The sequence below is a fragment of the Acinetobacter sp. BD54 genome (assembly GCF_044778325.1).
GTDB lineage: Bacteria > Pseudomonadota > Gammaproteobacteria > Pseudomonadales > Moraxellaceae > Acinetobacter > Acinetobacter baumannii.
In genome coordinates this window covers 1-230,686 of sequence record NZ_JANJEP010000007.1, presented here as the reverse complement: position 1 = coordinate 230,686, position 230,686 = coordinate 1, and the positions used below count along the sequence as shown (strand labels likewise).

209 protein-coding genes, 2 tRNA genes, 1 other RNA gene and 1 pseudogene (1 of these 213 cut by a window edge) are annotated in these 230,686 nt (G+C 39.4%); 114 read left to right on the top strand and 99 right to left on the bottom strand.

What is annotated here, in order from left to right; all coding sequences use genetic code 11:
* A protein-coding gene (gene dctA, locus NQ782_RS13435) for a C4-dicarboxylate transporter DctA (RefSeq protein WP_000267735.1) crosses the window boundary here: on the bottom strand, positions 1–77 show its 5' portion. 1,186 nt of this gene lie to the left of the window's left edge; 77 of the gene's 1,263 nt are visible here — the first part of the coding sequence; it begins with the start codon at positions 75–77; its stop codon lies beyond the left edge, outside the window.
* 188 nt (positions 78–265) lie between these two features.
* Here dctA and NQ782_RS13430 point away from each other — a divergent pair, with 188 nt between their 5' ends.
* The 5 genes from NQ782_RS13430 to pgaD all read left to right on the top strand — a co-directional run bounded on the left by NQ782_RS13430 (position 266) and on the right by pgaD (position 5,230).
* Positions 266–796, top strand: coding sequence for a YaeQ family protein (locus NQ782_RS13430; protein WP_001185269.1), 531 nt, complete (start codon positions 266–268; stop codon positions 794–796).
* 86 nt (positions 797–882) lie between these two features.
* Positions 883–1,224 (top strand): FKBP-type peptidyl-prolyl cis-trans isomerase, encoded by a 342-nt coding sequence (locus NQ782_RS13425; protein ID WP_000627259.1) that lies wholly within the window; start codon positions 883–885, stop codon positions 1,222–1,224.
* Between the two features lie 236 nt (positions 1,225–1,460).
* Complete coding sequence (pgaB, locus tag NQ782_RS13420) at positions 1,461–3,455, top strand: poly-beta-1,6-N-acetyl-D-glucosamine N-deacetylase PgaB (RefSeq protein ID WP_000632825.1); 1,995 nt, start codon at positions 1,461–1,463, stop codon at positions 3,453–3,455.
* 13 nt (positions 3,456–3,468) lie between these two features.
* Positions 3,469–4,728 carry a poly-beta-1,6-N-acetyl-D-glucosamine synthase gene (pgaC, locus tag NQ782_RS13415; protein WP_000151613.1) on the top strand — a complete coding sequence of 420 codons (1,260 nt, stop codon included), beginning with the start codon at positions 3,469–3,471 and terminating at the stop codon, positions 4,726–4,728.
* Between the two features lie 82 nt (positions 4,729–4,810).
* Positions 4,811–5,230 carry a poly-beta-1,6-N-acetyl-D-glucosamine biosynthesis protein PgaD gene (gene pgaD, locus NQ782_RS13410; RefSeq protein WP_000856365.1) on the top strand — a complete coding sequence of 140 codons (420 nt, stop codon included), beginning with the start codon at positions 4,811–4,813 and terminating at the stop codon, positions 5,228–5,230.
* A 102-nt stretch (positions 5,231–5,332) separates the two neighbouring features.
* Here pgaD and NQ782_RS13405 read toward each other — a convergent pair whose 3' ends face one another.
* Entirely contained in the window at positions 5,333–6,121 is a 789-nt protein-coding gene (locus NQ782_RS13405; protein ID WP_267581221.1) for a crotonase/enoyl-CoA hydratase family protein, read from the bottom strand.
* Positions 6,122–6,367: 246 nt separating this feature from the next.
* Between NQ782_RS13405 and pnuC the strand changes: the two genes are divergently transcribed.
* Both pnuC and NQ782_RS13395 read left to right on the top strand, forming a co-directional pair.
* Positions 6,368–6,949 carry a nicotinamide riboside transporter PnuC gene (gene pnuC / locus NQ782_RS13400; RefSeq protein WP_000074697.1) on the top strand — a complete coding sequence of 194 codons (582 nt, stop codon included), beginning with the start codon at positions 6,368–6,370 and terminating at the stop codon, positions 6,947–6,949.
* 14 nt (positions 6,950–6,963) lie between these two features.
* Positions 6,964–7,263 (top strand): hypothetical protein, encoded by a 300-nt coding sequence (locus NQ782_RS13395; RefSeq protein ID WP_057092977.1) that lies wholly within the window; start codon positions 6,964–6,966, stop codon positions 7,261–7,263.
* 46 nt (positions 7,264–7,309) lie between these two features.
* Here NQ782_RS13395 and NQ782_RS13390 read toward each other — a convergent pair whose 3' ends face one another.
* Positions 7,310–8,122 (bottom strand): IclR family transcriptional regulator, encoded by an 813-nt coding sequence (locus NQ782_RS13390; protein WP_000051057.1) that lies wholly within the window; start codon positions 8,120–8,122, stop codon positions 7,310–7,312.
* Between the two features lie 273 nt (positions 8,123–8,395).
* Between NQ782_RS13390 and NQ782_RS13385 the strand changes: the two genes are divergently transcribed.
* The 14 genes from NQ782_RS13385 (at position 8,396) to NQ782_RS13320 (ending at position 21,851) form a co-directional block, all read left to right on the top strand.
* Entirely contained in the window at positions 8,396–8,701 is a 306-nt protein-coding gene (locus NQ782_RS13385; RefSeq protein WP_000118514.1) for a non-heme iron oxygenase ferredoxin subunit, read from the top strand.
* Between the two features lie 27 nt (positions 8,702–8,728).
* On the top strand, positions 8,729–9,028 hold the full coding sequence (locus NQ782_RS13380) for a recombinase-like helix-turn-helix domain-containing protein (RefSeq protein ID WP_000847096.1): 300 nt from the start codon (positions 8,729–8,731) through the stop codon (positions 9,026–9,028).
* Positions 9,029–9,044: 16 nt separating this feature from the next.
* Positions 9,045–10,112 carry an aromatic ring-hydroxylating dioxygenase subunit alpha gene (locus NQ782_RS13375; RefSeq protein ID WP_000991783.1) on the top strand — a complete coding sequence of 356 codons (1,068 nt, stop codon included), beginning with the start codon at positions 9,045–9,047 and terminating at the stop codon, positions 10,110–10,112.
* Positions 10,105–10,869 (top strand): SDR family oxidoreductase, encoded by a 765-nt coding sequence (locus NQ782_RS13370; RefSeq protein WP_000024372.1) that lies wholly within the window; start codon positions 10,105–10,107, stop codon positions 10,867–10,869. Before NQ782_RS13375 ends, NQ782_RS13370 begins: the two co-directional genes overlap by 8 nt.
* 11 nt (positions 10,870–10,880) lie before the next feature.
* On the top strand, positions 10,881–11,810 hold the full coding sequence (locus NQ782_RS13365) for a VOC family protein (protein WP_057094646.1): 930 nt from the start codon (positions 10,881–10,883) through the stop codon (positions 11,808–11,810).
* Positions 11,811–11,839: 29 nt separating this feature from the next.
* A complete protein-coding gene (locus NQ782_RS13360; protein WP_057094644.1) occupies positions 11,840–13,051 on the top strand; it encodes an NAD(P)/FAD-dependent oxidoreductase in 1,212 nt (403 codons plus the stop codon).
* A gap of 42 nt (positions 13,052–13,093) precedes the next feature.
* A complete protein-coding gene (locus NQ782_RS13355) occupies positions 13,094–14,317 on the top strand; it encodes an MFS transporter (protein WP_000064049.1) in 1,224 nt (407 codons plus the stop codon).
* Positions 14,318–14,340: 23 nt separating this feature from the next.
* A complete protein-coding gene (locus NQ782_RS13350; protein WP_000211626.1) occupies positions 14,341–14,862 on the top strand; it encodes a cupin domain-containing protein in 522 nt (173 codons plus the stop codon).
* Between the two features lie 36 nt (positions 14,863–14,898).
* On the top strand, positions 14,899–15,723 hold the full coding sequence (locus tag NQ782_RS13345; RefSeq protein WP_000988612.1) for an alpha/beta fold hydrolase: 825 nt from the start codon (positions 14,899–14,901) through the stop codon (positions 15,721–15,723).
* A gap of 15 nt (positions 15,724–15,738) precedes the next feature.
* On the top strand, positions 15,739–16,533 hold the full coding sequence (locus NQ782_RS13340) for an SDR family oxidoreductase (protein ID WP_000009973.1): 795 nt from the start codon (positions 15,739–15,741) through the stop codon (positions 16,531–16,533).
* A gap of 15 nt (positions 16,534–16,548) precedes the next feature.
* Positions 16,549–17,340 (top strand): aspartate dehydrogenase, encoded by a 792-nt coding sequence (locus tag NQ782_RS13335; RefSeq protein ID WP_000735778.1) that lies wholly within the window; start codon positions 16,549–16,551, stop codon positions 17,338–17,340.
* Positions 17,341–17,353: 13 nt separating this feature from the next.
* On the top strand, positions 17,354–18,820 hold the full coding sequence (locus NQ782_RS13330) for an aldehyde dehydrogenase (RefSeq protein WP_016144598.1): 1,467 nt from the start codon (positions 17,354–17,356) through the stop codon (positions 18,818–18,820).
* 38 nt (positions 18,821–18,858) lie between these two features.
* Complete coding sequence (locus NQ782_RS13325; RefSeq protein WP_057094643.1) at positions 18,859–20,499, top strand: thiamine pyrophosphate-binding protein; 1,641 nt, start codon at positions 18,859–18,861, stop codon at positions 20,497–20,499.
* 155 nt (positions 20,500–20,654) lie between these two features.
* On the top strand, positions 20,655–21,851 hold the full coding sequence (locus tag NQ782_RS13320; protein ID WP_000753776.1) for a hypothetical protein: 1,197 nt from the start codon (positions 20,655–20,657) through the stop codon (positions 21,849–21,851).
* Between the two features lie 62 nt (positions 21,852–21,913).
* Here NQ782_RS13320 and NQ782_RS13315 read toward each other — a convergent pair whose 3' ends face one another.
* Positions 21,914–23,212 carry an MFS transporter gene (locus NQ782_RS13315; protein ID WP_057094640.1) on the bottom strand — a complete coding sequence of 433 codons (1,299 nt, stop codon included), beginning with the start codon at positions 23,210–23,212 and terminating at the stop codon, positions 21,914–21,916.
* 234 nt (positions 23,213–23,446) lie between these two features.
* Between NQ782_RS13315 and def the strand changes: the two genes are divergently transcribed.
* Both def and NQ782_RS13305 read left to right on the top strand, forming a co-directional pair.
* On the top strand, positions 23,447–23,929 hold the full coding sequence (gene def / locus NQ782_RS13310; protein WP_057094638.1) for a peptide deformylase: 483 nt from the start codon (positions 23,447–23,449) through the stop codon (positions 23,927–23,929).
* A gap of 178 nt (positions 23,930–24,107) precedes the next feature.
* Positions 24,108–25,430 carry a glutaminase gene (locus NQ782_RS13305; RefSeq protein WP_000856715.1) on the top strand — a complete coding sequence of 441 codons (1,323 nt, stop codon included), beginning with the start codon at positions 24,108–24,110 and terminating at the stop codon, positions 25,428–25,430.
* On the opposite strand, the gene NQ782_RS13300 is transcribed toward NQ782_RS13305, so the two are convergent.
* Positions 25,397–26,185: a helix-turn-helix transcriptional regulator gene (locus NQ782_RS13300; RefSeq protein ID WP_057094636.1), complete on the bottom strand. Its 789-nt coding sequence runs from the start codon at positions 26,183–26,185 to the stop codon at positions 25,397–25,399. The genes NQ782_RS13305 and NQ782_RS13300 overlap by 34 nt on opposite strands.
* Before the next feature lie 106 nt (positions 26,186–26,291).
* On the opposite strand from NQ782_RS13300, the gene NQ782_RS13295 reads away from it, so the two are divergent.
* Entirely contained in the window at positions 26,292–27,512 is a 1,221-nt protein-coding gene (locus tag NQ782_RS13295) for an MFS transporter (RefSeq protein WP_057094634.1), read from the top strand.
* A gap of 67 nt (positions 27,513–27,579) precedes the next feature.
* Here the strand turns inward: NQ782_RS13295 and NQ782_RS13290 are convergent, their stop codons facing one another.
* Positions 27,580–28,725: an aldose epimerase family protein gene (locus NQ782_RS13290; RefSeq protein WP_000731762.1), complete on the bottom strand. Its 1,146-nt coding sequence runs from the start codon at positions 28,723–28,725 to the stop codon at positions 27,580–27,582.
* A gap of 191 nt (positions 28,726–28,916) precedes the next feature.
* Between NQ782_RS13290 and NQ782_RS13285 the strand changes: the two are divergent.
* A pseudogene (locus NQ782_RS13285) lies at positions 28,917–29,240 on the top strand (hypothetical protein); the annotation flags it as partial.
* Here NQ782_RS13285 and NQ782_RS13280 read toward each other — a convergent pair.
* Positions 29,241–30,116 carry a LysR substrate-binding domain-containing protein gene (locus NQ782_RS13280; RefSeq protein ID WP_002000873.1) on the bottom strand — a complete coding sequence of 292 codons (876 nt, stop codon included), beginning with the start codon at positions 30,114–30,116 and terminating at the stop codon, positions 29,241–29,243.
* Positions 30,117–30,300: 184 nt separating this feature from the next.
* Between NQ782_RS13280 and NQ782_RS13275 the strand changes: the two genes are divergently transcribed.
* The 4 genes from NQ782_RS13275 to NQ782_RS13260 all read left to right on the top strand — a co-directional run bounded on the left by NQ782_RS13275 (position 30,301) and on the right by NQ782_RS13260 (position 34,307).
* The gene (locus NQ782_RS13275; RefSeq protein WP_000926503.1) at positions 30,301–31,050 is read left to right on the top strand and encodes an SDR family NAD(P)-dependent oxidoreductase; all 750 of its coding nucleotides are present in this window, start codon (positions 30,301–30,303) and stop codon (positions 31,048–31,050) included.
* Between the two features lie 75 nt (positions 31,051–31,125).
* Positions 31,126–32,427 (top strand): MFS transporter, encoded by a 1,302-nt coding sequence (locus NQ782_RS13270; protein WP_057093944.1) that lies wholly within the window; start codon positions 31,126–31,128, stop codon positions 32,425–32,427.
* A gap of 19 nt (positions 32,428–32,446) precedes the next feature.
* Complete coding sequence (locus NQ782_RS13265) at positions 32,447–33,292, top strand: transketolase (RefSeq protein WP_057093946.1); 846 nt, start codon at positions 32,447–32,449, stop codon at positions 33,290–33,292.
* Positions 33,293–33,302: 10 nt separating this feature from the next.
* Positions 33,303–34,307, top strand: coding sequence for a transketolase family protein (locus NQ782_RS13260; RefSeq protein WP_000080242.1), 1,005 nt, complete (start codon positions 33,303–33,305; stop codon positions 34,305–34,307).
* Positions 34,308–34,387: 80 nt separating this feature from the next.
* Here NQ782_RS13260 and metH read toward each other — a convergent pair whose 3' ends face one another.
* On the bottom strand, positions 34,388–38,074 hold the full coding sequence (gene metH / locus NQ782_RS13255; RefSeq protein ID WP_057093948.1) for a methionine synthase: 3,687 nt from the start codon (positions 38,072–38,074) through the stop codon (positions 34,388–34,390).
* A gap of 462 nt (positions 38,075–38,536) precedes the next feature.
* On the opposite strand from metH, the gene NQ782_RS13250 reads away from it, so the two are divergent.
* Together NQ782_RS13250 and NQ782_RS13245 are read left to right on the top strand one after the other, a co-directional pair.
* The gene (locus NQ782_RS13250; RefSeq protein ID WP_057093950.1) at positions 38,537–40,168 is read left to right on the top strand and encodes an inorganic phosphate transporter; all 1,632 of its coding nucleotides are present in this window, start codon (positions 38,537–38,539) and stop codon (positions 40,166–40,168) included.
* A gap of 165 nt (positions 40,169–40,333) precedes the next feature.
* A complete protein-coding gene (locus NQ782_RS13245) occupies positions 40,334–41,668 on the top strand; it encodes a D-serine ammonia-lyase (RefSeq protein WP_057093952.1) in 1,335 nt (444 codons plus the stop codon).
* Positions 41,669–41,711: 43 nt separating this feature from the next.
* Here the strand turns inward: NQ782_RS13245 and NQ782_RS13240 are convergent, their stop codons facing one another.
* The 5 genes from NQ782_RS13240 to NQ782_RS13220 all read right to left on the bottom strand — a co-directional run bounded on the left by NQ782_RS13240 (position 41,712) and on the right by NQ782_RS13220 (position 47,538).
* A complete protein-coding gene (locus tag NQ782_RS13240; protein WP_000098361.1) occupies positions 41,712–43,259 on the bottom strand; it encodes a hypothetical protein in 1,548 nt (515 codons plus the stop codon).
* A gap of 536 nt (positions 43,260–43,795) precedes the next feature.
* On the bottom strand, positions 43,796–43,960 hold the full coding sequence (locus NQ782_RS13235; RefSeq protein WP_000854552.1) for a hypothetical protein: 165 nt from the start codon (positions 43,958–43,960) through the stop codon (positions 43,796–43,798).
* Between the two features lie 109 nt (positions 43,961–44,069).
* Complete coding sequence (locus tag NQ782_RS13230) at positions 44,070–45,077, bottom strand: formylglycine-generating enzyme family protein (protein WP_057093954.1); 1,008 nt, start codon at positions 45,075–45,077, stop codon at positions 44,070–44,072.
* Positions 45,074–46,750 carry an arylsulfatase gene (locus tag NQ782_RS13225; protein ID WP_057093956.1) on the bottom strand — a complete coding sequence of 559 codons (1,677 nt, stop codon included), beginning with the start codon at positions 46,748–46,750 and terminating at the stop codon, positions 45,074–45,076. Before NQ782_RS13225 ends, NQ782_RS13230 begins: the two co-directional genes overlap by 4 nt.
* Before the next feature lie 170 nt (positions 46,751–46,920).
* Complete coding sequence (locus NQ782_RS13220) at positions 46,921–47,538, bottom strand: rhomboid family intramembrane serine protease (protein WP_000902942.1); 618 nt, start codon at positions 47,536–47,538, stop codon at positions 46,921–46,923.
* Between the two features lie 157 nt (positions 47,539–47,695).
* Between NQ782_RS13220 and nfuA the strand changes: the two genes are divergently transcribed.
* Together nfuA and NQ782_RS13210 are read left to right on the top strand one after the other, a co-directional pair.
* Positions 47,696–48,334 (top strand): Fe-S biogenesis protein NfuA, encoded by a 639-nt coding sequence (nfuA, locus tag NQ782_RS13215; protein WP_000102721.1) that lies wholly within the window; start codon positions 47,696–47,698, stop codon positions 48,332–48,334.
* 169 nt (positions 48,335–48,503) lie between these two features.
* Complete coding sequence (locus tag NQ782_RS13210) at positions 48,504–50,768, top strand: TonB-dependent siderophore receptor (RefSeq protein WP_086231089.1); 2,265 nt, start codon at positions 48,504–48,506, stop codon at positions 50,766–50,768.
* 22 nt (positions 50,769–50,790) lie between these two features.
* On the opposite strand, the gene NQ782_RS13205 is transcribed toward NQ782_RS13210, so the two are convergent.
* Both NQ782_RS13205 and NQ782_RS13200 read right to left on the bottom strand, forming a co-directional pair.
* The gene (locus NQ782_RS13205) at positions 50,791–51,798 is read right to left on the bottom strand and encodes a hypothetical protein (protein ID WP_057093556.1); all 1,008 of its coding nucleotides are present in this window, start codon (positions 51,796–51,798) and stop codon (positions 50,791–50,793) included.
* A gap of 26 nt (positions 51,799–51,824) precedes the next feature.
* Positions 51,825–52,850 carry an alpha/beta fold hydrolase gene (locus tag NQ782_RS13200; protein WP_000197540.1) on the bottom strand — a complete coding sequence of 342 codons (1,026 nt, stop codon included), beginning with the start codon at positions 52,848–52,850 and terminating at the stop codon, positions 51,825–51,827.
* A gap of 284 nt (positions 52,851–53,134) precedes the next feature.
* Between NQ782_RS13200 and NQ782_RS13195 the strand changes: the two genes are divergently transcribed.
* Positions 53,135–53,749 carry a carbonic anhydrase gene (locus tag NQ782_RS13195; protein WP_001141695.1) on the top strand — a complete coding sequence of 205 codons (615 nt, stop codon included), beginning with the start codon at positions 53,135–53,137 and terminating at the stop codon, positions 53,747–53,749.
* Positions 53,750–53,781: 32 nt separating this feature from the next.
* On the opposite strand, the gene NQ782_RS13190 is transcribed toward NQ782_RS13195, so the two are convergent.
* Positions 53,782–54,405, bottom strand: a complete 624-nt coding sequence (locus NQ782_RS13190; RefSeq protein ID WP_031949745.1) for an arylesterase — start codon at positions 54,403–54,405, stop codon at positions 53,782–53,784.
* Positions 54,406–54,449: 44 nt separating this feature from the next.
* Here NQ782_RS13190 and NQ782_RS13185 point away from each other — a divergent pair, with 44 nt between their 5' ends.
* Positions 54,450–55,142 (top strand): ABC transporter ATP-binding protein, encoded by a 693-nt coding sequence (locus NQ782_RS13185; RefSeq protein WP_001136098.1) that lies wholly within the window; start codon positions 54,450–54,452, stop codon positions 55,140–55,142.
* 3 nt (positions 55,143–55,145) lie between these two features.
* Positions 55,146–57,605 carry an ABC transporter permease gene (locus NQ782_RS13180; RefSeq protein WP_057093259.1) on the top strand — a complete coding sequence of 820 codons (2,460 nt, stop codon included), beginning with the start codon at positions 55,146–55,148 and terminating at the stop codon, positions 57,603–57,605.
* 1 nt (position 57,606) lies between these two features.
* On the opposite strand, the gene NQ782_RS13175 is transcribed toward NQ782_RS13180, so the two are convergent.
* Positions 57,607–58,416, bottom strand: coding sequence for a rhomboid family intramembrane serine protease (locus NQ782_RS13175; RefSeq protein WP_043041337.1), 810 nt, complete (start codon positions 58,414–58,416; stop codon positions 57,607–57,609).
* Positions 58,417–58,492: 76 nt separating this feature from the next.
* On the opposite strand from NQ782_RS13175, the gene mtgA reads away from it, so the two are divergent.
* Positions 58,493–59,170 carry a monofunctional biosynthetic peptidoglycan transglycosylase gene (mtgA, locus tag NQ782_RS13170; protein WP_000642933.1) on the top strand — a complete coding sequence of 226 codons (678 nt, stop codon included), beginning with the start codon at positions 58,493–58,495 and terminating at the stop codon, positions 59,168–59,170.
* Positions 59,171–59,274: 104 nt separating this feature from the next.
* On the top strand, positions 59,275–61,353 hold the full coding sequence (ppk1, locus tag NQ782_RS13165; protein ID WP_001090302.1) for a polyphosphate kinase 1: 2,079 nt from the start codon (positions 59,275–59,277) through the stop codon (positions 61,351–61,353).
* Positions 61,354–61,405: 52 nt separating this feature from the next.
* Here the strand turns inward: ppk1 and NQ782_RS13160 are convergent, their stop codons facing one another.
* Positions 61,406–61,534 carry a hypothetical protein gene (locus NQ782_RS13160; RefSeq protein WP_085920711.1) on the bottom strand — a complete coding sequence of 43 codons (129 nt, stop codon included), beginning with the start codon at positions 61,532–61,534 and terminating at the stop codon, positions 61,406–61,408.
* Positions 61,535–61,591: 57 nt separating this feature from the next.
* Here NQ782_RS13160 and NQ782_RS13155 point away from each other — a divergent pair, with 57 nt between their 5' ends.
* A complete protein-coding gene (locus tag NQ782_RS13155; protein WP_057092929.1) occupies positions 61,592–62,182 on the top strand; it encodes an SPOR domain-containing protein in 591 nt (196 codons plus the stop codon).
* 29 nt (positions 62,183–62,211) lie between these two features.
* On the opposite strand, the gene oxyR is transcribed toward NQ782_RS13155, so the two are convergent.
* The 4 genes from oxyR to rubA all read right to left on the bottom strand — a co-directional run bounded on the left by oxyR (position 62,212) and on the right by rubA (position 65,564).
* Positions 62,212–63,120, bottom strand: a complete 909-nt coding sequence (gene oxyR / locus NQ782_RS13150) for a LysR family transcriptional regulator OxyR (RefSeq protein WP_000729506.1) — start codon at positions 63,118–63,120, stop codon at positions 62,212–62,214.
* Between the two features lie 6 nt (positions 63,121–63,126).
* The gene (estB, locus tag NQ782_RS13145; RefSeq protein ID WP_001083352.1) at positions 63,127–64,071 is read right to left on the bottom strand and encodes an esterase EstB; all 945 of its coding nucleotides are present in this window, start codon (positions 64,069–64,071) and stop codon (positions 63,127–63,129) included.
* Between the two features lie 54 nt (positions 64,072–64,125).
* The gene (rubB, locus tag NQ782_RS13140) at positions 64,126–65,307 is read right to left on the bottom strand and encodes a rubredoxin reductase RubB (protein ID WP_000553407.1); all 1,182 of its coding nucleotides are present in this window, start codon (positions 65,305–65,307) and stop codon (positions 64,126–64,128) included.
* A 92-nt stretch (positions 65,308–65,399) separates the two neighbouring features.
* On the bottom strand, positions 65,400–65,564 hold the full coding sequence (gene rubA / locus NQ782_RS13135) for a rubredoxin RubA (RefSeq protein WP_000760495.1): 165 nt from the start codon (positions 65,562–65,564) through the stop codon (positions 65,400–65,402).
* Between the two features lie 443 nt (positions 65,565–66,007).
* Between rubA and NQ782_RS13130 the strand changes: the two genes are divergently transcribed.
* Positions 66,008–66,445 (top strand): SRPBCC domain-containing protein, encoded by a 438-nt coding sequence (locus tag NQ782_RS13130; protein ID WP_000449051.1) that lies wholly within the window; start codon positions 66,008–66,010, stop codon positions 66,443–66,445.
* Between the two features lie 69 nt (positions 66,446–66,514).
* On the opposite strand, the gene NQ782_RS13125 is transcribed toward NQ782_RS13130, so the two are convergent.
* Positions 66,515–67,003, bottom strand: coding sequence for a YqiA/YcfP family alpha/beta fold hydrolase (locus NQ782_RS13125; RefSeq protein WP_000697203.1), 489 nt, complete (start codon positions 67,001–67,003; stop codon positions 66,515–66,517).
* A gap of 256 nt (positions 67,004–67,259) precedes the next feature.
* Between NQ782_RS13125 and lysS the strand changes: the two genes are divergently transcribed.
* From lysS to cysN, 5 genes are all read left to right on the top strand, one after another.
* A complete protein-coding gene (gene lysS, locus NQ782_RS13120; RefSeq protein WP_002017216.1) occupies positions 67,260–68,789 on the top strand; it encodes a lysine--tRNA ligase in 1,530 nt (509 codons plus the stop codon).
* A gap of 189 nt (positions 68,790–68,978) precedes the next feature.
* Positions 68,979–70,421, top strand: coding sequence for a capsule assembly Wzi family protein (locus NQ782_RS13115; RefSeq protein ID WP_057094087.1), 1,443 nt, complete (start codon positions 68,979–68,981; stop codon positions 70,419–70,421).
* A 258-nt stretch (positions 70,422–70,679) separates the two neighbouring features.
* The gene (locus NQ782_RS13110; RefSeq protein WP_002011285.1) at positions 70,680–70,811 is read left to right on the top strand and encodes a hypothetical protein; all 132 of its coding nucleotides are present in this window, start codon (positions 70,680–70,682) and stop codon (positions 70,809–70,811) included.
* The gene (gene cysD, locus NQ782_RS13105; protein ID WP_000140408.1) at positions 70,804–71,712 is read left to right on the top strand and encodes a sulfate adenylyltransferase subunit CysD; all 909 of its coding nucleotides are present in this window, start codon (positions 70,804–70,806) and stop codon (positions 71,710–71,712) included. The genes NQ782_RS13110 and cysD overlap by 8 nt, the downstream gene beginning before the upstream one ends.
* A 30-nt stretch (positions 71,713–71,742) precedes the next feature.
* Positions 71,743–73,356 (top strand): sulfate adenylyltransferase subunit CysN, encoded by a 1,614-nt coding sequence (gene cysN / locus NQ782_RS13100; RefSeq protein ID WP_032019051.1) that lies wholly within the window; start codon positions 71,743–71,745, stop codon positions 73,354–73,356.
* A gap of 51 nt (positions 73,357–73,407) precedes the next feature.
* On the opposite strand, the gene NQ782_RS13095 is transcribed toward cysN, so the two are convergent.
* Entirely contained in the window at positions 73,408–73,956 is a 549-nt protein-coding gene (locus tag NQ782_RS13095) for a DUF2239 family protein (RefSeq protein ID WP_001092994.1), read from the bottom strand.
* 222 nt (positions 73,957–74,178) lie between these two features.
* On the opposite strand from NQ782_RS13095, the gene NQ782_RS13090 reads away from it, so the two are divergent.
* Positions 74,179–74,691 (top strand): hypothetical protein, encoded by a 513-nt coding sequence (locus NQ782_RS13090; RefSeq protein WP_057094089.1) that lies wholly within the window; start codon positions 74,179–74,181, stop codon positions 74,689–74,691.
* A gap of 47 nt (positions 74,692–74,738) precedes the next feature.
* Here the strand turns inward: NQ782_RS13090 and NQ782_RS13085 are convergent, their stop codons facing one another.
* The 3 genes from NQ782_RS13085 to NQ782_RS13075 all read right to left on the bottom strand — a co-directional run bounded on the left by NQ782_RS13085 (position 74,739) and on the right by NQ782_RS13075 (position 79,067).
* Positions 74,739–76,076 (bottom strand): CitMHS family transporter, encoded by a 1,338-nt coding sequence (locus tag NQ782_RS13085; RefSeq protein ID WP_000956796.1) that lies wholly within the window; start codon positions 76,074–76,076, stop codon positions 74,739–74,741.
* Positions 76,077–76,628: 552 nt separating this feature from the next.
* Positions 76,629–77,954: a hemolysin family protein gene (locus tag NQ782_RS13080; protein ID WP_000051871.1), complete on the bottom strand. Its 1,326-nt coding sequence runs from the start codon at positions 77,952–77,954 to the stop codon at positions 76,629–76,631.
* 123 nt (positions 77,955–78,077) lie between these two features.
* The gene (locus tag NQ782_RS13075; protein WP_001047619.1) at positions 78,078–79,067 is read right to left on the bottom strand and encodes a LysR family transcriptional regulator; all 990 of its coding nucleotides are present in this window, start codon (positions 79,065–79,067) and stop codon (positions 78,078–78,080) included.
* A 588-nt stretch (positions 79,068–79,655) separates the two neighbouring features.
* Between NQ782_RS13075 and NQ782_RS13070 the strand changes: the two genes are divergently transcribed.
* Positions 79,656–81,260 (top strand): isocitrate lyase, encoded by a 1,605-nt coding sequence (locus tag NQ782_RS13070; RefSeq protein WP_000214787.1) that lies wholly within the window; start codon positions 79,656–79,658, stop codon positions 81,258–81,260.
* 63 nt (positions 81,261–81,323) lie between these two features.
* Here the strand turns inward: NQ782_RS13070 and NQ782_RS13065 are convergent, their stop codons facing one another.
* Both NQ782_RS13065 and NQ782_RS13060 read right to left on the bottom strand, forming a co-directional pair.
* Complete coding sequence (locus NQ782_RS13065; protein ID WP_000749180.1) at positions 81,324–81,803, bottom strand: copper resistance protein NlpE; 480 nt, start codon at positions 81,801–81,803, stop codon at positions 81,324–81,326.
* A gap of 202 nt (positions 81,804–82,005) precedes the next feature.
* Positions 82,006–82,329: a hypothetical protein gene (locus tag NQ782_RS13060; RefSeq protein WP_000688341.1), complete on the bottom strand. Its 324-nt coding sequence runs from the start codon at positions 82,327–82,329 to the stop codon at positions 82,006–82,008.
* A 194-nt stretch (positions 82,330–82,523) separates the two neighbouring features.
* Between NQ782_RS13060 and NQ782_RS13055 the strand changes: the two genes are divergently transcribed.
* From NQ782_RS13055 to NQ782_RS13020, 8 genes are all read left to right on the top strand, one after another.
* Positions 82,524–83,399: an urease accessory protein UreD gene (locus NQ782_RS13055; RefSeq protein ID WP_079745734.1), complete on the top strand. Its 876-nt coding sequence runs from the start codon at positions 82,524–82,526 to the stop codon at positions 83,397–83,399.
* Between the two features lie 101 nt (positions 83,400–83,500).
* Entirely contained in the window at positions 83,501–83,803 is a 303-nt protein-coding gene (gene ureA / locus NQ782_RS13050) for an urease subunit gamma (RefSeq protein WP_000422460.1), read from the top strand.
* Positions 83,804–83,814: 11 nt separating this feature from the next.
* The gene (locus tag NQ782_RS13045) at positions 83,815–84,123 is read left to right on the top strand and encodes an urease subunit beta (protein ID WP_000612142.1); all 309 of its coding nucleotides are present in this window, start codon (positions 83,815–83,817) and stop codon (positions 84,121–84,123) included.
* A gap of 36 nt (positions 84,124–84,159) precedes the next feature.
* Positions 84,160–85,860: an urease subunit alpha gene (gene ureC, locus NQ782_RS13040; RefSeq protein WP_057093080.1), complete on the top strand. Its 1,701-nt coding sequence runs from the start codon at positions 84,160–84,162 to the stop codon at positions 85,858–85,860.
* Between the two features lie 69 nt (positions 85,861–85,929).
* Positions 85,930–86,412: an urease accessory protein UreE gene (ureE, locus tag NQ782_RS13035; protein ID WP_000708728.1), complete on the top strand. Its 483-nt coding sequence runs from the start codon at positions 85,930–85,932 to the stop codon at positions 86,410–86,412.
* Positions 86,399–87,064: an urease accessory protein UreF gene (locus NQ782_RS13030; RefSeq protein WP_000103635.1), complete on the top strand. Its 666-nt coding sequence runs from the start codon at positions 86,399–86,401 to the stop codon at positions 87,062–87,064. The genes ureE and NQ782_RS13030 overlap by 14 nt, the downstream gene beginning before the upstream one ends.
* Positions 87,065–87,087: 23 nt before the next feature.
* Positions 87,088–87,702: an urease accessory protein UreG gene (gene ureG, locus NQ782_RS13025; RefSeq protein ID WP_000140200.1), complete on the top strand. Its 615-nt coding sequence runs from the start codon at positions 87,088–87,090 to the stop codon at positions 87,700–87,702.
* A gap of 9 nt (positions 87,703–87,711) precedes the next feature.
* A complete protein-coding gene (locus tag NQ782_RS13020; protein WP_057093078.1) occupies positions 87,712–88,281 on the top strand; it encodes a HupE/UreJ family protein in 570 nt (189 codons plus the stop codon).
* 41 nt (positions 88,282–88,322) lie between these two features.
* On the opposite strand, the gene rsmD is transcribed toward NQ782_RS13020, so the two are convergent.
* Positions 88,323–88,874 (bottom strand): 16S rRNA (guanine(966)-N(2))-methyltransferase RsmD, encoded by a 552-nt coding sequence (gene rsmD / locus NQ782_RS13015; RefSeq protein WP_031962908.1) that lies wholly within the window; start codon positions 88,872–88,874, stop codon positions 88,323–88,325.
* A complete protein-coding gene (mrdA, locus tag NQ782_RS13010) occupies positions 88,874–90,892 on the bottom strand; it encodes a penicillin-binding protein 2 (RefSeq protein ID WP_057093076.1) in 2,019 nt (672 codons plus the stop codon). Before mrdA ends, rsmD begins: the two co-directional genes overlap by 1 nt.
* A 236-nt stretch (positions 90,893–91,128) precedes the next feature.
* Between mrdA and NQ782_RS13005 the strand changes: the two genes are divergently transcribed.
* The 4 genes from NQ782_RS13005 to NQ782_RS12990 all read left to right on the top strand — a co-directional run bounded on the left by NQ782_RS13005 (position 91,129) and on the right by NQ782_RS12990 (position 93,971).
* Positions 91,129–91,647: a hypothetical protein gene (locus NQ782_RS13005; RefSeq protein WP_001227325.1), complete on the top strand. Its 519-nt coding sequence runs from the start codon at positions 91,129–91,131 to the stop codon at positions 91,645–91,647.
* A gap of 61 nt (positions 91,648–91,708) precedes the next feature.
* The gene (locus NQ782_RS13000) at positions 91,709–93,022 is read left to right on the top strand and encodes a membrane protein (RefSeq protein ID WP_000895449.1); all 1,314 of its coding nucleotides are present in this window, start codon (positions 91,709–91,711) and stop codon (positions 93,020–93,022) included.
* A gap of 86 nt (positions 93,023–93,108) precedes the next feature.
* On the top strand, positions 93,109–93,762 hold the full coding sequence (gene adk / locus NQ782_RS12995) for an adenylate kinase (RefSeq protein WP_001220244.1): 654 nt from the start codon (positions 93,109–93,111) through the stop codon (positions 93,760–93,762).
* 71 nt (positions 93,763–93,833) lie between these two features.
* Positions 93,834–93,971 (top strand): hypothetical protein, encoded by a 138-nt coding sequence (locus tag NQ782_RS12990; protein ID WP_000691574.1) that lies wholly within the window; start codon positions 93,834–93,836, stop codon positions 93,969–93,971.
* Positions 93,972–94,000: 29 nt separating this feature from the next.
* On the opposite strand, the gene nth is transcribed toward NQ782_RS12990, so the two are convergent.
* Both nth and NQ782_RS12980 read right to left on the bottom strand, forming a co-directional pair.
* Entirely contained in the window at positions 94,001–94,693 is a 693-nt protein-coding gene (gene nth / locus NQ782_RS12985) for an endonuclease III (RefSeq protein WP_000279329.1), read from the bottom strand.
* A complete protein-coding gene (locus NQ782_RS12980) occupies positions 94,694–95,485 on the bottom strand; it encodes an RnfABCDGE type electron transport complex subunit B (RefSeq protein ID WP_001069883.1) in 792 nt (263 codons plus the stop codon).
* 271 nt (positions 95,486–95,756) lie between these two features.
* Between NQ782_RS12980 and gdhA the strand changes: the two genes are divergently transcribed.
* On the top strand, positions 95,757–97,160 hold the full coding sequence (gdhA, locus tag NQ782_RS12975; RefSeq protein WP_086231091.1) for an NADP-specific glutamate dehydrogenase: 1,404 nt from the start codon (positions 95,757–95,759) through the stop codon (positions 97,158–97,160).
* A 55-nt stretch (positions 97,161–97,215) separates the two neighbouring features.
* On the opposite strand, the gene NQ782_RS12970 is transcribed toward gdhA, so the two are convergent.
* From NQ782_RS12970 to lon, 4 genes are all read right to left on the bottom strand, one after another.
* Positions 97,216–98,325 carry an META and DUF4377 domain-containing protein gene (locus NQ782_RS12970; RefSeq protein ID WP_057094558.1) on the bottom strand — a complete coding sequence of 370 codons (1,110 nt, stop codon included), beginning with the start codon at positions 98,323–98,325 and terminating at the stop codon, positions 97,216–97,218.
* A gap of 170 nt (positions 98,326–98,495) precedes the next feature.
* On the bottom strand, positions 98,496–99,272 hold the full coding sequence (locus NQ782_RS12965) for a dioxygenase (RefSeq protein ID WP_031379498.1): 777 nt from the start codon (positions 99,270–99,272) through the stop codon (positions 98,496–98,498).
* Positions 99,273–99,384: 112 nt separating this feature from the next.
* Positions 99,385–99,864: a 23S rRNA (pseudouridine(1915)-N(3))-methyltransferase RlmH gene (rlmH, locus tag NQ782_RS12960; protein ID WP_000702193.1), complete on the bottom strand. Its 480-nt coding sequence runs from the start codon at positions 99,862–99,864 to the stop codon at positions 99,385–99,387.
* Positions 99,865–100,165: 301 nt separating this feature from the next.
* A complete protein-coding gene (lon, locus tag NQ782_RS12955) occupies positions 100,166–102,595 on the bottom strand; it encodes an endopeptidase La (RefSeq protein WP_001292274.1) in 2,430 nt (809 codons plus the stop codon).
* A gap of 777 nt (positions 102,596–103,372) precedes the next feature.
* On the opposite strand from lon, the gene ata reads away from it, so the two are divergent.
* The gene (gene ata / locus NQ782_RS12950; protein ID WP_057094160.1) at positions 103,373–109,027 is read left to right on the top strand and encodes a trimeric autotransporter adhesin Ata; all 5,655 of its coding nucleotides are present in this window, start codon (positions 103,373–103,375) and stop codon (positions 109,025–109,027) included.
* A 57-nt stretch (positions 109,028–109,084) separates the two neighbouring features.
* Positions 109,085–109,864 carry a trimeric autotransporter adhesin/peptidogylcan-associated protein TpgA gene (locus tag NQ782_RS12945; RefSeq protein ID WP_001044109.1) on the top strand — a complete coding sequence of 260 codons (780 nt, stop codon included), beginning with the start codon at positions 109,085–109,087 and terminating at the stop codon, positions 109,862–109,864.
* 110 nt (positions 109,865–109,974) lie between these two features.
* Here the strand turns inward: NQ782_RS12945 and NQ782_RS12940 are convergent, their stop codons facing one another.
* Positions 109,975–110,559 carry a 5-formyltetrahydrofolate cyclo-ligase gene (locus NQ782_RS12940; RefSeq protein WP_057094159.1) on the bottom strand — a complete coding sequence of 195 codons (585 nt, stop codon included), beginning with the start codon at positions 110,557–110,559 and terminating at the stop codon, positions 109,975–109,977.
* 241 nt (positions 110,560–110,800) lie between these two features.
* On the opposite strand from NQ782_RS12940, the gene NQ782_RS12935 reads away from it, so the two are divergent.
* From NQ782_RS12935 to NQ782_RS12925, 3 genes are all read left to right on the top strand, one after another.
* Positions 110,801–111,142 carry a hypothetical protein gene (locus NQ782_RS12935; protein ID WP_057094438.1) on the top strand — a complete coding sequence of 114 codons (342 nt, stop codon included), beginning with the start codon at positions 110,801–110,803 and terminating at the stop codon, positions 111,140–111,142.
* A gap of 107 nt (positions 111,143–111,249) precedes the next feature.
* Positions 111,250–111,363 (top strand): hypothetical protein, encoded by a 114-nt coding sequence (locus tag NQ782_RS12930; protein ID WP_001166305.1) that lies wholly within the window; start codon positions 111,250–111,252, stop codon positions 111,361–111,363.
* A gap of 72 nt (positions 111,364–111,435) precedes the next feature.
* Positions 111,436–111,753 (top strand): hypothetical protein, encoded by a 318-nt coding sequence (locus tag NQ782_RS12925; protein ID WP_000669359.1) that lies wholly within the window; start codon positions 111,436–111,438, stop codon positions 111,751–111,753.
* Positions 111,754–111,888: 135 nt separating this feature from the next.
* On the opposite strand, the gene ssrS is transcribed toward NQ782_RS12925, so the two are convergent.
* The 3 genes from ssrS to NQ782_RS12910 all read right to left on the bottom strand — a co-directional run bounded on the left by ssrS (position 111,889) and on the right by NQ782_RS12910 (position 113,008).
* Positions 111,889–112,073, bottom strand: a non-coding RNA gene (gene ssrS, locus NQ782_RS12920) — 6S RNA.
* Between the two features lie 93 nt (positions 112,074–112,166).
* Positions 112,167–112,451: a cell division protein ZapA gene (locus NQ782_RS12915; RefSeq protein WP_000003719.1), complete on the bottom strand. Its 285-nt coding sequence runs from the start codon at positions 112,449–112,451 to the stop codon at positions 112,167–112,169.
* Positions 112,448–113,008 (bottom strand): hypothetical protein, encoded by a 561-nt coding sequence (locus NQ782_RS12910; RefSeq protein ID WP_000893185.1) that lies wholly within the window; start codon positions 113,006–113,008, stop codon positions 112,448–112,450. The genes NQ782_RS12915 and NQ782_RS12910 overlap by 4 nt, the downstream gene beginning before the upstream one ends.
* Before the next feature lie 64 nt (positions 113,009–113,072).
* On the opposite strand from NQ782_RS12910, the gene NQ782_RS12905 reads away from it, so the two are divergent.
* From NQ782_RS12905 to NQ782_RS12885, 5 genes are all read left to right on the top strand, one after another.
* A complete protein-coding gene (locus NQ782_RS12905; RefSeq protein ID WP_057094463.1) occupies positions 113,073–113,705 on the top strand; it encodes a UPF0149 family protein in 633 nt (210 codons plus the stop codon).
* A 67-nt stretch (positions 113,706–113,772) separates the two neighbouring features.
* Positions 113,773–115,095, top strand: coding sequence for a Xaa-Pro aminopeptidase (gene pepP, locus NQ782_RS12900; RefSeq protein WP_057094461.1), 1,323 nt, complete (start codon positions 113,773–113,775; stop codon positions 115,093–115,095).
* 31 nt (positions 115,096–115,126) lie between these two features.
* On the top strand, positions 115,127–116,335 hold the full coding sequence (locus NQ782_RS12895) for an FAD-dependent monooxygenase (RefSeq protein WP_001187366.1): 1,209 nt from the start codon (positions 115,127–115,129) through the stop codon (positions 116,333–116,335).
* Entirely contained in the window at positions 116,332–117,564 is a 1,233-nt protein-coding gene (locus tag NQ782_RS12890; RefSeq protein ID WP_057094459.1) for an FAD-dependent monooxygenase, read from the top strand. Before NQ782_RS12895 ends, NQ782_RS12890 begins: the two co-directional genes overlap by 4 nt.
* 209 nt (positions 117,565–117,773) lie before the next feature.
* A complete protein-coding gene (locus NQ782_RS12885; RefSeq protein WP_000129799.1) occupies positions 117,774–118,025 on the top strand; it encodes a hypothetical protein in 252 nt (83 codons plus the stop codon).
* A gap of 54 nt (positions 118,026–118,079) precedes the next feature.
* On the opposite strand, the gene NQ782_RS12880 is transcribed toward NQ782_RS12885, so the two are convergent.
* On the bottom strand, positions 118,080–118,481 hold the full coding sequence (locus NQ782_RS12880; RefSeq protein WP_057094457.1) for a MerR family transcriptional regulator: 402 nt from the start codon (positions 118,479–118,481) through the stop codon (positions 118,080–118,082).
* A gap of 65 nt (positions 118,482–118,546) precedes the next feature.
* Here NQ782_RS12880 and NQ782_RS12875 point away from each other — a divergent pair, with 65 nt between their 5' ends.
* Positions 118,547–119,188, top strand: coding sequence for a cation transporter (locus NQ782_RS12875; protein ID WP_000896580.1), 642 nt, complete (start codon positions 118,547–118,549; stop codon positions 119,186–119,188).
* 57 nt (positions 119,189–119,245) lie between these two features.
* Here NQ782_RS12875 and NQ782_RS12870 read toward each other — a convergent pair whose 3' ends face one another.
* The gene (locus NQ782_RS12870) at positions 119,246–119,848 is read right to left on the bottom strand and encodes a LysE/ArgO family amino acid transporter (protein WP_057094467.1); all 603 of its coding nucleotides are present in this window, start codon (positions 119,846–119,848) and stop codon (positions 119,246–119,248) included.
* Positions 119,849–119,955: 107 nt separating this feature from the next.
* Here NQ782_RS12870 and NQ782_RS12865 point away from each other — a divergent pair, with 107 nt between their 5' ends.
* Positions 119,956–120,846: a LysR family transcriptional regulator ArgP gene (locus NQ782_RS12865; RefSeq protein WP_031962848.1), complete on the top strand. Its 891-nt coding sequence runs from the start codon at positions 119,956–119,958 to the stop codon at positions 120,844–120,846.
* A gap of 2 nt (positions 120,847–120,848) precedes the next feature.
* Here NQ782_RS12865 and NQ782_RS12860 read toward each other — a convergent pair whose 3' ends face one another.
* Positions 120,849–121,238 (bottom strand): hypothetical protein, encoded by a 390-nt coding sequence (locus NQ782_RS12860; RefSeq protein WP_057094455.1) that lies wholly within the window; start codon positions 121,236–121,238, stop codon positions 120,849–120,851.
* A gap of 94 nt (positions 121,239–121,332) precedes the next feature.
* Positions 121,333–122,169: a 16S rRNA (cytidine(1402)-2'-O)-methyltransferase gene (rsmI, locus tag NQ782_RS12855; protein WP_057094453.1), complete on the bottom strand. Its 837-nt coding sequence runs from the start codon at positions 122,167–122,169 to the stop codon at positions 121,333–121,335.
* Between the two features lie 193 nt (positions 122,170–122,362).
* Between rsmI and NQ782_RS12850 the strand changes: the two genes are divergently transcribed.
* From NQ782_RS12850 to NQ782_RS12840, 3 genes are all read left to right on the top strand, one after another.
* On the top strand, positions 122,363–122,764 hold the full coding sequence (locus NQ782_RS12850) for a YraN family protein (RefSeq protein ID WP_057094465.1): 402 nt from the start codon (positions 122,363–122,365) through the stop codon (positions 122,762–122,764).
* 80 nt (positions 122,765–122,844) lie between these two features.
* On the top strand, positions 122,845–123,552 hold the full coding sequence (locus NQ782_RS12845; protein WP_000919363.1) for a BON domain-containing protein: 708 nt from the start codon (positions 122,845–122,847) through the stop codon (positions 123,550–123,552).
* Positions 123,553–123,555: 3 nt separating this feature from the next.
* On the top strand, positions 123,556–124,419 hold the full coding sequence (locus NQ782_RS12840; RefSeq protein ID WP_001048903.1) for an alpha/beta hydrolase: 864 nt from the start codon (positions 123,556–123,558) through the stop codon (positions 124,417–124,419).
* A gap of 22 nt (positions 124,420–124,441) precedes the next feature.
* Here NQ782_RS12840 and nudC read toward each other — a convergent pair whose 3' ends face one another.
* The 3 genes from nudC to dnaQ all read right to left on the bottom strand — a co-directional run bounded on the left by nudC (position 124,442) and on the right by dnaQ (position 128,340).
* Entirely contained in the window at positions 124,442–125,185 is a 744-nt protein-coding gene (gene nudC / locus NQ782_RS12835; RefSeq protein ID WP_001292948.1) for an NAD(+) diphosphatase, read from the bottom strand.
* On the bottom strand, positions 125,185–126,828 hold the full coding sequence (locus NQ782_RS12830) for a hypothetical protein (RefSeq protein ID WP_001289243.1): 1,644 nt from the start codon (positions 126,826–126,828) through the stop codon (positions 125,185–125,187). Before NQ782_RS12830 ends, nudC begins: the two co-directional genes overlap by 1 nt.
* Before the next feature lie 132 nt (positions 126,829–126,960).
* Positions 126,961–128,340, bottom strand: coding sequence for a DNA polymerase III subunit epsilon (dnaQ, locus tag NQ782_RS12825; protein WP_000084042.1), 1,380 nt, complete (start codon positions 128,338–128,340; stop codon positions 126,961–126,963).
* A 232-nt stretch (positions 128,341–128,572) separates the two neighbouring features.
* On the opposite strand from dnaQ, the gene NQ782_RS12820 reads away from it, so the two are divergent.
* The 6 genes from NQ782_RS12820 to NQ782_RS12795 all read left to right on the top strand — a co-directional run bounded on the left by NQ782_RS12820 (position 128,573) and on the right by NQ782_RS12795 (position 138,728).
* Entirely contained in the window at positions 128,573–131,788 is a 3,216-nt protein-coding gene (locus NQ782_RS12820) for a LysM peptidoglycan-binding domain-containing protein (RefSeq protein WP_057094450.1), read from the top strand.
* 15 nt (positions 131,789–131,803) lie between these two features.
* Complete coding sequence (locus tag NQ782_RS12815) at positions 131,804–133,639, top strand: extracellular solute-binding protein (protein WP_057094448.1); 1,836 nt, start codon at positions 131,804–131,806, stop codon at positions 133,637–133,639.
* 29 nt (positions 133,640–133,668) lie between these two features.
* The gene (gene yejB, locus NQ782_RS12810) at positions 133,669–134,721 is read left to right on the top strand and encodes a microcin C ABC transporter permease YejB (protein ID WP_032034254.1); all 1,053 of its coding nucleotides are present in this window, start codon (positions 133,669–133,671) and stop codon (positions 134,719–134,721) included.
* Complete coding sequence (locus NQ782_RS12805) at positions 134,721–135,731, top strand: ABC transporter permease (protein ID WP_016686195.1); 1,011 nt, start codon at positions 134,721–134,723, stop codon at positions 135,729–135,731. Before yejB ends, NQ782_RS12805 begins: the two co-directional genes overlap by 1 nt.
* Positions 135,709–137,298, top strand: a complete 1,590-nt coding sequence (locus NQ782_RS12800; protein ID WP_057094446.1) for an ABC transporter ATP-binding protein — start codon at positions 135,709–135,711, stop codon at positions 137,296–137,298. Before NQ782_RS12805 ends, NQ782_RS12800 begins: the two co-directional genes overlap by 23 nt.
* A gap of 185 nt (positions 137,299–137,483) precedes the next feature.
* Positions 137,484–138,728 carry an NADH:flavin oxidoreductase/NADH oxidase family protein gene (locus NQ782_RS12795; protein WP_005129274.1) on the top strand — a complete coding sequence of 415 codons (1,245 nt, stop codon included), beginning with the start codon at positions 137,484–137,486 and terminating at the stop codon, positions 138,726–138,728.
* 58 nt (positions 138,729–138,786) lie between these two features.
* On the opposite strand, the gene NQ782_RS12790 is transcribed toward NQ782_RS12795, so the two are convergent.
* The 4 genes from NQ782_RS12790 to pyrC form a co-directional block, all read right to left on the bottom strand.
* Entirely contained in the window at positions 138,787–140,901 is a 2,115-nt protein-coding gene (locus tag NQ782_RS12790; RefSeq protein WP_057094727.1) for a TonB-dependent siderophore receptor, read from the bottom strand.
* 183 nt (positions 140,902–141,084) lie between these two features.
* Positions 141,085–141,160: transfer RNA gene (locus NQ782_RS12785), tRNA-Glu, on the bottom strand.
* An 18-nt stretch (positions 141,161–141,178) separates the two neighbouring features.
* Positions 141,179–141,841: a ribonuclease T gene (gene rnt / locus NQ782_RS12780; RefSeq protein WP_001982681.1), complete on the bottom strand. Its 663-nt coding sequence runs from the start codon at positions 141,839–141,841 to the stop codon at positions 141,179–141,181.
* Positions 141,826–142,860 carry a dihydroorotase gene (pyrC, locus tag NQ782_RS12775; RefSeq protein WP_001084867.1) on the bottom strand — a complete coding sequence of 345 codons (1,035 nt, stop codon included), beginning with the start codon at positions 142,858–142,860 and terminating at the stop codon, positions 141,826–141,828. The genes rnt and pyrC overlap by 16 nt, the downstream gene beginning before the upstream one ends.
* Positions 142,861–143,009: 149 nt before the next feature.
* On the opposite strand from pyrC, the gene NQ782_RS12770 reads away from it, so the two are divergent.
* A complete protein-coding gene (locus tag NQ782_RS12770) occupies positions 143,010–144,272 on the top strand; it encodes a diguanylate cyclase (RefSeq protein WP_000013375.1) in 1,263 nt (420 codons plus the stop codon).
* A gap of 59 nt (positions 144,273–144,331) precedes the next feature.
* On the opposite strand, the gene argG is transcribed toward NQ782_RS12770, so the two are convergent.
* Complete coding sequence (argG, locus tag NQ782_RS12765) at positions 144,332–145,690, bottom strand: argininosuccinate synthase (protein ID WP_001986427.1); 1,359 nt, start codon at positions 145,688–145,690, stop codon at positions 144,332–144,334.
* 265 nt (positions 145,691–145,955) lie between these two features.
* Between argG and NQ782_RS12760 the strand changes: the two genes are divergently transcribed.
* Together NQ782_RS12760 and NQ782_RS12755 are read left to right on the top strand one after the other, a co-directional pair.
* Positions 145,956–147,986: an NADPH-dependent 2,4-dienoyl-CoA reductase gene (locus NQ782_RS12760; RefSeq protein ID WP_032014027.1), complete on the top strand. Its 2,031-nt coding sequence runs from the start codon at positions 145,956–145,958 to the stop codon at positions 147,984–147,986.
* 85 nt (positions 147,987–148,071) lie between these two features.
* Positions 148,072–148,161, top strand: a tRNA-Ser gene (locus tag NQ782_RS12755).
* A 163-nt stretch (positions 148,162–148,324) separates the two neighbouring features.
* On the opposite strand, the gene NQ782_RS12750 is transcribed toward NQ782_RS12755, so the two are convergent.
* Positions 148,325–149,416 carry a M48 family metallopeptidase gene (locus NQ782_RS12750; RefSeq protein ID WP_057094729.1) on the bottom strand — a complete coding sequence of 364 codons (1,092 nt, stop codon included), beginning with the start codon at positions 149,414–149,416 and terminating at the stop codon, positions 148,325–148,327.
* A 20-nt stretch (positions 149,417–149,436) separates the two neighbouring features.
* Complete coding sequence (locus NQ782_RS12745; protein WP_001153946.1) at positions 149,437–150,525, bottom strand: YjgN family protein; 1,089 nt, start codon at positions 150,523–150,525, stop codon at positions 149,437–149,439.
* 842 nt (positions 150,526–151,367) lie between these two features.
* On the opposite strand from NQ782_RS12745, the gene NQ782_RS12740 reads away from it, so the two are divergent.
* Both NQ782_RS12740 and NQ782_RS12735 read left to right on the top strand, forming a co-directional pair.
* A complete protein-coding gene (locus NQ782_RS12740; protein ID WP_000732871.1) occupies positions 151,368–152,246 on the top strand; it encodes a MetQ/NlpA family ABC transporter substrate-binding protein in 879 nt (292 codons plus the stop codon).
* A 790-nt stretch (positions 152,247–153,036) separates the two neighbouring features.
* The gene (locus NQ782_RS12735; protein ID WP_057094615.1) at positions 153,037–153,588 is read left to right on the top strand and encodes a TetR/AcrR family transcriptional regulator; all 552 of its coding nucleotides are present in this window, start codon (positions 153,037–153,039) and stop codon (positions 153,586–153,588) included.
* 131 nt (positions 153,589–153,719) lie between these two features.
* Here the strand turns inward: NQ782_RS12735 and NQ782_RS12730 are convergent, their stop codons facing one another.
* Positions 153,720–154,190 carry a hypothetical protein gene (locus NQ782_RS12730; protein ID WP_000735014.1) on the bottom strand — a complete coding sequence of 157 codons (471 nt, stop codon included), beginning with the start codon at positions 154,188–154,190 and terminating at the stop codon, positions 153,720–153,722.
* A 299-nt stretch (positions 154,191–154,489) separates the two neighbouring features.
* Here NQ782_RS12730 and NQ782_RS12725 point away from each other — a divergent pair, with 299 nt between their 5' ends.
* Genes NQ782_RS12725 through NQ782_RS12715 form a run of 3 tightly spaced genes read left to right on the top strand, consistent with a single transcriptional unit; the run spans position 154,490 to position 156,221 of the window.
* Positions 154,490–155,161 (top strand): CsgG/HfaB family protein, encoded by a 672-nt coding sequence (locus NQ782_RS12725; RefSeq protein WP_000721906.1) that lies wholly within the window; start codon positions 154,490–154,492, stop codon positions 155,159–155,161.
* Positions 155,162–155,178: 17 nt separating this feature from the next.
* Positions 155,179–155,547 carry a DUF4810 domain-containing protein gene (locus NQ782_RS12720; protein ID WP_000721818.1) on the top strand — a complete coding sequence of 123 codons (369 nt, stop codon included), beginning with the start codon at positions 155,179–155,181 and terminating at the stop codon, positions 155,545–155,547.
* On the top strand, positions 155,544–156,221 hold the full coding sequence (locus NQ782_RS12715; RefSeq protein WP_000592254.1) for a GNA1162 family protein: 678 nt from the start codon (positions 155,544–155,546) through the stop codon (positions 156,219–156,221). The genes NQ782_RS12720 and NQ782_RS12715 overlap by 4 nt, the downstream gene beginning before the upstream one ends.
* A 143-nt stretch (positions 156,222–156,364) precedes the next feature.
* Here the strand turns inward: NQ782_RS12715 and NQ782_RS12710 are convergent, their stop codons facing one another.
* The 9 genes from NQ782_RS12710 to NQ782_RS12670 all read right to left on the bottom strand — a co-directional run bounded on the left by NQ782_RS12710 (position 156,365) and on the right by NQ782_RS12670 (position 166,122).
* The gene (locus NQ782_RS12710) at positions 156,365–156,724 is read right to left on the bottom strand and encodes a hypothetical protein (protein ID WP_000416092.1); all 360 of its coding nucleotides are present in this window, start codon (positions 156,722–156,724) and stop codon (positions 156,365–156,367) included.
* A 381-nt stretch (positions 156,725–157,105) separates the two neighbouring features.
* Positions 157,106–158,464: an amino acid permease gene (locus tag NQ782_RS12705; RefSeq protein ID WP_077670407.1), complete on the bottom strand. Its 1,359-nt coding sequence runs from the start codon at positions 158,462–158,464 to the stop codon at positions 157,106–157,108.
* A gap of 144 nt (positions 158,465–158,608) precedes the next feature.
* On the bottom strand, positions 158,609–160,054 hold the full coding sequence (locus tag NQ782_RS12700) for an FAD-binding oxidoreductase (protein WP_086230992.1): 1,446 nt from the start codon (positions 160,052–160,054) through the stop codon (positions 158,609–158,611).
* Between the two features lie 19 nt (positions 160,055–160,073).
* Positions 160,074–161,405, bottom strand: coding sequence for an APC family permease (locus tag NQ782_RS12695; protein WP_057094070.1), 1,332 nt, complete (start codon positions 161,403–161,405; stop codon positions 160,074–160,076).
* A 194-nt stretch (positions 161,406–161,599) separates the two neighbouring features.
* The gene (locus NQ782_RS12690) at positions 161,600–162,307 is read right to left on the bottom strand and encodes a cache domain-containing protein (protein ID WP_000191917.1); all 708 of its coding nucleotides are present in this window, start codon (positions 162,305–162,307) and stop codon (positions 161,600–161,602) included.
* A gap of 65 nt (positions 162,308–162,372) precedes the next feature.
* Positions 162,373–163,092: a FadR/GntR family transcriptional regulator gene (locus tag NQ782_RS12685; RefSeq protein WP_001277431.1), complete on the bottom strand. Its 720-nt coding sequence runs from the start codon at positions 163,090–163,092 to the stop codon at positions 162,373–162,375.
* A 59-nt stretch (positions 163,093–163,151) separates the two neighbouring features.
* Entirely contained in the window at positions 163,152–163,922 is a 771-nt protein-coding gene (locus tag NQ782_RS12680) for a nuclear transport factor 2 family protein (protein ID WP_001041177.1), read from the bottom strand.
* A gap of 28 nt (positions 163,923–163,950) precedes the next feature.
* A complete protein-coding gene (locus NQ782_RS12675) occupies positions 163,951–165,381 on the bottom strand; it encodes a gamma-aminobutyraldehyde dehydrogenase (RefSeq protein WP_001140777.1) in 1,431 nt (476 codons plus the stop codon).
* Between the two features lie 318 nt (positions 165,382–165,699).
* Entirely contained in the window at positions 165,700–166,122 is a 423-nt protein-coding gene (locus NQ782_RS12670; RefSeq protein WP_002001056.1) for an Lrp/AsnC family transcriptional regulator, read from the bottom strand.
* Between the two features lie 135 nt (positions 166,123–166,257).
* Here NQ782_RS12670 and NQ782_RS12665 point away from each other — a divergent pair, with 135 nt between their 5' ends.
* The 5 genes from NQ782_RS12665 to NQ782_RS12645 all read left to right on the top strand — a co-directional run bounded on the left by NQ782_RS12665 (position 166,258) and on the right by NQ782_RS12645 (position 171,597).
* Positions 166,258–167,493, top strand: a complete 1,236-nt coding sequence (locus NQ782_RS12665; protein ID WP_086267444.1) for an aspartate aminotransferase family protein — start codon at positions 166,258–166,260, stop codon at positions 167,491–167,493.
* Positions 167,490–168,584 carry an arginine N-succinyltransferase gene (gene astA, locus NQ782_RS12660; protein WP_057093181.1) on the top strand — a complete coding sequence of 365 codons (1,095 nt, stop codon included), beginning with the start codon at positions 167,490–167,492 and terminating at the stop codon, positions 168,582–168,584. The genes NQ782_RS12665 and astA overlap by 4 nt, the downstream gene beginning before the upstream one ends.
* Before the next feature lie 401 nt (positions 168,585–168,985).
* Positions 168,986–170,449 carry an amino acid permease gene (locus NQ782_RS12655; RefSeq protein WP_000042090.1) on the top strand — a complete coding sequence of 488 codons (1,464 nt, stop codon included), beginning with the start codon at positions 168,986–168,988 and terminating at the stop codon, positions 170,447–170,449.
* 303 nt (positions 170,450–170,752) lie between these two features.
* Positions 170,753–171,079 carry a hypothetical protein gene (locus NQ782_RS12650; protein WP_086231128.1) on the top strand — a complete coding sequence of 109 codons (327 nt, stop codon included), beginning with the start codon at positions 170,753–170,755 and terminating at the stop codon, positions 171,077–171,079.
* 179 nt (positions 171,080–171,258) lie between these two features.
* On the top strand, positions 171,259–171,597 hold the full coding sequence (locus NQ782_RS12645) for a hypothetical protein (RefSeq protein WP_086231122.1): 339 nt from the start codon (positions 171,259–171,261) through the stop codon (positions 171,595–171,597).
* Positions 171,598–171,771: 174 nt separating this feature from the next.
* Here the strand turns inward: NQ782_RS12645 and NQ782_RS12640 are convergent, their stop codons facing one another.
* The gene (locus NQ782_RS12640) at positions 171,772–173,232 is read right to left on the bottom strand and encodes a coniferyl aldehyde dehydrogenase (protein WP_000446081.1); all 1,461 of its coding nucleotides are present in this window, start codon (positions 173,230–173,232) and stop codon (positions 171,772–171,774) included.
* 129 nt (positions 173,233–173,361) lie between these two features.
* On the opposite strand from NQ782_RS12640, the gene NQ782_RS12635 reads away from it, so the two are divergent.
* On the top strand, positions 173,362–174,432 hold the full coding sequence (locus tag NQ782_RS12635) for an AraC family transcriptional regulator (RefSeq protein ID WP_057094648.1): 1,071 nt from the start codon (positions 173,362–173,364) through the stop codon (positions 174,430–174,432).
* 15 nt (positions 174,433–174,447) lie between these two features.
* On the opposite strand, the gene NQ782_RS12630 is transcribed toward NQ782_RS12635, so the two are convergent.
* The 3 genes from NQ782_RS12630 to NQ782_RS12620 all read right to left on the bottom strand — a co-directional run bounded on the left by NQ782_RS12630 (position 174,448) and on the right by NQ782_RS12620 (position 178,446).
* Positions 174,448–175,344, bottom strand: coding sequence for a DMT family transporter (locus NQ782_RS12630; RefSeq protein ID WP_057094650.1), 897 nt, complete (start codon positions 175,342–175,344; stop codon positions 174,448–174,450).
* Positions 175,345–175,469: 125 nt separating this feature from the next.
* Positions 175,470–177,017: a galactarate dehydratase gene (garD, locus tag NQ782_RS12625; RefSeq protein WP_057094652.1), complete on the bottom strand. Its 1,548-nt coding sequence runs from the start codon at positions 177,015–177,017 to the stop codon at positions 175,470–175,472.
* 70 nt (positions 177,018–177,087) lie between these two features.
* A complete protein-coding gene (locus NQ782_RS12620; RefSeq protein WP_000369459.1) occupies positions 177,088–178,446 on the bottom strand; it encodes an MFS transporter in 1,359 nt (452 codons plus the stop codon).
* Positions 178,447–178,731: 285 nt separating this feature from the next.
* On the opposite strand from NQ782_RS12620, the gene gudD reads away from it, so the two are divergent.
* The 4 genes from gudD (at position 178,732) to NQ782_RS12600 (ending at position 183,710) form a co-directional block, all read left to right on the top strand.
* Entirely contained in the window at positions 178,732–180,063 is a 1,332-nt protein-coding gene (gene gudD, locus NQ782_RS12615; RefSeq protein WP_057094654.1) for a glucarate dehydratase, read from the top strand.
* 162 nt (positions 180,064–180,225) lie between these two features.
* Positions 180,226–181,137 carry a 5-dehydro-4-deoxyglucarate dehydratase gene (gene kdgD / locus NQ782_RS12610; RefSeq protein WP_000339250.1) on the top strand — a complete coding sequence of 304 codons (912 nt, stop codon included), beginning with the start codon at positions 180,226–180,228 and terminating at the stop codon, positions 181,135–181,137.
* A 30-nt stretch (positions 181,138–181,167) separates the two neighbouring features.
* On the top strand, positions 181,168–182,754 hold the full coding sequence (locus NQ782_RS12605) for an aldehyde dehydrogenase (NADP(+)) (RefSeq protein WP_057094656.1): 1,587 nt from the start codon (positions 181,168–181,170) through the stop codon (positions 182,752–182,754).
* Between the two features lie 242 nt (positions 182,755–182,996).
* The gene (locus tag NQ782_RS12600) at positions 182,997–183,710 is read left to right on the top strand and encodes a FadR/GntR family transcriptional regulator (protein ID WP_000092890.1); all 714 of its coding nucleotides are present in this window, start codon (positions 182,997–182,999) and stop codon (positions 183,708–183,710) included.
* A 64-nt stretch (positions 183,711–183,774) separates the two neighbouring features.
* On the opposite strand, the gene NQ782_RS12595 is transcribed toward NQ782_RS12600, so the two are convergent.
* From NQ782_RS12595 to NQ782_RS12560, 8 genes are all read right to left on the bottom strand, one after another.
* Positions 183,775–185,526 (bottom strand): tannase/feruloyl esterase family alpha/beta hydrolase, encoded by a 1,752-nt coding sequence (locus NQ782_RS12595; RefSeq protein ID WP_057093005.1) that lies wholly within the window; start codon positions 185,524–185,526, stop codon positions 183,775–183,777.
* Positions 185,527–185,559: 33 nt separating this feature from the next.
* Entirely contained in the window at positions 185,560–185,949 is a 390-nt protein-coding gene (locus NQ782_RS12590) for a PaaI family thioesterase (protein WP_031966569.1), read from the bottom strand.
* A gap of 40 nt (positions 185,950–185,989) precedes the next feature.
* Complete coding sequence (locus NQ782_RS12585; RefSeq protein ID WP_000758290.1) at positions 185,990–186,526, bottom strand: DUF3237 domain-containing protein; 537 nt, start codon at positions 186,524–186,526, stop codon at positions 185,990–185,992.
* A 57-nt stretch (positions 186,527–186,583) separates the two neighbouring features.
* On the bottom strand, positions 186,584–187,834 hold the full coding sequence (locus NQ782_RS12580; RefSeq protein ID WP_057093003.1) for an OprD family porin: 1,251 nt from the start codon (positions 187,832–187,834) through the stop codon (positions 186,584–186,586).
* Positions 187,835–187,915: 81 nt separating this feature from the next.
* Positions 187,916–189,055, bottom strand: coding sequence for an acyl-CoA dehydrogenase family protein (locus tag NQ782_RS12575; protein ID WP_057093002.1), 1,140 nt, complete (start codon positions 189,053–189,055; stop codon positions 187,916–187,918).
* 73 nt (positions 189,056–189,128) lie between these two features.
* Positions 189,129–191,015, bottom strand: coding sequence for a feruloyl-CoA synthase (locus NQ782_RS12570; RefSeq protein ID WP_171251900.1), 1,887 nt, complete (start codon positions 191,013–191,015; stop codon positions 189,129–189,131).
* 84 nt (positions 191,016–191,099) lie between these two features.
* Positions 191,100–192,551, bottom strand: coding sequence for an aldehyde dehydrogenase (locus NQ782_RS12565; protein WP_057092998.1), 1,452 nt, complete (start codon positions 192,549–192,551; stop codon positions 191,100–191,102).
* Between the two features lie 37 nt (positions 192,552–192,588).
* A complete protein-coding gene (locus tag NQ782_RS12560) occupies positions 192,589–193,428 on the bottom strand; it encodes a p-hydroxycinnamoyl CoA hydratase/lyase (protein ID WP_002040868.1) in 840 nt (279 codons plus the stop codon).
* Between the two features lie 247 nt (positions 193,429–193,675).
* On the opposite strand from NQ782_RS12560, the gene mhpT reads away from it, so the two are divergent.
* From mhpT to NQ782_RS12545, 3 genes are all read left to right on the top strand, one after another.
* Positions 193,676–194,908 carry a 3-(3-hydroxy-phenyl)propionate transporter MhpT gene (gene mhpT / locus NQ782_RS12555; RefSeq protein WP_000411715.1) on the top strand — a complete coding sequence of 411 codons (1,233 nt, stop codon included), beginning with the start codon at positions 193,676–193,678 and terminating at the stop codon, positions 194,906–194,908.
* Between the two features lie 70 nt (positions 194,909–194,978).
* Positions 194,979–195,437 carry a MarR family winged helix-turn-helix transcriptional regulator gene (locus tag NQ782_RS12550; protein ID WP_000252463.1) on the top strand — a complete coding sequence of 153 codons (459 nt, stop codon included), beginning with the start codon at positions 194,979–194,981 and terminating at the stop codon, positions 195,435–195,437.
* Between the two features lie 106 nt (positions 195,438–195,543).
* Positions 195,544–196,236 carry a GntR family transcriptional regulator gene (locus NQ782_RS12545; RefSeq protein ID WP_081405555.1) on the top strand — a complete coding sequence of 231 codons (693 nt, stop codon included), beginning with the start codon at positions 195,544–195,546 and terminating at the stop codon, positions 196,234–196,236.
* 43 nt (positions 196,237–196,279) lie between these two features.
* Here the strand turns inward: NQ782_RS12545 and NQ782_RS12540 are convergent, their stop codons facing one another.
* The 5 genes from NQ782_RS12540 to NQ782_RS12520 form a co-directional block, all read right to left on the bottom strand.
* Positions 196,280–197,224: a PDR/VanB family oxidoreductase gene (locus tag NQ782_RS12540; protein ID WP_057093769.1), complete on the bottom strand. Its 945-nt coding sequence runs from the start codon at positions 197,222–197,224 to the stop codon at positions 196,280–196,282.
* A gap of 12 nt (positions 197,225–197,236) precedes the next feature.
* A complete protein-coding gene (locus NQ782_RS12535) occupies positions 197,237–198,313 on the bottom strand; it encodes an aromatic ring-hydroxylating dioxygenase subunit alpha (protein ID WP_000470071.1) in 1,077 nt (358 codons plus the stop codon).
* Positions 198,314–198,546: 233 nt separating this feature from the next.
* A complete protein-coding gene (locus NQ782_RS12530) occupies positions 198,547–199,734 on the bottom strand; it encodes an OprD family outer membrane porin (RefSeq protein WP_057093767.1) in 1,188 nt (395 codons plus the stop codon).
* Positions 199,735–199,746: 12 nt separating this feature from the next.
* Positions 199,747–200,700 (bottom strand): formylglycine-generating enzyme family protein, encoded by a 954-nt coding sequence (locus NQ782_RS12525; RefSeq protein ID WP_086267446.1) that lies wholly within the window; start codon positions 200,698–200,700, stop codon positions 199,747–199,749.
* Positions 200,701–200,725: 25 nt separating this feature from the next.
* Positions 200,726–202,411, bottom strand: coding sequence for an arylsulfatase (locus NQ782_RS12520; protein WP_057093765.1), 1,686 nt, complete (start codon positions 202,409–202,411; stop codon positions 200,726–200,728).
* Between the two features lie 372 nt (positions 202,412–202,783).
* Here NQ782_RS12520 and NQ782_RS12515 point away from each other — a divergent pair, with 372 nt between their 5' ends.
* Together NQ782_RS12515 and NQ782_RS12510 are read left to right on the top strand one after the other, a co-directional pair.
* Positions 202,784–204,130, top strand: a complete 1,347-nt coding sequence (locus NQ782_RS12515) for an MFS transporter (RefSeq protein ID WP_057094302.1) — start codon at positions 202,784–202,786, stop codon at positions 204,128–204,130.
* Between the two features lie 31 nt (positions 204,131–204,161).
* Positions 204,162–205,442 carry an OprD family outer membrane porin gene (locus tag NQ782_RS12510; RefSeq protein ID WP_057094305.1) on the top strand — a complete coding sequence of 427 codons (1,281 nt, stop codon included), beginning with the start codon at positions 204,162–204,164 and terminating at the stop codon, positions 205,440–205,442.
* A gap of 59 nt (positions 205,443–205,501) precedes the next feature.
* Here NQ782_RS12510 and NQ782_RS12505 read toward each other — a convergent pair whose 3' ends face one another.
* The 4 genes from NQ782_RS12505 to NQ782_RS12490 form a co-directional block, all read right to left on the bottom strand.
* A complete protein-coding gene (locus NQ782_RS12505) occupies positions 205,502–207,172 on the bottom strand; it encodes a GMC family oxidoreductase (protein ID WP_057094307.1) in 1,671 nt (556 codons plus the stop codon).
* Positions 207,173–207,200: 28 nt separating this feature from the next.
* Positions 207,201–208,094 (bottom strand): alpha/beta hydrolase, encoded by an 894-nt coding sequence (locus NQ782_RS12500; RefSeq protein WP_057094309.1) that lies wholly within the window; start codon positions 208,092–208,094, stop codon positions 207,201–207,203.
* 72 nt (positions 208,095–208,166) lie between these two features.
* Complete coding sequence (locus tag NQ782_RS12495; RefSeq protein ID WP_057094311.1) at positions 208,167–209,021, bottom strand: SDR family oxidoreductase; 855 nt, start codon at positions 209,019–209,021, stop codon at positions 208,167–208,169.
* A 44-nt stretch (positions 209,022–209,065) separates the two neighbouring features.
* Entirely contained in the window at positions 209,066–210,553 is a 1,488-nt protein-coding gene (locus NQ782_RS12490; RefSeq protein WP_057094312.1) for an NAD(P)/FAD-dependent oxidoreductase, read from the bottom strand.
* Positions 210,554–210,689: 136 nt separating this feature from the next.
* Between NQ782_RS12490 and NQ782_RS12485 the strand changes: the two genes are divergently transcribed.
* Positions 210,690–211,703, top strand: a complete 1,014-nt coding sequence (locus tag NQ782_RS12485; RefSeq protein WP_000872537.1) for an AraC family transcriptional regulator — start codon at positions 210,690–210,692, stop codon at positions 211,701–211,703.
* Between the two features lie 11 nt (positions 211,704–211,714).
* Here the strand turns inward: NQ782_RS12485 and NQ782_RS12480 are convergent, their stop codons facing one another.
* The 4 genes from NQ782_RS12480 to NQ782_RS12465 form a co-directional block, all read right to left on the bottom strand.
* Positions 211,715–212,590 carry a class I SAM-dependent methyltransferase gene (locus tag NQ782_RS12480; RefSeq protein ID WP_057094314.1) on the bottom strand — a complete coding sequence of 292 codons (876 nt, stop codon included), beginning with the start codon at positions 212,588–212,590 and terminating at the stop codon, positions 211,715–211,717.
* A gap of 111 nt (positions 212,591–212,701) precedes the next feature.
* Positions 212,702–214,225 carry an NAD(P)/FAD-dependent oxidoreductase gene (locus NQ782_RS12475; RefSeq protein WP_000126740.1) on the bottom strand — a complete coding sequence of 508 codons (1,524 nt, stop codon included), beginning with the start codon at positions 214,223–214,225 and terminating at the stop codon, positions 212,702–212,704.
* 23 nt (positions 214,226–214,248) lie between these two features.
* Positions 214,249–215,082 (bottom strand): SDR family NAD(P)-dependent oxidoreductase, encoded by an 834-nt coding sequence (locus NQ782_RS12470; RefSeq protein WP_000600022.1) that lies wholly within the window; start codon positions 215,080–215,082, stop codon positions 214,249–214,251.
* A 62-nt stretch (positions 215,083–215,144) separates the two neighbouring features.
* The gene (locus NQ782_RS12465; RefSeq protein ID WP_000626177.1) at positions 215,145–216,104 is read right to left on the bottom strand and encodes a metal-dependent hydrolase; all 960 of its coding nucleotides are present in this window, start codon (positions 216,102–216,104) and stop codon (positions 215,145–215,147) included.
* A 526-nt stretch (positions 216,105–216,630) separates the two neighbouring features.
* Here NQ782_RS12465 and NQ782_RS12460 point away from each other — a divergent pair.
* Positions 216,631–217,254, top strand: a complete 624-nt coding sequence (locus NQ782_RS12460; RefSeq protein ID WP_002156858.1) for a TetR/AcrR family transcriptional regulator — start codon at positions 216,631–216,633, stop codon at positions 217,252–217,254.
* A gap of 61 nt (positions 217,255–217,315) precedes the next feature.
* Here NQ782_RS12460 and NQ782_RS12455 read toward each other — a convergent pair whose 3' ends face one another.
* A complete protein-coding gene (locus NQ782_RS12455; RefSeq protein ID WP_000459994.1) occupies positions 217,316–218,038 on the bottom strand; it encodes a pirin family protein in 723 nt (240 codons plus the stop codon).
* 511 nt (positions 218,039–218,549) lie between these two features.
* Here NQ782_RS12455 and NQ782_RS12450 point away from each other — a divergent pair.
* The 6 genes from NQ782_RS12450 (at position 218,550) to NQ782_RS12425 (ending at position 225,332) form a co-directional block, all read left to right on the top strand.
* Positions 218,550–219,512: a metal-dependent hydrolase gene (locus tag NQ782_RS12450; RefSeq protein WP_004709868.1), complete on the top strand. Its 963-nt coding sequence runs from the start codon at positions 218,550–218,552 to the stop codon at positions 219,510–219,512.
* Positions 219,513–219,577: 65 nt separating this feature from the next.
* The gene (locus NQ782_RS12445) at positions 219,578–220,408 is read left to right on the top strand and encodes an SDR family oxidoreductase (protein ID WP_057094107.1); all 831 of its coding nucleotides are present in this window, start codon (positions 219,578–219,580) and stop codon (positions 220,406–220,408) included.
* Between the two features lie 23 nt (positions 220,409–220,431).
* Complete coding sequence (locus NQ782_RS12440; protein ID WP_057094105.1) at positions 220,432–221,982, top strand: NAD(P)/FAD-dependent oxidoreductase; 1,551 nt, start codon at positions 220,432–220,434, stop codon at positions 221,980–221,982.
* 370 nt (positions 221,983–222,352) lie between these two features.
* Complete coding sequence (locus NQ782_RS12435; protein ID WP_000608974.1) at positions 222,353–222,580, top strand: hypothetical protein; 228 nt, start codon at positions 222,353–222,355, stop codon at positions 222,578–222,580.
* 322 nt (positions 222,581–222,902) lie between these two features.
* Positions 222,903–224,222 (top strand): NCS2 family permease, encoded by a 1,320-nt coding sequence (locus tag NQ782_RS12430; protein WP_000729980.1) that lies wholly within the window; start codon positions 222,903–222,905, stop codon positions 224,220–224,222.
* 111 nt (positions 224,223–224,333) lie between these two features.
* Positions 224,334–225,332 carry an adenosine deaminase gene (locus NQ782_RS12425; RefSeq protein ID WP_001077401.1) on the top strand — a complete coding sequence of 333 codons (999 nt, stop codon included), beginning with the start codon at positions 224,334–224,336 and terminating at the stop codon, positions 225,330–225,332.
* 44 nt (positions 225,333–225,376) lie between these two features.
* Here NQ782_RS12425 and NQ782_RS12420 read toward each other — a convergent pair whose 3' ends face one another.
* Entirely contained in the window at positions 225,377–225,934 is a 558-nt protein-coding gene (locus tag NQ782_RS12420) for a cytochrome b (protein ID WP_001111768.1), read from the bottom strand.
* Between the two features lie 241 nt (positions 225,935–226,175).
* Between NQ782_RS12420 and NQ782_RS12415 the strand changes: the two genes are divergently transcribed.
* Together NQ782_RS12415 and rnhB are read left to right on the top strand one after the other, a co-directional pair.
* Positions 226,176–226,565 (top strand): hypothetical protein, encoded by a 390-nt coding sequence (locus NQ782_RS12415; RefSeq protein ID WP_031978292.1) that lies wholly within the window; start codon positions 226,176–226,178, stop codon positions 226,563–226,565.
* A gap of 65 nt (positions 226,566–226,630) precedes the next feature.
* Positions 226,631–227,197, top strand: a complete 567-nt coding sequence (rnhB, locus tag NQ782_RS12410) for a ribonuclease HII (RefSeq protein WP_057093180.1) — start codon at positions 226,631–226,633, stop codon at positions 227,195–227,197.
* Between the two features lie 69 nt (positions 227,198–227,266).
* Here rnhB and csrA read toward each other — a convergent pair whose 3' ends face one another.
* The 7 genes from csrA to NQ782_RS12375 all read right to left on the bottom strand — a co-directional run bounded on the left by csrA (position 227,267) and on the right by NQ782_RS12375 (position 230,633).
* Positions 227,267–227,521: a carbon storage regulator CsrA gene (gene csrA, locus NQ782_RS12405; protein WP_000906487.1), complete on the bottom strand. Its 255-nt coding sequence runs from the start codon at positions 227,519–227,521 to the stop codon at positions 227,267–227,269.
* Positions 227,522–227,767: 246 nt separating this feature from the next.
* Positions 227,768–229,048: an aspartate kinase gene (locus NQ782_RS12400; RefSeq protein ID WP_031993552.1), complete on the bottom strand. Its 1,281-nt coding sequence runs from the start codon at positions 229,046–229,048 to the stop codon at positions 227,768–227,770.
* 209 nt (positions 229,049–229,257) lie between these two features.
* Positions 229,258–229,473, bottom strand: a complete 216-nt coding sequence (locus NQ782_RS12395) for a hypothetical protein (protein WP_000362184.1) — start codon at positions 229,471–229,473, stop codon at positions 229,258–229,260.
* A 1-nt stretch (position 229,474) separates the two neighbouring features.
* Entirely contained in the window at positions 229,475–229,732 is a 258-nt protein-coding gene (locus NQ782_RS12390) for a hypothetical protein (RefSeq protein ID WP_000017241.1), read from the bottom strand.
* A complete protein-coding gene (locus tag NQ782_RS12385; protein WP_001027866.1) occupies positions 229,729–229,938 on the bottom strand; it encodes a hypothetical protein in 210 nt (69 codons plus the stop codon). Before NQ782_RS12385 ends, NQ782_RS12390 begins: the two co-directional genes overlap by 4 nt.
* Complete coding sequence (locus NQ782_RS12380; protein WP_249476912.1) at positions 229,935–230,384, bottom strand: DUF551 domain-containing protein; 450 nt, start codon at positions 230,382–230,384, stop codon at positions 229,935–229,937. The genes NQ782_RS12385 and NQ782_RS12380 overlap by 4 nt, the downstream gene beginning before the upstream one ends.
* 3 nt (positions 230,385–230,387) lie before the next feature.
* Positions 230,388–230,633, bottom strand: a complete 246-nt coding sequence (locus tag NQ782_RS12375; protein ID WP_000654849.1) for a hypothetical protein — start codon at positions 230,631–230,633, stop codon at positions 230,388–230,390.
* Positions 230,634–230,686 lie beyond the last annotated feature (53 nt).

The following is a 230,686-nucleotide window of genomic DNA, read 5'->3' as shown; positions in this document are numbered from 1 at the left end:
GCAAGACCTACTGCAATACCGAGGAAGAGAGCGCAGAGGACTTGTAGAAATAAACTACGTTTAAGTTTTTGCCACATAAGTCATCAAATCAAGAGAGGAATACAACCCCTTTCAAGCAAAAAGCCCGCCAACTTTGAAAGTGGTTAGATGTTTTGAAATAAGATGCAAATGGAGAGGATAAGAAGTTTTACATTACTGAGTTTTTTCTATAATTTTTTAATTAAAATCGAGTATTCTTAGCGCCAAATTTTTGGACATATTAACTATGGCGCTTAAAGCAACAATTTATAAAGCAGATCTGAATATTGCCAATATGGATGACCATATTTATGGCGATTATCAACTGACGCTTGCCTTACATCCTTCTGAAACTTTAGAACGATTAATGGTTCGTGTCATGGCTTTTGCACGTTTCGCAAGTGATAGCCTTGAGTTTACCAAAGACCTTTTTGAAACCGATGAGCCTGCACTTTGGCAAAAAGACTTAACAGGACAGTTAGAAACCTGGATTGAAGTTGGTTTACCGTCTGAAGATAAAGTGAAAAAAGCCAGTGCCCGTTGTAAAACTGTGGCAATTGTCGCTTATGGTTCACAAGTTGAAGATTGGTGGAAGAGAAACAGTAAAATTAAAACATTGAGTAATGTTCAAGTTTGGCAGCTAGCACCTGAAAGTACAGCAGAGTTAGAGCAGCTTTGTGAGCGTACCATGCAGCTTCAGTTAAATGTTATGGACAACGAATGGACTTTGTTAAGTGACAAGGGCCAAGCGAATGTCGTGTGGACCCAATTACAGTAAAACTGAAAAGCGCAACAAATTTTACAAATTCACTTGCTAGACTAAAGATCAAGTCTGAGCTGTGAAATTAAACGAATGGGAAGATTATGATCACTGAATTAGAAATTATCGATTTAAAAGTAGGCGAAGGTAAAGAAGCGGTTAAAGGTGCCTTAATTACGACTCACTATACAGGTTGGTTAGAAGACGGCACTAAATTCGACTCTTCCCTTGACCGCGGAAATTATTTCGAGTGTGTTATTGGTACAGGCCGTGTGATTAAAGGTTGGGACCAAGGCATTATGGGAATGAAAGTTGGCGGAAAACGTAAACTTATGGTTCCTGCTCATTTGGCTTATGGCGAACGCAAAATGGGTAAAATTATTCCGGCAAACTCAAATTTGATTTTTGAAATTGAATTATTTGATGTAAAAACTCGCGATGATTGAAATCAAACCGTTTAGAGCTCGACTTTATCTATAAGCTTTAAATATAAATATATTCGATATTTATATTTTAGCTTTTTAAATATTTAAGATTATTTTCAGTTTATTTAATTATAAAGGTGAACTGAAAAACTGTTCTGTTAGGACAGTTTGAACTTAAGAACTAAATAAATGTGAATTTTAGTTCTTAAGTTTAAATTTCACATAAATAATCTATATTGCTATTGAGACGCTATTTCATGATTACCCGCTTTGCATCTCCTTTGTTGAACCTCACGCTTGGCTTGGCTCTAGCAGGCTTGTCAGGTATGGCATTAGCTAACCCTCCTAAAATAGATGCTTCAACACTTACGGTCATTGGGTATCATGAAATTACCGATACTAAAAATGCCTTAATTCCTCAGTATGCGGTCACCACTCAACAATTTACTGAGCATGTCGATTGGTTGCAAAAAAATGGCTTCCATTTTATTACCGTAGACCAGTTAATCCGTGCTCATCAGGGCAAGGCAGCACTTCCAACCAAGCCAGTTTTATTAACTGTAGATGATGGTTATCAGTCTTTCTACCAAAATGCATATCCTGTTATTAAGGCTAAAAAAATCCCAGTGGTACTTGCGGTAGTGGGTTCATGGTTAGAGCCAAAAGCAGGGCAGAAAGTCGATTTTTCGGGTGAAGAAATTCCACGTGATAAAATCTTAAGCTGGGGTGAGCTCAAAGAAATGCAAGATAGCGGGTTTGTTGAAATTGCAAGCCATAGCTATCATTTACACCGCGGTATTACAGGCAACCCGCAAGGGAACTCTGAACCGGCGGCAACGACACGTTTTTATGATGTAAAAACTAAAACTTATGAAAATGACAGCCAATATCAGGCTCGTATTTATAATGATTTAAAAAAGAATAATCAGCTACTTAAAGAGCATGGTATACGTTCACCACGTATTATGGTGTGGCCATATGGTCGCTATAATATGCAAACGGTCCAAATTGCTAAAAAGCTTGGTATGCCAATTACCATCACGCTTGATGATGGCGCAGACCATGCGAAACAATCTCTACAAAATATGAGCCGTATTTTGGTAGAGGGCGGAATGAGTACTAATGATTTGGCTCAAGAGATTAAGAACCGTGAATTAAACTTAACGGATAACAACCGTCCGCAAAAAATCATGCATATTGATCTCGACTATATTTATGATCCGGATCCGCAACAACAAGAACGAAATTTAGGTCACTTGTTAGACCGAATTAATGCGATGGGTGTAAATACAGTTTATTTGCAGGCATTTTCAGATCCGGATGCTAATGGTTCTGCCGATATGGTATATTTCCCGAACCGTCATATCCCAATGCGTGCGGACTTGTTTAACCGTGTAGCATGGCAAATTCAAACCCGTACGCCTGTAAGCCGTATTTATGCTTGGATGCCTTTATTGGCTTGGGAATTACCAAAAACTGATCCGGTATCAAAAGATTTAGTCGTGACAGAGCAGGCAAAAGCTGGTGAACACCTAAATATGGGTTATATCCGTTTAAGTCCGTTCTCACCTCAGGCTCGCCAAACTATTCGTGAGATTTATCAAGATTTGGCCAAGTCAGCGTCTTTCAATGGAATTTTATTCCATGACGATGTCACATTATCGGATTATGAAGATGCAAGCCCAGATGCATTAAAAGCTTATGCGAAACAAGGCTTACCAACAGATTTGGCAAAAATTCGTGAAAACGATCAAGATTTGCAAAAATGGACTGCATATAAGACAAAATATCTAGATGATTTTGCAATGCAACTTGTTGAAGACGTGCGACAATATGAACCGTTCTTGCTTACAGCTCGTAACTTATACGCGCAAGTTGCCTTAAAACCATATGCGGAAAACTGGTATTCACAATCGCTTGAAGAGTCATTAAGACGCTATGATTTTACGGCTATTATGGCAATGCCTTATATGGAACAGGTCGATAACGCCGATCAATTTTATAAAGACATGATTGATCGCGTGAAAAAATATCCAAATGGCATTAAGAAAACAGTTTTTGAGCTACAAGCAACAAACTGGCGCAACAACGAAAAGGTACCGTCAACAGAAATGGCAGCAACAATTCACTCACTTTATCAGCAAGGTGCAATGCACGTTGCATACTATCCAGATGACCCAATCAAAGATCATCCGGACGTGAACGTGATGCATAAAGCATTTGCTGAAAAATCATCTCGTCTTGTGCCATAGGCGAGGCTGAAACATGACAATCTTTGCTGCTATATGGTCGCATGCCTTAAAATTCGTTTTCTATTATCCATTATTTATGTCGTATTTATGGATGATTGGCGCGATCATTTTCTATTGGAAGGAACGTAAAGCTCCGCCTTATGATCAGCCAGCTCCATTAGAAAGCTATCCTAAAGTTGCTGTGCTTATTCCTTGTTTTAATGAAGGGGATAATGCAGAGGAAACGATTACTCATGCTTTAAAACTGGATTATCCTCATTTTGAAGTGATTGCGATTAATGATGGCAGTTCGGATAACACAGGTGAAGTGCTGGATCGGTTAGCTGAACAACATGAAAAACTCCGTGTTGTTCATCTTGCACAAAACCAAGGTAAAGCCATGGGGTTGCAAGCTGGAAGCTTAATGACCGATGCCGAGTTTTTAATTGGTATTGATGGTGATGCTTTACTTGATCCTCATGCAGCAAAGTGGATGGTTCGTCATTTTCTTCAAAATCCGACTGTTGCAGCCGTGACGGGTAACCCGCGTATCCGTACCCGTTCAACTTTATTAGGTCGTATTCAGGTTGGTGAGTTTTCTTCGATTGTCGGCATGATTAAACGTGCTCAGCGTACCTTTGGCCGTTTATTTACCGTATCTGGTGTTATTACCGCTTTTCGTAAGAGCGCTGTTCACCAAGTGGACTATTGGTCACCTAATATGTTGACTGAAGACATCGATATTACTTGGAAATTGCAACGTGCCGGCTGGGACATTCGTTTTGAACCGAATGCCTTGGTTTGGATTTTAATGCCTGAAACTTTAAACGGATTGTGGAAACAACGTTTACGTTGGGCAATGGGTGGAGCACAGGTATTAATTAAAAATATTGATGTGTTCACCAAACCAAAATTGAATTTTTTATGGCCTTTAATGTTTGAGCTTTGCTTAACTTTAGTCTGGTCATATTTAATGCTGGCAATGGCTTTGTTGTGGTTGGTACATTTTATTTTACCGGTCCCTGCATTAGCCGTTGTGAGCTCTCCATTTTTACCGTATGGTAGCGGTATTTTATTAGGGGCAACCTGTCTCATTCAGTTTGCTTTAAGCAAATGGATGGATAGTCGTTATGAACCGCATCTAGGAAAAAACTATTTCTGGATGATCTGGTATCCATTGGTCTTTTGGCTAATCACCATCTCGGCAACTATTGTGGCATTTCCAAAAGTCTTACGACGTGGAGATGAGAAACGTGCGCGTTGGGTGAGCCCGGATCGGGGCATTCGTGGATGAAATGCAAGAGTCATGAGATTTTAAAGATCGTGCTGTATTGATGTCTGGGGAAAAACCACAGCACTTCGTTAGGTAAAGAGAAATGAAGACAAATTCGTTGATTATTGATTTACGCCGTCAATTGCCATGGCATAAACGCTATGCTTCTACAACAAGCACAGCCATGATGTGGGCGGCTTGGTTGTTGTTGTGGCGTCCATTCGTGTTTATCTGGGTATTGGCTGAGCTGCAAAAAACTCATTTAGTACATCGTTTGTTCAGTGCATTCGGTGTAGGAATTGAACATGGTATTACAGCGCTGATTGCGTGTGCAGTCGGGTTGCTACTCTGGAGTCATGTATTGCCTGAACGCCGTGTAGAAGGTAGTGAACTGAACATGAAACAGACAGATGACTATGCGCGCTATTTTGATTTGCCTGTGCAAGAAATTGAGCAGGGCCGTAGCCAAAAAATTACGGTCGTTCACCATAATGAATTTGGTAAAATCATTAGAGTTGAATAAAGTACATTTATAAAAGAAAGCCCACATCATGTGGGCTTTTTTTTCGCTAATTTCGGTATATCCATAAGTTTTAAACTGTAGAGCGCAGTGCTTGAGTAGGACTTATTTACCTTTAAAAACAGGAGGTCTTTTTTGGAGCATGGCGAAAACACCTTCTTGAACATCTTCTGTTGTGAGTAAAGGTTGAAGATGCTTTTGCAGTTGGTTAAAAGCCACTTCGTAACCTTCATTGACTGCCTCACGAGCAGAGGCGAGAGTCGCTTTTACAGCAAGTGGTGCAGCTTGCGCGATATGTTCAGCAAGTTCTATGGCACGTTTAAGCTCTGTACCTTCTGGACATATTTCTGTAATGAGGTTCATGTCAAAAGCAGCTTTGGCATCGAAAGAGTCACCAGTGAGTAAATAGCGCATGGCTTTGGCCCAACCTGCGGCTTGAGTAAAACGCGCAGTTGCTCCGCCAAAAGGTAAGATGCCACGTTGAACTTCCATTTGAGCAAATTGGGTATTTTCACTCGCAATCGCAATATCTGCATTGAGAAATAATTCTATACCAGCGGTATAGCAATAACCCTGCACTGCCACTATCAAAGGTTTACACAGTTTTCGGCCTATTGTGCCCCAAGGGTTAATTTCGTTTTCACTAAAATCAAATACACCCGTAGCAAGCTTAGGTTGTAACTCAACCAAATCTAAGCCAGCTGTAAAATGGTCACCGTGAGCAAAAACAATCGCGCAGCGCATGGCATCATTATTTTCATATTCAGTGAGCGCTAGTGATAAGTCTTTGATCATGTGACTATCAAAAGCATTACGTTTTGCTGCCCGATCTAGACCAATTAAAAAAATATGTCCGCGAGTTTCACGGCTGACTTTTCCTTCTTTATTTGACATATTGTCACGCTCTTTATTTGTATTTAATCATGTTTTAAACAATCATTTAAAAACTAGCAAATAGAAATTGTTAGCGACTCGATCAGTATTTCTTTTGTTTATCTATTGAAATAAATCAATTTCATGCGAAAAGGATAAATCCTTAGACATGTTATTTTCCATGATTTATTTAAATTAGCAGTTTGCTTCGCTTTATATTTTTCTCATAATACGCTGTCAAATTGATCTCAATAAGCAGCTTCTCTTATGTCACCTCTAGAAATTTTCGCGGTCTTAATTAGCCTCATTGGAGTTGGATTAACGGTAATCCGTAATATGTGGTGCTGGCTGTTTAATTTCTTTGCTTTTGTCCTATATGCCTATTTGTTTTACGAATTTAAGCTTTATGGCGAAACGATTTTGCAATTCTTTTTTATGGTCGTAAATTTTTATGGCTTTTACTATTGGCTCAAAGGAAAACAGCAAGATCATGACATTCGAATCGAGCCTATTGCAGTTCAAACAGTTATCATTCAAATGATTATTGCCGCGGTAGGTGGCTTAGTCTTTGGTTTGGTTCTTAAAAACTTTACCGATGCAGCGGTGCCGATGCTCGACTCACAGCTTGCAGCATTTAGTTTGCTTGCAACTTACTGGACCAGCCGAAAGCATATTGCGACATGGATCCTTTGGGTATTTGTCGATATTGTTTATGTCGGCATGTTTATCTATAAAGATCTGTTTTTAACTTCAGCCTTATACGCAGCCTTTGTATTAATGGCAGCTTATGGTTGGTATCAATGGGAAAAGGTTAAAAGAAAGCAGAACTTAGGTGCTGGGCAGCTTTAATTGGGAGAATAAGCATGTTGTTGAGTTTAGATGCTTATAAACAACAACAGTTTGATCAAATTGCTGCAAAAATTATAGCTGAGCCTGCAAAATATATAGATTTTAATTCAGTAGCGGATTTTTATAACGCTGCTTGGCTCAAGGACTTTCCACAAGGCACTCAGGCCTCTGCGACAGGTTTAGATGATGGGGCAGAAGAGTTTTATGCAGTAGTACAGTTTAAACAGCAGTACTTAAAGTTTGATATTAAAGAAAATCATTCAACACTGAGTTTTCAGAATATGAATGGTGAAACTTTTAAGTGTAATTTTTAATTGAAGAAATAAGAGTATTAAAAAAAGCGACTTAACGTCGCTTTTTTTAATAGATAAATTTTGAAATTTTATCTGCCGTTGCGATGACTAGAGCAGCGATATCTTCTTTAAAGGTCTTCTCATCATAGGTGGTAATTGGACAACTGACTGAAAGGACAGCCACCATTTTTCCATTTGATTGTTTGAAAATAGGTGCAGCACAAGCAGCCATGTCATGGTTGTAATGCCCCCAGCTCACCATCGACTTTTGAGTTTTTACATAATTCAATTTTTGCAATAACGCTTTTAAACTGGTTGGGGTAAGTTCTGAGTAACTATCCCAGTCATTAAAATTGCGATAGCGTTGTCGTACTTCTGCCTCTGGTAAATCTGATAATAACATTTGACCAATAACTGTAGCATGGGCAGGCCAGCGAGTACCTAAACTAATATTGCTGGTAAACGTACCCATAGATTGAACGTTATTTACAAAAACAATGTGTGTACCTTCTAAAACGGTCAGATGTACTGCAAGTTTGGTCTGGTCACGTAGTTCTTTCATTAAAGGCGTTGATAAATCAAGTAATGAAAGCTTTGATAAACTGTTAAAACCAAGCTCCATAACTTTTGAATCAAGCGCATATGTTTTTTGTGAAGCCTTTCTTAAGTAACCGCAAGCTTCAAGTGTATAGATAAGCCGAAATGCACTAGAACGGTTCACTTCCAAAATTTCGGCAATTTCTGTAATCGTCATTTCTTGTGCTTGTTGATTAAATGCTTGCAAGATGGCTAAACCACGCACAAGCCCTGGTACTAAATACCGATCATCATTTTTTGTTGTTTCTGATTCTTGCGAATCTTCTTCAATCTCTAGGCTCATTCGTGTCGTTTTCCTATAAATAAAACAGGGTTCGAATTGGGGCATTATGCTTTATTTTAGAACTATTGTAATTATAAAGATTACATAAAACATTTTTTATATTTAAAACATTGTTTCCAACTTGAAACGTAACAAATTATTTAAAATTTATTAATCAATTGATTTTAATGTTTATTTTTACTTTGACAAAAATTAATCAAGAGGATTATGCTTAGCTTGTGTTTTGAAAATCAAATTATGTTTTGTATATAAAACAAAATGAGGACGCAAGGTATGAGTTGGATCTCAGTTTGTCAGCAGGGTGACGTTAGCGAAGATGAGCCGAAAGCCGTCGAAGTTGAAGGGAAAAAAATTGGTGTTTTTTTTGTCGATGAAAATTACTTCGCTATCGAAAATGTTTGCCCTCATGCGTATGCCTTATTAACGGAAGGATTTATCGAAGATCAGACTGTTGAATGTCCATTGCACGAAGCAATTTTTGACATTCAGACAGGTGAGCTAAAAAGTGGACCCGGGTGTAGAAACCTATGTACGTACCCAGTTCGTGTTGAAGGACAGGATATTCAAATTCAACTCTAGTCCTCACATGTACAAGGAAGCAGAACAATGAAGACATTTAATGAAAAGTTGGCAAGCTGGATTCATGCAACGCCGGCAACCGAAGCAGGTATCAACAATATTCAAGTTCCAGGTCAATCTGAATTGTTGGTTTGGCAAACACGTTATAAAGAACCGACTCTCTACGAACAAGACTTTGTAAAGAACTTGATTCAGGCATTTTCTGCGGGCGCAACAGAATTAGATGAGGTTGTTTCTGCACTTAATCAACAGGGTTTCCGCTGTGAATCTGGTGATGAATGGACTTCTGAGAGCTTTACAGAAGAAATGCAACGTTTAGGTTATTGATTCAGGGAAGAATAAAATGAACGCAATCGTATCAACTTCACAAAGCGCTGAAGAATATTTAGAACTTGGTTTACGTGACCAATGGCATCCGGTTTTAGCAAGTTGGGAAGTCGCTGCTAATCCGGTTGGGATTACCCGTTTAGGTGAAAACATTGTGGTTTGGCGTGATGCCGAAGGTCAGGTACATGCGCTTGAAGATCGCTGTCCACACCGCGGTGCTCGTCTTTCACTCGGCTGGAACTTGGGTGATCGAGTTGCTTGCTGGTATCACGGTGTTGAAGTTCGTGCTGATGGTGTGGTTGCTGATGTGCCAGCCGTTCATGAATGCCCAATGACTGGAACCAAGTGTTTAAAGAGCTATCCGGTCATTGAACAGCATGGTGCAATCTTCATCTGGTTTGGTATCGATGCAAATGAACAACCTGCACCGCTTGAGTTCCCAGAACAACTGGCAAGCGAAGAGTGGAGTTCATTCCTTTGCCAAGCAGACTGGAAAGTAAACCATCAATATGCCATTGATAACGTCATGGACCCAATGCACGGTACATATTTGCACTGTACTTCACATTCAATGGCAGAAGGTGAACGTACCGCAGAGATGAAACACCGTACAACTGAAAATGGTTTTGTTTTTGAAAAAGAAGGCCAAACAGGTGTGAACTTTGACTGGGTTGAATATGGTTCGACTGGTGCAAGTTGGTTACGTCTTTCAATTCCTTACCGTAAACAGTTTGGTCCGGGTGGTGAATTCTGGATTGTGGGTTACGCAACGCCAATTGATGCCAACAATACCCGTGTATTTTTCTGGCGCTGCCGTAAGGTGAGTGGTTGGCAACGTAATGTATGGCGCTTCTTATATCGCAATCATTTAGAACAATTGCATTGGGATGTATTGGAACAAGACCGCATTATTTTAGAAAACCTTGCGCCAAATGCACGTGCACGAGAATTCTTATATCAACACGATGTTGGACTTGCACGTTTACGCCGTTTAATGAAGAAAGAAGCTGAGAAGCAATTAAAGAAAATTGCTGCACTAAATGCATCAAACCGTATCGAGATGCAGGAAGAAGCTCATGGCTAATGTAGCGTTGTTGCAAGGCAAAAAAGTTTTAGTGACTGGTGCTGCACGTGGTTTAGGGCGGGATTTCGCTCAAGCCATTGCTGAGGCAGGCGCTGAAGTTGTAATGGCAGATATTTTATCTGACCTCGTGCAACAAGAAGCGCAAGCGTTACAGCAACAAGGGCTAAACGTTCATGCAGTAACAGTTGACCTTGCCAATGCAGACTCTATTGAAAATGCGGTTGCAAAAAGCGTGGAAGTATTACAAGGACTAGATGGCCTTGTGAACTGTGCAGCGCTTGCAACCAATGTCGGTGGAAAAAATATGATTGATTACGATCCTGAACTTTGGGATCGAGTCATGAATATTAATGTGAAAGGCACATGGTTAATTACAAAAGCGTGTATTCCACATTTAAAACAATCGGCTGCCGGCAAGATTATTAATGTTGCGTCAGATACAGCACTTTGGGGCGCACCGAACCTGATGGCTTATGTGGCAAGTAAAGGTGCAATTCTTGCCATGACACGTTCAATGGCAAGAGAGTTGGGACAGTTCAATATCTGTGTCAACACCTTGTCTCCGGGACTGACTCTGGTTGAAGCAACCGAGTATGTGCCACAGGAACGTCACGATTTATATGTCAACGGAAGAGCGATTCAACGTCAGCAACTTCCACAAGATTTAAATGGAACAGCATTGTATCTACTGTCGGATTTGTCCTCTTTTGTGACAGGTCAAAATATTCCGGTCAATGGCGGTTTTGTCTTTAACTAAGGAGTAGTCAAATGATTACAGGGATTGAGATTTTAAAGTTTGGAGTTGAAGATAGAGCCGCTTCAAACAAGTTTTTGGCAGATTTTGGTTTAAGCAAAAGTACTTCGGATATTGAAGGTGCAGATTTATACCAGACTCAAAACGGCAGCAAGATTTATCTATTTAATTGTGATGATAACCGTTTACCGCCTGCTATTGAGCAAGGTTCAACTTTACGTGAAGTTACGTGGGGTGTTGAAAATGCTCAAGACCTTGAAGACTTGGCAGCTCGTTTGGCCGATGTAGAGGGTTTTAAACGTACTGAAAATACAGTTCAGTGTCTTGACCCAAATGGCATGACCATTCGTTTTGAACAAAGTTTTGTAAAAGAAGTACCAGAACTTAAAACGGAAGGCATTAACCAATACGGCAACATTCAACGTGTGAATGCAGCAAGTCCTGTTTATGAAAAAGGTCAACCTGTTGCGATTGGACATGTGGTGTTCTTCACACCAGATTTAGCAACTACTGAAAACTTCTATATTGAAAAAGTAGGCTTCCATTTATCTGATGCCTATAAAAATCGCGGTGCATTCTTACGTTGCCGCGGTGAAGGTTATCACCACGATTTATTCTTACTTAGCGTTCCAAATAAACCTGCGGGCCTAAATCACGTTGCATTTGTTGTTCGTGATATTCATGAGGTGATTGGAGGCGGTTTACATATGAACCGTTCAGAGTGGTCAACCTTTATTGGACCGGGACGTCATCCAATTTCTTCTGCTTATTTCTGGTACGTCAACTCACCATTGGGTGGTGCATTTGAATATTACACCAACGATGATTATTTGACCGAAGAATGGCAGCCACGTGTAGAAGAACATCGTCTAGAGCTTTTCACCGAGTGGGCGATTGAAGGTGGTCTTGATGACAAAACCCGCCGTCAGGTAAAGCCTGTGTAACAGGCATTGCTTTACAAGGAAGAAAGGCTATGGAAAAGATTGTAATTGTAGGGGCGGGGCAAGCTGCAGGTTGGGCAGTTAGTACCTTACGTCAAAATGGATATGTGGGTGAAATTCATGTGGTCTCAAATGAAGATCAGGTGTTTTATGAGCGTCCGCCACTGTCTAAGCAAGTACTTTCAAAAGAAGCAACTTATGAAAGTTTGAATCTGTTCTCCGCAGAACAGGTTCAAGAGTTCAACATTCAATGGCACAAACCGGAAATTGCAACAAAAGTCGATCGCGAGCAAAAGCAGGTTCATTTAGAAAGTGGACAGATTTTACCCTATGACAAATTGTTGATTGCAACAGGAAGTCGTGCCCGTGTACCCGTCAATACATGGCAGTTCATTCCAAATGTTGTGACTTTGCGAAATGTACGTGACTGTGAACGTCTGGCTGAAATTTTAAAGAATGCAAAAAATGTGGCTGTGATTGGCGGTGGCTGGATTGGTTTAGAAATTGCTGCAACTGCACGTAAGCAAGGTAAAGATGTTCATATTTTTGAATATGGCGACCGCTTATGTGCAAGAAGTGTGAGTCCGGAAGTTTCTGCATTTTTAAAAAATATGCATGAGGCTCAAGGCACAAAAATTCATTTAGACAGCAAGAACCTTCACTTAGTAGAAGCATCAGATCAAAAAGTTGAAGTGGTGAACCATCCTCAACATAGCCAGTTATTTGATTGTGTTGTAGTGGGTGCAGGTGCCGAAATTGCGAAAGAGTTAGGCGTGCATGCTGGGCTCGATGTGAAAGATGGCATTGTAGTGAATTGTTTTGGACAAACCTCAGATCAAGACATTTATGCCGCAGGTGATGTCGCGATTCATCCGGGTTTGGGCTATTGCATTCAGTCTTGGGCAAATGCACAAAATCAGGCGATTGCAGCTGCGAAATCAATGCTCGGAATTGAAACTGAATATACCGATATTCCTTGGCTTTGGTCTGATCAATATCACTTTAATATCCAGATTTTAGGCACGTATCAACCTGAAAAGACCAAAGAAGTGGTGATTCGCCAAGGTGGTGAAGATCAGGTGAGCTATTTATATCTAGACCATGAAAATCGCTTGCTGAATATGATTGCCATTAATGACTCGAAGTTAATCAAGCTGGCAAAGCGTTGGATGCAAGCCAATACCGTTTTAGATCCAAAATTATTAGCAGATGCTGAATTTAATGTCATGAAGTTAAAACCGTAAACATTAAATCTGGTTCTCATTACCAAATCGAAGGAATGACACATGAGTAATGAAGAAAAAAGTGGATTAAAGCATTGGGTACCTGCTTTTGTCCTTATGGTGTGTGTAGTACTGGCATTTTTCGACAAGATCAGTATTGCGGTTTTATTTTCAGACCCACATTTTCAAAGCTCGATGGGAATTGCTGAAGATAAAGCCAAGCTCGGATGGCTTATGACAAGTTTTTTACTTGCTTATGGTTTTTCATCAGTCTTTCTAAGCTTTTTAGGCGACATTTTTAACCCAAAGAAAATGTTGTTCTGGAGTGTGACTTCTTGGGGTTTACTCATGCTTTGCATGGGCTTTACCACCAGCTACTCAGGAATGTTGATTTTACGGGTTCTACTCGGTTTGGCAGAAGGTCCGCTATTTGCTTTGGCGTACACCATTGTTAAGCAGACTTATACAGACCGTCAGCAGGCACGTGCCTCAACCATGTTCTTACTGGGTACACCGATTGGTGCATTCCTTGGGTTCCCAATTACGGCAGCCGTTCTGGCACATCACGACTGGCACACCACTTTTTTTGTGATGGCTGCACTAACACTCATTGCAATTTTAAGCATTGTTTTTGGTCTGCGTAACTTACAGCTCAAGAAAACTGTTGAGCTTGAAGGTGAAAGTAAACGTACTAACTTCAAAGGCCATATCGCCAACACCAAAGTACTTGTGAGCAATAGCGCGTTCTGGTTGGTGTGCTTATTCAATATTGCCTTAATGACTTATTTATGGGGCCTAAACAGTTGGGTTCCTTCTTATCTCATGCAAGACAAAGGATTCAACCTCAAAGAGTTTGGGGTGTATTCAAGCTTTCCATTCATTGCCATGTTAATTGGCGAAGTGGTTGGTGCGTTTTTATCTGACAAATTAGGCCGCCGTGCAATTCAAGTATTCAGCGGTTTATTACTCGCGGGCATCTTCATGTATGTGATGGTCATTATGACTGAGCCATTATTGATTATTGCTGCCATGTCTTTAAGTGCTATGGCGTGGGGCTTTGGAGTAGCTGCGGTATTTGCTCTGCTTGCCCGAGTAACCACCTCAAATGTAGGTGCGACAGCGGGTGGAATATTTAACGGTTTAGGCAATTTTGCAAGTGCAATTGCACCTGTACTAATCGGTTACATCGTGATGCAAACACATAGTTTTAATTTGGGAATTACCTTCTTGGCTGCAGTCGCTGTCATTGGGTCGTTGTTCTTGGTTCCTCTTTTAAAACGTTATTAATTCACTGTATAGGAGTTTAAAAAATGACTACACAACAATTCGAATCGTGGAAACAGCCGGAAGGCGCTTCTTTAGAAGATTGGTTAAACACACGTATTGCTCGCTTTGAGACTCGTAAATATGACTTTGAGGCTTTGAAGTTCCAAGCCGATTACGACCCGAAATATCGTCGTGCTCAAATGCGCTATATGGGTACGGGTGCAACTGGTGTTGCAAATGACAGCAATACTGTACCTGCAGAGAACTTTACGTTTTCGACTATGGTGCTACCACCACAGTGTGAAGGTCCTTTGCATATTCACCACGACGTTGAAGAAGTTTTCTTTATGCTCCGCGGCGAAATTGATTTGTTTATTGAGCACAACGGCGAGAAATTCCAGACCCGTTTAAAAGAGCGTGACCTGATTTCAATTCCACCGGGGATTTACCGTGGTTTATTTAACCCAGGTCAAGAAGACGCCTTGATGTGCGTGATGTTGGGAACAGGTAAACCAACAATTCCTAACTATCCACCAGAGCATCCATTGTCTCAAATCAAACGTTAATTGTTTGATGAAGTGAATAAAAGGAAAGAATTAAAAATGATGACACTCATTGAAAAGTTAGCAGAATTTCCGGTGAAAACGGTCAATGTTCAAGGCCAGCAACAAGCCTATCGGGAAGCTGGTCAGGGCGAATACCTTGTGCTGTTGCATGGCATTAGTTCCGGTTCTGCTTCATGGGTAAACCAACTTGAAGTGCTGTCTCATCATTTTCATGTCATTGCCTGGGACGCACCGGGCTATGGCAAATCAGATGAACTTTTAACGGATCAACCGAATGCGACCGACTACGCAAAGCGTTTAGCAGCTTTGTTTGATGCTTTAAAAATTGAAAAAGCAATAGTGGTGGGACACTCCTTAGGTGCCTTACAGGGCAGTGCATTTGCTGCACTTTATCCAGAGCGAGTGAAACATTTGGTGGTCGCTAACTTGGCGCAAGGCTACCAACGCCACGATGAACAGACACAAATTCAGGTTTTTGAAAAAAGACCAAAAATGTTGAAAGAGCTCGGCGCTAAAGGAATGGCCCAAAGTCGTGGACCTCATTTGATTTATAAACAAGAGCCACAAGCCTTAGCTTTAGTTTCAGAGGTGATGCAGCAGTTGACCCTACAAGGTTTCACACATGCATCGTACTTACTGGCATATGACGAAATACGTAATTATTTAACCGATTTAAAAGTCCCATGCACAGTGATTGCAGGGCAGCAAGATCAAATCACTCCTGCGTTAGGTATACAAGAGCTTGCTCAGGAGTTGCAGTTGGAACAGCGCTTCGTCATAGAAGATGCAGGACATTTAAGTTATGTCGACCAACCGCAAGCATTTAACCAAATTATGTTGACGATTCAGGAACAATCGTAAGAGAGATTAAGGATTATGAGCTTCCAAGTTGAAGGAAAAGTTGCAGTTGTTACCGGTGGCTCATCTGGGATTGGGCTGGCTGCTGTTGAAATACTGGTTGCAGAGGGCGCAAAAGTTGCTTGGTGTGGTCGCGATGAAGAACGTTTAAATGCTTCTAAGCACTATATTTTAGAAAAATTTCCACATGCCAATATTTTTACCAAAGCATGTAATGTTTTGAAAAAAGAAGAAGTTCAGCAATTTGCCAAAGAGGTCAAACTCAATTTGGGCAATGTGGACATGCTTATTAACAATGCTGGACAAGGCCGTGTTTCAAATTTTGAAAATACACAAGATGAAGACTGGATGAAAGAGATTGAGCTGAAATATTTCAGTGTTTTACATCCGGTACGGGCTTTTCTTGACGACTTAAAACAGTCGGCAAATGCCTCAATTACCAATGTGAATTCGTTACTGGCATTGCAACCGGAACCACACATGATTGCGACTTCATCTGCACGTGCTGCACTGTTGAATTTAACCCATTCGTTGGCACATGAATTTACTCAATATGGCGTTCGTGTGAACTCGATTTTACTCGGAATGGTCGAATCTGCGCAGTGGAAACGCCGTTATGAAACCCGTTCAGATTTAAATCTGTCATGGGAAGAGTGGACCGGCAATATTGCAAAAAATCGTGGCATTCCTATGCAGCGTTTAGGCCGTCCAGAAGAGCCTGCACGTGCTTTAGTTTTCTTGGCATCACCATTGGCATCTTACACCACAGGTTCGGCAATAGATGTCTCAGGTGGTTTTAACAAACATTTATAAATATCAGGTGCTGTCATGAAAAAGTTGATGATGATTGGTTTTGGCGCAATGGCAGCAGAAGTGTATGCCCACTTGCCCCAAGATCTGCAACTCAAGTGGATTGTAGTGCCATCTCGCAGCATTGAAAAAGTGCAGTCACAAGTCTCTTCTGACATTCAAGTGATTTCAGATATTGAGCAATGTGATGGTACGCCAGACTATGTCATTGAGGTGGCAGGTCAAGCAGCAGTAAAAGAGCATGCTCAAAAAGTTTTAGCGAAAGGCTGGACCATTGGTCTGATTTCGGTGGGTACTTTGGCTGATAGTGAATTTTTGGTTCAACTTAAGCAAACTGCCGAAAAAAATGATGCCCATCTGCATTTACTGGCAGGGGCTATCGCAGGTATTGACGGTATTTCTGCTGCTAAAGAAGGTGGCTTGCAAAAGGTCACTTATAAAGGCTGTAAAAGTCCAAAAAGCTGGAAGGGCAGTTATGCAGAGCAATTGGTCGATTTAGACCATGTTTCAGAACCTACGGTCTTTTTTACTGGAACTGCTCGTGAAGCTGCTATGAAATTTCCGGCCAATGCCAACGTTGCAGCAACGATTGCACTTGCAGGGCTTGGAATGGATGAAACCATGGTTGAGTTAACTGTTGATCCAACTATCAACAAGAACAAACACACCATTGTGGCGGAAGGTGGCTTTGGACAAATGACCATTGAACTGGTGGGTGTGCCGCTGCCAAGTAACCCGAAAACATCAACTTTGGCTGCGCTTAGCGTGATTCGTGCTTGTCGCAACAGTGTAGAAGCAATACAGATTTAAGAAGGATTTGATCATGGCAAAGGAAATTTATATTGCGGGTGAATGGCGATTAGGCCGTGGTGCAGTCATTCAAAGCCTGTTTCCGGCAGATCAGTCGGTAAACGCTGAGCTTTCAACAGCAACGCTTGAAGATGTAAATGAAGCAATTGAAAAAGCGGATCAGGCTTGGCGTCAACCCAGCTGGAGAAACAGCTTGCCGCATGAGCGTGCACGTATTCTCTATAAAGTTGCAGACATTATTGAAGCGCGTGTAGATGAATTATCAAAACTGCAAACCCGCGATAATGGTAAGCCTTTAACCGAAACTCGTGGTTTGGTGATGAGCGCGGCGGCAACCGCACGTTATGTTGCTGCGGCATGTGAAACGCTAAATGATGAGTTAACTACTCAACGTGCTCCCGACTTTATGACCATGAGTGTGCATGAACCTGTAGGTGTTGTAGCAGCTATTACCCCTTGGAACTCTCCAATTGCGAGTGAGGTTCAAAAGCTTGCTCCTGCTTTGGCAGCAGGAAATGCCGTGGTGTTAAAACCAGCAGAAGCGACTTCACTGATTGCTTTAGAGCTTGCCAAAATTTTTGAAGAAGCTGGCTTACCAAAAGGTTTACTCAGTGTGTTAGTGGGGCGTGGTTCTGTAATTGGTGATGCAATTGCTCAGCACCCATTGGTTCGTAAAATTTCTTTTACAGGTGGCACAACTACAGGTCGTCATTTGGCACACATTGCCGCTGACAAACTCATTACCACTTCACTTGAGTTGGGTGGTAAGTCACCCACCATCGTTTTACCGGATGCAGATGTCGAACTGGCTGCTAAAGGTGTGGCTTACGGTATTTTTAGCTCGGCAGGCCAAGCGTGTATCGCAGGTTCTCGCTTGTTTATTCATAGCAGTCTTTACGATCAGTTTTTAACGCGTTTGGTTGAAATTACCAAAGGCTTACGTGTGGGCCATCCGGAACAGGCAGGCGTGCATTTAGGACCACTGGTCAATGACAAACATTTGCAGTCAGTTGATCGCTATGTGCAACTTGCTAAAAGCGAAGGTGGTCAGGTTCTGATTGGTGGTGAGGCACTTACGACTGGTGATTATGCCAAAGGAAGTTATTACTTACCGACCATTATCACGGGCTTAAATAACAGTGCTCAAACCTGTCAGGAAGAAATTTTTGGTCCTGTTTTAGTCGTTATGAAATACGACAACGAGCAAGATTTAATTGCCCAAGCCAATGACAGTTGTTTTGGTCTTGCCGCAGGTATTTGGACTGAAAGTTATCGTAAAGCTTGGCGTATTGCACGTGCATTAGAAGTGGGAACGGTATGGATTAATACCTACAAAAAATTCTCGATTAGTGCACCGTTTGGTGGCTTTAAAGACAGTGGGATCGGGCGCGAAAAAGGCCGTTTGGGCATTTTATCGTACATGCAACAAAAGAGTATTTATATGGGGCTGAATGAACAGCCTAACCCTTGGTGCGATTAATAAATTCAAGGACTGAAAACAAATTTTGAGGAACAGACATGACTGAACGTGTAAATGTAGGCGAAGCAATCGCAAGAGTTTTAGAAGCGCACCAAGTTGATAGTATTTATGGTGTTATTTCCATCCACAATTTACCTATTGCCGATGCAGTAGGGCGCCGTGAAAAAATGCGCTTTGTTGCAGCACGTGGTGAAGCGGGTGCGGTTACTATGGCAGATGCACACTCACGCTTTAAAGGCCTAGGTGTAGCGTTGACCAGTACAGGTGCTGGCGCTGGTAATGCAGTGGGTTCACTGATTGAAGCAATGAATGCGGGTAGCCCTGTATTGCATTTAACGGGGCAAGTTGAGCGTGAGTACCTTGACCGTGATGCAAGTTTCATTCATGAAACCAAAGACCAACTTACATTCTTACGTGCATCAAGCAAAGCGGCGTTCCGAATTACCAGTCCAGACAATGCCGTTGGTGTGATTCGTGAGGCTATTCGTGTCGCAACTACAGTTCCAATGGGACCGGTAAGTGTTGAGCTACCCATTGATGTACAAGCAGCAGAGATTGATTTGCCACTTAATCTTGGGCCAGTGAAAGCACTTGAGTTGCCACAGGCAGAGCAAGCTGAAATTGATCTTCTTGTAAGCGAGATCAAAAAAGCAAAACGCCCGATTTTCTGGATTGGTGGTGGAACTTTAAATAGCATTGCCGAAGTTAAAGCAATTGCAGATTTAGGTATTCCAGTTGTTTCATCGACTCATGCTCGTGGGGTGTTGCCAGATGACCATCCACGTAGCTTAGGTGCTTTCCATAACTCGGCAGGTGTTGAGCAATTATTAAAAGATGCTGACCTGATGGTGGTAGTGGGTTCTCGTTTACGTAGTAATGAAACAAAAACTTATTCGGTTGAATTCCCTGAAAATATTATTCAGGTAGATGCAAACCCAGTAGCTCAGCAACGTAATTACAAAATCCGCAACTTCATTTGTGGCGATGCCAAAGATGTCTTAACACGTGTGTTAGAACAGCTTCAAGGAACTTCAAAAGTTGATGCCGATTACGATGCTGCTGTAGTAGCTGCTAAACAAGCTGCGATTGATGCACTGCGTAAACAAATCGACCAATACGCTTTAATTTGTGATCACTTACGTGCAGCTCTACCTCAAGATGGCATTTTTGTACGTGACATCACCATGTCGGGTAGTACATGGGGCAGTCGTTTATTCCCGGTACAAGCGCCAAACCAAAACATCCACTCACTTGCGGGTGCAATTGGTTTAGGCCTTGCAACAGCAATCGGTGCTTCGATTGCTAACCCTGACAAAAAAGTAATTGGTTTAGTTGGCGATGGCGGCTTAATGCTTGGTATTGGTGAGATTGCAACCATGGTGCAAGAAAACACCAACATGGTCTTAATGATTATGAATGATGGTGGTTATGGTGTAATGCGTGGCATTCAAAATAACTACTTCGGTGGTCGTCAGTATTTTAATGAATTACATACGCCAGACTACAAACTTCTTGGCGAATCAATGGGTGTGAAAAGCTGGAAAGTCGGTAGTGCAGAAGAGTTTAAAACGGTTATTCAAGAGGCTGTCGCTTTTGAAGGGCCAACCGTGATCGAGCTCGATATGAAATCGATTGGACCATTAAACTTCGCGGGTCCACCGCAAAAGAAACTGTATTAACCAGTTTGGATGGTTTAGTACATATGCGATGGGAGCTGCTAAGCCATCCTTTTTTTAGATAAATTTTTTTGTCTAAAAAACAATAAAAACGAAGTTTTACAGGTAAAACAAATAAAGTTCCAGCAGGACGCTGGAACTCAATCAAGGATGTAGAGATGAAAAAGACTTCATTGATCATGGCATTCATTGCACCGCTTACGCTGGGGGTAAGCGTCAATGCATTTGCAAAAGACTCATTGCTTGAATGGAAAAGTGATGATGGCACAGATTCATTAAAGTTAGGTGGGGTGGTTCGGTTAAATCAACGTTATGAAGATTGGGAAGGGCCAAACCGTGGTTTCGGTAAGCTCTATTTTGATATTTTCAGGGTAGATCTCAAAGGTAAGTTTGATGATGCCTATATCAACGCCAGCTATCTATTTCAAGACCAACAGAAAACGTCCATTGAAAAAGCGTACGTGGGCTATAACCTAGATGCCAATAACAGCATTGAAGCGGGTTTGGTTTATAAACCATTTACGATTTATCCCTATCCGCAAAATGGCTGGACCTATCATATTCCATTCTTTTTAGGATATGGCAATAACATTGCACCGGGGCTTAACTGGAATTATCACAACAAAGATTGGGATGTAAAACTGGGTTATTATCCGCAAATGTTAGAGACCAACTTGCGTTATTCACCTGAAAGTGCAACTTATGATGACTTGCAAGAAAATGCATTTCCATCTCAAAAAGCTTATCAGAATGAAAAACGTCATCAGTTTAATACCCGCATTGTGCGCAAGTTAGAAACTGATTTCGGTAAGCAAGAGTTTGGTGTCTCGGGTGCAATCGCTCAGCTACATAACAAAGTGACCGATAAAGACGGTAAATATTATGCAGTCGGTTTGCATACCGAAAACAACTACAAACGCTTTAATTTACAAAGCTCGGTCATTCATTATCAATACGATGCTAAAAATCCGGATGGTGTAAATAGTGACATGACTTTAATGGGCAATAATGGTTTTACACCTGCTTATTTCATTGCTTCGGAAGGAACCATTGCCAGTTTAAACCTTGCTTATACGTTGCCTGTGACCAATATGGGCAAGCTAAAAGCCATTAAGTTTTATAATGATTATAGTTATCTCGATAAAAAACGTGATGATTGGTCAGACTCGCAAATGAACACTACAGGGATGATGTTTATTGCTTCACCATTTATGGTTTGGGCAGATTATACCTGGGGTAAAAACTCTAACATTATTGGTGGGGCAACCAACTCAACAGGGTATACCTCTGCAACTTCACCAAATAGTGATAAATGGCTATACCGTATTAACTTTAATATCGGATTTACTTTCTAAAATAAGCAGCATTAAAAAAACCACGCAATCGGCGTGGTTTTTTATTTAATAAGTGAAAATTTTTAATACCTGTTTTTTTCAAACTTATTCCAAAACACAAAGGCAGTTACAAAGGCCAAAATGGTTAGCGCGAAAATATAATACATCGCACCAATATCACTATATTGACTGAGCCAATGCACTAAAGGCAGCGTCATACCGCCAACAATTGCATACGATAAATTATAAGAAAATGAAATGCCTGAGAAGCGAACAGGCGCGGGGAACATTTTAACCATACTGCTCGACACCATGCCGACAGTACCAGAGCATAGACCCAACAACATATATAAACCAAAAATGGTTGAATGTGCCGCGTGCCCCAAACTGTTATAAAAAACTGCCGCTGTAAGTGCCACGGCAAGCGCACCGACCATCATGACTTTGCCACAGCCAAAACGGTCAGTAAAATAGCCTGCTAAAATACAGCCCACCATTTGCATGACAATGGCTGCACTTTGCATTTCAAAAGTCTGTGCGCGCTCAAAGCCAAATGAACCAATCAACAAATTTGGCATGGCTAAAATCACCACCACCACACATCCCGTTAAAAACCATGTAAATAACATGCCAATTGCAACGGCTGTTTTATGCGTTTTTAAGACTTGTTTTACAGGCATTTCTTTAGAAATTTCTTTACGGGCCTGCATGGCTTTAAACACAGGGGTTTCTTTCAAATACGTTCTTAAATAAAGTGCAACGAGTCCAAAAATACCACCCACAATGAAAGGAATACGCCACGCCCAGTCATGGATTTGTCCTTCACTAAAATTAAGTGAAATCCATAGAGACATCAGTGCACCTAGTAAAATTCCTAAAGACAGCCCAGCGGTGAGTAAACCATTGGCCAGTCCGATTTTTCTTTCAGGCACGTGTTCAGATACAAAGGTCCATGCAGCTGGAATTTCACCCCCAATCGCAATCCCTTGTACCACACGCATAAGTAACAAAAGTAGCGGTGCCAAATATCCGATATTTTCAAAAGTGGGCAAAATCCCGATAAACAAGGTAGGCAGCGCCATCAGCAAAATAGAAAGCGAAAATAGTTTTTTACGCCCCACCAAATCACCAAAATGGGCCATGACAACCCCGCCTAAGGGCCTAAAAAAATAACCTGCTGCAAAAATGCCATAAGTATTGAGCATGGCCCAAAACGGACTAAGCGTGCTTGGGAAAAAGAGGTCGGAAATGATTTTGGCGTAAAACACATAAATCACAAAATCGTAAAACTCTAAAGCTCCACCCAATGAAGAAAGGGCAAGAGTTCGTTTATCTTCTTTATTAAGATAGTTCGCGTCCTGCAAAGTTAATTCCTGATCCATTTTTTACTTAATTGTTGTAATTGAAGTTTTGATATTAATGGAAAAGTGAAATAAAAGTAAATGGAGGAAATTTGTTCTATAGGGTAACGCCGATTGGTCTTACTCAGATGAAAAAGCTTTAAAACAAAAAACACTTTAGATAAAACAAAAACAGATGTAGGAATGACTTTTCTTTTGGGCCGTTCAGCGACACAATAAAACTTATCATAGCTAGTTTAATAAGAGATTCAAAGGATGAGTGTGGTTTTACCTGTCGCGAAGCGTGGTGAAGATATTTTAAAATTAATTGCGGCTCCCGTTTCGGCAAATGAGTTAAACAGTAATTGGCTTTATCAGCTTGCTGATGCTATGCATGCAACCATGCTTGAGCGCAATGGAGTAGGGATTGCTGCACCGCAAGTTTATATCTCTAAACGCGTTATTATTGTGGCTTCTCGACCAAATCCACGTTATCCGGATGCACCTGAAATGAATGCTTTGGTCATGGTAAATCCAGAAATTTTAGAATTTTCGAGTGAAATGTGTTTGGGTGAAGAAGGCTGCTTAAGTGTACCGGATGAGCGTGGACAAGTTGAACGTGCAGAAATGGTCAAGGTGAAATACTTAACACTTCAGGGTGAAACAGTTGAAACAATTTTTCACGGTTTTCCTGCTCGTATTGTTCAACACGAGGTCGATCATTTAGATGGAATCTTGTTTGTAGAAAGAATAAGCTAATCTTCAGTTTAAAGTTTTGAAAAACCTATAATGACCTTGAAATAAATAAGAGAACGGAATTAAAATATTTATATCGTGATTTTTAACTCATTACAAAAGATATAATTTTAATATTATCAGCAGGTTGTGCTGAAATTTTGCGCGATGTTGTAAATCTCCTCATTTAAGGTTACTGACCATGAAAACCCCTCTCCCAGATTATTTGGCAAATGTTATAGAAGCCTGTGACATCGATAACAGCGGTCATCTCGCCGATTATATTCCTGAGTTGGCCAATGCAAACCCAAATCGATTAGCTTTAGCAATGTCTACGGTAGATGGTGAAATTTATTCGGTCGGCGATGATGATGTTGAATTCACCATACAATCGATTTCTAAACCTTTTGTGTATGCTTATGTTTTACAACAACTTGGCATTGATGCAGTTCTTGCGAAAGTAGGGGTAGAGCCTTCGGGGGAAGCCTTCAATGAAATCTCATTGGGTAAAGATGGCCGTCCAAAAAACCCGATGATTAACTCTGGCGCAATTACTGTACATTCCTTGATTCAGGTCAAACATGGTTTGCATAGTGCAGAAATTCTACGCCGTTTTATGAGCGAGCTTGCTGGTCGCGAATTAAGTTTTGATGAGTCTGTTTATGATTCGGAAGTCAAAACAGCCTACCGTAATCTTTCGATCGGTTATATGTTGCGAACGGTGGGGATTTTGGAAACTGACCCAGTCGATATTGTGAATGGTTACATTCGTCAATGTGCGATCATGGTTACAGTTAAAGATTTGGTACGTATGGGCAGTGTACTTGCCAATGGTGGGGTTGACCCTAAAACTGGAAAACGATTACTGAACCGATCTGTAGTGAGACAAGTGCTCAGTGTCATGATGAGCTGTGGTATGTATGATGCCGCGGGTGACTGGCTTTCAACTGTCGGTATTCCTGCTAAAAGTGGTGTAGCAGGCGGTATTTTGGGTGTGCTGCCGGGTCAAGTTAGTATTGCTGCTTTTTCACCTCGACTAGATGAGCACGGTCATAGTGTTCGAGGAATCGATATTTTAGAGCGATTATCTCGTGATATGGGATTACATCTCATGGAAGGTACGCCTTCTGCACAGACCATTGTACAAAGTCATTACCGTACTGGGAAAGACGCATCATTGAGTGTGTATGTGCTTCGAGGGGTATTGAAATTTACCGAAGCTGAAATGTTGTTGCGTATTTTACAAGACGAGACCACTGACCAAAGCACAATCGTGATTGATTTAACCCAGATTTCACTTATCCACGATGTGGGTAAACGTATGTTCTTAGAAGGTGTAGATCGTCTGATTGATGATGGTCATACCCTTGTTTTGGTTGATCCTGAACAGCGCCTAGATCATGCGAGAACCGCTAAAGATCGAGAACTTCATGTTTATCATGATTTCGATGATTTATTAGAAAAGCATGAGATCCGCTCTAAAAAAAAGACTTATAGCGACATCGCGGCACTTCTAAATTGTTGAGGTGTTTTTCCTAGATGTCGCTTAAACATTGCACTGAACGCGCTGGGGTTGGTATACCCCAGTGACTCTGAAATTTGGGCAATAGATTCGCCATTCGCGATTTTACTCAAGGCAAGTGCAATATGCATTTGCTGTACCCATGCCCGATAAGACAGCCCCGTTTCTTTTTGAAACATGCGCATTAAAGTTCTAGAACTCGCACCAATATCATCGGCCCAATCTGTTAAATCTTTTGAACTGTCAGGCGTATGTAATAACTCTTGGCAAATTTTTAAGAGTCTTTTGTCTTTCGGCCACGGAATCTGAATAGGCAACAAATTGGCCCGATGGATTTCTTCAAAAATCAAAATTTGTAAAGAACGGGAAAGTTCTTGAGAAGTGGCCGTATTTGGAGCATCTTCTCGTTCAATTTCATTTAAACGTATTAAAAGCTCATGCAACAGGTTGCTTACTCGAATAATAAAGCAATATTGTCCCATGAGTGCGGCTGCATTTACTTCAACCAACGCCGTATTTAACTTCACGTGACTCAGTGAAATCACACTGTGCTCTACATTTGCCGGAATCCATAACGCACACATGGGCGGCACAATCCAGACATGATTAGGTGTAAACACCTGAATGTTGCCAGTGGACGCATATAAAAACTGAGCACGTGTATGCGTGTGGGTAGGCGTGATTTCTCGGTAAGAATGTTCAGAAGAGAGTCCAATTACTAGTTCAGACAAATCGGACTGAATAAGAGAATCGGACATAAACTATCCTAAAAGTTGTCACTTATACAATGATTATTGGAAGATAACTTTATAAGCGACAATTTACAATAAGCATCTCATTTAAAAATATTGGAGTTTTTCAGGTATGACGTCTTCAATACAATTGAAAGATGGTATTGCCAATACCGTTGCAAATGATCAGTCTCAAGGAATGATTATTAAAATTGTAGGCGCCGTGGCGGTTGCACATTTACTGAACGATTTAATTCAGGCAGTGCTACCAGCCATCTATCCAATGCTAAAAGCAAACTTTTCGCTGAGTTTTGCGGAGGTTGGCCTGATTTCGTTTGTATATCAAATTACAGGTTCGCTGCTACAGCCTTGGATTGGACTTTATACCGATAAACATCCAAAACCGTATCTTCTCCCACTTGGAATGGTCGTCACATTCTGCGGCATTGTTTTGTTGGCATTTTCACCAAGTTTTGCTGTGTTGTTATGTGCATCTGCACTGATTGGGGTAGGGTCTGCAACCTTTCATCCTGAGGCTTCGCGTGTGGCGCGTATGGCATCGGGTGGGCGCTTCGGTACAGCTCAGTCGACTTTCCAAGTGGGCGGAAACACAGGTACTGCCATTGGTCCATTATTAGCAGCATTATTAATTGTTCCATTTGGGCAGCATGCAGTTGCGGGCTTGGTGATATTTGCACTTTTAGCGATTTGGGTTTTATTCGGTGTAAGCCGCTGGACAGTAAACCATGCTAAAAGTCAGGTGGTTACACGTGCTACGCAAGCACATACCAAATTGCATGGCCGTAAGCTCATTATCGCCTTGGGCACAATTAGTGTATTAATGTTTGCTAAATTTACTTACATTGCCAGCATTAGTAACTATTTTACTTTTTATTTAATTCAAAAGTTCCATATTAGTATTCAAACAGCTCAATTACACTTATTTGCTTTTTTGGCAGCTGTGGCTGTAGGTACATTTGCGGGTGGCCCAATTGGCGATAAGATCGGCCGTAAAGCTGTGATCTGGGTTTCATTTGTTGGCATGGCGCCGTTTGCATTAATGATGCCGTATGCAAACTTATTTTGGACAACGGTTTTCTCAATTATTGCAGGTTTGGTGTTGTCATCTGCTTTTGCAGCGATGGTGGTTTATGCACAAGAAGCTGTTCCGGGCCGTGTAGGCATGATTGCAGGTTTAATGTTTGGTCTTATGTTTGGGGTAAGTGGTATTGCCGCAGCGGGGCTAGGGCATTTAGCGGATATTAACGGCATTGAATGGGTATTTGGTTTATGTTCATTGTTGCCATTACTTGGTTTTGCAACAGCACTTTTACCAAACACAAAAGTTAAATAAATGAAAAGGCTCTCAGCCATATTCAGCTGAGAGTCTTTTTAATATGAACATAGCCTCATTAGAAAGACTATTTTTGAACACCAAACTTAAATACGGTAACACTGTTATAAGTTTGATTTGGGTTTAAACGTGTAGAAGGGAAAGCCGGTTGATTCGGGCTGTCTGGAAAATGCTGTGTTTCTAATGCTAGTGCGTCTGCTTGTCGATAAAGTACGCCATTTGCACCAACAATATTTCCTAATAAATGATTGGCTGTATACATTTGGACACTTGGTTCAGTGGTTAAAACCTGCATGGTTCGTTTAGATTTTGGGTCAACCACAATAGCTGCAAGATTTAATTTCCCTTGAGTCTTTTGATTAATTACCCAAGTTTGGTCATAGCCATATCCATAGGCCAATTGCTGATTATTTGCTCGAATATCTTTTACGATTGCTTTAGGCGTTCGAAAATCAAAAGGTGTACCTGCAACTGAAGCAATTTCACCTGTTGGTAAAGAGTTTTGATCGGTTACCAATATACGGTCTGCATTGAGTTGTACCACATGATCTAGCACGCCATAAGGATTGTTCCCAGCGCCTGATAAGTTGAAATAACTGTGGTTGGTAAGGTTGACGACTGTAGGCTGATCAGTTTTGGCTTTATATTCAATCTTAAATTCATTTTGATCTGAAAGACTGTAAATCACTTCTACATCTAATTTTCCAGGAAAACCTTGATCTCCATTTGGACTGGTTAACTTCAGAGAAGCTTTAACAGTTTCACCTTTAGAAATGAGGGGTTTAACTTGCCAAACACGTTTATCAAAACCAGGATTGCCGCTATGTAATGAGTTCGGGCCATTATTTTTTTCGAGGTTATACGTTTTTCCATCTAAGCTAAATTTAGCATTGCCAATCCGGTTCGCATAACGACCAATTAATCCGCCAAAATGAATACCTTCCTTGGTATCAGTGACTTCATAGCCTTTTAGGTCATCAAAGCCCAAAACAATATTATTTTGTTTGCCTTGGGCATCGGGAGTCAGGATTTGTGTAATTACACCACCAAAACTAATAAAAGATACCGAGACTCCATTGTTATTACTCATGGTGTATAGATCAACTTTTTGGCCATTTTGAGTCGTACCATATGGTTTTACATTTAACGTTGCTGCATTTGCCAGTTGTGCAAAGCTATAAACCGTAACACCTAAAATTGCTAATTTTTTCATGCTTATACTCTATTTTGTAATAGTAAGACTGGATGAATATAAAATTGATTTTTCATCTTTTTAAAGAGGTTTTTATTATATATAGTGTTAATAATAATCGATCAGTTAATGCTGAGTAGTGAACAGTCGATACCATTTAGGGTTATAAACAAATTAATTTTATTAGCAAACTTCAGCAGTAAGCTATTTTTATGAATCATCCTAATTCAATTTTAAAATTTTCACTTGATCTAAATAGTCTCTCATTTGATGTAGACAGCCAACATATTCACCATGAGCAGGGCTTAGGTTTTATTAATTCAAAAAGTATTAGCAATGGTGTTATTGATGAGCTTGCGATTGAAAAGATGATTTATTTTATTGAAGAAATCATCGAGTCGCAGCCACTCAGAAATCTCAATATAAATGGTATAGCCGTTACGGCTGATACCGCCATGGCACAACTGAGTAAGTTATTTTTTAGTGCTAAAAAGCAAATCAGCCGTATCGAGCTTGAGCATGGATTTAATGATTTCTCAGCCTGACAATTCATCATGAATCCAGTTTAAAAATAGCTCAATTTTAGGAATAAATTGGTGGGTTCTTGGATATACCAAGTGATGAGCAGAGATTGGAATCGATAGCTCATCTGCAAAAACTCTAACCAACTTTCCAGATTCTAAGTAATTTTGAGTGAGTAAATTACTTTCTAAAACAAAACCTAGCCCGTGTGTGGCTGCCTCAAGTGACATATAAGAGCGGTCAAAACTCAAAGTGTAGGGAAATTCAGGAATGCTTAAACCCTGATGGGCAAACCATTGGGGCCAAGTCACTAAGGTTGAACGCGATAAAATCAGATCTTTCTTTAATAAATCTTGAGGTTTATGCACAGGACTACGTTCCAGTAGCTTAGGGGACGCAAGCACTTCAAGCTTTTCATTACGAATGGTTCTGATTTCTACCCCTGTCCAGTTGGGTAAACCATGACGAATATCAATATCGATCTTATCGCGGGTAAAGTGCAAATTTTCATATGAACACGATAGGTTAACCTGAATCATGGGGAACTTTTCTTTAAATGATTCAAGGCGAGGGAGCAACCAAAGTAAACCAAAACTTGGGGATGAATGAATATATAAACTGTCTTTAGGGCTTTTATCGGCAGCTTTTTCTGTGGCTAACATTAGGTTATGCAAAATGGTGGTGACATCTTGAAAATAGCGTTCACCTGAAGGAGTAAGTGTCACACCACGGGCACCACGAATAAATAAACTCTGCCCAATCATTTCTTCAAGCTTAGCAATTTGGTGACTCACTGCCGAAGGGGTGAGATTCAAATGCTCGGCTGCCTTAGCAACATTGCCAAAACGGGCAGTTTGCTCAAAAGCCTGTAATGTTTTAATGGAGGGCATCTGATTGAAATTGTTTTCACTACTGTCCATGAAATAATCCGTTTTTATCCCTAAAACTTATTTGAAAATAGCATAGACATGAATTTTTTTCATGCCTAGTTGAATTCGACATGATTGCTGGGCTTTGTGAAAAAAGGGATTCTAAGTCAGAACTCAGGAAATAAAGCGTAAAAGAGGATTCAACATGTTACTACAAGGAAAAGTGGCATTAATTACGGGTGCAGCATCAGAACGTGGAATTGGGCGAGCAACCGCAGAAATCTTTGCACAACAAGGTGCCAAAGTCATTATTGTTGATTTAGATCTTGCTCAAAGCCAAAACGCTGCAAAGGCGCTTGGCGAAGGACATATGGGTCTTGCTGCCAATGTTGCAAATGAAGAGCAGGTCAAAGCTGCTGTTGAACAAGCGCTACAGCACTATGGAAAGATTGATATTTTAATTAACAATGCGGGCATTACTCAGCCTATCAAAACACTTGATATTCAACGCAATGACTATGACCGTGTTTTAGATGTCAGCCTGCGCGGAACACTGATTATGTCGCAAGCGGTTATTCCATCTATGAAAGCAAACGGTGGTGGAAGCATTGTGTGCCTATCTTCAGTTTCAGCACAACGCGGCGGTGGTATTTTTGGCGGGCCACACTATAGCGCTGCTAAAGCAGGCGTGTTAGGTCTGGCAAAAGCGATGGCTCGTGAGTTTGGTGGTGACCAGATTCGTGTAAATTCTCTTACTCCCGGTCTAATTCAGACTGATATTACTGGCGGTTTAATGAATGATGACCGTCGTCACGACATTTTGGCAGGTATTCCACTTGGCCGTTTAGGTAAAGCACAAGACGTTGCAAATGCAGCACTATTTTTGGCAAGTGACCTGTCAGCTTATTTGACTGGTGTAACACTCGATGTAAATGGTGGCATGCTTATTCATTAATCGCTCACCATTTAAATAAAAATAGAATGATGGTCACAAGAGGATACTGTGGCCAAATGTAAAGGGATTCGCATGATGGATACAGTATTTTCATCTGAAGTAGATACAACGATTCGTAAATCGGCGTATCGAAAAATTGCATTTCGGCTCATGCCATTTTTAATGCTTTGTTATTTTTGTGCCTATTTAGATCGGGTAAATGTAGGTTTTGCCAAGCTTCAAATGATGAGCGATTTACAGTTTAGTGAAGCTGTATATGGACTAGGCGCAGGGATTTTCTTTATTGGTTATTTTCTCTGTGAGGTGCCAAGTAACATTGTACTTCACAAGGTAGGTGCGAGACGTTGGATTGCCCGAATCATGATTACATGGGGCATTTTGTCAGGCTGTTTTGCCTTTGTTCAAACCGAATGGCAATTTTACACCTTACGTTTTTTACTGGGTGTCGCCGAAGCTGGACTAGCTCCGGGTTTGTTGCTCTACCTCACTTACTGGTTCCCGTCTTACCGCCGTGCACGCATGACTGTACTGTGGTTTATCGCAATTCCAATTTCGGGAATGATTGGTGGCCCACTTTCAGGTTTAATCATGGACCGAATGAGCGGCGTACATGGCTGGTTTGGCTGGCAGTGGATGTTTGTAATTGAGGCCATTCCCACAGTGCTTGTCGGCTTGCTTGTACTTGCTATTTTAAAAGATTCAGTTCAAGACGCCAACTGGCTAACCCAAGGCGAAAAAAACTTGGTGAAGCAAGAGCTTGCTCAGGATAACCAGCACAAAGAAGGCCATGCTAGCGTCAAAGAGTTCATCGCAGATAAACGGTTATGGCTACTGGCAGGTATCTACTTTTGTGTAGTGATGGGCCAATACGCAATTACATTTTGGTTGCCAACTCTCATTCGTAACTCAGGTATTAGTGATAACTGGCATATCGGTTTGCTCACAAGCCTGCCTTATATGTGTGCCATTGTGGTCATGATTTTGGCGGGGCGTAGCGGCGACCATTTCCAAGAACGCCGCTGGCACTTAATTATCCCGATGTGTGCAGGTGCTTTAGCACTCACATTTGCAACTTTATTCGCTTCAAATCTAACGCTCTCTTTAATTTGCCTTTGCATTGCAGCCTCAGGTGTGCTGACGGCATCCTCTTTATTCTGGATGTTACCGACCAACTTTTTGGGCGGTGTTTCCGCAGCAGCAGGTATTGCAGCCGTCAATAGCTTTGCCAACCTTGCCGGATTTTGCTCGCCGTATTTAATTGGTTGGATTACTACTAACACGGGTTCAAATGCAATCGGCATGTTCTTAATCACAGCAGTATTAATTTTCGGTGCCAGTCTGGTTCTGCGTGTTCCGGCAAAACAGGTTAATCGTTAATAAGGAATAGTAAAAGACAATGTTAAATGTTGATAAAGCAGGCCAAATTGCCGAGTTGCAACAACGTGCCTACCACATTCGCCAACATGCTTTACGTATGGGGCAAGTACAAGGCCAAGGCTATGTTGGACAAGCTTTAGGTGCAGCAGATCTACTGGCAGTATCTTATTTTCATGCCATGAAATATCAGCCTGAAAACCCTGAATGGGAAGGCCGTGACCGTTTTTATCTTTCTATTGGACACTATGCAATTGCACTCTATGCAGCCTTAATCGAAGCAAAAATTATCCCACTTGAAGAACTTGAAACCTACGGTGCAGATGACAGTCGTCTACCGATGTCGGGTATGGCTTCTTACACACCGGGTATGGAAATTACAGGTGGCTCATTGGGTCATGGTCTTGGAATTGCAGTTGGTGCATGTCTAGGGCTGAAACAGAAAAAGTCGGATGCTTTTGTCTATAACTTACTTTCCGACGGAGAGCTAAATGAAGGCTCAACATGGGAAGCCGTAATGTCTGCTTCGCATTGGAAACTAGATAACCTGATTGCCATTATTGATGTGAATAATCAGCAGGCAGATGGACATTCCAGCGAAATTTTAGCGTTTGAGCCGATTGTAGACCGTTGGCAGTCATTTGGTTGGTACACCCAACGTGTAGATGGCAACAACATGGAAGCTTTGCTTGAGGCATTCGATCAAGCACGAAACTATAAGGGAACATGCCCACGCGTCATTATTTGTGACACCAAAATGGGTAAAGGCGTGTCGTTCTTGGAAAGCCGCGAAAAAACACACTTCATTCGTGTTGATGAACATGAATGGGACGACGCTTTAAATATTTTGACCCACTATGGACAGTAAGGAATACACCATGAGCCAGTTAGCCAATCCCCCTAAGAAAAAACTAACCACTTCGGCAATGATTGCTTCTATTGCTGCCGAGGGCCAACCGACCAAACCAGCTCCATTTGGACATGCACTGAATGCCTTAGCAAAAGAGCGTGACGATATCGTGGGTTTGTCAGCGGATTTATCAAAATATACTGATCTACATATCTTTGCCAAAGAAAACCCAGACAAGTTTTTCCAAATGGGCATGGCAGAACAACTTTTGATGAGCGCAGCAGCAGGACTTGCTCGTGAAGGATTTGTTCCTTTTGCAACAACTTATGCCGTGTTTGCATCACGCCGTGCCTATGACTTTATTTGTATGGCGATTGCAGAAGATAATCTTAATGTCAAAATTGTGGCGGCACTCCCGGGGTTAACCACGGGCTATGGCCCAAGCCATCAGGCGACTGACGATATTGCAATTTTCCGTGCTATGCCGAACTTGATGGTTATCGATCCATGTGATGCCTTGGAAATCGAACAGGCGATTCCTCAGATTGCCGCGCATAATGGCCCCGTATATATGCGTTTATTGCGTGGTCAGGTTCCGTTAGTGCTCGATAAATATAATTACCAATTTAAATTGGGTAAGGCACAGGTGATTAAACCGGGTAAAGATTTACTCATTATTTCTACTGGTTTATTGACCATGCGTGCGCTTGAGGCAGCTGAAGAACTTGAAAAAGAGGGCATTGAGGTTTCAGTGCTGCATGTGCCTACCATTAAGCCTTTAGATGAACAAACTATTTTGGATGAAGTCGCAAAAGGTGGCCGACCTGTTTTAACTGCCGAAAATCATTCAGTCATTGGTGGGTTAGGAGAAGCTGTTGGCTCACTACTTTTAAGAAATGGTCAACATCCTCGTTTTGATATGATTGGTTTGCCAGATGCATTTTTAGATGCAGGCGCATTACCCACTTTGCATGATCGATATGGTATTTCAACTGAAGCAGTTAAAGAGAAGATTAAGGCACATTTGAAGTAGAAAGATTAAACTTTCAAATTGAAAAGGGCGTGATGGGGAATTCCTTCACGCCCTATTTTTAAACAGGGTTATTTAAGAACTTAAACAATCGAGTCATCTAAATTCGGAGCTAACCAACGCTTCGCTTCATCCAGTGTCCAACCTTTACGTTTTGCATAATCTTCAAGTTGGTCTTGAGAAATTTTACCCACGTTAAAGTATTCACTTTGAGGATGAGAATAATAGAAACCGCTTACCGAAGATGGCGGCATCATTGCAAAGTGCTCAGTCAGTTTAGTACCGATTTTGTCGGTAGAGCCTAACCAGTCAAATAACACTGCTTTTTCAGAGTGCTCAGGGCAAGCAGGATAACCTGGTGCAGGGCGAATACCGACGTATTTCTCTTTAATCAGCTCTTCATTGCTGAGCTGCTCATCCGCTTTATAGCCCCAGAACTCTTTACGAATACGTTCATGTAAATGTTCTGCAAAGGCTTCAGCAAAACGGTCAGCTAATGACTGCACTAAAATTGCAGAGTAGTCATCACCTTTGGCTTTGTATTCATTGGCCAGTTCTTCTGCACCAAAAATCGATACAGTGAATCCGCCCAAGTAGTCTTGCTGCTCGCGGTCAGCACGAATGTAATCTGCCAAAGACAAGTTTGGTTTGCCTGTCACCTTGTCAGATTGCTGGCGTAAGTGCTCAAAAGTATGCGTAACATTTTGACCAGCTTCATCAAATACGCTGACGGTATCTGCATCTGTACGCTGAGCAGGGAACATACCGAATACGGCACGAGCATCAAAACGATTGTTGTCGATAATATCTTTCAACATTGCTTGTGCTTGGTTGTACAAGTCAGTTGCCGCTTCGCCGACCACTTCATCTTCTAAAATTTTCGGGAATTTGCCAGTTAAACTCCAAGAAATAAAGAATGGCGTCCAGTCAAAATAATCCACGAGTTTAGCAAGCGGATAATTCTTTAAAACTTGTGTTCCTAAAAGATTTGGTTTTGGTGGCACATAGCTTTCATCAATTTTAAAACCATTTTCAACCGACTCTTTATAGGTCAGTTTGGCTGCTTTTGGTTGTTTGTTGGCTAAACGCTCACGAATTTTGGCATATTCAGCACGATGCTCTTCAATAAATGCTCCACGCATTTCTTTCGAAAGCAAGGTTGTCGCTACACCAACAGCACGTGAAGCATCGGCAACATAAATTACCGCATCGTTTTGATACTGAGGGTCAATTTTTACTGCTGTGTGTGCTTTAGAAGTGGTTGCACCACCAATTAATAAAGGAATGTTAAAGCCTTTACGCTGCATTTCTTTAGCAACAAATACCATTTCATCTAAAGATGGGGTGATCAGACCAGATAACCCAATGATGTCACATTTTTCATCAATCGCAGTTTGCAAGATTTTCTCGCAAGGGACCATTACGCCAAGGTCAACAATGTCATAGCCATTACAGCCAAGTACTACGCCTACAATATTTTTACCAATATCGTGTACGTCACCTTTAACCGTTGCCATTAGGACTTTACCTTTAGACTGTCCTTCGGTCTTTTCAGCTTCGATGTACGGGTTGAGCCATGCCACTGCTTGTTTCATGACTCGGGCTGATTTTACAACTTGTGGCAAGAACATTTTGCCTGAACCGAACAAGTCACCGACCACATTCATGCCGTCCATCAGTGGCCCTTCAATTACATCTAAAGGACGTTTTGATTTTAAGCGGGCTTCTTCGGTGTCTTGGTCAATATAAGTCGTAATACCTTTAACCAAGGCATATTCAAGACGTTTTTCAACTGACTCATTACGCCATTCAAGGTTCTCGGCTTCTTTTGTTGCACCACCTTGTCCACGGTATTTTTCTGCAACTTCAAGTAATTTTTCAGTCGCAGCCTGACCAGACTCACCTTGATTCTGATTTAAAATGACATCTTCAACCGCTTCTTTTAGCTCGGTAGGAATATCATCATAAATAGCCATTTGACCTGCGTTCACAATACCCATGGTCATGCCTTGTTTGATGGCATGGTACAAGAATACAGAGTGAATGGCTTCACGAACTGGCTCATTACCACGGAATGAGAACGAAACGTTAGACACACCACCAGAAATCATGGCGTGCGGTAAGTTCTGTTTAATCCAGCCCGTTGCTTCAATAAAATCGACTGCGTAGTTGTTGTGTTCTTCAATACCAGTCGCAACTGCAAACACGTTCGGGTCAAAAATAATATCTTCAGCAGGGAAGCCTACTTCGTTTACTAAAATGTCATAAGAGCGCTTACAGATTTCACGTTTACGTTCAGCAGTGTCGGCCTGACCTACTTCGTCAAATGCCATCACAATAATTGCAGCACCGTATTGACGGCAGAGGCGGGCTTTTTCGACGAACTCGTCATAACCTTCTTTTAAGGAAATTGAGTTAACAACCGGTTTACCTTGTACGCATTTTAAGCCAGCTTCAATGATTTCCCATTTCGATGAGTCAATCATGATCGGCACACGTGAAATGTCAGGTTCGGATGCTACAAGGTTTAAGAAATGCACCATCGCATTTTGCGAATCGAGCATCCCTTCATCCATGTTAATGTCAATAATCTGTGCGCCAGCTTCGACTTGTTGCTGTGCAACTTCTAAAGCTTCTGCAAAGTTCTCTTCACGAATGAGACGTAAGAATTTTTTAGAACCGGTAACGTTAGTACGTTCACCAACGTTTACAAACAATGAATCATCATAAATATTAAATGGTTCTAAACCACTTAAGCGGCAAGCAGGTACGGTTTCAGGCACTTGGCGAGGCGCAATGTCTTTTACCGCATTGGCAATAGCTCGAATATGGTCTGGTGTCGTACCACAGCAACCACCAGTAATGTTAATCAAACCGCTTTCAGCAAACTCTTTTAAGAAAGCTGCAGTTTGCTCTGGAGTTTCGTCATATTCACCAAATGCGTTTGGTAAGCCTGCATTTGGGTGCGCTGAAACAAAGGTATCTGCGACATCGGAAATAGTTTTTACGTGAGGGCGCATGGCATCTGCACCAAGGGCACAGTTAAAACCGATTGAAAGCAAATCGCCATGACGAACCGAATTCCAGAAAGCTTCCGCTGTCTGACCTGTTAAAGTACGGCCTGATGCATCGGTAATGGTCCCTGAAATCATAATTGGTAATTCGCGACCAATTTGTTTGAATACTTCTTTGACTGCAAAAATCGCTGCTTTACAGTTTAAAGTATCAAATACAGTTTCAATCAGGATAATGTCTGCACCACCTTCAATTAGTGCATGAGTCGCTTCAATATAATTTTCTTTTAGTTCATCAAAGCTAATGTTACGAAAAGCAGGGTTGTTCACATCTGGAGAGATTGAACATGTACGAGATGTTGGCCCCAGTACACCTGCCACAAAACGAGGCTTGTCTGGCGTTGAATACTTTTCGCAAGCTGCTTTGGCTAAACGTGCTGCTTCACGGTTAATCTCTGGAACAAGATCTTCCATGTGGTAGTCAGACATTGAAACACGTGTGCCGTTAAAGCTGTTGGTTTCAATAATGTCTGCACCAGCATCGAGGTAGGCTTCATGAATACCTTGAATGATTTGAGGCTGTGTTAGAACCAAAAGGTCATTGTTACCTTTTAAGTCATGTGCCCAATCAGCAAAACGCTCACCACGATAGTCAGCTTCTTCCAATTTATGGCGCTGGATCATGGTTCCCATTGCACCATCAATAATCAGAATGCGTTTAGCAAGAAGCGCTTTTAGGGTGGCAAGCGTAGACATAGAAAACCCCGATCTTTATATGAATTTAAAAATGCGGCGCTATTGTAACAGAATAGCAGCACAAATGATGATCTACGAAGGTCAGTTGTAGCTGACTAAAAAGTTAAAAAAGAGATCGCTTTATGTCAAAAACAAAAGAATTTTCATGAAATATTCATCAAATGATCATGATATTGAAATATTTCATGCTCAATATGCCGAAATATTACAGTTGCTTTGTATGAAAAATAGACATATCGGTAATTTTATTTATTTTTTTGCTGTAAAAATAAGCACAAAAGGAGCTCATAATTAATGGTTTAAATTATTGTATTTTAAGAAAAAAATAAAAACAGTCGGGGAAAGGTGCATCAAATGAGGTCAAAATATAAAAAATTGACTTCATCAGGCGCCTCTTTGTCATATAATTGTCATAATTTAATTTAAGAATACAGAGGATTTTATTATCCTCTTACCGTCTGCATGAATTCTAATCTACCCCCTGTTTCGGATTCAAAACTTGCGGCAAACCTGCAAGCAAAATCGACGAATGTACATGTCCCGACACCTAAGTTTTTTATGCCGGTGTTTCTGACGATTATTATTGCAACACTTATTTATATTGGGTTTCAGGTCAGTGCTGATTTAGCGCATGTTCCACCTTTAAGCCTTTATTCAGTTATTCTTTTATCTACTGCACTCTTGATTGCACTAGGCTTTGAATTTGTAAACGGTTTCCACGACACTGCTAATGCAGTTGCAACGGTTATTTATACAAATGCTTTGCCTGCACCGGTTGCAGTCATGTGGGCAGGTTTTTGTAATTTCCTTGGGGTAATGGTCGCAAGTGGTGCTGTTGCGTATGGCATTATTGCATTGCTTCCAGTTGAACTTATTATGAACATGGGCAGTGGTGCTGGCTTTGCAATGGTTTTTGCATTGTTGATCGCTGCAATTCTTTGGAATCTTGGTACTTGGTTCTTGGGAATTCCTGCTTCTAGCTCTCATACCTTGATTGGTTCAATCTTAGGTGTGGGTATTATGAATCATCTGTTGAGTGCATCGACTGGCGTAACGACCAGTGGTGTTGATATGGATCAGGTGATTAAAGTAGGTAAGGCATTATTATTTTCTCCTTTAATTGGTTTTGCTTTTGCGGCAATTGTATTCTTGTTGGTTAAAACTATTTTCAAACGCCAATTAGAATTATTCCAGCCACCTGAAGGGAATAAGCCACCACCAGCAATCATTCGTGCAATTCTTATCTTTACCTGTACAGGTGTGAGTTTTGCACATGGTTCTAATGATGGCCAAAAAGGTATGGGTCTTATCATGCTTATTTTGGTTGGTTTAGTGCCATTAGCTTATTCATTAAATAAAAACCTCGATACACAGCAGGTTCAATCATTCCACCAGCTTTCTTCTCAAACTGCGGTTTTGTTAAACCAAAATCAACCAGAATTGACTGACGAAAAAGCGCGTTCGGTTTTAACTAAATACATTCAAACCAAGCAACAAACGCCTGAAGTTGTGCCTGCATTGGCAAGCATGACTGACCATTTGGGTGAGCGTGTTTCTAGCTATAGCAACTTAAAAGATATTCCAGAAGCTGCAATTAGCGAAATCCGTAATGACATGTATTTGAGCACAACGACGTTTAAGCGTTTGGATAAGGCAGATGCTTTACCAAAAATGGATGACTCACAGAAAAAGCTTGTGAAAGATTATCGTAGTAGCTTGGATTCATTCTTACAATACATTCCAAACTGGGTGAAAGTGGCAGTCGCATTAGCGCTTGGACTTGGTACTATGGTTGGTTGGAAACGTATTGTGGTAACTGTCGGTGAGCGTATTGGTAAGCATCACATGACTTATGGTCAAGGGATGTCTGCTGAACTTGTTGCAATGAGTACAATTGCTGCAGCAGATGGTTTAGGTATGCCGGTTTCAACAACACACGTTTTAAACAGTGCTGTTGCAGGTACTATGGTTGCCAATAAATCAGGCCTGAATTTCAATACTGTAAAAACAATTCTCTCTGCATGGGTATTTACACTTCCTGCAACCATCTGTTTGTCTGGTGGTCTATACTGGTTGTTCTTACAGTTTGTATAAGCTGTCTGTTTGAATAAAAAAAAGCCACTAGCATGAGTGGCTTTTTTTATTTCTATATTTCAAAAAAAAAACATTTTTTTAGGGTAAATTCACTAATAAGTTAATGGCTATCTAGAACACCTGTAGTAAACGGTTTAGCTTAAAATTTTTATGAAAGGATATAAGATGAAAACGGTTCAACTCGACCAATTAAAACAACAATTTCCACTCATTCAAACATTACAAGACTATCAAGAAACATTTTGGTTTAATCCTCACCGTTATCCTTTAAATGAAGCACTAGCGAAAGTGGGTCTTACAGAACAGGATGTAAAAGAAGCAGAAGCAAGGCTAGCGCGTTTCGCACCTTATTTGGCAAAAGTCTTTCCTGAAACTCAAGCCCAGCATGGAAAAATTGAATCAGCACTAGTAGAAATTGCGGACATGCAACAAGCTCTATCGCTACAAAAACATAAGACACTTACAGGGAAACTTTGGCTGAAAAAAGATAGCCATTTACCTATTTCGGGTTCAATCAAGGCACGTGGTGGTATTTATGAAGTATTGGCACATGCTGAAAAATTAGCCATAGAGGCGGGACTTCTCAAATTAGAAGATGATTACAGTAAATTAGACCAAGACTCATTTCGAACATTTTTTTCCAAATATCAAATTGCAGTAGGTTCTACCGGTAACCTTGGTTTATCAATCGGTATTATGAGCGCGAAGCTAGGGTTTAGAGTGTCGGTACACATGTCTGCCGATGCAAGGCAATGGAAGAAAGATAAGCTACGTTCACTTGGTGTAAATGTGGTGGAATATGCCAGTGATTACGGAGTTGCTGTAGAAGAAGGGCGTAAGGCAGCCGAACAGGACCCATTTTGTTTTTTTATTGATGATGAGAATTCGACCACTTTATTTTTAGGTTATGCAGTTGCAGGTTTGCGTTTAAAACAACAGTTTGAACAAAAGCAAATTAAAGTCGATGCAGATCATCCCTTATTTGTATATTTGCCATGCGGAGTAGGGGGCGGTCCTGGTGGGGTGAGCTTTGGGTTAAAACTTGCTTTTGGTGAGCATGTACATTGTATATTTGCAGAGCCTACCCATTCTCCGTGTATGTTACTTGGTGTTTATACAGGCCTGCATGATCAGATTTCAGTAAATGACATTGGTTTAGACAACATCACTGCTGCAGATGGATTAGCTGTTGGCCGTGCTTCTGGTTTTGTCGGACGTGCTATGCAGCAGTTAATTGACTGTTACTACACCATTCATGATGAATGTTTATATGAACTCATTGCGCTTTTAAATCAAACTGAGAATATTCAAGTTGAACCCTCGGCGGCGGCGGGCATGATGGGGCCATATTATGTGCAAACTACTCCTGATTATTTGGCTTTGCATCAATTGTCAGCTGAAAAGTTACAGCATGCGACACATGTGGTATGGGCGACAGGAGGAGGAATGGTTCCACCTGATGAAATGCAAAAGTATTTAACGTATAGCCAAAACAATTAATTGCACAAAAAAGCCCAATTCTAAAATTGGGCTTTCAACGTTATTATTTTTTAGAAAATTTCCTAAATGGAAGTTTCTCGGCTGCAAAGCCATAGATGGCAGCAAAAGGAAGAGCTGTACGCGCCAAATAAGCTACACGCCATAAACCGCCATGGTTAGCCCCCTCCATCATCAACTCTAGAGGGTGGTCGAGTACGGTTTCAGGGTTTGCAACAGAAGAATCATTTCTTAAGTCATGAATCCATAACGCCGCCATAATGGCATTCGTGGTTTCTGGACTAAATGCTTCTACATCAAAAAGTTCTGCGCCATTAAAAGCAGCTTTAAGAAGTGGATTCTTTGTGACCGAATGAGTTGTGGTAGATGGTGCGATATTAATACTTACACGTTGACCTTGATGACGGGCAAGTGTTGCACGCCATTGTTGAATACGTTTTGCCAAAGCATAGTTTGGTCCTTGTTCAACTACCAAACAGTCTGCAATACCATAAGTTTTGCCATTTTCGCTAGTAATCAAATCTTGATAAGGTGCTTGGAAAAAACGTTTGAGTGAGAGTGTAGAAACACCTTTCACAGCCATTTTTTGTAGTTGTGAACGAGATTTAAATTTCTCCTGAGCAGCTTCTGCAACTTCTTTAGGTACTGCATAAACATCGGTTGGTGTGCACATAAACATTAAGCTGGTATCAGGTTTATGTTCACTCACATATTGCATAATACTGTCCATTGCCATAGAAACACGGACATGTTTTTCTCCGTCTAAATAAGCAATAGCAGCCAAGTCTAATTTTTGAGGAAATTGAACTAACCACTGGGCAATTTCTGGTATTTGCGTTAATAAATTGGCACCCAATTTATCTCTCAATGCTGAAGCTTTTGCCGAAGAGTCAATTTTTTCAATACTTGGTGCAATAAGCGTTGCGTTTCCTTGCTGGATTGTATTTAGAATTTTCCCCCAAACTCGTGGGTTTGGTAAATCTATTGCAACAATATTCGCTTTCCATTTTGCTAGCCAAGGTAATGGTCCTGCTTCTGAGGCTGCACCAAATAACACCATCGTACGGTCAGATAAATCAAACCATTCAGGATGAGCAGCAGCTTCACGTAAAGCCTTAGCATGGCTTGGTTCAATAATACCTGCATTTTCCCATTTTTGAATTTGGTCAAGTAAGCTTTGCCCGCTCAGTTTTTGGCCTTTATATGGAACATACCATTCTGGTGCAGCTTCACTTTCGCCTTTAAATCTTACTGTATTTAAAGGAGTAGAAGTGGGGATGTGTAGAGCATCTTTTAAAAGATAGTGTTTACCATCGCGGTAATAATCAAAAAGATGATGAGCCTTATGCAATCCCTGTTTTGCAATGGTAATTGGATTATTGCTGTTAGTAATTCCGTGCTTAACAAGTGCCTTAAAGTAAATAGGATAATTTTTTCGCCAATTTTTTTCAGCCAAAATCTGTTGAGCAGTTTTATTATCTACAATAGATAAAGCTTCTGACAAAATCTCTTGGCCTGTAAGAGACGTGCTTTGCTTTTTGATCGAGGCGTGAATCGGAAATTGTAGACCTTCAGCTGGACTCTGGCTGGACATAAAATATCTCGCTTGTACGATAAGGTTAATATACAGGTGTATACATTATCTATGCCAACGAAAAGAAACGTGTGGCAATAACTGCCAAAATAAAATTCAATATTTTTGTGATGAATATAAGATGAGTCATTTTTTATGATAATTACATCGCATTTTACCTTCATTTTTTTTCACATTTTTAGAACATTTTTATAGACTTACGTTACATAAATAGTTATTTTGTATAGAGCGAATTCATCAGGTTTGACCTGAAGGTAAAATGATCAAAATGTATCAATAAAAAGATACAACGATGAGTAAAAACTAGACTTTTTTATTAAATGATCAGAAAAGTCAAACGAAATAAGAAAGAATTGGGGTGAAACTAGATAGAAGACAACGTAAGATTGTCTTTTAAAAATCTTGGGGATATGGTGATTTTTTACACCATAATTTTCTAGTTTCATCCCATCTAATTTTGGGCTGGAACCCTCCATTTCGGTATTCAGTTCATCATTTAATAGAAGTCTCTATCTAATGACTTTAAAAGAGTACTTCTAACAACGTCCTTTTTTCGCCTGTCCAGGTGGGCAAAAACCTCCTGGGTGTCCGTAATACGGAGAGTCAGGATCAATCACAATACTACCCTCAGGTGTATGTACTGCACAGGCTGATAATGACATTGTGAAAATTGCTGCGGCACAAAGAAGTAATGTTTTCATGTTGTTCTCGCTTTTTTATCATTCTCCCTTTTACTATAGAAATGTTTTGATTATATTTCGATCGGTTTTTGGTTAAAAAATATCTTTTAGCAGCTAAATTAAGAAGAAATTAAGGAGAGCGCAAAATCGTTCTAAAACCTACATGGGTGGCAGCTAAATCAAAATCTTGGGGATAGCGGCTACTATTACGATAACGTGAACAGTAATTTTCAGCACATAAAAACGATCCACCTTTAATCACATATTGAGTACTGCTCATTTCTTGTTGTCTTAAAGCAGAATAATTACCCATGTGCTGGTCATGCGCACCTTGATAAGGAGATGATGTCCACTCCCAAACATTTCCAATCATATCGAATAGTTTAAAACCGTTAGGTTTAAAACATCCGACAGGCGCAATACCAGTAAAATGATCTTGGTTCAGATTTTCAAAAGGAAATGCACCTTGCCAGTAATTCGCTTGTGGATGCTGGTGCTCATCGGTAGGTGCTTGATGTAAAGGAGTATCAGTTGGTGAGTTTGCTTTAGCGGCATATTCCCATTCAAGTTCTGTGGGTAAATCACGTCCTAACCAAACTGCATAATGTTCAGCATCATTCTTAGTCACGTAGCGTACAGGTTCATGAGGATTAGGAAGAGCACCATTTTTGCCGTTTGGTGTTCTCCATGTATATCCTGTCTTAAGTTGCCACCATTGCTGAGGATGATGTGGGTCTGGAGAAAAAACAGCAGCTTGTTTTTGTTTTTCAGCATCGGTGATATAACTAGTTGCCTTCACAAAACTCGCGAACTGAGCAACAGTGACTTCAGTTTGATCAATCCAGAAACCTTTAACTTCCCGCTGTTTTTTTCCAAAGTTAAGTTCATCTGGATAAGCTTTTTCAGAACCAAAATTAAAATGCCCATCTGGAATGAATACCATGCCTGCGGTTGTATTTTTAAGCCAGCCTGTAGGAAGTCCTGTATAGCTCTTACACTGTTCGATGGAACCCAAAGCAGCCGATTGAATGGCATGCTTTGGTAAAACCGTTTTAGCGTCAGCGTTATGTTCAGACTTGCTACAACCTGTGATGAACAACACGCCGATTGTAGTACTTAAAACCAGTTTCAATTTCATTTGGCGTTATATTCCTGTACGCCATTTTGTTCAGTGTATTTTTGATAAACCGCTAATAGCTCTTGAACTTTTGCAGGGTAAAGCTGCGCGACATTGTGATTTTCTCCACGATCAGTGGCAATGTTATAGAGTTCCCAAGAACTTGTTCCTAATTCAGGGCGACCTTGAAGTGCGATTTTCCATTCACCCTGTTTTGCATATTTACTACCATGCAATTCATCGGCAAAACTGAAATTGGTAGGGCGTATCGTTTGTGATTTATTTTCGAGTACAGACTTCCAAGAATAACCGCTTGGCGTATTAATGGTTCGGCCTTTATATTGCCCTTGAGGTACTGGAATATGAGCATAATCTAATAACGTTGGAAAAACGTCGAGTACCGATGCAAAGCTATGATTGGTTTCTTCAGCTTTCTTTTGGTTTGGTAATTTCACAATAGCAGGAGCGGTAGTTGCACCTTCACCAGCTGTATCTTTCCATAAGTGGAAAGGTGCTGCACTGACCTCGGCCCAACGTGGTCCAATATAATGGTAAGAAGTAGAGGTACCTACATTTGCTACAGAATTATCAAAACCTGATTCACTGCCATAGCTTCCGCGAACAAAACCTTCTGCGCCATTATCAGAAACAAAGAAAATTAAAGTGTTGTCGTAAAGATTATTTTGTTTGAGATATTGAATAATTCTGCCTACATTGGCATCAAGATTTTCTACCATGCCTGCGTAGATTTCCATTTTGCGTGCTTCAAGCGCTTTTTGTTCAGCTGTTAACTCATTCCACTTGCCATATTTTTGTGGTGCATTTTGAGTTGCAATTGGTTCAGCAGCCTCAAAATTTACTGGAATAATTCCAAGCTGCTTTTGGCGTGCAATACGGGCATTACGGATAGCATCGTAACCAACGTCATAAACGCCACGATATTTTTCACGGTATTCTGCTGGCGCTTGTATAGGCCAGTGGGGTGCTGTGTAGGCTGCATAGGCAAAAAATGGTTTGCCACTATTTTTACCTGACTCTAAATAGCTAAGTAATTTGTCGGTAAAATAATTGGTCGAGAAAAAGTCATCAGGCAATGCTGAAACAGGAATAATTTGCCCATCTTCGGTATAGGTTGAATTTCGCTTAAACGCACTTGGAGCTTGTTTAAAGTGATGGTCTAAACCTTGTAATAAGGTAAATGAATGATCAAAACCTTTAGCATGTGCATTGGTTTCAGGTGTTAATCCCAAATGCCATTTACCGCTAATATAAGTTCGATAACCATTATCTTTGAGTACCTGAGCAATCGATAGTGAGCGTTCATTTAAATAGCCTTCGTAGCCAGGCTGTCCTTTTAAATGGTCCGGGGTAAGTTCTGCCATAGCACCTATACCTGCCAAGTGGTGATCAGTACCAGAAATGAGTTGTGAACGAGTAGGCGAGCATGTAGGTGCAGTATGATAGTCAGTTAAAATTCGGCCTTCTTGCGCTAAACTATCAATGTTCGGGGTATGAATTTCGCCACCAAAAGCTCCTAAATCTGAATAGCCTAAGTCATCGGCCATAATGAATAAAATATTCGGCTGCTTTGGTGTACTTACCGCAGTTTCTTGTGAATCATTATTGTTACATCCAGCTAAAGATAAGCTAAATAAAGCAATAGAAAGACTAGATAGAAGAGCTTTGTACTTCATTGTATCATCTGAATTATTAAAAGAATTGTGCTTGAGTTTAATCAGATGGTTTTTGCAATCAAAACAAGGAATTGATCAAAGAAAATCAGAAAAATATCTGAGAATTTATCTTGATAAATAAATGAGAAAAAAAGAAAAGCCCATATTGGGCTTTTCTCAAAAATATGGATTTAAAAAGGTAGGCGAGTAAGTTGATCTAAGAAATGAGGAATCACTCTTGGCTCAATCAAAATCGTTACAATTACGCCGTAAGCCGCACCCCATAAATGGGCACTATGATTAATATGCGTATTGCCACGTTTACCTGCCCAAATGCTATAAGCAACATAGAGAACTGCAAAAATAATAGCTGGCACAGGGATGAAAAATACAAAAATCAGCTTCCACGGCTGAAATAAAATATAGGCAAACAGAACAGCAGATACGGCTCCTGAAGCACCTAGACTTGCCCAGTTTGCATCATTTTTATGTTGTAGGTAGCTTGGCAAGATCGCAAAAATTAATCCGCCTAAATAGAACAGCACAAAACCCATGTCATAAAAATATTGGCGATAAAAACTTTCGATGATGCTGCCAAAGAAAAACAGGGTAATCATATTAAAGAGCAAATGAGTACCATCTGCATGGATAAAACCATGAGTAATGAATCGATCAAATTGTCCACGTTGCATTGCAGGCGGCCAGAAGATCAGACGGTTCATGACATTTTGATTGCTAAAAGCAAGTAAAGACACAATGACCGTAATAATAATAAGAGTAATGGTGTGATTAAACGGCAAATGCAACATAAGAAATATTTAAAAATGATCAATACTAATGGCAATAATGCCATTAAAAACACAACTTGAAACCCTGTTGTGTATAAATCCGACAAATTTAGTTGATTTTTTTTAAATCTACCTCATCTTCGGTTAATATAAAGGCATCAGCTTGAGGAATATTGTTATGTCGACTGAGAACACCAACACTGCTGTTGCAGAAGAAATTCCGAACCTTTTGATTACACCATCTGCACAAGAGTATTTGCACGAATTATTGGCGAAGCAAAATACTCCGGGAATTGGCGTTCGAATTTTTGTTGAACATCCGGGTACACCACGTGCAGAGTGCTGTATGGCATATAGTGCACCAGAAGAAGTGGTGCCAACGGATTATAAACAGGACTATCCTGATTTCCCTGCATATATTGATGCGCCGTCTATCCCTTATCTTTTAGACGCTGTTATTGACTACAACAAAGATCGTTTTGGTGGTCAGTTAACTTTCCGTGCTCCAAACTCTAAAGTGCCGCGCGTAGGGCCTGATGCATCAATTGAAGAGCGTATTACCTATGTACTTCAAGCAGAAATTAACCCGGGTCTTGCAGGACACGGCGGTAACTGTAGCTTAGTTGAAGTGCAAGATGACCCTGAACATGGTCTTACTGCTGTATTGAAATTTGGTGGCGGTTGCCAAGGTTGCTCAGCAATTGATGTGACTTTAAAACAAGGTGTTGAAACAACTTTGAAAGAACACATTCCTGAACTACAACGTGTGGTTGACCAAACAGACCATACACAAGCAGAAGGTGCTTATTTCAAATAATTAAATTATTTGAAAAGTGAAATAAAAAAGCCTCGGAATGAGGTTTTTTTATTATTCAATATAAATAATGATAATTATTATCAATATCATTTGTAATTTTATTTATCTTTGTTACAATGCGAAACTGAAAATGAGAGATGTTTAATAAATCAATATATTGGGAATACTTATGTCGAAGCGTATTATCCAGTCAGTGCTTTCTGTTTCAGTACTGGCAAGTATGATGTCTATGGCTTTTGCTGCACAAAATGAGCAAGAACAAGCTGAACAAACATTAGAAAAGCCTGCTGAACCTGTGAAATTGGAAACAATTTTTGTAACAGCAGAAGAGCAAGTGAAGCAATCGCTCGGTGTATCGGTTATTACCAAAGAAGATTTAGAAAAACTACCAGTTCGTAATGATATTTCTGACTATGTACGTCGTATGCCAGGTGTCAACCTGACAGGCAATAGTGCTACTGGGCAGCGTGGTAATAATAGACAAATTGATATTCGCGGAATGGGCCCTGAAAACACGCTTATTTTAGTGGATGGTAAGCCAATTAACTCTCGTAATTCAGTCCGTTATGGCTGGAAAGGAGAGCGTGATACACGAGGCGACTCAAACTGGGTACCAGCAGAAGCCATCGAGTCGATTGAAGTTTTACGCGGACCAGCAGCTGCTCGATATGGTTCTGGTGCTGCGGGTGGTGTAGTTAACATCATTACTAAAAAAGTAACGAATGAAACTCATGGTTCAGTAGAGTTCTATACTTCACAGCCTGAAGACTCCAAAGAAGGTTCATCAAATCGTGTTGGTTTTAATGTAAGTGGGCCATTAATTAAAGACGTTTTGTCTTATCGTTTATATGGTAATTACAATAAAACGGAAGCTGACGATGTTGATATTAATAAATCTATCGGTAGTACAGCAGCTGGCCGTGAAGGTGTTAAAAATAAAGATATTTCAGGCCGTTTAGCGTGGCAGGCAACAGACCAACAAACTGTCTTGTTCGATGTTTCTTCTAGCAAACAAGGTAATATTTATTCTGGCGACTCTCAGTTAAATGCAAACGCAGAAGCAGATGCGATTCTTTCGCAGCTCATTGGTAAAGAAACCAATACCATGTATCGTGATAGCTATGCATTAACGCACGAAGGTGATTGGTCTTGGGGTAAGAGTAAGTTAGTTGCTCAATATGATAAGACCCATAACAAACGTCTACCTGAAGGCTTGGCGGGAAGTGTAGAAGGAAAAATTAATAAGCTTGATGATAAAGCCACTTCGCGTTTAGAAACTCTTCGCTTTAACGGCGAGGCTAATATTCCTTTTGAATACTATTTACCCCAAGTATTAACTGTAGGTACCGAATGGGTTGAAGACAGATTTAAAGATAATATCTCGACAACTCAAGGTAAAGACAGCAGTGGTTCAGGTTATGGCGATCAATTAGCGAAAGGTGATCGTAGTAAAATGGAGTCACGTATTGCTTCTGCATATATTGAAGATAACCTGAAAGTTACAGACAGCACAGATGTTGTATTAGGTTTACGTTTTGATGACCATAGTAAATCTGGCTCTAATTGGAGCCCAAGCTTAAATATTACTCAAAAACTCAATGATTATTTCACTTTAAAAGGTGGGGTAGCAAAAGCTTATAAAGCACCAAATATGTATCAAAATGCCGAAGGGTATTTATTAAGTACAAATGGCAATGGCTGTCCTGCTAATATTGAGTCGCGTTGTTTATTACAAGGTAATGGTGATTTAAAACCTGAAACATCGGTAAACAAAGAGCTCGGTATTCAGTTCCAAAAAGATATCGTGAATGCGAGCTTAACTTGGTTCCGTAATGATTATAAAGATAAGATTGTTGCGGGTACTCATGTTGTCGGAACAGTTGATGGCTCAAGTACAAATGCAAATACAGGAGCTGTGACCAATACGAAGTGGAATATTTTGCGTTGGGAAAATACGCCTAAAGCCTTAATTCAAGGTTTTGAAGGAAGTTTGGGGTTAGACTTCGGTGATATCCGCTGGACTAATAACTTTACCTACATGATGGACTCGAAAGACAAGCAAACTGGGAATCCATTATCTTTAGTTCCAATCTATACAATTAACTCAATTTTTGATTATGACATTACTGATCAATTGGATGTGAATTTTGTATTTACTCAATATGGTCGTCAAAAATCACGTCAATTTGCAGAGAATAGACTTGAATCCGGTATAGGTTCAGGAGGTACGAATTCTGCGCTTAAGCCAAGTACGGTAAAAAGCTATAGTACTGCTGGTATTAATGTTGGTTATAAGTTTTCAGACCAAATTAGTACGCGTGTTGGTGTGAGTAATCTGTTTGATAAACAAATTTTAAGAGACAGTAATTCTATTAGCCAAACTTATAATGAGCCAGGTCGAGCTTATTACGCATCTTTTAAATATTCTTTCTAATCAATAAAATAACAAAGGCGCTTTAAGCGTCTTTGTTATTTAAAATCTCTAATGCTTTTTCTGAATAATAAAACTTCTCTAAGTATACACGGGCACGACGTCTTAAATGTCCTGTTGTGACTAATTGTTGTAGTACGGGTACAAGCAATTCGGTGAGTTCATGCTTCACTAAATTTTCGTCTATATTAAGATCACGGAGCAACAAATCAAAATTACGTTCCTGATTACGTACATACCAAGTATAGATACCATCATGTACTTGCTGTTTTAGATAATCAGTTTGACGAATGTGGTCCCAGATTTCATGTCCTAGGCCAACGGTTTTTGTTAAATCTTGAACTTCTATATAGTTTTTTAAAACAGAAAGTGGCGAGGTTTTAACTTTATGCCAAACATTTGCCTGAAAATGGTAGAGTTTATCATTGTCAAAATGTTGGTTTAAAACACGCTCACTCATCTGGCTGAGTTTTAAAATATTCTTTTGCAAGTAATGGTTAATGGTATCGTCAAGATTAGAGTCGGTTACTGTTTCTAATACAGATTTGCCCATCTTCATAAAACGACCTACACCGGGCACGCGTTTTGACATAGATTCATCTAAATAATCATGCATTGTTTGCTGAATCAATTGAGTCAACAGTGCAGAAAAGGCAGGGTTATTCACAATTGTTTTAATGAGTTTTTTACGGTGCTCTTCTTTACTGGCAACGTATTGTGCAATTCGATCAATGGTTAAAACAGGAATAACATCTTCAACAGTTGCGGTGTCATTTGCAGGATGAATCAATGCAAAGCGGATATGCTCAGCAATCTGTTCAATAAGAAAATCCGAAGCGGGTGTGTCTAAAATCTGCTTTTGAATGAGCTGTTGAACCTGTTCAAACGTCCAAAGGTGTTGTAATTGTCGACTCCCCAACCAATGATAAAACTGCTCAAACTCTTGTTGGATTACCTGAGTCTGAGCAAATTGCTCATCTAAAAAATCTAGATGAGCTTCAATAAGTTTTTCAATCATGGGTTGGGTAGACATAAGGTCTCACAAGTTGGAAGTTTTATTTAAGGTGTTGTCGTTTTTGACGACTGGTTTGTTTCTACTTTCAGTAAAAACGGTACGTATTGTTGGATAACCAACTGTTCAGCTTCCAAAATTGGCATATGGCCTACGTTTTCTAAGATAACTGGAGGCTGGGCATTTTTTAAAAGCCGTTTTAGCTCGTTTGCTACTTCTACATTAATAATTTTATCCTGTTTACCCCATAAAATGAGTGTAGGGGCGTCAATCGTTTTAGTAAGTACGGCAAAAGAATCTGGGGTATAGACTTTATTGAGTGCGATCAATTGATCAACCAGTTTCTGGGTTTGAGGTGCTTGATTAATCATCAGTTTTTCTTGAGCTTGCAGGAACTCTTTCGGAATAAACGGAGGATTAAACATGGTTTGTTTTAATAAATAATTAAAATCACCTTTTTTAGAGACTAAAAGTTGTTTTAGATAGGTTGGATCTTTTAGATAAATTGTGTTGGCAGAACGGAAAATACCACCGCTATCGACTAAAAATAGACTTTTGGTTTCAAATGGATATTGTCCAGCATAGAGTAGGGCAATAGATCCGCCGAGTGAGTGCCCAGCAATATGAATTGGGCCTTTTAAATTGGCGGCTTCAACAAAGCGACGTAATTTTTCAGCTAAGTTGGGAACCGAATAATCAAAGTCTTGCGAAACGATAGTTTCGCCACTGCCCGGTAAGTCAGGAATAATAACGTGATAATTTGTCGTGAGATAATGGGCAACTCGGTTCCAGTTATCTCGACTGCCCGCTAGGCCATGAATGAGTAGTAAAGTTGGCTTTGTGCTAGAGCCACCTTCACTATATGACCAAGTGATATCGCCCACCTTTAGGCTTTTGCTTTGCAGTCCTGCCCAGTTACGTTCCTGCTGTAATATTGTTTGAAAGCTGACATCAATATTATCGGCTGCCTGCGCTTGAGAAATGCTCATGACTGACAATAAGCTACAAGCCAAAGTCAGTGCAGTAGCAGTTTTTTTCATAGAGGCTTTAATTGATGCGGACAGCCTTGTCATAGATTTCATCCTTGATGCTTAAGCGAGTTTGAAAAATTATTGAAAAACTTTGCCAATGAGTCATTTGCCAAACGTTTGGAATCAAGAAAATTATAGTCAATCTATAAACTAAAGTATGTCTATTTTTTCACTAAACAGTAGGTAATTGTGCGGTGATCTTCCTTATAAAACTAATTAAAGTTTTAAAAAATTTTCCTGAAAAAGGATTTATTTTTTGTCAGTGACATTCAAATTTTGACACATTAAAATGATTTCTAACCTTGAAAAAACAATGGAAATATAAAATGCCTACTGCGCAAGAAGTTTTAGATCGTTTGAAAGCAGGTAATCAACGATTTGTAAATGGAAATACTTCCCTTGCAAAAACCTTATCACATCATGAACGCGCTGAAATGGCAAAGGATCAAAATCCATTTGCAATTGTATTAGGCTGTTCAGATTCTCGTGTACCAGCAGAAATGGTATTCGATCAAGGTCTTGGTGACTTATTCGTAATCCGTGTTGCTGGTAATGTTGTTGCACCTTCACAAGTCGGTAGTGTTGAGTTCGCGGCAGAACGTTATGACTGTCCGGTTGTAGTTGTATTAGGACACAGTCATTGCGGCGCGATTCAAGCGACAATTGATACGTTGATGAACCCTGAGCACCCGCCATCTTCTAACTTAATGTCGATTGTGAACCGTGTTCGTCCATCAGTTGAGATTTTAATGCAGACTGATTTAAAAAATGACTTGAAAAAACTCTCATGTCATGCGGTGCGTTCAAACGTATTTGCTTCGGTAAACCAATTACGTCATGGTTCGGCTGTATTAGAGAATCTGATTGCAAAAGGTGAACTGATTGTCGTTGGTGCTGAATATTCGCTAGAAACTGGTGAAGTTACTTTCTTTGACTTCTGATCATAATAAAAATATTTAAAACTAAAAGGTGCCTATAGGGCACCTTTTATGTATGGGTAAGCTAAATTCAGTAATTTTGATTGTGCTTGGGCATTTGGATGAATCAAGTCATTTTGCATTAGTTGCTTTTGCCCAGCGACGCCATCAAGAAAAAAGGGTAGCAATTTCACCTGATATTTTTGACTTACAGTTTTGTAGTTATTTTCGAATGCTTTGCTATAAGCCGTACCATAATTGGGCGGAATCTTCATACCAAAAAGAATAACCTTGGCTTTTTGCTTCTGGCTTAATTGAATGAGCTGAGACAGGTTCTGTTGAATCATTTGTGGTGGTTGACCACGTAAGCCATCATTCCCGCCTAATTCAATAACAATTACCTCGGGTTTATAAGTTTGTAAAAGTTTTGGTAATCGTGCCAAAGCGCCACTAGTGGTTTCCCCACTCACACTTGCATTGACCACTTTATGTTGTTTGGGATACTGTTGGTCTAAACGTTTTTGTAGTAATTGTACCCAACCTTGTTTAGGGTCTATTCCATAACCGGCACTGATACTATCTCCTAAAATTAAAATAGTTTTTGCCGAGACGAACATGGGCAACATGCTCAATGAGATGAGCAAGAGACTTTTAGAACCAAACAAATAAGATTTATACATTTGTGTTTCGACCCGAATACTCAATATATAGGACTGTTCACATCATGCCACAACCTATCATTGCTGCCCATCAAGTTACACAAACTATTCAGATTAACCAAAATCAGTTTACGATTTTAAAAAATATTGATTTAGAGATTTATGAAGGGGAGCAGATAGCAATTACAGGACGTTCTGGTTCAGGAAAATCGACTTTACTGGGTATTTTAGCGACTTTAGACCAACCCTCTGAAGGTGAGGTTTGGTTATGTGGTCAGGCGGTTCATGAGTTAACAGAAGAGCAACGTGCCCAAATTCGAATGCAGTATATTGGCTTTGTCTTTCAGTCTTTTCAGCTTTTGCCACAGTTAAGTGCACTTGAAAATGTGATGTTACCGCTTCGGTTACGTAAAGATTTTGATTATAAAACAGCTGAGAAAAAAGCTTTAGATTGGTTGCATCGGGTAGGCTTAAGCCGTCAAGCTGAACAAACGCCTAAAGTTTTATCTGGTGGAGAGCAACAACGTGTGGCAATTGCTCGGGCTCTCATTGCCGAGCCACAAATTATTTTTGCCGATGAACCGACCGGAAACCTTGATGGTCAAACCGCCCAAGAAATTGAAACTCTTCTTTTTGATTTAAATCGAGAGCTTGGTACCACCCTTATTTTGGTCACACATGATCGTAATTTGGCAGCACTTTGCCAACGACATGTGGAGTTAGATGATGGCCGACTAAAGACGGTACAGGGTGGTTAAACTATGCGTAATCTTCTCAAACCACTTTTGTTACAAAGCTTTCGTACCGGAGGCTTATATTTACTTATTATTGCGCTCTCACTTGCGATCAGTGCAACCACCGCTCTTAAGTTTAGCAATGACCAAGTTAAAAATGCGGTAAGTCTACAAGCAGCGCAAATGTTAGCAGCAGATTTGGTTCTGTCGAATAATGAACCTATAGACGCAAAATGGCAAAAAAGGGCAGATCAGCTTGGCTTAAAGCAGACTAATGTGACCATGTTTAGTTCAATGGCACATACTCAAGATCAGTTTGTCATGGTCAATGTAAAAGCAATAGAACCTGCATTCCCATTAAGAGGAAAGCTTGAGATTGAACCTATAGCGCGTGGTATCCAACCAGATGAAGTATGGTTGAGTCAAAGGGCAGCCGATTTACTTAAAGTTAAACTAGGCGATATAGTATCTATTGCAGATGCGGCATTTCGCTTTAGTGGCGTGATTGTGCGAGATTCAAATCAAGAACTTGGTTTTTCTGGTTTTTCGCCTACTGTCATTATTCATCAAGCAGATATTGCTAAAACTCATGCAATTCAAACTGGTAGTAGAATCGATTATCGACTGTTAATGTCTGGTCAGCCTGAACAGGTTCAGTCATTTTCAAGGCAATTTAAGCAACAGCATCAACCTGCAAATGAACAGGAAGAAACCATAGGGTTACGTTTACGCGATGCCAGTGAATCAAATAGCAGATTATTACGCCCGTTAGAAAACCTAGATACCTTTTTGCAATTAGCCAATATTTTAACAATTTTATTGTGTGGTATCGCCATTGCTTTAACGAGTCAAAGATATGTTCAGCAAAACCAAGATCACATTGCTTTAATACGTTGTTTAGGTGCGAGTAAGTTTCAAATTTTATGGGCCTATATCGGGTTACTTTGTGTAGTCAGTGCAATTTCGATTGTGATCGGTAGTCTCTTAGGAATAATGATGGGCTATGGCTTGCTTGAGCTCATGCTACAACTGATTCCACAACTAGAGTTAAGTTTCTCTGTGGTTGGTTTTTTACTTGGTCCCTTACCAATTGCCATTTTTACCAGTGTAATTGTGCTACTTGGATTCATTTTGCCAAGCATTTGGGAGTTGTTAAATACTCCTCCCATCCGTGTTATTCGGGAACAGGCAAAATCCCGAAAATCATTATTCTTTATGTTCTTTGCGGGTATTACCAGTCTTGTTATTTTTAGCTTAGTTTTAAGTGAAAATTTAATGCTCAGTATTTGGGTACTAACAGCGATTATTCTGCTTTGCATTTTACTTTACACCGTTGTCTGGCTATTGCTTCGTGCTTTAAAAAAGATGAAAACCCGTTTGTCTTTTTATATTCGTTCAGCATCGCAAAGTGCCTTACAAATTACAGCACTGGCTTTGGGTTTAAGCCTCATTACCGTGTTAAGTGTATTAAGAACAGATTTATTAGAGCGTTGGCAACAGCAATTACCAGAGGGAACACCAAACCAGTTTGTTTATGGCCTACCACCATTTGATTTAAAAGCTTTTGAGCAACAGTTGAAACAAAATGGTTGGCAAAGCACACCGTTATATCCAAACATTCGTGGGCGATTAGTTGCCAAAAATGATGTCCCTTTTTCAGAAGAAGCTATAAAGCAAAATAATTCTTTACGTCGTGAATTAAATCTAACTCAGTCAAGTGCTTTACCAAATGATAATGTCATTACAAAAGGTCAAGCTAATTTTAATGCTGTTGGCCAAGTTTCAGTTGAGAGTAAAACAGCAGAAAGTTTAGGAATCCAGATTGGTGACAGGCTTACTTTTAGTCTGCCAGAAGGTACCTTGCAAGCTAAAGTTATAAATTTTCGGAGCGTTGAGTGGGAAAGCTTTAGTCCTAATTTTTTCTTTATTTTTTCGCCTAAAACTTTAGATGAAAATGCTGGTAGTTACTTGGGTAGTTTTTATGTGCCTAAGCAAGATCAACCTAAAATGATCCATATGATTCAGCAATTCTCCAATACGGTTTTTATTGATGTTGATCGAATTTTAGACGAAGTAAAGCGCTTAATGAATGTTCTAGTCAAAATCGTGACTGTGCTTGCAGCGTTAGTTGGCCTTTCTGGAATACTCGTTTTAATTGCTTGTTTAAATCTATTAATGGATGAACGCCGTCGAGAAGTGGCTTTGTTGCGTTCATTTGGTCTCTCTAAAAATAAAATGAAGCAGATGCTCAGCCTGGAAATTGGTTTTTTAGGGTTGTTAGCAGGCATTGTTGCCTGCTGTTTTGCCGAGGTAATTAGCGCAATTGCAAGTTATAAAATGAATATGGCTTTACAGTGGCATATTGAAATATGGTTAATTTTACCGCTTGCCATGATGTTACTTTGTGCTCTTATTGGTCGATATAGACTCGGTTATCTTTGTAATTTACCACCACTACAAAGTTTAAGAGAGTTGAACCAGATTTAAGTTAGGGCAGTATTTCTGGATTCTGAATTAAAACCTCATGCCAAAGTGGAAGTAATGGTGAGTTAAGCTGATTACAGTAAACATAGAAGCCGACAGTCATGAAAAGTCCTCCCACTAACCCTAAGAATTTTAGGAGGCTTTTAAATTGAGTGCGGTAGCTTAAATACCAAATGAATGCGAGTAAGGCACCCATAATCATACCGCCGACATGTGCAGCATTATTAATACCTGTTGCGACAAAACCGAAAATAAGGTTAATGGCCATAATCATTAATAATGCTTTTTTATCAAGTATGTAGGCTTGATGTGGCAAGGGTGGAAATAAAGAAAGAACGGTTAACGCAGCACCTAATCCCATCACAGCGCCCGAAGCACCAGCACTGACATGGGGAAGTAAGCTCTGATCAAAATGTTGTAATAATTCATGCCCATTTTGAATATTAATATAACTACTCAAAAGGCTACCAAACAAGCCTGCAAGTAAATACAGACCAATAAAGTATAAACGTCCAAATAAAGCTTCAGCCACATTACCAAAAATATATAAAGCCCACATGTTGAGCATAAGGTGAATAATACCAAAGTGAAAAAACATGCTGGTAAATAGACGTTCTGGCTGCCCGGAAAAAGTAAGTGGTGTAAAATCTGCACCCCAGTGAAGTGCATCTTTTATAGCTGGGTCACTAATGTCCACTCCAGATATAATTTGCCAGATGAACAAACCTACATTAATCGAGATCAGTAGGGCGGTCAGCCACCAAGCTTGTACATTGAGTTTACGATTAATGTGCGGAGGCTGATATTGAGTCATGCTATGCTTTTGTTATATATGAACATGCTTTACAGCTTAACATGAAAAAAGTTGAATACAGGAGATCAGGACGAACATGAAAGCCTTTATTGTTCGCGTGTTGTTAATTTTTATTGGGGCAATTCTCCTTATTCAGCTTTGGATCTTCTCAAGTTTGGTTTGGTGGCGTACGCATGAAGTTGATACCACCATGTTTATGCGAATTGATTATTGGTCAGATCCATCTGAGCCGATCATCCATGAATGGCTTGACTATGATGATATTAGTGACAATTTCAAACATGCAATTTTAGCAGGGGAGGACGCAAAATTTATTCATCATCATGGTTTTGACTGGGATGGTATTCGTTTTGCGCTAGAGCGTAACAATGAGCAAGGAGAGGTCGTTGCTGGTGGTTCTACCGTATCTCAACAACTTGCAAAGAACTTGTTCTTATATAATAAGCGTTCATTTATTCGTAAAGGCCAAGAAACTGTAGCGACATGGATGATGGAGCGCATGTGGTCGAAACGTCGAATTCTTGAGGTGTATATGAACTCTGTTGAATTTGGCAAAAATTTGTATGGCGTTGAAGCAGCGGCCCAATATTATTACGGCAAAAGTGCCAAAAGCTTAACGCGCGAACAAGCTGCTTTTTTAGCCGCGTTATTGCCTGATCCGAAATATTATCAAGATCATCGCAATGATCGTAAACTACAATATAGAAAACGCGTTATTTTACGTTATATGAATAGCACCCAGATTCCTGAATAACACTGTCTTAAAGATGTGTTATTTTTTTAGTTTTTATCAAATTGACATAATTTTGCAGCATACTATTTTGCAGAGATTTTGGTTGGAAAGAGATTAGGTTAGACATGAATACAGCGATTACAGCAACGACCCCAACAGAATATAGTTATAATGACCGTTATATTAATCGTGAATTGTCTATTCTTGACTTTCATTTGCGCGTATTGGAACAGGCCGTCGACCCTTTACATCCATTACTGGAACGAATGAATTTCTTACTCATTTTTTCGCGTAATTTAGATGAGTTTTTTGAAATTCGTGTAGCAGGTGTTATGGAGCAATTCGCTCTAGGCAATGAAAGTCGAAGCCCGGACGGTTTAACGCCAAGACAAGTCTTACAAAAAATCTCTGAAACTGCTCATGCTGCAATTGAGCGCCAATATCGTATTTTAAACGAAGAAATTTTACCTAAGTTACGTGAAGAAGATATCTGCTTTTTACGTCGTGGTGAATTAACACCAGCTCAATCAGCTTGGGTAAAAAAATATTTTCAGGAACAGGTTGCGCCTGTTTTAACTCCAATCAGTTTAGATCCAGCCCATCCATTCCCGCGTTTAGTCAATAAAAGCCTTAACTTTATTGTGACTTTAGAAGGTAAAGATGCGTTCGGGCGACAAATTGATTTGGCTGTTGTACCAGCCCCACGTTCATTGCCACGTGTTGTACGATTACCAGATGAGTTAACGGGTGGTAAAGAACATCATGTCATGTTGTCTGCAATTATTCATGAACATGTTTCAGACTTGTTCCCGGGCATGACTGCAACTGGTTGCTATCAATTCCGTGTAACTCGTAATGCCGATTTGGCACTTAATGAAGACGTTGAAGATTTGGCAAAAGCGTTAAAAGGTGAGTTAAGTTCACGCCGATTTGGTCGTGCAGTACGTTTAGAAGTAACCCAAAATTGTCCGCAGCATATTTATGAATATCTACTTGAAGAGTTCGACTTAAACGAAGAACAATTATATAAAGTTGATGGCCCTGTAAACTTGGCTCGTCTGGTTTCGAACTTTAAACGTCCTCATTTGCGTTACGACTCACACACGCCAGTCGTACCAAAAGTGTTTAAAAAGACCGAGAGTATTTTCTCGGCTATGCAAAAGCAGGATATTTTACTTCATCACCCATTTGAGTCTTTTGCACCTGTTATTCAATTACTCCGTGAAGCAGCACGTGACCCGCAAGTACTCGCAATTAAACAGACACTTTATCGTAGTGGTGCAGACTCGGAAATTGTTCAAGTTTTAGCAGAAGCTGCGCGTAATGGTAAAGAAGTGACAGCGGTAATTGAGTTACGTGCCCGTTTCGATGAAGAGTCGAATATCGAAGTGGCTAATGTTTTACAAGAAGCAGGGGCAGTCGTTGTTTACGGTATTGTGGGTTATAAAACCCATGCCAAAATGATTATGGTGGTACGCCGTGAAAACAACAAACTGGTGCGTTATGTTCATTTAGGAACGGGTAACTACCATGCTATGAATGCTCGCATTTATACCGATTACGGCCTAATGACCACCGATAAAGACTTGTGTGAAGACGTACACCGTATTTTCCAAGAGCTCACGGGTATGGGTAAAATGGCAAAACTGAAAAAGTTACTCCATGCACCTTTTACTCTGCATGCTCAGCTCATCAACTTTATTGATGAAGAAATTGCCAATGCAAAGGCTGGTCGTAAAGCCCAAATTATTGTCAAGGTAAATGCTTTAACTGAAGTTCAGCTTATTAATAAATTGTATGAAGCTTCTCAAGCAGGGGTGCAGGTAGATCTCATTATTCGTTCGATTTGCTGTTTACGTCCGGGATTACCAAATTTATCGGAAAATATTCGGGTACGTTCAATTGTAGGTCGTTTCCTTGAACATACTCGAGTTTATTACTTTAGTAATAATGGCGATGCTCGTATTTACTGTTCAAGTGCGGACTGGATGGATCGTAACTTATTTAATCGTGTTGAAGCATGCTTCCCAATTGAAGATCCTGCTTTGAAAAAACGTATTTATCAGCAAGGACTCCTTAATTATTTACAAGATAATCAGCAAGCTTGGTTGTTACAGGGCGATGGTACATGGGTACGTGCCCAGCCAGCCGAAGGCGAAAAATTGCATAATGCTCAAAGAGAATTATTAGAAACTTTTAAATAAAAAATTATTTTTAAAAAGCCGACATCATGTCGGCTTTTTAATTTACTGAATTTCATAATAATTTAATTAATTTTTCTAAATGGTTGTAGGATAAACGGCAATAATTTGAATTAATGCAATATGTTTGAAAAATATGTGATTCTTTACATAAAACATTGAATTTTAAAAATATACAAATCACAAGAAATCTACTTTAATACGCCGCATTAAATATACTTAACTTTGGTAAGTGAATAATATGCAAGGCTTTATTAAAAGTTTATTTATTAGAATATTTTTGGGGTTAATGCCAGTGACTACTTATGCGGATCAGAAGTGCTATGGAGATATTATTGTATTTCAGAAATTTGATGATCAAATGATATATCCTTATTTTATACATCCTTCTAGAGAGAAAAATAAGAAGAATGAAACACAAAATAAGACAATCGTGATTCAGAAAAGAAAACTTACTCAAGAGGAATTGTTAGCACAAAAGAAAATTGACGATAATCAGTTAAAAAAAATTGAAGAAAAGAAAAATATTGAGAAGAAAAAGCAACTTGATGCAGCGGTCGCGAAAGAAATTTTAGAAAACGGTGAAAAAAAATGGATGGTGCAAGTTGCTTTGGCACCTAATCAAAATAAAGCGAATATGATTCAGTCCCAATTACAGGCTAAAGGGTATAAAGTTGTTACCAGCCCAACCACAAAAGGAATACGAGTCATGGTCGATCCTGCCAATGACTACGCAATTGCACAAATTATTCGAGAAAAAATAATTGCAGATGATAGCTTGGACTTGAGATCGGCTTGGGTATTTAAATGGGCTTCTCTAACAGCACAGTAAAATAAAAAGGAGTCCGAAGACTCCTTTTTTTATTCATGTAAGTTTGTGGTAATTTTCTGCATGATTTGCAGAAGAACATCAAACTCACTTTGCAACGGCGTACTTTTACGAGTAACAAGTGCTAAAGTACGGCTAGGTGCGTCTTCAATTGGTTTTGCAGTAATCTGATCATTAAATTTGATCATACTATTTTCAATTGCGATTTCTGGTAAAAGAGTAAAGCCTAAATCGGAAGAAACCATCTCAACCAATGTTGGTAGAGAACTTGCTTTTAAGCGGTTATCGTTTTTACGTTCACCAATTGGACAGGCACTTAATACGTGATCACGTAAACAGTGGCCTTCTTCAAGCAAAATAAGACGTGATAAATCGAGATCATCAAGAGAATTTGCTTGAAGTGCATTTGTATCTTGCTTACTACAAACAAGATATAAATTTTCTTTTGAAATTTCAGCTACTTTTAAACTTCTTGTGTCAAAAGGTAGAGCAAGGACAATCATGTCCAAATTACCATGTTCTAGGCGCTCTACAATCTTCTCACTTTGAGCTTCATGTAAATGCAACTGAATCTTCGGTAATTGTTGATGCACTTCATCAAGTAACCGTGTCAGGATAAAAGGTGCAATTGTTGGAATAACACCCAAATGAAGATCACCTGTTAATGGTTCACTCATTTCACGGCTTAAACGCATTAAATCCTGAGCATCTGCTAGCAATACACGGGCTCGAGCAACAACTTGCTCACCTAATGGCGTTAAACGCACATTCTGACGGTCACGCTCAACCAGAACGCCACCTAGTAACCTTTCTAGCTCCATAATGCCGCCCGATAAAGTCGATTGGGTAACAAAAGAGCGACGTGCTGCTTCAGTAAAATGCAAAGTTTCCGACAACGTAACTAAATATGATAGCTGTCTTAGTGAGGGTAATGCAGCCATAGTGTCCTAGTATGATGATTTAAAATGATGCGCAAATAAACCGCTAAGCTGTGGAATAAAATGGGCAGGGATATCATGCCCCATTCCATCAATTAATTCAAACTTAGCACCGGAAATTGCTTTTGCTACGGCCTTACCGTGACTCGGTGGAAGTAAGCGGTCACGAGAGCCATGCAAGACTAAAGTGGGTTGCTTAATTTCACGGTCCAGTTGCAGTAAGGAACCTGTACATAATATTGCTAAAAACTGTTGAAGTACACCAGCAGGATAGTAGCTACGTTGATAAAGTTTTCTTGCAGTTTGAACGGCTTCAATATGGTTAATATAACCAGGAGAACCAATCAATTGGAATAATTTTAAACTGTGATTCACAATTCCTTCTTCATCACGTGATTCTGGCTTGCCAATCAAGCTTAAAAGTTGCTTAGGGAACGGCGGCGGTAAAAACGGTTGATTATTACTGGTAAACATCAAACCTAATTTTTCTACTTTTTCCGGATATTTTGCAGCGAGAATCTGGGCAATCATGCCACCCATTGAGGCACCAATCACATGTGCTCTGCTTACTCCTAAACGGTCGAGAAGCATAGAAACGTCATCTGCCATATCATAGAGCGTATAAGGTGCACCCTGATTTCTTAGCCCTAAAGCAAAACGTCCCATCAATTTCATGGTATTTAAACGTTTACCTTGATGGCGGACTTTTGAAGAAAGGCCAATATCCCGGTTATCAAAACGAATAACACGAAAACCTTGATCAATGAGTGATTTGCAGAAAAAGTCCGGCCAAAATAGCATTTGGGCACCTAAACCCATAATCAGCAAAATAGTCGGATGTTCTGGTTTTCCACCTACTTCTACATGTAGCTCGATACCATTGCCTAAATTGACTTTGGTTTCCTGCATAAATGGAGTGTACGGTGAAATACTAAATTGTAAGGCGCTATTCATGTTATTCATTCCTTGAGGGAATACTCAAGATCATGAGCATTCCCAATTTAAACCTTATGCTTGGGCAGGAATAAGATCTGGAACAAGCTTAGTTAAAGTTAAACGTTGCTTGCCTGCTGTTGCACCTAACAATACGAAACCACGCAATGTTCCTTCATTGTCAATTGCTTTGGCAAGCATACCATCGTCGAATTCTTCAGTTTCCCAATTTACATCCACATCAACCGGTGCCGGTAAAACTGTAAGCGGTGCAGCCGGAGTTTTTACCGCAACCGGCATAGCAGGGTAATGTACATTTGTTTGTTGACCACTTAATGTTTTTGCTAGAGCGCGGGCTTGTTGCATAATTGGCATTACATATGGAAGCAGGGTACCGTTAACTTCCGCACAGTCACCAATCGCATAAATATCTGCTTGATTGGTTTCAAGTAAACTATTGGTAATCACACCACGGCTGGTTTGAATATTTGCACTTTGAGCAAGAGAAATATTCGGTTGTAAGCCAATCGCTGAAAGCACAATATCAGCAACCAAAGTCTGACCATTTGCCAATGTAACCGCGTAATCTTCACCGTTATTGATTTTACTGACTTTTTCAACGGTTGTGCCTAAGGCAAATTTAACACCCGCTTCTTCAAGATTCTGCTGGAATGCTGAAGCAATGTGTGAAGGTAATAAACGGCCTAATGGTTGAGGCGCTAAATCAATTACTGTTACATCATATTCGCTATGAAGTAAGTCATTGGCAAATTCACAACCAATTAAACCTGCACCCAAAATCACAACACGTTTATCTTTGCGCTGAGCTAGATTTTCTCGGAAAGAACGATAGTCAATGAGTGAGTTCACTACATGGATGTCATCACTACCATCACCAGCAATAGCAAGGCGAATCGGGTTAGCACCGACAGCTAAAATTAATTTTGAATAGGGTTGCTGAGAAATAACGCCGTCTTTTTCTAGAACAAGTTCATGACGCTCAGCTAAAATTTCTTTCACCCAAGTAAAAGGTTCAATACGCATATTGAGTTGGGCACTCATTTTTGCAGCATCACCTAATGGAATCTGTTCTGGGGCTTTTTTTCCTGCAAAAGCGTTGGATAAGGTTGGTTTTGCATAGTTCACCGCATCATCCGCACAAATCATCACAAGTTCTTGCTCTGGGTTAAGCTTACGGAATTCACGTGCTAAGGTATAACCCGCCATGCCTGATCCGATAATGACGATTGGATGCATTTTTTTCTCCAGAATTAGAATTGTTAATTTAAAACGGTGATTGGTGATATATAAAAAAGACCATGTAAATCATGGCCTTTTAATTTAAGACATTAGATTTCGATCATTTCGAAGTCAGCTTTTGAAACGCCACAATCAGGGCAAGTCCAGTCATCAGGGATATCTTCCCATTTTGTTCCAGCTGCAATGCCGTCTTGTGGCCAACCTTCTGCTTCATCGTAAATCCATCCACAAACGATACATTGATATTTTTTCATGAGACTCTCCGCACTGATAAGTTTGCTCAAAGCTGCCTTTCAGTAAAACTATTCCATCTATTAATAATGTAACTACGATCCGCTCAATAATAACTAATGTCGCTTTGATCGGATATCAAATTTTTACGCAGTTCTACATTTAAAGTAAAGCATATAAGGGAGTTTAATCATTCATAAGCAAAGATGAATGGCATATCGAGACAAATAAATGGTTATTTAGGCAAAAATTCAACATAAACACATAATAAATCATATGTTTTTAAGAGTTTATTCATGCAAGGAGACGGTGAGTGATATGAAGGGTTACAAAAAGAGCAAAGCATTTATATAAATAAAGTTCTTAAAAAAGTAATCTGGTTAATAAATGGACAAATAAATTAATGCTTATATAAAACAGAAAAGTTTATTGAACATTTAATTAACGGAGAAAAAGGAATTCGAATATGGAAACTCTAATATATGAAGTAGAAATTAATGCCCCTATAGAAAAAGTATGGGACGTACTCTGGAATAGTGAGACCTATAATGCATGGACGAAATTCTTTGCTCCAGATTCTTCAATGCGCACAGATTGGAAAGTCGGTGGTAAAACATATTTTCTAGACGGAGAAGGAAATGGAATGGTTTCGACCATTGAAGAAATGAAAAAGCCTGAAGTACTAATTTTTAAACATTTAGGAATGATTAAAGACGGGAAAGAAGACTTAGAAAGTGAAGAGGTGAAAGGCTGGAGTGGTTCGCTAGAAAAATATTTTTTAAGTCAAAATGGGGGTACTACAACGGTAAAAGTAGAATTAGCCACCTTACCTGAGTACATCGGTATGTTAAAAAGTGGCTTCGTTCAAGGCTTTGAAGCTGTAAAACAAATGGCTGAAAAATAAGTTTCTGTAATTCGATTTGTTATATTTTTACATAATAAGTTTTTTGAAAATTATGTGTCATACGTAAATTCAAGCAAAATATTTTTTATGAATTTTGGTAATGAGATCATTAAGACGAGAAGGATAAGCAAGACGATGATGGCCTCCGTCATAAGTTTCTATTGTCATATATGGTGACAGCTTTTCCTGTACTTGATACATATCAAGTTGCTCGTCTCCTAACTCTAGATAAGCCATTTTAGGGTTAGAGTGGTCAAGATCTTCGTCACAAAGGTGAGGGTAATCATTACGAAAATTAGGTGTAAGGCTTGGGTTGGCAACAATAACAGCTAATTTATGTTGAGCTGCAGTTTTCAAAGCCCAATAACCGCCGAGGCTATGACCGACTAACAAATCAGGTTTAATTGTTTCAATCGCTTGATGATAAAAGTCTTTAACTGAGGCATAACTTAGGTTGCGATAATCAACATCAATACAAAATTTTTCAGGATGTAAAATGGCATGAAATTTTGTTGATTCACGAGAAGAATCCAAGCCATGTAAAAATAGAATTTTCATTATTTACTACACAATCTCATAGATAAAATAAAAGGCAAATAGGGCCTTTTCAAATCGAGGTTATTTGGATTTTTTTATATTTTACTCAAACCTAAAAAAAATGAACTTAGCGATTGGTCTAAGTAATTTTTATCATTCAATGTCCACTCAGATTGATGGCTTGGACTTTTTTCGTTTTTGTTTGATTGAAATCGTTCGAAAAACCTCAGCAATCTGTTAAGCTATGCCACTTCATTTTTACTTAACCGAGGCAGAGATGACGCAACAAAACGCTCAATCGACTTCTGAACCAACTATTTCCGAAAACGATTTAATTGCACAGCGTCATGCCAAATTAAAGCAAATCCAAGATGTTGCAAAGGAAACTGGAAAGAGTCCTTGGCCAAATACATTCAAACGTGAACATTACGCTGCTGATTTACAAGAACAATTTAAAGATCAGTCTAAAGAACAAATCGAAAGCGCTGAACATGTTTATGTAAAAGTTGCTGGCCGTGTCATGTTAAACCGTGGTTCTTTCATGGTGATTCAAGACATGACTGGTCGTATCCAATTATATGTTGACCGTAAAGGTTTACCAAAAGATACGCTTGAAACTATTAAAGGTTTAGACCTTGGCGATATTATTGCTGCTGAAGGTTATATCGGTCGTTCTGGCAAAGGTGACTTATATGTACACCTTGAAGGTTTTGAACTTCTTACAAAATCGCTTCGTCCATTGCCGGATAAATTTCATGGTTTGAACGACACAGAAGTTAAATATCGTAAGCGTTATCTTGACTTAATTGTGAATGAAGAAACGCGTAAGACTTTTGAAATTCGTGCCAAAGTCGTTGCAGGTATTCGCGCATTTTTAACCAATGAACGTTTCATGGAAGTTGAAACGCCAATGATGCATGTGATTCCGGGTGGTGCGTCTGCACGTCCGTTTGAGACGCATCATAATGCTTTAGATATGCCATTATTCTTACGTATCGCACCAGAGCTTTATTTAAAACGTTTAGTTGTTGGTGGTTTTGAGCGTGTGTTTGAAATTAACCGTAACTTCCGTAATGAAGGGGTATCAACACGTCATAACCCTGAATTTACCATGATCGAGTTTTATCAGGCATATGCTGATTATAAAGACTTGATGGCTTTGACTGAAAACATGCTTGAAAAGCTAGCAATTGATATTTTAGGTACGACTGATGTGCCTTACCAAGGCGAAGTGTTTAGCTTTAAAGGGCCATTCAAGAAAATCTCTATGTTTGATGCGATTTTGGAGAATAATCCGCAGTTCACGCCTGAAAATGTAGGCGATCGTGAATTCCTTGCAAAATTTGTTCGTGAGGAATTAAAAGAAGAAGTTAAACCTGGTTTTGGTTTAGGTAAGCTTCAAACAATCGTATTTGAAGAAACGGTTGAGACTAAACTTCGTCAGCCTACTTTTATTACTGAGTACCCAGCAGAGACTTCTCCACTTGCTCGCCGTAATGATGATAATCCGCACATTACTGATCGTTTTGAGTTCTTTATTGGTGGCCGTGAATTGGCAAACGGCTTTAGTGAGTTAAATGATCCGATTGATCAAGCTGAACGTTTCCAAGCGCAAGTTGCTGAAAAAGATGCTGGTGATGATGAAGCAATGCATTACGATGCAGAGTTTGTTGAAGCACTTGAATATGGTTTACCTCCAACAGCGGGTGAAGGTATTGGTATTGACCGTTTGGTTATGCTTTTTGCAGATGCACCAAGTATTCGTGATGTGATTTTGTTCCCGCATATGCGTCGTAAAGAAGGTTAATTTAATCTTCAATACAGAAAAAGGCAGTTTATACTGCCTTTTTTATTAACTATTTATATATAAAAAATACTTAAGTTATAGAAAACTTAAAACACCGTTAAAAAATGTAATTGCACAGTTTAACAATTGCAAATTTGCGATAAAAAAATTAATGTGTTGCTCATAAATAACTTTGAGAATTGTGCTGACATGTTTTTAAGAAAAACACTTTCGATTGCATTATTAGCAACTGCTTCATCGGCTGTTTTTGCACAAGGTTTAGTGCTTAATAATGATGATTTACGTACCGACTTAAACTGGTTGAATCAACAAGGTGTTATTAACATCAGCACTTCTACTTGGCCATTAAGTGGTGATGAAATTCAAAGAGCTCTCTCTCAAGCTAAAGTGACTCATCCAGCACAGCAAAAAGTTATTAATTCAGTTCTCAATGCATTAAAGGCAGATAACGATACAGTTAAAGTGGGTGCTTTTGCTGAAACTGATATCAAAAATATTCCTCAAGCATTTGGTGATAACCAAAAATCGCAGTACCAAGGTTCATTAGAGTTTAATGCTGGTGGTGAAAATTGGGATGCAAGAATCCGTGTAAACGCAGAAAAAGACCCTCAAATTGATAGTGGGCATGACGTTAACGTTGAGGGTTCATATGTCGCTGGTAAACTCTGGAACCAGTGGCTTGTTGCAGGTCAAATTCCAACATGGTGGGGACCTGGACATGATGGTAGCTTAATCCGTGGCGATGCAAGTCGTCCTGTGTATGGCGTGACGGCACAAAGAGCTGTACAAAATGCTTTTGAGACAAAATGGTTATCTTGGATTGGACCTTGGCAATATCAAGCTTTTGCAGGCCAATTAGATGATTATAAAGCGGTTCCTCATGCGAAATTATTAGGCTTACGTTTAACTGCAAGACCTTTACCCTATTTAGAACTAGGTGCTTCTCGTACTTTACAATGGGGTGGTGAAGGACGTTCTGAAAGTTGGGATTCTTTGTGGAATGCAATTAAAGGGAATGACAATGTGTATGATTCTGATGAAGATCGTTCTAACCAAATTGCAGGTTTTGATGCTCGTTTAAATCTACAATCTCTTATAAATGCTCCTGTTGGTATTTATGGTCAATATGTTGGTGAAGATGAAGCTGGACTACTTCCTTCTAAAAAAATGTATTTAGCAGGAGTCGACTATTCTTCTAGCTATAATAATATGCCATATCAACTTTATGCAGAATGGGCTGATACCCGCACTAATAATGATGTGAAGGGTATTTCCTATAATCATTATGTTTATAAAGATGGTTATTACCAACATGGCTTCCCATTAGGACATGCGATGGGTGGCGATGGACAAATGTATTCTGTGGGTGGTGATATCCGCTTTGACGTGATGAACCGTTTAAGCGGTCGTGCTATGGTGGTTAAAGTTAACCAATCTAACTTGGCAATTAATAAAGCATTCCCTAAAGATGATGAAATTAAAGCGCTTGATCTAACTTGGACACATTACATCAAACCTGATCTTCCATTAAAAATTAATGGTTGGGTAAGTGATTCTGACTTAGAAGGTAATGATGCGGGTGCATCAATTGGAGTGGAAATTCCTCTAGAGCGTAAAATGTTTGGTTTCTAATTTTTAGTTAACCTTATAATAAGAAAGAGAGGCTACAGAGGCTTCTCTTTTTTTATGGTTTTTAAAGAAATCTAAAGACTAGAACATGATTTGCTTAAGTCGACTACACAAGCTAGGATTACAAAGTTGTATAAGTGAATCAGCATATTACATGTATATGATGAATTTGAATATCAATATGAAAAAACAAGCAAAAGGAATCGGTTTTAAATCACTATAATGCATAACTAATGCTATAAGCCATATAAAGGCTTGTGGTTGGACTATTTATCACGAAAAATTGGAGTTGTTATGGCACTCGTTCCTCCACATGGTCTTCTAAGTGGTGGTGTAATACCGCTTCTAGATTTTATGGGCAAAATGGATAGAGAAGGGCGTGTTCATGACTGAATCAAGACTTACACATCTCAAGCAACTTGAAGCTGAGAGTATTCATATTATCCGTGAAGTAGCCGCAGAATTTGAAAATCCAGTCATGCTTTACTCAATTGGTAAAGACTCGGCTGTGATGCTTCATCTTGCATTGAAGGCATTTTATCCTGCAAAACTTCCTTTCCCTTTATTACATGTAGATACAGGCTGGAAGTTTAAAGACATGATCGCGTTTCGCGATAACATGGCAAAAACACATGGTTTTGATTTAATTGTTCATCAGAATAAAGAAGGCCGTGAAGCAGGAATCAACCCATTTGATCATGGCAGTTCGAAATATACGGATATTATGAAAACCCAAGCTTTAAAACAGGCTTTGGATAAATATCAGTTCGATGCTGCTTTTGGTGGGGCGCGCCGTGACGAAGAAAAATCACGTGCGAAAGAGCGTGTGTATTCATTCCGTGATAGTAAACATCGTTGGGATCCTAAAAACCAACGTCCTGAACTTTGGAATCTTTACAACGGTAAAGTGAACAAAGGCGAAAGTATTCGTGTATTCCCGTTATCAAACTGGACAGAGTTGGATATCTGGCAATATATCTATTTAGAAAATATTCAAATTGTTCCTCTTTATTTCTCTGCTGTTCGTCCTGTGGTTGAGCGTAGTGGTACGCTAATCATGGTTGATGATGAACGTATGCGCTTAAAAGAGGGTGAAGTTCCACAAATGAAGTCTGTACGTTTCCGTACGCTTGGCTGTTATCCATTAACAGGTGCAGTTGAGTCTGAAGCTGATACATTGCCAGAAATTATTCAGGAAATGCTGTTGGCAACAAGTTCTGAGCGTCAAGGTCGTATGATTGACCATGATGAAGCAGGCTCAATGGAAAAGAAAAAGCAAGAAGGCTATTTCTAAGACAGTTTCTAAATTTGTGGAGTTTGAGCAATGTCTCATCAATCAGACTTAATCAGCCAAGACATTCTGGCGTATTTAAAACAACATGAACAAAAAGACCTTTTGCGCTTTTTGACTTGTGGTAACGTAGATGATGGTAAAAGTACCTTAATTGGTCGTTTACTTTATGATTCAAAATTGATTTATGAAGATCAATTGCAAGCTGTAACACGTGACAGTAAGAAAGTGGGCACAACAGGTGATGCACCAGACTTGGCATTACTTGTAGATGGTTTGCAGGCTGAGCGTGAGCAGGGTATTACCATTGATGTTGCTTATCGCTATTTTTCGACTGAAAAACGTAAGTTTATTATTGCTGATACACCGGGCCATGAACAATACACTCGTAACATGGCAACAGGTGCATCGACTGCTGATCTTGCAATCATCCTAATCGATGCGCGCTATGGTGTACAAACTCAAACTCGTCGTCATACGTTTATTGCGAGTTTGCTTGGAATTAAAAATATTGTTGTTGCCATTAATAAAATGGACTTGGTTGAATATTCATCTGAACGTTTTAATGAAATTCAGGTTGAATATGATGCGTTCGTGAGCCAATTGGGTGATCGCCGTCCAGCCAATATTTTATTTGTTCCAATTTCTGCTTTAAATGGCGATAACGTTGTAAATCCATCAGCTCATACTCCTTGGTACAAGGGGCAAACCTTAATGAGTATTCTTGAGTCTGTGGAAATCAACCGCGAGTCAAGTAAACATGAATTCCGTTTCCCTGTTCAATATGTAAACCGTCCAAATCTCGACTTCCGTGGCTTTGCGGGTACAGTTGCATTAGGTGAAATTAAAGTTGGTGACGAGATTGTGGCGTTGCCTTCTGGTAAGCGTTCTACAGTTAAGGAAATTGTTACTTTTGACGGTAACCTTGAGCAGGCAGTTGCGGGTCAAGCAGTCACCTTAACGTTAAATGATGAAATTGATATTAGTCGCGGTAATGTCTTAGTACGTGCAGGCGAGCAACCATTAATTTCAAGAAGTGTTCGTGCTTCAGTGGTATGGATGAATGAACACCCACTTGTAAAAGGTAAGTTGTACAATATTAAGATTGGTACACAAACTGTTCCAGCAAAAGTAACTAATATTAACTACCGTGTAAATGTGAATACGCTCGAACACACTCAAGTTGAAGAGCTTGAGTTAAATGCGATTGCAGATGTTGTGGTTGAGTTTGATGCTCCAGTCGTGTTTGACCGTTATCAAGATTCACGTTACACAGGTTCATTTATTTTTATTGACCGTTTAAGTAACGTAACTGTTGGCGCGGGCATGGTAGAAGCCGCGGTAGAGTGGACGGCTCATAGTAATCCTGTTACTGCTGAAGATCGTGCTGCTCGTTTAGGTCAAAAACCTGCTGTTATTGGTGTTTCTGCACAGTTAATTGAAAAAGCTCAAGCTTTAGAAAGTTTACTGATTCAGCAAGGTGTAGTTGCGATCGCGAAAACAAACTTAACAGCTGAGCAATTGGTTCTATTACGTGAGACGGGTGTTATTATTATCGCAACCGCTGTGGATGGTACAGATACCGAGATAACTGCTGAAACGGTAGAAGAAGCAGTAGAGAAAATTGTGGAATTAGTTCGTCTTTAATAGATTGAAAATAAGTTCTAAAGACCCGCGTAAGCGGGTTTTTTATTAAGTTTAGAAAACATTTTGAGCTTTTAAAGTTAAATATTCTCTTAAATCTTTAGGGTAGCTCTGAATCATTTTTAAAAATATATCTCGATCACCTTGATATAAGGCGCGTGTTGCTTCCTCGTAATTTGGCATATTGCCTAACATAGCAGACATAAAACGGTCGATGGCTTGTTTGGCTAGCATAATATTGCCTTCAGAATGTGGGTTATTTAACTCTTTATCAATTAACTTGCGAATCACTGCTGATGCACTTGCACTTTGTTGATCTAACCAATCCCAATGTTTTTTCTGTAAAGTGATTTCACGTGAAATTACTCCAAGTTTAGGTCGTCCAACTTTTTTAATTTCTTCCGGTTCAGCATAACGTTGTTGAAGTTCTTGTTCCGAACCAGAAAGGTCAAGATCAATTTGTTGACCTGTTTGATCATTAAAAATCAGAATATTTTCTGTTGTTTTAGGAAGAGTTTTTAGTTTCTTTGCAAGTTCAACAAGGGAGTCACTCGCAATAAGCGTGCTTCCAGTGAAAGCAGTATAGGTGATTTTAGTATTCATTTTAGTCGCATATTTTTATCTGGGTAAAATAATATTATCAGGGTAAAAATAATTTGGCAAATGGTAAAAATCATAACCAAAGAATTAACTGATTTTATGAGTGCAGTCTCTGAGATTAGGACTATAAAAATAGTCAAGATAATAGGCTATTTAAAATTTTACTCTGCTTTAGTATCGCTTTTATGAGAGAATACGCCTTTAGTTGTATGTATAGAGACTCCTATGTTTGAGCAATCTCCTGAATCTTTAAGCGATATCGAAATTTTAGACATTTTACAGTCGATGAAAAAAGATAAGCTAGATACGGAAGCAAATGAGATCATCCGTAACGGGGGAAAAGCAGGACGTCAGGAAGCGCATAAGCTGGCTTTGGTGGCACTAAATACAAATTTTGAAGAGAAGTTTGTAGAGGCAGTTACTCTTGCACTAGGTTTAAATACAGCTCAAGCTAAAAAAATTCGCTATAAAAAAGATCGAATTCGTATTTTAAAAGCGCGTGGTATTGATTATCTTGCTATTGATGGTGCAGAGACAGCGCAAGTTTTGGCACAAATTTCACAAGCAATTATCCGAGAAGATGCAATAGTTACTCATGACTTGCATAATATTTTCCCATTTTGGAAAGAAGGCTTTCCAATGGTGCAATTTGATAATGCCTATAAAATTTTACAAGAAGATATTAGCTTGCACTTTCATGCGTTCTTAGATGCCATGATTGAGTATGTAAATAAATAAAAAATAAAAGCCCCGATAGGGGCTTTTATTTTTATAGTAGAGCAGAATTACATCGTACTAAAAAGTGGGAAAACACCAATCACTAAAGCTGTACCCATCAATACCATACAAGTGATAAATGCCCACTTAAAAGTGAACTTTTGATGGTCTGCAAAGTCGACTTTAGCAAGACCACATAACAAGTAGGTTGATGGAACGAGAGGTGATAACAAATGCACTGGCTGACCTACAATAGAAGCACGTGCAATCGCTTCTGGGCTAATACCATAATGTGAAGCAGCTTCAGCAAGAATAGGTAATACACCATAGAAGAAGGCATCATTTGACATAAAAAAGGTCAATGGCATGCTTACGAAAGCTGTAATCGGTGCGAGATATGGGCCCATACTTGCAGGAATCATTGCGACAAATTCTTTAGACATTGCTTCAACCATGCCTGTGCCAGATAAGATACCTGTAAAAATACCTGCCGCAAAAATTAAACCTACAACAGCCAAGATACTGTCTGCGTGCATAGCGATACGTTTTTTCTGCATATCAACATCAGGGTAGTTGATGAGCATTGCAATACAGAACGCCAGCATGAATAACACTGACATCGGTAAAATACCTTTGATCAATGCAATCATAAGAAGAATGGTTAGTACCATATTTACTTTACGTAAATGTGGACGAGTTGCTTCTGGGTCTTTTGAAACTGTAATGTTATCACCATGGTGACTTTCAAGCTCAATCACGCCTAAACGTTTTTGCTCATAGCGACCATATAAATATGCCAAGAAGAATAACCAGCCAATACTAATCACCATTGGAAGAATCATTGGTACAAAGATATGGCTTGGGTCAACTTGGAGTGCACTTGCTGCACGGGCAGTAGGGCCACCCCATGGGGTCAGGTTCATTACACCACTACATAACAACATAAGTGCTGTCATGATCAGTGTATTCATACCGAGGCGTTGATAAAGAGGGAGCATGGCTGCCACGCAAATCATGTAAGTGGTTGAGCCATCGCCATCAAGAGAGACTAATGTAGTTAAAAAAACAGTCCCTAATGTAATTTTTAGGGGATCACCTTTAACTTTTTTCAAAATCCATTTAACCGGAGGATCGAAAAGACCTGCATCGATCATTAAGGCAAAATATAAAATTGCAAATAATAGCATTACGCCAGTAGGCGCAAGTTTTTTGATGCCATCTAGCATCATTTCACTGAGACCTTTAAGCTCGATATGGCTCAAGCTTTCAAAGTAGTGACCAAGGCCCCAGGCAATAAGAGAAAAAATAAATGGGATGAGAATTAAAGCAATAATAGGGCTTAAACGTTTGGACATGATTAAATACATGAAGCATAAAATCATACCAACACCAAGTAATGTCAGCATACAATCAATCCTTTGCCTTTAGTTTTACTGAACAAGTTTATTCAAAAACTCTGACCTCGATTATTCTTATGAATTTTTATTAAAAAGACAAATAATATATTTAGTTTATTTGGTTAATATATATTCACTTGGAAAGGTATATTTTGAAGAAATACTGAACATATATAATAATGGTATAGTCTATTTATAATGTATAGTGCTTATTATATATACTTATAAAACCTTTATCATGTTTGAAATTATCATGTATTTTTAAAAATTATATTCTGTTTGAATACTGAAATGAGAAGTATACCCATTTACAATGCTTCTACTCCCTACGTTACATAACGAAAGTGAATCTGTAAATCTTTTATGTGCAAAATTTTATTTTAATTCAATTTAATTTTTTTATTTTAATGAATGAGTTAATTTATATATTTGAAATTGTGATTAGGATAATTAATTTAACTTTTAATATAAAATTATTTAAAAATAATAATTATCTTAAAAGGAATAAATTATTTATCAAAAAATATCCTGCATTTGCAGGATATTTTGCACCAAAATAAATCAATTTTCATCAGGCGGAGAAGGTAAATCATTTTTTTCTAATACACGTGTTACTAATAGCTGATCAATTTTAAAATGGTCTACATCAACAACTTCAAATTTATAGCCACCAAATTCAACAAAGTCGGCTGGACGTGGGATTTTGCGTAAACGGTACATCATGAAACCAGCTAATGTTTCATAATTCTCTTCATCAGGTAGTTCATCCATTTCAAGCGCGTGCTTAAGATCTTCAATAGGTGTACTACCATCAATCAGCCAAGAATTATTATCACGTTTAATAATTTGCTGTTCTTCTTCCATAGGGGTAACCCAATCCCCCATAACAGTAATCATGATATCACTTAGCGTAATTACCCCAACGACAAGCGCATACTCATTAATTACAACAGCAAACTTTTCTTTTGTTGAGCGGAAACGATCGAGTAATTCTGATAGTGTTAAAGTATCAGGTATCATTAGAACCGTACGAATAGTCGATTCATTGAGCTGGGTTAAAGATTGGTTGTTTAAAATACGTACAAGAATATCCTTAGCATCTACATAGCCAATCACTTGATCAATATTTTCGTTACAAACCAGAAATTTGGAATAAGGATATTCTGCCAGTTTTTGGCGAATGCTATCTTCATGTTCGTTAAGCGTAAAATAAACAACATTTTCACGCGTTGTCATACTTGATGGAACGGTACGCTCTTCAAGCTCAAATACGTTTTCAATAAAATGATGTTCTTGTTTTTGTAGTACACCTGCTTGAGCACCTGCATCCATCACTGCTGAAATATCATCAAAAGTAATATTGTCTTCGCGTGTGGTATTTACTTTAAACAAGCGGAATAGCAAATTGGCAATTGCATTAATTCCCCATGCTAGAGGTTTACAGATTTTGATAAAAATCTGAATAGGGTTAATTACACTAATTGCAATTTTTTCAGGTGCGATCATTGCCAAGCGTTTTGGCATTAAATCGGCAAATAAAATAAACAAAGAAGTTACCAATGTGAAAGATAGGGCAAATCCAATGGTTTGCGTCCACGGTCCTTCATAGAAACGGTCAACTAAGTTCACAAAAAAAGGACGAAACGCAGCTTCACCCAATATACCGCCTAAGATTGCAACAGCATTTAAGCCGATTTGGGACGCTGCAAAAAAGTCTGCAGATTGTTCTTGTAAATCAAGTACTTTTTGAGCACGTTCTTCGCCAGCTTCGGCTAAAATCTTTAACTTTACTTTTCTGGCACCAGCTAGAGCAATTTCAGTTAAAGATAAAAAGCCTGCTGCGATGATGAGCAGTACGATGATAATGATATTTTGAAAGAGACTCACAAATCACCCGAGGATCATCATTATTATGACTATGTTTTAACACAAAAAAGCGCTGAGGTAATCAGATTGATTGCTCAGCGCTTAAAGATAATGTTTGAAAGAGACAATTAAATTAAAACTTATTTAATAGTGGGAAAATTGTGAATTATTGGTTAGGAATTCACGATTTTCCTCTTCGATCATTTGGCGAGCAACAAATAGAATGAGTTGGCGTAACCAGCGATGAGCTGGGTGATGGTGCAATAATGGACACCAAGCCATTTTAAGTTCAAACTCAGGAATGTAAAACGGTGGATCTTTAATAACTAATTTTGGATTTTGTGCTTGTAAACGCGCCATTCGAGTTGGAAGAGTAGCGATCAAGTCAACATTTTGAGCAAGTAATGCCGGCATCTGATAGTGACGCGTAAATACAGAAATTTTGCGGCGTTGACCAATACGTTCTAATGCTTGATCAATCCAGCCCAAGCCACCTTGTTTATCTGGGTTTACCCCAAAGCCAACACCCATACCCGTTTTAGATACCCAAATATGTTGAGCATCTAAATAGCTTTTTAGATTTAAATGAGTCACAGCAGGGTGTTTGTCATTTAAAATACAGCTAAAGCTATCACGCCAAACCAAAACTTGGTGGAAGCTTTGCGGGATTTCATTGAAGCGGTTAATGGCTAGATCAACTTTACCCTGTTCCATGTCTCTATATGACACATCACTTGGAGTAAGAAAATCGAGTACAACGTTTGGTGCTTCTGAGCGGAGGGCTTTAACAAGACGAGGGACTAGGGTGGCTTCTGCATAGTCAGAAGTCATAATACGGAAAACGCGATTACTGGTATAAGGGCGGAATTCGGTACGCGGTTCCAAAATCATGGAAAGGTCAGAAAGAGCATCACGAATACGCGGTTGTAATTCAAGTGCACGTTCTGTCGGTGTCATCCCTTCAGATGAGCGGATCAGGAGAGGGTCATTAAATAAATTACGCAAGCGGCGTAAAATATTACTCATGGCAGGCTGAGTAACACCAAGCTGTTCGGCTGCGCGAGTAACGTTTTTTTCACGAAGAAGAACATCAAGATATATTAATAGATTAAGATCTACCCGCTCCAGATTCATAAAAAAAATACCGAAAATAAAACCCTAAAATTGTTTCAAATTATGCCATATTTAAAGAACATTGTGTGAAAAAATGATGAGAAAAACGACATTTTTTGTTGAAATTAAGTATGGGTAAAAAGTATCTCAAATGCTGGATTCTATTATCGTTGATCTATTTTTATTTTTATAATTATTGAACAAAAATATTTTCTTAATATTTAGTACTGTTCTAGCATATTGATTGACATTTTGCATTGGCAAAATTCGCCTAATTTACAATTGACTTTTTATATTAAAAATGAATGGAAAATTTTCAAAAACTGTATAAAAATAAAGCTTGGAGTGTTTTTTAATCAAAATTCTATACTCCTTTAGGATTATTTTGTTTTTATAAACAAAGTGTTATGTTTTTTAGTTTTACTTATAATATCGATTTATTGGTATATTTTTTAAATAAATACTGAAGATTAACGAAGGATATTGGATTAATTGATTGGCTAAGTCTAAGCTGTGTACATGAAGAAGCAGCTGGTGTCATAGGGAATTTTCATAACATGACTCTAGGCTTCGATCGATGAAATCCTAAAATGAATACAGGACAATATCATGACTACATATCAAACAGCGATTGATGCAGTACGTGAATTAAAAGCAAAATTCGGCAACACTTGGGCAGACATTAGCCCAGAAGATGCTGCTCGTATGCAACTTCAAAACCGTTTCAAAACAGGTTTAGATATTGCTAAGTATACAGCTGCGATTATGCGTCGTGATATGGCTGAATACGATGCTGATTCAAGCAAATATACTCAATCATTAGGTTGCTGGCATGGTTTCATCGCTCAACAAAAAATGATTGCTAACAAAAAGTATTTCGGTACGACAAGCAAACGTTATATCTACCTTTCTGGTTGGATGGTTGCTGCTCTTCGTTCAGAATTTGGTCCACTTCCTGACCAATCTATGCACGAGAAAACTTCAGTACCTGCTTTGATCGAAGAAATCTACACTTTCTTACGTCAAGCTGATGCAAAAGAATTAAATGACTTGTTCCGTGCTTTAAATAAAGCAAAAGAAGCTGGTGACTCTGCGAAAGTAGCTGAAATCACAGCTCAAATTGACAACTTCGAAACTCATGTTGTGCCAATTATTGCAGACATCGATGCTGGTTTCGGTAACGAAGAAGCAACTTACTTACTTGCTAAGAAAATGATTGAAGCTGGTGCTTGTGCGCTTCAAATCGAAAACCAAGTATCTGATGCAAAACAATGTGGTCACCAAGCTGGTAAAGTAACTGTTCCACATGAAGACTTCATCGCTAAGATCCATGCACTTCGTTATGCATTCTTAGAAATGGGTGTTGAAGACGGTGTTATCGTTGCTCGTACTGACTCTGAAGGCGCTGACTTAACTCAGAAGATCCCTGTAGTTAAAGAGCCAGGCGATATCGCATCTAAATATATTAGCTACTTAGATACTCAAGAAATTGATATCTCAGAAGCTCAAGAAGATGAGATCTTAATTAAACGTGATGGTAAATTACATCGTCCAACTCGTTTAGCTTCTGGTCTATACCAATTCCGTGAAGGCACTCAGATTGACCGTGTTGTACTTGACTGTATCACTAGCCTTCAAAACGGTGCTGACTTACTTTGGATCGAAACTCCGACTCCAAACGTACAAGAAATTGCACACATGGTTAACCGTGTAAAAGAAGTAGTTCCGAATGCGAAGCTTGTTTATAACAACAGCCCATCATTCAACTGGACTTTAAACTTCCGTCAACAAGCGTACGATCGTTGGGTTGCAGAAGGTAAAGATGTATCTGCTTACGACCGTGCTAAATTAATGAGCGCTGAGTACGACAATACTGAATTAGCTGCTGAAGCTGATGAAAAAATCCGTACTTTCCAAGCAGATGCTGCGCGTGAAGCTGGTGTGTTCCATCACTTGATCACACTTCCTACATACCACACTGCTGCTCTTTCTACTCATGAATTAGCACAAGGTTACTTCGGTGACCAAGGTATGTTAGCTTATGTTGCTGGCGTACAACGTAAAGAAATCCGTGGCGGTATCGCATGTGTGAAACACCAAGCAATGGCTGGTTCTGACATCGGTGATGACCACAAAGAAATCTTCGCTGGTGAAAATGCACTTAAAGCTGGTGACGATGCTAAAAACACAATGAACCAATTCTCAGCTCACTAAGAATTGACTTCATAAAAAACCCGCTCATTTGAGCGGGTTTTTTTATTTATATTGAAAAATAGATTAATCTTCTTTTTTCAAAACATAATGTTCAGCTAAAGAACCTTCAACTTTTTTACCTTCCATATCTAGAGCAGTCGCGGTATTTTCACCAATAAAGAATTTACGGTTTTGAGCTTTATCATCTAAGGTAATAACAGAAGTATTGTCTTTATCGAAAGTAAACTTACCATGGGTTTCAAATGGGTTTGCATCACCTTTACCAAGATAGGTTTCTGTTAGCTCATAAGTTTTATCATCTTTTAACTCTAATTCAGTTTTGATGCCTTCACAGTCTGCACAAGGAAGCGTACCTTTATATTTACCATCCCAGTCTAAAGAATTCTCGGCTGTATGTGCTGTATCTACCGCTTCATTATTATTTGTTTGAGCAGTTTGTACAGGAGTAGATGCATCAGAGGTTGTTTCTGTTTTATTTTCATGTTTATTACATGCGACAAGAAGAGTACTCATAAGTGCAATTGCTAATAATGATTTTTTCATAATGAATAAAACCTCAAAAAATAAATATAAAGTACTGACAGGCTAGGAAAAAAGAATCGAAAATAAAAGCTCTAGTATGTAGCTTAATTTTAACAAAAGGTAAAGTGAGTAAAAATTGCACAGATTGGGGCTATATTTTTTTATATTTTAGTTGAGAATTAAAAGTATCCACTAAAGTGATTTAATGGATACTTTTAAAAATTTATGGTTGGGCAGAAACCCCACCTAAAGAATCGCACGCTGCTTTATAAAGTTGGTATTGCTGTTCTACGACTTCATCTAAGGGCATTGCAAATAATTCTTCACCATTTTTATAGCTTTCTACATAAGAGGTCGCTTTTTCCTTACTCACCGCTAAAGATTGCTGGTAATAAGAGTTGATTGAACTTGTAGAAATTTCACTTGTTTCAATATTTTTACATTGAAAGTTATTTAAAAGTTTTTCTGCACGTTTGACCTCACTTGATTGGCCAAAAATACACCCAGTTAAAAATACAAACGGTACTAACACGAAAAAGATTTTCATGGGAAAAATTTATAAGAGCGAGGATGGGCGCTATTGTATAAATAATTCCATGCTTTACTGTGGTTTTATGTTAGACATTGATGTTTTTTTGACTCATTAAAATAAAAAAATTGTTTCTAAGTTTGTAATAACCACTTTTTGCTTTTGGTGCATATTTTGCTTATCAAAAAAGCCATTATCAAAAATGAGCCAAAATGAATCGAATTCAACAAACTTTTCAGACTTCTTCAGCACCATTTTGGTATGCCCAGTTAGAACTGGGGTTTTGTTATGAAAACTCGCGCACCATAATGAGTCACAGAAAGCATTATGGCCCCGTTCGGGTGCAAAAAATGCTCTGGCCCGAAAAAACTGGGGTTTGTCATGCCATTATTGTTCATCCACCAGCTGGAATTGCAGGCGGTGATCATCTTACTTTTCAAATTGAAACAGAAGGGCAGGCGCATGCTGTAATTACCACACCGGGAGCGGGTAAGTGGTATAGAACAAATGGAAAACAGGCTTTCCAGCATATTTATTTGAATGTAAAAGATGATTCTATTTTAGAGTGGATGCCGCAAGAAACAATGCTTTTTGACGGTGCTTTAGCCCACTCAGAAACAGATATCCACCTTGAACAAACAGCAAGTTTTATTGGATGGGATATGTTGGTCTTGGGGCGGCAGGCTCGGGCTGAGAATTTTGTTCAGGGAAGCTATCACAACCAATTTAAATTATGGCGTAAAAACAAGTTATTAGTTGCTGATACTTTATATTTTGAAGGGGGAGATCGCTGGTTAAGCTCGTGTTTAGGAATGAATAATCAGGCAGTGATGGCTAGCTTTTGGGCCGTGCCCCCTGAAAAATTCCGTTCTTCATTTTATTCAGAGCAACATATTGAACTCATCCGTGAACTCATTATGCGTATGGATGTTCCCGTGACGTTGACCTTATTAGAAGATGTACTGTGTGCGCGTTTTTTAGGAAATGATGTACGACGATGTCATGACGCTTTCGCAGCTATACGGGCTAAATTAAGACGTTATTGGTTTGATTTAGATGAAGAATCTCCAAGAATTTGGAAAACTTAAGTTACGTTAAATTGCATATTTTAAAAACGATTAAAACCGGTATGCTGCTTTTGAGCACGCATTTTGCTTAAAGAAAATTAGATGCTATTTAGGAAAGAGATATGGAACTCAATCCAACAGAAAAAGATAAGTTACTCATTTTTACTGCAGGCTTAGTGGCTGAGCGTCGTAAAGCACGAGGCTTAAAGTTGAACTATCCGGAAGCTGTTGCATTTATTTCTGCAGCCTTACTTGAAGGTGCACGGGATGGTATGACGGTGAGTGAACTTATGCACTTTGGAACGACTTTATTAAAGCGTGAAGATGTCATGGATGGCGTACCGGAAATGATTGCTGAGGTGCAGGTTGAAGCAACTTTTCCTGATGGTTCGAAATTAGTCACTGTTCATCAGCCCATTGTATAAAAGGAATACTTATGATTCCCGGTGAAGTTATTACTCCAGAAACTGACATTGAACTAAATGTTGGACGAGAAACTTTAAAAGTTGTGGTGGCTAATCTTGGCGACAGGCCTATTCAGGTTGGTTCGCATTTTCATTTTTATGAAGCAAACGATGCCTTACAGTTTGATCGTGAGGCAGTCAAAGGTTTTCGGTTAAATATTGCAGCAGGCACAGCAATACGTTTTGAACCAGGACAAAGTCGAGAAGTAGAGCTTGTTGCTTTAGCTGGTAAGCGAGAAGTATATGGTTTTGCTGGTCGGGTAATGGGCAAGCTGGATTAAAGATAACAACAATAATGAAAAGATGAGTAATAAGTTATGAAAATGTCACGTCGTGCATACGCAGAAATGTTTGGTCCAACGGTTGGTGATCGTATTCGTTTGGCTGACACAGCGCTTTTTATTGAAGTTGAGCAAGACTTAACGACATATGGTGAAGAAGTTAAATTTGGTGGCGGAAAAGTTATTCGTGATGGGATGGGGCAATCTCAGCTTTTAGCTGATGAAGTTGCTGATACAGTCATAACCAATGCTTTAATTGTGGACTGGTGGGGAATTGTTAAAGCCGATGTGGGCTTAAAGAATGGACGAATCTGGAAAATAGGGAAAGCTGGAAACCCTGATATTCAACCCGACATTACTATTCCTTTAGGTGCTGCGACAGAAGTAATTGCAGGTGAAGGACAAATTTTAACAGCTGGTGGTATTGATACTCATATTCACTGGATCTGTCCTCAGCAAGTTGAAACCGCGCTGATGTCTGGGACAACGACAATGGTGGGTGGTGGGACAGGACCTGCGGCAGGTACTTCGGCAACGACAGTGACTCCAGGGCCTTGGCATATTGCGACCATGTTGCAGGCGATTGATGATTTGCCTATGAATATTGGTCTATTGGGTAAAGGGAATTTAAGTTTATCTGACCCCATTAGCGAGCAAATTAAAGCAGGAGTAATTGGGTTAAAACTACACGAAGATTGGGGTTCAACACCTGCGGCTATTGATAACTGTTTGAGTGTTGCAGATGAGTATGATGTACAGGTCGCAATTCATACGGATACTTTAAATGAAGGTGGTTTTTTAGAAGAAACGCTAGCGGCATTTAAAGACCGTACGATTCATACTTACCATACCGAAGGTGCGGGCGGCGGGCATGCTCCCGACATTTTAAAAGCAATTGGGCAAAGTAATGTGTTGCCATCTTCGACCAACCCAACACGACCTTATACGATCAATACCATTGATGAGCATTTAGATATGCTCATGGTTTGCCATCATTTAGACCCTGCAATTGCTGAAGATATTGCTTTTGCAGAAAGTCGTATTCGCCGTGAAACCATTGCTGCTGAAGATATTTTACAAGACTTAGGCGCAATTGCCATGATGTCATCTGATTCTCAGGCAATGGGACGTGTGGGTGAAGTGATTTTACGAACTTGGCAAACTGCCCACAAAATGAAAGTACAACGTGGCCCATTAGAGGGTGACAATGAGTTTCATGATAACAATCGCGTTAAACGCTACATTGCCAAATATACAATTAACCCGGCAATTACCCATGGTTTAAGTCATGAAATTGGTTCGGTTGAAGTCGGAAAACTTGCTGATTTAGTGTTATGGAAGCCTGCATTTTTTGGTGTGAAACCTTCCATGATTATTAAAGGTGGCATGATTGCAGCAGCGCCAATGGGTGACATTAATGCTTCAATTCCTACACCTCAACCAGTGCATTATCGTTCAATGTTTGGGGCTTATCCGCGTGGTGTGCATAACACCTGTATTACCTTTTTATCTCAAGTCGCAATTGATGAAAAAGTTGCTGAGAAGCTAAACCTTAAAAAGTTAATCAGTCCGTGTAAAAACACGCGTTCAATTACCAAAGCCGATATGAAACACAATACATATTGTCCTGTTATGCAGGTTCATCCTGAGACTTACGAGGTGCGGGCCGATGGTGAATTACTAACGTGTGAACCTGCTGACGTGTTACCGATGGCACAACGTTATTTCTTGTTTTAATGAATTTATAGAGGTGATTTGCCTCATTACCTTATATATGAAAGAAATAAGTAAGGAGAGAAAAGCTAAATGAAAATTTACACCCAACGTCTTGAAGATATTTCTCCTGATCAGGCATTTGAAACGGTTGAGCTAACGTTTGATACCCGACAAAAATCACGTTTTCGAGCGGCTTTAGCAAGTGGCGTAGATATCGGTGCGGATTTGCCTCGTACTGGCATTTTGCGTAGTGGTTCATATATTGCAACGCAAGAAGGGGATGTATTACGTGTCGATGCCAAACCTGAACGGCTAATGAAAGTCACTGCTCAGACTGAATTTGATTTGCTTAAAGCGGCTTATCATTTAGGTAACCGACATGTGCCATTAATGCTGACACCAACAGCTTTATATTTTGAGCCTGATCATGTGCTTGCAGAAATGGTAGAAGGTTTGGGACTTACTGTGACAGAAACCGATCATCCATTTGAACCTGAAAGCGGTGCCTATGCACAGCATAGCCATGACCATCGTTTAAGTCCAATCAAAGCTTTACACCATGTCCACTCATAATGCTGCGCAATTACTGCAACTGCTGACATTGTCTTCTACGGCATTACCAGTTGGAGCATATTGCTATTCGCAAGGTGTGGAAACCGCCATTGATATTGGCTTAATACACGATGAATCCTCGGCAATTGCTTACTTTGAAGAAGTGCTTGAAATGCTGCTAGTACGCTTTGAGTTACCTGTACTTAAACGTCTTATGCAACATTATGATGACCCAGATCAGTTTCTAATTTGGGCACATTTGTATAAGGCAAGCCGAGAAAGTAAAGAGCTTTTGGCCGAATCTCAGCAACTCGCATTTTCTTTAAATGCATGGATTAAAGATGTTTTAAAGAAAACAGTTGAGGTTAAAAAGCAGTTTGGTTTTGTGCCTGTCTATGCACAGCTTTGCGGTCGTTTAGAACTTAAAGATGTCGATGTACTTACGGCGTATACCTTTACCGTTTTAGAAAATCAGGTTTTAGCCGCGGTAAAAACTGTCCCATTGGGCCAAATGGCAGGACAAAGAATTTTATGGCATTTGCATGGGCGAGTACCACAAGCTGTAGAGAAGGCTTTAAAACTTAAAGATGAGCAATTGAGTAGTGCTTTGCCGCGCTATGCCATGCTGAGCATGAAACACGAAACTCAATATTCACGATTATTCAGATCTTAAGTTTAGGAAAAAGGATAAAAATCATGACAGAACGTAGTCCATTACGAGTCGGAATTGGCGGACCAGTCGGTTCAGGTAAAACAGCACTTACACTTAACTTATGCCGTGCCTTGCGTGATAAATATAATATGGCAGTGGTGACAAATGATATTTATACCAAAGAAGACTCAAACTTTTTAACCCGTAATGAAGCGATGTCACCAGATCGTATTGTAGGTGTCGAGACAGGTGGTTGCCCGCATACAGCAATTCGTGAAGATGCCTCAATTAATTTAGCTGCGATTGATGATCTGTGTGAAAAATTTGATGGCTTAGAACTCATTATTATTGAAAGCGGTGGTGATAATTTAGCGGCAACATTTAGCCCAGAGCTTTCTGATTTAACTTTATATGTCATTGATGTAGCAGGTGGCGAAAAGATCCCTCGTAAAGGAGGACCGGGTATTACCAAGTCAGATTTACTGATTATTAATAAAACTGACCTCGCACCTATGGTGGGAGCAAACCTCGATGTGATGGATCAAGATGCAAAACGCATGCGTGGTGAAAAGCCATTTTTATTTTCAAACATGAAAACACAAGATGGGCTTGAAGAAATTATTCAATTTATTGAGAAGCAAGGGCTGTTTAAGGCTTAAGGAGTAACTATGAACTTCATTAAAAAATGGAGCGTTGGGCTCCTTAGCATGTTACCTGCGTTAGCTATGGCTCATCCGGGGCATGACCATGTACATTCAGGTTTTATGGCAGGCTTTATTCATCCGTTTACGGGGTTGGATCATTTAATAATGGCTTTAGGCTTTGGTGTCTTGCTATGGTCGGTAGCCAAACAGTGGAAAATTGCTGGCGTCAGTACTTTAAGTATCACTTTAGTGATTGGCTTTTTGATAGGTGCTCAAGGTTTGGTACCCGCCAATGTTGCTGAATACGGTATTGTTGCTTCTTTAATTATTACAGCGATTGCGCTATGGACAAAATCAAATCGGATTTTACCTATCGCTGCCGCTTTACTCGCAAGCTTTCATGGTATGGCTCATGGTGTTGAGTTAGCACATGCAGGGCATATCGTGGCGTTAGTAACCGGTATGGTTACTGGTATGGTACTTATCTATTGTGGTGGGCTTGCACTAGGTGCAGTATTTACACGTTATGTGCCATATGGCAAAAAAATTGTAGGTGCCTGTGCAGCGCTTGTTGCAGTGATTGGTTTGGGTTAATTAAAACTTTGTAGCGAAAAAGGTAGCTTAAGGCTACCTTTTTATTCGCTTACTTTTTGGTAAAGCCCTGCATGGACTGTACCAGCTTTGGTTGTTTTAACTTGCTGCCATGTTGCAGGAAGGTGAAGCTGAGATAAATCTCGGTCAGCTTCAACATAAATGTACCCATTATTTTTAATATGGATGTCTGCTAAGTGGGCAAGTTCTTGCCATAAATTAAGACTATAAGGGGGGTCTAAAAAAACGACATCAAACTGTTCTTTTAGGCGTGGTAGAGCTTGTTGAGCAGTTGCATTAATTAAATGGCAATTCTGCGCTTTGAGCAATTGAATATTATCTTTTAAAAATCGTGCCTGCGTCTTATCTGGCTCAATCATATAAACAGATGCAGCACCGCGCGATAATGCTTCAAAGCCTAATGCCCCAGAACCTGTGCAGATATCGAGAACCTGAGCGTTTTGAATGTCCCACATGAGCCAGTTAAATAAAGTTTCGCGGACACGATCGGGAGTTGGTCTTAATCCTTCAATACTGGCGAATGGTAAAACTCGTCTTTTCCATTCGCCCCCAATAATGCGTAATTGATTTTTCATTATTCATCGACCTCGTTTGTAGCAGGACGAGTTGGTGTTGCCTGTGGAGTAGAGGCTGCTGCGGAAGTCGGAGCAGAGGTCGCAGGAGTTGAGCTGGCACTTTCATTACCACTTGGGAGTTCACCCGGTTTAATTCCAGCGGTCATCAAGCCACCATTAACCTGATGGTTGGCTGGTCGAATCGGATTTTTCTTACGGGTTAATAACCAGTAATCAAACACGGGTTTAGCAAGTTGGGCTGCTGAACCACCATGACGGCCATTTTCCCAAATAACTGCAATAGCGATTTCTGGTTTATCAGCCGGAGCAAAGCCAACAAAAAGACCATGGTCAAGTTGGCGTTCACTAAGCGCAGCTTCGTTATAACGTTTGCCTTGAGCAATACTTTTAACCTGTGCTGTACCTGTTTTCCCGGCAATTTGATATAGCGGTGTACGGATGCCACGACCAGTACCTGATTGAATTACATCAATCATGGCTTCTCGCATTTTTACCCAATCTTCATCTGTACCATTGAAATTAATTTTTCCATCAGGTGCATTACGTACAGTAAAAGGTTTTGCACCATGGGTTGCACGTAAAACATGTGGAACTACATGCGAGCCGTGGTTCGCCGTAATGGCAGTTGCCATGGCGAGTTGTAAAGGAGTTGCTGTAAATGCACCTTGACCAATACTGACTGAAATCGTTTCACCTTTCATCCATTTGGATTTGCGTGTACGCATTTTCCATTCAGGATTTGGATATAAGCCTTCACTTTCACTTGGTAAATCGACACCTGTTTTTTGGCCAAAGCCAAATTGGCGCATCCATTGGTTCATCTGATCGATGCCCATTTGATTAGCCAAAATATAAAAATAGGTGTCACAAGACATGATAATGGCTTTGTGCATGTTCACGATGCCATGACCGGTTTTTTTCCAGTCACGGAATTTGTGTGAGTCACCCGGTAAATGGAAATAACCAGGGTCGGAAATAGCAGTAGCCCAATCAACAATTCCATAATGTAAACCGCCCATCGCTTCCATTGGCTTAATGGTTGAACCGGGTGGGTATACACCTTGTACTGCACGGTTATAAAGAGGCTGATCTATATTGTCACGTAGAGAACTATAATCTTTATGATTAATACCCGTCACAAATAAGTTAGGGTTAAAGCTTGGACTTGAAACCAACGCAAGAATTTCACCGGTACGCGGGTCTATCGCAACAATTGCACCACGTCGACCAGCGAGTTGTTGCGACGCGACAACTTGCAAACCATAATCTAATGATAAGTAGAGATCGTTACCACGGGTTGGGTCTTTACGACCTAAGTGACGCAAAATATTACTATGAGCATCTGCTTCTACAGACTCATAACCAGGTGTTCCATGAAGTAAATCTTCATAGCTTTTTTCTACACCAATTTTACCAATCAGGTTTGTTCCAGCGTATAAATCTTTATCAATACTTTTTAATTCTTTATCGTTAATACGGCCAACATATCCAATCACGTGAGCAAATAAATCACCATGTGGATAATAGCGCGTCATTTGGGTTTCAATTCTAACCCCGGGGAACTTGTATTTAACTTCACTAAACTTGGCAATATTTGTCTCGGTCAAATTCAGTTTAATGGCCACACGTTCAGTTTTACGTGCTGTTTTAATGCGGCTTTTAAAACGATCTACATCTTCTTGAGTGAGTTCTAAAATAGGCTGTAATTGTTCAATAATGGTATCAACGTTCTCAACATCTGCTTTACTTAATGTCGCGGTAAAAACAGGATAGTTATCTGCCAGTAAAACCCCATTGCGGTCATAAATATAACCACGAGCAGGTGGAAGGGGTTGTAGGCGAATACGGTTTTTATCCGATGCCGTCGAGAACTCATCATAATGAAAAATTTGTAGATAAGCGTATCGGCTGGCTAGTACCAATAAGCAGATAATCACAAGCCCTACGGCAAAAAATATACGACCTCGATAAATGCGCTTTTCTTGCTGGATATCTTTTAAAGGAAAGTGCTGTTTCATACGGATCGACTTAATGACATAGGGTGAGAAAAATAGCTGCTTATTCTAACGCAAGCGCACTTAAAATATCGCATATTTTTCAAAGTTTCAGTGAAGAGGAAAATTGGCTTTTTTGACTTTGTAGACAACAAAATTGTAGAGTCTTGTATATAAGAAGCAAAATAATTCTGTTAAAGTCTCTCATTCAATAGAATAGGGTTGTTCTCACCATACGATTAGGGAAAATGGAGAAAATAATGAGAAAAATTTATCCCTTACTTGCAGTTTTGACAGTAAGCAGTTGGGCACATGCTCAAGATTACTCATTTCTTCCAGAAGCAAAATTAGCAGATCATAAAGCATCTACCTGGAATGTAGGCGCCGGTTTTACACAAAAATTGTTACATCTCAATGGTGAGTGGGTAAATCCTTATGGAATTGCTTACGCAAAAGTTGGTGCATTTTTAAATGGCGATAAAACTGCTGGAGGACAAGTCGGATTCCGCTATCCGTACTACCTTACTGGAACAGATAAAAATGGTTACTATATTGGCTTTTATGCTGGACATCTTGATAGCAAATCGGTAGATGGAGATTATAAATCTCGTTTAGGTGCTGGTGTCGATTTGGCATATGTATTGTTGAATTCAGAAAGAATTAGTACGTTTAGTGTGGGTATCGGCGCAGCGGAAAAATTAACGGACCAGAATGGTGATGTTGCTGCAGATACTAAACCACAAATTCAATTTTCTTATTCTCTAAGTTTTGGTTTATAAAACAAAGCAGTTTATCGTTAACTCGCCATAAGCAGAGCACAAATAAATACGAGAGTCTTACATGTTAGAGTACGTCAGCGGATTGTGGCAGACCTTTTTACACAGACCTGATTTTTGGGCCGTTTTGAGTATCATTCCGGTCACTGCCTTTGTCACATGGGCACATGTGTGGATGGCTTTAAAAATGGTGTTTTACCCAATCAAGTTTTGGGGATTTCATTTAGGTCCTTTACCAGTCGGCTGGCAAGGTATTGTGCCACGTAAAGCTGGACGTATCTCTGGAATTATTACCGATAATACTTTATCCAAGTTAGGTTCTTTGCGTGAGTTTTTAGAGGCAATGGACCCTGAAGACATGGCGCGTATTATTGGTGAGCAAGTCGGATTTGAACTTGAGCATTTGATTGATGAAGTGATGATCGATCGTAATGCAGTGCTTTGGGAAAATTTACCTTATTCGATTAAACGCCGTATTTATGCTCAAGCGCATAAGCAATTACCAGGTGTACTCAGAGAATTAGTGACTGAGCTGACTATGAACGTTGAGTCACTGGTTGATATGCGTGAAATGGTGGTGAGCCAAATGGAAGGTGATCGCCGTTTAATGGTACGTATGTTTTTAAAAGTTGGACAAAAAGAAATCAACTTTATTTGGCATATTAGTGCACTAATCGGGATGTTCTTTGGTGTTTTCCAAATGGTGGTCTGGTTTGTGGTGCCTTGGCATTGGACAGTACCGTTTTGGGCGTCTATTTGGGGCTTTTTAACTAACTGGATTGCAATCTGGATGGTATTTAACCCGATTGAACCGCATTACATTCGTTATCCGCAAATATTTAGATTAACAAAAGATCGTAAGTTCCCTTGGATTGTACCTGTTTTACGAATTGGTACTTATAATGTTCAAGGGGCTTTCATGAAGCGTCAAGAAGAAGTTTCAGAAGTCTTCTCAAGCGTAGTGACAGAAGATCTGATTACGTTAAAATCAATTATGACAGAAATGATGTATGGTTCACGCAAGGACAAAACACGTCGTATTGTTAAACGTCATATTAACGAAATCATGGAAACTCCACTTGTTCGAACATCTTTACAGCTTTCTTTAGGCCCAAGAGAGTATGCAAGGTTAAAGACGGACTTGATTGATCGTTCAATTGAAATTACGATGGGACCGGTATGTGACCCTGCACTAAATGCAAGCCGGGCACAGAAGATTTTTCAAATGTTTAAAGAGCGTATTCGTGAACTAACACCAAAAGAGTTTCAGAATTTGTTACGTCCAGCATTTCAAGAGGACGAGTGGATTCTTATTGTACTAGGTGGGGTAACCGGATTTATTGCTGGTACAATACATTTGTTTGTGGCTTTCTTATAATTCGAAGTCGGGCAGGATCTATTGAAGATCAATGAAACTAAATCTGCCGGACCTCACATTCATTGTTTTAAATGAGGATGTTTTTTATGCGCATTATCTTACTCGGACCACCTGGGGCAGGCAAAGGTACTCAGGCTCAGTTGATCTGTAAGCGCTACAATATCCCACAAATTTCAACCGGTGATATGCTCCGTGCTGCAATTCGTGAAGGTACTGAATTAGGTTTAAAAGCTAAAAGTGTGATGGAATCTGGCGGTTTAGTTTCAGATGAACTCATTATCGGTTTAGTAAAAGAACGTATTGCTCAACCTGACTGCGTGAATGGTTGTATTTTCGACGGCTTCCCACGCACTATTCCTCAAGCAGAAGCTTTGGAAAAAGAAGGGATCAGCATTGATCATGTAATCGAAATTGATGTGCCTGATGAAGAAATCGTAAAACGTCTTTCTGGTCGTCGTCAGCATCCAGCTTCTGGTCGTGTTTATCACGTTGTATACAATCCACCTAAAGTGGAAGGTAAAGATGATGAAACTGGTGAAGATCTTGTTCAACGTCCGGATGACCAAGAAGAAACAATCCGTAAGCGTTTAGCGTCTTATCACACTGAAACAGAACAATTGGTTGGTTTCTACCAAGGTCGTGCTGCTTCTGGTGAAAATGCGCCAACTTATGACAAGCTTGATGGCTTGCGTACAATTGAAGATGTACAAAAAGATTTGTTCAACATCTTAGACAAATAATTTAATATTATTTGTAATACCGAGCCCTCTTTGTGAGGGCTCTTTTCTTTCATTAAGTGCAGGAGAATGATTTGAAAATCATTTTGATTTTGGTGGTATTGCTGAGTCTGGCACTATTGTTATTTTTACTGTATCAAAGCTACAAAATGCTGAGAAAAGTACAAAAACAAGCGAAAGAAGAAAGAAAACAGCAAAAGCGTTTAAAGTAACCAAATTGGGTATAAGCTATACCCAACTTTTATTCTGCCTCAATATTTTTAACCGCAATTTGTTTTTGAGCACCAAACTCAAAGCGGTCCGGCCAGTTGCATACATCAGCAACCACACACTCTGAACATTTTGGTTTACGGGCAATACAGCAGTAACGACCATGTAATATCAGCCAGTGATGTGCATCTAAAATAAATTCTTTAGGAATGACTTTTACTAGGCGATGTTCAACTTCCAGAACATTTTTACCTATTGCTAAGCCCGTCCGATTTCCAACACGGAAAATATGAGTATCGACAGCCATAGTCGGTTGACCGAATGCAGTATTTAAAACCACATTAGCTGTTTTGCGGCCTACACCTGGCAAAGCTTCCAAATCTTTTCGGTTACTTGGAACTTCACCGTTAAACTGCTCCATTAAAATCTTACAGGTCTTGATAACATTTTCGGCTTTTGCGTTATAAAGACCAATCGTTTTAATGTACTCTTTTAACCCGTCTACGCCTAAGTTATAGATTTTTTCAGCGGTGTTCGCAACAGGATAGAGCTTATCAGTTGCTTTGTTGACACTAACGTCGGTTGCTTGCGCCGATAACATAACGGCAATGAGCAATTCAAATGGTGATGAATACTTTAATTCGGTCTGTGGAGAAGGTCTTTGTTCACGAAGGCGTTCAAAGAAAATTTGAATCTGCTTTTTCGTCATATTTTTGACAGCCATTCAGACCTCCTGTAATTGAATGAGTTGCTGTTGTAGTTCATCAAGTTGAAGACGCTTTTTGGCATCTTCTCGAACACTGAGCTGCTTTTCCAACTTTTTAATTTGTGTACGAATTTTCGCTAATTCAATTGTGGTTTTTGCATCGTTTACAATCGCTTCTTTTGGCTTCTCGATGAGCTCAATTGAAGGTAAATCATCAAGTGCTTGAGAGAACTGTGCAAACAGCTGGGTATCTATTTCAGCACGTACAACAGGGCCTTTACGGTGAATACGGCGTTTTTCTTCACGTTGAATATGCGCGTAATAACGTTGTCGTAAATCATTTTGTTCCGCAATGCGTTGCTGTTCGCTTGGCAATGCTTGAGTGTCTTCGACTAGATCAATACAGTCAACTGGGCAGGGTGGAATACATAACTCACAACCTGTGCATAGGTCAGTCAAAATTGTATGCATGAGCTTACCACTACCAATAATGGCATCTACTGGGCAGGCATTAATACATTTTGTACATCCGATGCATTCATCTTCGCGAATAATTGCCTTCATACGTTGTGGGCGTCCATCCGCCTGTACAGGCCAGACACTCGTTTCAGCAGGTAACAATGGGCGATTTAATAATTGTGCCAGTGCATCGGCCACTGGCTGTCCACCAGGAACACATTTATTTGCTTCTTCACCTTCAGCAATGGACTTTGCGTAAGGTAGACAGCCGTCACGGTGCCCACACAGACCACATTGTGTTTGTGGTAATAACGCATCAATCTCGCGTATGAGAGAAATAGATGGATTCATAGAGGAAAATAGCTTGCTTAAAACGATGCGATAATGAAGAAAAACCTAAGTAAGGTCAATGGATTTTAACGAATTTATTGGCTTTTTGATTGACCTAAAATGTCGCCAATATTGCACAATAATAGATCAATAAAAGTGAAAAGATAAATGACTATTATTGATTGTTAGACAGTTTTTCTAAAAATAAGTTTATGATAATTAAGAAAAATAAAATAATTTAAAATAACTATTGTTAAAATTGATGGAAAGGGATTTAATATTTTGCTGCTAAATGATGCATTTTAAAATGTATTGCACCAATTTAATTCATTACTATGCTGAGGACCGTGCATTGAAATATAACAACCTGAATGAATTCCTGAATTACGTGCAAGCGCGTGATCCGCATCAACCTGAGTTCTTACAAGCTGTCGAAGAAGTAATGACGAGTTTGTGGCCATTTATTGAAAAAAATCCAGAATATGCCGAGCAGGGGTTGCTAGAACGTTTGGTGGAACCAGAACGTGTGATCCAATTTCGCGTTTCATGGATGGATGATCAAGGCCAGACTCAAGTTAACCGTGCTTTTCGCGTTCAATACAATTCAGCAATTGGTCCATTCAAAGGTGGAATGCGTTTCCATCCATCGGTCAATCTATCAATTTTAAAATTTTTAGGTTTTGAGCAGACTTTTAAAAACTCACTGACGACTTTACCAATGGGTGGGGGGAAAGGTGGTTCAGATTTTGATCCTAAAGGTAAATCTGATGCTGAAATTATGCGCTTCTGCCAGGCATTAATCATTGAGCTTTATCGCCATTTAGGACCCAATACGGATATTCCAGCTGGGGATATTGGCGTGGGGGCACGTGAAGTTGGTTATATGGCTGGCATGATGAAAAAGCTCAGTAATGACACGGCATGTGTGTTTACAGGTAAAGGAATTTCATTTGGCGGTAGCTTAATGCGCCCTGAAGCAACAGGCTACGGTACAGTTTATTTTGCAGAAGAAATGCTAAAAACACGTGGGCAGTCTTTTGCTGGTAAAACTGTTTCGATATCTGGTTCTGGTAACGTTGCGCAGTATGCTGCTGAAAAAGCAATGTTCTTAGGTGCAAAAGTGGTTACGCTATCGGACTCAAATGGTACCGTTTATTTAAAAAATGGTTTTACAGATGAGTTGCTTGCTGAAGTTATGGAACTCAAAAATATCAAGCGTGGCCGTATTTCAGAATTTGCTTCTAAGCATGGCTTTGAATATTTTGAAGGGAAGACACCTTGGCATATTCCTGTAGATATTGCCTTACCATGTGCAACACAAAATGAATTAACTGGCGAAGATGCCAAAACGCTCATCGCTAATGGGGTAATTTGTGTGGCTGAAGGCGCTAATATGCCATCTACACTTGAAGCTGTTGAGCATTTTATTGAAGCTAAGATTTTGTATGCGCCTGGTAAAGCTTCTAATGCAGGTGGGGTGGCAACGTCTGGTTTAGAAATGTCTCAAAATGCGATTCGTTTAGGCTGGACACATGCTGAAGTCGATGAACGCTTACATGCAATTATGAAAGATATTCATGCCAACTGTGTTAGATACGGTACTAAAGAAGATGGTACTGTGAATTATGTAGATGGTGCCAATATTGCTGGCTTTGTAAAAGTTGCTGATGCGATGCTTGCACAAGGTATCTATTAAAATATAGAAATAAAAAAATCCGATGCAAAAGCATCGGATTTTTTTAGTCTAAAACTTATTTTTTAGGCTTTTTAACGAGTTCTTGCTCTACAACCATATCTAACACATCTGCTTGGCTAGATTGATCTGCTGCAGGATTTTTCACTTCAAAACGTTTTACACGTAAGATTACGCGTTGGTTTGGATTGTGTTCAAAACCTTCGATTTGACCGTAATATAATGACCAATTTTTGTCAGCATAAGTTTTTACACCTTTGTCATCATATTTAACTTCACGAACTTGCATACAAGTTTGTGGTGCAACACCTGTGCAAGATTTAGTTTCTGGTGCTACTTCAAGGAAAACAGTTTTACCTTCAGACTGGTATTTTGCTTCAGGTGTCATTTTACCTGTGAAAGTATATTTCTGGCCTTGAGCGTCAGTTACTGTCAATGTTGGTTGATCAACATTTGTTGTATTGAGTTCAAATGGAATCGCACGTTTTTGGAAGAGGCTGCTAGAGAATTGTTCCTGTTTCATTAAAGCAGGTTCACAAGCCATCATAGTTGACATGACATCAGTCGTTACAATCGTATTGTTTTCAACTTTCCAAGTGGTACCTTGGCGGTTACAACCTGTATCAATTGATAAACGGTCGTTTGTAAAGTTAAGAACAATCGGCTTTTTAGTATTTTCAGGTTGGTATGACCATGAATAATCAGTTAAAGCTTGAGTATTAGTTGCTTTTTCGCCTTGGAAAATATGCTTTTGACCTGCTTTATCTGTCACGCTTAAGATTACCTGACCATTGTTATTACTAATTTCGATTGGCAATTTCGCTTCACTAAAGATGCTATTAGACAATTGTTCTTGTTTCATTAAATCGTCTTGGCAAGCCATCATTGTTGATGCAAGTGGAGAAGTTACAAGTTGGTTGCCTTCAACTTTCCAAGTCCCGCCTTGGCCATTACAGCCAGTATTAATTGCTAATTTACCGTCTGCATTAAAGTTAAGAATAAGTGGCTTAGATGCTTTTACATTTTGATAAGTCCAAGCATATTCACTTAAAGTAGTAGCCAAATTTTGTTGTTGCTCAGATACAATTGGAGCTTGAGTGTTTGAAACTGTTTGACACGCCATCAAAGAAAAAGGTAATAACGCAAGAATTAAATATTTAATTTTCATTTAAAAAAACTTCAAGTAAAAAAACAACAGCACTAAGCTTAAAACATTCTTAAAAAAAGAAAATGTAAACATTTGATTGTTTCGGTTTTTAAAATGTATAAGTTTGTAAATTATTCTAATTTTCAACAAAAATAGTGGTATACCCCGCAAAACGGGGTATTTTCCAAAAATTAATCAAAGCGGTATATATCCATACCTAGTGAGCCCATTGTGAAGCTACTATGAACAATCGTAAAACGATGTCCCGTACCCATAGCGAAAAACAAAGGTGCAAAATGCTCAAGTGAAGGATGATTACGTTGCACAAACGGCAGGGTTTGCCACTCCAGTACACCATCATAGTCTTGATGACTCAACTTACTGACCACTGTATTTCTAAAAGTTGAAGCCCATTCAGGTACTTTTGAATTGTCACCTTGCCAAGACAGTTCAGCAAGATTATGAGTAATACTTCCAGAGCCAATCAATAAGATTTGTTTTTCACGTAAAGGTGCCAGCGTTTGGCCAATCCGATAAATTTCCTGTGCAGTTAAGCCCATTGGTAAAGAAATTTCAACGACAGGAATGTCTGCTTCTGGATACATATGTAAAAGAGGCATCCATACGCCGTGGTCACGAGGGCGAGTGCTATTGGCATGTGCGACAAAATGAGCATCTGCTAACAACTTCAAAATTTCTTCTGCAAGTTCGGGTTGACCGGGGGCACTATAGCGAATTTCATACAACTCTGGCGGGAAACCACGGAAGTCATGCCAAGTTTCCGGACGAGTCGAACTACTTACTTCGAGTGCTTTACTTTCCCAGTGAGCAGACATCACTATGATTGCCTTTGGAGTAGGCAGATTTACACTAAGACGATGTAAGGCAGGACCCACTTGTTCTGGATCAAGTGCAAGCATGGGCGAACCATGTGAAATAAACAGTCCGGGAAGGGTTTGTAGTTCCATTTCATTACACCTGAGTTGAAAAGCAAAATAATAGTCATTATGCCAAAATCAGGACATGTTAAAAGTATCCTGATTTCAACGGATTGTTCTTAAAATGAAACGTTTGTTCTTTTTATGCACGGTGGTAAGGATGGTTATGATTAATACTCATCGCTCGGTAAAGTTGCTCGATTAATAAAATACGTACTAAAGGGTGCGGCATGGTAAGTTTTGAAAGTGACCAGTGCCAAGCAGCGGCTTTACGTACCTGATCTGACAAGCCATCTGGGCCACCAATAGCGAGTGCCACATCATTACCTTCAAGCATCCATTGTTTCATGGTGTCTGCTAGTTTTTCTGTGCTGAGCTCGCGTCCGCCAACTTCTAAAGCAATAAGGGTCTCATTAGGTTTTAAGGCATTTAAAATACTTTCACCCTCGATTTGGCAGTATTTTAAAATATCTGCTTCTGAATCATTTTTACCGCGTTTTGCCATTGGGAGTTCAATAACTTGAGTTTGAACAAAAGGCTGGATGCGTTTGAAATAATCTTCAAAACCAGTAAGTACCCAAGCAGGCATTTTTTGACCAATGGTCAGAATACGAATTTTCATGTTGTCTATTCAGTCAAAACAGCTGGCACATTATACCTGAGGAGAGGTTAACTGCGGGGGAGTAAGTGGGCATAAAAAACGCAGTCCAAAAAACGGTGTTGGACTGCGATCAAATGATCATCTGTCTGGAGTTCAGATGATCATAGAGAATAAAAACAAGGCTATCTGTGACATAAGATAGACAAGAGCAAATAATAGAATTAATTACTCTTACTTCTTATTATGAGGATGGTTGGATATTTTTCAATCAAATTGTGTAACAAAAAAAAGAGAGCCGAAGCCCTCTCTTTTTATATGTGAATTAGTGACGCGCTGCTTTTGAGCCTTCCACCGGTTTTACAATCGGTGTTTTAGGTAAAGGCTTTGGCATCGAAGTTAATGCTAAAGGTAAGATTTCATCAATGCTTTTCACAGCTTTGATTTCTAATCCTTCTTTCACATTGTCTGGAATTTCTGCCAAATCACGAACGTTATCTTGAGGAATAAAGACGAGCTTGATTCCACCACGATGTGCAGCAAGAAGTTTCTCTTTCAAGCCACCGATACGCATCGCACGACCACCTAGACTTGTTTCACCTGTCATTGCAATATCTGGTCGAATCGCAATTCCAGTAAATGCTGATACAAGTGCAGTTGTTAATGCTAAACCAGCAGATGGACCATCTTTTGGAGTTGCACCTTCAGGTAAGTGAACGTGTACATCAGTTTCTTCAAAGCGAGATGCTTCAATTCCAAGTTCATCGGCACGTGTGCGTACTACAGTCATTGCTGTGGTAATTGATTCTTTCATTACATCACCGAGTGAACCAGTTGTAATGAATTTACCTTTACCTTTAACCGCTGCAACTTCAATAGTAAGCAATTCACCACCTACAGAAGTCCATGCCAAGCCATTTACACGGCCTACTTGTGCTTCATCTTCGGCCATACCAAAGTCAAATTTATGGGGACCTAGGTATTCAGGAAGATTGGCAGAGGTAACGTCAAGCTGTAAGTTTTTAGATTTTTTACTTACTGCTTCTTTTACGACTTTACGTGCAATTTTAGAAACTTCACGTTCTAAATTACGTACGCCAGCTTCACGTGTATAGCGTTGAACAATGTCACGAATCGCTTCTTCATGAATAGTTAACTCTTTTGGACGTAGGCCATTGTTCTTAATTGCTTTAGGAACAAGGTAACGCTCAGCAATGTTAACTTTTTCATCTTCGGTATAACCCGGTAGACGAATAACTTCCATACGGTCCAACAAGGCTTCTGGAATATTCATGCTGTTTGCAGTACAGATGAACATCACTTCAGAAAGGTCAAGATCAAGATCTAAATAGTGATCGTTGAACTTACTGTTTTGTGATGGATCAAGCACTTCAAGCAAAGCAGAAGCAGGATCACCACGGTAGTCTTGTGCCATCTTGTCAATTTCGTCGAGTAAGAACAATGGGTTCTTCACACCAACTTTTGTTAAAGACTGCACGATTTTACCTGGCATCGCACCAATATAAGTACGACGGTGTCCACGAATTTCTGCTTCATCACGTACGCCACCAAGCGCCATGCGAACAAATTCACGACCTGTTGCTTTCGCTACTGATTCACCGAGTGAAGTTTTACCAACCCCTGGAGGTCCAACCAAGCAAAGGATAGGGCCTTTGAGTTTTTTCACACGTGATTGAACAGCTAAGTATTCAACAATACGATCTTTAACGTCATCAAGACCATAATGATCGGCATCAAGAATCTCTTGCGCTTTGTTCAGGTTAATACTGACTTTGCTCGCTTTGTTCCATGGCGTATCTAGAATCACTTCTAGATAGTTACGTACCACAGCAGCTTCACTAGATGCAGGCTGCATTGCTTTAAGTTTACGGAACTCAGCTTCGGCTTTTTTACGTACGTGTTCAGGTAAATCAGCTTCAGCAAGACGTTTCTCAATTTCAGCAACGTCATCTTCAGCACCGCCATTCATGTCGGAAAGTTCACGTTGAATGACTTTCATTTTTTCATTTAGAAAGTATTCACGTTGGTTCTTTTCCATTTGGCGTTTAACGCTGTCATGTAAAGTTTGCTCAATTTGCTGTTCAGCAGATTGATTCATCAAGTAGTTCATCAACTCTTGCAAATGAGCTTCAAACTCATCGTACTCTAAAAATTTCTGCTTAATTTCAATATTTAGAGGCACACGAGTTGCTACGAAGAACATCAATTGCAATAAGTCTTCGATTTTGTTGGCAGCAGCAACCAGTTCACGTGCATTACGTAATTTTGCTTCTGCATATTGAGCAAATAAGTTACGTAACTCTTGTAAACGAGTTTCTTGCGTTGCCTTATCTACATTAATCGTCATTGGACTTAATTCATGTTCGGCAGTCAAATAACTATCTTCATCGATAATTTTTTTCAACTTAGAACGATGTAAGCCTTCAATAAGTACTTTAATGCAGTTTTCATCATTTTCATGATTAACTACTTGTACAATCTTAGCGACTGTACCGTACTGGTATAAATTGTCGTGATCAATTTCTTCTGTAAGCGAATCTTTTTGCGCAACTACAAATACTAAATTGTCACTGTTACGAGCCACATCAACTGCATTGATCGATTTTTCACGACCCACAAATAGCGCAATCTGCATGTGTGGATAAACCACCACATCACGTAAGGCTAATAGTGGTAATACACTTGGAACCTGAGGCTCTAAGTCAGTTTTTTCATTCATAATAAGTTCAGACATGGGCACTCCTAATGAGTGACAACGAGGTTGCCATGTTTTTTATAGTGATGTGTATTTTAAAAATTACAAGGGCATGACAATAGAAAATGTTGAAAAAAGGACTAATTTAGTCAACTTTTTTTTAAAAATGTTATGAATCAATAGATTAATTCTTAAGAAGAATAAAATTTTGTAGAGCGGCTACTCATTTTTACTTAATAATTCTTCTTCTCTTACTGGAGCAAGACTTGTTTGTAAGTAAAATTATTTGTTTAGTTTTAATTTTAAAATACATATTTTTATTAATTATATTTAAATATTAATTATTTATATCATTTGTCTGATATTAGAATAATCACACTATAATTTATAATATACACCTGTATTTTTATAATATATTTTAAATAAAATTAGATATTATTTTTTAAAGCTAATATTCTATTTTTTTGAAGTAAAATTGATTTTTTAAAATATTTATATTTAATTAATTTGATAAAAAATAAACATTTATTTAGAGTTATTATTCTATTTTAAAATAAAGTTACTTATTATTAACAAAAACAACACACAATATTTATAATTTAAATTTTATTAAATCAATTCAAAAACTTAAAATTAATTATAAAAATATATTTTGTGATTAAAATCACAAATTTTCTTATCATTGTTTCGGTTTTATATTTACCCTTTAAATTTATTCAATTAGGATGCCGCCTCTTTTTTTGGGGCCAAAAATTTTAAAAATGTATTTGTACATTTTTATTGGTCGTTGAGTTCGGTATTTGTCTGAGAAGTTTTATGAATAAAGTTTACAAGGTCATTTGGAATGCTTCGATTGGAGCATGGGTTGCAACTTCTGAAATTGCAAAAAGTAAAACAAAGACTAAATCAAAAACTTTAAATGTATCAGCGGCAGTTTTATCGGGTGTAATTTGTTTTGCTCCAAATGCTTTTGCTGGGACAAATACCGAAGGGGGAATAGGCCAAGGAACATCCATTTCTGGTACAACTTCATGTCGTGAAGGAAACGCTAATACGGCTAATCAAAAAGATATTGCTATTGGCTGCGGGGCACAAACTCAAGACCGAACTGGCTCTAACATCGCAAATCGTAATAATCCATATAATAATTCTACCGGTGCTTATGCTGGCGCAATGAAACAAGGCGGAGCAATCAGTGTTGGTACGGGGGCTGTAGTTGAGAAAGGCCTAGGAACAGCAATAGGTTCTTATGCGACGACTCAAGGTATTTCAGGTGTGGCAATTGGTACGGGTGCTTTATCTTCTGGAAATACTGCTCTTGCAGTTGGTCGTCAATCTGCAGCGACAGCCGACTTCTCACAAGCTATTGGTAATGTTGCTGCTGCGACGGGTAAAGGTTCTTTAGCCATAGGGCATTCAGCCACTGCAGAAGGTTACCGTTCAATTGCGATTGGCTCACCAGATATTGAAAATGCTGATCCTGTTGCTGGGCAGGCAGGCGCTGCTTATCAACCAAAAATGGCTACTGAAGCAACGGGTAAAGACTCGATTGCATTTGGTGGAGGTGCGGTTGCTACTGAAGAAAATGCTTTAGCAATTGGTGCATTTTCAGAGTCTAAAGGTAAAAAGTCTGTCGCAATTGGTACCGGTGCAAAGGCACAAAAAGATAATGCAGTTGTTATTGGGGACCAAGCAGAAGCTAGCTTTGAAGGCGGCGTAGCAATTGGTAAAGGTGCCCGTTCTGAAGCGGAAAACAGTATTGCTTTAGGTAAAGATTCAAAAGCCAGGCAAGCAACTGGTGAAAGTTTCTTGACTAAACAATCAGCACCAACAGGTGTTTTGTCAATCGGAGATATTGGAACGGAACGCCGTATTCAAAACGTAGCAGATGGTGCAGCAGATTCTGATGCTGCAACTGTGCGTCAGTTAAAAGCTGCTCGTACCCATTATGTCAGTATTAATGACAATGGTCAGCAAGGTGGTAACTTTGAAAATGATGGTGCGACTGGTCGTAATGCTATTGCTGTAGGGGTAAATGCTTCTGCTGCTGGTCGTGAGGCAATGGCGATTGGTGGTAGTGCACAGGCAATAGGTTCTGGTGCTATTGCAATGGGAAGTAGTAGCCAAACTGTAGGACGTGGGGATGTTGCTATAGGTCGTAATGCATCGACTCAAGGTGCCGAAGGAGTCAATAGTAATCAATCTGTTGCGATTGGTGATCAGACGAAAGCAATTGGGGACCAGTCAGTAGCAATTGGTGCCGACGTGATTGCAAAAGGAAATTCATCAGTTGCGATTGGTGGCGATGACGTTGATAAAATTGCACGTGATACGGAATTAAGTAATACCTATACGGAAATTACTGGTGGTACTTTACAGGCAGGTAAATATCCAACAACCGAAGCGAATCATGGTTCAACTGCTGTTGGGGTTCAAGCTGTAGGTACAGGAGCGTTTTCTTCTGCGTTTGGTATGACTTCTAAAGCAACTGGTGATGCTTCTTCTGCTTTTGGCGTCATGTCAAATGCTTCGGGTAAAGGCGCCGCTGCATTCGGTGCTGTTGCACAAGCAACAGGTGATGGCGCATCGGCAATGGGTATTAACTCATTGGCATCGGGTACAAATTCAACAGCAATTGGCTCTGGTAATAAACCGGGTGAAGGAGCAAAAGCGACTGGGAACAGTTCTGCAGCAATTGGTAGTGGTGCGCAGGCAACAGGTGATAACTCAGCGGCAATTGGTAAAGGAGCTGAGGCTACAAATGAAAATGCTGCTGCTGTAGGTGGTGGTGCTAAAGCCACGGGTAAAAATGCTGCAGCGATTGGTGGCGGTGCAATTGCCGATCAAGAAAATGCAGTTGCAGTTGGCCAAGGTGCTCAGTCATTAGTTGAAGGTGGTGTTGCTTTAGGCGCACGCAGTAAAGTAGAAGCCAAAAATAGTGTTGCTTTAGGCCAAGATGCTGTAGCGACAGAAGCAACAGAAACTTCTTTCCTGACTAATCGTGATGCTTCTCAATCTAATGGTGTGATTTCTGTTGGGTCGGCTGGAAAAGAACGCCGTATTACCAATGTAGAAGATGGCTCAGCTGACTCAGATGCAGTAACAGTACGCCAGCTTAAAAATGTTGATAGTCGTGTTAATCAAAATACGAGCAATATTGGTAAGAATACCCAGAATATTACTAACCTGAATCAGAAGTTAGATGATACAAAAACGAATCTAGGTAATCAGATCGCTGATACGAACAAGAATCTGAATGATGCCAAGAAAGACCTTGGTGACCAGATTGCTGATACCCACACTAAGTTAAATACCACTAAAGATCAGTTAACAACTCAGATTAACGATACTAAAACTGAGTTAAACAACACGATTGGTAACACCAAGACTGAGCTGAATAGCAAAATTGACAGCACCAAGACTGAGCTGAATAGCAAAATTGACAGCACCAAGACTGAGCTTGAAAACAAAGGCTTGAACTTTGCTGGCAATAGCGGAGCAGATGTCCACCGTAAGCTTGGTGAGAAGCTTAATATTGTAGGTGGTGCAGTTGCTTCAACACCAGCTTCAAAAACAAGTGGTGAAAATGTCATTACCCGTACTACTCAAGATGGTATTCAGATTGAACTGTTAAAAGACTCGAAGTTTGACAGTGTTACTACTGGCAACACCACATTAAATACGAATGGTTTGACGATTAAAGAAGGTCCAAGCATTACCAAACAGGGCATTAATGCTGGTAGCAAACAGATTACCAATGTAGCTGATGGTATCAATGCCAAAGATGCAGTAAATGTTGATCAGCTCACCAAAGTCAAAGAGAACTTAAATGGCAGAATCACTGACACGAATAATCAATTAAATGATGCGAAAAAAGATTTAGGTAATCAGATCGCGGATACCAACAAGAATCTAAATGATGCCAGGAAAGATCTTGGTAACCAGATTACTGATACCAACACCAAGTTAAATAATACCAAGGATCAGCTCACAACTCAGATTAACGACACTAAAACTGAGTTAAATAACACGATTGGTAACACCAAGACTGAGCTGAATAGCAAAATTGACAGCACCAAGACCGAGCTTGAAAACAAAGGCTTGAACTTTGCTGGCAATAGCGGAGCAGATGTCCACCGTAAGCTTGGTGAGAAGCTCAATATTATAGGTGGCGCAGCTGCGTCAACTCCGGCGGCTAAGACCAGCGGTGAGAACGTTATTACCCGTACTACCAAAGATGGTATTCAGATTGAACTGTTAAAAGACTCAAAGTTTGATAGCGTCACTACTGGCAACACCACCTTAAATACGAATGGTTTGACTATTAAAGAAGGTCCAAGCATTACCAAAGATGGCATTAATGCTGGTGGCAAACAGATTACCAATGTGGCTGATGGTATCAATGCTAAAGATGCAGTGAATAAGAGTCAGTTGGACAATCTTGCTGCCAAGCAAAATGCAACCGATGATGCTGCGGTGAAATACGATGATGCCAAGACCAAAGATAAAGTTACCTTAAAAGGTAAAGACGGTACGGTTTTAGATAATGTGAAAGCAGGCCACATCTCATCGACTTCAAAAGAAGCAGTAAACGGCAGTCAGATTCACAAGATTTCTAACAGTATTAAAAACAGTATTGGTGGAAATACCGTTGTAAACCCTGATGGTAGTCTGACGACCAATAACATTGGTGGAACGGGTAAAAACAACATCAATGATGCGATTAGTGAAGTAAAAAATACAGCTACGAAAGCGAAGACTACTGTAACTGAAGGCGACAACATTGTTGTAAAAGAAACTGTTAATAAAGATGGCAGCACTAACTACGAAGTGTCGACTAAAAAAGATCTGACATTAAATAGTGTAACCACAGGTGACAGCGTACTTAATAATAATGGTTTGACTATTAAAGAAGGTCCAAGCATTACCAAAGAAGGCATCAATGCCGGCGGTAAGAAAATTACTGATGTGGCTAATGGTGTAATTGCACAAAATTCTAAAGATGCTGTAAATGGCGCTCAGGTTCACCATATCTCTAATAGCATCAAAAACAGTATTGGTGGAAATACCGTTGTAAACCCGGATGGTAGTCTGATGACCAATAACATTGGCGGAACAGGTAAAAACAACATCAATGACGCAATTAAGTCTGTAGATGAAAAAGTCACTAATGGTGTAAATGACTTGACTCAAAAAGGGCTAAATTTTGGTGCGAATGACCAGAAAACAACCCAAGGCAAAGCAGTTCACCGTAAGCTTGGTGACACTATCAATATTGTAGGTGGTGCGGACGCAAAAACTGCTGAAGATAAAACTAGTGGCGAGAACATCATTACCCGTACCACAGAAGATGGTGTCAAAATTGAGATGTTAAAAGATGTGAAGTTCGATAGCGTGAATGTCGGGGGCCATGTCTTAAATCAACAAGGTCTAATCATCAAGGGTGGGCCAAGCATCACAGTGAATGGTATTAATGCAGGTGGTAAACAAATTACCAATGTTGCAGACGGTATTAATGCAAAAGATGCGGTGAACAAAGGCCAATTAGATAAGAAAATTAACGAAGTTAAAGATCAAATTGGTAAAGATATTGGCAAGCTTTCTGATCATGCTGTGCAGTATGACAAAGATAAAAATGGCAATGTCGACAAGAACTCAGTCACTTTAGGTGGTGGAGAAAAAGGTACCAATCTGAAAAATGTAGCGGATGGTAAAGTTGCTGAAGGCTCTAAAGATGCCGTGAATGGTGGACAATTATGGAATGTTCAAAATCAAGTCGATAAGAACTCGAATGATATTAAGAATATTCAGAATAACATCGATAACATTTCTAATGGTAAAGCTGGGTTAGTTCAACAGCAAAAACCAAATGGTGAAATCACGGTCGGTAAAGATACTGGTGGTACTAGCATTAATATGGCTGGTAAAGAGGGTGATCGTGTTGTTCAAGGTATTAAAGATGGTGAGATTAAAGCTGGTTCGAACCAAGCTGTAAATGGTGGTCAAATCCATAAAATTTCAGAAAGCATCAAAAACAGTATTGGTGGAAATACTACGATTGATCCTAAAGATGGCTCAATTACAACCAACAATATTGGTGGTACAGGTAAGAACAATATTAATGATGCGATTGGGACCTTAAACCAGTCGAACCAAGAATTGGGTAACAAAATTACCAATCTGGGTGATCAGTTACAACAAGTGTTCTATGACACCAATAAACGTATTGATGACGTTGAGAAAAAAGCTAATGCAGGTATTGCCGCTGCCATGGCCTTAGAAAATGCGCCGTTTGTAGCAGGTAAATATACCTATGCTGTTGGTGCTGCATATCATGGTGGTGAGAACGCAGTCGGTGTGACCTTACGCAAAACCTCTGACAATGGCCGTTGGTCAATTACAGGTGGTGTGGCAGCTGCTTCTCAAGGTGAGCCAAGCGTCCGCGTTGGTATTAGTGGTGTGATTAATTAAGAAACTGGTTGGGAGGGCAATGCTCTCCTTGCTCGACAGATTAAAGAGATTATAGAGATGAACAAAACAATCCAAAGCTTAGTCGTAGCAGCTTTTGCTGGTTTCGCAGTCACAACTTATGCAAATGAACAGGCTCAGCCACAGGAAATTCATTTTCCAGCGATTGAAAAGAGTTATTTGAAACAAGTAAAACGTTATGAATACCAAGATATTGCTCGTTTAGATACAGGACTAAATAAAGATCAAATTCGAACTTTATTAGGAAACCCACAATTTAGTGAAGGGCTTTTTGTAGTAAAAGTTTGGAACTATGTGCTAGATATCCGTGTTCCCAACACACACCAGTACCAGCGTTGCCAGTTGCGTATTGATTTTGATAAGCACTATTTAGCAGAACGTTTATCTTGGAAGGGTGAAGCGTGTGAAGGTTTAGTTGTTTTGGGAGAAAATAATCAGGCACCAGCACATAGCACTGTGATTGCAGATCGTATAGCGAGTGTCCTATTTGCTTTTGACCGATTTGATGCGAGTGCGATTGAAGAAGGTACTAATAGCGTTGTGAAAATTGCTGAGCAAATTAAGAAAAGTCCAACAATAACTCCAATTATTGTTTCTGGATTCACAGACCCATTGGGTAAGTTTAGTTATAACCAAGAGTTATCATCTAAACGAGCGAATACGGTTGCCAAGTTACTGGTACAACAAGGTGTTGATGCAAGCCGTATACAAATACAGGCGAATAGCCAGACCGACATATACAAGCAGTGTAGTGATAACAATAGTTCACAACTTATTCAATGTTTAGCGCCAAATAGACGTGTTAATATAAGTTGGTAAAACGGTCTGTCACGGCAAAGTAACCATCCTTAGGGTGGTTACTTTTTCGTTTTTAAGGAGCTAAAAAAGTAAAAGGATATATTGGAGATTTTATAAATTTTATATAAAAATCATCTTTTAAAATAATAAAAGTGCTGTGGAGTCAGTAAACCATCTAATGGTTGATCCCAACTTTGACGTTCTAAAGTGTATTCAATAAATTGAAATTGATGTGCCAATCCTAAACGGTAAGGTTTATGCTTAGCACTTGCTAATGTACGATCATAATAACCACCACCCATACCAATACGTGTCCCATAGTGATCGCAAGCTAAAAGTGGCATAAGTAGCAAATCAAGCTGTGATACATGTTTTCCGCGAGTCGCCATAGGTTCTTTCATTCCTAATGGGTGATGAGAAAAACGACGACTTAAATATTGGTTTTTATTTATTTTTACCCATACTAAATGTTGGTTCATCGAACAAATCATGGGTAAATAAACTTGTTTGTTCTTTTTAAAACATAATTTGATAAGAAGATCGGTATGGATTTCACCAAAAGCATGCAGATATAAACCGATTTTTTTTGATGAATGAAAAATAGGAAGGTGATTTAGGTAATGTAAAACATTAAGCTGAGCCTGTTTTTGCTCAAATTGGGTTAAAGCTCGTCTTCTAGATCTTAAATTTTTTCTAATAAAACTTAATTCATTCATGGAGAAATCTAACAAAGATTTGCGGACAGTCGAGCAAAATTATACCTACTTTTCTATGGTTTCACCGAAATTTAAAAATTATTAAAAAGCAGTCTTCTAATGTATTAGACCAAGTAAAAATAGTTTTGTTGTTAGGAGAAGCTATCTACATATAATTTTTTCTTTTTTACGTATTTACAGTATTTATTTACATTTAATCAGGATAAGTATATTTAAGGATGAATATGAAAATGTGAAATCTATGAAGTTAAAATTTTTAACAATGATGTTATGGGTGGCATTGCTCAGCGGATGTACGAAACAGGCAGAATCTGAGGCACCTCAAATTGATTATAAAGCTCAATTTGAAGAGTCGGACCGAAAAATTGGTGAATTTTTAGATCAGTTAGATAATCCAAATATCCCTCAAGAAGTTAAAGTTAAAATTTTATGTCATGACTATCCTGATGTGTATAAAAAACAATACATGCCTGCACTGATAGAAGTTTCACCAAAACCGTACACTGAAGAAAAATTATTGTCAGATTTGAAAAGTGCAACTGACTACTATAAAGGGACTTTGGGGATAAAATGTAATGAATAATATTTGAATTAAATCACGATAAAAAATTAAAAGTGTGAATTGATTGGCATTATTTAGTTGTGCTAAATTTCTTCTGTTAATTACTTAAACTTTTCTCTGGATTTGAAATGCAGATCTTAAAATTTTTACAGAGTTTTAATACAGTCGGCACCTATTTAACACTTGCTTCCATCTTGCTTGTGGTCATGATCATTTATTTTTATGTAATTAATCCTGCATGAACATTTTGAAAGGAATAGGTCTTCTCATCTATTACTTTTTTAAGAACGGAAGATGAATAATAGGATAGGGATATGAAATTTAAAATATTATTATTAAGTTTTATTGCCACCGGTTGCTATGCTAATGAAAGTACAGCTGACCCAGATATTTGTAATATCGTAAAAAAGGTTGCTTATAACGTGATGGAAGCACGACAGCAAAAAGTACCAGCACAAGATTTACAACAAATTGCCGATGGGTTAGCAGATGAAGAAGCCAAGCAGCTTTATCAAGACTTAATTAGCTCAGCTTATGCTGCCAAAGTATTTAAGACAAGTTTCTTTAAACGCCAAGCAATTGAAGATTTTCAAGCAGGATGGTATGAGGAATGTTTACGTAGAAATGAATGATAATTAAAAAATAATAAGTATTTAATTTTTAAGAACAACTAATTAGTTAAGAGAATAAAAAAATATACTGACAGGTCTGTCTAGGTGTTTTAATTTGAAAATAAAATTTGAATTTATAGGTATTTATTTAAAAATAAATGCTCCGAAGATGCCGCTGCATGTCGTTACCCTTGAACCCTAAAGTTCAAGGTGGAGGTGACGCATACTTGCTGGGTTTCCTACTCGGGGTAGGCATACGCTCTAAATATGCAGAACACCATCCTAAAGAGATGATATCGGCTCAGGGGAATCAGACCGGCTGGCGAACATCCCAGAGACAGCTTTAGTATAACTGATCTGACTTCGTTGGCAATCATCTGAGCCTATCGAACTGTAAACTTACTTTGCGTTTGATGAAGCTTTATGCGAATTGTTTACACTATTTGTTCAACATCTTCCAAAATAGTCTGGAGTAAACGTTCACAATGCGCATATTCTTGCAAAGATTTATTTAAACTTAATACTTCTTGAGTAAGCTGTAGAGCTACCATGATGACAAGTTTATTATGCTCAACACGAGGTGCACTACGGCGCATATCGTTGAATTTTTCATTGAGAAGCTCAGCTGCACGTTCAAGCTCTTCTCTTTTATCAGAAGTCGTTGCAAGCCTAAAAGTTTGTTCAATCAGCCGAAGCTCTACCATGACTTGTTCACTCATGATTGTGTCTCCTCACCAGCTTCAGCATTTGGATGAGCAAGTTGCTGAATTTCTTGCGCATGTTGATCTTGAGCAGTACCTAAAATTGCTAAACGTTGAATGATGGCTTCAACTTTTGCTTTGGCAAGTTCATTTTTTTGTAACAAACGGTCACGATCTTGCTGCAAGTCGTGTAACTCTTGTTGAGTTTGACGTTGCTGTGACTGAAGTTTTTCTTTGGTAACGCGTAATTCATTACGCTCTGCCAAAATTTCCTGAAAACGATTTTTTAAATCGGTCGTACTTTTTTCTAGGCGGCTGTAACGCTCTGCAAGTGTGTTAGCATCTTGATTCAATTGTTGAAATTGGCCTTGTAACTGAGTGAGTTGCTCAGTTAATGTCTCAATTTCCTCTTGTTTTTTAGTGATGATGCTATTTTTTTGCACAACTTGTGCGTGATGCTCTGTTTCAGCCAGTTCTTTAGCTTCCGAGAGAGCAGAATTTTCACTCTCTAGATGATGTAAGCGTGTTTTTAAAACGCCAATATGCGCTTGTAGACGCTGTAATTGTTCTAACATAACGAGGTCGCACAGAATTGCAATCAAAGGTAATATATACGAAGTATAGAGATTGGATAAACGAATGCAAGACGATATTTCAGGCTGGACAGAATGGAACGCTCATTTTGAAGGAATTGAAGAAATTTCAAGCCCTAGTGAGTTACATGGTTTATTAACAGGTATTGTTTGTGTGACAGAAGCGCCTACGCGTGAAGAATGGACACAAATTTTAACAACTCTTAATGTGCCTGAGTTAAATGAAGAAGCTTTAGCGCTTTTAACAGATGAAGCAGAAGATGTAGCACATGCATTATCGGAAGATGAATTGGACTATTTACCAATGCTTCCAGATGATGAACATCTTCTTCAAGACCGTGTACAAGCATTGTCAGATTGGTGTGCTGGCGTTGTGCTCGGTTTTGGTTTGGCATCGGGCCATGTTCGTACAGATGAGCGTGAGTTGATCGAACATTTGCAAGATGTTGCAGCAGTAGAATTTGAAGACTCTGATAACGATGAAGAAGGCGAAAGCAGTTACGAAGAATTGTATGAATTTGTACGCCTTATTCCAGTAAGCTTATCTATTGGTAAAAAGAAAGTAACAGTGGCTGAAAGTTCATTGTTGAAAAACTTTTATGCAAAAAGTAAAACTTCTACTGTAGGCACCGCAGATCAAAATATTGTAGAAATGTTTACACCACATCGCCCAAGTTAATTGAGGCGATGTGTTATTGGCTGTGTTTAATTTTTTGACTTTAAAATTCTAAATCAAGTAGATCATTATGAAATTGCCTCAAGCTGATTTTCAACATCGCAGAAACCGTCTAGCAGAAAAAATGGGTCCAAACAGCATTGCGATTATTGCAACGCGTGAGGAAATGTACCGTAATCGTGATGCGGATTATAAATTCCGTGCCGATAGTAGTTTTTTCTATTTGACGGGTTTTGCAGAGCCTGAGGCAGTTGCTGTCATTGAAACCTTTGATGACGTTACTGACTATAGCTATAGTCTTTTTTGCCGTGAACGTAATCGTGAGATGGAAATCTGGAATGGTTATCGTGCGGGAATTGACGGCGCAATTGAAGAGTACGAAGCAGATGAAGCTTATGCAATTGATCTGCTTGATGAAGAAATTATTGAAAAATTATTAAATAAAGAGCGTCTTTATTATCGAATCGGACACAATGCTGCATTTGATGCCAGAGTAAGCCAATGGATCAAAAAAGCGAATGCCGAGCATCGTCATGAAGCCGCTCCAGCCCAGTTAGTTCAACTTGATCGCATTGTTGATGAAATGCGTTTAATTAAATCACCGCAAGAAATTGAGCTGATGCAAATTGCTTCAACAATTAGTGCTAAGGCACATACTCGTGCAATGCAAACTGTTCGCCCCGGCATGATGGAATATGCACTAGAAGCCGAGCTCAATTATATATTTGGGCAAAACGGCTGTGTGCCTTCTTACAACAGTATTGTTGGTGGCGGTGCCAATGCTTGTATTTTGCACTATGTTGAAAATAACCAAGCTCTTAAAGACGGTGATTTGGTTTTAATTGATGCTGCATGTGAATATGAGTTCTATGCATCGGATATTACCCGTACTTTTCCCGTAAATGGGAAATTTAGCCCCGAACAAAAAGCATTGTATGAAGTGGTATTAGCCTCTCAATATGCGGCGATTGATGCAGTACGTATAGGTAACTCATACCGTGAGCCTCATGAGGTGGCAGTCAAAATTTTAACGGAAGGCTTAGTTGATTTAGGTTTGCTCAAAGGTGATGTGAGTGAGCTGATTGAAACAGAAGCCTATCGTCAATTTTATATGCATGGTACAGGCCACTGGTTAGGTATGGATGTACATGATGTCGGTTCTTATAAAAAAGATGACGACTGGCGCCAATATGAAGAGGGCATGGTTGTTACTGTTGAACCCGGTTTATACATTGCACCAGATGACGAAACTGTAGATAAAAAATGGTGTGGTATTGGCATTCGTATTGAAGATGATGTAGTCGCAACCTCAAAAGGCCCACGAGTTTTAACGGCCGATGTGGTTAAAGATATTGCAGATATTGAACATTTAATGGCGCAAGCTAAAGCATAATTAAACGTATTCGCCAAAGGAGCAAAACTCGATGCAACAACAAGTGATTATTGTAGGTGGGGGTATGGTGGGTTTAAGCCTTTCCCTCATGCTGGCGAAGGCTAATATCGCGGTAAAGCTATTAGAAGCTGTGAAATACCCAAACTATGATGATCAAAATGTTGCCCCTTATCATTCCAGTTTTGATGCGCGAAATACGGCTTTATCACGTCGTAGCGTACAGATTTATCAGAAGTTAGGGTTATGGGATGCCTTACAACAGCATGCCACTCCAATTTTGCAAGTTCACATTACTGAGCAAGGCAGTTTTGGTAAAGCTCGTTTAGTTGCAGAACAAGAAAAAGTGGAAAGCTTTGGACAAGTCATTGAAAATGCATGGCTCGGTCGTGTTTTATTAACTCAAGTACGTCAACAACCTTTGATTGAACTGATTGATGGCGTACAAGTAATTGCTTTAACTCAAGACGCTGAACAGGTACATATTGAAGCTCAGCGTGGTGATGAAGTCTTAAAGCTTGAGTCAAAATTATTAATTGCAGCAGATGGGCGAGATTCTTTCTGTCGTCAAGCAATTGGTGTGGGTGTTGATGTCCACGACTATGATCAGGTTGCGATCGTTACGACTGTTCAGACTTCAAAACCGCATGAGCATGTAGGATTTGAGCGTTTTAGTGCATTAGGGCCTTTAGCTTTGTTGCCTTTACCGGGTGAATACCGTCGCTCAGTGGTATGGCCTGTTAAAAAAGGCACTGAAGGTGAGTGGTTGGGTGAAGAAAACGACCAACACTTTTTAGATGCTTTGCAAAAAACTTATGGTGACAGAGCGGGTAAATTTGAAAAAACGGGTAAACGCTTTAGTTATCCGCTTTCACAAGTGCTTGCGCATAAACAAGCGGTTGGACGCGTTATTTTAATGGGTAATGCAGCACACACTATTCATCCGGTTGCAGGCCAAGGTTTTAATTTATGTCTGCGTGATGCAGATGTATTGCTGCGTTATTTAGTGAACCAGTTAAGCGCATCTGATGATATTGGTAACCCAGATAATTTACTTGCGTATGAACAAGCCCGTTTATCTGACCAGCAGCGAGTAATTAAATTTTGCGATACCGTAGTCCGGGGCTTTAGTAACCAAAACCCATTATTAAAATTAATCCGTAATACGGGATTAATTGCATTTGATGTCATTCCGGGTGTGAAGCCACTGGTAGCAAACTATGCAATGGGGTTAAAAGCATGAGTGAAGTGTTAGATGTCGTCATTGTTGGTGGTGGACTAGTTGGTGGCTTAACTGCTTTATTACTTGCACAAGGTGGTGTACAGCCTACCGTGCTTGATGCTGCCCCTGTACTTGATGTTGAAAAAACATTAAGCGTGATGAATCCACGTGTTTTAGCACTTAGCCAAGCGACGATTCATTTACTTAAAACAGTCAATGTCTGGGATGATTTGGCACGTCAAATGCCTTATACCGGCATGCAAGTGTGGAATTTAAATGGCTATGGGGAAATTAATTTTGGCCATGAGTCTGTACAAAGACCAATGCCAGAGCAAGCCTTGGGTTCTATGGTTGAGCCAAGTGTATTGAATGTTGCTATTCAACAAAAAATGCTTGAACAGTTAACAGATTATCGTACTCAAGTCCGTGTGACACGTATTGAGCAAGGTGTCGGGTGTTGGCATATTCAATTGGCAGATGGCACGACACTTAAAACTAAACTGCTTATTGGTGCTGATGGTGCCAATTCATTTGTACGTGAGCAAGCCTTTATTGATCTAGATGTACTAGATTACAAACAAGCAGCGATTAGCTGTGCGATAAAAACGTCTAAGCCTCATCATTATGTTGCTAGGCAAATCTTCTTACCTACAGGGCCTTTAGCATATTTGCCAATGGCGAGTCTTGAAGAAAGTGAAAATGGCTACTGGCAGTCCATTGTCTGGACACTACCAGATGATTATGCCGATGAATATTCAGCTTTAAGTGATGCTGAGTTTATGCAACTTCTAACTCGTGAAAGCCAACATATGTTGGGTGAAGTGCTCGATGTTCGTTCAAGAGCCCAATTTCCATTGAAAGCGCGTGCCGCAAAACAATACGTTAAAGATGGCCTAGCCCTCATTGGCGATGCAGCTCATGTGATTCATCCACTTGCTGGACAAGGGGTGAATATTGGTTGTTTAGATGCAGCTGTACTCTGTGATGCACTATTGCATGATTTAGGTCGTGGTGTATGGGCGCATGAACAAACCTTAATGCGTTATGAACACCGCCGTAAAGGACAGAATGATGCGATGATGCATAGTATGTCGGCAATTGGTTGGCTAGAAAGCAGTGAGCTATTTCCATTGATTTGGGCCCGGAATGTGGGACTCAAGCAAATTGAACAAATTTCGTTCTTAAAAGAGCGTTTTATGCAACAAGCAAATGGTTTAGGGGCTTTACAAAACACCCAGTATAGTCGTTAAAATAATTACGAAGTTTATGCTCTACTGATCTAAATAAATATCAGTAGATATTTTTTAAACAATCATTTATATATCATTACCAATTCGGTCAGAAAAGATACGGATTTGACCAATTTGGCTCTTTGCTAAATGCAAAGAGATTGCTAAATTTCTGAGGTCTCGAAGACCATAGCGATGATGCAATACAAATCATTGTGGGGAGTGTAAAAATGACAGATATCAATGATTATGAAGATGCAGAAGATTCTGCTGTAGATGAAGATGAAGCCAAAGCGGCTGAAAGTGGCGCAGCTGATGAAGAAGCAGGCAACTTAACTGATGCCGATCTTGCAGAAGCAGAAACGCTTACTGTAACTGCGAAACAAAAACAACGCCAAGCGTTGGAAGATGAAGTCGCTGCGTTTTTAGCTCGTGGCGGAAGAATCACAGAAGTTCCACCAGATGAACATAGCGATCGTTAATATTAAAAAAGCATCACTTGAGTGATGCTTTTTTATTGCCCGTTTTATGATGATTTAAAGATGGTTTTGTAGTTCTTTTAAAATGCCGCATTCATCTACTGTACGGTCGGTAGAGCAGTGTTGTTTTAAATCGATTAGGGTTTCTTTTAAAAGCAATAGACGTTCAATCTTTTCCGATACTTCTATCAAGTATTTATTCACCAAATTATCAACTTCCGTACAAGCCCGTTTCGGCTGAGCTTTCATTTCTTTTAGTGTTTTAATATCACTGAGAGAAATATCTAATTCACGGCAATGTTTAATAAATAATAGGTCTGCGAGTGTTTGATCTGTGTAAACACGATAATTATTTTCTGAGCGCTGAATGCGGTCCAATACACCTACTTTTTCGTAATAACGAATAGTATCGATCGGGACATTTGCTTTTTTTGATAATTGACCAATAGAAAGACTCATAAGACTTGACTCTGGAGCTACTCAAGGGTTTTTAATCACTATAAAAGAGTTTTTGAGGAAATAAAATGGCTGGATGTGGATGTGCTTCAACCTGCTCTCCTACAAAGAAAGCAAGCCCGCGCTTTAGAAAAGCGTTATGGATTGCTCTTGTAATTAATGCACTCATGTTTGTCGTTGAGATAGTCGGCGGTTATAAAGCCCAATCTGTTTCATTATGGGCAGATGCATTAGATTTTGCAGGAGATGCAGCAAATTATGCTTTGTCTTTAGTTGTACTCTCGATGAGCCTTTATTGGCGCGCAACCGCAGCACTTGTTAAGGGTATAACGATGGCCGCTTTTGGTTTCTTCGTCATTGCAAAAGTGGTATGGTCATTTTTTCATGGAGTTTCACCTGAACCGATGGTTATGGGGGCAATTGGGGTAATGGCTTTAATTGCTAACGTTTCCGTTGCTTTAATGCTTTATGCATTTAGAGATGGTGATGCCAATATGCGTTCTGTGTGGCTGTGTAGTCGAAATGACTCTATCGCCAATATTGCTGTTGTTTTGGCTGCTGTAGGCGTGTTTGGAACAGGCACTATATTTCCTGATTTGTTCGTAGCCTTTGTTATTGCATATTTAGGTGTATCTTCGGGTTACGCTGTGATTAAGCAATCATTACAAGAAAGAAAACAATCAAAGTTAATGTTGGGTTCAGAAGCTTAATCTTGATTGCATAAAAAAGTACCATGCTTACATGGTACTTTTTTGTTTTTGAATGCATTAGATGAGAAGTGATATTGCGATACTCCACATAACGCAACCAATCATGAAATCTAAAATTTTCCAAGCTTTTGGATTGATAAATAATGGTTTTAGAAATCTTGCACCATAGCCTAGACTGAAAAAGAAGATCCAAGAGGCAAGAATGCTACCTAAGGCAAAACTGATTTTATCTTCTAGCTGTGTCGCAACCGAACCAATCAGTACAATGGTATCTAAATAAACATGTGGATTCAGCCAAGTAAAGGCAAGACAGGTTATAAGTGCTTGGGTTAAAGTCTGCTTTTGGCTGCTATCAAGCTCCATGCCTTGGTTAGTTTTAAACGCGGCATAGAAGGCTTTTGCACCGTAGACGAATAAGAACGTTGCCCCTAAATATTTAGCGATTGTGATTAAGATGGGTGATGCTGTCATAATTTCGGCAAAACCTAATACACCACAGGCGATTAAAATTGAATCGGACAGGGCACAAATTAAACATAGCCAAAATACATATTGCTGTTTAAGCCCTTGCTTTAGAACAAAAGCATTTTGGGCACCAATTGCTACAATTAGGCCGCTACCAATACCTAAACCTTTAAAAAACACACTCAGAGAAAGCATAACCATTAAGCAGAAACAAATCAGATGGGGGAATTATCTGACTTTTTATTAAGAAATAAGTAAAATTAAGAATATTTAGGTTTGGCTAAAAATAATTTAGGTTTTGTATGTTAGATAGTAAGCAGTGTGAAGCTTTTCTGGCGGTTGCAGAAGTCGGGAGTTTTGATGCGGCAGGAGAGCACTTATGTATAACTCCCTCTGCTGTATCACTACGTGTACAAGCGCTAGAAAAATATTTAGGTCAGATTTTAATTATACGTGGCCGTCCTTGTGTACTTACACAAGCAGGGCAAACCTTACTCCAGCATTTACGTCATACAAGGCTAATGGAGCAAAATCTATTACAAGGCTTAATGGGCAAATCATCCGACTCAGAATTTTATAAAATTGCGTTGGCTTCAAATGCAGACTCATTAGCAACTTGGCTTTTACCCAGTATTCAGCAAACACTTTTTAAAGAAAAAATAGTGTTAGAGCTAAAAATTGATGATCAATCACACACGCATACTTTGCTAGAAACGGGGCAGGTCAATGCATGTATTACAGCAGAAGAGCAAGTGATGGCGGGTTGCTTAGCTCAGCCTCTTGGTAAAATGCGCTATAAAATGCTGGCATCGGCCGAGTTTGTAAATCGGTGGTTTAGTGGTGGAATTAACCGAGAAGTTTTAAGAAAAACACCGGCGGTTATTTTTAACCATAAAGATTTAATGCATTCAGAGGTTTTATTAAAAGGATACGGTTTACCAATGCAGAGTTATCCTTATAGTTTTATTCCGGCAACAGATGCTTTTGTTAAAGCAATTCAGCTAGGTTTGGGTTATGGCATGGTGCCCGAGCTTCAGGTTCAACCATTACTCGAAAATGGAACACTTATTGATATTATGCCTGAGGCTCAACTTGATGTTCCTTTATATTGGCATCACTGGAAAAGACAGTCGAAACAACTTGATGTACTGACTGAGACCATTGTTGAATCAGCAAAACAGATATTGAGATAATTTTAGATCTTAGTTTTTAAATGTCGATTTGAAATGTGTTGAATATAAAACTCTATATCATCTTGTGTTGAGTAACCTAAAAGTTGTCCGATTCTACGGTCAAGCTCTAAGCGATCTTCGAGCTGAGTCTCCTTTAGTGATTTTTCAATACATAACATGAGTTCATTCAAATCTGCTAAAGACGCATCTTTATAGATCAACATAATTGAAAAGGGGAGAGACAGAGAAGTTTCAATGTCTTTACTGAGCATAGATAAAGATCCTTGCTCAAGATGTTTTATAAATTCAATGGGTAATAACTCATAAAAATAAGCGATAGGTTTTTTGCCTGAAAGTAATAATTCTAGTTCTTGTCCTTCATGCGGGCCAAGTTTTCCAAGTGATTCAGTCATATCAATACTCTTATTTTTTTATCTTTAATATTGTTATGCAAAATTTATGCGCGGTGATGACATAGGCATTGGTCATCACCGTTTAGTTAATAAATTAAGATTGTGTTAACTCAAGCGCACGTTGATAAGCGACTTTTTTCTTAATACCCGTTAAATCAGCAGCCAGTTGAGATGCTGCTTTAACTGATAAATCTTGAAGTAAGCGCTTTAAAAGCTCATCTAGTTTTTCTTGTTCCAGATCGGTTTTTTCTGGTGCACCGCCAACTACAAGAACAATTTCACCTTTTTCTTGGTTATGGTCATTTTCAATAAAACTAACCAAATCTTTTAAGGTCATTTTTTTGATCGTTTCAAATGTTTTGGTAATTTCACGCGCGAAACCTACAGGGCGGTTTTCACCAAATACTTCAGCCATATTTTTTACGCATTCTAAAATACGATGTGGCGCTTCATAGAAAATTAAGGTTTGAGTTTCATTTTTAAGCTTTTCGAGTTGCGAAATACGTTGAGAAGCCTTTGATGGTAAAAAGCCTTCAAAACTAAAACGGTCACTTGGTAGACCTACAGCACTTAAAGCAGCAATTGCAGCACATGCACCCGGTACAGGTACAACCCTAATACCATTTTCTTGAGCAGCACGAACCAGTTTAAACCCAGGGTCACTAATAAGTGGTGTGCCTGCATCACTAATCAAAGCAATATTTTCACCAGCAAGTAGCTTTTGAACTAACTGCTCAATTTTGTTGCTTTCATTATGGTCGTGGCATGCGGTAAGTGGGGTAGATATATTATAGTGTTTGAATAATTGAGCTGATTGGCGTGTATCTTCGGCAGCAACAACAGAAACTGTTTTTAAGATATCAATTGCACGGAAAGTCATATCATCTAAGTGCCCGATTGGGGTGGCTACAACAAATAACTGAGCACTCATTTGGTTTTTACTCCGTACAGATAAACAATTTTAATGGGTTAGTGTACCCGAAATTATGTTTTTGGCGTGAACAATGTCAGTAGGCTTTTTATTTTTCGAAACATCTGCTTTTGATTTGTTCAATTCAAAAATAAAAAGGTATAGAACCGGCTTTAACAGTATTTACATTTTTAATTGGGGAAACAAAAAAATTATGTTAGTTGCACAGCAGTTGGGCCAATGGGCGGAACAAACAGCACTAAAACTTTTAAAAGAACAAAATTATGAATGGGTCGCCAGTAATTATCATTCACGCCGTGGAGAGGTCGATCTGATTGTAAAACGTGGTAACGAATTGATTTTTGTTGAGGTAAAAGCGCGAGGGCAGGGAAATTATGGTCAAGCTTGTGAAATGGTGACCTTGAGCAAACAGAAAAAAATAATTAAGACGGCGATGAGGTTTTTAAAGCGCTACCCATCTTATCAGGATTTTTATTGTCGTTTTGATGTGATTTGTTTTGATTTTCCACAGAAAATTGCAAAAACAGTACAGCAAGACTTTTCAAAATTCCATTATGATCTGCAATGGATCGAAAATGCATTTACTTTGGATTAAGAGTTCATTACTCTTTTGAGCAAATTAAAGACCGATGTTTTATGATCAAGCCAAGAAGAGATTGATAGGAGTCTGGTGGAGTGTTGAAACGTATTGCTGTAACAGCGCTTTGTGTCGCAAGTTTGTCAGGTTGCGCAAGTTTTATTTCTGGTGGAACAGGTACAGCTCCAGTTGGAACAGATAGTGGTGTACGTAGCTTAGGCCAAGTATTTATTGATTCTTCAATTAAGCGTACAGCGAATATTAACCTCTATAAGCTTGATCAGCGTTTTAAACAATCTCGTATTAACATCGAAAGCTTCCATAGCACAGTATTGTTAACTGGACAGGTGCCAGACCCATACTTAAAACAGTTGGCAGAAGACAACGTTAAAGCCATGAGTGATGTGAAAGCCGTACATAACTATATTACGGTGGGTAACAAAGTAAGCTATAACACGATTATGCAAGATGCTGGGGTAACTGCAAATACACGTGCTTTATTAATGAAAGCGCCAGTAGTATCGGACAGTAAAGTACTGGTCCATACCGAAGATGGTGTTTTATACGTGATGGGCCGTTTAAACACAGCTGAAATTAATGATTTAAACAATGTGCTTCAAAATGTCGGTAACGTGACTAAGATTGTAACGCTCATTGATAATATTGATTTAGCGCCTGCTCCAGCAGCGAGTACTGCCAGCGCAACAACTACACCAGTAATTAATAATGTTCTTGCTCAACCAACAGTTCAAACTCCTGTTGCAATTGATCCGGACCAAACAGATCCAGCATCTTCTGCACAATAAAATATGAACCTGATTGAACAATTACAAAGCAAAATTGAGCAGGCGAGAACTCTTTATAAAGAGTTCCGTCTGTATGATTTGGGGAGCTTTGCTTTAAACCGTTTTACGCCAAAAGATGGTTTTGAGCAGGTTTTAAATGTGCGTTATGGCTTAAAGCCTCGCCATCGTCTAGATATTTATCGTTCTACTAAGCGCTTAGCTCATCGACCACTCATTGTTTTTGTACATGGTGGTGCTTGGCAACATGGTAATAAACGAGACTATTTATTTGTGGGTGAAGCGTTTACGAAAGAAGGTTATGACGTTGCTGTCATTAACTATCAGCTCGCACCGAAGAATATTTTTCCAAGTTATGTCGATGACTTAACGCAAGCGTTAAACTATTTACACCAGAACCAAGAAAAATTGGAAATCTCGACAGAGAATATTGTGCTTATGGGACATTCGGCAGGTGCATTTAATGTGATGTCTGCTGTTTATCATCCAAAGCCAAATACAATTCAATGTTTAGGTAATATTAAAGCAATTTTTGGTTTGGCAGGTCCTTATCATTTTGATTATAAAGGTGATCCGCTTGCCGAAGATGCTTTTGATCAAAGCATTTCTTATAAAGAAGTGATGCCATATTATTTTGTAAATCAAAATCATATTAAGCATTATCTGCTCATGGCTGAAAATGATCAGCTTGTAAAAAAAGAAAATACCTTTGATCTTGATCAGGCACTTAGACAAAGCGGAAATCACAGTCATATCGCTGTGATTCCTAAAACAGGTCATATTACAATTTTGGCGAGTTTATCGAGCTTTGTAAGTCATTACTTCCGAACTAAACGGACCATTTTGCACTTTCTGGATGAAGTATTCTAAAACATCTGTTTGAGAGCGCAGATTACTTCGCTTGAGTAATCTGCGTAATCATTGCGTGTGCAATACTGCCTTTAAATGGAATTTCAGGTAGCTGATCAAATTTAAAGAACTGCGCATCGGCAATTTCATCTTCTTGCAAAGAAATTTCACCTGACTCATATTCAGCTCTAAATGCAATCATGAGATTGCTTGGAAAAGGCCAGGGTTGGCTTGACATATATTGAATATTTTTGAGTTTAAGTCCCACTTCTTCTAAAGCTTCGCGCTGAACAGCTTCTTCAAGCGTTTCCCCAACTTCTACAAATCCTGCGATCAAGCCATACATATTGGTTTTATTGTGAATAGATTTCGCCAATAAAATTTCATCATCGCCCTTAGTAATGATGGTGATAATACATGGGTTTACACGCGGATATTGGTGGTAGCGACAAGAAGGGCACACCATAGCATATTCTGTAGGGTGTACTTCGGTAGCATGCCCACAGTGGCTACAAAACTTGTGATTACGTCGCCATTCGAGCAACTGTACAGCACGACTTGCCTGTAAAAATTGTTCTTTTGACCAGTTGGAAATAAGTTGACGAATTGGAACGAGTTGCAGACCTTCCGGAATGGCTTCTTCACTCAACAGGTCACGTGCAATGACCTGTTCATCATGAGTGAAAAGGAGATCACTTGCTAACTTTTCGACTTTGGGTAATTGAAGGTTTTGGTCAACCAATAATTGTTGATGATGAAAAATATAAGCAAGTGATAACTCAGACATTAAGCTGCCTTTTTTTGAAGTTGTTGACTACTTAGCAATGCTACATCAAACATGGATTGTAGAACAGGCTGTTTATTTTTTAAATTGTCAACTAACATATCTAGCCCAGCTAAAACGTTAAAAATACAGTGAATCTGATCATGATTGAAAGGCTGATTTTGATCGATTTGCTTTTGTACAAATTTGGCAGTTTCAAGCAAAGCATTTTGTTGAACTGTGCTTCCTAAAAATTCAGCCGCGCCAGCCAACTCTTTTAAAGAGCCTGCAATTGCTTCAATATTTTGAGTTTGATCGTTGGCATAGAGAGTCAAACTTTGGCATACAAAATCGGTTAAATTTTTGGTCTCATTCAATAATGTCTGATGTGCTTCATCTAAACGATCTAGAGAGATATTGGTATTGTTCACACGAATTTGTAGACGGTTAGATGAATAATGGCGCACCAAAATACCAATGGCATTCATGGCAGATAAAATGCTTTTCATCAACTGCTGAGCATAGTTTTCGTTACTCAAGATATTGATTTGGCTTAAACTGCTGGCTTGTTGAGAAAGCTCTGAAGCAGCTTCATTTAAGTTGAGTAATTTAAAAGTATGAGCAAGCTGCATAAGATTGCTTTGTAGTTGCTGAGCTTTTTCTGGTGACATGTTTTGGTAGTTATATTCAATATCATTACGAACTTTATTCATTTCGCTTAAGATTAATTGACTTACCGTTTGCATGGTATCAAAGTCTGGACCATACAAGTGTTGGCTCAGTGCTTTAAGTTGAGTGTCGGTGAGAAACTCATGACCAATGTTTAACTGACTACGGATTTGCTGCGCAAGTTGGTCTTCTTGTCCAATCACAATACTCAGGATATCTGCTAGAGCAGTTAAGTTTGCTTCAAAGCCTTCAGGTGAAGCTAAAAATAAACTTATGGCATTTTCAAGGTTAATGAACACACGTAGGCGAGCATCATTTAAAACAAGTTCATCAATATGACTAAAGGCAGAGTTCACCAATTGCCAGTATTGCTGGCTTGGTTGACCTTGAGCCATGCTCACTAAATAACTGCCAATCAGTTTAAATGCTTGAAAGTCTCGAGCACTTTCAGTTTTATTTAAAAATTGATGTAGTGATAATTTATAAAGCTGATGGATAAACTGAGTTCTTTCATTAATAAGCACTTCGGGTAACGGTAACTCAAGTGAAACTGTTGAAAGCTTTGACGCAATCTGTTGTCCAGAAGAGGTTAGTGGCTTATTTAAGGCTTTTTCTAAATTATTTAAGGTGTCTAAAAGAAACTGAGGTACTTCGACTTCACGTAAACAGATGAACTCAATATAACGTTTAACCATGGTTGTGCCTTCACTTAAAGCAACAACGTCATCGGTATTGATGCGCTCTGGATTCGCCATAATCTTTTGCATCAACTCGGTTGAATATTGAGTGATTTTTGCCAAATACGGAATATCAATGAGACGTAAGACTTGAGTACATTGTTTAAATTGTTCTAATGCATCATCAATACCAAAAGGGAGAGCCTGTTCTTCAATTAAGGTACTTACAGCGCCTTCCACCAGTTTTATTGAATTATCAATTTCATTTTTAATGATGAGCAACGCTGTTGGATCAAATTGAATCGAATTATGCTCAGACATAAAAATTCCCCTTTGCAAAAAAATCAATTGTTATATTCGTCATGGCTCAATAGTTTGAGCTAAAAATCTATACGACTAATATAACTTAACTTGCAAAAGGGGAAACTAAAAAAACATTAGAGAATCAAAAATTTATTTTGCAAAAAGGCAAGGTTCTCCATGTTTTTTCTCAAATTCTTTGACCCAAGTCTCATGTATGTTTAGCTCTTCATCTGAAGGGTAAATAACAGGTAATTCAATTTGAACTCTAGCTTTGGTCGTTTTTTGCTGGTCACTTTCACTTTGCGATAGGGCATCCATATCAAAGGAAACTTGACCACCTGTCATTGCCAAGTAAACATCAGAAAGAATTTCAGCATCGAGTAATGCGCCGTGGAAAGTACGGTCACGCGCTGGAATTTCATAACGTCTAACTAAGGCATCAAGTGAGTTTTTCTGCCCAGGATGCTTATTTTTCGCTAAAGCTAAAGTATCGGTAACTTCACAAACTTCTGAAAGAGCAGGTAACCCAACACGTTTAAACTCCATATCTAAGAAGTTCATATCGAAGGTTGCGTTATGGGCAATAATTTCTGCGCCTTTTAGATATTCAAATAAGGTATCTGCAATTTCTGCATATTTTGGTTTGTCGACCAAAAACTCATCAGTAATACCGTGGACTTGAACAGAGTCACCCACTGGTTTTTCAGGATTAATATAAATGTGAATCGAACTGCCCGTAAGCTTACGGTTAATCATTTCGATGGCACCGACTTCAATAATGCGGTCACCATCTTGAAAATAGAAACCAGTTGTTTCCGTATCGAGTATGAGTTGTCTTGGGCCTTGTAATTTAAGCTTGGCTTCAGTCATCACAATTTGTGGATGAATATTGGTATTTTGCTGTTGTTCTTCTTGTTCTACAGCTTCAACTACATTCATTTCTTCATCCACAACAATCATCTCAACTTCTTGTGTCTGCTCTAAAGTGACTGTTTCATCTTCGGTTGTTTCAACCAGATCGAATCCGAAAGGATCGTCTAGTAACCAGTCCTGTTCAGGCTTTTTTATATCTTGCGATACAGTGGCTGACTGTGGTTGCTTAAGTTCTTGAGCAGTTTTGTCTGCACCTAAATTCGCAAGTTGGTCAGCCATTTCATTACCTGCATGTCCTGCATGGCCTTTAATCCAGTTCCATTCAATATTTCTACCCGCACAAACGGCATCGAGTTTTTGCCATAGGTCAGGATTTTTAACATCTTTCCAGTTTTTCTTTTTCCAACCATGAATCCATTCTGTAATACCTTGCTTCACATAATTTGAGTCTGTCCAGACAATTAATTGAGCATCAGGAGGGCAAAAAGAAATTCCTTCAATAGCCGCAGTAAGTTCCATACGGTTATTTGTTGTGTCGGGTTCACCGCCAAATAATTTATGTTCACCCTGCTCGGTAATGACATATGCACCCCAACCGCCTAAACCCGGATTGCCACGACATGCACCATCAACATACAGTGTGATTGTTTGAGACATAAATCGAAACCTAAACTGAAAGAAAAAGAGCTGAATTTGGTGTATTGTATACGCAAAAAGTTCGGTTCCATCGTTACAAAGCAAGCTTTTTTTAATTTCTTGTAACATTTCCATGCAAATGACATTAAATTATTGCCTTGTCTATCTTGCATGCTTTACTACAATGGCATCGAAGACCTAGGGTTTGTGGGCAGACCCCAAGAAATATTACGCGAGTTGTTTGGAAGTTTTTATGTATAAACCAACCACATTTGTGTGGCAGCCATCTGCAGCATCATTATTCAAAATTACAGTCCTTAGCTCTGCTTTAGCTGCGTTGGGTATTACAACAGGCTGTTCTTCGACTCCGCAATCTGCAAAAACCTCGAAAACAAAACAGGTGAGTGGAGCAGGCTATCTTGATGCAAGCAGTCTGGACTCTTTAGAAGACTTACTTTCAGCAACAGATATGCGTGCTGTAGAGGGCGACCGTTTACTTATTTTAAAACACGGTGATGTCTGGAAGCGTATGGCCGTAGGCTTCAAAATGGACCTTAATCATTGGGATCCACGTATTGAAGCGCAGCGTAGTTGGTTTATCTCACGTCAGCCCTACCTTGACCGCTTAAGTGCTCGCGCAAGTCGTTATTTATATCATACTGTTAAAGAAGCAGAACGCCGTGGTCTTCCAACCGAACTTGCATTATTACCAGTGATTGAAAGTTCATATGACCCAGCTGCAACAAGTAGTGCGGCGGCGGCGGGTTTATGGCAATTTATTCCAAGTACTGGTCGTATTTATGGTTTACAACAAACGGGTATGTACGACGGACGCCGTGATGTTGTGGAATCTACTCGTGCTGCCTATGAGTTTTTAGGAAGCTTATATAACCAGTTCGGTTCATGGGAATTAGCTTTGGCTGCTTATAACGCTGGTCCGGGTCGTATTCAACAAGCGATTAACCGAAATCAGGCTGCTGGTTTGCCAACAGACTATTGGTCACTAAAATTACCGCAAGAAACCATGAACTATGTTCCGCGTTTCTTGGCTGTTGCACAAATTATTAAAAACCCACGCGCTTATGGGGTTTCGTTACCTCCGATTGCAAACAGACCCCATTTCCGTGAAGTTACCTTATCTGCACCATTATCTTTAAATGAAATCGCGTCGGTGACGGGTCTTAGCCGTGCTGAGTTATATGCATTAAACCCAGGCTATCGTGGTGAAACAATAGACCCTGCAAGTCCAATGCGTATTTTGATTCCAGCTGATATAAGTCCTTCAGTTGATAACAAGCTAAAAGGGATGAAAGCAGGTGGAAGTTCAGGCTGGTGGGCAAGTGTTACTTCGCCGTCTAAGCCGACCACAACGACTTCAACTTCAGTCACAGTTAGAACTACTCCATCAACTCCAGCTCAGCCAGTAAGATCATCGACACCTGCTAAAACAAGTAGCAGCTCGGTAACAGTAAAAACTGCAACACCTCGTGGTTCTGATGCGCTAGCTGCTTTTGCAGCGTCAGCTGATGTACCAAGTGCACCACGTATTCCTGTTGCGGTCACTCCGGCTGCAAATATCAAACCTGTGAGAACGGAACCGCCAATTTCAGCAACTGAACGCGAGAAAATTTTAGCGGCAGTGCGTGCTGAAGGGGAAAAGGAAACAGTTGATCAAGCTTTAGAGCCTCAAGCTACTCAAGCTGAAAAAGATCAAGTTGTTGCCGAGTTAAAAGCACTTGCACCTCAGGGTACAGAAATTGTCGATCCGTATGACGGCAAAATTAAGTTAACCGCAATTCAGACCAGCCAATCTGTTGCTGAGCAGCAAGGTAAAGAAGTAAGTAAAGGTTTTGCTTATCCAAAAACTTTAGCTGAAGATGCAACTCTTGCAAACTCTGAAGATGCTCAGCGCAATAAAGATAAGCCTTATATTAAAACTGATACAGATGTTGTGGTTGTACAACCTAAAGGTAAGCGTAGTACTTATACAGTACAGCCTGGCGATACTTTAGCAGTTATTGCCATGAAGAATGGTGTGAACTGGCGTGATGTAGCTAAATGGAACCAGATTGACCCTGAAAAGACTTTATTTGTAGGAACCAGTCTATATCTCTATGATGCTAAGCCTCAAGAGGCGGAAACTACGGCAAAATCGGCAGCTAAACCTGATGTCTATGTTGTTCAAGCAAATGACAGTTTAACAGGAGTGGCAAATCAATTTAATTTGTCAGTGAAACAGCTAGCTGAATATAACGATTTGTCTGTAACAGATGGCTTGTTTGTAGGGCAAAAATTACAGTTAAAAGAACCTAAAGGTAATCGTGCTGCTAAAGTAGAGCCAAAGGCAATTCAAGCAAGTACACGTCGTATTGCAACAAAGAGTTATACGGTTAAACGTGGCGAATACTTGAAATTAATTGCAGACCGTTATGCATTATCTAATCAAGAGTTGGCAGACCTAACACCAGGGTTATCAGCTGGTAGTAATTTAATTGTAGGCCAAAAAATTAATGTACCTGCAAAAGAAATCACTGTTGATGAAGTTGATGACAGCAAGGCTTCTGGTAAATATGAAAAGCTTGCAGCAGGTCCATCATATAAAACTGAAAGTTATAAAGTACAGCGTGGCGACACATTATCAAGCATTGCGACCAAGTCTAAAATTAGCCTAGCTGAGCTTGCTGAACTGAACAACTTAAAAGCCAACAGTCATGTCCAACTGGGACAAACTCTAAAAGTTCCGGCTGGTGCATCAGTTCCTGACCAATATGTTGTGCAGTCAGGCGATAGCTTAAATGCAATTGCAGCTAAATATAACTTACAAACCAGTTATTTGGCTGATTTGAATGGTTTGTCACGTACTGCAGGCCTTCGTGCTGGTCAGCGTTTAAAATTAACTGGTGAAGTTGAAACAACTAGCAAAGTTTCGGCTAAAAATACCAAAGAAGAAACACCAGAAACCTACACAGTTAAATCTGGTGATAGCCTAGGAAATATCGCTAACCGCTATCATTTACAGTTAGATTACCTCGCTGCATTGAACGGTTTGTCTCGCAACAGTAATGTTCGTGTTGGTCAACGCTTAAAATTAACAGGTGATTTACCAACAGTAGAAACAGCTAAAACGGATACGGCGAAATCGTCTCCAAAAGCTGTAGTTGCAGGAAAAAATACTGAAAAGTACACGGTTAAAGCTGGTGAGTCGTTAAATGCTATTGCGAGTCGTGCGGGTATTTCAGTTCGTGAACTTGCTGAAATGAATGCATTAAAAGCAAATGCCAATTTACAGCGTGGACAAAATATTGTGATTCCAAAAACTGTAGTGGAATACAAAGTCAAACGTGGTGATACCTTAATTGGTCTTGCGAGTAAATATGGTTTAGAAACCACTTTATTGGCGGAACTCAACAACCTAACACCGTCGACTCAATTGCGTATTGGCGATATCATTAAAGTGCCTAATTTATAGAATAATTAGTACTTTATGCAAAAGTTATATTCTCAACTGAGCCTGCTAGTCGGGCTCAGTGTTTTTTCGCAAGTTATATTCTCTGCTCAGCAAACCACGCCGTATATCGCAATTCATTCTAAGCCTAAATATCTGGCAATGGCTTCTATGCCTTATGCCAACCCGAATGCACCTAAAGGCGGAGTATTGAGTCAGGCTGCGCAAGGGACATTTGATAACTTAAACAGTATGAACGGTAAGGGAAATGCGACAGAAGGGGTAAATTATCTTTTTGATACTTTAATGACCCAGTCACTTGATGAAGTGGGCGTGTTATATCCACTCTTGGCAGAAAAAGTTTCGTATGATCCTATAAAAACCCAGTCGGTTACTTTTTATTTAAACCCAAAAGCTCGATTTAGTAATGGACTGCCCGTAACAGCTGAAGATGTGAAATTTAGCTTTGATACCTATCAAACCAAATCTAATTTTGGTCTACAAATGTATCTTGCAGACTTAGCGAAAACAGAAGTGATAAACCCACATCAAGTTAAATTCACTTTTAAGTCCAGCCATAATCCTAAAATGCCATTTGTTGTGGCGAGTTTACCGATTTACTCAAAAGCAGATTGGCAGAAACGTGATTTTACCCGTATTAGCTTGCAACCGATTATAGGTTCAGGGCCTTACGTTGTTGAGAAAATTGATGCAGGTCGGAGTATTAGTTATAAACGTAATCCAAATTATTGGGCAAAAGACTTACCTATTAATAAAGGACGCTATAACTTCGATCATTTAAAGTATGTTTATTACCGAAATTGGGACATTGCATTCGAAGGTTTTAAATCTGGGCAATATACTTTGCATGAAGAAACTAATCCAAAAAAATGGGTCACTGACTATCATTTTCCGGCTGTAAAAGCAGGTTTGGTAACGCAATATAAATTTAGACATCATAACCCCATTGCAACCGAGAGTTATGTTTTTAACACACGGCGCAAACCTTTCAATGACATCCGCTTTAGACAAGCCTTGACTTATACCTATGATTTTGAATGGCAAAATAAAGCTTTGTTTTACGGACAATATCAAAGACTACAAAGTTATTTTGAAAATAGTGATTTGGCAGCGACAGGTCGTCCTTCAAACAATGAAATGGCCATATTAAAGCCTCTGTTACCAAAGCTCTCTCCAGTCATGCAAAAAGCTGTTTTGGCTGATTGGAAATATCCAGCCTCAGATGCTAGTGGTTTTAACCGGCAAAATTTATTAATTGCTAGACAGTTGTTGATTCAAGCGGGTTATAAAATTAAAGAAGGGCAATTATATACACCCGAAGGCAAACCTGTAAAAATTGAGTTTCTCATTCAGCAAGATGGCAAACAAAGAACACTGATGCCATTTGTAAGAAATTTAAAAAAATTAGGAATTAATATTAATTTACGGCAGGTTGATGCGCCGCAATATTTAGAGCGTACACGCCGTTATGACTTTGACATGACTACGATGAATTTGCCGCAATCTTTAAATCCGGGCAATGAACAGGCTCAGTTCTGGGGAAGTGCCGCAGCAGTTCAAGATGGCAACTATAACTACGCTGGTATTCGTAATCCGGTAATTGATGAGGTGATTTCAAAACTGGTCACTGCCAAAGACCGTGAACAGCAAATCACTTATACTCATGTTCTTGACCGATTACTTCGTGCAGGATATTACCAGATCCCGACTTATGGAAAAGGGGATTATTGGTATGCGTACTGGAATATGTATCAGCAGCCTAAAGTGAAACCTGTGCTCTCTGCCGGTATAGAGTATTGGTGGAGTAATGCAAACCAAGCTAAGAAAGTTGCTCAATATTTACATCAACAATAAAAGCACGTACCTAAAGGAAATCCTGTTATATGGGTTCATATATTCTAAAGCGACTTCTTTTAATGATTCCAACGTTGTTCATTATTTTATTGATCAACTTTGTGGTCGTGCAAATTGCACCGGGTGGACCAGTTGAACAGGCAATTCATGAAGTAGAAAGTGGCTTAGGAGCAGGGCGTGTATTAGGCACTGAAATGTACTATCAAGGTGCTAAAGGTTTAAGTCCCGAAATGGTCGAGCAAATTAAAGCCCAATACGGGTTTGACCATTCTCCAGTAGAACGTTTTTTACTGATGTTAAAAGGCTATTTGACTTTAGACTTTGGACAAAGCTTTTTTAAAGATAAATCAGTGGTTGAGCTGCTCTGGGAAAAAATGCCTGTGTCAATTTCACTTGGGCTATGGAGCACTTTGCTGATTTATCTTATTTCAATTCCACTTGGAATTAAAAAAGCGAAGCAACAAGGGACATGGTTTGATCGTTCCACTTCTTTATTGCTAGTGGTGGGTTATGCAGTACCCAGCTTTGTCTTTGGCATACTGCTTATTGTCTTTTTTGCTGGCGGTTCATATTTTCAGTGGTTTCCATTACAAAACCTAGTGTCAGATAATTTTTATCAATTGAGTTGGTTCGGAAAAATTACGGACTATTTATGGCACATGACGTTGCCGCTTATTACCATGATCTTAGGTGGTTTTGCGAGCTTAACTTATTTAACCAAATATTCATTTTTAGAAGAACTCAATAAACCTTATGTCTTGGCAGCTTATGCAAAAGGTTTAAATAGCCAGCAAGTCTTATATAAACATGTATTCCGTAATGCCATTCTAGTGGTTCTTGCTGGATTGCCTGAGGCTTTAGCAGGCATTTTCTTTGTGGGAAATCTTTTTATTGAAATTATTTTTCACCTAGACGGTGTAGGATTGTTGGGCTTTGAAGCAATTGTTCAGCGAGACTATCCGGTTATTTTTGGCGTATTGTTTTTCTTCACGCTGTTTAGCCTGCTTTTACGTCTTATTTGCGATGTACTGTATCAATGGATTGATCCGCGTATTCACTTTGACGCACAAGGAGGCAAATAATGTCTTTTATTGTGCGGTCACGGCTGCAAAAGTTTAGGCAACATAAATTAGGGTGGGCAAGCTTTATCTTGTTTAGTCTTATTTTGATGATGTCCTTAGCTGCTGAGCTCATTGCTAACGACAAACCATTGTTGGTGAAATATGAGGACGCTTATTATTTGCCTATCTTTAAAACATATCCCGAAACCACTTTTGGTGGCGTGTTTGAAACAGAAGCAGATTATAAAGATCCCGCTGTACAAGAACTCATTAATCATAAAGGCTGGACTATTTGGCCCCTCATAAGATTTTCTTACCAGACTCCTAATTTAGACTTGGCTGTACCTGTGCCATCGCCACCTTCTAAGCAGAACTGGTTAGGGACAGATGACCAAGGGCGAGACGTGCTTGCACGTATTCTCTATGGGCTTAGAGTTTCATTACTTTTCGGCTTGGCTTTAACAGGTTGTGCAGCACTACTTGGCATTTTTGTGGGCGCTATACAAGGCTACTATGGTGGCTGGGTTGATTTGTTGGGGCAGCGACTGGTAGAAGTCTGGAATGGGTTACCCATGCTCTTTATGGTCATGATTTTGGTCAGCATGTTTACCCCAAATGTATATTGGCTATTTTTTATTATGCTGTTCTTTAGCTGGACTGTACTTGTGGGAATTGTCCGTGCCGAATTTTTAAAAGCGCGTCAACTTGACTATGTGCGTGCGGCTCAGGCTTTAGGTGTAACTGATAGAGCAATTATCTTTAAGCACATTTTGCCAAATGCCATAAGTTCTAGCCTATCGCAGTTACCTTTTATTTTGGCCACTAATATTATTGCTTTAACCGCACTTGATTTCTTGGGCTATGGCTTACCACCAGATGCAGCTTCTTTAGGTGAATTATTGCTACAAGGTAAAAATAACTTGGATGCACCTTGGTTGGCTTTATCAGGATTTTTTAGCCTTGCTTTTGTGTTGTCATTATTAATTTATATTGGGGAGGCTGCACGCGATGTATTTGACCCAAGAAAATAACTTAAGTGAAGATGCTACCTTGCTAAAAATAGAAAACCTTTCAATCTCTACGCAAGATCAGATTTTATTGGAAGGTCTCAATTTACACTTACAAGCTGGTGATACGCTTGCAATTGTAGGTGAAAGTGGTTCAGGTAAAACAATAAGCTGTTTGGCGATGATGGGATTATTACCAGAAAAATTAAAAACATCTGGTCGTATTATTATTGATTCAAAAAATATTTTAGAAATAGACGAAAAGACTAGAACTTATTTACGTGGCCATCATATTGCCATGATTTTTCAGGAGCCTTCTACAGCTTTAAACCCATTACATCGGGTTGAAAAAATTGTCGGTGAAAATTTTATTTTACAAGGTAGATCAAAATCGAAAGCTCAGCAGCAGGTAATTCAATTATTAAAAGATGTAGGAATCGCTAATCCAGAGTACATTTTAAAACGTTATCCGCATGAACTTTCAGGTGGTCAAAAACAGCGGGTAATGATTGCGGCTGCGCTAGCTCTTCAACCTAAAATTTTAATTGCAGATGAACCAACTACCGCGCTTGATGTGATTTTACAGACGCAAATTTTAGAATTATTAAAATCTTTGCAAAGCAAATATGGTATGGCACTGATTTTAATTAGCCATGATTTAAATTTGGTACGCCGTTATGCCGATGAGCTGATTGTATTACACAAAGGACAAGTTGTAGAGCAAGGTCAGCTTCAGCAGATCTTTAAAAATCCTGCGTCAATTTATACCCAGCAATTATTAGAACATGACCTTGGTTTCGCTGAGCAACGTTCAACCAGTCATAAAATTTTATCTGTTCAACAACTCAATGTTAAATATCCAATACGACGTGGTTTCTTTAACCGAATTCAGGGTTATACCAATGCGGTTGAAAATGTAAATTTTGAGCTTGCTCAAGGCGAAGCATTAGGCATTGTGGGTGAAAGTGGATCCGGAAAATCTTCATTGGCTTTGGCTCTGGTTCGATTAATTAAAAGTGAGGGACAGATTAACTTTCTAGGGCAAGATATAAACCACTTAGAACAAAAAGCTTTACGCAAGATCAGGTCAGACTTACAGATTGTTTTCCAAGATCCATTTGGTAGTCTAAACCCACGTATGACGGTAGGGCAGATTATTGCTGAAGGGTTAAAAGTCAAAGCGATAACTGATAAAGAAATTAAACAGCAAGTTGAATCAGCTTTGATAAAAGTTGAGTTGGCAGAGGGCTTTCAACATCGCTATCCACATGAACTTTCTGGTGGGCAACGACAACGTGTTGCTTTAGCGAGAGCTTTAGTAGTTCGACCTAAACTTTTAATTTTAGATGAACCAACGTCTGCCTTAGACCGATCCACGCAAAAAGCGATGATTCAATTATTACGACGTTTACAACAAACAGAGCACTTGAGCTATATTTTTATTAGCCATGATTTAAATGTGGTCAAAGCACTGTGTCATAAAGTGATGGTATTACGACATGCAAAAGTTATGGAATATCAGTTGACTGAGCAGTTGTTTAATGCCCCAAAAACTGAATATACCAAGCAATTAATTGCGACAAGTTGTTAAATTTATTTAATAAAATTATGTTTTATAAAGATAAATTTTATTTAAATTTTTAATGCAAAAAGTTGCATTTTTTTATATTTTTTAAATTTGACATGTGCTATTGTCAGTTATCGATTTTCCCTTGACATGACCTATAACTCATCTAAATTAGAGTAATTGCTCTAAAATATTAAAAGAGGTTAACCATGAGCCAGATTGCACAACCAATCACAATTCGAAATACCACATTTAAAAACCGGATTATTAAAGGTGCAATGAGTGAGGCACTTGCAAACTATGAAGGCCAGCCGAATGACTTACATTTAGGCTTGTATAGTGCATGGGCCAAAGGTGGTTTGGGCTGTGCGATTACTGGAAATGTTATGGTCAATGTAGAGGCCAAAAACGAACCTGGGGTAGTGGTGATTGAAACCGAGCGTGACCTAGAGCGTTTAAAAGAATGGGCAGCAGTCGGTAAACAATATGGGATGGTACAACTTATCCAATTGTCTCACCCTGGTCGTCAGTGTCCAAAGGGCCTAAATAAAGAAACAGTTGCACCTTCGGCAGTTCCTTTTAGCCCAGCTTTAGCGACTATGTTTGGTACTCCACGTGCTCTTACGCATGAAGAAATTTTGGATATTATTAAACGTTTTGCGAACGCTGCTCGTATTTGTGAAAAGGCGGGTTTTGAAGGGGTACAGTTACATGGTGCACATGGCTATTTAATTAGCCAGTTTTTATCACCATTAACCAATAAACGTACAGACCAGTGGGGAGGCTCAGTTGAAAACCGTACTCGCTTTTTACTAGAAGTTTATAAAGCGGTACGTGAAGCAACTTCAGAGAATTTTATTATTTCAGTTAAGCTCAACTCTGCTGACTTCCAACGCGGCGGTATTAGCGAAGAAGATGTGATTTCGGTATTTAAAGCAGTTGATGAAGCTGGGATCGATTTAATTGAAATCTCAGGTGGAACTTACGAAGCGCCTGCAATGGCTGGTGCCAAAGCTGATAAACGTAAGGCAAGTACTATTGCACGTGAAGCATACTTTCTAGATTTTGCTGAAAAAATCCGTCAGCATGTTAAATGTAAGCTTATGGTGACAGGCGGCTTCCGTACAGTGGAAGGCATGAATGCTGCGCTAGCGAGCGGTGCGTGTGACTTTATTGGTATTGCTCGTCCACTTGCAGTTGAAACAGATTTAACAGACCGTTTAATTGCAGGCCAAGACGTTCGTTATGCAGTAAAACCGATTAAAACAGGTTTACCTTTTGTCGATAAAATGGCGATTATGGAAATCATTTGGTATGCAGCACAATTTAAAGCCATTGGGCAGGGTAAAAAGCCAAATCCTAAACTGTCACCTTTAATTGTGTTTTTAAATTATGCCAAGGGTAATATTAAGGCTGTTGTTCAAGGACGCGTGAATTCACGTAAGTCAGCGTAAAAATTTCTTAAAGTAAAGGTACTATTTCTAAGGATGAAATAGTACCTTTATACTCAATTTAGAACGTATAGCTCATACCTAATTGAACGGTACGTGATTCACCCGGATAAGCATATAAATTGAAAGCACTTTCATCATAAACTTTATCAAAAATGTTCTTCACATCTAAGTTAAGACGAAGTTTTGGTGTCGCCTGATAATAAGAAACCAAATCTGTAACTGCATAACCTTTCATGATATAGGTACTATTGGCTGTCTGACCTGCACGTTTATCAATATATTTTTGATTGATGCCTAGACCTAAGCCTTGTAAAGGACCATCCTGAAATTCATAGATATTTAAAAGATTAAAACTATTCTTTGGAATATTGGCTAGAGCTGTTCCTTTTTGCAAAGTATTGTCTTTAGTTACTTCCGCATCTGTATAAGCATATCCACCAATAATTTTCCAAGCTGGTGTAATTTGACCAGCAATATTTAACTCAATGCCACGGCTACGAACTTCGCCAGCAGCGACTTTATAAGCTGAATCAACAGGGTCTAGTGTTAAGACATTTTCTTTATTAGCGTAAAAAATAGCGGAATCAATTGATAACATATTATCAAGTGCTTGCCATTTAAAACCTAACTCGTAAGCCGTACCTTCTTCAGGATCAAAACCTTCTCCGTTACGGCTGGCGCCAGTATTTGGTTTAAAAGATTTTGCAGCATTGCCATAGAGTGAAAGGTCATCACTTGCTTTATAAACTAAGCCTAAACGTGGAATAAATGCATCATGACTGGTATTCCAGTTGGTAGTATTTGGTAATAGGTTTTTGTAATCGTGCTCGTAATGTTCAAATCGTAAGCCTAAGAGTGCACTTAAACGCTCATTTAAGTCGATTTGGTCTTGTACAAAAAGGGCCGTTGTTTTTAAGTTTTCACGGTCATGTGTGGTTACACGATTGAGCTCAGGTAAAGGTTGCCCTAAAACCGGATTATAAATATTAATAGGGTAGCTACCGATATCTCCGCTTGAGCGAATAATGTATGACTTATAATCATAATTTTCATATTCAAGCCCAGTCACTAAAGTATGTGCTAAACCTAAAAGCTGGAAATTGCCTGTAAGGTTAATTTGGGCATCGGTATCTTGCCATTTTAATTCGCGATAATTGTAATTTCGCCCTAATGTTTCTCCATCAGCCTGTATGCCATTTCCTTCTACTGCATAGCCATGCAATTTGCCATTTAAATATTGCACGCCAGCATTTAGCTTCCAGTCATTCCCAAGGTCATGTTCAACTCGTAATTGAGTCATATTGTTATCATTGTAGAGTCGATTGTAGTATTTACCCGTTTCCCATAAATAGGTTTCTGGTGAGCTATTAAAGGATTTCTGTGTTGGATAACGTGTATGACCACGGTCGAGTGGATGTTGGTTTCTTAAAATATCGGCTTCAAAAGTAACTTTGGTGGCATCAGTAGCTTGCCATTGAATGACTGGAGCAATGCCATAACGTTTAGATTCAACATGGTCACGGTAACTATCACCGCCTTCTGCAATCACATTTAGGCGATAACCGATATTTTCTGCATCGGGTACAGTACCTGTCGTGTCTACGGTAGTGCGATATAAACCTTCACTACTGAGCTGTGCCCCTAAAGTGGTTTGTTGCTCAGACTTTGGTGTTTTAGAAATTAAGTTAAACGTACCACCTGGGTCACCACGGCCATATAAGCTAGAAGAGGGACCACGTAAAACATCTACACGTTCAATAGTGTTGCTATCCGGCGCATTTGGATAGCCACGGTTAATTGGAAACCCATTTCGATAAAACTCACCACTGGTAAACCCGCGCACGTTAAAACCAGTTAAACCTTGACCACCAAAGTTATTAGCACGAGTCACGCCACCAGCTAAATCAAGTGCTTCAACTAAGCGAGTTGCACCAATATCTTCAATTACTTTTTGGGTTACTACGCTCACAGATTGCGGGGTATTTTGTAATGCAATTTCACTACGCGTAGCACTACTGGAACTATCCACTTTATAAGTCTGGTCAGATGCCTGTTGGGCTTTAATTTTGATAGTTGCAAGAGTAGTTGAAGAGTTGTTCGTGTCTGCAAAAGCAGCTGGAATACAGCATAGTTGTGCAATACTCAGGGAGAGAAGGCGAAGCTTAAGATCCATTTAAAACCTTTTTGATAATAAATATCAGTATAAAAATAAGAATTATTATATTGTAAAACGATGTAAAGGAAATACTGGATCAGTGATATATTTGCACAAGTGTATTTTATTTAGAAATAAAGAAAAATATAAAAAGAATAAGAAGACAGAACTTAGAGAGAAAAAATTTATATGAAGAGAATATGGCGTCCCTACGGGGATTCGAACCCCGGTTACCGCCGTGAAAGGGCGATGTCCTAGGCCTCTAGACGATAGGGACGTTGAGGATGGCGGTATCTTAAGAAGCCGCCACCAAACTGTCAAGGAGGTAAGGAGACAGTTTGTTCAAAATATAGCAAAACAGTTCAGCAGTCTTTTGAGTATCGTATAAAGCAGAGTGTGCTTCTTTACCATCAAACTCAATTCCAGCTTGAATACATGCTTTTGCAAGTACAGTTTGTCCAAACATTACTGCACTTAAAGTGACCGTATCCATCACTGAAAAACTATGGAACGGGTTTTGGTTTTTTGTACCTGAGCGAGCAATGGCCGCTTGTAAAAAACCAAGGTCAAAATGCGCGTTGTGGCCTACGAGTACTGCATGAGTACAATGTTGCTGTTTACGAACTTCATTGACCGATTTAAAAATGCGACGTAAAGCAGTTCTTTCATCTTCAGCCATTGCAATACGCATTGGGTTGAATGGGTCAATACCAATGAAGTCTAGCGAACGGCGGTCGAGGTTAGCCCCTTCAAAAGGATTAATATGTGCATGAAATGCAGGACCAGGGACAAATTGTCCCTGAGCATCATACACAATCGGAATGCATGCGATTTCTAGCAATGCATCTGTCTGGGCATTAAAACCTGCCGTTTCAACATCGACAACAACAGGTAAGAAGCCACGAAAACGTTGGCCAATGACCGGGACAGAGTTTTCTTGTGTCACACTTTTCTCCATTGCAGCGTTTTCCCGGCATGCAGCGGGATGATTTTTTGATTATCTAAATAATCAAAAGATTCTGGAACGAGGTTATCTTCTTTAACCAAAGTAATGGTAGAAGTATTACGTGGTAGACCGTAGAAGTCCGCACCAAAATGGCTAGCAAAACCTTCTAGACGCTCTAATTTACCGACTTGGTCAAATGCTTGTGCATAAAGCTCAATTGCATTTGGTGCACTATAGCAGCCTGCACATCCACAAGCATTCTCTTTTGCATTTTGTGCATGAGGAGCGCTATCTGTACCTAAGAAAAATTTAGGATTACCGCTTGTCGCTACTTCAAGTAAAGTCGTTTGATGCGTTTGACGTTTTAAAATTGGTAAACAGTAGAAGTGCGGTTTAATACCACCAACCAACATATCATTACGGTTAAATAATAAATGTTGTGGAGTGATTGTTGCCGCCACATTACGGTCTTGTTCTAAAACAAAGTGTGCTGCATCACTGGTAGTGATGTGCTCAAGCACAACTTTAAGCTTCGGGAACTGTTTCAATAGAGGTGATAATACCTCATCTAGGAAGCGTTTTTCACGATCAAAAATATCTACATGATTGTGAGTTACTTCACCATGAAGCAATAACGGAACTTGATGCTCTTCTAATTGCTCAATGACTGCATAAACTTTACGAATATCACTCACACCATTATCGGAGTTTGTGGTCGCACCAGCAGGATAAAGCTTAATCGCATTTACATGTTCTGATTCTTTAATTTTACGAACTTCATCAGGTGAAGTGTGGTCAGTAAAATAAAGCACCATACGAGGGTCAAAATTATTGCCTTCCGGAACATGAGCAAGAATGCGTTCGCGATAAGCTAAAGCTTCTTCTACTGTTTTTACAGGCGGTACAAGGTTAGGCATACAAATCGCGCGGGCGAATTGTTTAGCCAAATCTGGAACAGTACGTTTTAATGCTAAACCATCACGTAAATGTGCATGCCAATCATCTGGCTGGAGCAGGGTAATAGAGTTCAAGGCAGTTCAAACTTCGAAATAAAACAAATGATAATCGATAAAGTGTGAAAATGGTAACGAGAATTACGGACAAATGGCAAAATAAAGCGCAGGGAGCTTTAAAAAATAATGTTATATTTTGTTAATGCAGAATATGTGGGAATCGACTAGTGGCGAATAGGGGAAATGTACATCAATTACTCAAATCTAAAGAAGAAATCGAGTATTTGGTCACTCTACATACCCATCGTTATGCCAATATGCCTTTGCCCAAGCAACTGGAAAAAAAATTCTGGTGTTTAAATCTTGATCGAACTAGACAGAACATCTCAAAGTTTCTAGCAAGTGGGGTACTCACTTATTTAATTTTTATTTTATTGGCCCTGCCGACCGACTATTTAGTGATTGGGGTACCTTATATTACTTTGGACTTTATTCATTGCTTACTTAGTGCAATGAATATTGCACTTGCCCTGTTATTGTTCTGGGTTTTTGCCAAATTTACAAAACTCTCCGAGCACTTTTATTTAGCTGCATGTGGCATTGTATTTTTAACCATTATTATTAATGCGATGTTATTGCTTAGTGTCGGAAATATGGCGCTTAAGAACCAGTCTATGTTGCTTCTTTCATTTTTATATATGCTCGGGTTCATATTAAGCGGTATTAAACCTTTGCATATGCTTTGTGTTGGTTTATTGGCAGCATTTTTAGTTTTTGCTTTTCTTATTTTGTTAGATGTAAATTGTGATTATATTGCGCTGGGCCGTGCTTTGTTCGGTAGTTGTATTTTAGGTTTCTCGATTAGTAGTATGCTCATCTCAAGAGAAAGAAGCCTTTTTTTAAATAACCAGCTTGCTGAAATTAATGAGCAGATCTTACGGATTGAAGCGTCGGAGTTATTGCATTTAAGCCAGCAGGATGCCCTGACTCAAATTTCGAATCGACGTACATTTGATGAGATGTTTGATTTTTTCTACTACCGAGCAAATCAAGAGAAGCGTCCTTTAGCTGTTTTATTTATTGATATTGATTTTTTTAAAAACTATAACGATTTTTACGGGCACCAGATGGGAGATAAAGTCATCTCATCTATTGCTTCTGCAATTAAAAACTCGATTCGTCATGTCGACTTTGTTGCGCGTTATGGGGGCGAGGAGTTCGTTGTACTTTTACCTGAAACACCTGCACAGGGTGCTTATTCAGTGGCTGCAAATATCTATAAAGCCATTGAGCGGCAAGCGATTCCTCATGCAGCTTCTTTAGTGTCGAAGTATGTCACTATCAGTTTAGGGTTTACCGTATATACGGGTGGGCTAAAGATGGGACAAGATAGGCTTATTCATGCGGCAGATCAGGCTTTATATCGGGCAAAACAGCTTGGTCGTAATCAAATTTATTATCAACCATTACAAGTCGCCGAAATTGCCTAACTTAATTTTAAATATAAAAAAGCCACCTATTGAGGTGGCTTTTTTGACGTTATAAGAAATTATTTTTTCTTATTGTCTAATTGAGGTACAGCAGAACCTTGACCGATTGAAAGCAAGCCAGCATCTGTATAGATACCTAGTTTTGCACGTGTATCGGTAATGTCGAGGTTACGCATAGTCAACTGACCAATACGGTCCATTGGCGTAAACATTGAATCACCTTTTTCCATTGTTAAACGTTCAGCTTCGTACGTTAAGTTTGGAGATTCAGTGTTCATGATGGTGTAGTCATTACCACGACGAAGTTCAAGTGTTACTTCACCAGTAATCGCTTTAGCTACCCAACGCTGTGCAGTTTCACGCAACATAAGCGCTTGTGAGTCGAACCAACGGCCTTGGTAAAGTAAACGGCCTAAACGTAAACCGTTAATGCGGTATTGTTCGATCGTATCTTCGTTGTGAATACCAGTAACCAAACGCTCGTAAGCAATATGAAGAAGGGCCATACCCGGTGCTTCATAGATACCACGAGATTTCGCTTCGATAATACGGTTTTCGATTTGGTCAGACATACCTAAACCATGACGGCCACCAATACGGTTTGCTTCAAGAATAAGCTCAACCGGATTGTCAAAACGCTGACCATTTAATGCAACAGGTACACCTTCTTCAAAACGTACAGTCACTTCTTCTGGTTTGATTTCAACTTCTTCTTTCCAGAAAGCAACGCCCATGATTGGGTCAACGATTTTGATACCTGCATTTAGGTATTCAAGATCTTTTGCTTCGTGAGTTGCGCCCAACATGTTTGAGTCAGTTGAGTACGCTTTTTCTTTTGACATTTTGTAGTCAAAACCGTTGTCGATGAGGAACTGTGACATTTCTGCACGGCCACCAAGCTCATCAATAAAGTTTTGATCTAACCACGGCTTGTAAATTTTAAGATTTGGGTTAGTCAACAAACCATAACGATAGAAACGTTCAATATCGTTACCTTTATAAGTTGAACCGTCACCCCAGATGTTTACGTCATCTTCTTTCATGGCAGTAACGAGCATAGTACCTGTTACTGCACGACCGAGTGGAGTCGTATTGAAATAAGGAACACCACCTGTACTGATATGGAATGCACCACACTGAATTGCAGCAATACCTTCAAGCGCCAATTGTAAGCGGCAGTCAATCAAGCGAGCTTTTACAGCGCCATATTGTTCTGCTTTCTTTGGAATTGCATCGTAGTCATCTTCATCTGGCTGGCCTAAGTTTGCAGTATATGCATAAGGCTCAGCGCCTTTTTGTTTCATCCACAATAAAGCAGCTGAAGTGTCTAGACCACCGGAGAAGGCAATCCCAACTTTTTTGCCTACTGGTACATGCTGCAAGATAGTTGCATTATCAGTCATTGCTAATCCTAACATTTATGAAAAAGACCCCGTTGAGGCGGTCTCGAGAATTCTGAATGGCGGCTATTGTAGCACTATTCATGGTGCTTTTTTTGGCAAAAAAAGCATTAATTCACTTGTTCTGATGGCTATTTATTATTTAAAGAAAAATATGGGATTATCTGCTTCATTTATAGATTGACCATAATTTCAAATAAAAAATAATTCTTGGTCATCCAAAATTATCAAAAAAGTATTAAAGTACTATGCAACAAGTTGCAAAAAAATATTGGGACGCAGCATGACAAGTTACGCCAATTTATTAAAACCATTACATTTGGGCTTCACTACCATTAAAAACCGTGTGGTCATGGGATCTATGCATACGGGGCTTGAAGACCGCTTTTTTAACTACCCAAAACTGGCAGCTTATTTTGAAGAGCGTGCCAAAGGTGGAGTTGGTTTGATTGTGACTGGCGGTATTTCTCCGAACCGTCAAGGATGGTTGGCTCCGGCTGGCGGAACCATGAATAGCTTATTTGATATTCCGCAGCACCGTTTGGTGACTCATGCCGTTCATAAGCATGGTTCAAAAATTTTGATGCAAATTTTGCATGCGGGACGCTATGGTTACCAGCCATTTGTAGTATCTTCGAGTGCAATAAAATCACCGATTTCACCATTTAAGCCACGTCAACTTTCTGAAAAAAATATTCTCAGTACAATAGAAGATTACGCACAGTGCGCTGACATTGCTAAAAAAGCAGGTTATGACGGCGTCGAAATTATGGGGTCAGAAGGATATCTGATTAACCAGTTTTTAAGTCGCCATGTAAACCAGCGTACAGACCGTTGGGGTGGTGAAATTGAAAACCGTATGCGTTTTCCAGTTGAAATTGTCAAAGCGATCCGCGCAAAAGTTGGCGAAAAATTTATTATCTGTTTCCGTTTATCGTTGCTCGACCTTGTGCATGACGGTAACACTATGCAAGAAGTTGTTACGGTTGCGAAAGCTTTAGAAAAAGCGGGTGTCACTTTATTAAATACGGGTATTGGTTGGCATGAAGCACGTGTGCCGACTATTGTCACTTCTGTGCCTCGTGCAGCGTTTGTCGATTATACGGCTCATGTAAAACAACATATTTCAATTCCAATCATTGCGTCTAACCGTATTAATATGCCTGAAACTGCTGAAGAGATTTTGGCAACCGGCAAAGCAGATATGATTCAAATGGCACGCCCTTTATTGGCCGATGCTTTTTGGGTAAATAAAACTGCGACCAATCGTGTAGATGAAATCAATACGTGTATTGCCTGTAACCAAGCATGTTTAGATCATGCATTTAAAAATAAGCGTGTGTCTTGTTTAGTAAACCCACGTGCAGGCCATGAAACTGAATTGGTTTATTTAAAAACCAAACAACCAAAGCGTATCGCCGTTGTAGGTGGTGGTGTAGCCGGTATGTCTGCTGCAACTGTTGCTGCAAGTCGCGGTCATGCAGTGACCCTGTTTGAAGCCAATGCAGATGTAGGTGGTCAGTTTAACTTTGCAAAGGTTGTGCCGGGTAAAGAAGAATTTCACGAAACGATTCGCTACTTTAAAGTACAACTTCAAAAAACTGGGGTAGATGTTCGTTTAAATACTCGTGTTAATCGTGAACAACTTGAACGTGAAGGTTTTGATGAGGTGATTGTGGCGACTGGAGTCGTGCCGCGCGCATTAAAGATTGAAGGAAGTAATTCACCTCAAGTCCTTTCTTATGCTCAAGTTTTACAGGGTGCTGAAGTTGGACGAAAGGTTGCAGTGATTGGGGCAGGTGGTATTGGTTTCGATGTCTCAGAATTTTTACTTAAACCACCACATCAACCACAGCCTCAACCTTTAGCCGAGTGGCAACGTGAGTGGGGGGTAGACCCAGATCCAAATTATGTTTCGGAAGGTGGTATGCAACCACCAGTAGTTGAGCCAGCGATACGAGAAATTTATTTGCTGCAACGTAAAACAACCCCACTCGGTATTGGTCTTGGCAAGACTTCGGGGTGGGTACATCGTGCCCAGCTTAAAAAGCACGGTGTACGCATGCTTCGTGGCGTGCAATATAAAGCAGTTACCGATGAAGGGCTTTGGATTGAGCATAATGGTCAGGACCAGCTTTTACGTGTAGATACCGTTGTGGTGTGTGCGGGGCAAGAGTCGGTAAAAGACTTGATGCCAAAAGAAGGTGAGTCGACTATAGCGAACTACCATATTATTGGTGGTGCAAAGCTCGCAGCAGAGCTAGATGCGAAGCGCGCGATTAAAGAAGGAGCAGAATTGGCTGCCCAACTGTAAAATTGATGAAACAATATGCACTTGAACACAAAGCGATGATTTTTTTCTTGAATAAAATGAATAAGCTTTGTATTCTTACGCACATGGAAGCGTGGCAGAGCGGTTTAATGCACCGGTCTTGAAAACCGACGAGGGTGTGAGTCCTCCGTGAGTTCGAATCTCACCGCTTCCGCCAAATTCTAAAAGCCCCTGTTAAAAGCAGGGGCTTTTTTTATATCTATTATTTTACCCCTCATCCTCCCCTATATAAAAATTTAGATTGAGTTGGGCAGAATTAGACTCCAGTTTAATTTTATATTTCATAATTTCTTAAGGTTGAATACTAATTTTTCTAGTATTTAATATTTAGCGTGTTGTTTTTTCTCAAAATCATGAACCATTCGAATACGTTCTTCAGTTACAGGATGAGAAGATAAAGCATCAACAACAGCTATAGATAGCTTATTATCTGAAGATTCTTTTTGAGAGGTTGGTGAGGTGGACTGACTTGCTTTATTTAGATCTTCTTCTGTTTTATCGTTTAAACGTTGTAAGAAATTTGCAAAGTGTGAGACTTCTATATTTTTCCTATCCATCAGCTGTAATGCATATAGATCGGCTTCGGACTCAAATTTACGTGAGTAATTTGCACCAAGCATAGCAGCAGGTAACGACGTAAATAAATCTGAATTATCACCTGTCATCGCAATGTATAATACACTTAGTCCTAAACTAGTTAATCCTTGTTGTAAACTATGGCGATAAACTAAATGTCCTTGTTCATGGGCTAATACACCCAATATTTCTTGATTATTATGGGCTATTTGAATCAGTTCATCTGTAATGATAATTGTATTATTGGGTAGTGCTACAGCATTTGCCCCTAATCGATTACCTTTACGGAACACTAGTTTGGCTGGTTTGTTTTCAGCAACAGTATTCAAATATTGTTTAGTAATTTGGTCTTTTTGAGTTTGAGCTAATTGGCTAGGTGCAGTCCAATTATTTAATACATAATTCTCGGCTTCATCTCCTAGTTTCTTTAAACTATTCTCTGGTAATTTAAAAGCAACATAATGGGAAGTGGCGGGAACTCCCCATTTTACTAAACTGATTCCGAAAGTAATCACAAAAATTAAACTAAAAAAAATAAGACTTGGAGAACGTTCAAATTTCCAGATCGAATGTTGAATCTTTTTAGTTGAATAATTAAACCATTCAGGTAATGCACCATGAAATTCAATTCGTGCATCATCGTCTAATTCAATTACTGGATGTAACTGTCCCAGAGCACCAATCAATTTCATATCAGTGTATTGATAATGACGCTGTTGTTCTAATTGCTCACCATATCGAATCAGAACTTCAGTTTCAGATTGAGCTGAAATCTGAGCACGGTATGGTTTAGACACTATGCCATCATAGAAAATGATATCTACTGCTTGGGACATAAATTATTAAACTCAGATTATTATAGGGAGATATCAATATCAAAAATATCACTGATTTCTTCAGCTAAAGCACTTTGTTCTTGCTGAGCTAGATTCATCATTTTATCTGGATCATCTAGCAAGATTAAGCTCATTGATTCAACCTGATATTTGTGAATGCGAACAGCGGCCCAAGCAGACATTAAACCTAGGGTTAAGATTTTTACCACCCAGTTTGATGCTACAATCCATGCAAAACGCCATTGATTACAGTCTGTTTTAAATTGACTGTTTCCAACTGTAGTATTGTTCCATGTAGTAATGAAAAGACGCGCAGCAATTAATGGATAAATAAATAATCCAATAATGGCATACATCATAAATATCCCAAAGATTACAGAATTCGATGAGAACCCGGAAAGTGTTCCTAAAATACTAAAATAAATAATTGAAAAGATAGCAATGATGCCAAGAGCAATAAAAATGGGTACATAAACTGCAGCCATATATGCAGTCCAGTTCGCGTTTAATTTAAAATTTAATTGTCCAGCATATAGGTGATTAAGATAATATTTTTTATATAGCCAAATAGCTACAGGCGTAAAAATTCCTAATGTAAAGATATATACCAATATACTTAAAAGGAAAATTTTATAAGATTCTTTTATAGTGCCACCAAAATAAAAGCGTGCGTTACCATACTTACTATTTCTTGCAGTAAAACGTAAAGTAGCGCGAATTAGCCAAGGCACAGCCATATATAACACAACTATTCCAACTATAGTTGCAATCATTGAATACTGTGATGAAATTGAAAATGCTACGTAAATTCCTAATGCAATTAAACGCCCAATCAAAATCTTGGTTGGAATACCAGTAAAATCAAAACGACGTTCAAAAAACTCTGTATTTCCATAGAAATAACGTAAACGACGAACTTTAGCCCAAGGCGCATATAAGCTTAAAGTAATAATAGTTAAAAGAATATTAACGATCCAAATTCCAAAATATTCTGAGGCATTACCGTGAAATTTAAAATGATGAATACCTGAGTGTGAAATTGGTGGACGTGTAATACTTTGATCCTCATTTAAATCTTGAGGGAATGATGGCAAAGCTTGGTCTTGCATTTTATTCTCTTTCTTGAAAATATATGATCATGAATGAATGTAATAGATAATTAGAAAACTATTGAGGAATATTATATATTTTTTATAAATTGAAATAAATAGGATAAAAAGCAAACAATAATTTATTATGGCCTTTCACTGAGTTGTGTGGAACAAAAAATTATTGCAAGAAATTTACATAATAGTTTTGAAGAGATATTGATGCATTATTATATTTTTAAATTTAGTAGTAACACTAATTTGAACTGGAACTTTTTTACATCATTTATTTCATACTATTCACCTTCTTTGGAGCTAATAGAATATATCTTTATAAAATTTATTTTTATTAAAAACTTAAATAATAAAAATAATTTATATAAATAGCTTATATTACTAATGAGAAATTTTGTCACTTACGCCAAATTCAAAAGTCTTTGTGAAACCGAAGATTTTTTAAGCCAAGGATAAAAATTACAACTTCATTTAGCTTAAATCTTGCTAATAAATGCCGAAAATTTCATATAAATCAATCGCGTATATATTTTAGCCAAAATTAATATCTTTATATAATATATTTTGTGTTTTCAATATCTTAGCAATAAGAGGCCTATATATCAGAATCGAACAAGTTATTTGTAGAATATTCATTTATTGATATATGATGAGGCCATATTTAGAAACTGATTCAAAACATAATTCTATTGTTCAGCGAGCAAGTTCAAGGAAGGAATGATGCTGAATTCAGTTTTCTAAACCCTATATCTGGAAATTATATCCAGCCAAATATTGCATTTCGACCCAATGGTTGGAAATGTCTCTCTCTGATTTAGAGTAGGCGTTTCCTATTTTAGGATATATTTATGAAAAAATTATTTAGCGTACTGTTCAGTGCCTCTGTACTGACACTGACTGCATGTAATAAGCAACCTGCACAAACTGAAAATACAGCAGCAGCCAAAGATAAAACTGAGTCGGTTCGTACAATTAAATTGGTTTCAACAGGTTCTGATACGGACGTATGGAAATACGTGGCAACACTTCCTGAAACTGCTCAAGCGGGTATTAAACTCGAAGTAACCAATTTGACTGACTATGTTGTGCTCAATACGTCTGTAGCAAGTGGCGAACAAGATGTAAATGCGTTCCAGTCATTCAACTATTTGGCAGCTTATAATGCTTCAAATAAAGCTAAAGTTGCTGCTGTTGCGACAACTTACTTGGAACCAATGGGTATTTATGCAAATAAAGTTAAAACCGTTGATGAGTTCCCGCAAGGCGCTACCATTGCAATTCCAAACGATACTGCTAACGAAGCTCGTGCATTAACATTATTGCAGTCTGCTAAATTAATTAAACTTAAACCAGGTTTTGACCCTGTAAAAGGGACAGTGAATGATATCGCTGAAAACCCTAAAAACTTACAATTAAAACCTATTCAAATGACAACCGCAGTTCGCGTTAAAAACGATGTGGATGCGATTGTACTCGGTAATACATTGGCACTTGAGGGCGGCCTCAATGTAATGAAAGACGCAATCTTCCGTGAGCCAATCGATCAGTCTACTAAGCTTTATGTCAACTTATTGGGTGTTGCTGAAGCGAACAAAAATGACCCGATCTATACGAAGCTTGGTGAACTTTACCACTTACCTAAAGTTCAAAAGTTTGTAAGTGAAAAATTTGGCGGCACAAAAGTTGAAGTGAACAAACCTGTTTCTGAATTTGCAGACATCAAATAAGTAATTTTTTAATTAAAATTATTTTTTAAAGCTAAGTCGCGGTTATCGTGGCTTAGCTTTATTTTATTTGGAAGAATGCCATTTTCTTCCTCCGTATATGTATCTAGAAATTTTTCACCCAACACTATTTAAATGCATTAACGCTTTCTATAGGAATTCCTCTTTAATAGGAGGATCGAAGATTAAGTCTTAATTATCTAGTGTTCATTCTCTTTATAAACCCTACTTTAACAATAACTTGTTAATTATTTATCCTTACTTTTTAATGATCTAATTTAAATCAAATGTCATTTTGTGTGCTTGACTACAAGAGGGTGGAATACTATTCTTCGCATGCTGGCCACATTGCCAGTCGGTTTTAGCAGACCGTTCCGAAAAGCATTAAAAGAGCAATCTTTTAGTGACGAACCCTCGTGCCCCCTCTACGGCGGAACGGGAGGGGGACACCTTCGGGTGTGCTGGGTTTTTTCGGCCAGTCTGCTAACCCCCTTTCGTTCTGCCACCATAATTTAAATGTTTTGGCAGAACTCCCAATAAAAAGGAGTTGGCTTTGCACATCCATTATTTCTTGGCACTCATTGCCATAAGCTATAACGACACAACTTAAAAATTTAAAGCAGCTTGATAGCCTGTAGGGTTTTCATGCTTTAAGTCATTACGGCTCAAAAAACTTGTATTAACTATAAAACTTGAGATGTGCCAAGCACAGTCTTTATGGCTTTGCTGTGCCTTTTTTTCTCCCAAAAAAGTATCTCATTTAGAAACAACAAGAATTTATAACGGTAAAACTATGCCAAATTTAGAAACCTCTTCCAAAAAATTACACGTTATTCGTACGGCTATAAACTTATTTACCACCTATGGATTTTACACCACGGGTGTAGACCTGATTGTTAAAAAATCCGAAATTCCGAAAGCTACGCTCTATAACTACTTTCACTCAAAAGAAGGTCTAATTGAAATGTGTATCGCCTTTCAAAAGAGCCTGCTGAAAGAAGAAGTACTCGCGATTATTTACTCAAACCGTTACTGCACGCCAACTGATAAGCTCAAAGAAATTGTGGTTCTACATGTTAACTCTAACAGTCTGTATCATTTGCTACTTAAAGCTTTTTTTGAAATTAAAGGGTCATATCCTCAGGCTTACCGTATGGCAATCGAGTATAGAAAGTGGCTAATTCGAGAACTTTTTGACCTAATTTTTAGTTTGGAAACTCGTGCTTTAAAACCTGATGCCGATATGGTTTTAAACCTAATAGATGGTTTGATGTTTGGGTTTTTAAGTACCAATAGTTTGAGTAAAAGGGATGAGGTGTTGGAGCGGTTTTTTAAAATAACTTGATGAATAGTGCTTTGGAACAAGATGCTTTTGAAAAGGTAGTTCAAAAGCATCTTGCTCACTTAGTTTATATGGATCTGATATTTTAAGATAAACAGGATTATTGGCTCTTATTTTCAGAGTTTGATTTTGACTTATTGAGACTCATCTAAATCACGTTCGCGGCATGATAATTCATAATAATTACCTTTTGGCAGAGAACTAATTTTAAACCCATAGTAAGTGCTATCGGTTTCTATCGGAGCGATATTACATTGATTCTTTTTTGCAAATTTTTCAATTAATTTTAAATTAGTGGTTTGCTTAAATACAGCTCCCCAACCTTCACTCACACAACAACCCACATATTCAGACATATATTCATCTGAAATAAGCACAACGTTTTGTCCCATAAATTCATAAGGTTTTTTGAGTTTGTATATATCGTTATAGTCTGCTCTTGAAATATTAGGTTTTTTGGCTAGGAAACCTTTTTGTTTAAGAATTTGAAACTTTAAAAAATCTTCAGGACCAGTACCAAGTCCCCGATAAATCGAGCTATTGTCCTCTGCAAAACTATATGAGCTGAAAATGCTAATTAAGCTTAAAAGTAATAATTTTTTCATTTGTAATTTCAGAAGCTGTATTAAGGCATAATTGTTTCATATCTTCTTTGATGCGTAAAGTAAGTAGCTGATTTTTATATTATAGATAGATTTTTCTATACCACGGCAAACTATAATTAATTTACTAATAATAGGTTTCATATAATTAACTATCTATAGAAGAAATTTTTTGCTTCTTTAAAAATTATTTAAACGAATTAAGTAAATTTTTTATTAGAGTCCTAATTTATTCGCTTATTGGATAGTCTTTTTGTATATAATATGTATTCTTTATATTTATTTATCTTTATAGAGTAAACATGAAAAAAATATTAATCATTACTATGGCGAGTTCTTTCGGTTTAATTGCTTGTTCAACTACTGAAACTTCAAGAACGATTCAAAGTCCACAAGTCACTGCTGCTACTGCTACAACAAAATATACCGGAGTAAAAACTCCTATTTCTATTGGTAAGTTTGATAATCGCTCTAGTTATATGAGAGGTGTTTTCTCTGATAATGTCGATCGTTTAGGTGGGCAGGCGAAAACTATTCTTGAAACACATTTACAGCAAACTGGCTATTTTTCAGTTTTAAACCGTGACAATCTATCAGAAATTAAACAAGAAGTAGGTTATAGCAATACTGCTCAATCTATTAAAGGTGCTCGCTACGTTATTACTGGTGATGTCTCTGAATTTGGTCGTAAAGAAGTAGGCGATCAACAGTTATTTGGTATTTTAGGACGCGGTAAACAACAAGTTGCTTATGCCAAAGTTAATTTAAATATTGTTGATGTAAAAACATCAGAAGTTGTGCATTCGGTACAAGGTGCTGGTGAATATGTATTAGGTGCACGTGAAGTTTTAGGCTTTGGTACTACAGCTTCTTACGATTCTACGTTAAATGGTAAAGTACTCGACTTAGCTGTTCGTGAAGCAGTAAATAATCTTGTGACAGATATTCAAAATAACCGTTGGTCAATTCAATAATTTTGGATATGTGTTAGATGAAAAAAATTCTTTTTAGCAGTTTTCTTGCGATGAGTTTGGTGGGTTGTGCCGCTGGTCCTCAACCTTTATACAATTGGGGAACTTATACTCATCAAACCTATTTGATGTATAACGCACCTGAAAAAGCAACGCCAAATACGCAGATCACAAAATTAGAAGCAGAGATTGAAAAAACCAAAGGTAAGGGCCTAGCTGTACCACCGGGGTTATATGCTCATTTAGGATTATTGTATTTACAAGAAAATAATTCTCAAAAAGCAATCGAGTATTTCCAACTTGAACGTCAAGTATATCCAGAATCTACCGTTTTAATGGATCGCTTATTGCAAAAAATGAATGCGAATGGTGGGAATGCAAAATCATGATTAAGAAACTTCTCATTGCCAGCTTGGTCATTTCTAGCCTTGCATTTACAGGATGTGCAGTTACTGCACCACCTAATAAAGATATTACGGCCTATAAAGCCCATATGCCAAAGTCAATTTTGGTATTGCCACCAGTCAATGATTCACCTGATGTAAAAGCGACCTATAGTTATTGGCCTACCGTGGTGGCACCTGTAGCAGAAGCTGGCTATTATGTTTTTCCAATCTCTGTTGTAGACAACATGTTTAAAGAGAATGGCGTTACTAATGGCAACGATGCTCAGTCTATTTCACCTCAGAAATTACAAGAAATTTTTGGCGCAGATGCTGCTCTCTATATTCGAATTAAAGAATATGGCTCTAAATATCAAGTCATTCAAAGTGTTGCTACAGTAAGTGCAGATGCAAAACTTGTTGATTTGAAAACGGGAGATGTGATTTGGACAGGTGAGAAAAAACTTGTTCAAGCGAGTAGTGATGGTAATGCGGGTTTAATAGGGATGGTCGTTGGGGCTTTAGTTGAACAGATTGCTGGCAGCTTTAATGATAGAGCTTATCCATTAGCAAGTATGGTCAATACTCAACTGTTTACCCCGACTAATTATAATCCAGGTATGGGGTTATTATACGGACCACGTTCACCTAAATTTCAACAAGATGGCGTAGCTAAGTAAATTAAACTCAAGCTAGTTTCTTAATTTCTTAAATAAGTTGCTTCATATATTTGCTATGTGGAGCACTTCTATAAAAACTTTGAACTAAGCAGAATAGACAGTTAAGAAACTGATTTTATCTGCTTAATTCAATTGAAATCATATTATTTCTTCTGTTTAAAACGGTATTTACATTTCAAGCAGCGATAGTCCTGAAATATATTTTTATCAATCATTACACCTGCTTTTTTACCAAAAATATTACCTACCACACCGCCAGTAATGCCTGCACTGATTGCACCGACAAATGTTCCTACAGTTCCACCAACAATTACACCTAATGGTCCGGCTACAGTACCAATCGCTGCCCCTACAGTAGCACCAGTTGCGGCACCGCCTACAGTACCTGCCGTAGTGCCTGCAGCTGTTAATAAAACACCGCCAGTGGTTTTAAGTAATTTGTCATGATCACGTGTTTCAATTTCTGTAGAACCACATTTCGGACATTGCAGTGTTTTTTCCATAAAATTTTCCTGTCTTTCATCATTGAGCGACGCAGTAAATAGCGCGAAATCTATAAGTGGGTAAAGCACTGGGTTAGATGAAGTGTCTTTTTCCTAGAAGGGCATCGCAACAATATACTTTGTCAGCCTCGATTTTAGCTGAACATAAGCACAAATAATTATAGATCATGTAAACACTTGTATTTTAATCATGATCTGTTGAGTATGACCTAATTTCTTGTTTTAGAATGAATAAAGAATACATAAAATATCTCAGAATTAATTATTGTGAATTAAATTAGAAATAGGCATATGACATGATTGGTTTGTTCTGAAGGAAAATCATTTGTAAAGGCTAAAATAGCAAAGGCTTATTCTGTTTAAATAAGCCTTGTTTGAAGGTTAGAGTGATTTTTTCCAACTCAAAATTGTATATAGCCCAAACATAAAGGCGATCCAGATTGGAATGATAATTACTGACTTTTCAAAGCCTTGAGTCCACATGATATATAAAATCATGCCAATAAAAGTCAAAACGATATAGTTACTCAAAGGAGAAAATAGTGCAGGAAATTTGGCAACTTTATTTTCAAGCTTCATCGAACGTTTAAATTTTAAATGGGTAAAACTAATAATTGCCCAGTTTAAAACCAAAGCTGCTACAGCCATGTACATAAGATAGCTTAAAGCTTCTTCTGGTATGAAATAGTTAAGTAATACACACCCAAAAATCAAAATAGAAGAAAAGATAACCGCGGATGTAGGTACACCTTGTTTGCTTACTTTTGCAAAAACTTTAGGTGCGTTGCCTTGAACTGCTAGCCCGTACAACATACGGCTATTGGCATACATCCCACTGTTATAAACAGAAAGGGCAGCAGTTAAAATAATAAAGTTAAGTAAATGTGCCGCCCAACCAATGCCCAGTTGGCTAAAAATCATGACAAATGGACTCTTATCTAAACCGCCGAGGTCCAGTTGATTCCATGGAATAAGCGACATAATAATTGCCAGCGAAGCCACGTAAAAAACCAAAATTCGGAAAATAACTTGGTTAATGGCTTGTGGAATACTTTTTTCAGGATTTTCAGCTTCAGCTGCTGTCATTCCAATGAGTTCAATACCACCAAAGGCAAACATTAAAAAGGCGAGCATATAAAACAGGCCCGAGAACCCATGAGGGAAAAATCCGCCATGCTGCCATAGGTTTGAAAAGCTAGCGATAGAGTCATTACCTGCGGTAAGCAGTAAATATAAACCAAATACAATCATTGAAATGACCGCAGCAACCTTAATAATAGCTAACCAAAATTCAGATTCGCCATAAAATTTAACATTGCCCAAGTTCAAGCAAGTGACCAGTACAAAGAAAAATAAAACTGAAACCCAAGCAGGTATATGAGGCCACCAATAATGTACATATTTAGCCACGGCGGTAAGCTCGGTCATGGCAACCAAAATGTACACTACCCAATAATTCCAGCCCGATAAAAAACCGGGAAATCTTCCCCAGTATTTTTGTGCAAAGTAACTAAAAGAGCCGACCACAGGTTCCTCTACAATCATTTCACCCATTTGGCGCATGATTAAAAATGCAACCAAACCGACAATGGCATAACCCAAAATGATTGAAGGACCAGCAGACTGAATGACTTGTGCCGAGCCTAAAAATAGTCCTGTGCCCACAGCACCACCCATAGCGATTAACTGGATGTGACGATTTTTAAGTCCACGTTTTAGTTGGGAAGATGAGTTACTCAAAATACTATGCGCTGAATAAAGAAGCCGGCGTTATTGTAATAGATTGAAAAGGGATAACCTAGTTTGAAAATGAATATTGCTTTGATATAAAAAGATTCGCACAAAACTGTACGAATCTTTTTTAGAAAATGACGTTCTTATAAATTAGAAAGACACCATTTTGCCCGGATTAATCATTGCACCAAGGCCATACATGCTTTTCGCAAGTGGAATAACGACAGGGGCAAGGGTACGGCCAAAAATAATATTTTGATGGTCAATTTTAGATAACATTTCAAAGTCATTCGATTGACCAACAAAGTCATTTGCGATGGCTTTACCAATACGTACTGTCTGCGCTACGCCATGACCGCTCCAGCCGTGAACAGCATAAATAGGGAGCTTGTTGCCAAACTTACGGCTATCGACTGCACCATTAACAGTTAAATCGGTAGTTCCACTCCAGACGAAATCCATCTCTAGATTTTTAATTTGCGGGAATACGGTATGAATTCGATGCTCTAGATAATTTAGAGTTTTCTCTGGTCCCCAACATGTTCCAGTACCTTGTCCACCAAATAATAAGCGATTATTAAAGACAGGGCGGTAGTAATCAATCTGGAACTGAGTGTCATAAACCGGATGTCCAAATGGCAGAAGCTCTTTGGTATCAAGCTCTAGCGGGGCAGTCGTCGCAACATAGGTATAAAACGGAATAGTGGTATTGTTTTGCTCTGATAAAAGTTTAAACGAAGCATGGTGTACTGCCAACACCACAGACTTTTTAGCTTTTACGACTGCATTTGCTGTGTGAACATAAATACCATCTTCTTTTTCTTCTATTGAAATAACTTCTGTTTGCTCATACACAGAGCCGCCGTTTTGGCAAAAGCCATATATTAAGCCACGGTTTAGAGCCAACGGATGGATTTGTCCACCTAACTCATCAATTAAACCACCTGTATAGTAGTCAGACTTAATATAGTCCATGAGTTCGTGTTTACCCACAATACGGGTATGGTCTTCACCTAAGTATTTTCGGGCATCGGCACCTTGTGTTAAGCCAACCAAATGTCCCTCATGAACGGCGGCAGTAATATGGCCGTATTTACGGTCAAAGTTGAGTTGGTATTTTTCCGAGATGTCATCAATCAGTTGCATCGCTTCAGTAGAGGTAAAATGCCATAGCTTTTTGGCATCTTCGTAGCTGAGTCGATCGGCCATTTCTTGAGCTTCCCAACGTGCTAAACCTGGGGTGAGTTGTCCACCATTTCGACCTGAAGCTGCACTACCAATACGATTTTTTTCTAATAAAACCGTATCTACACCTTGTTCAGCTAAATGTAAGGCAGTTGATGAACCTAATAAGCCACCACCAATAACCACCACATCACACTCGATGTCAGCATTTAAACTGTCAAATGTATGCCAATTCGAGAGGGAACTTTCATAGTAGTTTGCTGGGTTATCTACCGAAGTGCCGTTAACCGTGGTTGCGTCAAATTTTGTATGTTTTGGATTTAACCAGCTCCATTCTTTACCCACTTGTAAAGACTGACTTGGTTTGTATTCCACATCTTTTAAAAGTTGAGGTTTAGAAATAATTCTCATGACGAAGTTCCTTAAAAAATTAATAAGCATTACTAATTGCAATACTTTGTTTTTTAATCGTTTTATAAATGAATAGGAGAATGCCTAAAGCTAACCAGAAGCACCCAAAAGTCAGTGAAGACGAGTCGAGATTGAGCCATAAACAAATAATGCTGATGACCGATAACAGCGGTAAAAATAGGTTTAGAAATTTATTTTTAAAACCTGAGCGTTGTTTATCTTTAATATAAAATTTCATAAAAACTGAGAAGTTTACGGCTGTAAACGCAACAAGCGCACCAAAACTGATCAGACTGACAACTTGAGCTAAATCTAAGAAAATAGCCGACATCGAAATAAGCCCGACAAATAAAACCGAGAAAAATGGTGTCCCTAAAGAGCTATGGATGGTTCCAAAATACTTTTTAGGGAAAATATTGTCGGTACCCATTATATACAGTAAACGCGAAGCACTGGCATGTGAGGCAAGGCCAGAGGCGACAGTGTTCATAATTTGTCCGCATAAGAAGATGGACTGAAACAAAGCACCACCGACATAAAGCACAATTTCTGGTAACGCTTCTGAAGGATGGTGAAAACGGGCATTGTTTGGAAAATAAAGCTGAATAAACCAAGCGGCTGTGAAGAAAATAGCTCCGCCAGCAAGTGTAGTTAACATGACTGCACGGGGGATATTTTTGGTGGGTTGTTTGGTTTCATTTGAAAGGGTGGTGACCGCATCAAAACCCAAGAATGAAAAGCATAGAACGGAGGCCCCAGCAACAAGTGGTAACAGTGATTGCTGACCATGCCATAGGGGAGCCAAGGTAAGTACATGTTCGTAACCTTGGGTAGAGCCAATACCCCGGACCACTAAATATACAAAAATGACCATGAGGATAATGGGTGCGAACACAAACACGAGGCTTAAGTTGGCAAGTAACCGAATACGGAAACAGTTGACTAAAGTCACAAGGCCCGCCGATACCAGCACCCAAAACCAATAAGGCATACTCGGAATGAGTGCGGTGAGATAAATTGCAGCCAGTAACACATTGATGAGTGGTAATAACAGATAGTCGAGTAGAGAGCACCAACCGACAAAAAAACCACTTTTGGGTCCTAAGCTTTCGGCAGTATAACTGTAGGCTGAGCCTGATTTTTCCGAATTTTGGCTAAACCTTGCGTAGCTCCAAGCGGTAAGCAACATAGCACCTAAAGCAAGTAAATATGCGAGAGGGACATGACCATTGGTAATTCCGGAAACAATACCGAAAGTATCAAAAACCGTCATGGGGGTCATATAGGCAATACCAATAATTGTCACTTGCCATAGCGATAATTTTTTTAAGGAAGACGCTTTATTTTCCATGTCTTTTCAACCTCAAATTTCGTTGTTTTTGCTTTTCATCCAGAAAGGCGATGCTATTTTTAGGCCAAAACTTCCCCTAGACCTGAATAAACAAGTCTGTTTGAAGAAAGTTTGAACAACAGCTAGGGCTTAAAGTGCTATATCACCTTGGTGGTACACTAAAGCGGGAATAAAAGGCCAATATTCTTTGCTTTTTAGATGACAACCAACTGGAAAGACTGACAGGGTTGCGAGAAAAACTGTTGATCAGTCTTATCTTTAAATAATGTCCCGGTTCTGATGCTAATGTCATTTGAAGTAATGACTCGAGATGAATCATTCATAATGACCGCCTTTTGCTTAATGTTTTTGAGTTTTGGCATAAGTAGTTTTTCAAGGGCCGAAACTAAAATATCGGTCGCAATGACACCGATAAAATGGTCATGAATCATGACAGGGTGAGCAATGGTAATGGTATAGGCACCATTGCAAATATAATCCACATAAGGACCATGTATGCATGGACTTTTATTTTGAGCAGGTTTATGAAACCACTCAAATGAGCGGAAATCTAAAAAGCGCTGCGCATTTTGGTAGTTTTCAAGTTTCGCTTGTTGTAATTGATCTTCTTTTTTATACCACCATTCTAGCGTCCAATAGTCTTGCTCATCTTGAGTTGCCGGACTATAGCTAGCAAAACCCGTACCTTGACTATAATGGCTCTGAGAGAGAGCTTTTTTAATTTCTTTCTGCAAAGCAGCGCGTTCTGAAGTTGAAAGCTTAATATCTGCATTTTTTTCAGAAGCGTGTTTCGACAGAATTTTACTTGCTTTATTTGCGAGTGTTTCCGTAATAGAGGTTGTTTCGTCAACTACCGTCTTTAACAAATTTTGAAGCTCTTCTACATCTAAATGTTGGGTCATTCCTATAACTCCTAAAATTCCATATTCCTAACTTGTGTATTGATAAGCCATCTTATTTCTTATTTTTATTCACTCGATAACTTATATCGAAGCATTTGGTCAGTGAGCATTGAAACTATTTTTCTGGCTTGAATAACAGCTTCATTTTCATTGTTGTCAATAAAAGACGACAAAAGATGGTGATATTGCTTTACAACTTCACGGTGAAAATCATCATCTTGATAAAGCACGGCAATGAGCGGAGCCCATTCAGCCTGAATCGTGAGTTCCTGATTTGCCAGTCTCGAAGATTGGGCAAATGAGGTGAGTGTGAGTAAACAACGTAAATCAAGCTGTGCACGTGTATCTGCTTCAACGGCTTGTTCAAATTGATCAATCAACTCTTTGATTTTGTTAAGTTCGTATTCAGTTGTTCTTTGAGCGGCCAGATAGGCACTATGACTTAAAATTGCACTATGAAACTCGCCTAAATCGGCAAGATACTCATTTGAAGCTTGGCGCAAAGGATGTTGATTTAAAAGTAAATCCGAAGGTAGCTCACAAACAAAACTTCCACCATTTCTTCCGCGACGTGTATCAATTAAACCCTTTACGCGTAAAGTATTTAATGCTTCGCGAACGGTAATTGGCGAAACTCCCATTAAGCGTGCTAAGTCTGCTTCATTAGGAAGTTGTTCATTGCTTTTGAGCAAACCAGAGATAATTGCATTTTCCAAGCGTTCTACAACTTGTTCCGAACGAGTTGCTTGAGCAATAGGTGCAAAAATTATCGTATATGCTGACATGGCGAATTCTCTAAAAGCTAAGTCAAAAGACTTAGCTTAATGAAGCGGATAAATAGTTATTAAAACACGCCATAACCATGGACAGCCTGTTCATCTTCAGGCACAGCAGGTATTGCATCCCAAAGTTCAACAATTTTGCCATTATCTACACGCCATAGTTCAAAATAGGCATGTCGATTTCCGGCAATACTGCCTTCGGAATGTGTCAATACAAATTGACCATCAGCAATGGAGCGATGCGTTTTTGAGTATACCAAACCTTGTCCTTCATTACGGATATTGTTCAAAAAATCAATCACGGCTTTAACGCCATCACCAATATCAGGACTATGTTGAATGAACTGATCGCCGTCGGTATATTCTTTAAAGGCTTCATAATTTCCATCAATTAATGACTTCTTGAAGAAAGACGTCACAATCTCGCGGTTTTTCTCTGGGTCATGGTGAGTTACGATTTCAGTCGGACCATCTAGTTGAGTTCTACCGCTTACATTCGGTGCAGCTTCTGCCACAAGACCATCCCAATGCTCGACAATTTTGCCGTCTTTTACTCGGTAAATATCAAAACCAACTAATGGGTTTTCATCTAAGCCTTGAAAGCGGCCATGAATTGCAACCAAATCACCATCTGCTAGTACACGTACAGCCTCATGTTGCATATCGGGACAATCTTCTACCAATTGACGAAGACCTGAAATACCATTTGCAACGAGTGGTGAGTGCTCTATAAAGTCTTCAGAAAAATAACGGTCTAGAGCAGTGGTGTCATGCAAATTAAAGAGTTCGTGATGGGCTTTAGTCACCAAGTCTTTCATTTCTTGCTTATTCATTTTGATCTCCTTTCAAAACGCATTGTTATTATTCGTTTGAACTCATCACATGTTTAACACGGGTATATTCTTCAAAACCGTAACCAGATAAATCTTTACCATATCCTGACTTTTTGAAGCCGCCGTGTGGCATTTCCGCGGTTAAAGGAATATGGGTATTAATCCAAACTGTACCGAAATCAAGTTCACGTGACAGGCGTGTTGCACGAGCATGGTCTTTGGTCCAAACACTTGAAGCTAGGCCATATTCAACATCGTTGGCTTTTTCAATGGCATCATTTTCATCGGTAAATTTCTGAACGGTAATCACTGGTCCAAAAATTTCATTTTGAATAGCTTCATCATGTTGTTTTAGGCCACTAATAACAGTCGGTTCAAAATAGAAACCTGGGCGGTCTGCTTGTTTGCCACCTGTTTCAACTTTGGCGTGAGCAGGTAAGTTGTCGATAAAAGCTTTAACATTCTTTAATTGATTGGCATTGTTAAGTGGACCATAAAGCGCGTCTTGATCATCTGGATCGCCAAAACGGGTATTTTTTGCAGCTTCAATTAACTTGCTTAAAAATTCATCATGAACAGATTCAGCCACAATCACACGCGTTGCCGCAGTACAGTCTTGCCCTGCGTTGAAATAGCCTGTTAAAGCAATCATTTCAACGGCTTTATCAAGATCGGCATCTTCAAAAACCAGTACAGGTGCTTTACCACCAAGTTCAAGATGAGCTTTTGCTAAATTTGCAGCAGCAGAAGCAGCAACTTGTAATCCGGCACGAACTGAACCGGTAATCGAAACAAGAGCAGGGGTTTTGTGTGATACAACTTTTGAACCGACTTGCGCTTGGCCTAACACCACGTTAAATGCACCTTTCGGAAAAAATGGTGCAGCAATTTCTGCAAGTAAAAGGGTACTTTCAGGAGTGGTGTCACTTGGTTTTAATACGACAGTATTACCCGCTGCCAAAGCAGGAGCAATTTTCCAAACCGCCATCATGAGTGGATAGTTCCAAGGTGTAACTTGGCCGACCACGCCGACTGGTTCGCGGCGAATAGAAGAAGTTAAACCTTCTAAATATTCTCCAGTTGCTGTGCCATCGAGTAAGCGGGCAGCGCCTGCAAAGAAACGAACTTGATCTGCCGATGCACCTACTTCTTCAGATGCAATTAAATGTTTTAACTGACCTGTATTGCGGCTTTGCGCTTCAATTAAACGGTCAGCATTTGCTTCAATGGCATCTGCCAAGTTAAGTAATGCTTTTTGACGAGTCGAAGGTGTACTACGTCCCCAAATTTTAAATGCTTCTTTTGCAGCAGCATAAGCTGCATCAACTTCTGCCTCGGTCGCGTTCGGCGATTGTGCATAGACTTCACCAGTGACTGGGCTTACCAAATCGAAGAAATCATTTCCTTTGCTAGCAACATATTCGCCATTAATGAAGTGTTGTAGTTGAGTTTTAGCCATTTTTATACCTTGTCCTTAGGTTTTAACATATAACATATAATACTATATGTATTATGTTTTAAATTTTCTGTCAAATGCTTTGATGAGGGGAGTGAGTGAAAAAGTGGGAATTTAAATCGAATTAGATTTTAAGTTTTTGATTTTGATTATTTAAAAAAATTAAAAATTTATTGAGGATTGTTAGAATACGTTCATCAAAAGGATGGCGCTTTTAGATTTAACGAGCAGCGATAGAGAAATTTTTGAATGAAAGGGAATGGATGAGCTCAGCCGTATAGTTGGTTCACCCCATGTTTAATTTAAGTTTGAACGCAGTGATTAGGTCTTATGGCTAGCAAGTAAAATACTAGTTTCACTGTTATAAATACCTGAAATATTTCTAATTCTTTCTAATACTTTATCGAAGTTTTCTAAAGTGTCTGAACGTAGCTCAACCAGAATATCCCATTTACCGTTAGTTTTATGTAGACATTCAACCGCACTTTCTAGGCGTAGTTCTTTAATCACAGACTGTGCTTTGGTGCCTTCGACCATAATGCTCATCCATGCACGGATGACATTCCGTTCCGCATTTGGTTTAAAACGAACCGTATATCCGGTAATAATGCCCGAAGATTCAAGATACTCCATTCTCTTTTTAATCGTTGCTCTTGAGACGTGAACTTTTTCGGCTAATTCGGTTACAGACATCCGTGCGTTATCTTTAAGTAAACCTAAAATAATTTGATCAATATTGTCCATAATGTAATTGTCAATTATCAGATTGGTAAAAAATAATTCATTTTTTACTGAATTACAAATTTTGTGAATCAATTTGATTTTGAATAATAAGGTCATCAGTTAACCCGAATAATTCAATTTAATGGACTAGATAAGATGAATAATTTTGCAGTTTCTCGTGGTGACTTTAACGAGTGGATGGTTCCAGTATTTGCACCGGCAAATTTCATTCCGGTACGTGGAGAAGGTTCACGTATCTGGGATCAAGAAAATAAAGAATATATCGATTTTGCAGGCGGGATTGCAGTAAATGCATTAGGTCATGCGCATCCAGTGGCAGTCAATGCGTTAACAGAACAAGCAAAAAAACTTTGGCACGTCGGTAATGGTTATACCAATGAACCCGTACTACGCCTTGCAAAACAACTCACTGAAAATACATTTGCAAACAAGGTTTTCTTCTGTAACTCAGGTGCAGAAGCGAATGAAGCAGCTTTAAAACTTGCGCGTAAAGTTGGGCTAGACAGTGGTATAGCTGGTAAAAGCGGTATCGTTGCATTTAACAATGCTTTCCACGGCCGTACTTTATTTACCGTTTCGGCAGGTGGTCAGCCAAAATATTCACAAGACTTTGCACCACTTCCAAACGGTATTAGCCATGTTGCTTATAATGATTTAGAAGCAGCTAAAGCAGTCATAAATGAACAAACTTGTGCAGTAATTGTAGAGCCTGTACAAGGTGAGGGCGGAGTTATTCCGGCTGATATCGAATTTTTAAAAGGTTTACGTGAACTGTGTGATCAGTTTGGTGCCTTACTTATTTTTGATGAAGTACAAACCGGTGTCGGTCGTACGGGTGCACTTTATGCCTACATGAACTACGGCGTGATTCCAGATGTGTTAACAACTGCAAAAGCATTGGGCGGTGGTTTCCCGGTCGGTGCAATGCTAACAACTGATAAATTTGCTCCGCATTTTTCAGTGGGTACGCACGGTACAACTTATGGCGGTAATCCACTAGCAAGTGCGGTTGCTGGCGCTGTATTCGAGTTTATTAATACGCCTGAAGTGCTTAATGGAGTTAAAGAGCGTCACGACTACTATAAAAACGCTTTAAATCAATTAAATGAAAAATATAAAGTCTTTAAAGCAATTCGTGGCAGTGGTTTATTGCTCGGATGTGTTTTAAAAGACGAGTTTGCTGGTAAAGCAAAAGATATTAATAACCTTGCGGGTGAAGAAGGATTATTGAGTCTGATTGCTGGTCCAAATGTAGTCCGTTTTACACCTTCTTTAATCGTTCCATTTGCTGATATTGATGAAGGTTTAAAACGCTTTGAACGTGCGCTTGCTCGCTTTGTGGAACTTCAAAAGGATGAACAAGCAGCATGATGATTATTCGCTACATCGAACCTAGGGATGTTAATGACCTTTACCTGTTGGCGCAAAAAGCAGGTTTTGGTTTGACATCTTTGCAGCCAAATATGGAAAAGTTGGCTGCACGTATTGAACGGGCGTGTAAGACAGTCGCAGGCGAACTCCCAAAGGCAGATCAGGTTTACTTATTTGTTTTAGAAGATACTGAACTCAACAAAGTTGTCGGGGTTTGCGGAATTGAAGTCGCCCTTGGTTTAAAAGAGCCTTGGTACAACTTCCATGTTGGAACCCAAGTTCATGCTTCAGAACCCTTAAGTGTTTATAACGCTTTACCTACTTTGTATTTGAGTAATGACCATACTAAATGTAGTGAGCTTTGTACTTTATTTTTAGATCCTGACTATCGCTTAAATAAAAATGGCAAATTTTTATCTAAAGTCCGTTTCTTGTTTCTCTCTGCCTTTCGCCAATATTTTGAAGAAACGATTGTTGCCGAAATGCGTGGATACTCTGATGCAAATGGGCAGTCACCATTTTGGAATGCGGTAGGCCATAAGTTTTTTAATATTGAATTTACCAAAGCCGATTATTTGAGTGGAGTGGGGCAAAAGGCTTTTATTGCTGAGTTGATGCCGAGACATCCACTCTATGTTGATATGCTGCCTGATGATGCTAAAGCCGCGATTGGTATTGTTCATCCCAATACTCGACCAGCCTACAATCTCTTGCTTGAAGAAGGACTGCGCTACAAAGGCTATATAGATATTTTTGATGGTGGTGCAACGCTGCAAGCAGATATTGAAAATTTACGAGCAATTAAAGAAAGCCAGATTTTAACTGTACAAGTTGTAGAGTCTATTCCTCTTAGTTCAGGTGATGAACCCTATATTGTGGCCAACGATAACTATGAAAATTATAGAGCCATTCTTGTATTCGGCACACCTTATAAGGAGTCATTACAAATAACAAAAGCACAAGCAAAACAATTAAATGTTGAAAATGGTGGTTTAGTCCGTGTGTTAAGCGTCCATGTTAAACAGGACTCGAACCCACAGATAGTGAACAAACTTAAAGAAACAGAACATTTGCGAATGGCTGTTAATTAAGCAGAAATACTATACATTTCACCAAATTTAAGAAGGAATACTATATTATCGCTAGCGCAAGATGGGTATATGGATAAATACGATCTTGCTCGCTGAGCTGGGATTAATTAGCCTGTTTTTATTATATAAAATATAATTCAATAAAATGTGTAATTAATTTATATATTTTAAGAATTTTTTCAAAATTATATTTTTAAAAGCAGGCTAATATAATAATGAAGGAAAGGAATGATGAATAATTTTTATTGTTATAGGTGATAGCTTTTAAAAAAGGAATTTATAAGGTTTTAAATGATTTAATAATATTTTTAACATGATTTAATGGACTAAATTAATAATCATATAATTTATTTATTATTAAAGCATTTACGACGGTTGCTATAAATTGGAGTAAATATTACATGAGTAAGAATAACGGAAAGCAATTCCTGGAAGGAGATCTTCTTGGTAGTCAACATATGACTGAGCAAGAAGAAGAGAAATTGCAGCGCTCATTGACAAATCGTCATATTCAAATGATCGCAATCGGTGGTGCAATTGGTACTGGATTATTTATGGGTTCCGGGAAAACATTAAGTGTTTCGGGTACTTCAATTGTTTTAACCTATTTAATTATTGGTTTCTTCTTTTTCTTCGTGATGCGGGCAATGGGTGAATTGTTGCTTGCGAATACCAATTTTAAAACATTCGCCGATTTTGCAACGGCTTATCTCGGTCCGTGGGCGGGGTTCTTCCTTGGTTGGTCCTACTGGTGTAACTGGATTATTACTGCGATTGCCGATGTAATCGTGATCGGAGGGTACATGCAGTTTTGGTATCCAGATTTACCCGTCTGGATTCCGGCATTTACTTCATTGGCGATCTTAACCATACTCAACTTTGTGGCCGTTCGGCTTTTTGGTGAACTTGAGTTTTGGTTCTCCCTCATCAAAATTACTGCAATTATTCTGTTTATTCTGGCGGGAATTTATTTAATTGGGACTGGATTTACTTCACCAAATGGTGTTAAGGCCTCAATGAGTCATTTGTTTGAAACAGAATCAATGTTTCCTTATGGTGTAACAGGTTTCTTGGCTGGTTTCCAAATTGCCATATTTGCGTTTGTAGGTATTGAACTTGTTGGTACAACTGCCGCTGAGACCAAAGACCCGCATAAATCACTTCCAAAAGCGATTAACTCTATTCCTTTACGCATTTTATTGTTCTACGTGGGCGCGTTGGTTTGTATTATTGCAGTCACATCTTGGGCAAAAGTTTCACCAGAAAAGAGCCCATTTGTAGAAATGTTTACCTTGGTTGGATTACCAATTGCGGCGGGTTTAATCAACTTTGTTGTTGCGACTTCGGCTTTATCTTCTGCAAATAGTGGAATCTTTGCAACCAGTCGTATGCTATATGGTTTGGCTTTAGACAACGATGCACCTAAAAGCTTTAGTAAGCTGTCAAAAAGAAAAGTTCCAATTCGCGGACTCGTATTTTCAATGGCATGCGTAACGGTTGGTACTTCTATTTTATTTATTGTGCCTAATGTCATGACCGCCTTTACGATTATTTCAGCGCTCACTTCAATTTTATGTATTTTTACATTTATGCTGATTGTGCTTTCATATATTTATTATCGTAAGAAAAGCCCTGAGCTACATATCCAGTCAAAATATAAAATGCCAGGTGGTTTATTTATGGCATGGATGACCATGTTGTTTTTAGTGTTTACTATCGTAATTTTGGCTTTAGACCATGATACTTTAATTGCACTTGAGTGTTCACCAATCTGGTTTATAGGTTTATTTATTGCTTATAAATATAAAAAGAAAAAGATGTTGCAGCTTGATATCTTAAAAGCTCAAAAGGTTGATTATATTTAAGTCGAGTATAGTTGTTTTTATATTAAAGCTAGGTGGGTGCCTAGCTTTTTTATTTTTAAAATAAGGAGCTAATTGAAAGAAGTTCAACTTAAAAAGATAAGAGGTATACAAATAAAATTTGAAATGAGATATGGTAAAAATTGTATAATATATAGTTATATATAGATCAGTTGTTTAATTACTAATTCGTTAAAAAATGAGAAAATAATGTTTGAGATAACCCCATACGTTGGAGCCGGTTTAATTAAGTTTGGCATAAGAAGAGAAGAAGTAAGAAAACTAATGTCTGAGTATGAGCCTAGAGTGTCTTGGGAAACCTCTTATTCAGAACCTACTATTGATCGTTATGATAAAGCTGGTGTGAATGTACACTATGATAGTACTGATAAAGTTATAGCATTGGAGTTTTATGAGCCTGCTCAAATTCTTTTTAAAGGTATAGAAATATTTAATCTTTCTGCATCAGAAGCTTATAAACTAATGGCTTCATTAGATAAAGATATTGCTATTGATGGGGATGGTCTAACTTCATTTAAATTTGGGATAGGCTTTTATGAGCCGAATTATGAAGAAGAACCATTTTTACCAGTTGAAGCAATTATAATATTTATAGAAGGATATTATGATTAAATCTATAAGGAAAAAATAATTATAAATAATATTAATAAGTTAAATAAATAATTTTTTTTAATCTTAGGTGTAGTAATTTTGGGTTAAATATTTTGGAAAAAATTATAGTGATAATGATGAATTGTGGAATATCATTTGTGAGAGTTAGTTTGTTTTTTTAATTTTTATGGTACGTAATAATGAAATTGAATGTGAAAAAAATACTGATAATAATAGCTTTATTAGCACCACTTATGTTGGTAACAAACTATATAGCAAATAGGCTTTCTAAAAAGAATGAAATCTATATTGATCAAGTCTTGAAGCAAGATGTGGAACTACATAATAAATATGGTGATATAACAGAATATAATTTACGTAAGGCTGGGAAATCTTTTGCAGGCGGTGGTGATGAGCAAAGCTACTATTACTATACGTATTCTGTTAAAGGAAATGTTACTAGTGGATTGATTAAATTGAAACTGTTTGAAAATGATCAAAAAAAGATTGATGGGTATACAATAGAATTTATTAAATAATTTTTAAAAATTAATATTTTAGGTCTGTTTTTTTAATTATAAAACAGATAGCTATGCAGTGATTCGCCATTTTTTAGTTAAATTTTATAGCTTAGATTTTTTATTATTCTTTTAAAATCTAGTGATCAATTAAAATCGGATAAAAAGCCTCATTACGAGGCTTTTTTATCATCCTTATTTAATATTCGGATCGCCTTTTTTCAAGAAAAAGCGAATCGCTAATTTTTGAAGGAATGTTCCATAAGGAGGGTGGAAAAGCTGAGTCGGAAAAAACCGATGACGAATAAATACAGTTTTTGCATGTGAAAGTTCGCGGAAACCTTCCTCACCATGATATGACCCCATACCTGAGTTGCCGATACCACCGAAAGGAGCGTCATGGTTAACTACATGCCAACCCCAGTCGTTGATGGTCACACCACCCGAATGAGTCTCACGCAAAATACGATCACGTTCTACTGAACTATGCGTAAAGCAATAAAGTGCTAAAGGTCGTTCGTCCGATTTCACATAGGTGATTGCATCATCTAAAGAATCATAAGCTACCACAGGTAAAATAGGGCCAAAGAGTTCTTCTTTCATAATGCGCATGTCTGGTGTGCAATTCAGCACAATCTGTACAGGCATCCTGCGACCTTGTTGGTCAAAACTATAAGTATCGCAAGGAATAATACGGGCACCTTTTTCTTGTGCATCGGTCAAAATATCTTGAATACGTTTTAAATGGCGGTCGTTCACAATAGATGTATAATTCTCATTATTTTCAATGCTTTGACCAAACATTTTTATAAAGCTGGATTTTGCTGCATCCACAAATTCATCAATACTTTCTTTTGGTACCAACGCGTAGTCAGGCGCTACACAGATTTGACCACTATTAGTTGCTTTACCATGTGTAATACGTTTTGCCGCATCGGCAAGTGGGTAGTTGCGGCTTACAATTGCTGGTGATTTACCACCTAACTCAAGTGTAACAGGTGTTAGATTTTCAGCAGCTGCTCGCATGACGACCTTGCCAATAGTCGGGGAGCCGGTAAAGACAATATGGTTAAATGGCAAAGTGGTGAATCTAGCTGGATCTGTAATTTCTTCGCCAAATACGGCCACTTCATCTTCATTAAAAACTTCGGCAAGCATGCGTCGAAGCATGGCATTAGTATTCGGTGTAATTTCAGGCAGCTTAATCATGACTCGATTGCCCGCAGCCAAAGCGGCAATGAGGGGACCAAGTGCTAAATAAACGGGGAAGTTCCAAGGCACAATCACACCAACCACACCTTTAGGTTGGTATTGCACACTTAAACGGTTTGATAAAAATAAAAGCTCGGTACGGCGTTTACTTGGGCGCATCCAGCGGCGTAAATGATGAATCGCATGATCAGCTTCCAACACAGAACCAAGCAAATCTAGTAGTTTAGATTCATCGAGTGATCTTGAACTAAAGTCAGCATTAATCGCGGCAGCCAAAGCATCTTGATAACGGATAATTTGTTTTTTAAGTTGATGCAGTTTTGTGCGGCGTGCTTCAAGACTTGGGTAAGGATCTGCCTCAAAATTGGCACGTTGTTTGGAAAAAATAAGTTCCATATGTTCAGTGGCAGAGCCGCTATATTCTTTTAAAGTGGAGCTTTCCATTATTGTTCCTTCCATACTTTTGCTTATCATACTTTATGCTTGAAGCGTCGTGTGGTCGATGTTAAATTGAGACAACAAGAGGTAGTTTAGTGCCATTATGCACGTCACTCTAGGGATGGTGTGAGTTAAATGCCTAAAAATCTTTATAAAAATGCAAATAATGTTAGCGAAGGAAATTATGATAATACACCCTTAGGTGCCAATACATATTTGCTGGGTTTAACCAGTTTATTTGATGAAGTGGGATCGCAAGGCCATTCAATATCCGATGTTTTATCTGGCACAAATATTTCGCCAGATGCTATGAATCAACCCTCTTTATATATTTCTCAAGTCCAAAAAATTCAGCTATTTCAAAATATTCAAAAACTATCTCACGATCCTTTAATTGGACTACGCGCAGGACAAAAGCAGCGGTTGTCAGATTTTGGGGTGTATGGCTACGCACTATATTCTTCGCGTAATTTTAGACAAGCGGTAGAGCTTGGTATTCGACACATTAAGCTTGCAGGGCCTATTTTAAAGAAGTCATTTTATATTCGAGATGATGTTGCCGTTTTTGAAGGGCAGGACATTATTGCACTTGGTAAGCTTTTACCTTTAGTGTGCGAGTTTTGGTTTAGCTCTATGCAAACTTTAATTGAACGAGTGCTTGAAGGACCATTTCAAGCGAAGAAGCTTTTATTACCATACCCAGCGCCTGACTATGCAGAAGAATATGAAAAAGTTTTTCATTGTCCCGTTCAGTTTAATGCTGGGGTGATGCAATGGCACTTTGATTTAAAGTGGCTCGATGTACCTTGCCCAAATGCCAACCCGATTACCGCTGATATGTGTAAATCGTTTTGTGAGCGGATGCTAGGTGCTGCTGAACTTGAGGAACCTGAGTTGGTGAAAATGATTCGTTTAATACTATTGGATGGAACGGGGCTTTTTCCGTCGGCTCAAGAAATGGCTGAACGTTTACATATCTCAAAACGTACTTTACACCGGCGCTTGGCAGGTTTTGGTTTAACCTATCAAGAACTGTTAGATGAGACTCGGCGCCGTCTTGCTGATGAATATTTGCGAGAGACAACTTTAACCATAGATGAAATTGCTGAGAGAATTGGCTTTTCAGATACTTCTAACTTTCGAAAAGCCTACCGTCACTGGACAGGCATTTCACCAAATGAGTATCGAATACAGTACCTAAATTAGATTAAGGTTTGTTTGTTATTTTAATCGAGAAAGTAACTTTTTCTGCAAAAATGGATTACAGAGCAAGATGGCAAATAAAATAATAAATATGCCGATAATGCTAAAAAGATCCGGTAATTCATGCCAAAAAACAAATCCCCAAATTCCTGCAAAAATAATAGCAATGTAATTCATTGGGCCAATTTGTCCTGCTGGCGCTAAGCTGTAGGCATAAGACATAAACAGTTGACTAATATTAGCTAAAAGTCCTGCGGCAATGAGTAGTGCTAGTTCATGCCAAGTGAAAATACGCCAATGCCAGAACATTGGAATAGAGGAAATTAAACTACCAAAAACACAGAAGTAAAAAACGATACGTTCAGGTGGCTCTGTACTGGTTAAAGCTCTTATGGTGACAAAGGCCATTGCTGATAAAAAGCATGCACCCAAGCCAATAAAAGATAATGCGTTAAATAGACCTTGATCGGGTTTAGCGACAAATAAAACTCCAATGAGCCCAATCACAGCGGCAAAAATCATCGATTTGGTAATTTTTTCTTTTAAGAAAAGCCATGCAATGAGTGGAATAAAGATAGGAGATGAATAACTAAAAACCATGGCGTTCGATAGTTTTAAGTTCGCAATGGCATAGAAAAAACCATACATAGCGGCTAGCCCGACAATGCTTCGCCAAGTATGCATCCAGAGTTTATCGGTTTTAATAAAATCTAGCCCCTGTTTAAAGAGCATCGGAATAAAAATAAATAAACCTACTGCATTTCTAAAAAACACGACGGTCGCATTGTCCACCGTTTGTGAAGCAAAACGAATGCACACTCCCATAATGGAAAACAATAATGCCGACGTCATAAGACAAAGCAGTGCTTTTCCAAGTTGTGTAGAGGGGAGGTTTGAAGCAGTTTGATTTTGCATAGAGAAATACAGTTCTTAATTTTCGATGTTATTTTAGCAGCGCTGTTAAGTTTTAGTGAAATGTGTCGTAATTAATAGGGGAAATAAGAAAGATGAGGTGATATAACCTCATCTTCTAAACCTTATTAGGTCACTGGTGCAGGGTTAAATACAGCGAGTGAGTTATGAATACCCCAACGGTCCGACCACGTTTGTTTCTCACCGCTAGCCACGAGTAAAATCAGCTCAAAAAGTTCCCAGCCCACTTCTTCAATAGTTTTCTTCCCAATCGCAATATCGCCAGCACTGATATCAATCAGGTCATACCAACGGTTTGCAATAGAGTTTCGGCTTGCCATTTTAATGACAGGTACGGCTGCCAACCCATAGGGTGTACCGCGGCCTGTGGTAAAGACTTGAACGGTAATACCCGATGCCATTTGCTGCGTACCACAGATAAAGTCACTCGAAGGGGTGGCCGCAAAAATTAAACCCTTTTTAGTCGGTCTTTGGCCCGGTGCGAGAACTTCTACAATCGGTGAACGGCCCGATTTTGCAATTGATCCCATCGCTTTTTCTACAATGTTATTCAGTCCACCTTTTTTATTGCCGGGTGTGGTATTGGCACTTCGGTCTACTTGGCCTGCTGCTAAGTAATCGTCATACCATTTCATTTCCCGAATTAGATCTTTGGCAACTTGTTCATTTGCTGCACGTGGAGTAAGTAGGTGAATACCATCGCGGACTTCCGTAACTTCAGAGAACATGACTGTACCGCCACATTGCACAATCAGGTCAGCTGCGAAACCAACTGCAGGGTTAGAGGTAACTCCGGAAAATGCATCACTCCCACCACATTGCATGCCTACAACTAATTCAGAGGCTGGAACTTCTTCTCGAGTACGTTGATTAAGCTTTTCAAGGTGTTGTTCTGCCACGGTTAAAATATGATTCACCATACTTTCAAAACCGTTGTGGCGTTCATCTTGCAACTGAATAATATCTTCGTTTGCTAGGGGAATATATTTGTTTTCTTTAGGAATATTTAAAAGCCGTTCGGGTTGCATTTTTTCGCAGCCCAGACTCACCACCATAATTTCTCCACCAAAATTAGGGTTGAGTGCAAGGTTATGTATGGTACGAATAGGAACAATTGCAGCGGGTGCATCGATTGCCACACCACAACCATATAAATGGTTTAATCCAACTACACCATCTACATTTGGATATTTTGGAAGTAAATCACGTTCAATAATTTTAACGACATAATCGACAATACCCTCTACACAGTTAACACTGGTCGTAATACCTAAAATATTTTTTGTGCCGACGCTGCCATCCTTATTTTTATAACCTTTAAATGTATATCCGCTCAAGACTGGAAGCTTAGGATCGGGGCGAGTTGCTAATTCAAGATCATCTAGCTCAGGTGCCTCTGGCATTTGGGTAACGGCTTCATTCACCCAAGAACCTGCGGTTAAATCTTTATTGGCATAGCCAATGATTTCGCCATAACGAACAATTGCTTCACCTTGCTTTAACGGCTCCAATAAAACCTTATGTCCTTGTGGTACTTCATCAACCAAGGTGAGTTGGTATTCTTCAATATATGTAGAGGATGGTAAGCCACCGTCATTGACCACAATGGCTACATTATCGAGAGGACTGATTCTTATTAGGAGAGGCTTCAGCATGATCATTCCTTGTATACATTTGAAGAGAGGTCATAACGCTTAATGTGTTTAAGCGTTATGGTGTAAAGGTTTAAGAAGTAGGTTTTAACTCGAAGCGCTGAATTTTGCCGACAATAACGGTATAGCAAATGACAGCTGCGATGGCATGTACACCGACATAAGTTAATGCAAGGTTGAAAGAGCCTGTACTTGCCAAGATATAGCCGATCACAATTGGGGTCACGATTCCTGCCGTATTACCAAATGCATTCATCATTCCACCTGATAAACCAACCATTTCTTTGGGTGCAACATCAGACATCACTGCCCAGCCTAAAGAGCCGATTCCTTTACCGAAGAATGATAAGGACATAAAGAATACGATTGCTGCTTGAGAATCTACGTAATTACATAAGATAATTGAGGTTGAAACCAAGAAGCCGACTACGATAGGGAGCTTTCTCGAAAAGCTTAAGCTGTAATTCATTCGAATTAACTTATCTGAAATTAAGCCACCTAAAATTCCGCCTACAAAGCCACAGAGTGCTGGTGCAACCGCCGCAAAACCCGCTTCTAAAATGCTGAGATGTCTTTCTTTGACAAGGTAAACAGGGAACCAAGTCAAGAAAAAATAGGTCAGTGTATTTACACAATATTGGCCAATAAAAATACCGAGCATCATACGTGAAGCAAGAAGTTGTTTAACTTTACCCCAAGTAATTTTCTCTTTTTTAGCGTTTTGGCTGTTTTCGCCCATATCGAGTAAAGCACCTTCTGAAGCAATGTATTTTACTTCTTCAGGATTTACTGTTGGATGATTGGTCGGGCTATAAATGACCTTGAGCCAGATAAAGGAAAGAATGATTCCTAAACCACCCATGACCCAGAAAATAGACTGCCAGTGGACGGTTGCAACAAGCCAGCCCATGAGGGGAGCGAAAAGTACGGTCGAGAAATAAGAGGATGAGTTAAAAATGGCAGCGGCAGTTCCACGTTCTTTTGTTGGAAACCATGCAGCAGCAATTTTACTGTTACCCGGAAAAGCAGGTGACTCAGACAGACCGACTAAAAATCTGAGTATAAAGAGCGAAGTAATGATGGTGGCAGTATCACCTAAAATGTCGGTAAAACCGATTAAAACAGTGAACAAAGACCATAAAAACAGGCTCCAGAAATATACACGGCGAGCACCAAACTTATCGAGTAGCCAGCCGCCTGGAATTTGACCAATCACATAGGCCCATGCAAAGGCCGAGAAAATATATCCCATAGTGACTGAGTCAATTCCCAGTTCATGAGACATTGGCGTTGCTGCCATTGAGAGAGTTGCACGATCACCGTAATTAAAAGCCGTGACCAAAAAAATCATCGCAAGAATGTAATAGCGAGTTTTTGTATGCTTGGCTCTTTGCTGAGTCACTACAGCAATATTTGTTTGCAGATTATCCATATACAAACTCTTTTTAATAATCGACCTATTTGCATATCCGTGAAATAGGTGACGTCATGTCAAATTCATCGATAGAATAGATGAGAAAACGGAATGTTGTATCTACTCTATAGTCCTAATTCTAAAACCGCGCCTTTAGATGTATGACATCATATGATTAAAAATATTATTTTGGCAAGTAGGCTCGAAAAATAATTTTTGTGCGAGTTTATATTGACAAGTTGTCTGATGTCTTATAAGTTTTGGTGATGAAAAAATAGTATCAGTATGCCAAGGAGTATTTTAATGGCGACCTCTACACCTATTGTTAAATCCATTCGAGCAATCCCTGTTGCTGGGCATGATAGTATGCTGCTCAATTTGAGTGGTGCCCATGGACCTTATTTCACTCGTAATATACTCATCATTGAAGATAACTCTGGAAATATTGGTGTAGGTGAAATTCCGGGCGGAGAGAAAATTTTAGCGACATTAAATGATGCTAAAGCCTTGGTAGAAGGGCAGCCAATTGGTGAATATAAAAACTTGCTCAAAAAAATTCAGCAAACTTTTGCTGATCGTGACAGCAGTGGTCGAGGCAATCAAACCTTTGATTTACGTACCACAATTCATGTTGTAACGGCCTATGAATCGGCATTACTTGATTTGCTTGGTAAGCATTTAAATGTAAATGTTGCAAGTTTACTTGGTGAAGGCCAGCAACGTAGTGAAGTTGAAGTATTAGGATATTTATTCTTTATCGGCGACCGAAAACAGACTTCATTAGACTACGCAACATCTACTCAGCAGCATGAATGGTATAAAGTCCGTCATGAAAAAGCGTTAACACCTGAGGCTGTGCAGCGTTTAGCAGAAGCATCTTATGACCGTTATGGGTTTAAAGACTTTAAATTAAAAGGTGGTGTATTACAGGGCGAACAAGAAGCCGAAGCTGTTACAGCTATCGCGCGCCGTTTCCCGGATGCACGTGTAACGCTTGATCCAAATGGTGCGTGGTTTTTAGATGAAGCAATTGCTTTAGGTAAACATTTAAAAGGTGTGCTGGCCTATGCGGAAGACCCGTGTGGTGCAGAGCAAGGTTATTCAAGCCGTGAAATTATGGCTGAGTTTAAGCGAGCGACGGGGTTACCGACCGCCACGAATATGGTTGCGACCGACTGGCGGGAAATGTCGCATAGTATTCAATTGCAAGCTGTTGATATTCCATTAGCTGACCCGCATTTCTGGACATTGGAAGGTTCGGTGCGTGTTTCTCAGTTATGTAAAATGTATAACTTAACGTGGGGATCGCATTCTAATAATCACTTTGATATTTCCCTTGCCATGTTTACCCATGTTGCGGCGGCTGCCGTGGGTAATGTGACTGCAATTGATACGCACTGGATTTGGCAAGAAGGTACAGATCAACTGACTAAAGCACCGCTTGAAATTAAAAACGGTAAAATTCAGGTACCAACAGCACCGGGACTTGGTGTCGAACTTGATTGGGACCGAATTAATCAAGCCCATGAACTTTATAAATTAAAAGGTTTAGGAGCTCGTAATGATGCGGATGCGATGCAATTTCTAATTCCTAATTGGACTTTTAATAATAAAAAGCCATGTTTGGTTCGTTAATCTGACTCGATTTGTATTTAAATATTGAATTGATAGCTGTCCTTTGGGGCAGCTTTTTTATTGCTATAAAAAAATTAATTTTAAAAAGAAAAAAGATATTGAAAGAAATTAGATTGATGATGTAAGATGTCTGACAACATAAACACGTATGGAAACTTGCAAATGGATGCACTTGAGTTAAAAAACATTATTTCTGATGGTTTACTGTCTTTCCCCGTAACAGATTTCGATCAAAACGGAGATTTTAATAAGTCTTCTTATGCAAAACGTCTTGAGTGGTTAGCTCCATACGGTGCAAGTGCTTTATTTGCTGCAGGTGGTACAGGTGAGTTTTTCTCATTAACTGGCAATGAATATTCTGAAGTAATTAAAACTGCGGTAGATACATGCAAAGGCAGTGTACCGATTATTGCTGGGGCAGGTGGTCCGACACGTCAGGCGATTGAACAGGCAAAAGAAGCAGAGCGCTTAGGTGCACACGGTATTTTGTTAATGCCGCATTACTTAACTGAAGCAAGCCAAGAGGGTTTAATTGAACACGTTAAGCAAGTATGTAATTCAGTAGACTTTGGCGTAATTTTTTATAACCGTAGCGTATCAAGATTAAATCTCGATTCGATCCAAAAGTTAACTGAGATGTGCCCGAACTTAATCGGTTTTAAAGACAGCTCTGGCCAAATTGATATGATGACGGCAGTGACTCAAACTATTGGAGACCGTTTGTCATATTTAGGTGGCTTGCCGACAGCAGAAGTTTTTGCAGCGCCATATAAAGCCTTAGGTTGCCCAGTTTACTCGTCAGCTGTATTTAACTTTATTCCAAAGACTGCTATGGAGTTTTATAACGCGCTTCGCAGTGATGACTTTGAAACAACCAATCGTTTGATTAAAGATTTCTTCTTGCCACTGATTAAAATTCGCGACCGTAAATCAGGTTATGCGGTAAGCATGATTAAAGCAGGTGCCAAAATTGTTGGGCATGATGCAGGTCCTGTGCGTCCACCATTAAGTGATTTAACTCAAGCAGACTATGAAGATTTGGCTGCTCTCATTGCGACACTTGGTCCGCAATAATTCTAACTGTTTAGGTATTGGAGCTTTAAAATGAGTAAAAATAACGGTCGGCAGTTTATTAATGGTCAACGCGTTGCTGTAAATGCGCCAGCTTTAGAAAGTATAGGTGCAAAAGACTATCAGCCAACAGGTTATGTATTTAGTCAGGCGACCCTTGAAGAAGTAGATCAGGCTGCTCAAGCTGCGCATAACGCTTTTTTAGTTTATAGCCAAACTTCTCAAGAGCAACGTGCCTCTTTTCTTGAGGAAATTGCTCGCCAAATTGAAGCATTAGGTGCGAACCTGCAAGAAGTCGCTTCACTTGAAACAGGCTTACCACTTGCTCGTCTTCAAGGAGAGACAGGCCGTGTTACTGGTCAGCTTCGACTATTTGCTGAACTTTTACGCCGTGGCGATTTTTATGGTGCTCGTATTGATGTGGCATTGCCAGAACGTAAGCCTTTGCCGCGTGTCGATTTGCGTCAATATAAAGTTGGGGTAGGACCAGTTGCCGTATTTGGCGCGAGTAATTTCCCACTTGCATTTTCAACTGCAGGCGGTGATACCGTAGCTGCTTTAGCAGCAGGGTGTCCGGTTGTCTTTAAAGCACACTCTGGCCATATGGCGACTGCTGAGCTTGTTGCAGAAGCCATTGAAAAAGCAATTGAAGTTTGCGGTATGCCTAAAGGCACATTCAATATGATTTTTGGCGGCCGTATTGGTGCAAACTTGGTGGAACATCCCCTCATTCAAGCAGCTGGTTTTACAGGTTCACTTGAAGGAGGAATGGCGCTTTATAACCTTGCGCAGAGCCGCCTTCAGCCGATTCCATTTTTTGCTGAAATGTCGAGTGTGAACCCTGTGGTGGTTTTACCTGAAGCACTTCATTCACGTGGTGAACAGATTGCACAAGATACGGTTGCTTCTTTTAATATGGGGTGTGGCCAGTTCTGTACAAAACCCGGTCTAATTTTAGGTGTAAAAGGCCCCGAGTTTGACCGCTTTATTACAGCTTTAGCTGAAAACACGCAGAAAGCTGTGCCTCAGGTTATGTTGAATGAAGGTACTTTAAAAAGCTATCGAACTGGTATTGATGCATTAATAAATGAAGCTGGTTTTGAGGTCATTGCATCGGGTCAGGAACCTGAGTTGGTTTCTCAAGCAAAAGCACATCTGTTTAAAGCGGACCAATCTGTTTTATTATCAGGCAACCCAAAACTACAACATGAAGTTTTCGGACCGATGTCGATTGTGATTGCGGTCGAAGATGAAGCGACTTTGTTAAAAGGGATCGAGGCTTTAGGTGGACAGCTTACAGCAACCATTATTGGTGATGAAAACGAATTGTCTAAGGCAGGCGAGCTTCTTGATTTGTTAACCCGTAAAGCTGGCCGTGTATTGTTTAACGGTTTCCCGACAGGGGTAGAGGTATCGGATGCTATGGTACATGGTGGTCCTTTCCCTGCAACCAGTGATGCCCGTGGCACTTCGGTAGGTACGGGAGCAATTGAGCGCTTCTTACGCCCGGTATGCTTCCAAAATACGCCACAAGTATTATTACCCGATGCATTAAAAGACAGTAATCCTCTACAGATTACTCGTCTGGTCAATGGGCAGTTAAGTCAGGCCCAAATTTAAAAATGGTGCAGCTCAATCAAGAGTATTGAGCTGCATATTTTTTAACTTATTCAAAGAATTATTAAATATTTAAATAAGCACAAATTGCTTACTTTTTAAATATGAGTAGTGGTTTAATAAGTGAAAGAAAATATTTTATTTTTAATAACTTAGGGGTCTAAAAACCGAATATGACTATCGGCTAAGTTTATAGTAAAATGAATTTTATAATTTTTTTCAACATTTCATGAGTTCTTCAGATTATGTCTAGCGCAATTAAACCTAGATCAACAAAAAAACTAAGCCAGATTATTGTAGAACAACTGATCGAAAAAATTCAGTCTGGAGAATTTAAAGTTGGAGAAAAGATCCCGACCGAACTTGAATTAATTGAAACTTTTGAAGTAAGCCGTTCTGTCATTCGCGAAGCAATTACTGAGTTGCGTTCATTAGGATTTGTCGAGACTCGTCACGGGATTGGTACTTTTGTCAAAGAGCAGACCGTTGAGCAAAACTTTCTGTTGTCTAATGCCAGTTTAGAAACCATTAATGACATTATTTCCTTGCTTGAGCTTAGGATTAGCCTTGAGTCTGAAGCTGTCTTTTTAGCATCTGAGCGCCGTAAGCAAATCCATATTGATAAAATGAAAGCTGCGCTTGAAGACTTTGAACGACATATTTCTTCAGATGCAAATGATGGTACGGTAAAAGCTGACTATGATTTCCATATTGCCATTGCTGAAGCTTCTGAAAACCAATATTTCGTTGATTTTTTAAAGTATCTTGGCGAAAAAATTATTCCACGTGCACGTGTTAAATCTATTGAGCAAAGTCCTGAAAATCGCGAAGAATATTTAAAAGCGGTTCACCATGATCATGTCAATATTTATAACGCAATTGTCGATCAGGATGGTTTGTTGGCTAGACAAATGATGCGAGCTCATTTGTCTAAAAGTATTAAAAAGTTTAAGCAGTAAAGCTTGAGCTAAAATTAAGATAAAAAAGAGAGCCTGTTTAGCTCTCTTTTAATTTTATAAGGCGCTATTTACAGCTAAAGTTTTCGGCTTTTTCGCTATCACCTTGACCATTGTAACGGGCAATCAGCGGATAAGGGCAAAGTGGACGGGTGCGGTCTGGTGCCCAGTCTTGTGGAAGTTCAGTATTCACTTGACCACTCGGGTTACCTGCACCGCGTGCAGTTGCAATGATTTTGTCAGGTGCTTGCCCGTATTCCACCCAATTAACTAAAGCAGTCAATGCGTCAAATTGGTCAGTCGCAATGCCATCACGGGTATGGTTCATACCCGGAACTCTAAAGAAACGCGCAAATTCAGGTGCTGTGCCTTTTGCATCACTTTTATAGTGTTGTAGCAGTTGATCGTACCAATTTTGGGTGTCATCTACAGAGAAAACGCCATCTGCTGTGCCTTGTACCACAATCATTTTTCCACCGTGATTACGGAGTTTATCCAGATTGAGTTCATCGGGTGGCATCATGAAAGACATCGAACTTTCAGCATAAACATCATTGGTTGCCGAGAGTTTTGGATAGTCGGTATCGAAGTTAAAATTAAAGGCAAATTGTCTAGAATTTTGAGTCACAGTTGGGTCTGGCGGAACCTGAAAAAGAATGCCGACAGCAACTGGGTCACGCGCTGTTCCCACCGAAGATTCGAATTTCCAGCTTGCCCAGTTACTGCCGACTAAACCTGGGTCGAAAGGTTGGGTTGCATAGAGTGCTTGTCCAGCCGAATTTACAGGACCACGGTAAATGTTGGCTAATACATCAATTTGTTCGGTGCTTAAACAAGTACCATCTCTTGTGCTTGAGCAAACGGGTACATGCTTATGAATATCAAAAGCCGTACGGCAAGCCTCGACATCTTGAACCAAGCCATCTGCAATACCGTCTAAGGCATCGCATCGATCTAAAATCGCTTTTGCTAAAACTTTACGCTCCGTAAGAGTAAGAGCGGTACTTAGGTCATTTTCATCTGTTGCTACACGACGAAGCTGCTGCGCTGTGTAGAGCTGAGCCGCGGCTGCACGAGGTAAATGAAAACCCGGTGTACTTGCTAAAATTCCATCATATTGGTCACCCAAACGAGTTGCAGCAATCATGGCATGACGCCCACCGTTCGATGTGCCGCCGGCATAGGAGCGGTCTGGCAATTTACCATATGCGGTTTTAATTAGGTTTTTTGCCATAGGCGTGAGTTTGGTAATCGCACCGTAGCCATAGTCAATTCTGGCTTGAGGGTCTAAACCAAACATTGGATTTTGTGAAGCGTTATGTCCGGCATCGGAGGAAATAACAGCAAAACCATCATGCAGGGCATTGGTCAGCGGACCACCGCTACCAACCTGACCTGTTGCAGGAACTAAATTACCATCGGTTCCGCCATTACCTTGATAGAGGAAACGGCCGTTCCAGTCTATTGGTAAGCGCATTTCAAAACCAATTTGATAAGTTTGTCCATCGACAGGGCTTACCCGTTGATCCATATAACCTTTGACCAAACAATGTGCGCCAATCGGTTTGTTGGCGACAGTCAATGTACCTGCTTCTTGAAGGGTAGCTGAGCTAATAACGGTATTGTTGTACTGAAATTCGAGTAAGTCTGAACAGCTTCCTGTCATTTTTACGCCAACAGCAGGAGACAACTGCGGTGGTTTGGTTGTTGACGGAACCGTTGTGTCATCATTATCACTTCCACAGCCTGCCAAAGAACCAAGTATGGCAAGCACCAAAGCGGAGCGGGTCAAAATTCGTTTATTGTTGGTGTAATTCATTTATTCATATCCTTATTGAATGAATGTTTGCAATTAATCTAAAACCAAAAAATTAGCTGTGCTTCGTGCAATCATTTTGTTGTTTTGCCAAGCTTCACTTTCGAGATTCAGTACGGTTTTGCCTTGTTTAATGAATCGGCATTTTGTAATGACTTCGCCCACAGCACAGGGCCTTAAAAAATCCATCGTTAAGTTGATGGTGGTGGCGGGTTTATGGTCATTGGCGAGATATGCAAAAAGTCCCATCACATCGTCAAGCATGGCGCAGATCATGCCGCCTTCAACGGTGCCGCGTGGATTGGTAAAGCTTTCTAGCGCCGTGTAGTGGATGTTAAGTTCAGTGTTTTGGTCATTCCAATGGATATTATGTCCACCCAAATGGTGATGGATGGGCGGTAAGTGTTCTAAAGTTTTTTGATCCATAATGAAGGCTCCATCCTTTTTGTAGGTGTTATAAAAATTATTATTTCAGGGTATAGGCATCATAAATAACTGCTTTACCCAAGCGCATTGCACTGCCTACCGCAACGGTCTGATTGAGCCATGAATATTTTGGTGAGCTGGTTTCAAACTGCATGGTAATTTTGAAATAGTAGTTTTTCGGGTCGACATCTTTGCCTTGGGCAAGCTGTTTTAGCGTTTCTGCCGAGCCATGGCGGTAACCTTTGGTTTGAAGATAAATGAGTGCACCGTCATCGGTTTCTAACAAATATCGTGTATCAATAATGGCCAGCCCTTTACTGTCGACAATTTGCCAATCTGCGCCATTATTTAAAATGCGGCCCTTAAGGGATTTACCTTCGAATGTCCCACCTGTAATGGGAATAATTCGGCGTTTACCTGCATCACTGGTGGTACCTAACTCCCAAACAGGAGCATTTAAATCAACACTAAATTTTGCTAAAGGCTCAAGCTGAATAGGTGGTGGGTTATATTGAGTTTCGGCATGAGTTAGGCCAATGAGACAAATTCCGCAGAGTAGTGTTACAACTTTCTTCATGATGAATTATCCCGAGATAAAAAGAGGTTCTATGTGTGACAGAACCTCTGGTTTTAATTATTTAAATTTCCATGTGTAGTCGATGTTGATACGGGTTTCGTTTACAGGTTTGATATTGGCTGTAGAGAGCATGTTGTTGTCATAAATGGCGTAGCGCGCGCGTAGCCCTAGATTTTTTAACCAGCCACTTTGAACGGTGTAGCCTAAATCAAAGTCTGTTTCGCGTTCTTTTAAATTGGTCCCACCTAAGTTAGGTGCATAAATATTGTGACCTGTGGTGTAACGAGTCATAAAACGTAAACCCGGTACATAATCTTTAAAGTCATATTCATAACGGAAGCTATAGGCTTTTTCTTTTGGGTTTAAAAACTCGCCCGGCCATGTATCAATGAGTAGACCCGTTTCACCTCCCGTTAAATACGGAAACGCGGTGTCGCCATGATGTTGGAAAGTCCCAAAAATAAATTTATGGTTTTGATGTTTGAGTTCGAAATGCGCATGATAGAGGTCATTATCGACTAAGCCTGCTTTTGCTTGTCCATCATCTCGGCTGCGGTAGTAACGTAATTGAGAGCTAAAATTAGTAGTGTCATTAATTTTGTATTGGTGTAATGCACCGACCATGGTTTGGTTATAAAGATCATCAACATCCATATAAAAAGCGGTGAGTTTGAGTGCAGGATTAAACTGATAGTTTCCACCTAAATAATAGAGTCCATCAGTTTCGGCACTTTTAAATCGTCCATTTACGCCTGAAATTTTAATTTTTTCATAGTTGGTCGAATCCCGATGATTCACTTTATCGAGATAGGCTGCCTGTAAATCAAAGTCTTTAATATCTTTACTGGTTAGTGAAATTCCTCGATAAGTTTGAGGAAGCAAACGAGCAGGTGACGCCACTAAAACAGGGTTCATTGGCATGAGCGTACCAATACGTAACTCAGTCTGGCTCATTTTGGCTTTTGCTGTGACCCCAATTTCGCCATAAGAGTCAGTAGGTTCATTGGTACGCGTGTCTCTAGGTAAGTTTCCTGTACCGCCATGCTCTGCATCAGCATCGAGTTTAAAGCCTGCCGTTGCAAGCACATCCAGCCCGAAACCGACAGTCCCTTCGGTATAACCTGAATTGGCTTTAAGAATAAACCCTTGTGTCCAGTCCTTGGCAGCAGGGTAAGCAGATTGCTCTTGGTAGTCGCGGTCAAAATAGAAATTTCGTGTGGTGAGTTCTACTGAACTGTTATCAATAAAACTGCCAGCCCACACTGAACTTGAGAGCATGAGTGTAGAGTACATCCATAATTTCGACATAGCATTTCTTCCTGAAATATCATTTTTTGTTTTCAACAAGGCATAGTTGTTGTGTCTGCCTTGTTTGGTTTTTAAATCGAATTATTTTCCGAGCAGTTCTCGGGCGACGATTTCCTTCATAATTTCATTGGTTCCCCCATAAATTTTTTGTACCCGCGCATCCACAAAAAAACGTGAAATCGGGTATTCCTGCATGTAGCCGTAGCCGCCAAAAAGCTGAAGTAATTGGTCAATCACTTCACATTGGACATCGGTAATAAAGCATTTCAGTGCGGCAACTTGAGTGACGCTTAACTGGTGTTGTTGATACAGCGCTGCACATTGGTCTACAAAAGCTTGAGCGGCTTTTGCTTTAATTTGCGCGTTTGCGAGTACAAAGCGCGTGTTTTGCATTTGGCTTAAAGGTTGTCCGAAAGCTTTACGCTCTAGTACGTAGTCTTTGGTGAGTTCTATGGCACCTAAAATTGACCCCAAAGCCATCATAGAAATACTCAAACGTTCGCGAGGTAACTCTTGCATTAAATAAGCAAAGCCTTGTCCTTCTTCCCCCAGACGCTGAGTTGCAGGCACATAAACATCATCAAAAAATAGTTCGGCTGTATCTTGAGCATGTAGCCCAATTTTTTGTAAAGAGCGACCTTTTTTAATGCCGTCTAAAGCAGCATCAACTAATAATATTGAAATGCCTTTTGCTTTAGCTTGAGGGGCAGTTTTTGCCACCAAAACAATCAGGTCGGCATGTAATCCATTTGAAATAAACGTTTTTGAACCATTCACACGATAGTGGTCATTTTCTAAAATGGCTTGAGTGCGTATAGCCTGTAAGTCTGAACCTGCATTGGCCTCTGTCATGGCAATTGCAGTGACGACTTCCCCTGTCACCATTTTCGGTAACCAATAGCGTTTTTGCTCTTCGGATCCGATATTTTGCAGGTAAGGAGAAACCAATTCATTTTGCCCACCAATGGCAACAGCTAAAGACGCAAAGCCCGCTTGAGCAGTTTCTTGAACCAGCATGAGGGAGTAATGAACAGGAGCGCCATAGCCGCCATATTCCTCAGGCACATCAACACACAAAAAACCATTTTCCCCAAGACGAAGCCATAGATCACGTGGGATAAGACCATCGTGTTCCCATTGTTCGTAGTAGGGAGCAACCTGTTCTTTTAAGAACCTGCGATAGCTGTCCTGAAATAGTTCAAATTCTGTATCGTGTGGCATGTTGAACCTTTTTTGGCAAAAGTGAGGCTAAGGCCCAAACCGAAGTTTGAGCTTCCTTTTTTATTTCAATTGCTTATTGTTTTAAGGTGGGCACCCGAATAATCAGTGGGTTATCAGTCTGCTTTTGATAAAGCTCATCAATTAAAGCGGTACGACGTTTCGTAATACTGCTTTGATTAAGGTTGCCTTTATCGGTCACTTCGCCTGCATCGAGTTGAGGGGGCTCGGTCATTAAATAAAGCATGGAGACTGTACTTGAACTACCAGTCGCATCTTTATTAAAGGTCGTTAAAAATTGGCGGAACCATTGCTGGACTTTAGGATGCTGTAATATCTCTGTTGCAGAATGTTCACCAAGCTTAAGACCTGCATATTGAGCACAAGCATCTAGTTTTGGAAAAATCAAAAAGCCAACCGCATTTAGGTTTGAACCTGTAATGCAGACATCTTGAATCAGTAAATTACCTTGAATAAGCACTTTGTTGCGTAGTGTGCCGACATTCACAAAAGTACCCGTATTGAGTTTAAAGTCTTCGGCAATTCGTCCGTCGTACATTAGGCCTTTAGTTGGATCATTGACATCGACCAAACGAACGGCATCGCCTGTATGGAAAAAGCCTTCATCGTCAAAAATAGTGCTTTGCTGGTCTGCTTTTAAGCGCCAATAGCCTCTCATGACGTGTTTGCCACGAACGCAAAACTCAAGTTTGTCACCACATGGCACTAGCTTAATTTCACATCCCGGAGCAGGGTAACCAATAAAGCCAGCCATCACGCGTGGGCCAGTTGTAAAAGCACAAGATGGTGCTGTTTCAGTCATGCCCAATCCGCTCATAATACGGATTTTTTCTCCGCAATGTTGCTGGGCAATTTTATCGAGTCTGTTCCAGCCCGCTTCTGAAAGTGCAGCACCGGCAAAGAATAGAATTTTAACTTTGGCAAAAAAGCGGTCTCTTAATTCTTCATCTTTTTCTAACGCTTCGGTGAGTTCTTCCCAACCTTTTGGCACATTTAAATAAACGGTTGGAGAAATTTCTTTGAGATTACGAATGGTTTCGTCAAATTTTCCTGCAACGGGTTTGCCATCATCAATGTAAATGGTACCGCCGTTATAGAGTGCGATGCCGACATTGTGACTGCCGCCAAATGTGTGGTGCCAAGACAACCAGTCGAGTAGGACAGGCGGCGTTTCTTCAAACTCAGGGAAAGTCTGCAATAACATTTGCTGATTAACACACAACATTAAATGTGTGGTCGGCACAGCTTTAGGCAATTTGGTTGAACCTGATGTAAATAGAAATTTGGCAATCTGGTTTTCATCAAGGGTTTGGTAAAACTCTTGAACATTTGTAACTGACGTATCTAACAGTGATTGAAAAGACGTGCAGATCTGATCGCCTACAATCCCTTTATTGGTTACCACTTCAATATCAGGTGTAATACACGCTTGAATGGCTTTAGTAAAGGCTTGTCCATCGCTGGCATAAACCATACCAGGTGTGAGCACTTCAAACACATGTTTAAGTTTGCCAAAGTCTTGAGAAATCAGAGAGTAGGCAGGGGAAATAGCAGAGAAAGGCACACCTGCCAACATGGCACCCATAGAGAGTGTTAAATGCTCAAGATCATTACCACTTAAAATAACGAGTGGTCGTTCTTGGCTTAAATTACGGTCATGCAAAGCCTGAGCAATGTGCCATGCGCGTTGTAGAACTTCTGCATAACTCAGTTTGACCCATTCGCCTTGAGCATTACGTTTTGCTGCAAAAATATGGTCGGGCTTGGTTTGTGCAAAATGAATTAACCGATCTGTCAGTTTTTGTGGATACGGTTTTAATTGCTCTTTTGGGCTGATATAGAGCGTTTGATCTTTATAGTGATAATGAATATCGTGTTGCCCTAATTTTACGAACCGTTCGCGGTCTTGTGATTGAGTGGCATTCATTTGCATTTCTTTCACTCCATGGAAAGCGCATCACTGCGCTTTATTTTTTTTTGCATCATGCAATTTTTATTTAATCTGTTTGTCTTCGTATTAGCCTGACTAAATCGGGTAATGACGTGATTGGGTTTGAATGGTAACCCAGCGTAAATCGGTAAACTCGGCAATAGATGCTTTACTACCAAATCGTCCGTAACCACTCGATTTTGTTCCGCCAAATGGCATTTGAGCTTCGTCATGTACGGTTGCGCCGTTAATATGACAAATACCCGAATCAATCTGTTTAGCGACTTCTAATGCCTGTGAAATATTCTGGCTAAACACTGCCGAAGACAGACCAAACTCGCTGTCATTTGCCAGTGCTATGCCTTCTTCAATACTTGAAAAACGTTGAACTGTGCATACAGGTCCAAATGATTCTTCGCGGTAAAGCAGCATGTCTGGTTTAATATTGAGTACCAGCGTCGGTTGCATGGTGGTGTCTTCAATATGAATGCCTAAAGGTAAGTCAGCACCTTTGTTTTGGGCATCTTCTAGCAAATGCTGAATACGGTTTGCAGCGCGGCGACTTTCTAAAACACCCAATACATTGTCTTTTGAGGTTGGATTACCTGCCTGAATAGAACGGGTTTTCTCAATCAACTTTTCAATAAACTGGTCGGCAATTTTATCTTGAACCAAAACACGTTCGGTCGACATACAAATTTGACCCTGATTAAAGAACGCTCCAAAAGCGACTGCATTTACGGCTTCATTAATGTCAGCTTCATTTAAAACCACAACAGGGGCTTTACCACCGAGTTCAAGTAAAACAGGTTTTAAATATTTAGCAGCAGTCTCGGCAATAATTTTGCCGACTTTGGTTGAACCGGTAAAATTAATGCGCTTCACGGCTGGATGAGACACTAAACGCTCTACGATTTGTGGTGCATCTTCGGCGGCATGCGTAATTACATTTACCACACCTTCACCAAGACCCGCTTCATGTAACACTTCACCAATGAGACGATGTGTTGCTGGGCAGGCTTCTGAGGCTTTTAACACAACCGTGTTTCCACAAGCCAAAGGCATGGCAAGCGCACGTGTTGCCAAAATGACAGGGGCGTTCCAAGGTGCAATTCCTACAATCACACCACAAGGAACCCGTACACCCATTGCAAGATTGCCCGGCACATCTGACGGAATCAGGCTTCCGTCAATTTGTGTGGTCATTGCTGCTGCTTCACGTAACATGTTGGCAGCAAGGTGAACGTTAAACCCATACCATGTCGCAGTTGAACCTGTTTCTTGCATTCCAGTTTCAATGAATTGCTCGGTCTTTTGGTCCATTAAATCGGCTGCTTTTAATAAGCGTAAACGGCGCTCGGTAGGCGAGAGTTTCGACCATACTTTAAAAGCTTGCTGCGCTGAATCGATGGCACGATCAACATCTTCGAGTGTTGCAGCAGCAGCTTTAGTTGCTACCGTTCCATCAATTGGACTAATACGCTCAAAAGTTGCCTGATTTGATGCATCAACAGATTGACCGTGAATAAGTAACTGTACATTTTGCATGGGTTGCGTCCTTACATTGCCATTAAAGAATCAAAAGTTAACCAGTACGTTTATAACTCTGTAAACCCGGTTTAATTGATTTTTCATCTAAGAATTGTTTCAAACCTTCTTGGCGACCATTTTCAGTATCGCGGTGGATACATTGATCAAGCTTGGCATATAAGTAGTCTTCGTTTTGGTCCCATGTCAGTTCGCGGCAACGCTTAAAGCCATTTTTAGCTGTACGAAGAACTACTGGGTTTTTCTCAAGTAAGCAATTTGCAAGCTCAGTTACTTCTGCTTTTAATTGGGCAAGCGGTACGCTTTTGTTCACAAGGCCCATCGTTTCAGCTTCTTTACCGCTAAAAGTTTTACCCGTCATGATGTAATACAAAGATGCACGATGACCTACCGTATCTGCCATGGCTTTGCTTACAAGGTTGCCCGGTGGGATACCCCAGTTAATTTCAGATAAACCGAAAGTTGCTTCATCTGCTGCAATTGCTAGGTCACATGCCACTAAAGGTGAGAAACCGCCTCCAAAGCACCAGCCATTGACCATAGCAATGGTTGGTTTTGAATACATACGAAGAAGTTGCCACTGCCAACGACATGAGTCACGACGAATACGCTCTTGGAAAATCTCTGGTTGAGTATCGACTTCACGGAAATATTCCTTCAAATCCATACCCGCTGTCCAAGAGTCGCCTGCACCAGTCAGAACCAAAACTTTAGCATTTTGATCAAGCTCAAGGGTTTCAAGCACATCAATCATTTCACGATTGAGGGTTGGGCTCATGGCATTTTTCTTTTCAGGGCGGTTTAAAGTGACCCATGCAATTCCATCTTCAACTTTAACATCTACTGTTTCCCAGCGGTTTTCATAACTCATCTTCATACTCCTTGAATGATTTCTTGCTGTTCTGGGATTTAATCTAATATCAGTTAAACTTACATTCAAGTCTTTTTTGGAAAATTTCACAAATATTTTATAATTTGTTGTATTTTAAATATTAATTATTTTAAAAATTAATTTTAAATAAAAATATGTTGATTTTTTAATAAGTTTAACTGATATTTTTGGTGTGTTTAAAAATAATACACAAAGGGCTAAATGGAACGACTAGTCAATAAAGGACAACACAATGGAAAAAATATCAGGACAGCCTTCAAGGGCAAAAATCACGTTGCTACTGTGCTTTGCCATAGCGATTTTTGAAGGCTTTGATCTTCAATCAATGGGGGTAGCCGCTCCACGAATGCGGGCTGAGTTTATGTTAGACAATGCCCAGATGGCATGGGCATTTAGTGCTGCAATTTTAGGGACGTTACCAGGTGCAATATTAGGCGGTCGGTTTGCTGATATTGTCGGGCGTAAGAAAATTCTGATTTTTAGTATTTTACTTTTTGGAATTATGTCTTTGCTAACGGCTTATGCTGCTAACTTTAGTTTGCTATTACTCATTCGTTTTTGTACAGGTTTAGGAATGGGTGGGGCATTACCCATGATGATTACACTTGCCTCTGAAGCTGTACCTGACCAGCACAAAGGCACTGCAGTTAGTGTGATGTATAGCGGCATTCCTTTTGGTGGCTTACTCACTTCCGTCGTTGCCATGTCATTGGCAGGCGATGCAGAGTGGCGTCATATTTTCTATATCGGGGGGATTGCGCCTATTTTACTAATCCCACTGATTATGCGCTTTTTACCTGAGTCAAATGACTACCTGCAACGCAAAGTTCAAGCACAGCAAACTACGCCATTCTTTGAGGTTTTATTTGCCAAAGAGCGTCGTATGTCAACCATTCAACTTTGGATAAGTTTTTTCTGCACATTGGTGGTGTTGTACTTCTTGTTGAACTGGTTGCCATTGCTGATGGGTGCGCAGGGCCTATCAAAACTACAGGCGAACTATGTACAGATGGGCTATAACGTTGGCGGAATTTTAGGTTCGATTCTCATGGGCGTATTGCTTGATAAATTACGCATGAGCTTTGTGATTAAGCTAATTTATCTCGGCATTTTATTCTCACTATGCTGTTTAGCAATTTCTCCAACCGTTGCTTTACTTGCACTTTCGGCAGTGGGTTGTGGCTTATTCATTGTGGGTGGGCAATCAGCGTTGTATGGTTTGGCTGCCATGTATTATCCAACCGAAATGCGTGGAACCGGAGTTGGCGCTGCGGTTGCAATCGGGCGTATTGGTTCGTTTGCAGGGCCTTTAATGGCAGGGTTTTTACTCTCGCTTGGACAAAGCTCGACCATCGTGATTGGTTCAAGTATTCCAGTGATCTTAATTGCAGCGATCTCTGCATTACTTCTTGTCAAAAAACCTAAACAGCCTGTACATTTAGTACAAAGCTCAGGTGCTCGCTAAGTTTTAACGAAAGTATGGGGTTAGAACCTCATACTTTCACTACAGATTTTCTTATGATGATTGAAAGGTTATGGTACGTTCGAATTTAGTTCAAAAAAAAGTAGAAGATGAGCCTAAGTTAAGTTACATGATTGCTCGTGTTGACCGAATTATTAGTAAACATTTAACAGAACATTTAAAAGAGCTTGAAATTACCTTACCGCAATTTACCGCACTTTCTGTTTTAGCTTCAAAAAGTAATTTATCCAATGCCAAGCTTGCTGAGCGTTCTTTCATAAAGCCCCAATCTGCCAATAAAATCTTGCAAGATTTACTGGTGAATGGCTGGATTGAGAAAAAACCGGACCCGACACATGGCCGCCGTATTTTAATTACCCTGACCGAAAGCGGGATTGAAAAGTTAAACAAATGCAATGAAGTGGTTTTAAAAGTCGAAGAAAAAATGCTTGAAGGCATTGATATTAACTTGGCTTATTTAATTCGCAATAATCTCGATATTATGGTCAATAATCTTAAAAATTTTAAATAAGTGTGTTTGTTTAGGTTGAGTTAAATTGCTAAGTACTGATTCACACAGAAAATTGATTTCATTTTGCAAATGAACTTGCTAGCATCGAAGTGACGTTTTTGATGATGTGTGGCAACGAATGTCTTCAGGACAACAAGTTTTACTAAAACTAAGAAAAATGATTATTTCAGGGGAACTTGAAGGCGGTGCCAGAATTGCCGAGATTCCTACTGCCGAGTTACTTGGTGTTTCACGCCAGCCTGTTCGTATAGCCTTTCGGTTGCTCGAACAAGAAGGTCTCCTCATTAAAAACCCAACTCGTGGTTACACGGTTCGTGAAATTTCCGGAAAACTGGTGCATGACGCACTTGAAGTGCGCGGTGTGCTTGAAGGGTTGGCTGCGAAAACTTTGGCCGAACAAGGCTTAAGCGAAGATCAGAAAAAGACCTTGCAACATTGCATTCAGGAAACTGAAAAACTCTTTAATGAAAAAGACGAGTTTGGTGATGCTGAGCTAGAACGTTATCACCATTTTAATGTCATCTTTCATGACACCATTATTGAGGGGGCGCAAAACGTTGCGCTCATCCAAGCCTTAGCAAAAAACAACCAATTGCCAATGGCTTCTGCCCAAGCCATTACCTATGACCAGAACCAAGCTTTATCGGAATATCGCCGTTTGCACTATGCGCATTTACAGCATTGTTCGATTTTCGATGCATTGGTAAATCGTCAGGCAGGGCGTGCTGAAACTTTAATGCGTGAGCACAGTAGTGTGGTGATTTTAGGTGAAACCCTAAGAAATGTTCTCAGCGCTTAAGGTAAAAGAAGTTCCTTTATTTTTGAATAAAGGAACTCTCGAGTTAAAGCTCAATTACAAGATGTTTAGTTTTTGCACGAGAACAACAAGGCGTAAATTGGTCATTTAGTGCATGTTCCTCATCGGTCATAAATAAATCGCGATGATCAGGTATACCTTCTACAACACGGGTAATACATGTGCCGCAAATGCCTTGTTCACATGAAACAGGAATATCAAAACCATTCGCAATTAATGCTTCAGTAGCAGTCTGCTCTGGCAATACTTCAATTCGGCGGCCTGTACCTTTCACTTCAATTGTAAAAGCTTCATTGTTGGACGTATCTACTTTTTGCGCGACAAAATGCTCTTGATGTAACTGTTCGCTATGCCAACCTGCTTGTTCGGCCGCGTTCATGACAAACTGCATAAACCCTGTAGGCCCACACACATATAAATGTTTATCAGGTGAAGCTTGGCCCAAAGCCTCTACCATATTACATTCGGTGTCTGATTGATCTTGAATGTGAAAATGGACTTGGTCACCAAAGTGCTCGGTTAAATTGCCATAGAAGGCAATCATTTCATGACTACGAACGAAGTAGTGCAATTCAAAAGGAATATTGGCCGACTTAAGCCGATACGCCATCGACAAAATAGGGGTAATCCCAATACCGCCTGCAAATAAAACCGCCTGTTTGGTTTGTGGGTGAATCTCAAATAAATTACGCGGTTCACCAATCTTTAAATGGTCGCCTTCACGATATTCAGTATGGATACAACGTGAACCACCGCGTGAATTGGCATCATGTAAAACACCAATGACATAACGATGTTTTTCAGTGCAGCAGTTTGAAAGTGAATACTGACGGGTGAGGCCGTTTTTTAGATGCACATCAATATGTGCACCTGCTTCAAAACTCGGCAGCTCCGTACCATTTGCTGCAACCAATTCAAAAGCACGAATGGTCGGGGTGAGCTGGTGAATTTTTTGAATAATAACGTCCATGTTCATGCTCCTTTAAATAATCCGAATGTTTGGAAACTTCTGTGTGGACGTTTCAGGAGGTGTTTTATTTTCTTCGGCAAGTAGTCGGTCAATGACCTTACGAGACTGGACACCGCCTGCGTCGATGTTGAGCATCAGTAACTTGCGATGTGGATTGTTTAAAATGTTTTGCTGCTGTTGCTCCAGCATTTCTAAATCTTCAGTAAAGATTTTGCCTTGGCCTTCACGAATTTGATCGGTGAGTTCAGCATTATCTGGCTGGAAGTTACGTGCCATTCCCCAGAAATACCAATGTGATGTTTCAGTTTCCGGTGTAATAAAATCGACCACGATTGAGGACACTTTTTTGTCTTTCGGTGCGTGATAACCGCCATGTCCAGCATGCGCTACACCTACTTCAATGTGGACATTACTTGGCGCAAAGAAGTGGCAACGTTGCCAACGGTCGACAGGTACATCATCTGCTAAATGATTGCCGCGAAGGGCCATTTGCCAAAATGGAGGTGCGATCACATTTTCCATATAGCGTTCGGTAATGACATGGTCACCGTCAACTTTAGTCACTGGCAGGGCTTCATCAATTTCTTTTTGCCCAATACTGCTTGAGTGAACATAGGTCTCATGGGTTAAATCCATTAGATTGTCGATCATTAGGCGATAGTCGCACTGAATGTGAAACAAGCCTCCGCCATAGCTCCATTCAGGATGATCTGCCCATTCTAAAGTTGGGAGTTTTGCTTCATCTGCTAAAGCCTTTTCACCTGGCCATACCCAAATAAAGCCGAACTTTTCAACAACTGCATATGCTTTGTTGCAAGGGAAACCATTTACACGTTGGGCTGGCATTGAAACAGTCTTTCCATCACAACCCATGACTAAGCCATGATAACCACAGACAAGGTTGCCATCTTCGACATAGCCAAGTGAGAGTGGGGCACCTCGATGCGGACAAAAATCTTCAACGGCTGCAACTTGGTTTTCTTTACCACGATAAAAAACGATTTTTTCACCACAGATGGTGCGACCTAATGGTTTATCTTGGATTTCTTCTGGACGGCAAGCGACATACCAAGCATTTTTAATAAACATTTGTGACGACTCCTTATCACTTATTGGATCCAATTTATAATAAATAAAAATATTGGTCAATTGATAAGCAGTATATTTATTCAAAAATATTGTTCTTTAAAGTTGGTTGATTTGTCTGTTTTTAACTGTTGTTAAGGACTTCTACGTTTCTTTGGAATTTTGTGGTGAAATTTTTTATTGGTTTATTTGGATCCATAATGGCTGTAATTATAGCCATTATGGGGCGTGAAAATTTAGAAATTAAAAGTGTAATGAAGCATCATGCGCTGTTCATCCAGACTTTTGCCATGTTTGGTGTCGTAGTTAATATTTAAGAAAAGAAACTTAAGATTTTTAATCCAAGCATTTAGGTCGTATTGAATCAACACGTCACTTTCTTGCTCAAAATCCTTTTGGTTCATGGTCTTAAATGAATCGCCATAAATATATTTATAGGTGATTTTTAAACCCTTGATATAGTCTTTAAAGTCATACGAGGCAACGAAATGATAAGACTTTTCATCTGCTTTGGTAAACGCGCCTAAGGTCCAGTTCACCATATGCGGGATGGGCATATTGTCGAGTTTTGGGATGCCATCTTTGCCAAAGTTTTCTTGATAGCCAATTCCGGTTGTAAAGTTGCCATGTTTGATGAAATGCATAGCGCCTATGGATGTATTGTCATATTCACCAAGCTTTGATTTACCGACATCGTCGTGGCGAAACACACGTAATTTTGTAGTGTGCTGCTTTGTCCATTGATAATCAAAAGCAAGGTAACTTTGATTGATGAGATCTGTTAAGTAACCATTATAAAATTTCCAGTGGTACCGTGGTGTTTTGCCATCCCATTGAAAGAAATAGAGTCCGTCAGATTCATGTTTTGATATGGCGAGTTTGTGGTAGTCCTCCTCATTTTTGGGTGAATAACGGTTAATCAAACCCAGCTCGAAATTTTGTTGCGGTGTCTTATATTTTAATTCCAAGCCTTTGTAGTTCACTCGTAATTGATGTGTGTCGACTTGTGGGGTAAGTGGTGAGTCGGGAATAATTTCACCTACATTCATGCGAAAGTTTTGATATTCAATTCCAGCACCTAAGCCATATTTAACTTGGTCTTGTGCTTGTTTCTTGGTATTAGGGTCAAAGGGTATGACCATATCATTGGTGTGTTGGTCGCTACTTAGGCGATAAGCATATTGAATGCTTGGATTGAGGTGTAGCTGAACCTCATTAAGTTTGGTTGACCAGTCGCCACGATAGATCAGGCCTTGGCTCAAGCTATGAGTATCGGGGCTGGTCCCATTTTCATATTGTCTGTCGAAGTTGAATGTTTTTAGTGTGAGTGTATTTTGAAAATTAACATCGACTGCACTATGAGCTAAACAGCAGGCAAGGGTCGTCCCTGAGAAGAAAATCCCATAAATAAAAATATGCTTCATTTTTAAATCCGTTTAAAAGCGTTTTACTGTTCTAAATCCGACATGACTGGTGGCAAGGTCGAGTTCTTGTGGATGCCTCGCGGCAGCACGATAACGCGCGCAATAGTTGGTAGCGCATAAATAAGATCCACCTTTAATCGTGTATTGCAAAATCTGTTCGTGACTTTGCCGATATTTCGATGGATCTCCCATATGATGATCTCTTGGACCTGTATAGGGTGTTTGCGTCCATTCCCATACATTGCCAATCAAGTCGTATAAGCCAAATGGGTTTTTGCTAAAACAACCAACAGGGGCCACATCCTTAAAACCATCTTCCTGAACATTTTTGTATGGAAATTCACCTTGCCAGAAGTTGGCTACAATATGGCCTTCATGGGTGGGGCCAATGTCGGAGTTTTGCTGAAAACCTTTGGCTGCATACTCCCACTCAAGCTCAGACGGTAAGTCATGACCGAGCCAGTTTGCATAAGCATAAGCATCATTCCATGTCACCATACGTACAGGTTCATGAGGTGCAGGTTGTTTAGGGTTGTTTAATCCCCAAGGATGTTTCCAGTTGGCACCTTTTCCAAATTTCCACCACTGTAATTCTTCAACTGGATGCTCAGGTTGTACAAACATGGCCGCACCGCCTTGCTTTTCTGCATCGGTGACATAACCCGTTTGTTTAACAAACTCTTGAAATTGGGCATTGGTGACTTCAGTTGCATCAATTAAAAAAGCGGGAACGGAAGTTGCCTGTAAGTTTAATGGGCGTTCATCTTCATAACCTTGTGTGGTGCCTAAAACAATTTTTCCTTGCGGAAGCTTGACCATGCCGGCTTCTTTGTTTTTAGGCCAACCCGAAGGAAGGCCCGAATAAGAATTACATTTAGCTTTGCTGCCTAAGTCGGGCAAGGTGGTCTGTTCTAGTTGAGGCGTGGTTTTTTGGCATGCACCAAGTAAGAGAAACGATGAAAGCATCATGATTTGTTTCATCTGGTTTTCTCTACTTTTTATTGTATTGCTCAAAATCCACAACACCATTTTCATCGGCATATCTTAAATATTTATTATTTAAGACTTTGACGATCTCAGGATGTTCTGCATAAACATTATGTTGCTCATTAAAATCTGTTTTTAAATTGTAGAGTTCCCAACCGTGGCTTTTAAATTTAGAAGGTGAGTTTTCAACAAGTTTCCATTCGTCAGTTTTGGCGTAGCGGCTGCCATGCAATTCTTTAAAGTCATAATAATTAACAGGGCGAATACGGGCAGTATTATCCTTAAAAGCAGGAATTAGGCTAAAACCAGACGGTTTAATTTTAGTGCTTGAAGTTGGATAGATTTGATTATTTTGAATACCCGCTAGTTCCATAACGGTTGGGAATATATCTCTGACTGTCGCAAAGTTATTATTAATTCCACGTTGTTTAGAAATTTGTACAGGCGATTTAACAATAAATGGAACACGTACTCCACCTTCTGAAGCAGCTGACTTCCAGTGGGTAAATGGTGTGCTGCTCACTTCGGCCCAGCGTGGTCCCATGTAAACATATGAGCTGGCGTTACCTATATTTTCATAGCGATTGTCGGCATCACCCATTGGGAAATTATGATCACCACCTTCAGCGCCGTTATCTGACATAAACACTATCAAAGTGTTGTCATATAAATGATGCTTTTTAAGATATTGAATAACATCGCCCACTCGATCATCTAACTGAGTGACCATGCCAGCATAAACTTCCATTTTACGCGCTTCATATTTGCGCTCTTGTGGGGTGAGTTCATTCCAGCTTTTGGTGCCTAAAGCTTGGTTACCACGTTCGACTGGGTATTCTGCATTTGTAGGAATTAATCCTAATTGCTTTTGTCTCTCAAAGCGTTGTTTACGAATTGCATCGTAGCCTTGATCGTATTTACCTTTATATAAATCTCTATAGTGAGCAGGTGCCTGTATCGGCCAGTGTGGAGCTGTATAGGCGAGGTAGGCAAAAAATGGTTTTTGCGCTTTATTTTTGTCTAAGTACTCAAAAGCTTTTTGTGTAAAAAAGTCGGTCGAATAGTAGTTGTCAGGCAGTGTGACCTTTTGACCATTTTCTGTGTATTGAGTATTGCGCGGATAGTTTTTAGGTTGGTCTTTAAAATGTAAATCGAAGCCATCGAGTAGAGCAAAAGATTGATCAAAACCACGGGCTTTAGGGTTTTGGTCGGGAGCATAGCCTAAATGCCATTTACCGACCATAAAGGTGTAATAATCTTGTGTTTTTAAAATTTCTGCGAGTGTATACGCATTTTGCGTTAGGTGTCCTGAATATCCATCAATTTTAAGGAGTGCACGTGGGCTATTGGCTCCAACCAATTTTTCTTGTCGTTTAGAAGTTTCATACATGGCACCTAAACCTACCAAGTGGTTATCTGCACCTGTCATAAGCTGTGCACGAGTAGGTGAACACATTGATGAAGCATGAAAATTGAAAAGCATTTTTCCTTGCTTTAACAGGCTGTCAATATGAGGTGTTTTAATCTCACTGCCATAGGCACTAATGTCTGAAAATCCAAGATCATCGGCCAAAATAATCATGATGTTGGGTAGTGGCTGATTTTTTGGAGATGCTGCTTGCGTTGTGTAAAACAATTGGCTGGCAAAAAAAAGTCCCAATGTAAGCTGGCTTACTCTTTTGAGTTTCATAACAACAATCCTTTGAAGTTTTATAAATGCATCTTGCATTTCATAGAAATGAACAGAGCTTTTTTGGCTAAAAAATGCTCTGGAATCGATCATAATAGATTTTTTATTGTGGATCCATAAAAATATTCAAACAATCTAATTTTATGTTTTTAATAATTTTATACTTATATAATTTATATGTTTATAGATGTTTTAATAATCAATTTATAATTTTAGTTGATTTTTTGGATCCAAATATTCAGTATAGAAAAAGAGCAGGATGCTCAAAAAACAAATATTCCTCTAGGTCATTATGGATACGGATGTGCATAACCACCCAATCGCTCATATTAGCAATGTCGTGTGTATGTCTTATCCAAGGGAGATACACAAATGGAAAGAGACGTTCTAAGTGAGATCAATCAAAACAACATGAGCCGTTACCAATGGTTCGTCATTTTGATCTGTATTTGTCTCAATATTATTGATGGCTTTGATGTGATGGTAATGGCATTTACCGCTCCATCCGTGTCAGCAGAATGGTCACTTTCAGGGGCACAAATTGGCTTGTTGCTAAGTGCTGGCCTTTTTGGAATGGCTGCCGGTTCCATTTTTCTCGCGCCTTTAGCCGATAAAATCGGTCGCCGTTTACTCATCTTAGTTTGTCTTGTCATTGCAGGTCTTAGCATGTTGGGCTGTGCTTTAGTACAAAGTCATGGCATGTTGGCCGCACTTCGGTTTATTACCGGAATTGGGGTAGGTGGGATTCTTGCGAGTAGTAATGTCTTGGCAAGTGAATATGCCAATGCACGCTGGCGCAGTCTCGCAGTGAGTTTAATGTCTACAGGTTATGGCATTGGTGCGACACTGGGCGGAGTACTCTCACTAGCATTGATTGAGCATTTAGGTTGGCGTTCAATCTTTTTGGCAGGGGGCATCACAACCATAGTGATGTTATTGATTAGTGCGTGGTTATTACCTGAATCTTTAGATTATTTGTTGGCGAAAAGACCAAAACAGGCACTAGAACGTATTAACGCAACAGTAAACCGCATGGGGTTAACTGCTTTAAAAGCTTTACCTTATTACGGTCAGAATAATCAAAAAAATACAGGTGATATTGGTAAATTATTTTCAGGGCAGCAGGGGTTCCAGACACTTTGCCTTTGGTTTGCATTCTTTTTAGTGATGTTTGGCTTTTACTTTGTCATGAGCTGGACACCAAAAATTCTGATTTCAATGGGAATGTCGCCTGAACAAGGCGTAAGTACCGGTATTTTAATTAGTATTGGTGGTATTTTCGGAGCAGCCATTATTGGTTTACTTGCTTCACGCATGAAAATTTTCTATGCCCTAAGCTTATTTCTGGGATTAACCTCTGTCTGTGTTTTCCTATTTGTCGCCGTTTCATCTCAAGTGAGCATTGCTCTCATAGTCGGTTTATTACTTGGCACACTCATTAATGGCTGTGTGGCAGGTTTATATTCTATTTCTCCAACAATTTACGATGCTGAAATCCGTAGTCGAGGTGTGGGCTATGCGATTGGTTTTGGTCGGATTGGGGCAATCTTATCGCCAACGGTTGCAGGCATTTTCTTAGATAAAGGTATTGCACCTGCAACGCTGTATGCCTATTACGGTGTGGTGTTTATTTTGGCTATTTTCCTGATTTTGAGTTTAGGTAGCGCTTTTTACCGAAGTAAGAAAGAGCAAAACTTCTCACTTAAAACAGCACCTTAATCCATTAAAAATTAAATAGTTGAGTTAAAAAATGAAAAAGACACCATTGTGGGTGGGGGTATGCTTGTGCCCATTATTTAGTCAATTTGTGCATGCTGAGTTTATAGCAGACAGTAAAGCTGAGCTGACGCTGCGTAATTTTTACTTCGACCGAGACTATAAAAAAGACCCATATCCCTATACGGCGGCCAGAGATTGGGCACAGGGTTTAATTTTTAAAGGACAGTCGGGTTATACCGAAGGGACAGTTGGGTTTGGTGTTGATGTGCTCGCAATGGCAGGTTTTAACCTGATGGGAAGCCGTGCTGATGACTATGCACGTAGTGGCTTATTACCAGTGAATACTGACAACTCGCGTGACGACTATTATGGAAAAATAGGCATTACAGGGAAGGCTAAATTTAGAAAAAATGAGCTTTTTGTGGGAGATTTAGTTCCACAGTTACCGACCATTTTTTCATCGCCAGCACGTTTGTTCCCACAGACTTATCGCGGTATCCGTTTTGTTTCAAATGAAATTCCAAATCTTCAACTTGAAGGGTTTTATGTCGACGAAGTACGGCAGCGCGATTCAATTCGTTATACCGATGTTGGAACAGACAATATCAATCATCGATTTAACAAAGCTGCCACCACTGACTCGTTTTATACTTTAGGTGGAAGTTATCAGTTAAAAGACTACCGTTTACGTGCTTATCATGCTGAACTCAAAGATATTTACCAGCAACAATTTTTGGGTTTTAACGGAAAACAGCCTTTAAATGACCAGCTTAACTTTTTAAATGATGTGCGGTTTTTTAATAGTGAAGAAACTGGAAGTAAAAAAATAGGAGAGGTCGATAACCGACATATTAGTGGCTTATTTGGTTTGAACTATCAAAATCATACGGTTTCTTTGGGCTACATGCAGTCTTTTGGCTCGACTGGTCTGCCATTTTTGTCGGGAACTGAAAGTCCGGTTGTGCTTGATTTTATGAGTTCGGACTACTCAAATAAAGACGAAAAAGTCTATTCAATTCGTTACGAATATGACTTTAAAAATACGCGGATAGGGGATGTTTCATTAAACGGACTACGTTTTATGACTCGCTACGCAAAAGGCGAAGATATTGATTTACTGCAATATGGCGATCAGCGATTTAAAGAAGATTCGCTAGAGTTTGATTTGGGTTATAAAATTCCAGAAGGCAAGTTAAAAGGCTTAGGAATGCGAGCTCGCTTTTCTCACTACCGTAATGACATGCCAACGAATATGACTTTCCACTCGGCAAATGAAACGCGGTTGAATGTTGATTACACCTTTAAATTTTAAATATTAAAAAAGCAGGTTGAAACCTTTTATTTGAGGTTTTAACCTGCTTTTGGATGTGGTTAAGCAGATACTTTTGCTGTTTCTAAAACTTCATCATGAGTTTGAGTATAAGCTTGTTCTTCTAAAGTATGTTTAGCCGGAATATAAGACATTGCACGTTCTGCCAGAGCTGTAATGGTGAGACTTGGGTTAACGCCCAAATTTGCACCTAACATTGAACCATCTACAATGTATAAGTTTTTATAGTTAAACACCCGATTTTGTCCATCTACCACACCACGCTCTGGACTTGAAGCAATTGCACAACCACCCATACAGTGAGCTGTAAAAGGTACATTAAACAAAATTTCGGTAATGGTCGTCATGGGGTGGCCATTAAACATTTTGGCAACTTTTTCAGTAAATGCATTGGCCTGCGGAATATAAACAGGTAGCTTTTTACCTTCGCTCGATAACACTTTACTAAAAGGCCAGAACCAATTACGTTTCAAGCGCATGTTGATTGAGGCATCGGCAGTTTGCATCACTAAGAAAATTAAGGTTTGACGTGCAAAACTGACAGGATTACTCATACGAAGGAAAATAAATGGATGGCAAATGAGTGCCCATAACCAGAAGAAAATACGTGTCCAACCCGGTTTGCCTTTAGCCATGTAAGTACACATAAGGCCCATGGCATCTGAGCCACTTTGGTAGCGAGTTGCTTCAATGTGAGTGTCATGGTCAATGTAAATACTTGAACCAATAGCAACACCTTTACTCATGTCGACATCTTTATCAAAAAAACGAACACCTAAAATTGACTCGGCATTGGTACGAACCCGATTACCCAAATCATCAGAAATATTTGGCAGAGAACCGGACTGTTTTAAACGGAACAACATCTCTTGTGTCCCTAAAGAAGATGCCGAGAAAATCACATTACGAACTCGCCAAGTACGACGTTGTTTGTTAAACCATGAGCTTGAACATTCAGTCGTGACTTCATAACCATCGCTGCCATCGGCTTTATCATTGAGCGGTTTAACATCAACTACTTTGGTTTCTTCATAAACCTTGGCGCCATTTTTTTCGGCAAAGTACAAATAGTTTTTATCTAATGTATTTTTTGCGTTGTGTTTACAACCCGTCATACAACCGCCACATGCGGTACAGGTGCCACGGTCTGGACCTTCGCCGTTAAAATAAGGGTCGGGGTAGGTCTTCCCACCTTCTTCACCTTCCGGTGGAAAGAAAGTAGCAACACGAGTGGGTTTAAATGTATGGCCGACACCGACTGCTTCACCCATTTTCTTTAGCATGTGGTCGGCAGGGCCGAAAATTTTATTATCAGTCACGCCAAGCATACGTTCTGCTTCAGCATAGTGCTGAGGCATTTCATTTTTCCAGTCCGCCGCATCTGCCCACGTGCCCTCATCCCAAATATGTTCAGGTGGAACCAGTAGGGTATTGGCATAGGTAATTGAGCCGCCACCTACGGCGTTACCGCAAATAATGGTGACATGGCGAAAAAAACGCATGTTGAAATAACCGAAAAGTTTCATGCTCGGACGCCAAATCCAGCGGCGGGTATTCCAGTTGTTTTTAGCAAAATCTTCAGCTTTCCAGCGTCGCCCCATTTCCATTACGGCAACCGAGTAGCCTTTTTCGGTTAAACGGCAAGCAGAAACACTACCACCAAAGCCTGAACCAATAATCAGGTAATCATAGTCATAATTGTTTATTGTCATGATGAAGGCTCCTGTCTAATGATATTTTTTATATTGACTCTGTATGTTTATCAATGAATTGCCTAATGCGCTCAATGGAGTCATTAGATTCCTTTAGTATACCTGCATGAAATTGAAAAACATGTCCGACTTGGTCATAAAGCTTTAAGTTCGTCGGAATGCCGTATTTTTCAGTCTGTTCAGCAAGACGTTTTGCATCGTCTAATAAAACTTCTTCGGTACCGACATGGATCAGAACTGGCGGTAATCCGGTTAAGTCAGCATAAAGTGGGGAACACGTTGGATCGGTTGCCGATTTTTGGCCGCAATAGTTTTTTGCACACCAAGTTAACCAGTCTTCCGAGAGCATTGCATCTTGAGCAGCATGAGTTTTTATTGTGTTTCCTGAAAGACTTAAGTCAACCCAAGGCGAAAGTAAAACTAACGCCGCTGGTAAAGGTAAACCCGCATCTCGTAAAGCAATTACGGTGCTTAAGCTCAGCCCGCCGCCAGCGGAGTCACCCGCAATTACAAGTTTTTTAGGGTCTTGTCCGTAAGCAAGTAAAGTTTTATAGACTGCAATGCTATCTTCAATAGCAGCAGGGCTTGGGTGTTCTGGGGCCAGACGATATTCAGGTAACCAGACTTGTGCTTGAGCTACATGTCCGATCTGAGCGGCAAGTTTAGCGTGACTTTTGCTACTGCCCACGACATAGCCACCACCATGTAAATACAAAATACCGAGACCCGACTTAATAGTCCTAGGCAGAATATGAAGCGTAGGAACTTGAGCAATTATTTGCTTTTTTGTTTGATAACCACGAGGCCCAAGCACAATAGCGCTGGCTGCATCACTACAAAAACGTTGTAGCCTTAGTGGTGTTTTAGGGGATAAAGCTGGACGTAGTGTGGTACGGATGGTCCATGCAAGAAGCTGCTTCATAATAAGGACTCATACTAAGCATGTGAGATTAGCCAGCATCTCCTAAAATTAAGAGCATGCTGACCACTATTTTTATTTTGCTGATTTGTTGAGTAGGCGAGTTTGCCAAGCGGTCGCGGCTGCAAAGATCTTTTGGTAGCCTTGCGGCAGAATACGCTGAATTACATCAACGGCTTTTGCATCGGCTCCAATAAGTAAACGGCGACGGTCCTTACGAACAGCTTCCAAAATTTGCTGAGCTGCATCATCAGCAGGGGTGCGAAGTAATTTATCGAAAGCATCTTGGCTTTTTAGCGGGTCCATTCCTAAAGACTGGACGCTATTATTCATACGTGCAGCTTTGGCAATATTGGTGCGAATACCACCCGGATGCACACAAGTCGCGCTCACACCAGCATTTTGCATATCAAGTTCTTGGCGCAATGATTCAGTAAAACCACGAACGGCAAATTTACTGGCGTTATAAGCACTTTGGGTCGGTTGAGCTGTTAAACCAAACATACTAGAAATATTAATAATATGCCCATCACCACTTTGCTTTAAGTAAGGCAAAAACTCTTTGGTGCCATAAACCACGCCCCAAAAATTAATACCAATGAGCCATTCAAGATCTTCATAGCTCACACCTTCAGCCGTACTCCCTATTGCGACACCAGCATTATTAAAAATCAGGTTAACTTGGCCATGCTCATCTACCACTGCCTTTGCCCAAGTTGCAACCTCATCACGTTTAGCCACATCAACTTTTTGAGTGGTGACTTTGACAGAATAGGGTGCTAAGAGCTCGACTGTTTTGGCTAACCCGGCTTCACTAATATCAGAAAGTGCCAGATGACAGCCTTGTTTGGCGAGGGCTATTGCAATTGCTTGTCCAATACCTGAACCCGCACCTGTCACAGCTGCGACTTTATTTTTAAAAGACTCCATAAAATTCTCCGTTTATTTTTCTCATTTCCTATAGCGAAGCGTATTTAAGAAATAGCCGACACCTGAGTGTAGTTTTCAATGTCAAAGCGACGAGTGCGTTGGCGATATTCAAGGGTAAAACCTGGCCAGTTATTGGTATTTTTGCCATCAGCAGTTTGATACCAACTGGTACAGCCTTGCGCCCACACCGTTTTTTTCATTTTTTCCTGAATATTTTGATTAAACTCGTGTTGAATTTCGGCACGAATGTTGGTGAACAGCAGGTTATTTTTCAAAGTAGTGCGCAGTGCATCTAAAATATAATTCACCTGACTTTCAATCATATAGACGATTGAGTTATGCCCGAGGTTGGTATTTGGTCCATACAACATAAAGAAGTTAGGGAATCCGTTTACTGTTAGGCCTAAATAAGCCTCAGCACCATCTTTCCATGTGTCTTTTAATGTACGCCCATCAAGTCCAGTAATTTGCATTGGCGCCATAAATTCAGTCGCCGTAAAACCTGTACCGTAAATAATGGCATCAACTTCACGCAGCTTTCCTTCCGTGTCTAAAATGCCATGTTCGGTAATTTCTTGAATGCCGGTATTAATCACATCAACATGAGGTTGGGTCAGCGTTTCATACCAGTGGTTAGAGATTAAAATACGTTTACAACCAATTGGATAGTCCGGCATTAAACGATGGCGTAACTTCCCATCTTTAACAACTTTTCGAATGTGGCGCTGGAATATGTATTCCACCAAAGGCATTTCATTGAGTGAAGTTGTAAAGGCAAGTAGGCGAATTTCATGATGACCATATTGCAAGGCACGGTCTAGACTTTGCAAGATCGGCAGTTTACGGAAAGCTTTTTTCTCTAAAGGTTGGTAAACCCGATCCGGTTTTGGAATAACATAGGGCGCTGAGCGTTGATAAACGTCTAGGTGAGCCACTTGTTTTGCAATTTCAGGTACAAACTGAATCGCGCTTGCGCCTGTGCCAATGACTACAACACGTTTACCAGTTAAGTCATAGTCATGGTCCCAACGCGCTGAGTGAAATGCCTTACCTTTGAAGTTTTCAATGCCTTTAAGTTTTGGATAGGCAGGGCGGTTGAGTTGGCCTACCGCACCCACTAAAAATTCAGCTTCAAACTGTTCACCAGTTGTACTTTGAATGTGCCATACACCTTGCAGTGCATCAAATTCGGCGTTGGCTATTTCAGTGTTAAATTTGATGTGCGGGCGAAGGTCATATTTATCGGCACAGTGACGTAAATATTGATAAATCTCTTGAGATGTCCCGTAGCGATTTTTCCAACCAAGTTCCTGTTCAAAAGAAAAAGAATAAAGATGTGACGGCACATCACATGCAGCGCCCGGATAAGTGTTGTCACGCCAGACACCACCTACATCGGCAGCTTTTTCAAATAGAGTAAATTGTTCAAAACCTGCTTGTTTGAGACGAATGGCAAGTCCTAGACCACCAAAGCCAGTGCCAATAATGGCGATGCGTACATTTTTATTTGAATTAGACGACGAATTAAACATAGGCTGCTCTAAAATCCTTAAAAACAGTGAGCGAAAAAATCGCAATTTCCTGTATGCAGAATAGACGTTTATTAACTTGATTTAGAGGATGGATGAGGACAAAATATTGTGATTCGAGGACATTCTGAGCGATACAGTGAAGTATGCATGGGCATTTGAACGCAGTGTACATAGTGTTCGGTTAATGGCTGATTTCGCGATGGAATCAGGCATCTCTTATCAGACAATTTTGCAAGGGACTGGGCTTAGCCAACAACAATTACTTGACCCTAATATGGTGGTGACAGGCCATCAGGAATTACAGTTGATTCATAACTTGGTTGAGCAACTAGGAGACAGACCGACATTAGGCTTAGAGGTGGGCACACGCTATCATTTCACCACATTTGGGCCATTAGGCATGGCTCTGATGAGTAGTGCGAGCATTCGTGAAGCACTGGATTTGGCTTTAACCTATTTTACTTTAACCTTTGCTTTTACCCGCTTTGATGTGTCGGATACACCGCAAGGAATCCGTATTGAAATTGATGAGCAAGATATTCCATCTTCAGTACGTCAATTCATTATTGAACGCGATGCCGCTGCACTCATTACGGTACAGCGAGATTTGGTGCAGGACAATTTTTGCCAATATTTGGCTTTTTCTTTCCAACCTAAAGGTGATGCCGAGCCTTATCGGAATTTATTTGGGGTCATGCCAGAATTTGGCGCAGCTAAAAGTTTTGTAATTCTTGATCCGCAAAAAGTGGATCAAAAATTACTCATGGCGAATGAGTTGGTTCTGCACACTGCAGAAGAACAATGTCGTCAAATATTAGAAAAGCGCCAATCACAAAATAAATTTACAACCTTAGTGCAACAGCAGCTGATGAGTATGCGTGGGGAAATGCCATCCATGGATATAGTGGCTGATCGACTGCATTTAAATATAAGAACCCTGCGCCGTCACTTGGCATCGGAAGGAATGACTTTTATCCAGATTCGTGAAGAGGTTAGACAGGTCTTAGCAGAGCAATATTTGGCATTACCAAAAGCTTCTGTTGAGCAAATTGCCGAATGGTTAGGTTATGCCGAACCTGCCAGTTTTATTCATGCTTATAAAAGATGGCATGGAAAAACACCTCATGCCATGCGGTTAAATAGCCAATAATCAAAATATCTTTATTTCTTTAAACGCAAATGTAGCAAACGTGTTGCTGATGTATGGCGTATATTGTCGGCACGCTTATAAAAATAACGTTCAGTAATAGCTTCACCAGACAAGTCTTCGATTACTTCAAAATCCATTTTTTCAACCGCCTGATGTAAATCTGAAGGTTTAAATTGACCTAGTAAAGGTTCTTTGAGCAAATGGGTAAACTGTGCAACGCCCATACTCCCAAGTCGCTCAATACCTTTTAATTCCTGAAAATCGGTTGAATAGTCGAGTACCACTTCGCTTCCGTTTGCAGCAAATTCAGCAATACTTTTTAAAGTTTGTAGCGTAGTGTCTGGTTTTAAATAATGAGTGGTGCCCAGCCAAGAAAAGAAAGCCGGAGCTTTTCGTACATAGCGACTTCGGGCAAGCGCTTCAGAGATAGATTCTTTCTCAAAGTTAATAGAAACAAATTCAACAGTAGAGGGAAGTTCGCCTAATTTTTTGAGTTTAGATTGTTTGGCAGCCTGAGTATCAGGATGGTCAACTTCAAAAATTTTTAAAGTTGGATAATGCTGTGATTTTCGGAGCACAAAAGAGTCTAAACCCGCTCCAACCAAAACATATTGCTCAATATTGTGTTGAACAGCTTGATTAAGTAAGTCCTCGGCATAACGTGATCGACCGACAACCTGCCCACTCAATAAACCTAAGGTACGGTTTAAAATGGGTGAATTCATTAATTTAACAATGAGTGGTGTAGATAAAAGCTTTTTCCAACCTTTACTGGTCATTTCAAAAGCATAGGGATCTGAAAATACAGGGTTTGTCGTATTTTTAAAGTGATTCGCACGTAAAGCAGCAGCGGCTTCGGCAGTACGACTTGATTGACCTTCTTTCATCTTTAACCTGTTCTTTTATTTCTTGAAGATTGAATGAAGAAGGCAGTGTATTTCATGAAAATCTAAAATACACTGCCCATTCCTTACAACTGATTTGGTCAAATTTACAAATTAATGTGTCTTTGACATTTGATATGTAACTTCATAATCCTTCAAGTCTAGTTTTTTCAAACGTTGTTTAAGCTTTTTCAATGACCACGGCCATGCTGCAAAGTTGCGACCATTAGCGTCAAGGTAATAACTCTTACAGCCACCACTATTGAATACAGTTGTTTGTAAGTGCTTTTGCACCAAGTCGTTGTGCTTTTTAATTACATCAGCCTTAACATTTAACTTGCTAATTCCTTTGTTTTTAATTTTTAGCAAGCCATCTACAATATAGTCGAGCTGTGCTTCTGCCAAACCAATAAATGAGTCATAAACCAGTACGTTTGGTCCCAATACTAAGAATGCATTTGGTACATTTTCAATGTTAGTTCCTAAGTAAGCTTCCGGTGAACTATTTTTCCACAAATCATTTAAACGTTGGCCTTTTTCATTAAACACACGTTTGCCGATTGGTGGGTGAGATACTTCAAAACCTGTACCCCAAATAATCACATCAACTTCATGGCGTTCGCCATTAGCTGCAATCACCGTATTGCCTTCGACTTTAACCAGGCCATGTGGAATAAGTTTGGTATTCGGTGCTTGTAGTGCAGGGTAGTAATTGTTAGCAAACAAAATACGTTTACAACCAATATCAAAATTAGGCGTTACGTTTTTACGTAACTCAGGGTCTGCAATTTGAAGTTTAAGTAATTGCTTGCCGAGTACATTTACTGGTTTTAGCGCAAGTGGGTTACGTAAACCAAAATTAATCGCATTGAGGGTTAGCGCTACACTTTTACGCCAACTTGCTTGAATTGCTGGATATTTGGCAATAATTGATTTACTAAACTCACCCAAATCCGTATCCGGTTTTGGCAGTACCCAAGGAGCCGTACGTTGGAACACAAATAGCTCTTTTGCTTTAGGTTGAATTTGTGGCACAAACTGGATGGCAGATGCACCTGTACCAATTACAGCAATGCGTTTTCCAGTAAGGTCGTAGTCATGATTCCATTTCGCTGAATGGAACATTTCACCAGTAAAGGTATCTAGACCTTCAAGACGGGGAATCTGGGCTTCGGTAATTGGGCCTGTTGCAAAAATAACAGTTCGCGATAGATATTGACCAGTAGTTGTATCAAGTACCCACAAATGGCGTGATTCATCCCAAGCAGCATTGAGTAGTTCGTTGTTAAACTCAATTTTAGACGTAATATTAAACTCGTTACTTACATCTTCTAAATAGCTTAAGATTTCCGGTTGACGCGCAAATAAGTGACTCCATTTTGCACTAGGCGCAAACGAATAAGAATACAAAGCCGACGGTACATCGCAGCCACAGCCCGGATAGGTGTTTTCACGCCAAGTGCCACCCACACGTCCTGCTTTTTCAATAATTTTATAGTTGGTATAGCCAACTTGGTCGAGACGAATCGCTGCAGCGATACCGGAAATTCCGGCACCGACAATAAAGGTATCGTAAATATGGTGAGGTGAATTGACAGCTTTTTTTGCTGATGCATTTGTTTTCATTTGAGCAGTCATATGGGTACTACCTATAAAATTTCTTATTTAAATAATTTGTAAGAGGTACCAAGAAACTTGGTATACAAACTTGGTGATGCACGTTTCATCAGCCAGAACAACTTCGCATCGATTTGAGGAATGGTATAAAGCTCATCCTGATCAAGACGGTTAAGAGTGAGTTTGGCTACATCATCACTTGTGGTGAGTGCGTAGTTCATGAGCGCATGGTCTGCAAGTTTTGAATAACGGCCCGGAATACGACCATTTTTAATGATATTGGTTGGCACCAAAGTCGGGCAAAGCACATTCACTTTAATGTTGAATTTGCGAAGCTCAGCCGAAAGTGTTTCAGACAGCGCACGAACACCAGCTTTCGTTACGTTATAGGCAGTCATTTCTGGTGCTGCGGTATAAGACGCCGCAGAAGCTACATTAATAATTGCACCGTAACCTAGTTTTTTGAACTTTGGCACAAATGCATGACAACCATGAATAACACCCCAAAGGTTAATATTCATGACCCAATTCCAGTCTTCTAGGCTGAGTTCGTCAAACTTACCGCCTAAACCTACACCCGCATTATTAATGACAAGGGTGACAGGATGACTAAGTAAAATTTCAGCAGTTTCAGCCAAATTTGTGACATGTTCAGGATTACCTACGTCACAATGCATTGCAAATGCTTTTGCACCCTGTTGTTCAAGCAGCGTTACAGTTTCTTCTGCAGCTTCTAAATTAATATCTGCGCAGACTACGCTGCCACCACGTTTTGCCAGTTCAATTGCAAAACTTCGTCCAATTCCACTGCCTGCACCCGTCACGACGGCATAAGCTTTTTGGCTTGGTTTAACTTTCTTTTTGCCAAATAAAATCATGATTCATCCCGAAATAGATTTAAGGAAAGCCAGTCATTAAGTAATGACTGGTTGCAAGCCAGTTAAGACAAGCGTACAGGTGGGGTAAATTCCTTCACAAAGTAAGGTGCAATCGCGCCGCCTTCTTTGAGTAATTTGTCTTTGTAGTACTCTAGATATTCGGTCGTGTCATGGTCATTTGGATGGAAGTCAGGACGTAAGTAATCGAAAATCTGGCCAATGGTGCTACCAAATACACCATCTTTTGGACCAAAAATAAGTCCTACACCACGGCGCGCGTCTTTCCAGAATTTTCTAGTCAACATTTCCTGTGGTTTTCTTAAAACCGGAATAAACAAGGTAGTTGCTGGGATCAAACCTAAAATAGTAAAGAAAGCTAAGAAGAAGCCAGAAGCTCGTAGTGGGTAGCTACCATTGAGTAATTGATACACATCATAGGCAATATCTTTATGCTCAGATTCTTCAAGCATATGCCACATCCATAAAGCACGGCTTTTTGCATCATCTGAATAGTAGAAATTCTTTTCGTGCTTCATCATGTATTCGGCAAGTACCGCAGTAAAATGCTCAATACCGGCCATCATCGATAATTTAAGCGGTTGCGGGAATTTCAAAAACACATATTTAAAGAAGTTTTCACCCAAGAAACGGTATAAATCGACAGGGTATTCAACATCTTTAAGCGCATCGTTATATTCATTGTGTAACTTAGAATGAATCGCCTCTTGTCCAATCAATGAAGTAACACGCTGTTTTAAAACTGGATCTTGAATAAATTCACGGTGATGACGAGCTGTTTCAATCACCAGATCTTCACCATAAGTTAGAAATACTGAAAGCGTAGCAAAAAACATCGTGGCAAATTGATTATTCATATAGAATTCAACATCAATCTCTTTACCTTCAAATCCGATATTTAAATGACGGATTGGGATGGATTTTTTACTGGCAAAATCCGGTAACTCGATTTCACGGTAAAATTTAATTTTGTTTAGTGATTTTTTAACTGTGGTCGAGATCATGGTGACACCTTCAGATCAATCAGTGATAGTGCGGCTATGTCGAAAATCAAAAAGCTTTGATTTGCAACAGGACACTGTAAATTCCATTTTCAAAAAGCAGTTTTCTCTGCTTACTGACTACGGTGATGTTGCTCCGTTATTTGTGTGATTATTTGACTGAATAACGGGAAAAAGAGGAAAGTTCAGTAAAACGGCTCAACCTCTTTTTAGATTTTTTCATGTTAATCTGAGTTTATGTTCGGATTCAATTCGGGTAACTTTTCAAGTTTCTAAACCTAAAGTTTCATGTTTTTATAAAATAAAAAATTAGTTTTAAAATTTATTAATATATTGATTTTTATTTAAATATTTTAATGTAATTAAAAAGAAATACTCAAACATAAAAGAACTTATAACTGTATTTCATTGTAGTTTTAAAAGAAATATTTCATGAAAGTTGACAACTATTCGGATTTTGTTTTTTTATTAGGGTAGGGCTAAATTACATGCTAATCTGAGCTTATGTTCGGATTATTTATAAGAAAATATGTCTACGCGAAAACCCCGTCAGGCACGAGCCAAAGTCACTGTCGATACCATTATTGAAGCAGGTTTTATTGCTGTAGCATTGCATGGACCAAGTGGTACCACCACACGTCATATTGCAGAAATTGCAGGGGTGAGTGTGGGGTCACTCTATGAGTATTTTAAAAACAAAGAAGAAATCTACGATGCGATGAATCACTACTTTGTGAGTGAAATTTTAGACATGATTAAAGAACTAACCCCCACAATTTTAGAGTTGGAGTTAGAACCTGTTATTGAAATGATTTTTTATACGTTCAGTGATTTATTAAAGAAAAATAATGACCGTTATTTAACCGTTTTACGTTATGCAGGTGAGTTGCAATACGATAAATATATTCCAAAAATTGAACAGGCTTTAATGGAAGTCATCATGAAATATATGATGCATAATCCTAAATATTTAAAAATTAATAATTTACCTGTAATTACCTATATTTGTATTAATAGCGGTATTTTTAACGTAGCAAGGCATCTTATTTTACCTAACCCATTTATTAGTTTTGATGAAATGGTGCAAGGGTTAACAACTATGATCATGAGTTATATCAACACTGAAATGGCACGCTCGGAAGACCATTCATAATTTTTCTTTTTAATAAACATAAAAAAACACCTGCGTATATTTCGCAGGTGTTTTTTGTTGATTATGGCATGGTTGGAATTTCTTCCGGACGCATATCAAAAATCAGAATTTCGGCGTTGTCACCATTAGTAAATGATAACTTGCCTCCATCACGAATTCGTGCAGCATCACCTGTATTAAAGGTTTTACCGTTTACATCAATACGGCCTTTTGCCACATGTAGGTAAACATAACGACCTTCTGGAATTGCAAATTCTGCTGTTTCTTCACCATCAAAAAGACCTGAATAAATATTAATATCTTGTTTGATGGATAAAGTTTTTTCGCCACCTTTTGGTGAAATCATCAAGTGCAATTTACCGCGTTTGTCTTCCTCGGAAATATGCAATTGTTGATAGCCCGGTGTTGTGTTCACTTCATTTGGAACCACCCAAATTTGCAAGAAGTGCACGTTTTCTTGAGCAGAGTGATTAAATTCACTATGTGCAACCCCACGGCCTGCGCTCATTAACTGAATATCACCAGGCACAATAACCGAACCTGTACCCATTGAATCTTTATGTTCTAACGCACCTTCAAGCACATAAGAAATAATTTCCATGTTACGGTGAGGGTGAGTACCAAAGCCTTTTGATGGAGCAACCGTATCGTCATTAATTACAAGTAAATCTGAAAAGCCGACTTGTTTCGGGTCCCAATAATTTGCAAATGAAAACGTATGTTTTGACTGTAACCAGCCATGATGTGCTGCACCACGCTCATGAGATAAACGCATATCAAACATGATTTATTCTCCTCATCCAATTTTTTTCTCTGAATGCAGTTTATCGTTTTCATTTATGCAATAAAGCTCTAAAAACAGAAAGCTTAGTGTGATTTTTGGAACGCCGAAATTTTGATATGAGATGCGAGGAAGAGTAGGCATAATATTTCATTTTTTATCTTTTAAAGCCATATTTTTATCATTTAAGGACAAATGTACTTTATTTAAATAATTATGAATAAGAGTAGGTTATATAAGTTGTTTGAAATAATCAAAAAATATTTAAGTTGGCAAAAAGTTTCAAAGTAGGTTGGCTTTTTTTGTCCTTGTTCGAGTGGTACATCAAGCGCACTATTTAATCTGATTTGGTGAACTTAACAACACTTAGGTTCATAAAACATGGCAAGGCAGATGTATTCGAGCAAATTTTTGTTCTAGAGCAGTTAAAGATTGCAAGAAATAATCTAAAGACAACTTTACCTGTTTGATTCGACGCTGCCTTGTATTTAACAAATTTTATAGGGTGTCGAAAATGGTCGCTCAAGCTATCCGAAATATTATTTCTCCTAAATCAGTTATAGCTCAGTATCAAAAGATAGATTTCTCAAATAAAGGGACTATCCCAATTCGCCATTTAAATATCGGATTTGATGGTAAAGAAATTGATATCGAGTTTTACGTCAACAACCAGTTTGCAACATTGTTCTTTGCAACGCTTTCGGTTTTCTTGACCTATGGTGAAGATTTGGTGATTGAAACAGCTCGTCACCACCGCGAATTTATTCAAGACCCAATTTTAAAGCAGCGAGTTACTTCTCTTATTGGTCAAGAAGCCATTCATTCAAAATTGCATAATGAGTTCAATGATGCAATTAAAGAGCTGGAATATCCGGTCGATTTCTACCGTTTCTTGGGTGAGAACTTCTTTAAATATGTGTTCTTAAAATTCCCACAGCCGTTAAAGCTTTCACTTATGGCGGGTATTGAGCACTTTACGGCAGTACTTGCCGAATACATGATGAAGCATGAAAAGAATTTCTATTATACCGATGATGCCAAAAGCCGTGCGTTATGGATGTGGCATATGCTTGAAGAATCTGAGCATAAAGACATTGCTTATGATGTCTATCAGGTTTTAAACGGTAACTATCCGTTACGTGCAACCGGCTTTTTAATGGCTTTCATCACTATTTTAGGACTTATTCCAACAGCAACTTTATTTGTACCCGTACTACGTAAACCACAAGAAATGCTAACTAAGAAATTCTGGAAAGATGCACGTCGTGGCGTCAACTTAATTTTTAGTCCAAAAGATGGTGTATTCGGTAGCACTATTGGTCAGATTTTTGATTACTTACGTCCTAACTTCCACCCAAATGATCATGACACGACCGAATACCTTGAGTATTACAAAAACAAATTACTTAACGAGGGTGGTGCTATAGCGCCTTACTTTGTGAAGGAATTTACACCACCAGTTCGTGCAGTTTCATAAGCGTATTAGTCATGGCAGTAATACGAAAATTACTGCCGTCTACCTAAAGTTTTTTAGGATTTACTATGATTTTATTTGGTAAGAAAGACCAGCCTAGCCGAAACGCATATGCGGTCGTAACTGGGGCAGGTAGTGGAATTGGTCGTAGCTTTGCAGTTGAACTGGCGAAACGCGGTGGAAGTATTGTTTGTGCAGATATTAATTTAGAAGCTGCAAAAGAAACTGTAAAGTTAATTGAACAGCTTGGACAAAAAGCATTTGCAGTCCAGTGCGATGTTGGGCAAGCAGAACAAGTACAGGCTTTGGCTGATCAAGCAGAACAGTTACTTGATCATCCAGTAACACTCATTATTAATAATGCCGGCGTAGGGCTAGGCGGCAAATTTGATGAAATGAGTTTGGAAGACTGGAAATGGTGTATGCATGTAAACCTATGGGGTGTTATTCATGGTTGTCATGCATTTGTGCCAAAGTTCAAAAAACTAGGTTACGGTGCAATCATTAATGTGGCTTCTGCCGCGTCGTATACCGCAGCACCAGAAATGAGTGTCTACAATGTAACGAAAGCGGGTGTTTTAGCATTATCCGAAACCCTTTCAGCCGAGCTTCGCAAATTCAATATTAAAGTCAATGTACTTTGCCCGACTTTGGTGCCAACCAATATCATTAAAAATGGTCGTATTCCGGGGCGTTATTCAAAACTTGCAGACCATGCACTCATGAACTATGCCATGACAACCAGTGATGCAGTTGCGGCTTTAACATTGAATAGATTAGATCGTGGGCAGCTCTACACTACGCCACAGATCGACGCCAAATTATTCTGGCTTATGAAAAGGACATCTCCAACGCTATATGCAAAGTTCCTTGGGCTTTCGTATCAGTTATTTAAATAAAATTTTGTACAGGCAGAAAAATTATGGTCACTAAACCTAGAACAAATACACGCACCCGTAAAACCCAAGAAGTTGCACATATTTATGACACTTTTATTGTCGGTGCGGGTATTTCTGGTCTTGCTGCTGCAATTAAGCTAAATGAAGCAGGCTTAACTAATTTTAAAATTATTGAAAAAGCAAGCCGCGTTGGTGGTACTTGGCGTGAAAATACCTATCCGGGCTGTGGTTGTGATGTACCTTCAGCTCTGTACTCTTACTCGTTTGCTCCAAGTGCAAAATGGAGCCATTTATTTGCACGTCAACCGGAAATCTTAAGCTATTTAGAAGATGTTAGTCGTGAGTTTGATATCGAGTCCTTAATTGAATTCAATACCGAACTATTAAAAGCGGAATGGGACAATGTAAAAAATGTCTGGAAACTAGAGACAAGCTCTGGTTTATATATTGCTAAAACAGTTCTATTTGCTACAGGTCCAATTACTGAAGCCCAGATTCCACGCCTTGAAGGTTTAGATACCTTTACTGGTGAAATGTTCCATTCGGCGAAATGGAACCATGACTATGACCTTACTGGAAAACGTATTGCCGTGATTGGTACTGGTGCTTCTGCCATCCAGTTTGTGCCCCAAATTCAACCTAAAGCCAAAGAATTGTTTGTATTCCAACGCACAGCCCCTTGGGTGCTGCCAAAACCAGATACGGATTTGGGTGAGTTGAGTAAATCAATTATTGCCAAATATCCAGCGATTCAGGCAAGTTGGCGCCAGACTGTAGCAGGTGCCTTAAATGTCATCAATTTTGGTTTACGCAACCCAAAAGCTTTAAAGCCTGTCAATTTTGCTGCGAAACAACTATTAAAGTTACAAATTAAAGATCCGGTTTTACGTAAAAACGTCACACCTAATTTTGATATTGGCTGTAAACGTATTTTATTTGCCAATAACTATTATCCAGCATTACAAGCACCGAATACCACACTTATTCCACATGGCTTAGTTAAAGTGGAAGGCAACACCGTGGTTGCAGCTAACGGTGAACGTCACGAAGTAGATGTGATTATTTGGGGTACAGGTTTTGAAGTGTCTCATCCACCCATTGGTAAACGGGTACATAACGAAAAAGGGGAATGTCTGGCAGAACTCTGGAAAGACTCCTCACCGGAAGCTTACTTAGGAACCAATATTGAAAATGTACCGAACGCATTTCTTATGCTAGGGCCAAATGTCTTGGTTTATGACTCATTCATTGGTCTTGCTGAAGCCCAACTGCAATATATTGTAGATGGTTTATTGCAAATGAAAGCGAAAGGTATTGCTAAACTTTCTGTAAAATCAGAAATAATTAAAAAGCATAATGAGCTTGTACAAAAGCATTTACAAACCACAGTATTCAATAGTGGTGGTTGTAAGAGTTATTACCTTGATGCAAATGGTCGTAACTTTGCAGCATGGCCATGGTCATTGAAAAAGCTTAAACAGCGTTTACATCATTTAAATTTAGAAGAATATGAGGTCATCTATGAAGCTGATCTTGTAAAAGTAAAACCTAAAGTTGAAGAAATTGCAGGTTAATTAATTTATAAAAGCCCACTTTATTGATGAAGGTGGGCTTTTTACTATTAAATAATGAAAGAAATATATGAAAATTCAATAAATAATATAATGAAGTTAAAGTAAACGATAAATTTAAATATACTTCAAAATAAAAATGGGCCAAGCAGTCTATATAATTTTCATTTAAAATAATATAGCTATTTTTAAAAATGAATTTTTTAAGTGAAAAGTTTTCTTTTTAATCAATTTTTTAAATTGTATATTGGAAAACATTTTTATATCAATAACTTGTGTAGTTGATAATTATTGTAAATAAATGTGAAAGTATTCACAACCTTATTTTTTTTTTGTTAAGATCATTAACATTAAAAACATAGAGATAATAATAATGATCAATAAAGTATTAATAGTGTTATGCGTGAGTATTGTATTTGTATTAGGGTATTGGGCATATTTAGATACCCAAAATAAAAGACATCAAGAGCTCATGAGGATCATTCAAGAAGCTGAAAAAAATTTGCAGACAATCGAACGTAATCCTAACCGTGTTAGTCATAGCAATTTAGCTTCATATAATTTGCAAAAATATATCAGTGATAAAAAAGTTTTTTTCTAAGCACAGGGGTGATTGTGATTTGCTTTAAAAAGTGTGCCATTGATCATATCTTTTCATAAATTTTGATCATGTTGCTGTTGAATCTGTTAAACTTATTGAACGTATAGTAAAAAAGCTGCATAGGGGTTATGCAGCTTTTTTGTGTTTCAAGAGGGGCTGTGGCTATTTTCTGTGTATGACAGCAGAAATCAAATGAGTGGCATATTTGTTGCTTCGTCTATTTAAGATTTTTGTCTAGAGATCTGAACAGAAAAACAAGATTGCTCAGATACCTACATAGAAGTACATATTCCACAGCTCAGATTTTGCATAGAGGCTACTTATGGCGGCGCCCAATTCTTCGGCAGGGTGGTTAGAGCGTTTATTTAAGTTAAGCGACAATAAAACCACGTTTCGAACAGAAGTTCTTGCTGGTGTAACTACATTTTTAACAATGTGCTACATCATCATTGTCAATCCACTCATTTTATCTGAAACCGGCATGGATCATGGCGCCGTATTCGTTGCGACCTGTTTGGCAGCAGCAATCGGTTGCTTAGTGATGGGTATTATTGCTAATTATCCAATCGCCTTGGCACCCGGTATGGGGCTTAATGCTTATTTTACCTATTCGGTTTGTATGGGCATGGGAGTGCCATGGCAGACAGCTTTAGCAGCTGTTTTTGTTTCAGGTGTGGTATTCCTTGCAATTAGTTTCTTTAAAATTCGTGAGGCGATTGTCAATGCGATCCCGATGTCGCTTAAATTTGCGATAGGTGGTGGTATTGGTTTATTCCTTGCGCTTATTGCGTTAAAAAATGCTGGAATCATTGTCGCAAACCAAGCAACGTTGGTCGGTTTGGGCGATATTAAACAACCTACTGTATTATTAGCTTTATTTGGCTTTTTACTTATCGTAATTTTGCATCAGCTTAAAGTTCGTGGTGCGATTATTATTAGTATTTTAGTCGTTACAGCAATTGCCACAGCTTTAGGTCTAAATGAATTTAAGGGTGTGGTTGGTGAAATTCCTTCAATTGCGCCAACATTCATGCAAATGGACTTTGAAGGGTTGTTTACCGCAAGTATGGTGGGTGTCATCTTCGTATTCTTTATTGTTGACTTGTTTGACAGTACGGGTACTTTGGTTGGCGTTTCACACCGTGCCGGCCTTTTACAAGATGGTAAATTGCCACGTTTGAAAAAAGCGCTATTTGCTGACTCTACTGCAATCGTTGCTGGTGCTGCATTAGGTACCTCATCAACTACGCCATATATTGAATCGGCTTCAGGTGTAGCAGCAGGTGGACGTACAGGTTTAACCGCGGTAGTTGTCGCTTTCTTATTTATTTGCTGTTTATTCTTGGCACCTCTTGCTCAATCTGTGCCAGGTTTTGCAACAGCACCCGCTTTATTGTTCATTGGTGTATTGATGATCCAAGGGATCACTCACATCGATTGGGATGATATTACAGAAGCTGTACCAGCCTTTTTAACGATTGTATTTATGCCATTTGCATACTCAATTGCAGATGGTATTGCAATGGGCTTTATCAGCTATGCATTAGTTAAATTATTTACGGGTAAGGCAAAAACTGTTCCATACATGGTGTGGATTATTGCTGCCCTTTGGGTATTTAAATTTATCGCCTTTGGCGGTTAATACGATTGTTTATAATTTCCTTCTAGAACTATTTTAGTGATAGGGATATAAGAAGGAAATTATAGAAGGGTGTGCTTACCACACCCTTTTTTCTTTAGATGTGGAGTTAATATGAATCAAGTCGAGCTGATTCAGGCCTTACCAAAAGCCGAGTTGCATGTGCATATTGAAGGGACCTTTGAACCTGAATTAATGTTTGCCATTGCACAGCGTAATCAGATTCAGATTCCTTACAAATCTGTTGAAGAAGTAAAGCAAGCTTATAACTTTCATAATCTTCAATCATTTTTAGATATTTACTATGCTGGTGCAAATGTTCTTGTTCATGAGCAAGATTTTTACGATTTAGCATGGGCATATTTTGAAAAGTGTGCAGAAGATCGTGTCGTTCATACAGAAATGTTCTTCGATCCGCAAACTCATACTGACCGTGGTATTGCTTTTGCAACCGTGATCAATGGGCTTAAACGTGCATGTGCTGACGCAAAAGCCAAATTTGGTATCAGTTCTCAGCTGATCATGTGTTTCTTACGTCATTTAAGCGAAGAAGCTGCATTTGAAACGCTTGAGCAAGCTTTACCGTTTAAAGAAGATATTATCGCTGTAGGACTTGATTCAAGCGAAGTAGGTCACCCACCAGCTAAATTTGAACGTGTTTTTGCTAAAGCGCGTGAAGAAGGCTTCTTAATTGTGGCTCACGCAGGTGAGGAAGGTCCACCTGAATATGTATGGGAAGCTTTAGACCTGCTCAAAGTCAACCGTATTGACCACGGCGTGCGTTCTGAAGAAGACGAACAATTAATGGCTCGTTTAATTAATGAAAAAATGCCATTAACGGTTTGTCCTTTAAGTAACTTAAAGCTATGTGTTGTTAAGGATATGAAAGACCACAATATCCGCCGTCTTTTACAAAAAGGCGTACACGTGACTGTTAACTCAGATGATCCTTCATATTTCGGCGGTTATATGAATGATAATTTCTTTGCCATTCAACAGGCATTAGATTTAACCAATGATGAGTTGAAGCAACTCGCAATTAACTCTTTTGAAGCCTCTTTCATTTCAGATGAAGAGAAACAAAAGTGGATTTCAGAAATCCAGAAAATCTAAATAAAAAAAACCGTCTGTGATAGGCGGTTTTTTTAACATTGAATTTATTTAGGTTGTTTGGTCATACTGTTTAAAACATTGTCTTTATCTACAAAGTGATGTTTTAAAGCTGCAAGTACATGTCCAACAATAAGTAAACCTGCAAACCATGAAATATAAATATGTAATGGCTTAACAATGGCTAATAACTCAGGGTTATCTTGCACCAGGCGTGGAATTTCAAATAAATATAAAACCGGAGCAGGGTGACCAGCACTCCAGCTAAATAAACAGCCAGTGACAGGTAAAGCGACTAAAATCACATACAGTAATAAATGTCCGATGTGAGCTAAAGTTTTCATTGTTGGTGACATCGTGTCAGGCAATTGTGGGGCAGGATGGGTGTAACGCCAAAACAGACGAATGACCACGAGGAAGATAATGGTTGTGGCGATATTCTTATGTAGTGTAATGACATCGCCTTTAAAGCTGCCATCAACGTCATAACTTAGAAAATTTCCACTATAGAAACCAATCACCCAAGCAGTGATAAAAATGATGGCCATGACCCAATGCAGAATCTGTGCAGTACGGGTGTAGTATTGAGAGGTTGAGGCAGGCATAAAAGACCCTTTTTTTGTCATTCTAGCGCTAGATTTTATGGGAAACTGTTAAATTTGAGAAATGTTGTTCCCGTAACAGAGCGTGCTATAAACAGAACGCTTCAATTTAAAAAAACACGGTTAAGTTGAGCTGAAAAAATAAGGGACTTAATTTGCATAAATGCATCAATTTATTTGTTTCTTCTAAGCACAAGTTTAGGCAAAATACGCGCTGCTTACGTTCGATCAAAGGAAAAAAATGATGAAAAAATTGATGCTCGCTGTAGCACCAGTTATTTTAGCTTTAACTGCATGTGCAACCACTACAGGTACTGGTACTGGCGGTGCTTCTGCACAAACGACAACTCAACAGTTAGGCGTAGCTGCTTTAAAAGTTGCTGTTAATGCGAAATGTATTACAGAAATTAATAATGTTGCTGCATGGAAGACAGCAACAAAATATATGACTGCTGAACAGCGTGATAGCATCCAAACGAATGTTTGCGGCTGTGTAAGTGAAAAAGCACCAAATAGTGTGACTGCAGTAGAATTAGCTGCTGCTGCGCTTGACGTGAATGCACGTGCTACAATCGTAAACCAAGTGGTTTCTAAAACTGTAAATGCTTGTGTGGCAGAAGCTTTACAAAAATAATTGATGTTTTAAGCATTAAAGAAGGCCGATTCTTATAAATCGGCCTCTTTTTCATTGGAGTATACATGTTTGTTGCAGGCGTAGATGAGGCAGGACGAGGCCCATTAGTGGGTTCAGTTGTTGCTGCAGCTGTTATTTTAGATCCGAATAATCCAATTTTAGGATTAAACGACTCTAAAAAATTAACTGAAAAGAAACGTGAAAAGTTGTTTATTGAAATTCAAGAAAAAGCTTTAGCATGGTCAATAGCAGAAGCTACACATGCAGAAATTGATGAGCTGAATATCTTGCAGGCAACTTTTTTGGCTATGCAACGTGCAGTGGATGCTCTGAAAACACAACCTCAAAAGGTAATTGTAGACGGCAATCAAATTCCCAAAGGAATCATTATTCCTTGCGAGGCGATTGTAGGGGGAGACGCAAGCCATGCTGAGATTAGTGCGGCGAGTATCTTGGCTAAAGTTACGCGTGATCGTCAAATGGCAGAACTAGATCAACAATATCCATTATTTGGTTTTGCCAAACATAAGGGGTATCCAACCAAAGCACACTTTGAAGCCATTGCAGCTCATGGCGTGATTGATCAACACCGTCGTAGTTATGCACCTGTAAAACGCGCATTAGGTCTATAAATTTATATATTCCCAAAAAATTTAAAGCGACTATAAAGTCGCTTTAATTAGGGAGAGAACAACTTCATACTAACGATTGAAGTTTTTCTGTGCATAATTATCATCTTCATATGAAACTTGATAATCTTGATCAAGATGTTGAAGGTGTTCATGCATTGCACGTTCATGTTGAATACGTTGATAAATTTCTTCGCGATGAACAGAAACCTCTTTTGGTGCATTTACACCAATTCGAACTTGGTTTCCTTTGACGCCAAGCACAGTAACACTGACTTGATCCCCAATCATTAATGTTTCCCCGACACGGCGGGTCAGAATCAGCATGTTTATCTCCTTGCTAAACGCTTAAAACTGCAATATTGGTACCCAAATAAAAAGCTCAACCTCAGTTTTCAGTCAGATTCTAACAGAAATATGAGAACAAAGTCATATTTTGATAATCACTGCCAAAAAACTTTCCGTTTAATATAACAGAGCCGCTATAAAAAAAACTATAGCGGCTCTGTGTTTTCTTTGATTATTGTCGGACAAGTAAACATTTTTTAATGAATTCTTGACCGTTCGGTAAAATTAAGCGCGTGCGCTGCTTTCACCATGTTCACGATCTAAACCAAAAGCGGTATGTAAGCAACGAACTGCAAGCTCAAGGTATTTTTCATCAATAATGACAGAAACCTTAATTTCAGATGTTGAAATCATAAGGATGTTAATACCTTCGTCAGCAAGGGCAGTAAACATTTTGCTTGCTACACCCGCATGCGAGCGCATACCTACACCCACGATAGATACTTTAACGATGTCATCGCGTGTTGAAACTTCACGTGCACCAATATTTTTGGCAGTTTCATTTAAGATTTTTTCAGCTTTTGCTAAATCAACACGGTTTACAGTAAACGTGAAATCTGTTGTGCCATCTTCTTCAACATTTTGGACTATCATATCCACTTCAATGTTGGCATCACTTACTGGTGATAAAATTTTAGAAGCAATACCCGGTTCATCAGGTACACCTAAAATTGTTAATTTTGCTTCGTCACGGTTAAAAGCGATACCTGCAATGATTGGCTGTTCCATAGTGTCTTCTGCCTCAGTAGTAATGAGTGTACCTACATTTTCTTTAAATTCGTCGTCAAATGCGCCGTCGTCATCATTATCAAAACTTGATAATACGCGTAAAGGAACTTGATATTTTCCGGCAAATTCTACTGAGCGAATCTGTAAAACTTTAGAACCTAATGATGCCATTTCTAGCATTTCTTCAAAAGAAATACGATCGATTTTCTTCGCTTTAGGGGCAACACGAGGGTCTGTAGTATAAACCCCATCAACGTCAGTATAAATTTGGCATTCATCTGCTTTTAGGGCAGCTGCAATGGCAACACCAGAAGTATCTGAACCACCACGTCCTAGAGTTGTAGTATTTCCGTTGGCATCGAAGCCTTGGAAGCCTGCAACTACAATAACACGGCCTGCATCTAGGTCATTGGTCATGACATCTATGTCAATCGACTCAATACGCGCCTTAGTAAATGCACTGTCAGTTTTAATACCGACTTGACGTCCGGTATAGGATTTAGCTTCCACACCAATCGAATTAAGTGCCATAGCTAACATGGAAATCGTCACCTGTTCACCGGTTGAAACCATTTGGTCTAACTCGCGTGGGTCAGGTGTTTCGGTAATGGCTTTAGCGAGGGCAAGTAAGCGGTTTGTTTCACCACTCATTGCAGATACGACCACAACAACCTTGTGACCGTGATCATGCCAACGCTTCACACGACGAGCAACATTTAAAATGCGCTCGGGGGTACCCATAGAAGTACCGCCATATTTTTGAACGATTAATGCCATATCGCCTAAACCCTTATAATTAAACGGGAAAAGTATATTCTTGCTTCCTTGATTTCATTATATGTACACCATTATGTACATAAATGAAATTGCTGAGTTTATCTAGCAAGCCGTGATTCGGCGGACAGTATATAGTAACGTAAATATGCTAACAATCATTGATCTGGACTAATTTGATCAAGTTTTCTGATTGTTAGCTTCGGTACAACTTATATAGCTTTTTTTAGTTGCTTCTTTTGCTGGCATTCTTCCTCCCACTTCATTACATCAGTAGCGAGGTATCTTTTCATTGTTCCGCCCTCAGAACTTAATGCTGGGGCTGGGAATGGAATCCCCCAAGGTGTGTTAATTTCCCACCGATTAAGTGTGCGTTTAGTAATATGAAACATCTCACACACATTGTTAGATGTCAGATATTTATCCACATTAGCCCTCCTTACTTTCCGCTTTAACTTCTAACTGGATGCCTTCATATGTGCCATCACCCCCACAATTCAGACAGTGTGTATATATGCCTAAACCATCCCCATCAGGACTAAAGTTTTCAGGTAATGAAACATCTATAAATTCAGTACCGCCAATTGGCTTTGTGTGAATATGAGGGGCAAGACCGTAATAGGGGTAAATGCATTCACCATTTCCATCATCACAAAAATCACATGTTTTAACTTTTACTCCACTCATCCCTCAGCTCCCGATTCAATATCCAACTTCATTGCACCTTCTTCTGGATATTCGGTCATCCAAAAGTAATAGCCTTTTCCACTGTGGCCATCTTCAAAGAATTTAATTGTTAGTTTAGTATCAAGTTGATCTAAATCTTTCTCACCATCTGGATTTACAAATTCGAGAAGGCTTTTTAGTTGATGACCGCTAAGTGTTATGTTCATTGTTCAGCTCCCGATACGTTTGGCACACTATGAAAATGCATCCAATGTGAAGGTGGATCATTTTGATAGTTTGCCCATACGCTATTTAAATCCTCATCAATAGTCATATAGTCTTGTTCTGGGGTGACATCAGGAGCATCTGCCCAACAAATAAGTACCATTATGTCAGTAGGTGGCAATTCATCAGTCACGCTAATCCACGTTGGTACTTTGGATTTCATGAAATTTACGGCTTTCTTCCACATTGCCCAACCACTATTTACACGATGGTAAATATCAAAAAGGTCTTCTTCACTTAAATCGGTTTTGATAACATCAACAATATCAAAACAACCGCCATTCATATCAAATTCGAGTACGTCTAAATGTCCGGGAATCCAATATTTTTCTTTAAAGAAAGGTAATTGTTCAGACCAAAAAGCTTGTTTTGTTTTTAAATCCATCATTTCCTACGCCCTCAAATATTCTTCTTTAGTCCACTCAACAAACTCTCTATAAAGCTGCTGGGCAGGTTTATTTAATCGGTTGTGATAGTCGATCGTTATGCGGCGCCAAGCGACTGGTACCGCATAATGCTTGGTTAGAAACATTGCTTGATCCATGCCTTGCCGGACTATTACATAGCCCAGCAATTGCAAGTAGTACATAAAACCAAGCATGTGTTTTTGGCTCACTTTCTTGTACTGATCTTTCATGTTAGAAACCGTCCACTAATAAATAATCAGGGGTAGATTCTTGTTGAGTAGGT

Bases quoted from the DNA above. Each gene is read 5' to 3' on its own strand.
- NQ782_RS13430 (WP_001185269.1), top strand. From the start codon at position 266: ATGGCGCTTAAAGCAACAATTTATAAAGCAGATCTGAATATTGCCAAT.
- NQ782_RS13425 (WP_000627259.1), top strand. From the start codon at position 883: ATGATCACTGAATTAGAAATTATCGATTTAAAAGTAGGCGAAGGTAAA.
- pgaB (WP_000632825.1), top strand. From the start codon at position 1,461: ATGATTACCCGCTTTGCATCTCCTTTGTTGAACCTCACGCTTGGCTTG.
- pgaC (WP_000151613.1), top strand. From the start codon at position 3,469: ATGACAATCTTTGCTGCTATATGGTCGCATGCCTTAAAATTCGTTTTC.
- pgaD (WP_000856365.1), top strand. From the start codon at position 4,811: ATGAAGACAAATTCGTTGATTATTGATTTACGCCGTCAATTGCCATGG.
- NQ782_RS13405 (WP_267581221.1), bottom strand. From the start codon at position 6,121: ATGTCAAATAAAGAAGGAAAAGTCAGCCGTGAAACTCGCGGACATATT.
- pnuC (WP_000074697.1), top strand. From the start codon at position 6,368: ATGTCACCTCTAGAAATTTTCGCGGTCTTAATTAGCCTCATTGGAGTT.
- NQ782_RS13395 (WP_057092977.1), top strand. From the start codon at position 6,964: ATGTTGTTGAGTTTAGATGCTTATAAACAACAACAGTTTGATCAAATT.
- NQ782_RS13390 (WP_000051057.1), bottom strand. From the start codon at position 8,122: ATGAGCCTAGAGATTGAAGAAGATTCGCAAGAATCAGAAACAACAAAA.
- NQ782_RS13385 (WP_000118514.1), top strand. From the start codon at position 8,396: ATGAGTTGGATCTCAGTTTGTCAGCAGGGTGACGTTAGCGAAGATGAG.
- NQ782_RS13380 (WP_000847096.1), top strand. From the start codon at position 8,729: ATGAAGACATTTAATGAAAAGTTGGCAAGCTGGATTCATGCAACGCCG.
- NQ782_RS13375 (WP_000991783.1), top strand. From the start codon at position 9,045: ATGAACGCAATCGTATCAACTTCACAAAGCGCTGAAGAATATTTAGAA.
- NQ782_RS13370 (WP_000024372.1), top strand. From the start codon at position 10,105: ATGGCTAATGTAGCGTTGTTGCAAGGCAAAAAAGTTTTAGTGACTGGT.
- NQ782_RS13365 (WP_057094646.1), top strand. From the start codon at position 10,881: ATGATTACAGGGATTGAGATTTTAAAGTTTGGAGTTGAAGATAGAGCC.
- NQ782_RS13360 (WP_057094644.1), top strand. From the start codon at position 11,840: ATGGAAAAGATTGTAATTGTAGGGGCGGGGCAAGCTGCAGGTTGGGCA.
- NQ782_RS13355 (WP_000064049.1), top strand. From the start codon at position 13,094: ATGAGTAATGAAGAAAAAAGTGGATTAAAGCATTGGGTACCTGCTTTT.
- NQ782_RS13350 (WP_000211626.1), top strand. From the start codon at position 14,341: ATGACTACACAACAATTCGAATCGTGGAAACAGCCGGAAGGCGCTTCT.
- NQ782_RS13345 (WP_000988612.1), top strand. From the start codon at position 14,899: ATGATGACACTCATTGAAAAGTTAGCAGAATTTCCGGTGAAAACGGTC.
- NQ782_RS13340 (WP_000009973.1), top strand. From the start codon at position 15,739: ATGAGCTTCCAAGTTGAAGGAAAAGTTGCAGTTGTTACCGGTGGCTCA.
- NQ782_RS13335 (WP_000735778.1), top strand. From the start codon at position 16,549: ATGAAAAAGTTGATGATGATTGGTTTTGGCGCAATGGCAGCAGAAGTG.
- NQ782_RS13330 (WP_016144598.1), top strand. From the start codon at position 17,354: ATGGCAAAGGAAATTTATATTGCGGGTGAATGGCGATTAGGCCGTGGT.
- NQ782_RS13325 (WP_057094643.1), top strand. From the start codon at position 18,859: ATGACTGAACGTGTAAATGTAGGCGAAGCAATCGCAAGAGTTTTAGAA.
- NQ782_RS13320 (WP_000753776.1), top strand. From the start codon at position 20,655: ATGAAAAAGACTTCATTGATCATGGCATTCATTGCACCGCTTACGCTG.
- NQ782_RS13315 (WP_057094640.1), bottom strand. From the start codon at position 23,212: ATGGATCAGGAATTAACTTTGCAGGACGCGAACTATCTTAATAAAGAA.
- def (WP_057094638.1), top strand. From the start codon at position 23,447: ATGAGTGTGGTTTTACCTGTCGCGAAGCGTGGTGAAGATATTTTAAAA.
- NQ782_RS13305 (WP_000856715.1), top strand. From the start codon at position 24,108: ATGAAAACCCCTCTCCCAGATTATTTGGCAAATGTTATAGAAGCCTGT.
- NQ782_RS13300 (WP_057094636.1), bottom strand. From the start codon at position 26,185: ATGTCCGATTCTCTTATTCAGTCCGATTTGTCTGAACTAGTAATTGGA.
- NQ782_RS13295 (WP_057094634.1), top strand. From the start codon at position 26,292: ATGACGTCTTCAATACAATTGAAAGATGGTATTGCCAATACCGTTGCA.
- NQ782_RS13290 (WP_000731762.1), bottom strand. From the start codon at position 28,725: ATGAAAAAATTAGCAATTTTAGGTGTTACGGTTTATAGCTTTGCACAA.
- NQ782_RS13280 (WP_002000873.1), bottom strand. From the start codon at position 30,116: ATGCCCTCCATTAAAACATTACAGGCTTTTGAGCAAACTGCCCGTTTT.
- NQ782_RS13275 (WP_000926503.1), top strand. From the start codon at position 30,301: ATGTTACTACAAGGAAAAGTGGCATTAATTACGGGTGCAGCATCAGAA.
- NQ782_RS13270 (WP_057093944.1), top strand. From the start codon at position 31,126: ATGGATACAGTATTTTCATCTGAAGTAGATACAACGATTCGTAAATCG.
- NQ782_RS13265 (WP_057093946.1), top strand. From the start codon at position 32,447: ATGTTAAATGTTGATAAAGCAGGCCAAATTGCCGAGTTGCAACAACGT.
- NQ782_RS13260 (WP_000080242.1), top strand. From the start codon at position 33,303: ATGAGCCAGTTAGCCAATCCCCCTAAGAAAAAACTAACCACTTCGGCA.
- metH (WP_057093948.1), bottom strand. From the start codon at position 38,074: ATGTCTACGCTTGCCACCCTAAAAGCGCTTCTTGCTAAACGCATTCTG.
- NQ782_RS13250 (WP_057093950.1), top strand. From the start codon at position 38,537: ATGAATTCTAATCTACCCCCTGTTTCGGATTCAAAACTTGCGGCAAAC.
- NQ782_RS13245 (WP_057093952.1), top strand. From the start codon at position 40,334: ATGAAAACGGTTCAACTCGACCAATTAAAACAACAATTTCCACTCATT.
- NQ782_RS13240 (WP_000098361.1), bottom strand. From the start codon at position 43,259: ATGTCCAGCCAGAGTCCAGCTGAAGGTCTACAATTTCCGATTCACGCC.
- NQ782_RS13235 (WP_000854552.1), bottom strand. From the start codon at position 43,960: ATGAAAACATTACTTCTTTGTGCCGCAGCAATTTTCACAATGTCATTA.
- NQ782_RS13230 (WP_057093954.1), bottom strand. From the start codon at position 45,077: ATGAAATTGAAACTGGTTTTAAGTACTACAATCGGCGTGTTGTTCATC.
- NQ782_RS13225 (WP_057093956.1), bottom strand. From the start codon at position 46,750: ATGAAGTACAAAGCTCTTCTATCTAGTCTTTCTATTGCTTTATTTAGC.
- NQ782_RS13220 (WP_000902942.1), bottom strand. From the start codon at position 47,538: ATGTTGCATTTGCCGTTTAATCACACCATTACTCTTATTATTATTACG.
- nfuA (WP_000102721.1), top strand. From the start codon at position 47,696: ATGTCGACTGAGAACACCAACACTGCTGTTGCAGAAGAAATTCCGAAC.
- NQ782_RS13210 (WP_086231089.1), top strand. From the start codon at position 48,504: ATGTCGAAGCGTATTATCCAGTCAGTGCTTTCTGTTTCAGTACTGGCA.
- NQ782_RS13205 (WP_057093556.1), bottom strand. From the start codon at position 51,798: ATGTCTACCCAACCCATGATTGAAAAACTTATTGAAGCTCATCTAGAT.
- NQ782_RS13200 (WP_000197540.1), bottom strand. From the start codon at position 52,850: ATGACAAGGCTGTCCGCATCAATTAAAGCCTCTATGAAAAAAACTGCT.
- NQ782_RS13195 (WP_001141695.1), top strand. From the start codon at position 53,135: ATGCCTACTGCGCAAGAAGTTTTAGATCGTTTGAAAGCAGGTAATCAA.
- NQ782_RS13190 (WP_031949745.1), bottom strand. From the start codon at position 54,405: ATGTATAAATCTTATTTGTTTGGTTCTAAAAGTCTCTTGCTCATCTCA.
- NQ782_RS13185 (WP_001136098.1), top strand. From the start codon at position 54,450: ATGCCACAACCTATCATTGCTGCCCATCAAGTTACACAAACTATTCAG.
- NQ782_RS13180 (WP_057093259.1), top strand. From the start codon at position 55,146: ATGCGTAATCTTCTCAAACCACTTTTGTTACAAAGCTTTCGTACCGGA.
- NQ782_RS13175 (WP_043041337.1), bottom strand. From the start codon at position 58,416: ATGACTCAATATCAGCCTCCGCACATTAATCGTAAACTCAATGTACAA.
- mtgA (WP_000642933.1), top strand. From the start codon at position 58,493: ATGAAAGCCTTTATTGTTCGCGTGTTGTTAATTTTTATTGGGGCAATT.
- ppk1 (WP_001090302.1), top strand. From the start codon at position 59,275: ATGAATACAGCGATTACAGCAACGACCCCAACAGAATATAGTTATAAT.
- NQ782_RS13155 (WP_057092929.1), top strand. From the start codon at position 61,592: ATGCAAGGCTTTATTAAAAGTTTATTTATTAGAATATTTTTGGGGTTA.
- oxyR (WP_000729506.1), bottom strand. From the start codon at position 63,120: ATGGCTGCATTACCCTCACTAAGACAGCTATCATATTTAGTTACGTTG.
- estB (WP_001083352.1), bottom strand. From the start codon at position 64,071: ATGAATAGCGCCTTACAATTTAGTATTTCACCGTACACTCCATTTATG.
- rubB (WP_000553407.1), bottom strand. From the start codon at position 65,307: ATGCATCCAATCGTCATTATCGGATCAGGCATGGCGGGTTATACCTTA.
- rubA (WP_000760495.1), bottom strand. From the start codon at position 65,564: ATGAAAAAATATCAATGTATCGTTTGTGGATGGATTTACGATGAAGCA.
- NQ782_RS13130 (WP_000449051.1), top strand. From the start codon at position 66,008: ATGGAAACTCTAATATATGAAGTAGAAATTAATGCCCCTATAGAAAAA.
- NQ782_RS13125 (WP_000697203.1), bottom strand. From the start codon at position 67,003: ATGAAAATTCTATTTTTACATGGCTTGGATTCTTCTCGTGAATCAACA.
- lysS (WP_002017216.1), top strand. From the start codon at position 67,260: ATGACGCAACAAAACGCTCAATCGACTTCTGAACCAACTATTTCCGAA.
- NQ782_RS13115 (WP_057094087.1), top strand. From the start codon at position 68,979: ATGTTTTTAAGAAAAACACTTTCGATTGCATTATTAGCAACTGCTTCA.
- cysD (WP_000140408.1), top strand. From the start codon at position 70,804: ATGACTGAATCAAGACTTACACATCTCAAGCAACTTGAAGCTGAGAGT.
- cysN (WP_032019051.1), top strand. From the start codon at position 71,743: ATGTCTCATCAATCAGACTTAATCAGCCAAGACATTCTGGCGTATTTA.
- NQ782_RS13095 (WP_001092994.1), bottom strand. From the start codon at position 73,956: ATGAATACTAAAATCACCTATACTGCTTTCACTGGAAGCACGCTTATT.
- NQ782_RS13090 (WP_057094089.1), top strand. From the start codon at position 74,179: ATGTTTGAGCAATCTCCTGAATCTTTAAGCGATATCGAAATTTTAGAC.
- NQ782_RS13085 (WP_000956796.1), bottom strand. From the start codon at position 76,076: ATGCTGACATTACTTGGTGTTGGTATGATTTTATGCTTCATGTATTTA.
- NQ782_RS13075 (WP_001047619.1), bottom strand. From the start codon at position 79,067: ATGAATCTGGAGCGGGTAGATCTTAATCTATTAATATATCTTGATGTT.
- NQ782_RS13070 (WP_000214787.1), top strand. From the start codon at position 79,656: ATGACTACATATCAAACAGCGATTGATGCAGTACGTGAATTAAAAGCA.
- NQ782_RS13065 (WP_000749180.1), bottom strand. From the start codon at position 81,803: ATGAAAAAATCATTATTAGCAATTGCACTTATGAGTACTCTTCTTGTC.
- NQ782_RS13060 (WP_000688341.1), bottom strand. From the start codon at position 82,329: ATGAAAATCTTTTTCGTGTTAGTACCGTTTGTATTTTTAACTGGGTGT.
- NQ782_RS13055 (WP_079745734.1), top strand. From the start codon at position 82,524: ATGAATCGAATTCAACAAACTTTTCAGACTTCTTCAGCACCATTTTGG.
- ureA (WP_000422460.1), top strand. From the start codon at position 83,501: ATGGAACTCAATCCAACAGAAAAAGATAAGTTACTCATTTTTACTGCA.
- NQ782_RS13045 (WP_000612142.1), top strand. From the start codon at position 83,815: ATGATTCCCGGTGAAGTTATTACTCCAGAAACTGACATTGAACTAAAT.
- ureC (WP_057093080.1), top strand. From the start codon at position 84,160: ATGAAAATGTCACGTCGTGCATACGCAGAAATGTTTGGTCCAACGGTT.
- ureE (WP_000708728.1), top strand. From the start codon at position 85,930: ATGAAAATTTACACCCAACGTCTTGAAGATATTTCTCCTGATCAGGCA.
- NQ782_RS13030 (WP_000103635.1), top strand. From the start codon at position 86,399: ATGTCCACTCATAATGCTGCGCAATTACTGCAACTGCTGACATTGTCT.
- ureG (WP_000140200.1), top strand. From the start codon at position 87,088: ATGACAGAACGTAGTCCATTACGAGTCGGAATTGGCGGACCAGTCGGT.
- NQ782_RS13020 (WP_057093078.1), top strand. From the start codon at position 87,712: ATGAACTTCATTAAAAAATGGAGCGTTGGGCTCCTTAGCATGTTACCT.
- rsmD (WP_031962908.1), bottom strand. From the start codon at position 88,874: ATGAAAAATCAATTACGCATTATTGGGGGCGAATGGAAAAGACGAGTT.
- mrdA (WP_057093076.1), bottom strand. From the start codon at position 90,892: ATGAAACAGCACTTTCCTTTAAAAGATATCCAGCAAGAAAAGCGCATT.
- NQ782_RS13005 (WP_001227325.1), top strand. From the start codon at position 91,129: ATGAGAAAAATTTATCCCTTACTTGCAGTTTTGACAGTAAGCAGTTGG.
- NQ782_RS13000 (WP_000895449.1), top strand. From the start codon at position 91,709: ATGTTAGAGTACGTCAGCGGATTGTGGCAGACCTTTTTACACAGACCT.
- adk (WP_001220244.1), top strand. From the start codon at position 93,109: ATGCGCATTATCTTACTCGGACCACCTGGGGCAGGCAAAGGTACTCAG.
- nth (WP_000279329.1), bottom strand. From the start codon at position 94,693: ATGGCTGTCAAAAATATGACGAAAAAGCAGATTCAAATTTTCTTTGAA.
- NQ782_RS12980 (WP_001069883.1), bottom strand. From the start codon at position 95,485: ATGAATCCATCTATTTCTCTCATACGCGAGATTGATGCGTTATTACCA.
- gdhA (WP_086231091.1), top strand. From the start codon at position 95,757: ATGATGCATTTTAAAATGTATTGCACCAATTTAATTCATTACTATGCT.
- NQ782_RS12970 (WP_057094558.1), bottom strand. From the start codon at position 98,325: ATGAAAATTAAATATTTAATTCTTGCGTTATTACCTTTTTCTTTGATG.
- NQ782_RS12965 (WP_031379498.1), bottom strand. From the start codon at position 99,272: ATGGAACTACAAACCCTTCCCGGACTGTTTATTTCACATGGTTCGCCC.
- rlmH (WP_000702193.1), bottom strand. From the start codon at position 99,864: ATGAAAATTCGTATTCTGACCATTGGTCAAAAAATGCCTGCTTGGGTA.
- lon (WP_001292274.1), bottom strand. From the start codon at position 102,595: ATGTCTGAACTTATTATGAATGAAAAAACTGACTTAGAGCCTCAGGTT.
- ata (WP_057094160.1), top strand. From the start codon at position 103,373: ATGAATAAAGTTTACAAGGTCATTTGGAATGCTTCGATTGGAGCATGG.
- NQ782_RS12945 (WP_001044109.1), top strand. From the start codon at position 109,085: ATGAACAAAACAATCCAAAGCTTAGTCGTAGCAGCTTTTGCTGGTTTC.
- NQ782_RS12940 (WP_057094159.1), bottom strand. From the start codon at position 110,559: ATGAATGAATTAAGTTTTATTAGAAAAAATTTAAGATCTAGAAGACGA.
- NQ782_RS12935 (WP_057094438.1), top strand. From the start codon at position 110,801: ATGAAGTTAAAATTTTTAACAATGATGTTATGGGTGGCATTGCTCAGC.
- NQ782_RS12930 (WP_001166305.1), top strand. From the start codon at position 111,250: ATGCAGATCTTAAAATTTTTACAGAGTTTTAATACAGTCGGCACCTAT.
- NQ782_RS12925 (WP_000669359.1), top strand. From the start codon at position 111,436: ATGAAATTTAAAATATTATTATTAAGTTTTATTGCCACCGGTTGCTAT.
- NQ782_RS12915 (WP_000003719.1), bottom strand. From the start codon at position 112,451: ATGAGTGAACAAGTCATGGTAGAGCTTCGGCTGATTGAACAAACTTTT.
- NQ782_RS12910 (WP_000893185.1), bottom strand. From the start codon at position 113,008: ATGTTAGAACAATTACAGCGTCTACAAGCGCATATTGGCGTTTTAAAA.
- NQ782_RS12905 (WP_057094463.1), top strand. From the start codon at position 113,073: ATGCAAGACGATATTTCAGGCTGGACAGAATGGAACGCTCATTTTGAA.
- pepP (WP_057094461.1), top strand. From the start codon at position 113,773: ATGAAATTGCCTCAAGCTGATTTTCAACATCGCAGAAACCGTCTAGCA.
- NQ782_RS12895 (WP_001187366.1), top strand. From the start codon at position 115,127: ATGCAACAACAAGTGATTATTGTAGGTGGGGGTATGGTGGGTTTAAGC.
- NQ782_RS12890 (WP_057094459.1), top strand. From the start codon at position 116,332: ATGAGTGAAGTGTTAGATGTCGTCATTGTTGGTGGTGGACTAGTTGGT.
- NQ782_RS12885 (WP_000129799.1), top strand. From the start codon at position 117,774: ATGACAGATATCAATGATTATGAAGATGCAGAAGATTCTGCTGTAGAT.
- NQ782_RS12880 (WP_057094457.1), bottom strand. From the start codon at position 118,481: ATGAGTCTTTCTATTGGTCAATTATCAAAAAAAGCAAATGTCCCGATC.
- NQ782_RS12875 (WP_000896580.1), top strand. From the start codon at position 118,547: ATGGCTGGATGTGGATGTGCTTCAACCTGCTCTCCTACAAAGAAAGCA.
- NQ782_RS12870 (WP_057094467.1), bottom strand. From the start codon at position 119,848: ATGCTTTCTCTGAGTGTGTTTTTTAAAGGTTTAGGTATTGGTAGCGGC.
- NQ782_RS12865 (WP_031962848.1), top strand. From the start codon at position 119,956: ATGTTAGATAGTAAGCAGTGTGAAGCTTTTCTGGCGGTTGCAGAAGTC.
- NQ782_RS12860 (WP_057094455.1), bottom strand. From the start codon at position 121,238: ATGACTGAATCACTTGGAAAACTTGGCCCGCATGAAGGACAAGAACTA.
- rsmI (WP_057094453.1), bottom strand. From the start codon at position 122,169: ATGAGTGCTCAGTTATTTGTTGTAGCCACCCCAATCGGGCACTTAGAT.
- NQ782_RS12850 (WP_057094465.1), top strand. From the start codon at position 122,363: ATGTTAGTTGCACAGCAGTTGGGCCAATGGGCGGAACAAACAGCACTA.
- NQ782_RS12840 (WP_001048903.1), top strand. From the start codon at position 123,556: ATGAACCTGATTGAACAATTACAAAGCAAAATTGAGCAGGCGAGAACT.
- nudC (WP_001292948.1), bottom strand. From the start codon at position 125,185: ATGTCTGAGTTATCACTTGCTTATATTTTTCATCATCAACAATTATTG.
- NQ782_RS12830 (WP_001289243.1), bottom strand. From the start codon at position 126,828: ATGTCTGAGCATAATTCGATTCAATTTGATCCAACAGCGTTGCTCATC.
- dnaQ (WP_000084042.1), bottom strand. From the start codon at position 128,340: ATGTCTCAAACAATCACACTGTATGTTGATGGTGCATGTCGTGGCAAT.
- NQ782_RS12820 (WP_057094450.1), top strand. From the start codon at position 128,573: ATGTATAAACCAACCACATTTGTGTGGCAGCCATCTGCAGCATCATTA.
- NQ782_RS12815 (WP_057094448.1), top strand. From the start codon at position 131,804: ATGCAAAAGTTATATTCTCAACTGAGCCTGCTAGTCGGGCTCAGTGTT.
- yejB (WP_032034254.1), top strand. From the start codon at position 133,669: ATGGGTTCATATATTCTAAAGCGACTTCTTTTAATGATTCCAACGTTG.
- NQ782_RS12805 (WP_016686195.1), top strand. From the start codon at position 134,721: ATGTCTTTTATTGTGCGGTCACGGCTGCAAAAGTTTAGGCAACATAAA.
- NQ782_RS12800 (WP_057094446.1), top strand. From the start codon at position 135,709: ATGTATTTGACCCAAGAAAATAACTTAAGTGAAGATGCTACCTTGCTA.
- NQ782_RS12795 (WP_005129274.1), top strand. From the start codon at position 137,484: ATGAGCCAGATTGCACAACCAATCACAATTCGAAATACCACATTTAAA.
- NQ782_RS12790 (WP_057094727.1), bottom strand. From the start codon at position 140,901: ATGGATCTTAAGCTTCGCCTTCTCTCCCTGAGTATTGCACAACTATGC.
- rnt (WP_001982681.1), bottom strand. From the start codon at position 141,841: ATGGAGAAAAGTGTGACACAAGAAAACTCTGTCCCGGTCATTGGCCAA.
- argG (WP_001986427.1), bottom strand. From the start codon at position 145,690: ATGTTAGGATTAGCAATGACTGATAATGCAACTATCTTGCAGCATGTA.
- NQ782_RS12760 (WP_032014027.1), top strand. From the start codon at position 145,956: ATGACAAGTTACGCCAATTTATTAAAACCATTACATTTGGGCTTCACT.
- NQ782_RS12750 (WP_057094729.1), bottom strand. From the start codon at position 149,416: ATGTCCCAAGCAGTAGATATCATTTTCTATGATGGCATAGTGTCTAAA.
- NQ782_RS12745 (WP_001153946.1), bottom strand. From the start codon at position 150,525: ATGCAAGACCAAGCTTTGCCATCATTCCCTCAAGATTTAAATGAGGAT.
- NQ782_RS12740 (WP_000732871.1), top strand. From the start codon at position 151,368: ATGAAAAAATTATTTAGCGTACTGTTCAGTGCCTCTGTACTGACACTG.
- NQ782_RS12735 (WP_057094615.1), top strand. From the start codon at position 153,037: ATGCCAAATTTAGAAACCTCTTCCAAAAAATTACACGTTATTCGTACG.
- NQ782_RS12730 (WP_000735014.1), bottom strand. From the start codon at position 154,190: ATGAAAAAATTATTACTTTTAAGCTTAATTAGCATTTTCAGCTCATAT.
- NQ782_RS12725 (WP_000721906.1), top strand. From the start codon at position 154,490: ATGAAAAAAATATTAATCATTACTATGGCGAGTTCTTTCGGTTTAATT.
- NQ782_RS12720 (WP_000721818.1), top strand. From the start codon at position 155,179: ATGAAAAAAATTCTTTTTAGCAGTTTTCTTGCGATGAGTTTGGTGGGT.
- NQ782_RS12715 (WP_000592254.1), top strand. From the start codon at position 155,544: ATGATTAAGAAACTTCTCATTGCCAGCTTGGTCATTTCTAGCCTTGCA.
- NQ782_RS12710 (WP_000416092.1), bottom strand. From the start codon at position 156,724: ATGGAAAAAACACTGCAATGTCCGAAATGTGGTTCTACAGAAATTGAA.
- NQ782_RS12700 (WP_086230992.1), bottom strand. From the start codon at position 160,054: ATGAGAATTATTTCTAAACCTCAACTTTTAAAAGATGTGGAATACAAA.
- NQ782_RS12695 (WP_057094070.1), bottom strand. From the start codon at position 161,405: ATGGAAAATAAAGCGTCTTCCTTAAAAAAATTATCGCTATGGCAAGTG.
- NQ782_RS12690 (WP_000191917.1), bottom strand. From the start codon at position 162,307: ATGACCCAACATTTAGATGTAGAAGAGCTTCAAAATTTGTTAAAGACG.
- NQ782_RS12685 (WP_001277431.1), bottom strand. From the start codon at position 163,092: ATGTCAGCATATACGATAATTTTTGCACCTATTGCTCAAGCAACTCGT.
- NQ782_RS12680 (WP_001041177.1), bottom strand. From the start codon at position 163,922: ATGAATAAGCAAGAAATGAAAGACTTGGTGACTAAAGCCCATCACGAA.
- NQ782_RS12675 (WP_001140777.1), bottom strand. From the start codon at position 165,381: ATGGCTAAAACTCAACTACAACACTTCATTAATGGCGAATATGTTGCT.
- NQ782_RS12670 (WP_002001056.1), bottom strand. From the start codon at position 166,122: ATGGACAATATTGATCAAATTATTTTAGGTTTACTTAAAGATAACGCA.
- NQ782_RS12665 (WP_086267444.1), top strand. From the start codon at position 166,258: ATGAATAATTTTGCAGTTTCTCGTGGTGACTTTAACGAGTGGATGGTT.
- astA (WP_057093181.1), top strand. From the start codon at position 167,490: ATGATGATTATTCGCTACATCGAACCTAGGGATGTTAATGACCTTTAC.
- NQ782_RS12655 (WP_000042090.1), top strand. From the start codon at position 168,986: ATGAGTAAGAATAACGGAAAGCAATTCCTGGAAGGAGATCTTCTTGGT.
- NQ782_RS12645 (WP_086231122.1), top strand. From the start codon at position 171,259: ATGAAATTGAATGTGAAAAAAATACTGATAATAATAGCTTTATTAGCA.
- NQ782_RS12640 (WP_000446081.1), bottom strand. From the start codon at position 173,232: ATGGAAAGCTCCACTTTAAAAGAATATAGCGGCTCTGCCACTGAACAT.
- NQ782_RS12635 (WP_057094648.1), top strand. From the start codon at position 173,362: ATGCCTAAAAATCTTTATAAAAATGCAAATAATGTTAGCGAAGGAAAT.
- NQ782_RS12630 (WP_057094650.1), bottom strand. From the start codon at position 175,344: ATGCAAAATCAAACTGCTTCAAACCTCCCCTCTACACAACTTGGAAAA.
- garD (WP_057094652.1), bottom strand. From the start codon at position 177,017: ATGCTGAAGCCTCTCCTAATAAGAATCAGTCCTCTCGATAATGTAGCC.
- NQ782_RS12620 (WP_000369459.1), bottom strand. From the start codon at position 178,446: ATGGATAATCTGCAAACAAATATTGCTGTAGTGACTCAGCAAAGAGCC.
- gudD (WP_057094654.1), top strand. From the start codon at position 178,732: ATGGCGACCTCTACACCTATTGTTAAATCCATTCGAGCAATCCCTGTT.
- kdgD (WP_000339250.1), top strand. From the start codon at position 180,226: ATGGATGCACTTGAGTTAAAAAACATTATTTCTGATGGTTTACTGTCT.
- NQ782_RS12605 (WP_057094656.1), top strand. From the start codon at position 181,168: ATGAGTAAAAATAACGGTCGGCAGTTTATTAATGGTCAACGCGTTGCT.
- NQ782_RS12600 (WP_000092890.1), top strand. From the start codon at position 182,997: ATGTCTAGCGCAATTAAACCTAGATCAACAAAAAAACTAAGCCAGATT.
- NQ782_RS12595 (WP_057093005.1), bottom strand. From the start codon at position 185,526: ATGAATTACACCAACAATAAACGAATTTTGACCCGCTCCGCTTTGGTG.
- NQ782_RS12590 (WP_031966569.1), bottom strand. From the start codon at position 185,949: ATGGATCAAAAAACTTTAGAACACTTACCGCCCATCCATCACCATTTG.
- NQ782_RS12585 (WP_000758290.1), bottom strand. From the start codon at position 186,526: ATGAAGAAAGTTGTAACACTACTCTGCGGAATTTGTCTCATTGGCCTA.
- NQ782_RS12580 (WP_057093003.1), bottom strand. From the start codon at position 187,834: ATGTCGAAATTATGGATGTACTCTACACTCATGCTCTCAAGTTCAGTG.
- NQ782_RS12575 (WP_057093002.1), bottom strand. From the start codon at position 189,055: ATGCCACACGATACAGAATTTGAACTATTTCAGGACAGCTATCGCAGG.
- NQ782_RS12565 (WP_057092998.1), bottom strand. From the start codon at position 192,551: ATGCAAAATGTACAGTTACTTATTCACGGTCAATCTGTTGATGCATCA.
- NQ782_RS12560 (WP_002040868.1), bottom strand. From the start codon at position 193,428: ATGAAGATGAGTTATGAAAACCGCTGGGAAACAGTAGATGTTAAAGTT.
- mhpT (WP_000411715.1), top strand. From the start codon at position 193,676: ATGGAAAAAATATCAGGACAGCCTTCAAGGGCAAAAATCACGTTGCTA.
- NQ782_RS12550 (WP_000252463.1), top strand. From the start codon at position 194,979: ATGGTACGTTCGAATTTAGTTCAAAAAAAAGTAGAAGATGAGCCTAAG.
- NQ782_RS12540 (WP_057093769.1), bottom strand. From the start codon at position 197,224: ATGGACGTTATTATTCAAAAAATTCACCAGCTCACCCCGACCATTCGT.
- NQ782_RS12535 (WP_000470071.1), bottom strand. From the start codon at position 198,313: ATGTTTATTAAAAATGCTTGGTATGTCGCTTGCCGTCCAGAAGAAATC.
- NQ782_RS12530 (WP_057093767.1), bottom strand. From the start codon at position 199,734: ATGAAGCATATTTTTATTTATGGGATTTTCTTCTCAGGGACGACCCTT.
- NQ782_RS12525 (WP_086267446.1), bottom strand. From the start codon at position 200,700: ATGCTTTCATCGTTTCTCTTACTTGGTGCATGCCAAAAAACCACGCCT.
- NQ782_RS12520 (WP_057093765.1), bottom strand. From the start codon at position 202,411: ATGAAACTCAAAAGAGTAAGCCAGCTTACATTGGGACTTTTTTTTGCC.
- NQ782_RS12515 (WP_057094302.1), top strand. From the start codon at position 202,784: ATGGAAAGAGACGTTCTAAGTGAGATCAATCAAAACAACATGAGCCGT.
- NQ782_RS12510 (WP_057094305.1), top strand. From the start codon at position 204,162: ATGAAAAAGACACCATTGTGGGTGGGGGTATGCTTGTGCCCATTATTT.
- NQ782_RS12505 (WP_057094307.1), bottom strand. From the start codon at position 207,172: ATGACAATAAACAATTATGACTATGATTACCTGATTATTGGTTCAGGC.
- NQ782_RS12500 (WP_057094309.1), bottom strand. From the start codon at position 208,094: ATGAAGCAGCTTCTTGCATGGACCATCCGTACCACACTACGTCCAGCT.
- NQ782_RS12495 (WP_057094311.1), bottom strand. From the start codon at position 209,021: ATGGAGTCTTTTAAAAATAAAGTCGCAGCTGTGACAGGTGCGGGTTCA.
- NQ782_RS12490 (WP_057094312.1), bottom strand. From the start codon at position 210,553: ATGTTTAATTCGTCGTCTAATTCAAATAAAAATGTACGCATCGCCATT.
- NQ782_RS12480 (WP_057094314.1), bottom strand. From the start codon at position 212,590: ATGAAAGAAGGTCAATCAAGTCGTACTGCCGAAGCCGCTGCTGCTTTA.
- NQ782_RS12475 (WP_000126740.1), bottom strand. From the start codon at position 214,225: ATGACTGCTCAAATGAAAACAAATGCATCAGCAAAAAAAGCTGTCAAT.
- NQ782_RS12470 (WP_000600022.1), bottom strand. From the start codon at position 215,082: ATGATTTTATTTGGCAAAAAGAAAGTTAAACCAAGCCAAAAAGCTTAT.
- NQ782_RS12465 (WP_000626177.1), bottom strand. From the start codon at position 216,104: ATGATCTCGACCACAGTTAAAAAATCACTAAACAAAATTAAATTTTAC.
- NQ782_RS12460 (WP_002156858.1), top strand. From the start codon at position 216,631: ATGTCTACGCGAAAACCCCGTCAGGCACGAGCCAAAGTCACTGTCGAT.
- NQ782_RS12455 (WP_000459994.1), bottom strand. From the start codon at position 218,038: ATGTTTGATATGCGTTTATCTCATGAGCGTGGTGCAGCACATCATGGC.
- NQ782_RS12450 (WP_004709868.1), top strand. From the start codon at position 218,550: ATGGTCGCTCAAGCTATCCGAAATATTATTTCTCCTAAATCAGTTATA.
- NQ782_RS12445 (WP_057094107.1), top strand. From the start codon at position 219,578: ATGATTTTATTTGGTAAGAAAGACCAGCCTAGCCGAAACGCATATGCG.
- NQ782_RS12440 (WP_057094105.1), top strand. From the start codon at position 220,432: ATGGTCACTAAACCTAGAACAAATACACGCACCCGTAAAACCCAAGAA.
- NQ782_RS12435 (WP_000608974.1), top strand. From the start codon at position 222,353: ATGATCAATAAAGTATTAATAGTGTTATGCGTGAGTATTGTATTTGTA.
- NQ782_RS12430 (WP_000729980.1), top strand. From the start codon at position 222,903: ATGGCGGCGCCCAATTCTTCGGCAGGGTGGTTAGAGCGTTTATTTAAG.
- NQ782_RS12425 (WP_001077401.1), top strand. From the start codon at position 224,334: ATGAATCAAGTCGAGCTGATTCAGGCCTTACCAAAAGCCGAGTTGCAT.
- NQ782_RS12420 (WP_001111768.1), bottom strand. From the start codon at position 225,934: ATGCCTGCCTCAACCTCTCAATACTACACCCGTACTGCACAGATTCTG.
- NQ782_RS12415 (WP_031978292.1), top strand. From the start codon at position 226,176: ATGAAAAAATTGATGCTCGCTGTAGCACCAGTTATTTTAGCTTTAACT.
- rnhB (WP_057093180.1), top strand. From the start codon at position 226,631: ATGTTTGTTGCAGGCGTAGATGAGGCAGGACGAGGCCCATTAGTGGGT.
- csrA (WP_000906487.1), bottom strand. From the start codon at position 227,521: ATGCTGATTCTGACCCGCCGTGTCGGGGAAACATTAATGATTGGGGAT.
- NQ782_RS12400 (WP_031993552.1), bottom strand. From the start codon at position 229,048: ATGGCATTAATCGTTCAAAAATATGGCGGTACTTCTATGGGTACCCCC.
- NQ782_RS12390 (WP_000017241.1), bottom strand. From the start codon at position 229,732: ATGAGTGGAGTAAAAGTTAAAACATGTGATTTTTGTGATGATGGAAAT.
- NQ782_RS12385 (WP_001027866.1), bottom strand. From the start codon at position 229,938: ATGAACATAACACTTAGCGGTCATCAACTAAAAAGCCTTCTCGAATTT.
- NQ782_RS12380 (WP_249476912.1), bottom strand. From the start codon at position 230,384: ATGATGGATTTAAAAACAAAACAAGCTTTTTGGTCTGAACAATTACCT.
- NQ782_RS12375 (WP_000654849.1), bottom strand. From the start codon at position 230,633: ATGAAAGATCAGTACAAGAAAGTGAGCCAAAAACACATGCTTGGTTTT.